At 67.5% G+C, this 229,504-nt stretch carries 215 protein-coding genes and 1 tRNA gene (2 of these 216 only partly in view); 121 read left to right on the top strand and 95 right to left on the bottom strand.

The annotated features are described in order from the left end of the window. The 13 genes from YM304_RS19395 to YM304_RS19330 form a co-directional block, all read left to right on the top strand. Positions 1-548: the 3' portion of a heme o synthase gene (locus YM304_RS19395; protein WP_083908616.1), read on the top strand. 406 nt of this gene lie to the left of the window's left edge; only the last 548 of its 954 coding nucleotides appear in the window; its start codon lies beyond the left edge, outside the window; the stop codon is at positions 546-548. Between the two features lie 387 nt (positions 549-935). Next, positions 936-2,609: a cbb3-type cytochrome c oxidase subunit I gene (locus tag YM304_RS19385; RefSeq protein WP_015443432.1), complete on the top strand. Its 1,674-nt coding sequence runs from the start codon at positions 936-938 to the stop codon at positions 2,607-2,609. Then, on the top strand, positions 2,609-3,187 hold the full coding sequence (locus tag YM304_RS19380; protein ID WP_015443431.1) for a cytochrome c oxidase subunit 3: 579 nt from the start codon (positions 2,609-2,611) through the stop codon (positions 3,185-3,187). Before YM304_RS19385 ends, YM304_RS19380 begins: the two co-directional genes overlap by 1 nt. A 13-nt stretch (positions 3,188-3,200) precedes the next feature. Beyond that, the gene (locus YM304_RS19375; RefSeq protein WP_015443430.1) at positions 3,201-4,427 is read left to right on the top strand and encodes a cytochrome c oxidase subunit 4; all 1,227 of its coding nucleotides are present in this window, start codon (positions 3,201-3,203) and stop codon (positions 4,425-4,427) included. A 74-nt stretch (positions 4,428-4,501) separates the two neighbouring features. Then, a complete protein-coding gene (coxB, locus tag YM304_RS19370; protein WP_162142120.1) occupies positions 4,502-5,707 on the top strand; it encodes a cytochrome c oxidase subunit II in 1,206 nt (401 codons plus the stop codon). 50 nt (positions 5,708-5,757) lie between these two features. After that, positions 5,758-7,755 (top strand): cytochrome c oxidase subunit I, encoded by a 1,998-nt coding sequence (gene ctaD / locus YM304_RS19365; protein WP_154723561.1) that lies wholly within the window; start codon positions 5,758-5,760, stop codon positions 7,753-7,755. Then, positions 7,748-8,443 carry a cytochrome c oxidase subunit 3 gene (locus tag YM304_RS19360; protein WP_154723560.1) on the top strand — a complete coding sequence of 232 codons (696 nt, stop codon included), beginning with the start codon at positions 7,748-7,750 and terminating at the stop codon, positions 8,441-8,443. The genes ctaD and YM304_RS19360 overlap by 8 nt, the downstream gene beginning before the upstream one ends. A gap of 17 nt (positions 8,444-8,460) precedes the next feature. After that, positions 8,461-8,790 (top strand): cytochrome C oxidase subunit IV family protein, encoded by a 330-nt coding sequence (locus tag YM304_RS23195; protein ID WP_015443426.1) that lies wholly within the window; start codon positions 8,461-8,463, stop codon positions 8,788-8,790. A 161-nt stretch (positions 8,791-8,951) separates the two neighbouring features. Then, entirely contained in the window at positions 8,952-9,887 is a 936-nt protein-coding gene (locus tag YM304_RS19350) for a cytochrome c oxidase assembly protein (protein WP_015443425.1), read from the top strand. Between the two features lie 56 nt (positions 9,888-9,943). Continuing rightward, entirely contained in the window at positions 9,944-11,245 is a 1,302-nt protein-coding gene (gene serS, locus YM304_RS19345) for a serine--tRNA ligase (protein ID WP_015443424.1), read from the top strand. A gap of 375 nt (positions 11,246-11,620) precedes the next feature. Continuing rightward, positions 11,621-12,262: a pyridoxamine 5'-phosphate oxidase gene (gene pdxH, locus YM304_RS19340; RefSeq protein ID WP_015443423.1), complete on the top strand. Its 642-nt coding sequence runs from the start codon at positions 11,621-11,623 to the stop codon at positions 12,260-12,262. A gap of 110 nt (positions 12,263-12,372) precedes the next feature. Next, a complete protein-coding gene (locus YM304_RS19335) occupies positions 12,373-13,062 on the top strand; it encodes a response regulator transcription factor (RefSeq protein ID WP_015443422.1) in 690 nt (229 codons plus the stop codon). Beyond that, a complete protein-coding gene (locus YM304_RS19330; protein WP_015443421.1) occupies positions 13,059-14,138 on the top strand; it encodes a HAMP domain-containing sensor histidine kinase in 1,080 nt (359 codons plus the stop codon). Before YM304_RS19335 ends, YM304_RS19330 begins: the two co-directional genes overlap by 4 nt. A 44-nt stretch (positions 14,139-14,182) precedes the next feature. Here the strand turns inward: YM304_RS19330 and YM304_RS19325 are convergent, their stop codons facing one another. Continuing rightward, entirely contained in the window at positions 14,183-14,785 is a 603-nt protein-coding gene (locus YM304_RS19325) for a poly-gamma-glutamate hydrolase family protein (protein WP_154723559.1), read from the bottom strand. Between the two features lie 82 nt (positions 14,786-14,867). On the opposite strand from YM304_RS19325, the gene orn reads away from it, so the two are divergent. The 3 genes from orn to YM304_RS19310 all read left to right on the top strand — a co-directional run bounded on the left by orn (position 14,868) and on the right by YM304_RS19310 (position 17,505). Continuing rightward, entirely contained in the window at positions 14,868-15,458 is a 591-nt protein-coding gene (gene orn / locus YM304_RS19320) for an oligoribonuclease (protein ID WP_015443419.1), read from the top strand. A gap of 16 nt (positions 15,459-15,474) precedes the next feature. Next, positions 15,475-16,386 (top strand): hypothetical protein, encoded by a 912-nt coding sequence (locus tag YM304_RS19315; protein ID WP_154723558.1) that lies wholly within the window; start codon positions 15,475-15,477, stop codon positions 16,384-16,386. Positions 16,387-16,527: 141 nt separating this feature from the next. Beyond that, positions 16,528-17,505: an NAD(P)H-quinone oxidoreductase gene (locus YM304_RS19310; RefSeq protein WP_015443417.1), complete on the top strand. Its 978-nt coding sequence runs from the start codon at positions 16,528-16,530 to the stop codon at positions 17,503-17,505. 74 nt (positions 17,506-17,579) lie between these two features. Here the strand turns inward: YM304_RS19310 and YM304_RS19305 are convergent, their stop codons facing one another. After that, positions 17,580-18,434 carry a copper resistance CopC family protein gene (locus YM304_RS19305; RefSeq protein ID WP_041298451.1) on the bottom strand — a complete coding sequence of 285 codons (855 nt, stop codon included), beginning with the start codon at positions 18,432-18,434 and terminating at the stop codon, positions 17,580-17,582. A gap of 66 nt (positions 18,435-18,500) precedes the next feature. Then, positions 18,501-19,610 (bottom strand): glycosyltransferase, encoded by a 1,110-nt coding sequence (locus YM304_RS19300; RefSeq protein ID WP_015443415.1) that lies wholly within the window; start codon positions 19,608-19,610, stop codon positions 18,501-18,503. A 123-nt stretch (positions 19,611-19,733) separates the two neighbouring features. On the opposite strand from YM304_RS19300, the gene YM304_RS19295 reads away from it, so the two are divergent. From YM304_RS19295 to YM304_RS19265, 7 genes are all read left to right on the top strand, one after another. Continuing rightward, positions 19,734-20,015 carry a hypothetical protein gene (locus tag YM304_RS19295; RefSeq protein ID WP_154723557.1) on the top strand — a complete coding sequence of 94 codons (282 nt, stop codon included), beginning with the start codon at positions 19,734-19,736 and terminating at the stop codon, positions 20,013-20,015. A gap of 71 nt (positions 20,016-20,086) precedes the next feature. Continuing rightward, entirely contained in the window at positions 20,087-20,500 is a 414-nt protein-coding gene (locus tag YM304_RS24920) for a WhiB family transcriptional regulator (RefSeq protein WP_015443413.1), read from the top strand. 154 nt (positions 20,501-20,654) lie between these two features. Then, positions 20,655-20,921: a hypothetical protein gene (locus YM304_RS19285; protein WP_041298450.1), complete on the top strand. Its 267-nt coding sequence runs from the start codon at positions 20,655-20,657 to the stop codon at positions 20,919-20,921. Between the two features lie 165 nt (positions 20,922-21,086). Next, complete coding sequence (locus tag YM304_RS24380; protein ID WP_015443411.1) at positions 21,087-21,614, top strand: WhiB family transcriptional regulator; 528 nt, start codon at positions 21,087-21,089, stop codon at positions 21,612-21,614. 423 nt (positions 21,615-22,037) lie between these two features. Continuing rightward, complete coding sequence (locus YM304_RS19275) at positions 22,038-22,631, top strand: TlpA family protein disulfide reductase (protein WP_015443410.1); 594 nt, start codon at positions 22,038-22,040, stop codon at positions 22,629-22,631. Beyond that, positions 22,628-23,668: a cytochrome c biogenesis CcdA family protein gene (locus YM304_RS19270; protein WP_015443409.1), complete on the top strand. Its 1,041-nt coding sequence runs from the start codon at positions 22,628-22,630 to the stop codon at positions 23,666-23,668. Before YM304_RS19275 ends, YM304_RS19270 begins: the two co-directional genes overlap by 4 nt. 70 nt (positions 23,669-23,738) lie before the next feature. Then, positions 23,739-24,584 carry an NUDIX hydrolase gene (locus YM304_RS19265; RefSeq protein ID WP_015443408.1) on the top strand — a complete coding sequence of 282 codons (846 nt, stop codon included), beginning with the start codon at positions 23,739-23,741 and terminating at the stop codon, positions 24,582-24,584. A 35-nt stretch (positions 24,585-24,619) separates the two neighbouring features. On the opposite strand, the gene YM304_RS19260 is transcribed toward YM304_RS19265, so the two are convergent. Then, positions 24,620-25,852: an Mrp/NBP35 family ATP-binding protein gene (locus tag YM304_RS19260; protein ID WP_015443407.1), complete on the bottom strand. Its 1,233-nt coding sequence runs from the start codon at positions 25,850-25,852 to the stop codon at positions 24,620-24,622. Between the two features lie 39 nt (positions 25,853-25,891). Between YM304_RS19260 and YM304_RS19255 the strand changes: the two genes are divergently transcribed. After that, entirely contained in the window at positions 25,892-26,596 is a 705-nt protein-coding gene (locus YM304_RS19255) for a helix-turn-helix transcriptional regulator (protein WP_015443406.1), read from the top strand. Between the two features lie 38 nt (positions 26,597-26,634). Beyond that, positions 26,635-26,979, top strand: coding sequence for an iron-sulfur cluster insertion protein ErpA (gene erpA, locus YM304_RS19250; RefSeq protein WP_041300826.1), 345 nt, complete (start codon positions 26,635-26,637; stop codon positions 26,977-26,979). 105 nt (positions 26,980-27,084) lie between these two features. Here the strand turns inward: erpA and YM304_RS19245 are convergent, their stop codons facing one another. Further along, positions 27,085-27,984: a twin-arginine translocation signal domain-containing protein gene (locus YM304_RS19245; protein ID WP_015443404.1), complete on the bottom strand. Its 900-nt coding sequence runs from the start codon at positions 27,982-27,984 to the stop codon at positions 27,085-27,087. A gap of 108 nt (positions 27,985-28,092) precedes the next feature. Between YM304_RS19245 and YM304_RS23190 the strand changes: the two genes are divergently transcribed. From YM304_RS23190 to YM304_RS19215, 7 genes are all read left to right on the top strand, one after another. Further along, positions 28,093-29,733: a fasciclin domain-containing protein gene (locus YM304_RS23190; RefSeq protein ID WP_015443403.1), complete on the top strand. Its 1,641-nt coding sequence runs from the start codon at positions 28,093-28,095 to the stop codon at positions 29,731-29,733. Between the two features lie 61 nt (positions 29,734-29,794). Further along, positions 29,795-30,736, top strand: coding sequence for a hypothetical protein (locus YM304_RS23185; RefSeq protein WP_015443402.1), 942 nt, complete (start codon positions 29,795-29,797; stop codon positions 30,734-30,736). A 103-nt stretch (positions 30,737-30,839) separates the two neighbouring features. Further along, a complete protein-coding gene (locus YM304_RS23180) occupies positions 30,840-32,399 on the top strand; it encodes a 2Fe-2S iron-sulfur cluster-binding protein (RefSeq protein ID WP_015443401.1) in 1,560 nt (519 codons plus the stop codon). Positions 32,400-32,403: 4 nt separating this feature from the next. Next, positions 32,404-32,757, top strand: a complete 354-nt coding sequence (locus YM304_RS19225) for a RidA family protein (protein ID WP_015443400.1) — start codon at positions 32,404-32,406, stop codon at positions 32,755-32,757. 9 nt (positions 32,758-32,766) lie between these two features. Then, on the top strand, positions 32,767-32,922 hold the full coding sequence (locus tag YM304_RS24915) for a hypothetical protein (protein WP_015443399.1): 156 nt from the start codon (positions 32,767-32,769) through the stop codon (positions 32,920-32,922). A gap of 8 nt (positions 32,923-32,930) precedes the next feature. Further along, a complete protein-coding gene (locus YM304_RS19220) occupies positions 32,931-34,313 on the top strand; it encodes an 8-oxoguanine deaminase (protein WP_015443398.1) in 1,383 nt (460 codons plus the stop codon). A 95-nt stretch (positions 34,314-34,408) separates the two neighbouring features. Continuing rightward, the gene (locus YM304_RS19215) at positions 34,409-35,140 is read left to right on the top strand and encodes a GDSL-type esterase/lipase family protein (protein WP_015443397.1); all 732 of its coding nucleotides are present in this window, start codon (positions 34,409-34,411) and stop codon (positions 35,138-35,140) included. Positions 35,141-35,149: 9 nt separating this feature from the next. Here YM304_RS19215 and YM304_RS25690 read toward each other — a convergent pair whose 3' ends face one another. The 3 genes from YM304_RS25690 to glnII all read right to left on the bottom strand — a co-directional run bounded on the left by YM304_RS25690 (position 35,150) and on the right by glnII (position 38,356). After that, complete coding sequence (locus YM304_RS25690) at positions 35,150-35,842, bottom strand: response regulator transcription factor (RefSeq protein WP_083908480.1); 693 nt, start codon at positions 35,840-35,842, stop codon at positions 35,150-35,152. Positions 35,843-35,855: 13 nt separating this feature from the next. Then, on the bottom strand, positions 35,856-37,193 hold the full coding sequence (locus YM304_RS19205) for a glutamine synthetase family protein (protein WP_231897611.1): 1,338 nt from the start codon (positions 37,191-37,193) through the stop codon (positions 35,856-35,858). 140 nt (positions 37,194-37,333) lie between these two features. Further along, entirely contained in the window at positions 37,334-38,356 is a 1,023-nt protein-coding gene (gene glnII / locus YM304_RS19200) for a glutamine synthetase GlnII (protein ID WP_015443394.1), read from the bottom strand. 175 nt (positions 38,357-38,531) lie between these two features. Here glnII and YM304_RS23170 point away from each other — a divergent pair, with 175 nt between their 5' ends. Next, positions 38,532-40,907, top strand: a complete 2,376-nt coding sequence (locus YM304_RS23170; RefSeq protein ID WP_015443393.1) for a PQQ-dependent sugar dehydrogenase — start codon at positions 38,532-38,534, stop codon at positions 40,905-40,907. 63 nt (positions 40,908-40,970) lie between these two features. On the opposite strand, the gene YM304_RS19190 is transcribed toward YM304_RS23170, so the two are convergent. Beyond that, positions 40,971-43,529 (bottom strand): penicillin acylase family protein, encoded by a 2,559-nt coding sequence (locus YM304_RS19190; RefSeq protein WP_051071514.1) that lies wholly within the window; start codon positions 43,527-43,529, stop codon positions 40,971-40,973. Between the two features lie 182 nt (positions 43,530-43,711). Between YM304_RS19190 and YM304_RS19185 the strand changes: the two genes are divergently transcribed. From YM304_RS19185 to YM304_RS19165, 5 genes are all read left to right on the top strand, one after another. Beyond that, a complete protein-coding gene (locus YM304_RS19185) occupies positions 43,712-44,857 on the top strand; it encodes an ABC transporter permease (RefSeq protein WP_015443391.1) in 1,146 nt (381 codons plus the stop codon). After that, positions 44,854-45,957 carry an ABC transporter permease gene (locus YM304_RS19180; protein WP_015443390.1) on the top strand — a complete coding sequence of 368 codons (1,104 nt, stop codon included), beginning with the start codon at positions 44,854-44,856 and terminating at the stop codon, positions 45,955-45,957. Before YM304_RS19185 ends, YM304_RS19180 begins: the two co-directional genes overlap by 4 nt. A 49-nt stretch (positions 45,958-46,006) precedes the next feature. Further along, on the top strand, positions 46,007-46,699 hold the full coding sequence (locus YM304_RS19175) for an ABC transporter ATP-binding protein (protein WP_015443389.1): 693 nt from the start codon (positions 46,007-46,009) through the stop codon (positions 46,697-46,699). A gap of 90 nt (positions 46,700-46,789) precedes the next feature. Then, positions 46,790-48,508 carry an NAD+ synthase gene (locus tag YM304_RS19170; RefSeq protein WP_015443388.1) on the top strand — a complete coding sequence of 573 codons (1,719 nt, stop codon included), beginning with the start codon at positions 46,790-46,792 and terminating at the stop codon, positions 48,506-48,508. Positions 48,509-48,556: 48 nt separating this feature from the next. Next, complete coding sequence (locus YM304_RS19165; protein ID WP_015443387.1) at positions 48,557-49,678, top strand: hypothetical protein; 1,122 nt, start codon at positions 48,557-48,559, stop codon at positions 49,676-49,678. On the opposite strand, the gene YM304_RS19160 is transcribed toward YM304_RS19165, so the two are convergent. Then, positions 49,679-50,173, bottom strand: coding sequence for a PaaI family thioesterase (locus YM304_RS19160; protein WP_015443386.1), 495 nt, complete (start codon positions 50,171-50,173; stop codon positions 49,679-49,681). 56 nt (positions 50,174-50,229) lie between these two features. Here YM304_RS19160 and YM304_RS19155 point away from each other — a divergent pair, with 56 nt between their 5' ends. Beyond that, positions 50,230-50,997 (top strand): NUDIX hydrolase, encoded by a 768-nt coding sequence (locus YM304_RS19155; protein WP_015443385.1) that lies wholly within the window; start codon positions 50,230-50,232, stop codon positions 50,995-50,997. Positions 50,998-51,280: 283 nt separating this feature from the next. On the opposite strand, the gene dut is transcribed toward YM304_RS19155, so the two are convergent. Next, a complete protein-coding gene (gene dut, locus YM304_RS19150; protein WP_015443384.1) occupies positions 51,281-51,718 on the bottom strand; it encodes a dUTP diphosphatase in 438 nt (145 codons plus the stop codon). Between the two features lie 43 nt (positions 51,719-51,761). Between dut and selA the strand changes: the two genes are divergently transcribed. Both selA and selB read left to right on the top strand, forming a co-directional pair. Continuing rightward, entirely contained in the window at positions 51,762-53,069 is a 1,308-nt protein-coding gene (selA, locus tag YM304_RS19145; protein WP_015443383.1) for an L-seryl-tRNA(Sec) selenium transferase, read from the top strand. Positions 53,070-53,079: 10 nt separating this feature from the next. Continuing rightward, positions 53,080-54,798, top strand: a complete 1,719-nt coding sequence (gene selB / locus YM304_RS23165; protein ID WP_015443382.1) for a selenocysteine-specific translation elongation factor — start codon at positions 53,080-53,082, stop codon at positions 54,796-54,798. A 21-nt stretch (positions 54,799-54,819) separates the two neighbouring features. On the opposite strand, the gene YM304_RS19135 is transcribed toward selB, so the two are convergent. Beyond that, a complete protein-coding gene (locus tag YM304_RS19135; protein ID WP_015443381.1) occupies positions 54,820-55,077 on the bottom strand; it encodes a WhiB family transcriptional regulator in 258 nt (85 codons plus the stop codon). Between the two features lie 82 nt (positions 55,078-55,159). Beyond that, positions 55,160-56,509, bottom strand: a complete 1,350-nt coding sequence (locus YM304_RS19130) for an NfeD family protein (RefSeq protein WP_154723556.1) — start codon at positions 56,507-56,509, stop codon at positions 55,160-55,162. Positions 56,510-56,587: 78 nt separating this feature from the next. On the opposite strand from YM304_RS19130, the gene YM304_RS23160 reads away from it, so the two are divergent. Next, complete coding sequence (locus YM304_RS23160; protein WP_162142119.1) at positions 56,588-57,418, top strand: ArsA family ATPase; 831 nt, start codon at positions 56,588-56,590, stop codon at positions 57,416-57,418. Next, positions 57,419-58,492, top strand: coding sequence for an ArsA family ATPase (locus tag YM304_RS19120; RefSeq protein ID WP_015443378.1), 1,074 nt, complete (start codon positions 57,419-57,421; stop codon positions 58,490-58,492). Here the strand turns inward: YM304_RS19120 and YM304_RS19115 are convergent. From YM304_RS19115 to YM304_RS19095, 5 genes are all read right to left on the bottom strand, one after another. Continuing rightward, positions 58,476-58,994, bottom strand: a complete 519-nt coding sequence (locus tag YM304_RS19115) for a DUF2017 family protein (protein ID WP_015443377.1) — start codon at positions 58,992-58,994, stop codon at positions 58,476-58,478. The genes YM304_RS19120 and YM304_RS19115 overlap by 17 nt on opposite strands. 13 nt (positions 58,995-59,007) lie before the next feature. Then, the gene (gene clpS, locus YM304_RS19110) at positions 59,008-59,304 is read right to left on the bottom strand and encodes an ATP-dependent Clp protease adapter ClpS (protein WP_015443376.1); all 297 of its coding nucleotides are present in this window, start codon (positions 59,302-59,304) and stop codon (positions 59,008-59,010) included. A 73-nt stretch (positions 59,305-59,377) separates the two neighbouring features. Then, complete coding sequence (locus YM304_RS19105) at positions 59,378-61,336, bottom strand: protein meaA (RefSeq protein ID WP_015443375.1); 1,959 nt, start codon at positions 61,334-61,336, stop codon at positions 59,378-59,380. A 293-nt stretch (positions 61,337-61,629) separates the two neighbouring features. Continuing rightward, the gene (gene aat, locus YM304_RS19100; protein WP_015443374.1) at positions 61,630-62,247 is read right to left on the bottom strand and encodes a leucyl/phenylalanyl-tRNA--protein transferase; all 618 of its coding nucleotides are present in this window, start codon (positions 62,245-62,247) and stop codon (positions 61,630-61,632) included. A 141-nt stretch (positions 62,248-62,388) separates the two neighbouring features. Next, entirely contained in the window at positions 62,389-63,264 is an 876-nt protein-coding gene (locus YM304_RS19095) for a 3-hydroxyacyl-CoA dehydrogenase family protein (protein WP_015443373.1), read from the bottom strand. Between the two features lie 136 nt (positions 63,265-63,400). On the opposite strand from YM304_RS19095, the gene mbhE (YM304_RS19090) reads away from it, so the two are divergent. The 7 genes from mbhE (YM304_RS19090) to mnhG are packed head-to-tail and all read left to right on the top strand — an operon-like array spanning position 63,401 to position 69,535. Further along, positions 63,401-65,788: a hydrogen gas-evolving membrane-bound hydrogenase subunit E gene (gene mbhE, locus YM304_RS19090; RefSeq protein ID WP_015443372.1), complete on the top strand. Its 2,388-nt coding sequence runs from the start codon at positions 63,401-63,403 to the stop codon at positions 65,786-65,788. Next, the gene (locus YM304_RS19085) at positions 65,785-66,387 is read left to right on the top strand and encodes an MnhB domain-containing protein (protein ID WP_015443371.1); all 603 of its coding nucleotides are present in this window, start codon (positions 65,785-65,787) and stop codon (positions 66,385-66,387) included. The genes mbhE (YM304_RS19090) and YM304_RS19085 overlap by 4 nt, the downstream gene beginning before the upstream one ends. Next, positions 66,384-66,824 (top strand): Na(+)/H(+) antiporter subunit C, encoded by a 441-nt coding sequence (locus YM304_RS19080; RefSeq protein ID WP_015443370.1) that lies wholly within the window; start codon positions 66,384-66,386, stop codon positions 66,822-66,824. The genes YM304_RS19085 and YM304_RS19080 overlap by 4 nt, the downstream gene beginning before the upstream one ends. Continuing rightward, the gene (locus YM304_RS19075) at positions 66,821-68,314 is read left to right on the top strand and encodes a Na+/H+ antiporter subunit D (protein WP_015443369.1); all 1,494 of its coding nucleotides are present in this window, start codon (positions 66,821-66,823) and stop codon (positions 68,312-68,314) included. Before YM304_RS19080 ends, YM304_RS19075 begins: the two co-directional genes overlap by 4 nt. Continuing rightward, positions 68,314-68,937, top strand: a complete 624-nt coding sequence (locus YM304_RS19070; protein WP_015443368.1) for a Na+/H+ antiporter subunit E — start codon at positions 68,314-68,316, stop codon at positions 68,935-68,937. The genes YM304_RS19075 and YM304_RS19070 overlap by 1 nt, the downstream gene beginning before the upstream one ends. Beyond that, positions 68,934-69,185 carry a monovalent cation/H+ antiporter complex subunit F gene (locus YM304_RS19065; protein WP_015443367.1) on the top strand — a complete coding sequence of 84 codons (252 nt, stop codon included), beginning with the start codon at positions 68,934-68,936 and terminating at the stop codon, positions 69,183-69,185. Before YM304_RS19070 ends, YM304_RS19065 begins: the two co-directional genes overlap by 4 nt. Continuing rightward, positions 69,185-69,535 (top strand): monovalent cation/H(+) antiporter subunit G, encoded by a 351-nt coding sequence (gene mnhG, locus YM304_RS19060; RefSeq protein WP_041298448.1) that lies wholly within the window; start codon positions 69,185-69,187, stop codon positions 69,533-69,535. The genes YM304_RS19065 and mnhG overlap by 1 nt, the downstream gene beginning before the upstream one ends. Here the strand turns inward: mnhG and YM304_RS19055 are convergent. Beyond that, on the bottom strand, positions 69,516-69,812 hold the full coding sequence (locus tag YM304_RS19055; RefSeq protein ID WP_015443365.1) for a helix-turn-helix transcriptional regulator: 297 nt from the start codon (positions 69,810-69,812) through the stop codon (positions 69,516-69,518). The genes mnhG and YM304_RS19055 overlap by 20 nt on opposite strands. Before the next feature lie 111 nt (positions 69,813-69,923). Here YM304_RS19055 and YM304_RS19050 point away from each other — a divergent pair, with 111 nt between their 5' ends. From YM304_RS19050 to YM304_RS19015, 9 genes are all read left to right on the top strand, one after another. Continuing rightward, positions 69,924-70,475, top strand: coding sequence for a beta-class carbonic anhydrase (locus YM304_RS19050; protein ID WP_015443364.1), 552 nt, complete (start codon positions 69,924-69,926; stop codon positions 70,473-70,475). Next, positions 70,472-72,724 (top strand): hydrogen gas-evolving membrane-bound hydrogenase subunit E, encoded by a 2,253-nt coding sequence (gene mbhE / locus YM304_RS19045; protein ID WP_015443363.1) that lies wholly within the window; start codon positions 70,472-70,474, stop codon positions 72,722-72,724. The genes YM304_RS19050 and mbhE (YM304_RS19045) overlap by 4 nt, the downstream gene beginning before the upstream one ends. Then, complete coding sequence (locus tag YM304_RS23155) at positions 72,721-73,167, top strand: MnhB domain-containing protein (protein WP_015443362.1); 447 nt, start codon at positions 72,721-72,723, stop codon at positions 73,165-73,167. Before mbhE (YM304_RS19045) ends, YM304_RS23155 begins: the two co-directional genes overlap by 4 nt. Next, a complete protein-coding gene (locus tag YM304_RS19040; RefSeq protein ID WP_015443361.1) occupies positions 73,164-73,523 on the top strand; it encodes an NADH-quinone oxidoreductase subunit K in 360 nt (119 codons plus the stop codon). The genes YM304_RS23155 and YM304_RS19040 overlap by 4 nt, the downstream gene beginning before the upstream one ends. After that, on the top strand, positions 73,520-75,037 hold the full coding sequence (locus YM304_RS19035; RefSeq protein ID WP_015443360.1) for a proton-conducting transporter transmembrane domain-containing protein: 1,518 nt from the start codon (positions 73,520-73,522) through the stop codon (positions 75,035-75,037). Before YM304_RS19040 ends, YM304_RS19035 begins: the two co-directional genes overlap by 4 nt. After that, positions 75,034-75,531, top strand: a complete 498-nt coding sequence (locus YM304_RS19030; RefSeq protein ID WP_015443359.1) for a Na+/H+ antiporter subunit E — start codon at positions 75,034-75,036, stop codon at positions 75,529-75,531. The genes YM304_RS19035 and YM304_RS19030 overlap by 4 nt, the downstream gene beginning before the upstream one ends. Then, positions 75,528-75,824 (top strand): monovalent cation/H+ antiporter complex subunit F, encoded by a 297-nt coding sequence (locus tag YM304_RS19025; protein WP_015443358.1) that lies wholly within the window; start codon positions 75,528-75,530, stop codon positions 75,822-75,824. Before YM304_RS19030 ends, YM304_RS19025 begins: the two co-directional genes overlap by 4 nt. After that, complete coding sequence (locus YM304_RS19020; RefSeq protein WP_015443357.1) at positions 75,821-76,135, top strand: cation:proton antiporter; 315 nt, start codon at positions 75,821-75,823, stop codon at positions 76,133-76,135. Before YM304_RS19025 ends, YM304_RS19020 begins: the two co-directional genes overlap by 4 nt. Before the next feature lie 87 nt (positions 76,136-76,222). After that, entirely contained in the window at positions 76,223-77,011 is a 789-nt protein-coding gene (locus YM304_RS19015) for a tyrosine-protein phosphatase (RefSeq protein ID WP_162142118.1), read from the top strand. Between the two features lie 26 nt (positions 77,012-77,037). Here the strand turns inward: YM304_RS19015 and YM304_RS19010 are convergent, their stop codons facing one another. Continuing rightward, entirely contained in the window at positions 77,038-77,439 is a 402-nt protein-coding gene (locus YM304_RS19010) for a hypothetical protein (RefSeq protein ID WP_015443355.1), read from the bottom strand. Between the two features lie 17 nt (positions 77,440-77,456). Beyond that, positions 77,457-78,359 carry a peptidylprolyl isomerase gene (locus tag YM304_RS25595; protein WP_015443354.1) on the bottom strand — a complete coding sequence of 301 codons (903 nt, stop codon included), beginning with the start codon at positions 78,357-78,359 and terminating at the stop codon, positions 77,457-77,459. Positions 78,360-78,457: 98 nt separating this feature from the next. Between YM304_RS25595 and YM304_RS24360 the strand changes: the two genes are divergently transcribed. The 11 genes from YM304_RS24360 (at position 78,458) to YM304_RS18955 (ending at position 90,012) form a co-directional block, all read left to right on the top strand. Next, on the top strand, positions 78,458-78,700 hold the full coding sequence (locus YM304_RS24360; protein ID WP_015443353.1) for a MoaD/ThiS family protein: 243 nt from the start codon (positions 78,458-78,460) through the stop codon (positions 78,698-78,700). Then, positions 78,697-79,206, top strand: a complete 510-nt coding sequence (locus tag YM304_RS19000) for an RsiG family protein (RefSeq protein WP_015443352.1) — start codon at positions 78,697-78,699, stop codon at positions 79,204-79,206. Before YM304_RS24360 ends, YM304_RS19000 begins: the two co-directional genes overlap by 4 nt. Positions 79,207-79,325: 119 nt before the next feature. After that, positions 79,326-80,564: a glycosyltransferase gene (locus YM304_RS18995; RefSeq protein ID WP_015443351.1), complete on the top strand. Its 1,239-nt coding sequence runs from the start codon at positions 79,326-79,328 to the stop codon at positions 80,562-80,564. Further along, complete coding sequence (locus tag YM304_RS18990; RefSeq protein WP_015443350.1) at positions 80,561-81,025, top strand: YbjN domain-containing protein; 465 nt, start codon at positions 80,561-80,563, stop codon at positions 81,023-81,025. The genes YM304_RS18995 and YM304_RS18990 overlap by 4 nt, the downstream gene beginning before the upstream one ends. A 146-nt stretch (positions 81,026-81,171) precedes the next feature. Further along, the gene (proC, locus tag YM304_RS18985; RefSeq protein WP_015443349.1) at positions 81,172-81,957 is read left to right on the top strand and encodes a pyrroline-5-carboxylate reductase; all 786 of its coding nucleotides are present in this window, start codon (positions 81,172-81,174) and stop codon (positions 81,955-81,957) included. A 242-nt stretch (positions 81,958-82,199) separates the two neighbouring features. Further along, positions 82,200-83,090: an SAM hydrolase/SAM-dependent halogenase family protein gene (locus YM304_RS18980; protein WP_015443348.1), complete on the top strand. Its 891-nt coding sequence runs from the start codon at positions 82,200-82,202 to the stop codon at positions 83,088-83,090. A gap of 707 nt (positions 83,091-83,797) precedes the next feature. Beyond that, complete coding sequence (locus YM304_RS18975) at positions 83,798-84,502, top strand: redox-sensing transcriptional repressor Rex (RefSeq protein ID WP_015443347.1); 705 nt, start codon at positions 83,798-83,800, stop codon at positions 84,500-84,502. Between the two features lie 12 nt (positions 84,503-84,514). After that, complete coding sequence (locus tag YM304_RS18970; RefSeq protein ID WP_015443346.1) at positions 84,515-85,774, top strand: glutamyl-tRNA reductase; 1,260 nt, start codon at positions 84,515-84,517, stop codon at positions 85,772-85,774. Continuing rightward, positions 85,771-86,721, top strand: a complete 951-nt coding sequence (gene hemC / locus YM304_RS18965; protein ID WP_083908477.1) for a hydroxymethylbilane synthase — start codon at positions 85,771-85,773, stop codon at positions 86,719-86,721. Before YM304_RS18970 ends, hemC begins: the two co-directional genes overlap by 4 nt. Next, a complete protein-coding gene (locus tag YM304_RS18960) occupies positions 86,711-87,466 on the top strand; it encodes a uroporphyrinogen-III synthase (protein ID WP_015443344.1) in 756 nt (251 codons plus the stop codon). The genes hemC and YM304_RS18960 overlap by 11 nt, the downstream gene beginning before the upstream one ends. 53 nt (positions 87,467-87,519) lie before the next feature. Beyond that, the gene (locus YM304_RS18955; RefSeq protein WP_015443343.1) at positions 87,520-90,012 is read left to right on the top strand and encodes a choice-of-anchor D domain-containing protein; all 2,493 of its coding nucleotides are present in this window, start codon (positions 87,520-87,522) and stop codon (positions 90,010-90,012) included. 303 nt (positions 90,013-90,315) lie between these two features. On the opposite strand, the gene YM304_RS18950 is transcribed toward YM304_RS18955, so the two are convergent. Next, entirely contained in the window at positions 90,316-91,548 is a 1,233-nt protein-coding gene (locus tag YM304_RS18950; protein ID WP_015443342.1) for a COG1470 family protein, read from the bottom strand. Positions 91,549-91,626: 78 nt separating this feature from the next. On the opposite strand from YM304_RS18950, the gene hemB reads away from it, so the two are divergent. The 3 genes from hemB (at position 91,627) to YM304_RS18935 (ending at position 94,777) form a co-directional block, all read left to right on the top strand. Continuing rightward, positions 91,627-92,634 (top strand): porphobilinogen synthase, encoded by a 1,008-nt coding sequence (hemB, locus tag YM304_RS18945; RefSeq protein ID WP_015443341.1) that lies wholly within the window; start codon positions 91,627-91,629, stop codon positions 92,632-92,634. A 12-nt stretch (positions 92,635-92,646) separates the two neighbouring features. Then, the gene (locus YM304_RS18940) at positions 92,647-93,987 is read left to right on the top strand and encodes a glutamate-1-semialdehyde 2,1-aminomutase (protein ID WP_015443340.1); all 1,341 of its coding nucleotides are present in this window, start codon (positions 92,647-92,649) and stop codon (positions 93,985-93,987) included. 118 nt (positions 93,988-94,105) lie between these two features. Then, complete coding sequence (locus YM304_RS18935) at positions 94,106-94,777, top strand: hypothetical protein (RefSeq protein WP_015443339.1); 672 nt, start codon at positions 94,106-94,108, stop codon at positions 94,775-94,777. A gap of 50 nt (positions 94,778-94,827) precedes the next feature. Here YM304_RS18935 and YM304_RS18930 read toward each other — a convergent pair whose 3' ends face one another. From YM304_RS18930 to YM304_RS18915, 4 genes are read right to left on the bottom strand one after another with little or no spacing between them, the layout of a single operon-like run. Then, positions 94,828-95,868 carry an NAD(P)/FAD-dependent oxidoreductase gene (locus YM304_RS18930; RefSeq protein WP_015443338.1) on the bottom strand — a complete coding sequence of 347 codons (1,041 nt, stop codon included), beginning with the start codon at positions 95,866-95,868 and terminating at the stop codon, positions 94,828-94,830. A 15-nt stretch (positions 95,869-95,883) separates the two neighbouring features. After that, positions 95,884-96,741, bottom strand: a complete 858-nt coding sequence (locus YM304_RS18925; RefSeq protein WP_015443337.1) for an alpha/beta fold hydrolase — start codon at positions 96,739-96,741, stop codon at positions 95,884-95,886. Next, complete coding sequence (locus YM304_RS18920; RefSeq protein ID WP_162142117.1) at positions 96,741-97,607, bottom strand: hypothetical protein; 867 nt, start codon at positions 97,605-97,607, stop codon at positions 96,741-96,743. Before YM304_RS18920 ends, YM304_RS18925 begins: the two co-directional genes overlap by 1 nt. After that, positions 97,604-98,560, bottom strand: coding sequence for an NAD-dependent epimerase/dehydratase family protein (locus YM304_RS18915; protein WP_015443335.1), 957 nt, complete (start codon positions 98,558-98,560; stop codon positions 97,604-97,606). Before YM304_RS18915 ends, YM304_RS18920 begins: the two co-directional genes overlap by 4 nt. Before the next feature lie 13 nt (positions 98,561-98,573). Between YM304_RS18915 and YM304_RS18910 the strand changes: the two genes are divergently transcribed. The 3 genes from YM304_RS18910 to YM304_RS23145 all read left to right on the top strand — a co-directional run bounded on the left by YM304_RS18910 (position 98,574) and on the right by YM304_RS23145 (position 100,924). After that, positions 98,574-99,263: a M23 family metallopeptidase gene (locus YM304_RS18910; protein WP_015443334.1), complete on the top strand. Its 690-nt coding sequence runs from the start codon at positions 98,574-98,576 to the stop codon at positions 99,261-99,263. Between the two features lie 225 nt (positions 99,264-99,488). After that, a complete protein-coding gene (locus tag YM304_RS18905) occupies positions 99,489-100,145 on the top strand; it encodes a M23 family metallopeptidase (RefSeq protein WP_162142116.1) in 657 nt (218 codons plus the stop codon). An 89-nt stretch (positions 100,146-100,234) separates the two neighbouring features. After that, positions 100,235-100,924, top strand: a complete 690-nt coding sequence (locus YM304_RS23145; RefSeq protein WP_015443332.1) for a M23 family metallopeptidase — start codon at positions 100,235-100,237, stop codon at positions 100,922-100,924. A 215-nt stretch (positions 100,925-101,139) separates the two neighbouring features. Here YM304_RS23145 and YM304_RS18895 read toward each other — a convergent pair whose 3' ends face one another. From YM304_RS18895 to YM304_RS23140, 7 genes are all read right to left on the bottom strand, one after another. Further along, positions 101,140-102,009: a phospholipid scramblase-related protein gene (locus YM304_RS18895; RefSeq protein WP_015443331.1), complete on the bottom strand. Its 870-nt coding sequence runs from the start codon at positions 102,007-102,009 to the stop codon at positions 101,140-101,142. A gap of 69 nt (positions 102,010-102,078) precedes the next feature. Beyond that, on the bottom strand, positions 102,079-102,582 hold the full coding sequence (locus tag YM304_RS18890; RefSeq protein WP_015443330.1) for a protein-tyrosine phosphatase family protein: 504 nt from the start codon (positions 102,580-102,582) through the stop codon (positions 102,079-102,081). 69 nt (positions 102,583-102,651) lie between these two features. Beyond that, a complete protein-coding gene (gene tilS, locus YM304_RS18885) occupies positions 102,652-103,533 on the bottom strand; it encodes a tRNA lysidine(34) synthetase TilS (protein WP_015443329.1) in 882 nt (293 codons plus the stop codon). A gap of 16 nt (positions 103,534-103,549) precedes the next feature. Next, positions 103,550-103,702: a hypothetical protein gene (locus tag YM304_RS24910; protein WP_015443328.1), complete on the bottom strand. Its 153-nt coding sequence runs from the start codon at positions 103,700-103,702 to the stop codon at positions 103,550-103,552. A gap of 49 nt (positions 103,703-103,751) precedes the next feature. Further along, complete coding sequence (gene rsrA / locus YM304_RS18880) at positions 103,752-104,018, bottom strand: mycothiol system anti-sigma-R factor (protein WP_015443327.1); 267 nt, start codon at positions 104,016-104,018, stop codon at positions 103,752-103,754. A 2-nt stretch (positions 104,019-104,020) separates the two neighbouring features. After that, the gene (locus tag YM304_RS18875; protein WP_015443326.1) at positions 104,021-104,653 is read right to left on the bottom strand and encodes a sigma-70 family RNA polymerase sigma factor; all 633 of its coding nucleotides are present in this window, start codon (positions 104,651-104,653) and stop codon (positions 104,021-104,023) included. A gap of 24 nt (positions 104,654-104,677) precedes the next feature. Further along, positions 104,678-105,199, bottom strand: coding sequence for a MarR family winged helix-turn-helix transcriptional regulator (locus YM304_RS23140; RefSeq protein ID WP_162142115.1), 522 nt, complete (start codon positions 105,197-105,199; stop codon positions 104,678-104,680). A gap of 147 nt (positions 105,200-105,346) precedes the next feature. Here YM304_RS23140 and YM304_RS18860 point away from each other — a divergent pair, with 147 nt between their 5' ends. After that, entirely contained in the window at positions 105,347-106,528 is a 1,182-nt protein-coding gene (locus YM304_RS18860) for a phospholipase D-like domain-containing protein (RefSeq protein ID WP_015443324.1), read from the top strand. A 29-nt stretch (positions 106,529-106,557) separates the two neighbouring features. On the opposite strand, the gene YM304_RS18855 is transcribed toward YM304_RS18860, so the two are convergent. Further along, a complete protein-coding gene (locus YM304_RS18855) occupies positions 106,558-107,892 on the bottom strand; it encodes a DUF2254 domain-containing protein (RefSeq protein WP_162142114.1) in 1,335 nt (444 codons plus the stop codon). A 220-nt stretch (positions 107,893-108,112) separates the two neighbouring features. Between YM304_RS18855 and YM304_RS18850 the strand changes: the two genes are divergently transcribed. From YM304_RS18850 to YM304_RS18830, 5 genes are all read left to right on the top strand, one after another. Continuing rightward, on the top strand, positions 108,113-108,496 hold the full coding sequence (locus YM304_RS18850) for an ATP-binding protein (protein ID WP_015443322.1): 384 nt from the start codon (positions 108,113-108,115) through the stop codon (positions 108,494-108,496). A 10-nt stretch (positions 108,497-108,506) separates the two neighbouring features. Next, entirely contained in the window at positions 108,507-109,259 is a 753-nt protein-coding gene (locus YM304_RS18845; RefSeq protein ID WP_015443321.1) for a SigB/SigF/SigG family RNA polymerase sigma factor, read from the top strand. Positions 109,260-109,381: 122 nt separating this feature from the next. Next, on the top strand, positions 109,382-109,702 hold the full coding sequence (locus tag YM304_RS18840) for an STAS domain-containing protein (protein ID WP_015443320.1): 321 nt from the start codon (positions 109,382-109,384) through the stop codon (positions 109,700-109,702). A gap of 53 nt (positions 109,703-109,755) precedes the next feature. Further along, positions 109,756-110,145 carry an ATP-binding protein gene (locus YM304_RS18835; protein WP_051071507.1) on the top strand — a complete coding sequence of 130 codons (390 nt, stop codon included), beginning with the start codon at positions 109,756-109,758 and terminating at the stop codon, positions 110,143-110,145. Between the two features lie 95 nt (positions 110,146-110,240). Beyond that, positions 110,241-110,612, top strand: a complete 372-nt coding sequence (locus YM304_RS18830) for a hypothetical protein (RefSeq protein ID WP_154723551.1) — start codon at positions 110,241-110,243, stop codon at positions 110,610-110,612. Positions 110,613-110,649: 37 nt separating this feature from the next. On the opposite strand, the gene YM304_RS18825 is transcribed toward YM304_RS18830, so the two are convergent. Beyond that, the gene (locus YM304_RS18825) at positions 110,650-111,528 is read right to left on the bottom strand and encodes a mechanosensitive ion channel family protein (RefSeq protein WP_015443317.1); all 879 of its coding nucleotides are present in this window, start codon (positions 111,526-111,528) and stop codon (positions 110,650-110,652) included. Between the two features lie 48 nt (positions 111,529-111,576). Next, entirely contained in the window at positions 111,577-113,838 is a 2,262-nt protein-coding gene (locus YM304_RS18820; protein WP_015443316.1) for an arylsulfatase, read from the bottom strand. A 45-nt stretch (positions 113,839-113,883) separates the two neighbouring features. Here YM304_RS18820 and YM304_RS18815 point away from each other — a divergent pair, with 45 nt between their 5' ends. Next, complete coding sequence (locus tag YM304_RS18815) at positions 113,884-114,537, top strand: nitroreductase family protein (protein ID WP_015443315.1); 654 nt, start codon at positions 113,884-113,886, stop codon at positions 114,535-114,537. 160 nt (positions 114,538-114,697) lie between these two features. Here the strand turns inward: YM304_RS18815 and YM304_RS18810 are convergent, their stop codons facing one another. Beyond that, a complete protein-coding gene (locus YM304_RS18810) occupies positions 114,698-116,602 on the bottom strand; it encodes a flavin-containing monooxygenase (RefSeq protein WP_015443314.1) in 1,905 nt (634 codons plus the stop codon). 157 nt (positions 116,603-116,759) lie between these two features. Here YM304_RS18810 and YM304_RS18805 point away from each other — a divergent pair, with 157 nt between their 5' ends. After that, the gene (locus YM304_RS18805) at positions 116,760-117,839 is read left to right on the top strand and encodes an ABC transporter substrate-binding protein (RefSeq protein ID WP_015443313.1); all 1,080 of its coding nucleotides are present in this window, start codon (positions 116,760-116,762) and stop codon (positions 117,837-117,839) included. 68 nt (positions 117,840-117,907) lie between these two features. On the opposite strand, the gene YM304_RS18800 is transcribed toward YM304_RS18805, so the two are convergent. The 4 genes from YM304_RS18800 to YM304_RS18785 all read right to left on the bottom strand — a co-directional run bounded on the left by YM304_RS18800 (position 117,908) and on the right by YM304_RS18785 (position 122,920). Next, complete coding sequence (locus tag YM304_RS18800) at positions 117,908-121,057, bottom strand: HYR domain-containing protein (RefSeq protein WP_162142113.1); 3,150 nt, start codon at positions 121,055-121,057, stop codon at positions 117,908-117,910. A gap of 122 nt (positions 121,058-121,179) precedes the next feature. Next, entirely contained in the window at positions 121,180-122,247 is a 1,068-nt protein-coding gene (locus YM304_RS18795; protein ID WP_015443311.1) for an isopenicillin N synthase family dioxygenase, read from the bottom strand. 234 nt (positions 122,248-122,481) lie between these two features. Continuing rightward, on the bottom strand, positions 122,482-122,691 hold the full coding sequence (locus YM304_RS18790) for a hypothetical protein (protein ID WP_015443310.1): 210 nt from the start codon (positions 122,689-122,691) through the stop codon (positions 122,482-122,484). Positions 122,692-122,847: 156 nt separating this feature from the next. After that, positions 122,848-122,920, bottom strand: a tRNA-Thr gene (locus YM304_RS18785). 217 nt (positions 122,921-123,137) lie between these two features. Here YM304_RS18785 and YM304_RS23135 point away from each other — a divergent pair. Then, positions 123,138-124,442, top strand: a complete 1,305-nt coding sequence (locus tag YM304_RS23135) for an HNH endonuclease signature motif containing protein (protein WP_162142112.1) — start codon at positions 123,138-123,140, stop codon at positions 124,440-124,442. Positions 124,443-124,478: 36 nt separating this feature from the next. Here YM304_RS23135 and YM304_RS18775 read toward each other — a convergent pair whose 3' ends face one another. After that, complete coding sequence (locus YM304_RS18775) at positions 124,479-125,120, bottom strand: hypothetical protein (protein WP_070105293.1); 642 nt, start codon at positions 125,118-125,120, stop codon at positions 124,479-124,481. Between the two features lie 63 nt (positions 125,121-125,183). Here YM304_RS18775 and YM304_RS18770 point away from each other — a divergent pair, with 63 nt between their 5' ends. After that, positions 125,184-125,798, top strand: a complete 615-nt coding sequence (locus YM304_RS18770) for a glycerol-3-phosphate acyltransferase (protein WP_041298442.1) — start codon at positions 125,184-125,186, stop codon at positions 125,796-125,798. Here YM304_RS18770 and YM304_RS18765 read toward each other — a convergent pair. The 15 genes from YM304_RS18765 to YM304_RS18695 form a co-directional block, all read right to left on the bottom strand. Beyond that, positions 125,772-126,884, bottom strand: coding sequence for a glycosyltransferase (locus YM304_RS18765; RefSeq protein WP_015443306.1), 1,113 nt, complete (start codon positions 126,882-126,884; stop codon positions 125,772-125,774). The two genes, YM304_RS18770 and YM304_RS18765, sit on opposite strands and share 27 nt — an antisense overlap. Next, entirely contained in the window at positions 126,881-128,332 is a 1,452-nt protein-coding gene (locus YM304_RS18760; RefSeq protein WP_015443305.1) for a phytoene desaturase family protein, read from the bottom strand. The genes YM304_RS18765 and YM304_RS18760 overlap by 4 nt, the downstream gene beginning before the upstream one ends. Beyond that, positions 128,329-129,162 carry a carotenoid biosynthesis protein gene (locus YM304_RS25320; RefSeq protein WP_015443304.1) on the bottom strand — a complete coding sequence of 278 codons (834 nt, stop codon included), beginning with the start codon at positions 129,160-129,162 and terminating at the stop codon, positions 128,329-128,331. The genes YM304_RS18760 and YM304_RS25320 overlap by 4 nt, the downstream gene beginning before the upstream one ends. Next, a complete protein-coding gene (locus tag YM304_RS18750; RefSeq protein WP_083908469.1) occupies positions 129,159-130,100 on the bottom strand; it encodes a phytoene/squalene synthase family protein in 942 nt (313 codons plus the stop codon). The genes YM304_RS25320 and YM304_RS18750 overlap by 4 nt, the downstream gene beginning before the upstream one ends. After that, positions 130,100-131,578, bottom strand: a complete 1,479-nt coding sequence (crtI, locus tag YM304_RS18745; protein WP_041298441.1) for a phytoene desaturase family protein — start codon at positions 131,576-131,578, stop codon at positions 130,100-130,102. Before crtI ends, YM304_RS18750 begins: the two co-directional genes overlap by 1 nt. Positions 131,579-131,687: 109 nt before the next feature. After that, positions 131,688-132,749, bottom strand: coding sequence for a polyprenyl synthetase family protein (locus YM304_RS18740; RefSeq protein WP_041300740.1), 1,062 nt, complete (start codon positions 132,747-132,749; stop codon positions 131,688-131,690). 122 nt (positions 132,750-132,871) lie between these two features. Next, on the bottom strand, positions 132,872-133,237 hold the full coding sequence (locus tag YM304_RS23130) for a helix-turn-helix domain-containing protein (protein WP_154723550.1): 366 nt from the start codon (positions 133,235-133,237) through the stop codon (positions 132,872-132,874). 140 nt (positions 133,238-133,377) lie between these two features. Beyond that, positions 133,378-133,599: an exodeoxyribonuclease VII small subunit gene (gene xseB, locus YM304_RS18730; protein ID WP_015443299.1), complete on the bottom strand. Its 222-nt coding sequence runs from the start codon at positions 133,597-133,599 to the stop codon at positions 133,378-133,380. After that, positions 133,592-135,001: an exodeoxyribonuclease VII large subunit gene (gene xseA / locus YM304_RS18725; RefSeq protein ID WP_015443298.1), complete on the bottom strand. Its 1,410-nt coding sequence runs from the start codon at positions 134,999-135,001 to the stop codon at positions 133,592-133,594. The genes xseB and xseA overlap by 8 nt, the downstream gene beginning before the upstream one ends. A 66-nt stretch (positions 135,002-135,067) precedes the next feature. Beyond that, positions 135,068-136,405, bottom strand: coding sequence for a DNA recombination protein RmuC (gene rmuC, locus YM304_RS18720; protein ID WP_162142111.1), 1,338 nt, complete (start codon positions 136,403-136,405; stop codon positions 135,068-135,070). A gap of 90 nt (positions 136,406-136,495) precedes the next feature. Continuing rightward, positions 136,496-137,083 (bottom strand): hypothetical protein, encoded by a 588-nt coding sequence (locus YM304_RS18715; protein ID WP_154723549.1) that lies wholly within the window; start codon positions 137,081-137,083, stop codon positions 136,496-136,498. Positions 137,084-137,154: 71 nt separating this feature from the next. Next, complete coding sequence (locus YM304_RS18710; RefSeq protein WP_015443295.1) at positions 137,155-138,237, bottom strand: sulfate/molybdate ABC transporter ATP-binding protein; 1,083 nt, start codon at positions 138,235-138,237, stop codon at positions 137,155-137,157. Beyond that, a complete protein-coding gene (locus YM304_RS18705; protein WP_015443294.1) occupies positions 138,234-139,031 on the bottom strand; it encodes an ABC transporter permease in 798 nt (265 codons plus the stop codon). The genes YM304_RS18710 and YM304_RS18705 overlap by 4 nt, the downstream gene beginning before the upstream one ends. After that, positions 139,028-139,807 (bottom strand): molybdate ABC transporter substrate-binding protein, encoded by a 780-nt coding sequence (modA, locus tag YM304_RS18700; protein WP_015443293.1) that lies wholly within the window; start codon positions 139,805-139,807, stop codon positions 139,028-139,030. Before modA ends, YM304_RS18705 begins: the two co-directional genes overlap by 4 nt. Before the next feature lie 91 nt (positions 139,808-139,898). Then, positions 139,899-140,411 carry a pyridoxamine 5'-phosphate oxidase family protein gene (locus tag YM304_RS18695; protein ID WP_015443292.1) on the bottom strand — a complete coding sequence of 171 codons (513 nt, stop codon included), beginning with the start codon at positions 140,409-140,411 and terminating at the stop codon, positions 139,899-139,901. Positions 140,412-140,520: 109 nt separating this feature from the next. Here YM304_RS18695 and YM304_RS18690 point away from each other — a divergent pair, with 109 nt between their 5' ends. From YM304_RS18690 to YM304_RS23125, 3 genes are all read left to right on the top strand, one after another. Continuing rightward, positions 140,521-141,138 carry a TetR/AcrR family transcriptional regulator gene (locus YM304_RS18690; RefSeq protein ID WP_015443291.1) on the top strand — a complete coding sequence of 206 codons (618 nt, stop codon included), beginning with the start codon at positions 140,521-140,523 and terminating at the stop codon, positions 141,136-141,138. Positions 141,139-141,297: 159 nt separating this feature from the next. Continuing rightward, positions 141,298-141,504, top strand: a complete 207-nt coding sequence (locus YM304_RS18685) for a hypothetical protein (protein WP_015443290.1) — start codon at positions 141,298-141,300, stop codon at positions 141,502-141,504. A gap of 1 nt (position 141,505) precedes the next feature. Further along, positions 141,506-142,990 (top strand): EamA family transporter, encoded by a 1,485-nt coding sequence (locus YM304_RS23125; RefSeq protein ID WP_015443289.1) that lies wholly within the window; start codon positions 141,506-141,508, stop codon positions 142,988-142,990. A 78-nt stretch (positions 142,991-143,068) separates the two neighbouring features. Here YM304_RS23125 and YM304_RS18670 read toward each other — a convergent pair whose 3' ends face one another. From YM304_RS18670 to YM304_RS18640, 8 genes are all read right to left on the bottom strand, one after another. Then, the gene (locus YM304_RS18670; RefSeq protein ID WP_015443288.1) at positions 143,069-143,632 is read right to left on the bottom strand and encodes a COG4315 family predicted lipoprotein; all 564 of its coding nucleotides are present in this window, start codon (positions 143,630-143,632) and stop codon (positions 143,069-143,071) included. Between the two features lie 103 nt (positions 143,633-143,735). Then, on the bottom strand, positions 143,736-144,206 hold the full coding sequence (locus YM304_RS24350; protein WP_015443287.1) for a cupredoxin domain-containing protein: 471 nt from the start codon (positions 144,204-144,206) through the stop codon (positions 143,736-143,738). Positions 144,207-144,319: 113 nt separating this feature from the next. Next, a complete protein-coding gene (locus YM304_RS18660; protein ID WP_015443286.1) occupies positions 144,320-144,943 on the bottom strand; it encodes a DUF6529 family protein in 624 nt (207 codons plus the stop codon). 95 nt (positions 144,944-145,038) lie between these two features. After that, positions 145,039-146,133 (bottom strand): metallophosphoesterase family protein, encoded by a 1,095-nt coding sequence (locus YM304_RS18655; protein ID WP_015443285.1) that lies wholly within the window; start codon positions 146,131-146,133, stop codon positions 145,039-145,041. Between the two features lie 10 nt (positions 146,134-146,143). Continuing rightward, positions 146,144-146,833, bottom strand: a complete 690-nt coding sequence (locus YM304_RS24345) for an RDD family protein (protein WP_231897659.1) — start codon at positions 146,831-146,833, stop codon at positions 146,144-146,146. Positions 146,834-146,924: 91 nt separating this feature from the next. Further along, entirely contained in the window at positions 146,925-147,143 is a 219-nt protein-coding gene (locus YM304_RS24905; RefSeq protein ID WP_154723548.1) for a hypothetical protein, read from the bottom strand. 9 nt (positions 147,144-147,152) lie between these two features. Beyond that, entirely contained in the window at positions 147,153-148,307 is a 1,155-nt protein-coding gene (locus tag YM304_RS18645; RefSeq protein ID WP_015443282.1) for an RDD family protein, read from the bottom strand. A 79-nt stretch (positions 148,308-148,386) separates the two neighbouring features. Further along, the gene (locus YM304_RS18640) at positions 148,387-149,928 is read right to left on the bottom strand and encodes an acyl-CoA carboxylase subunit beta (RefSeq protein ID WP_015443281.1); all 1,542 of its coding nucleotides are present in this window, start codon (positions 149,926-149,928) and stop codon (positions 148,387-148,389) included. A 173-nt stretch (positions 149,929-150,101) separates the two neighbouring features. Between YM304_RS18640 and YM304_RS18635 the strand changes: the two genes are divergently transcribed. Continuing rightward, positions 150,102-151,226 (top strand): ATP-dependent DNA ligase, encoded by a 1,125-nt coding sequence (locus YM304_RS18635; protein ID WP_015443280.1) that lies wholly within the window; start codon positions 150,102-150,104, stop codon positions 151,224-151,226. Positions 151,227-151,246: 20 nt separating this feature from the next. Here YM304_RS18635 and YM304_RS18630 read toward each other — a convergent pair whose 3' ends face one another. Together YM304_RS18630 and YM304_RS18625 are read right to left on the bottom strand one after the other, a co-directional pair. Further along, positions 151,247-153,160 carry a copper resistance CopC/CopD family protein gene (locus YM304_RS18630; protein ID WP_015443279.1) on the bottom strand — a complete coding sequence of 638 codons (1,914 nt, stop codon included), beginning with the start codon at positions 153,158-153,160 and terminating at the stop codon, positions 151,247-151,249. A 118-nt stretch (positions 153,161-153,278) separates the two neighbouring features. Then, on the bottom strand, positions 153,279-153,731 hold the full coding sequence (locus YM304_RS18625; RefSeq protein ID WP_154723547.1) for a hypothetical protein: 453 nt from the start codon (positions 153,729-153,731) through the stop codon (positions 153,279-153,281). Positions 153,732-154,069: 338 nt separating this feature from the next. Here YM304_RS18625 and dnaX point away from each other — a divergent pair, with 338 nt between their 5' ends. From dnaX to YM304_RS18610, 3 genes are all read left to right on the top strand, one after another. Further along, entirely contained in the window at positions 154,070-156,136 is a 2,067-nt protein-coding gene (gene dnaX / locus YM304_RS23115) for a DNA polymerase III subunit gamma/tau (protein WP_015443277.1), read from the top strand. Then, a complete protein-coding gene (gene recR, locus YM304_RS18615) occupies positions 156,136-156,747 on the top strand; it encodes a recombination mediator RecR (RefSeq protein WP_015443276.1) in 612 nt (203 codons plus the stop codon). Before dnaX ends, recR begins: the two co-directional genes overlap by 1 nt. A gap of 85 nt (positions 156,748-156,832) precedes the next feature. Continuing rightward, the gene (locus YM304_RS18610) at positions 156,833-157,918 is read left to right on the top strand and encodes a phosphotransferase (RefSeq protein ID WP_015443275.1); all 1,086 of its coding nucleotides are present in this window, start codon (positions 156,833-156,835) and stop codon (positions 157,916-157,918) included. A 374-nt stretch (positions 157,919-158,292) separates the two neighbouring features. Here the strand turns inward: YM304_RS18610 and YM304_RS18605 are convergent, their stop codons facing one another. After that, a complete protein-coding gene (locus tag YM304_RS18605; RefSeq protein ID WP_015443274.1) occupies positions 158,293-159,480 on the bottom strand; it encodes an acetyl-CoA C-acetyltransferase in 1,188 nt (395 codons plus the stop codon). A 177-nt stretch (positions 159,481-159,657) separates the two neighbouring features. Here YM304_RS18605 and ccrA point away from each other — a divergent pair, with 177 nt between their 5' ends. The 3 genes from ccrA to YM304_RS23110 all read left to right on the top strand — a co-directional run bounded on the left by ccrA (position 159,658) and on the right by YM304_RS23110 (position 162,727). Then, entirely contained in the window at positions 159,658-160,995 is a 1,338-nt protein-coding gene (gene ccrA / locus YM304_RS18600; protein WP_015443273.1) for a crotonyl-CoA carboxylase/reductase, read from the top strand. A gap of 61 nt (positions 160,996-161,056) precedes the next feature. Further along, on the top strand, positions 161,057-161,704 hold the full coding sequence (locus YM304_RS18595; protein WP_015443272.1) for an HAD family hydrolase: 648 nt from the start codon (positions 161,057-161,059) through the stop codon (positions 161,702-161,704). Between the two features lie 66 nt (positions 161,705-161,770). Then, complete coding sequence (locus YM304_RS23110; RefSeq protein ID WP_015443271.1) at positions 161,771-162,727, top strand: methanogen output domain 1-containing protein; 957 nt, start codon at positions 161,771-161,773, stop codon at positions 162,725-162,727. A 17-nt stretch (positions 162,728-162,744) separates the two neighbouring features. On the opposite strand, the gene YM304_RS18585 is transcribed toward YM304_RS23110, so the two are convergent. From YM304_RS18585 to YM304_RS18530, 12 genes are all read right to left on the bottom strand, one after another. After that, positions 162,745-163,800, bottom strand: a complete 1,056-nt coding sequence (locus YM304_RS18585; RefSeq protein WP_015443270.1) for an isopenicillin N synthase family dioxygenase — start codon at positions 163,798-163,800, stop codon at positions 162,745-162,747. Between the two features lie 7 nt (positions 163,801-163,807). After that, positions 163,808-164,851: a DNA integrity scanning diadenylate cyclase DisA gene (disA, locus tag YM304_RS18580; RefSeq protein WP_041300705.1), complete on the bottom strand. Its 1,044-nt coding sequence runs from the start codon at positions 164,849-164,851 to the stop codon at positions 163,808-163,810. A 112-nt stretch (positions 164,852-164,963) separates the two neighbouring features. After that, positions 164,964-166,370, bottom strand: a complete 1,407-nt coding sequence (gene radA, locus YM304_RS18575) for a DNA repair protein RadA (RefSeq protein ID WP_015443268.1) — start codon at positions 166,368-166,370, stop codon at positions 164,964-164,966. Between the two features lie 105 nt (positions 166,371-166,475). Further along, a complete protein-coding gene (locus YM304_RS18570; protein ID WP_015443267.1) occupies positions 166,476-167,444 on the bottom strand; it encodes an ATP-binding cassette domain-containing protein in 969 nt (322 codons plus the stop codon). Continuing rightward, on the bottom strand, positions 167,444-168,478 hold the full coding sequence (locus YM304_RS18565; protein ID WP_015443266.1) for an ABC transporter permease: 1,035 nt from the start codon (positions 168,476-168,478) through the stop codon (positions 167,444-167,446). The genes YM304_RS18570 and YM304_RS18565 overlap by 1 nt, the downstream gene beginning before the upstream one ends. Next, positions 168,475-170,757, bottom strand: a complete 2,283-nt coding sequence (locus YM304_RS18560) for a patatin-like phospholipase family protein (protein WP_041298436.1) — start codon at positions 170,755-170,757, stop codon at positions 168,475-168,477. The genes YM304_RS18565 and YM304_RS18560 overlap by 4 nt, the downstream gene beginning before the upstream one ends. 126 nt (positions 170,758-170,883) lie before the next feature. Beyond that, on the bottom strand, positions 170,884-171,708 hold the full coding sequence (locus YM304_RS18555; protein ID WP_015443264.1) for a hypothetical protein: 825 nt from the start codon (positions 171,706-171,708) through the stop codon (positions 170,884-170,886). Positions 171,709-171,827: 119 nt separating this feature from the next. Beyond that, the gene (locus tag YM304_RS18550) at positions 171,828-172,427 is read right to left on the bottom strand and encodes a copper chaperone PCu(A)C (RefSeq protein ID WP_015443263.1); all 600 of its coding nucleotides are present in this window, start codon (positions 172,425-172,427) and stop codon (positions 171,828-171,830) included. Between the two features lie 13 nt (positions 172,428-172,440). Continuing rightward, a complete protein-coding gene (locus YM304_RS25130) occupies positions 172,441-173,475 on the bottom strand; it encodes a hypothetical protein (RefSeq protein WP_015443262.1) in 1,035 nt (344 codons plus the stop codon). Then, complete coding sequence (locus tag YM304_RS18540; protein ID WP_154723546.1) at positions 173,472-173,915, bottom strand: cupredoxin domain-containing protein; 444 nt, start codon at positions 173,913-173,915, stop codon at positions 173,472-173,474. The genes YM304_RS25130 and YM304_RS18540 overlap by 4 nt, the downstream gene beginning before the upstream one ends. 14 nt (positions 173,916-173,929) lie before the next feature. Beyond that, positions 173,930-174,514: an SCO family protein gene (locus YM304_RS18535; RefSeq protein WP_051071501.1), complete on the bottom strand. Its 585-nt coding sequence runs from the start codon at positions 174,512-174,514 to the stop codon at positions 173,930-173,932. 157 nt (positions 174,515-174,671) lie between these two features. Beyond that, a complete protein-coding gene (locus YM304_RS18530) occupies positions 174,672-175,295 on the bottom strand; it encodes a sigma-70 family RNA polymerase sigma factor (RefSeq protein WP_015443259.1) in 624 nt (207 codons plus the stop codon). 47 nt (positions 175,296-175,342) lie between these two features. Here YM304_RS18530 and YM304_RS23105 point away from each other — a divergent pair, with 47 nt between their 5' ends. Then, positions 175,343-175,969 (top strand): zf-HC2 domain-containing protein, encoded by a 627-nt coding sequence (locus YM304_RS23105; protein WP_015443258.1) that lies wholly within the window; start codon positions 175,343-175,345, stop codon positions 175,967-175,969. 16 nt (positions 175,970-175,985) lie between these two features. On the opposite strand, the gene YM304_RS18520 is transcribed toward YM304_RS23105, so the two are convergent. The 4 genes from YM304_RS18520 to YM304_RS18505 form a co-directional block, all read right to left on the bottom strand. Beyond that, complete coding sequence (locus YM304_RS18520; RefSeq protein WP_015443257.1) at positions 175,986-176,510, bottom strand: TlpA family protein disulfide reductase; 525 nt, start codon at positions 176,508-176,510, stop codon at positions 175,986-175,988. An 88-nt stretch (positions 176,511-176,598) separates the two neighbouring features. Continuing rightward, positions 176,599-177,000, bottom strand: a complete 402-nt coding sequence (locus YM304_RS18515) for an HNH endonuclease (RefSeq protein ID WP_015443256.1) — start codon at positions 176,998-177,000, stop codon at positions 176,599-176,601. Positions 177,001-177,422: 422 nt separating this feature from the next. Further along, positions 177,423-180,041 carry an ATP-dependent Clp protease ATP-binding subunit gene (locus YM304_RS18510; RefSeq protein WP_015443255.1) on the bottom strand — a complete coding sequence of 873 codons (2,619 nt, stop codon included), beginning with the start codon at positions 180,039-180,041 and terminating at the stop codon, positions 177,423-177,425. Positions 180,042-180,263: 222 nt separating this feature from the next. Continuing rightward, positions 180,264-181,076, bottom strand: coding sequence for an enoyl-CoA hydratase/isomerase family protein (locus YM304_RS18505; protein WP_015443254.1), 813 nt, complete (start codon positions 181,074-181,076; stop codon positions 180,264-180,266). Positions 181,077-181,157: 81 nt separating this feature from the next. Between YM304_RS18505 and YM304_RS18500 the strand changes: the two genes are divergently transcribed. From YM304_RS18500 to YM304_RS18470, 7 genes are all read left to right on the top strand, one after another. Next, a complete protein-coding gene (locus tag YM304_RS18500) occupies positions 181,158-181,913 on the top strand; it encodes a DUF2520 domain-containing protein (protein ID WP_041298433.1) in 756 nt (251 codons plus the stop codon). 128 nt (positions 181,914-182,041) lie between these two features. Then, complete coding sequence (locus YM304_RS18495) at positions 182,042-182,887, top strand: enoyl-CoA hydratase (protein WP_051071610.1); 846 nt, start codon at positions 182,042-182,044, stop codon at positions 182,885-182,887. A gap of 247 nt (positions 182,888-183,134) precedes the next feature. After that, positions 183,135-184,046 carry a carbohydrate ABC transporter permease gene (locus tag YM304_RS18490; RefSeq protein ID WP_015443251.1) on the top strand — a complete coding sequence of 304 codons (912 nt, stop codon included), beginning with the start codon at positions 183,135-183,137 and terminating at the stop codon, positions 184,044-184,046. After that, entirely contained in the window at positions 184,036-184,947 is a 912-nt protein-coding gene (locus YM304_RS18485; RefSeq protein ID WP_051071500.1) for a carbohydrate ABC transporter permease, read from the top strand. The genes YM304_RS18490 and YM304_RS18485 overlap by 11 nt, the downstream gene beginning before the upstream one ends. A gap of 19 nt (positions 184,948-184,966) precedes the next feature. Then, entirely contained in the window at positions 184,967-186,574 is a 1,608-nt protein-coding gene (locus YM304_RS18480; RefSeq protein WP_154723544.1) for an ABC transporter substrate-binding protein, read from the top strand. Positions 186,575-186,789: 215 nt separating this feature from the next. Then, complete coding sequence (locus YM304_RS18475) at positions 186,790-188,340, top strand: hypothetical protein (RefSeq protein WP_015443248.1); 1,551 nt, start codon at positions 186,790-186,792, stop codon at positions 188,338-188,340. A 613-nt stretch (positions 188,341-188,953) separates the two neighbouring features. Beyond that, positions 188,954-189,514, top strand: a complete 561-nt coding sequence (locus tag YM304_RS18470) for a peptidylprolyl isomerase (RefSeq protein ID WP_154723543.1) — start codon at positions 188,954-188,956, stop codon at positions 189,512-189,514. Positions 189,515-189,578: 64 nt separating this feature from the next. Here YM304_RS18470 and YM304_RS18465 read toward each other — a convergent pair whose 3' ends face one another. Beyond that, positions 189,579-190,136 (bottom strand): hypothetical protein, encoded by a 558-nt coding sequence (locus tag YM304_RS18465; protein ID WP_015443246.1) that lies wholly within the window; start codon positions 190,134-190,136, stop codon positions 189,579-189,581. A gap of 117 nt (positions 190,137-190,253) precedes the next feature. Between YM304_RS18465 and YM304_RS18460 the strand changes: the two genes are divergently transcribed. Continuing rightward, a complete protein-coding gene (locus tag YM304_RS18460; protein ID WP_197536903.1) occupies positions 190,254-191,444 on the top strand; it encodes a winged helix-turn-helix domain-containing protein in 1,191 nt (396 codons plus the stop codon). A gap of 32 nt (positions 191,445-191,476) precedes the next feature. After that, entirely contained in the window at positions 191,477-191,962 is a 486-nt protein-coding gene (locus YM304_RS23100; protein WP_015443244.1) for a DUF1499 domain-containing protein, read from the top strand. Here the strand turns inward: YM304_RS23100 and YM304_RS18450 are convergent. Beyond that, positions 191,948-192,820, bottom strand: a complete 873-nt coding sequence (locus tag YM304_RS18450; RefSeq protein ID WP_015443243.1) for an oxygenase MpaB family protein — start codon at positions 192,818-192,820, stop codon at positions 191,948-191,950. The two genes, YM304_RS23100 and YM304_RS18450, sit on opposite strands and share 15 nt — an antisense overlap. 93 nt (positions 192,821-192,913) lie before the next feature. Here YM304_RS18450 and YM304_RS18445 point away from each other — a divergent pair, with 93 nt between their 5' ends. The 3 genes from YM304_RS18445 to YM304_RS18435 all read left to right on the top strand — a co-directional run bounded on the left by YM304_RS18445 (position 192,914) and on the right by YM304_RS18435 (position 196,237). After that, a complete protein-coding gene (locus YM304_RS18445) occupies positions 192,914-194,191 on the top strand; it encodes an AI-2E family transporter (RefSeq protein WP_162142109.1) in 1,278 nt (425 codons plus the stop codon). Then, positions 194,188-195,150, top strand: a complete 963-nt coding sequence (locus tag YM304_RS18440; protein WP_015443241.1) for an asparaginase — start codon at positions 194,188-194,190, stop codon at positions 195,148-195,150. The genes YM304_RS18445 and YM304_RS18440 overlap by 4 nt, the downstream gene beginning before the upstream one ends. A gap of 70 nt (positions 195,151-195,220) precedes the next feature. Further along, the gene (locus tag YM304_RS18435) at positions 195,221-196,237 is read left to right on the top strand and encodes an MBL fold metallo-hydrolase (RefSeq protein ID WP_015443240.1); all 1,017 of its coding nucleotides are present in this window, start codon (positions 195,221-195,223) and stop codon (positions 196,235-196,237) included. A gap of 90 nt (positions 196,238-196,327) precedes the next feature. Here the strand turns inward: YM304_RS18435 and thpR are convergent, their stop codons facing one another. Then, entirely contained in the window at positions 196,328-196,822 is a 495-nt protein-coding gene (gene thpR, locus YM304_RS18430; RefSeq protein WP_015443239.1) for an RNA 2',3'-cyclic phosphodiesterase, read from the bottom strand. A 128-nt stretch (positions 196,823-196,950) separates the two neighbouring features. On the opposite strand from thpR, the gene YM304_RS18425 reads away from it, so the two are divergent. The 3 genes from YM304_RS18425 to larC are packed head-to-tail and all read left to right on the top strand — an operon-like array spanning position 196,951 to position 199,663. Then, a complete protein-coding gene (locus YM304_RS18425) occupies positions 196,951-197,787 on the top strand; it encodes an ATP-dependent sacrificial sulfur transferase LarE (RefSeq protein WP_015443238.1) in 837 nt (278 codons plus the stop codon). Continuing rightward, complete coding sequence (gene larB, locus YM304_RS18420) at positions 197,787-198,452, top strand: nickel pincer cofactor biosynthesis protein LarB (protein ID WP_015443237.1); 666 nt, start codon at positions 197,787-197,789, stop codon at positions 198,450-198,452. The genes YM304_RS18425 and larB overlap by 1 nt, the downstream gene beginning before the upstream one ends. Continuing rightward, positions 198,449-199,663, top strand: coding sequence for a nickel pincer cofactor biosynthesis protein LarC (gene larC, locus YM304_RS18415; RefSeq protein ID WP_015443236.1), 1,215 nt, complete (start codon positions 198,449-198,451; stop codon positions 199,661-199,663). The genes larB and larC overlap by 4 nt, the downstream gene beginning before the upstream one ends. 54 nt (positions 199,664-199,717) lie before the next feature. On the opposite strand, the gene YM304_RS18410 is transcribed toward larC, so the two are convergent. After that, positions 199,718-200,653 (bottom strand): homocysteine S-methyltransferase family protein, encoded by a 936-nt coding sequence (locus YM304_RS18410; RefSeq protein ID WP_015443235.1) that lies wholly within the window; start codon positions 200,651-200,653, stop codon positions 199,718-199,720. Positions 200,654-200,802: 149 nt separating this feature from the next. Here YM304_RS18410 and YM304_RS24330 point away from each other — a divergent pair, with 149 nt between their 5' ends. From YM304_RS24330 to YM304_RS23090, 5 genes are all read left to right on the top strand, one after another. Further along, entirely contained in the window at positions 200,803-203,862 is a 3,060-nt protein-coding gene (locus YM304_RS24330) for a TIGR03032 family protein (protein ID WP_015443234.1), read from the top strand. A gap of 93 nt (positions 203,863-203,955) precedes the next feature. After that, on the top strand, positions 203,956-207,627 hold the full coding sequence (locus YM304_RS18400; RefSeq protein WP_015443233.1) for a right-handed parallel beta-helix repeat-containing protein: 3,672 nt from the start codon (positions 203,956-203,958) through the stop codon (positions 207,625-207,627). 155 nt (positions 207,628-207,782) lie between these two features. Then, positions 207,783-212,063, top strand: coding sequence for a M36 family metallopeptidase (locus YM304_RS23095; RefSeq protein ID WP_015443232.1), 4,281 nt, complete (start codon positions 207,783-207,785; stop codon positions 212,061-212,063). Positions 212,064-212,123: 60 nt separating this feature from the next. Beyond that, positions 212,124-213,062 (top strand): acyl-ACP desaturase, encoded by a 939-nt coding sequence (locus YM304_RS18390; RefSeq protein ID WP_015443231.1) that lies wholly within the window; start codon positions 212,124-212,126, stop codon positions 213,060-213,062. Between the two features lie 129 nt (positions 213,063-213,191). Next, the gene (locus YM304_RS23090; RefSeq protein ID WP_015443230.1) at positions 213,192-217,424 is read left to right on the top strand and encodes a M36 family metallopeptidase; all 4,233 of its coding nucleotides are present in this window, start codon (positions 213,192-213,194) and stop codon (positions 217,422-217,424) included. Positions 217,425-217,467: 43 nt separating this feature from the next. Here YM304_RS23090 and YM304_RS18380 read toward each other — a convergent pair whose 3' ends face one another. Continuing rightward, a complete protein-coding gene (locus tag YM304_RS18380) occupies positions 217,468-217,830 on the bottom strand; it encodes a helix-turn-helix domain-containing protein (protein ID WP_015443229.1) in 363 nt (120 codons plus the stop codon). A gap of 80 nt (positions 217,831-217,910) precedes the next feature. Beyond that, a complete protein-coding gene (locus YM304_RS18375) occupies positions 217,911-218,264 on the bottom strand; it encodes a hypothetical protein (protein WP_015443228.1) in 354 nt (117 codons plus the stop codon). Positions 218,265-218,413: 149 nt separating this feature from the next. On the opposite strand from YM304_RS18375, the gene YM304_RS18370 reads away from it, so the two are divergent. After that, entirely contained in the window at positions 218,414-218,791 is a 378-nt protein-coding gene (locus tag YM304_RS18370) for an RNA-binding S4 domain-containing protein (RefSeq protein ID WP_015443227.1), read from the top strand. A gap of 84 nt (positions 218,792-218,875) precedes the next feature. Here YM304_RS18370 and YM304_RS18365 read toward each other — a convergent pair whose 3' ends face one another. Next, the gene (locus tag YM304_RS18365; protein ID WP_015443226.1) at positions 218,876-220,345 is read right to left on the bottom strand and encodes a DUF1501 domain-containing protein; all 1,470 of its coding nucleotides are present in this window, start codon (positions 220,343-220,345) and stop codon (positions 218,876-218,878) included. A 1-nt stretch (position 220,346) separates the two neighbouring features. Next, positions 220,347-221,963, bottom strand: coding sequence for a DUF1800 domain-containing protein (locus tag YM304_RS18360; protein WP_015443225.1), 1,617 nt, complete (start codon positions 221,961-221,963; stop codon positions 220,347-220,349). Positions 221,964-222,203: 240 nt separating this feature from the next. Here YM304_RS18360 and YM304_RS18355 point away from each other — a divergent pair, with 240 nt between their 5' ends. Continuing rightward, the gene (locus YM304_RS18355) at positions 222,204-223,580 is read left to right on the top strand and encodes an MFS transporter (RefSeq protein ID WP_015443224.1); all 1,377 of its coding nucleotides are present in this window, start codon (positions 222,204-222,206) and stop codon (positions 223,578-223,580) included. A 90-nt stretch (positions 223,581-223,670) separates the two neighbouring features. On the opposite strand, the gene YM304_RS18350 is transcribed toward YM304_RS18355, so the two are convergent. Beyond that, positions 223,671-225,368 carry a formate--tetrahydrofolate ligase gene (locus YM304_RS18350; protein ID WP_015443223.1) on the bottom strand — a complete coding sequence of 566 codons (1,698 nt, stop codon included), beginning with the start codon at positions 225,366-225,368 and terminating at the stop codon, positions 223,671-223,673. Between the two features lie 215 nt (positions 225,369-225,583). Here YM304_RS18350 and egtB point away from each other — a divergent pair, with 215 nt between their 5' ends. Both egtB and egtD read left to right on the top strand, forming a co-directional pair. Then, positions 225,584-226,921 carry an ergothioneine biosynthesis protein EgtB gene (gene egtB / locus YM304_RS18345; RefSeq protein WP_015443222.1) on the top strand — a complete coding sequence of 446 codons (1,338 nt, stop codon included), beginning with the start codon at positions 225,584-225,586 and terminating at the stop codon, positions 226,919-226,921. 83 nt (positions 226,922-227,004) lie between these two features. After that, positions 227,005-227,952, top strand: coding sequence for an L-histidine N(alpha)-methyltransferase (gene egtD, locus YM304_RS18340; RefSeq protein WP_015443221.1), 948 nt, complete (start codon positions 227,005-227,007; stop codon positions 227,950-227,952). A gap of 906 nt (positions 227,953-228,858) precedes the next feature. On the opposite strand, the gene YM304_RS18335 is transcribed toward egtD, so the two are convergent. Together YM304_RS18335 and YM304_RS18330 are read right to left on the bottom strand one after the other, a co-directional pair. After that, on the bottom strand, positions 228,859-229,425 hold the full coding sequence (locus tag YM304_RS18335; RefSeq protein ID WP_015443219.1) for a hypothetical protein: 567 nt from the start codon (positions 229,423-229,425) through the stop codon (positions 228,859-228,861). Positions 229,426-229,441: 16 nt separating this feature from the next. Then, positions 229,442-229,504, bottom strand: partial view of a hypothetical protein gene (locus tag YM304_RS18330; protein ID WP_015443218.1) — the 3' portion only. Its footprint extends 303 nt past the window's final position; the window shows 63 of its 366 coding nt (coding positions 304-366); the start codon falls outside the window, past its right edge; it ends in the stop codon at positions 229,442-229,444.

The raw sequence follows: 229,504 nt of genomic DNA, 5'->3' as shown, positions 1-229,504 counted from the left end.
TCTCGGCAGTGCTGGCGTTCTCGGCCGCAGCCTTCTACGTCGGGATCTACACGCTCTGGCTCAAGCGCACCAGCAAGCAGAACATCGTCATCGGTGGCGCGGCCGGTGCCGTGCCGGTGCTGGTCGGATGGGCCGCCGTGCAGGATTCGCTCGGGTGGGAGCCCGTGGTGTTGTTCGTCGCCATGTTCCTCTGGACGCCGCCGCACTTCTGGGCGCTCGCCGTCAAGTACGCCGACGACTACAACGCCGCCGACGTGCCGATGTTGCCGGCCGTGGCGCCGATGGCCGACGTGGTGAAGCAGATGGTGGTGTACACGGTGCTGCTCGTCGTGAGCACGCTCGTGCTCTGGCCGGTCGCGAGCCTCGGGCTCATCTACGGGATCGCGGCGCTCGTGCTCGGCGCCGTGTTCATCTGGGGCTCCGTCGCGCTCGGCAAGAACCCGACGGCGGCAGCCAGCATGCGCCTGTTCGGGTACAGCATCACGTACGTGACCTTGCTGTTCGGTGCCATGACGATCGACGTCTTCGTCGAGCACGGCATCTCCTGACCCCGCATTCGCGTGGCGTCCGAAACCGGGTCGCCTTCGGCCTGACGCCTCGTTCGCGTCACGTCGGGAACCGAGTCGACGACTCGCCGCCGATCGATCTTCCGCGAGCGCCCGGACCGCTGGTTGCGGCACGCGCGGTGACGATGCGCCATGCACTGTCGTCGTGTCGCTGCCGGGGCGATGCGGTGTCGATGCCGAGACGGTCCCGTTCCCGAGACGATGGCTTGCGCGATAGTTCAGTGGCGCGTGGCACGAAATCCACGATCATTTCGGCTGAACCCTGGTTGTGCAAGTAGTCTCGGGCCGTTGCGCCGCGGCCCTGCCGTGAGCATTTTCAGACCAGCGTTATCCATTGCAATCACTCAGCCAAGTGAGTTCCAACGCCACATGACCACCATTGATTCCAGCCCCGACACCGCAGCGTCGTCGTCCACGATCGGGCGGCTCCTCGCTGCCGACGTCGATTGGTTGACCTCCACAGACCACAAGAAGATCGGTCGCTTGTTCATCGGCGGTGGCCTCTTGGGCCTGCTGGCGACGATCGCGGTCAACCTCCTCATCGCGATCGAGCGTGTCGACGGCGACAACGCGGCGCTCGACGTCGATGCCTGGTCGCAGCTGCTCAGCAGCCAACGCGTCGGCCTCGTCTTCGGTGCGGCCCTGCCGCTCGCCGCCGGTCTCGCCATCGCGGTCATGCCGCTGCAGCTCGGAGCGCGAGCCATCGCGTTCCCGCGGCTCGTCGCGTCCGGCTTCTACATGTGGTTCGGCGGCCTGGTGCTCTCGATCGTGGCGCTCGCCGGCAACGGCGGCTTCAGCGGCGGCGACGCCGACATGGTCGACCTGTTCCTCGCAGCACACGGCCTCATGGCGATCGGCTTCGCAGCCGTCGGTGGCTCGCTCGTCACCAGCGTCCTCACCACGCGTGCGCCGGGCATGACCATGCGTCGCGTCCCGTTCTTCTCGTGGTCGACGATGGTCTTCGGCCTCTCGCTCGTCCTCGTCATGCCGGTGCTGTTCGGCACCATCATCTACCTCTTCGTCGATCACCGCAGCGGTGCTCGTGAAGCCTTCGACGGCAACTTCGGCATCACCACCTGGGCCGGCTGGATGTTCACGCAGCCGACCACGTTCCTCGTCGCCATCCCGGCGCTCGGTGTGTTCGCCGAGCTGCTGCCCGCCACGTTCAAGAAGCGCACGCCGCTGCGTGGCATCGTGTTCGCCGGGCTCTCGCTCGTCGGTGTGTCGGCGCTCGCCGGTGTCACCCAGCAGCTCGCCTTCGACGTTCCGTGGCGCGGCTCGCAGCTGTACCTCGGCGGTCGCGAAGACGTCAAGGAGAAGCTGTACGACGTCCTTCCGTGGGCGATGTTCCACGGTCTGCCGATCCTCGGCGCCGGCATCCTCGTCCTCATGGCGCTGTTCCTCGCCAAGCCGTCGAAGGACGAGAACGGCGACACCATCCGCCCGAACATCGGCGCCGGCTTCGTCTTCGCCTTCTTCGGCTACGGGATGATCCTCGTCGGCATGCACGGCTCGGCGCTCGAGCCGCTCACCGACCTCGATCTGGCCGGCACGGTGTTCAACGAAGCGTCGCTCGTCTACGTCGTCTACGGCACCGCCCTCGGCGTCATGGGTGGCCTCGTCCACTGGGCACCGAAGCTCTGGGGCCGCACGCTCGACATGAAGCTGGTCGCCCCGCTCGCACTGCTCGGCGTCGCCGGCACGGTGCTCGCGAGCCTCCCGCACTACATCGCCGGTTTCCTCGACCAGCCGAGCGGCCTCGGCTACTCCGACAGCGATCTGCAGATCTGGAACATCCTCGTGCTCGTCGGCCACGCGCTCGTCGCTCTCTCGGTGTTGGCCTTCGCCGGCCTCCTCGCCAAGACGGTGCTCGGCGCTGACGACACCGACGAGGGTCCGGGCGACGATCCGTTCGACGGACACACGATCGAGTGGGCGACCACGTCGCCGGCCCCGACCAACAACTTCGCCGACGTTCCGATGATCACCTCGGCCGAGCCGCTGCTCGACAAGAAGCAGGCCAACGCAAAGGAGAGCGTGTGATGGAAGCGCTGACCGCCGGTCCCGCACCGGCCCCTCGCAATCAGATGATCGTCGGCGCCACGCTGGCGTCGATGGCGACCTTGATGCTCACCGGCGGCATGCTCGGCGTCTGGGCGCTCCAGCGTCGTCAGGCCATCGACACCGACGGTGCGTGGCTGCCCAGCAGCGTCACCATCCCCGAGGTGCCCGCCAACGTGATGCTCATCGCCTTCATCGCGGTGTGCAGCTTCGCCCAGTGGGCGGTGTGGGCAGCGAAGCGCAACGACCGGGCCAACACGGTGTTCGCTCTCGGCGCCACGGCGTTCGTCGCCGTGCTGATCGTCAACGCTCAGGCCTACATCTACAGCCAGATCGAACTCAGCGTCACCGACGGTGCCTACGGCTCGATGTTCTTCGCCGTCACCGGCACCTTCATGGCGATGATGATCGCCGGCATCGCCTTCTCCCTGGTCGCTGCATTCCGCCTCATCGGCGGTCGCATCGGCGACCGCGAAATCCTGACCGCCCACGCCATCTTCTGGTACGCCCTGGCCGCCGTGTTCTCGGCGATCTGGTTCGTCGTCTACGTCGTTAAGTGAGCTTGACCAACCAATGATCACCACCGGTTCAAAATTCCTCATCGGGTCCGCAGCGTTCGCGACCATCGCCGCCGTCGTGTACGGCGTGATGCAAGACGGTGTCATGGGCACCATCGGGCTCGTGTCGGCCGCGGTCGTCCTGATCGCCCTCGCCACGCTCAACGTGCTCGTCCGTGACTCCAACGTCTTCATCGACGACGAAGCACCGGCCGAGACCTCCGCCGCGGCGCAGGGCGCACCGAGTGCGAGCGCTTGGCCGCTCGGCTTCGCGTTCGCCGCCGTCGTGATCGTCGTCGGGCTCGTCAGCTACCAGTCGATCGTCGTCATCGGCCTCGCCCTGCTGCTCGTCATGGGCGCCGAATGGGCGATCCAAGCGTGGTCCGATCGGGCATCGTCCGACCCGGCGCACAACTCGGCGGTTCGCAGTCGCTTCTCGAACCCGCTCGAGTACCCCGTCGGCGGTGCGGTCGCCATCGGCGTCGTCGTCTACGCCTTCAGCCGCGTCATGCTCTGGCTGTCGAAGACCAACACGATCGTGGCGTTCGCCGTGCTCGCCGCCATCGTCCTCGCCGTCGGATGTGCGTTTGCCTTCCGTCCCACGATCAAGTCGGGTGCCATCGGCGGCACCATGGCGATCGGCGCGGTCGCTGTCGTCGTCGCCGGTTCGGCCGCCGGACTCGACGGCGAGCGTCAGATCCCCGAATTCGAGACCACCGCCATCTGGATGGAAGAGGCACTCGCTCACCCCGACGAGTACGCCCACGGCGCCGAAGAAGGCGAACACCCGGCCGAACTCATCTGCGAGAGCCCCGAGGAGTTCCCCGAAGCAGACGAAGACGCCAGCCAGACGGTGGCGTCGAAGTCGGGTGCCTACCAGGTCATCCTGCAGGCCGACGGCACGCTGGCATTCGACGTGCCCGGCCCGATCGAAGTCGGCGCGACCGGCATGGCGATCCCGCGGTCGAACCCGACCAACATCATCTTCCGCAACGAGAGCAGCGAGCACCGTCGCCTGTCGCTCGACCTCGGCACCGAGGAGAACGAAGACGGCGAACTGCAGCCGCACCTGATCTGCACCACGCTCATCGAAGAGGGCGCCGCACAGCTCATCACCGTCACGGTCGGCGCTCCGAGCATCTCGGCCACCGAGCCCAACGCGAACGGGCCTGCTGACGAAGACGGCTTCTGGTTCTTCGTGCCGGGCGTCGACACCGCCAAGCTCGAACTGATCGTGTCATGAGCTGTGACGACCGGCGGGAGAATCACTTGGGAACGAGAATGCGCGAAACGGAGACTGGAACTAGCGTGAACAACGTGGCTCAATCGACTCGTAGGTTCCGCTCGGCGCGGATCGGTGCGGTGGCAGCCCTCGGGCTCCTGGTCGCCGGTTGTGCGAAGAACGCACCGCAAGACACGTTCGCACCCGAAGGGCCCAACGCCCAGAAGATCGACGATCTCCAGCGTCCGGTGTTCTACATCGCCGGCATCGTCCTCGTCATCGTGCTGTCGGTCGTCGCGTTCGTCACCTGGCGCTTCCGCGATCGTGGTCAGCCGGTTCCCGAGCAGACGCACGGCAACCCGAAGCTCGAGATCGCGCTCACCATCCTCCCGGCGCTCATCCTCGCCGGCGTCGCCATCCCGTCGGTCGCGACGCTGATGGACCTCAACGAGACCGCCGACACCGAGTGCATCGTCAACGTCACCGGCCAGCAGTGGTGGTGGGAGATGGACTACCCGGTCCAAGACGGTTGCGGTGGCATCGAGTCGCCGATCATCACCTCCGGACAGATGGTCATCCCGACCGGCACGAAGGTGCTCATCCGTGGCACCAGCCGTGACGTCATCCACTCCTTCTGGATCCCGAAGCTCAACGGCAAGCGTGACATGGTCCCGGGCCGTGTGCACACGTTGCGCATGGAAGCCGACGAGCCCGGCATCTACGCCGGTCAGTGCGCCGAGTTCTGCGGTCTGTCGCACGCCAACATGCGGATGGAAGTCGTGGCGCTCGACGCCGACGACTTCGAAGCGTGGAAGGCCAACCAGCTCGAAGACTACGAGTCGCCCACCAGCGAGCAGGCGCTGGCAGGCGAGCAGGCGTTCATCACGAACTGCGCACGCTGCCACCAGATCGACGGCCTCACCGACTCCAACGGTGATCCGGTCATCGCCCGTCCCGACCTGCAGGTCTACTCGGGTGCGGCCCCGAACCTCACCAACCTCATGACCCGCAACACGTTCGCCGGCGCCACGTGGGACCTCCTCACGCCGAGCCAGCGTGAAGTGGTGTGGGAAGCAGATCCCGACGAGTTCGGCGATCTCTACCTCGCCGGCGTCACCGACGAGTTCTTCAACGAGGTCGACATGCGCGAGTGGTTGCGCAACGCCCCGGTGAAGAAGCCGATGTACACCGACGCCGAGTCGCTCGAAGAGACCGACGGTCTCGTCCGCGGCATGCCGTACCTCGCCCTCAGCGAGGATCAGATCGACGACCTGCTCGCCTACCTGCTCGAGCGGAAATGACGACAATGACTCACTCCTCGACCACGATGGTGAAAGGCAGCCGCTGAATCATGGCAATCATCGAACGACCCGTGGGCGACGCACTCGCCTTCCAAGACGCGCCGGTCACGGCGACGTCTTCCTACGGTTACTTCCGCCGCCCGGTCGAGACGACCGGTTGGCGCTCGTGGGCCTTCACGGTCGACCACAAGAAGATCGGCATCATGTACGGCGCGGTCGCCATGGTGTTCTTCATCGTGGGTGGCATCGAGGCGAGCCTGATCCGTCTGCAGTTGGCGCAGCCCGACGGCACGATCCTCTCGGCCGACAAGTACAACCAGATGTTCACGATGCACGCCACCACCATGGTGTTCTTGTTCGTGATGCCGATGGCGGCAGCGTTCGCCAACTACTTCATTCCGCTGCAGATCGGCGCCCGTGACGTCGCCTTCCCCCGTCTCAACGCACTCAGCCTCTGGCTGTTCGTCGCGGGTGGTCTGTTCCTGAACACCTCGTGGATCCTCGGCGGTGGCGCCGACGGTGGCTGGTTCATGTACGCCCCGAACTCCGACGTGCCGTTCTCGCCGAGCAACGGCGTCGACTTCTGGGCACTGGGTCTGCAGATCACGGGTATCGCCTCGCTCGTCGGTGCGATCAACCTGATCACGACGGTGCTCAACATGCGGGCCCCGGGCATGTCGCTCATGCGCATGCCGGTCTTCACCTGGATGGCGATGGTCACGCAGTTCCTCCTGCTCTTCGCCATGCCGGTCATCACCGTCGCACTGTTCCTGCTGATGTTCCAGCGCAGCTACGACGCCACGTTCTTCTCGGTCGCCGAAGGCGCCGACCCGCTCCTGTGGCAGCACCTCTTCTGGATCTTCGGACACCCCGAGGTGTACATCATCGTGCTCCCGGCCTTCGGCATCGTGTCGGAAGTGCTCCCCGTGTTCTCGAAGAAGCCGCTCTTCGGCTACCCGTTCGTCGTCTTCTCGGGTGCCGCCATCGGCTTCGTCGGCTGGGGCGTGTGGGCTCACCACATGTTCGCCTCCGGCCTCGGCCCCGTGTCGGTCGCCGTCTTCTCGGTGGCCACGATGGCCATCGCGGTGCCCACCGGCGTCAAGATCGTCAACTGGACGCTCACGATGTGGGGCGGCAAGCTCCGCTTCACCACGGCGATGCTCTTCGCCATGGGCCTCATCGTCGAGTTCACCATCGGCGGTCTCTCGGGCGTCACCCACGCCGTCGCACCGTCCGACACGCAGCAGACCGACACCTACTACATCGTTGCTCACTTCCACTACGTGATCTTCGGTGGCGGTGTGCTCGGCCTCTTCGCCGGCTTCTACTACTGGTGGCCGAAGATCTTCGGTCGTGCCCTCAACGAGAACTGGGGCAAGTGGAACTTCTGGATGATGATCGTCGGCATGAACCTGGCGTTCGGACCGATGCACATCATCGGCCTCCAGGGCCAGCCGCGTCGTATGTACGTCTGGACCGAGAACCGTGCCGGTGAAGGCTTCTTCAACCTGGGCTTCTGGAACCTGGTCTCCACGATCGGTACCTTCATCCTCGCCGTCGGCGTGCTGCTGTTCCTGATCAACGTCTGGGTGAGCCGCAAGAACCCGCCCGCTCCGCTCGACCCGTGGGATGCGCGCACGCTCGAATGGCTCACGGCCAGCCCGCCGAAGGATCACAACTTCGACCGCATCCCGACCGTGCACTCGATCGACGAGGTCTTCCACCGCAAGTACGAAGACGTCGGCGAGAACGGCGAACACGACTACGTCCAGCGGGCCACCCTCGAGGACCTCCTCGCCGAAGAAGAACGTCTCGGCGAGAAGCACATCCACCTGCCCGCTCCGTCGTACTGGCCGCTCGTGCTCGCGTTCGCGCTGCCGATCATGGCCTACGGCGTCATCTACACCACCTGGCTGATCCTTGCCGGCGCGGCCATCGCCGTCGCTGCGATGTTCGGTTGGGCGCTCGAGCCGGCCGACGCCGAGCCCAGCGACTTCGATCCGCCCGTCGACGGTGACGAAACGAGTAAGGAACTGGCCAATGTCTGATGTCGTGAAAGAGACCGTCAAAGACGCCATCGAGATCGTCAAGGATCACGACAAGGACGTCCACGAGCACGACGTGCATGCCGGCGACCACAACGGTGGCCACGACGGCGAGCACGGAGCGCATCACACGTCGATGGGCCTGTCCAACACCAAGTTGGCGATGTGGCTGTTCCTCGGCTCCGAGTGTCTCCTGTTCGGTGGCCTCATCTCGACGTACATGCTGTATCGCAACCGTCAGGGCACCGGCCCCGGCCCCGATCAGCTCTGGGACATCCCCTTCACGTCGGCCTCGTCGTTCGTGCTGCTCATGTCGTCGCTCACGATGGTGCTGGCCGTGTCGGCCGCCAACCGCAAAGACGACCGCAACACCAAGCTGTGGCTCACGGTCACCGCGACCCTCGGCGGGCTCTTCGTCGCCGGTCAGATCTACGAGTTCACCACGTTCTACCGAGAGGGTCTCGGCTACACCGAGAGCCTGTTCGGTTCGAGCTTCTACACGCTCACCGGCTTCCACGGCGTGCACGTGTCGATCGGCATCGTGATGCTGCTCGCCACGATGGGCATGCTGGCGACGGGCAAGATCTCGGGCGACAAGGCCGAGACCATCGAGATGGTCGGTCTGTATTGGCACTTCGTCGACGTCGTGTGGATCATCATCTTCACGCTCGTCTACCTGATCCCGGCTTGATCTGAGGAGCACGGCACATGACCACTGTTGAAGCAACCGACGACCACGTCGCCCACGACGACGAGCACGCGCACGATCATCCGACCGACGCGCGCTACGCCATCATCGCCCTCATTCTCGCTGCCATCACGGCGCTGGAAGTGGCCGCGAGCTACATCGACCTCGGGCCGATCTTCCTGCCGGCGCTGCTCGGCATGATGGCGGTCAAGTTCCTGATCGTCGTGCGGATGTTCATGCACCTGAAGTTCGACAACCGTGTCTTCAGCTGGATGTTCTACGCCGGCCTGTTGCTGGCGCTGTTCGTCTACCTGGCGGCGCTCATGACCTTCCGCTTCTTCGAGAGCTGAGCCCGAGGCGGCGCCGCCGCGATCCATCGATCTGACGCACGACCTGGTTGTTTCCATCCCGGATGGAAACAACCAGGTCGTGTCGTTTCTGGGCGCTGCGCCGGGCGGGTGTCACGCCGCCTCGGGGCGACACGAACGGTCCGCTCTCGTAAGCTGATCCCGTGCTCGCTCAAGAGATCGTGAACTCGGCCCCGTGGAGGTACCAGTTCCACCTCGAGGTCTGGGTGCTCGTGGCGTTTCTCACGGGCGCATACATCTACATGGTCAAGGTCATCGGCCCGAAGGCGGTCGCCGCCGGCCAGCCCGCCGTCACCAAGAAGAACAAGATGGCGTTCGGTGGCGCCATGTTCATGCTCTGGATCGCCTCCGACTGGCCGATGCACGACATCTCGGAGGAGTACCTCTACTCCGCCCACATGTTGCAGCACATGATCCTGAGCTACTTCATGCCGCCGCTCGTGCTGTTGGCCACACCCACGTGGCTGGCCCGCGTGCTCATCGGTGACGGCAGGCTCTACCGCGCCGTCCGATTCCTCGCGATGCCCGTCATCGCCGGTGTGCTGTTCAACCTGATCGTCATGGTCACGCACATCCCGGGCATGGTCACGGCCTCGGTCGAGTCGGGCCCGCTGCACTACTCGCTCCACTTCGCCGTCGTGATGCTGTCGCTGCTGATGTGGGCGCCGGTGTGCGGCCCGCTGCCCGAACTGCGCATCGGCCCACTCGGCAAGTGCATCTACCTCTTCCTCCAGTCGGTCGTGCCCACCGTGCCCGCAGCGTGGCTCACCTTCGCCGAAGGCGCCGTGTACAAGAGCTACGACATCCCGATCCGCGTGTTCGGCTGGAGCGTCGAGATCGACCAGCAACTCGCCGGCGCCATCATGAAGACCGCCGGTGGCGTGTTCCTCTGGACCATCGTCATCTACATCTTCTTCAAGCGGTTCGCCGCCGGATACGCCGGCGAGCACAACTACCGCCGCGGCACCGGCGCGATTCCCGACGACGAGATCGTCACGACCGGCATCGACGACGAGCCGCTCACCACGGCCGACGTCGAGCAGGCATTCGCCGGCAGTCGCCCGCCCGCCGAGCACTGACGTCGCATCGAAACGCGGCAGAACGGCTGCCCGCGTCGCAGATAGCGTGAGGCGCCGTGATCGATCAACGCCTGCTTCGAACCGACCTCGATGGAGTGCGCACCGCGCTCGCGCGTCGCTCGTCGCCCAAGTTGATCGACGACGTCGAGCACGCCGCTCGCCTCGACGAGCGCCTCCTCGACATCCAACGCGAGCGTGACGACATCCGAGCCCGTGTGAACGCCGTGTCGAAAGACGTCGGCATGCTCCGACGTGACGGCAAGATCGACGAGGCCGAAGCACTCCAAGCGCAGAGCCGCGAGCTCGGCGCCTCCGAGAAGACGCTCGCCTCCGAGCACGACGAGGTGTCGGCCGCGCTCGACGAACTGCTGCTCGGCATCCCCAACCTGCCCCACCCCGACGCACCCGACGGTGCGAGCGACGCCGACAACCCGGTAGTCATCGGTCCGATCAACCTCCGCGACGACTACCCGGCGCACCAGCGCGTGCCGCACTGGGAGACCGCCGACGCGCTCGGCATCCTCGACAACGAGCGGGCCACCAAGATCTCCGGCGCCATGTTCACGATGCAGCGCGGTGCCGGAGCGACCCTCGCTCGGGCGCTGTGCCAATACGGACTCGACCTCAACGCCGACGTCCACGAAGAGGTGCGGGCACCATCGTTGGTGAGCACCGCGACTCTCACCGCCACCGGCCAGCTCCCCAAATTCGCCGACGACGCCTACGCGATCGAGCGCGACGACCTGTGGGCGAGCCCCACCGCCGAAGCTCCGCTCACCTCGATCTACGCCCACGAGACGCTCGACGACACCGAGCTTCCCATTCGACTCATGGCGCACAGCGCGTCGTACCGTCGCGAGGCGGGTTCGGCCGGACGCGACACCCGCGGCATGCTCCGCAGCCACGAGTTCGACAAGGTCGAGATGATGGCGTACGCCACCGCCGACCAGGCCCCCGACCTGCTCGACGACATGGTCGCCCGCGCCGAACGCGCCATGGCCGAACTCGAACTGCCCTACCGGGTGATCGAGATCTGCACCGGCGACATGGGCCAGAGCCATCACCGCACCTACGACGTCGAGGTCTACGCGCCGGGCGCCGACGCCTGGCTCGAGGTGTCGTCGGTCAGCTGGCTCGGCGACTACCAGGCTCGCCGCGCCGGCATCCGCGTGAAGCGCCACGATGCCGACGGCAAGCCGATCAAGGGCACCGAGTACGCGCACACCCTCAACGGGTCGGCCCTCGCCGTGCCGCGCGTGTGGGCCGCGATCATCGAGAACTACCGGAACGACGACGGCAGCGTCACCGTGCCCGAGGTGTTGCACCCCTACATGCGCAACATCACCCTCATCAGCTGAGGCTTGCCAGATCTCCCGATCTCTGCGTCAGCCCTCAGCGCTCGTTGGCCGAAGCCAACTCGGCCTCATGCTTCCTTGACCTCGGAAGATCTTGCGGCGCCTCAGCGAGCTGAGAACGTCGCCGCCGGTTTCCTTGCGAGAAGGAAAACCGTGATCCCGGCTCAGCTTTGCTGGTTCGGATGATCTTGCGGCGCCTCAGCGAGCTGAGACTTTGCCGCCGGTTTCCTTGCGAGAAGAAACCGTGATCCCGGCGCAGCTTTGCTGGTTCGGAAGAACTTGCGGCGCCTCAGGGGGCTGCGGGCGGTTCGCGTCGCCGCCGGCTGCGTCGGTTGAACCGGGGTGACGGGAGACGGTCGACAGTGCCAGACTCGCCGTGTGAGTGACTCGATCCGCGACCGCAGAGTGCAGTACGAAGCCGAGGGGCTCGACGTCACCGACGTCGGCGGCGACCCGATGCAGCAGTGGATCCGTTGGCACGCCGAGGCGTTCGACGCCGGTGTGGCCGAACCCAACGCGATGACGCTCGGGACCCTCGGCCTCGACGGTGTTCCCGACGGCCGAATCGTCCTGGTTCGAGGTGCCGACGAGCGGGGCTTCGCGTTCTACACCAACTACGAGAGCGCCAAGAGCCGGCAACTCGACGCACACCCGTCGGCGTCAGCCGTGTTCGGCTGGCTCGATCTGCATCGTCAGGTACGGGTGCGCGGCACCGTCGAGCGAGTCGGCGAGCACGAGAGCGACGAGTACTTCGCGTCGAGGCCGAGAGGCAGCCAACTCGGCGCCTGGGCATCGCCTCAGAGCGAGGTCATCGCCAACCGTTCGGCACTCGAAGAACGGGTGATCGTCGCCGACGAACGGTGGGCCGACCTCGACGTCGAACGTCCGCCGTTCTGGGGAGGATGGCGACTCGTCCCGACGGAGTTCGAGTTCTGGCAAGGGCAACCCAGCCGACTCCACGACCGGATCCGGTACCGACGCCACGACGGCCACTGGACCATCGAACGACTCGCACCCTGACTGCGACGCAGTGAATCGCCGGCCGAGCATCGGGGGCGCGATCAAACCAATGTCGAAACAGGGTGACGGAATGGTTGAACGGCCACCCGCGACCCGCAAGGCTGTCTCACATGACGGGAACAAAGGTCTTGGTCGTTGACGACGAACCCACGGTGCGCGAGGTCGTCGTCGGGTACCTGCGCCGCGACGGGCACGACGTCGCCGAGGCCGCCGACGGCCACACCGCCCTCGAACTGCTCGAGGCAGAACCCCCCGACCTCGTGGTGCTCGACATGATGCTTCCCGGAGTCAACGGACTCGACATCCTCCGCCGCGTCCGATCGACGAGCGACATCCCCGTCATCATGCTCACCGCTCGCGCCGAGGAGTCCGATCGAGTCGCCGGACTCGAACTGGGTGCCGACGACTACGTCGTCAAACCGTTCTCACCACGCGAACTCGCTGCTCGGGTCAACGGCGTGCTGCGTCGCTCCTCGGCGCGCGACACCAACGCACCACAGTCGTTGGAGTTCGACGGGCTGTTCGTCGATCCGCTCAGCCGGGAGGTCAAACTCCACGGCGAGATCGTCGACATGACCCCCAAGGAGTTCGACGTCCTCGCGTTCCTCGCCAGCTCGCCGCGGCAGGTCTTCTCGCGCGCCCAACTGCTCGAGCAGGTCTGGCAGTCATCGCCCGAGTGGCAGGACCCCGCCACCGTCACCGTGCACGTCCGGCGCATCCGCAACAAGATCGAAGCCGACCCCGAGAAGCCACGCTGGATCACCACGGTGTGGGGAGTCGGCTACCGGTTCGAACCGTGACCGGCGTCGACGCACATCCCGTCGCGACGCCCACCCTCGACCTCTCCGACATCCGGCACAAAGCCCACGGCATGAACCGTCTCGGTCGCCGGTTCCTCGGTGCGACCCTGGCCGTGCTCGGGGTGGCGATCATGATGATCGCCATCGCCGCGCAGACGATGTTCATCAACAAGCACGACCTGCGGCTGTTGATGTGGGTACTGATTCCCGCCGTGATGGGCGCCGCGGTGGTGGCGATGCTCCTCGCCCGACCCGTCGCCCGTGACGCCAAACGGATCTGCGACGCCGCCATGCGCGTCGCCGACGGCGACCTGTCGGCTCGGACCGGCGTACAGCGAAACGACGAACTCGGTGAAGCCGCCGAGATGTTCGACGTCATGGTCGATCGACTCGACTCGATCGAGTACGAGCGGTCGCTGATGCTCTCGTCGATCTCGCACGACCTTCGCACGCCCCTCGCGGCGTTGCGAGCAGCGGTCGAAGCGATTCGTGACGGGGTCGCACCCGACCCCGACATGTACCTGTCGGGGATGGAGCGTCAGGTGCGCGCGCTCACGTCGTTGGTCGACGACCTGCAACTCCACAGCCGCCTCGTCAGCGGCACGCTGGATCTCGACACGACGCGGCTCGACTTGAACGAACTCGTCGACGAAGCGATGGAGACGTTGCGCCCGCTGGCGGTGCAACGAGGCGTGACCCTGCTCCTCGAAGCGGAGTCACGAGTGATGGCCGACGCCGACGGATCCCAGTTCGGCCGCGTCATCCGCAACCTGCTCGAAAACGCCATCCGCCACGCTCCCGACGAATCGACCGTGGTCGTCCAGGTCACCGAATCGGCCGGCCACGCGCTGATGCGGGTGATCGACGAGGGCAGCGGCTTCCCCGAAGCGTTCCGAGCCCACGCCTTCGAGCCGTTCGCACGAGCCGACGAAGCCCGCGACATCCGCACCGGAACCGCCGGCCTCGGCCTGTCGATCGCCAAGGGCATCGTCACGGCGCACCACGGCACGATCTCGCTCGGCGACGGACCCGGCGGCATCGTCGAGATCCGCATCCCGAGCCGTCGCACCAGCTGACTCGCCGACCTGGTTATCTCCATCCCGGATGGAAGTCACCAGGTTCAGGGGCGCCAGGTGGTCGCCGCCTCGGCGAGCGCGTTGATGAGCCACTCGGTGTGCGGTGTGAGATCGGGGCTCTCCCAGTCCCACCACATCGGGCTCGACCCACGCACGCGAGGCGGCAGCTCGATCTGCACACCCTGCTGCGTCGGCAGGTTGACAGGGTTGGCGTCGTGGAGCCCCCGCAGCTTCTTCGGGATCGAGTCGAGGTCGGTGCGAACGTCGTAACTCGGCAGGTGCGATCGAAGCCGATCACCGACGTGTTCGGCGAACGGGCGGTTCTGTCCGCCGAGCAGCAACGAGCTGAACAGGCCCCGCCGACCGAACCCGTGGATCGTGATGACGATGTCGACGTGGTCGAGAAACGTGGCGAGCGCGGGGGATTCGGCGGGACGAACTCGGGTGGAGGCGAGGTGCTGGCGCATCCCGTCCGGTTGCACGACGGCATACAACGACGCGTCGGAACGCTCGGCTGCTCGCTCGGCGATCACGTCGGTCAGCCACTCGAGGTTGCCCCCGTGGTACGCCATGAAGCCGATCGACCCGCGCAGCTCGCAGACCTCGCGCACCCCGGGGGCGGCGAGGATCTCGGCGAACTCCGACATCGGCACATCTTGCCGCGTCTCGACGCGAACCGAACAACGGTGCTGCCCGTCCGCGCAGAGACCGGCCTACGATGCACGGCGCATGCTCGTGTGGATGGACCTCGAAATGACCGGACTCGATCACACGTCGGATGTGATCGTCGAGATCGCCACGTTGATCACCGACGACGATCTCAACATCGTGGCCGAAGGGCCCGACCTGGTCGTGCAGGCTCCCGAAGCCGCGATGGCTGCGATGGACCCGTTCGTGGTCGACATGCACACCCGCTCCGGTCTGCTCACGCAGATCAAGGAGTCGGAGATCACGCTCGAAGAAGCGGGAGCGGCGACGCTCGCGTTCATCAAGGAGCACGTTCCCGAACCGCGCAGCGTGCCGCTGTGCGGCAACTCGATCGGAACCGACCGCCGGTTCCTCGCTGCGTATCTCCCCGAGATCGAGGAGTACCTGCACTACCGGTCGATCGACGTGTCGAGCGTGAAAGAACTCGTGAAGCGTTGGTACCCGACCGTCGCCGATTCGCGTCCGCACGGCCACGGTTCACATCGTGCGCTCGACGACATCCGCGAATCCGTGCGCGAGCTGGTCTACTACCGCGAGCACGTCTTCGTCCCCGCCGACGCCGATCAAGCCGCCTCGTCCGCCGAAACCGCATCGTCCGACGAACCTGCCTGACCGTGTGATGGCGAGCGTGTTGCAGCGACACTCGGTCGCCCGCAGAGCCGCTCGCTTCGCGCTCGCAATCGGCGCCACTGCAATCGCTGCGGGTTGCGGCGGGAGCGAGCAGCCGATCTTCGTCGACGATGTCGTCGAGCCGGCCACGACCACCACCACGATCCTCGTCGTCCCGGCCACCACCGCGGCGCCGCCGGTCGTCGAACCGGTCGAGATCGCCAGAGCGTGGAGCCCGGAGAACGCCACCGCCGAGATCATCGGCACCGGCGCCGCGTCGACCGACGCCGTCACCGTCGACGACGTCCTGGTGACGCCCGAATCGTTCACGGTCGACGCCGATGGCGTGTTCACGGTGCGCGTGACGATCGCCGACGAAGGAGCGCACACCGTGTGCGTACGAGACGTCTGCTCGCGGGTGTACACGCTCGCCCCCGACGCCGAGACGTCGGCCGAGGTCGAGGCCAAGATCGCCGAGGCTCGGCCGCTCGCCGCAGCGATCTTCGACGGCGAGGCGCTGTTTCCCGAGTGGTCGATCGAGGTCGCAGGCCCGTTCAGCGGCACCGGCGGCAGCACCGACGTCGACTCGAAGACCATCACCGTCTACGCCAACCGTGGCCGGACGGTCGACGAGTACGTCGTGACGATTCTCCACGAGTGGGGACACGTGGTCGACGCCGAGCGCATGACCGCCGACGAACGTGTCGCCTATCTCGAGGCTCGCGGCGTCGATCCCGCCACGCCGTGGCGTTCCCCCGGCACGCACCGCCTCGACACGTGGGGCGACCAGCCGAGCGAAGACTTCGCCGAAGTGCTCGTCGCCCTCTGGACCGCCGACACCGAGACGCCGCACATTCCGCGAACTCTGGTCGACGCCGGAGCCCCCGATCAGGCGCTGTTCGATCAGGTGACCGCGCTCGTCACCGACTGACGACACGGCTGCGCAGGTAATTCCCGGTTCGCGCCGACGCGCGATGGATACGTTGCGGGGTGTTGGGGTTCGGGTGCGTATGAGGTTCCGGACCCGAACCCCAGCGCCCACCACACGCCTTCGCCGCAGTAGGTTCGAGCCATGCGAGCTGTGGTACTGCACGAACACGGAGGACCCGAGGTCCTCACGATCGAGAACGTCGACGAACCGACTCCCGGTCCCGACCAGATCCTGGTCGACGTCGCCTACACGGCGCTGAACCGCGCCGACACGCTGCAGCGCATGGGCGGCTACGCCGATCCGCGCAACCCGGCGGTCGAGATCCCCGGACTCGAGTACGCGGGCACCGTCGCCGCGATCGGCGCCGACGTCACCGAGTGGAAGATCGGCGACCGGGTGATGGGCATCGAGTCCGGCGGCTGTTACGCCGAGAAGGTCGTGACGCACGCCCGTCAGGCATTGCCGATCCCGTCCAACATCGACACGGCCGATGCCGCGGCCATCCCGGAAGTGTTCCTCACCGCCTGGGACGCACTCGTCGTCCAGGGCGGACTCACGAGCGGTCGGTGGGCACTGGTCCACGCCGGTGCCTCGGGCGTCGGCACGGCGGGCATCCAGATCGCCAAGGCGATCGGCGCGCGGATCGCCGTCACCTGCTCGGCGGGCAAGGCCGACGCGTGTCGCGAACTCGGCGCCGACCTCGTCCTCGAACGCAGCCCGGCCGACTGGCTCGGCGCACTCAAGGCCGAGGTTCCGCAGGGGGTCGACGTGATCCTCGACGTGGTGGGTGGTGACGAAGCCGACCGCAACTTCCGCGCCGTGGCGATGGACGGCAGCATCATCCAGGTGGGGCTCATGGGCGGCGGCTCAGCGCCGGTCAACATGGGGTTGCTGCTGATGAAGCGCATCACCTGGACCGGAACCACCCTGCGCGCCCGGCCGCTCGAGCGCAAGCTGTCGCTGTGCCAGCGCTTCATCAGTGAGATCATCCCGCTCGTCGAATCCGGGGCGCTCGTTCCGGTGATCGACTCGCGCTACGCCCTCGACGACATCGCCGACGCGCATCGCCACATGGAGGCCAACCGCAACGTCGGCAAGATCCTGGTGAGCGTCGCCTGACCGTGGTCTGAGCGTCGGGCGGGTCGCTCGCTGCGCCGCGAGGAGCGTCGCCGGCGCTCCACCGAGACGTGGGGTCAGGCAGGGGTGAGTTCGTCGTCGTCGGCGTGCGTGTCGTCGTCGTCGATTTCGTCGTCGGCGGTGTTCGCACGGCGCAGTGAGAACCAGGCCCCGGCGCCCAGGATCAGCGCAGCGGCGAGGGCGAAGGGAAGCACCGGGAACCCCGAATCGCTCGACGACGGATCGCCGTAGGTGAACGACGTGGCGCCGCGCACTTCGCCACCGCTGGCCGTGGCCGTGCCGGTGTAGCGGATGAAGTACGTCCCCTCGTCTTCGAGCAGGTCGAAGTCGAGGCGTGCCCCGCTCGGCCCGGTCTTGGTGGTCGTGCCACCCAACTCGTCGAAGTTCTCGCCGTCACCGCGGTCGTACACCAGGTCGAGTTGGATGTCGTCGTCGATGTCGAAGTCGAACTCGAGTTCGGCGAACGTGATCGGCTCGTCGATGCGTTCACGAGAACGCGGCGACGAGAAGCGGACGTCGTCGTTGCCTTCGTCGATCGCCGTCGGGGCACCCCACGTGAACGAGATGGCACCGACCATCACGTGGCCGTCGGACGGCACGGGCGCGAGGTAACGGAGAAAATACGTGCCCTCGACGGTGAGTTCGGGGAAGTCGACTCGGGCGGTCGTGTCGCCCGTCTTGGTCGTTTCGCCGCCGACGTCGACCGTCGAACCGTCACCGGGGTCGTAGGTGAGGAACAGCTCGACGCTGTCGCCGATGACCTCACCGAAGTCGATCTCGGCGCTCGAGATCGGTGCGTCGATCACCGATCGGTCGGCCGGCACCGAGCTCGCGATGTCGTCGTGCGCGGCAGCGGGCGCAGCGAGCGCGAGCGACGACGCAGCGGCGGTGACGGCGGCGATCACGAGCATCCGCCATCGTCGAAACACCGTCGGGCGGTCGGTTCGCGCGGAGCGGGAGGCCATACCCCCATTCAATCAGTCGGTTCGTGCGCTGACCCGTCGACCCTTCCAGCCGACATCGCGACGAAACACGACCATCACGGCACTCCGTACGAAGATCGCCACGAACACCACCACGAGGAGCGGATAGAACAGCGCCGCGACCGGATGTGTGGTTCCGGCGCGACGTCCGAGCACCCAGACCTGGGCGGCGCTCAGCGGGTACACGAGCGGCGCGGCGATCCAGCCGCCGGCCAACGACCAGACCCAGGCGGCGGTTGCGAGGCCGATCCACCACGGTGTGAACCGCGCGCCCGTGGCGATGCTGCGGCTCCAGCCGCTGACGAGCTCGCGGAACCCGGCCGGATACATGCGAAACGTCGTGCCCTCCGGTCGGCCCACGAAGAGGCGTGAACGCCCGACCGCTCGTGCGAGCCCGATGTCTTCGGTGTGCATGGCGCGCACCGTCGGGTCGGCGTGTCCGCCGGCGGATTCGTACGCCGCTCTGCTCACGGCGATCACCGGCCCGAACGCCACGGTCGCCGCCGCTCGAGAACCCAACGGGGTGAACGCTCCGCTCCCCATCAATGCCGTGACGTTGCACAGCAGACTCGGCTGCTCGCCGACGGTGTGCATCCGATGCCACGGCTGCATCGACACGAGCGAGTCGGGCTCCTCGTCGACGGCGGCGGCGAGGTCGTCGAGCAACGTCGCGGACGGTTGTACGTCGGCGTCGAGGAACACGAGCGTGTCGGCCGTTGCGTGACGAGCCCCGGCCGAGCAGGCGTTCGGCTTGCCCAACCAGCCGTCGGGAAGCGGCGGAGCGCTGATCACGTCGACGTCGAACGCTCGGGCCACGCGGGCCGTCCCGTCGTCGGAGTCGTCGTCGACCACGATGATCTCGTCGCCCGCACGTCGCTGCGCGACCAACGGCCGGAGCAGGTGGGGGAGGGCGTGCGCTTCATTGCGGGCGGGGATGACGACCGCCACCGGGGTCCGGCTGGTGGTCGGCGGGCGGTGCGGCAGCGGACGAGCGTGCCAGAGCAGCAGCCAGCCGAGCGCCCACCCGATGGCGAAGATCACCAGCTCGGCCGGGTCGTGGCCGACCCCGGCGATGTCGAACCCGATCACCGCTCGAGTCGCCATGTCGCAGTCTGCATCATCTCACTCTGGTCGCCCGGGGAATTTTCTTCAAGAAAGTGCAAGACCCGACCTGGTGCCCGCTCTTGCACGGTGAGCGACAACGCGAACCACGACCAGGAGCATCCCATGCACACCGCACCACAGCCGATCATCCCGACGACCATTGCACCGGCGGACACCATCCGTCACGCCCCGCCGTCGACGACGGGTCTGCGACCCGTGCGGCTGTTCGCAGCACTCGGACTCCTCGCCGTTCCCGCGGCCGGCGTCGCCGCCACCACGGCGATCGACCCGATGGCGGCCGACACGCAACTGCTGCTCGCCGGAGGGTTCATCGCCTTCGGCTTCGGATCGATCGTGGCGCTGATGACCACGCACCGCCCGAGGGGACGCCTTCGCGCCCACTGAACGGCCGCCGCCGCATCGTCCGCCTGCCCCGCTCACCCGACCACCCGGAACCCACACAGAAAGACCAGACCATGGACCTCACCATCGCCCTCACCGACACCCGCATGACGACCAGTGCGACCGGCCGTTCCGCTGCCGTGCTCGACGCTCCCGACACGCTCGACGAGACACCGTTCGAGATGTCGGATCTCGACACGAGCTACCCCCGCTGCTCCGACGGCAATGGGACCCTGTCGCACCTCTTCTTCTCCGACGACGACTACGAACTCGCTCGCGCCAAGTCGATCTGCTCGGCGTGCGGGCTCAAGGACGACTGCTTGAACGACGCGATCGAACGCTCCGAGCCCTACGGCGTGTGGGGCGGCAAGCTCGTCCTCGACGGCGTGCCGGTGGAGTTCAAGCGCAAGCGCGGCCGCCCGCGCAAGAACCCGTTGCCCGTGCTGGTGGTCGACGAAGTCCCCGCACCGCCGCACCGAGTCGCGTGAACCATCCCCCCGGACATGCCCCGCATGCTGGGCCGATACAACTTTTTCGCCGAGAACGCGAAACTCTCTTGACCTGCGCGCACTGAACGTGTTTGCCTGGTCTCCGTGCGCCGACTGGCGCGCGACGAAGAACACGACGAGAAAGGACGAACCAATGGTCACGACGCTGATGCACACGCCGACCCGCAAACGGTTCGTCCCGCGCGCCCCGAAGATGTCGTTCTCGATGTCGTCGAAGCCGTCCGTCGTGTCGCCTGCCGCCTCGCACGTTGCGTTCCCCGCATCGGCCGCAGCCGCCTCGACCACCACCACTGCACCGACGAATCGTTGGCTTGGTGGCTTCGACGGTCTGGGTTGCGGAGACGCCCACGCGTATGGCACCAAGCGAATTCTTCCCGGCCGCCTCGGAGGCATGACGTAACACCAACGTCACGCAACCTCTTCGAGGCCGCCGGGTTCACATGAACCCGGCGGCCTTTTTGGTTTTCGATCTTCCATCCATCACATCCAGCCAGAACATCCAGAACATCCAGAACACCCAAGAACACCCGATCACCCATCACACCCAGAACAGAAAGCACCTCCAATGACCACTGCACTCCGCTCCAAGCCCACCGCTCGTGACTGGGCACCGAACGACTCATCCACCCATCTTCCGAACCCGAACTCCGACATCGAGGACACCGACATGACCATCACCTTCACCGTGCCGAGCGACAGGATCGACCCGTCGATCGACCCGCTCGCGCCCGACAGTCCCACCGAGGTCGCCGAACCGCCTGGTTTCGAACAGGACCTCGACGACTCGCTCGCCGCGCGCGCTCCGGTCGCTCGCTGTGCCGACGGCAACGGCACGATGGCCGGACTCTTCTTCTCCGACCACGTCGTCGACATCGCCCGCGCCAAGGCCATGTGCGCCCTGTGCCCACTCGCCATCGACTGCCTCAACGGGGCACTCGAGCGCGAGGAGCCGTGGGGCGTGTGGGGCGGAGAGCTCATCTCCGGTGGGCGCATCGTCGCCAACAAGCGCCCGTGCGGCCGCCCGCCGAAGACCCCTCGCCCCGAGGTGGTCTACGACGAGATGGGCCCGGTCGGCCTCGACCTCACCGCCTGACTCGACCCGGCCACCGGGTGAGAGGTGAGCGCTTCCCCCCCCCGGCGCTCACCTCTCACCCGCCGAGGCGATTCCCGGCCTGGCTGAAAATCGTCGCGTGAGGATGATTTCTGGCCTGGCTCAGAATCGTCGCGTGAGGGTGATTTTTGGCCTGGCTGGAAATCGTCGCGTGAGGATGATTTCTGGCCTGGCTCAGAATCGTCGCGTGAGGGTGATTTCTGGCCTGGCTCAGAATCGTCGCGTGAGGGTGATTTCTGGCCTGGCTGAAAATGGTCGCGTGGGGGTGAATTTTGGACTGGGCAGATGTCGTCGCGTGGGGGGGGGTGATTTCTGGACTGGGCAGAAATCGTCGTGGGTGGCGTTCCGTGAACGTTCACGGGGACTCGGGGCGCGTCTCGACCACGGCTGATTACCCTCGACAGGGTGAAGATCCGACCACGTCTCCTCGCGGCATCGCTGGCGATCGCCGTCGTGGTGAGCCTCGTCGGTGGGTACCTCGTGTCGAGGTCGAACGACACCGACGCCGGTACCGACGCCGTGCTCGACGAGCCCGGCGAAGTGCCCGAACCCGTGCCGTCACTCGCCACGATCCCCGACCTCTCCGGCGATCGCCTGCCGGTCGTCGACGTGTACGACGCCGACGGACAGGCCATCTCGACCGCCTCGCTGCTCGGACAGCCGATGGTCGTCAACTTCTGGTACAGCACCTGCGTGCCGTGTGCGAAAGAACTCGCCGACTTCGCCGACGTGCACGCCGAGGTCGGCGACGAGGTCCGATTCGTCGGCCTCAACCCATCCGATGCACCCCCGGTGATGGAGCGGTTCGCCGGTGAACGCGGCGTCGAGTACGAACTTCTCGGCACGTCGTTCGAAGACGTGCTGGCCGAGTTCGACATCGCCTTCTTCCCCTACACGCTGTTCGTCGCCGCCGACGGAACCATCGTGGAACAGACCGGCGTCCTCGACGCCGACGGCCTTCGCTCGAAGGTCGACGACCTCTTGGAGTACGACACATGAGTCTCTGGTTCGTCGCGGGCATGCTCGCGGCCGTCAACCCCTGCGGGTTCATCCTCCTGCCGACGTACCTGATGTACTTCCTCGGGCTGCAAGGCTCCGACGAGAAGCTCACGCAGCGCGAAACACTGCGTCGGGCGCTCAAGGTGTCGGGCGCGCTCAGCCTCGGTTTCATGGCGGTCTTCATCGTCGCCGCCGGCCTCGCCAACTACTTCACGAGCTGGCTCACCGAGAACGCCAAGTACGCCACCGGCTTCTTCGGCGTCGCGCTGCTGGTGCTCGGTGCCGCGATGCTCTTCGGCTACAAGCTCCCGTTCATGAACCCGCAGCGGCTGCAGGGTGAGAAGGACCAGACGGTCAAGTCGATGTTCATCTACGGCGTCGCCTACGCCGTGGCGTCGCTCGGTTGCACGATCGGATTCTTCATCTCGGCGGTCTTCGCCACCAGCCGTTCGGGTGGTGTGCTCACCGGCCTCCGAAACGGCGTCGCCTACGGCGTCGGCATGGCGGTGCTGGTCGGCGGTCTGACCGTGGCGCTGGCGTTCGCCAACACCGGCCTGGTGTCGTTCATCCGCAAGGGCCTGCAGTACATGGATCGCATCGCCGCAGCCTTCGTGCTGCTGTCGGGTGTGTACCTCCTCTGGTACTTCTACTGGGTCGACCTCAAAGAGGAAGGTGACGCCATCACCGACTGGGTCCAGTACCGCCAGAGCGACGTCAACACCTACCTCAGCGATCACAAGTGGGGCGTCACCGTCGTGCTGTTCGCGCTGCTCGGCGCCACGATCGCCTACGTCTACACGAAGAGCGCAACCGTGCTCGCGTCTGCGGTCGCCGTCGGGGTCGTGGCCGGCGGGCTGTTGTCGCACGACTGGGTGGCCACCGGCATCATCGGCCTCGCCGTCGCGGTCGCCGGTGCGCTCGGCTTGATGCAGGATCAGCGCGACGTCGGCGCCGAACCCGATGACATCGACCCACCGCCCGAGGCTCCACCCGAGGGATACGAGCACTTCACGCCCGACACCTCGAACGCGAACTGAGCGGCGGCACGTGCGGTGACCGCCCAGTCGGGCTGGGGCGGTCGGCGCCGGTTTCGGTACGGTCGGCGAGATGGCTGACGATTTCGACCCGCGCACCGTTCCCGTTCGACCAGCCGCAACGGTGATGATGGTTCGTGACCGCGATGGTCACGACGGCATCGAGGTGTTCATGCTGCGCCGCACCGGTCGGGCGACCTTCGGCGCAGGCATGTACGTGTTTCCCGGTGGGCGCGTCGATGACGTCGACGGCGCTGCCGCGATCGAACCGTTCTGCCGCGGCCTGGACGATGCCAACGCGTCGGCACAGATGCGACTCGAAGCGGGTGGCCTCGCCTACTGGGTCGCGTCGATCCGCGAGTGTTTCGAGGAAGCGGGCATCCTCCTCGCCACCAAGCGCGACGGTTCGGAACTCGTGCTGAACGCCGACGACCGCCACGCCGTGCACGACGGCACGCTCTCGATGGCCGAACTCTGCCGACGCGACGACCTGGTGCTCGAACTCTCGACCACGCAGTACGTCGACCACTGGATCACGCCGATGGGGGAGAACAGGCGGTTCGACACACGCTTCTTCGTGACCGAGGCACCGGCCGGCCAGGAGGGCGTACACGACGACAAGGAGACCGTCGACAGCCTGTGGGTCAGCCCCGCCGATGCGTTGTCGATGATGGAAGCCGGTGAGCTGCAGATGATGCCGCCGACCGTTGCCAACCTCACCTGGCTTGCTCAGCACGCGTCGGCCGCCGACGCCGTTGCCGCGGGTGAAGCGCTGACCGACATCTCGCCGGTGCTGCCGAAGTTGAAGCGCGACGAGAACGGCAAGTTCATCGGCATCTCCCGACCAGGCGACGACGACTACCTCACCCTCGACGTCGACGACCCCGAGTTGGCGAAGTACCCCGAACTCCAGGCCTGAACCGACTGACGGTCAGAACCGGACGCGGCGCCCGATCAGGCCTTCGCGTCGAGTTCGGCGAACGCCGCGTCGACCGTTTCGAACAGCCGCGCGGTGCACCCGGCCATGTCGACCTGATCGGGGTCGACGACCGGCGCGAGCTCGGTCGAGATGTGCTCGGCGATCGAGCGGAACACGTCGGCGGCCGGCCCGACTCCGGCGATCGACACCGGGTCGCCCGCGTCGCCACCCGCCGAGACCGATGGCTCGATCGGGATCTGGCCCAGCAATGGAGCGCCGATCGACGCGGCGAGCGCCTCGCCTCCACCGGATCCGAACAATGCGTGTTCGACTCCGGCGGAGTCGGTGAACGCGCTCATGTTCTCGATGACCCCGACGACCTTCAGGAAGCTGCGCTTGGCCATGTCGGCAGCGCGCTGGGCGACCTTCTGCGCGGCGAGGGCCGGCGTGGTGACGACCAGCAGGTCGGTCTTGGGCAACATGCGGGCGAGGCCCATCTGCACGTCGCCGGTTCCGGGCGGCATGTCGATGAGGAGGTAGTCGAGCTCGCCCCACTGCACGTCACGCAGGAACTGCTCGACCGCCTTGGTGAGCATGAGCCCGCGCCACATGAGCGCCGTGTCTTCGCCGACGAGGAATCCCGTCGACACGACCTTCAGCAGCCCGTCGCCGACGCGCCGTTCGTTCGGGATGATCAGCGGCTTGTCGTGGCCGTCGACGCGTTCGGCCTCCATGCGCTCGTCGATGCCGAGGAGCCGCGGGACCGAGAAACCCCAGATGTCGGCGTCGAGCACGCCGACCGTGTGGCCGAGACCGGCGAGTGCGGCGGCGAGGTTGACGGTGACCGAACTCTTGCCGACGCCGCCCTTGCCCGAAGCGATGGCGAGCACGTTGCAGGTGGACGGCACCATCGTGTCCGGAGCGTTCTCGCGGGCGTTCCAGCGGGCTTTGGTCATGACCTCGCTGCGCTCCTCGGCGTTCATCTCGCCCCAGGTGATCGCGACCTTGCTGACGCCGGGGTGCAACTCGACGCGATCTTTGACTTCCTTCTGGATGTCGGCGCGCATCGGGCAGCCGGAGATGGTGAGCTTGATCTCGACCGTGACGACGCCGTCGTCGGCGACCTCGACCGAGGGCACCATGCCGAGCGACACGATGTCGGCACCGAGTTCGGGGTCGATGACCGATTCGAGCACGCCGCGCACCTCCTCGGGCGTGGGCGGCGCTGGGCGCCTCGCCTGTCCGGTGGAGGTGGCGTCGCTGACCATGCGGTAATTTTACCGGCGAATGCCGTGTAATCTCGTCGTGTGGAAACGCTGGTGCCTCTCGACGTGCTCAAAGCACTCGGCGACAACACCCGCTACGCGATCTACCTCGAGCTCGCCCGTTCGAGTCGGCCACTCGCCACGAGCGACATCGCCGCCACCCTCGGCCTGCATGCCAACACGGTGCGCCCGCACCTCGAGCGCATGCGCGATGTGGGGTTGCTCGAGGTGCATGTCGGAGGGCGAGGTGATGTGGGTCGTCCGCAGCACCGTTACGCCATCGCCGAGTCGGCCCCGCTGCTCGGCCTCGAACCGCCGACCACGCCGGTCCTCGCCAAGATGGTGCTGTCGATGGCCAAGCGGCTCCAGGCCAGCAGCGACGACGCGGCAGCGGTCGGCGACGAGGAAGGCCGCCGTCGAGCGCGTCCGTACGCCGAGGCGCCGTCCACGCTCGAAGCACTCGTGTCCGATCTCGACAAGCTCGGCTTCGACCCGGTGGTCGCCGATGCGCACCCCGCCACACAGTCCGCCACACACGCAGATGGCCCCGACGACGACGGATCCGCGGTCATCGCGTTCGCGAACTGTCCGTTCGCGGAGCTGGCCCGGGAACATCCCGAGCTCGTCTGTGGTTTACACAGAGGGCTCATCGAAGGATTCGTCGACGAGATGGGCGACGCCACCACCCGTGACTTCGCCACCCTCACCAGCCGCACACCTTGCCGAGTGACCGTCTCGGCACGGTAAAATCTCACCCAATGGATTCCGGTACCCGGAATCGACCCATGGAGGTAACGAACATGATCACGCTCACCGATCCCGCAGCTGCCAAGGTCGGCGAACTTCTCGCCGCAGAAGGCGCTGAAGAACTCGCGCTCCGCGTCGCCGTTCGTCCCGGCGGCTGTTCTGGATTCTCCTACGAGATGTTCTTCGACGGCGACATCGCCGGTGACGACACCACGGCCGAATACGGCGACGACGGCAAGGTTCGCGTCGTGGTCGACCCGGCTTCGGCGCAGCTGCTCGAAGGCGCGACGCTCGACTACAAAGACGGCCTCGACCAGTCGGGCTTCGCCATCACGAACCCCAACGCCAGCCGCACGTGCGGCTGCGGCCAGTCGTTCTCCTGACCGGGAACGCTGTGATCGATCCGGTCGCAGCGAACTGACCGACGAACGAATCGAAGAGCGTCATTCGGTGTCTGACACCGAATGACGCTCTTTCGCGTTCTGGGGTCAGGCGTTGGCGAGGGCCAGGCGCTCGCGGAGTTCGTCGGCGCTCCAGATGGCGTCGAGTCGATCGACGATCTCGCCGGCCCGGTCCGTGATGAACAGCGCCGGTTCGAAGCTGAGCCCACTCGCCAGCACGGCCTCCGTGTAGTCCTGCGCGGTGAGGTCGGTGAACACCTCGGCGTGGACGAACACGAAGTCGTCGCCGAACTCCGGCTCGACCTCGATGAGCGCTTCGAGGGCCGGAGCGCAGGTGCCGGTCTGGCAGAACGCCGGCGTGCCGACGAGGTAGGCCACGGCGCGATCGACGTTGAGTGCCTCGGTCAGCGTGACGGAGTGGAACGGGCACATCGGATCACGAGTGCAGATCGGGTCGACGCCGGCGGGTTCGCCGACCGTAGGCGTGTCGAACCCTGCAAGCAGTTGGCCGGGGAGCGGCACGGCGACCTCGGAAGGGTCGAACACCTGGAAACTCGCCCCGGTGGCCGGGCCGCCGTCGACGACCAGCGAGTAGATGCCCGGCTCGTCGATCGTCGGACGCCAGACGTAGTACGACGACGGCGACACGTCGAAACGAGGCGCGACCATCCGGTCGCTGATCTGGTTGCCGTCGATGTCGGCGACGTACGCGCCGAGTTCGTCGGGTCCGTCGTTGACGAACGCCGCGTCGCGCGTGAGGCTGTGGGGGAGGCGGACCTCCCCGGGTACCAGCACCGTGTTCGGGAAGCGCTGCACGAGGATGAACGTGTCGGGAGCGAGCTCGCTGCCCGCTCCGTCGGCCGGGGACTCGGCGTCGTCGTCGCCCGAGCATGCGGCCAGCAGTCCGGCCGCGGCGGCACCCGTCAGGAAGGTTCGGCGGCCGATCCGCGTGCGGCCGTCGGACGGTGATTCGGGAGGTTGCTGCATCTGCGGACCTGTTACTCCTGCGTTTGAGTGTCTATTTCATGTCATTGGGCGGACGAATGCTCGGCGTCGTTGAATCGGCCACCCTCGACCTGCGATCGTGTTGAGGCCATGAGCGACTCGAACCCGAATTCTCAACGACGTTACCGCCGGAGAATCCTCGGCTGGGGTCTGTTCCTCCTCGTTCTCTGCTTTGTCATACCTGCGATCTTCGTCGTCAAGTGGGTGCACAGCGACCTCGAGAACCGGGTCGGCAACGAGTTGGCCGACAACGGTGTCGACGGAGTGACCGTCTCGTTCTCGGGCCAGGACGGCACGCTGCGCTGCGCGTCGGCGCTCGATGATCCCGACGCCGTGATCGACCTCGCGGTCGACGTGTACGGGGTCCACTCGATCGACCTCGATCCGAGCTGCCTCGGCGGGCGCACCCCGAGCACCGACGTCGATGTCGAGACGACCGAACCGAAGCAGCCGGCAACGACCGATCCGGAGCCGCCCGCGACCGAGCCGACCAACACGGCCGAAGCGACCACGACCACCCAGGTCGAGCCCGAGCTCGAATCGCTCGTCGACGTGACCCGAGCCGACCCGCAGTTCAGCCAACTCGCGAGCCTCATCGACACGGCCGATCTGGCCGACACGCTGGCCGAAGACGGCCCGTTCACCCTGCTCGCACCGACCGACGACGCCTTCGACGCGGCGTTCGACGCGCTCGGCGCCGATGCGTTCGAAGCGCTCACCTCCGACCAGGAGATGCTGCGCAGCGTGCTGCTCCACCACGTCGCCGAGGGGACGATTCGCTCGACCGACTTCGCTGCCGGCCCGCTCACGATGCTCGACGGCACCGATGTGGAGGTCGAACCCGGCGACGTCGGCGTCACGTTCACGAGCGGTGAGATCGTGACCCTCGCGTCCGATCCTGCACAGCTCGACATCGAAGCGGCCAACGGACTCGTCCACGCGGTCGACCAAGTGTTGCTGCCCGTCGAGCTCGACCTCGCTCCCGCGGTCGACATGGCCACGACCGTGGCGACCCTCGAGAACGGCCAGCTGACGCTCACCGGCACCGTGGCCTCCGAGGAACAGCGCGCTGCGCTCGTCGCTGCCGCGCAGGCGCAGGTGGCGTTCGGCAACGTGATCGATGAATTGGTGGTCGACCCCGATGCGGCCGTGGCCCGCGCCGACATCGACCGCCTCGCCATCGCGATCGGCACGATGCCACCCAACCTCGTGTCGGGTTCGGCGACGCTCGTCGGCGACGCACTCCGAATCGAAGGTGTGCACACCGGTGCCGACGCCAGCGCCGCGCTCGAAGCCGCCGCCGGCGAGCTCGGCGCCGAGCTGAGCATCGAGGAGCGTGCCGACGCCGACGACGCGTCGGCGCAACAACTCCAGGACGAACTCAACGAGTTCGTGCGCCTCAACCCGATTCTCTTCGAATCGAACTCTGCCGAGCTCACCGCCGAGGCCGACGCCGTCGTCGAACAGGTCGCGGCGAGAGCGCAACGGTTCGTCGGTGTCGACATCACGCTGATCGGACACACCGATTCCGATGGCGACCCGGCCCGCAACCTGACGCTGAGCGAAGAGCGGGCTGCCACGGTGCTCGCCGAACTGGTCGAGCTCGGGCTCGACCCGGCCACGCTCACCGCCGAAGGGCGAGGCATCACCGAACCGATCCTCGACGAGAACGGCGTCGAGGACAAGAATGCAAGCCGTCGCGTCGAGTTCCTCGTCAGAGCGCAAGCATGACGCCCATCCATCGCCGTGAGCGCACGCTCACATCCACCACCCCACGTCGTGAGGACATCTCGTGCCATACACCCTGTTGAAGTTCCTGCTCTGGTTCGGCCTCGCCGCACTGATCGGCGGCGTGATCGGTTGGTTGCTCCGCAGCCTCAAGTGCCGAGCAGAGATCGCCGACGCCCGGTCGGCCAACGTCGACGTCGACGACGTCGATCGCATGCGCCATCGTCTCGCCAACCTCGAACAGGTGGTGGCCGAGCGTGATCGTCTGCGTATGCAGGTCGCCGATCTGCGCGCCGCAGATTCGCCGGGCGTGGTCGGTGCACCGGTCGATGATGTGATCGAGCCGGAGGCCGACGAGCCCGCCGAAGCGCCAGCTGACACCGAGACGGCGGGGTCGGACTCGGGCGACGCCGACGAGCCTGCTGACACCGACGCCGATGCGACGAGCTCCGGGATCATGCCGGATCCGTCGGACGCCGACGGTGACGCCGCCGACGAAAACGAACGGCCCGCCACGGTGGCAGGTCTCGTCGCCGTGCCCGACCCGATCGATGCCGATGCCGACGACGCCAACGAGGCCGATGCCGACGACGCCAACGAGGCCGAGGCCACCGAGGACGGCATCACCGAGGACGGCGTCGAGGCCGACGCCACCGAGGCCGAAACCCCCGCTGCCGATGCCGATGCAGCGCGAGCGGCCGACGCCCCGGCGCTCGACCTCGCAGCAGCAGCCGCGGCGATCGGCAAGAAGATCGCGCTCGACGACCTGACCGTGGTCGAAGGCATCGGTCCGAAGATCTCGGAGCTGTGCCGTGGCATCGGCATCGACACCTGGCGCGGACTCGCCGACACCGACACCGCCGACCTGCGTTCCATGCTCGACGCAGCCGGCCCGCGCTATCAGATCCACAAGCCCGAATCGTGGCCACGTCAGGCCGAACTCCTCGCCACCGGACAGTGGGAGGCCTTCGTGGCGCTGACCGACGAACTCGACGGTGGCCGCTGACCGCTCGGCACCGGCCTCGACGCGGGCCGACCATGCCGGCAGGGCGTGCCAGTGAATGTGCCGCTGGGCGATGTCGTGAGCCGCGCATGATCCCCACGGCCACATGACCATCGACTTCGAGCTCGACGGTGACTCGGTCGTCGTGACCGACGACGCCGTGTCGTTGCTCGACGCGTTGCGCGACGAGCTCGGTGTGCGCTCGCCCAAAGACGGATGCAGTCCGCAAGGCCAATGTGGCTGCTGCACGGTCCTGGTCGACGGCAGACCGCGCGTGGCGTGCGTGACCCCGGTGAGTCGTGTCCGTGGGCGATCCGTCACGACGGTCGACGGGCTCGCCGACCGAGACGCGTGGGCCCGAGCGTTCTGCGATGCCGGCGCGAGCCAGTGCGGCTTCTGCACCCCCGGCATCATCGCCCGCTTGTCGGTGCTGACACCCGAGCAACTCGCCGATCGCGAGGCGGTCGACAAGGCGCTGCTCGCACACCTGTGCCGCTGTACCGGCTGGCAGACCGTGCGCGAGGCAGCGGTGCGCGTGGCTCGCGGTGACGCTCGCGAACCGCTCGACCGTGACCTCGCAGCAGCCGAGCGACGCGCGCTGATCGAAGGCGGCGCGGCGCAGACCGTCGGAGCGCAGGTGGCGCTCGGGTACGGCGGGTTCAGCGACGACGAGGCCCCTGACGACGCACTCGTCGCGCTGCTCGGCCAAGACGGCGAGTGGGTGGCCGCCGAGACGATCGGTGCAGCTCGTCGCCTCGCCGGCAAGGTGCAGGGTCGGCGCACGACCGCGGCGGCGCAGTGGCCGATCGAACTGCCGCCGGGGGAGTGGGCCCGATCGCTGCAGACCACGTGGGTCGAACCGGCCTACCTCGAACCCGACGCGGCATGGTGTTCGCCCGGCGGTCAGCCGAGTTCTCCGCTCGGCAACGGGGGAGCGTTCGGTGGCAAGTCCGACTCGAGCGTCGGCTCGGTCGCCCGTCGGCTCGCCGACCAGCACGGCCGCACCGTGCGCGTGCTGTTCGCTCGCGAAGACGTCGTCCGGCTCGGAGCCAAACGACCTCCGCTGGCGGTCGGTGTCGCCGCCGACGGCTCGGGCACGGCGCGAGTCGCCCGCCCGGCGAACGTCGCCGACGAGGAGACGATTCGCCACGCCCTCCGCTCGGTCGCCCCCGCCGTCGACGTCGAGTTCGTCGATCTCGCCGGACCGCCCGTGTCGGCAGCGCTGCGCGGTGCGGTGTGGGCGGAGGTCGCCGCCGTCGTCGCGTCGCTCGGCGAATCGCCCGACACGGTCACCTCGCCCGACGGGGCCACCGCCACCGCCGTGGTCGACGCCGATGGGCGACCGAACGTCACGGTCGACTGCGGCGACCCCCTCGACGACGTCGTCCTTCGCTCGTACTGCATCGGCGCGGTCCACATGGCGCTGGGGCTCGTCCTCGGCGAATCGATCGCGCTCGACGAAGACGGCGTGCCCCTCGACCTGACGATCCGATCGTTCGGCGTGCTGCGGGCCACCGACACACCCGAGATCGACATCGCGATCGCTCCGAGCAGCGCCGGTGACCCCGTCAACGCCAGCGATGCGGTGTTCGCCGCAGCCCTCGCAGCGGCCTGGCGACAGGTCGATCATCCTTTGCAGTTGCCGACCTCGGCGCGCCTAGCCTGATCACATGCCAAAGCCCCTGGGTCCCTACACACCGGTCGTTCGCGCTGGCGACTACGTCTTCGTCTCAGGCCAGGGCGGCCTGCTCGACGGTTCGGTCGTCGACGGCGGCGTCGTGCCCGAGACCGAGCAGACGATGAAGAACCTCCAGATGCAACTCGAATCGGTCGGCGCGTCGATGAGCGACGTCGTCAAGACCACGTGCTTCCTGACCGACATGGAGAACTACGCCGCGTTCAACGAGGTCTACTCGGCAGCGTTCGGCAATCACCGCCCGGCCCGATCGTGCGTGGCCGTCGCCTCGCTCCCGGCCAACTTCTTGGTCGAAGTCGAAGCCATCGCTCACTGCCCCGCCGGGTAACATCACGTCATGGCTGGAGCGATCGCCCTCATCGTCGTGATGATCCTGATTCCCGTCGGGCTGCTCATGAGCGGCGCGGCCGCGTCGGCGATCCTCGGCGAGTTCCTCCGTCGTGATGGCGTCGCTCGCCACCCCGGCAGCGAACTCCTCGAACTCGACGACTGACCGCCGACATGTCCGACATCACCGCGTCGGAGCAAGTCGCCGATCTCGTCATCGTCAACGCCCGATGCGTCGCGACGGTCGACGCACAGCGGCGTGAGATCGCCGGCGGCTGGGTCGCCATCACCGATGGTCTCGTCAGCGGCGTCGGGGACGGCCCCGCACCCGCGGGTCGACAGACGATCGACGCGTCCGACTGCCTGGTCACGCCGGGGCTCGTCAACACACATCACCACCTGTACCAGAACCTGACGCGGGCGTTCCCGCCGATGACCGACAAGCCGCTGTTCGGGTGGCTGCAGTCGCTGTACCCACTGTGGCGGGCGATCGACACCGAGTCGGTCCACGTGTCGGCGTGGGTCGGGTTGGCCGAGTTGGCGCTGTCGGGCTGCACCACGTCGTCCGACCACCTCTACCTGCACCCGCACGGCGCCGGTGACCTGCTCACGGCCGAGATCGACGCGGCGACCGACCTGGGCATCCGTTTCCACCCGACTCGCGGCTCGATGTCGCTGTCGGAGAAGGACGGCGGCCTCCCACCCGACGACGTGGTCGCCGACGACGACGAGATTCTCGCCGCGTGCGAAGCGGCCGTGAGCCGCCATCACGACCCGTCGCACGGAGCGATGACGCGCATCGCGCTGGCGCCGTGTTCGCCGTTCTCGGTCACCGAAGACCTGATGGTCCGCACGGCCGAACTCGCCGAACGGCTCGACGTGCGCCTCCACACGCACTTCGCCGAGAACGCCGAAGACGACGAGTTCAGCCTCGCCACGTTCGGTTGTCGGCCGATGGAGTACCTCGAGCGGACGGGCTGGTGCACCGATCGCACCTGGGTCGCGCACTGCGTCATGCCGAACCACGACGAGATCCAACGGCTCGGCGCAGCGGGCGTGGGCGCAGCGCACTGTCCGTCGAGCAACATGATCCTCGCCTCGGGGATCGCCCCGGTGGTCGATCTCCGCGCGGCCGGTGTCAAGGTCGGCCTCGGCGTCGACGGATCGTCATCTGCCGACGCCGCATCGCTGTGGCTCGAAGCACGCCAGGCCATGCTCCTCGCCAAACTGCGTGACGGCGCCGACGCCGGTACCGCGCGCATGGCGCTCGAAGTCGCCACCATCGGCGGTGCCGGGTGCCTCGGGCGCGAGGGCGAACTGGGCACCATCACGGTCGGTGCCGTCGGCGACATAGCGGTCTGGTCGCTCACCGGCCCGTCGTTCGCTGGTGCCATCGCCGACCCGATCGAAGCGTGGCTTCGTTGCGGGCCGACCGGAGCACGAGACACCGTGGTCGCCGGAACGCCCGTCGTGCGCAACGGCATGCTCGTGAGCGACCGTCTCGACGAGATGCTCACCGCTCACGCGTCGTTCGCCGCTCGGATTCAACAGCTCTGATCTCCACATCTGCCACCTGGCCGCTCGGGCGTGAGTGACAAGCGTGACGGCGAGGGTGACGCGGAGCGGCCCTCCCCGGTTGCCAGAATGTCGGAGTGACGTCCCCTCGTATCACCGGTCTCCTCCTCGTTGCCGCGCTCGGCCTGGCCGCGTGCGGCGGAAGCGACGCCGACACCACCTCCGGTGAGCCCTTCGAGGAGTCACCGCTGCCGACCATCGGACTCGGCTCCGACCTCGGCAGCATCTCGGGTAGCGCCGAGGTACGCGCCATCGACACCGGCAGCGTCGATTCGATCGTGATGATCGGCGACTCGATCACGGTCGGTGCCTCCCCCTATCTCGAAGAGCAGTTCGAGCAACTCGGCTTCGCCGACGTGTCGATCAACGCGCAGACCGGAAAGCGCATCGGCGTCACCTTCGGCGACAACGCGAGCGGAGCCGACATCGCCGAGTTCATCGCCGCCGGCCTCGAATCCGACCCCGAGGAGACGCTCTGGGTGGTGGCGCTCGGCACCAACGACATCGGCCAGTACAACGACACCGACGAGGTGGCCGCCGAGATCGACGAGATCCTCGACCCCATCCCCGACGGCGCACCGCTGATCTGGGTCAACACCTACTTCGGCGACCGGCCCGAAGCCACCGCCGAGGTCAACGAGGCGATCGAGTCCCGCCTCACCGCACGCGGCAACGCGACGATCGGGCGATGGAGCGAACTCGCCCCGACCGAGGGCGTGCTGCGCAGCGACGGCATCCACCCGGGCGACGAGGGCGCGAAGGTGTTCGCCAACCTCGTCACCACCACGGTGGCGAACTTCTTGCAGTGAACGGGGCGGTCAGCCGTCCCAGCGGGACTGACCGAAGCGATAGCCCACCGAACGCACCGTCTGGATCAGACCCGCGTGCTCCTCGCCGAGCTTGGCGCGGAGTCGACGGATGTGCACGTCGACCGTGCGAGCGCCGCCGTAGTACTCGTAGCCCCACACACGGCTGAGGAGGATCTCTCGGGTGAACACCTTGCCGGGGTTCTGCGTGAGGAACTTCAGCAGCTCGTACTCCATGTAGGTCATGTCGAGCGGACGACCGCCGATCGATGCCTGGTAGGTCTCGAGATTGAGCGTGAGATCGCCGTACTCGACGAGATCGGCCTGGACCACATCGGTCTCGGAGGTGAGGAGGTGGCGCAGGCGCGCTTCGAGCTCGGCCGGGTGGAACGGTGTCAGACAGAAGTCGTCGAACATGTCGTCACGATGCTCGAGCTCGTCGAGTTGCGTGCCCGCGACGAGGACGAGTGCCGGGATCGGGTCGGAGTGGTGCTTGCGGATCGTGCGGAGGAAGCTCCACGCGTTCTCGACGCTCTCGGTGGCGTCGATGACGACGCCGGCCCACCCGCCGTCGGGTTCGGCTTCGCCGGCTGCGCCGATCGAGCCGACGGCCTTCCACGAGTAGCCGGCGAGATCGAGCGTTCGCGCCAACTCGGGAGACGGTGGGTCTGGAACGACGGCGAGCATTCGAGTCGGATCAGCCATGGTTTCGGTCCGTTCAGAGCGCCTTGAGGTATCGGTCGGTCTCGAATGCGGTGACCTGGGTCTTGTAGGCCCGCCATTCGGAACGTTTGTTGCGGACGAACCACTCGAAGATGTGTTCGCCGAGCGCTTCACGCACGAGTTCGCTCTTCTCCATGACGACGAGTGCGTCGTTGAGCGACTGCGGAAGCTGCGTGATGCCGAGTTCGTCGAGCACGGCGTCGTCGGCTTCGAACAGGTTCGCGTCGGCCTCGTCGGGCAACTCGTACCCTTCCTCGACGCCCTTCATACCGGCGGCGAGCAACAGGCTGAACGCCAGGTAGGGGTTGCACGCCGGGTCGGGGGAGCGGTACTCGATGCGCGTGGCGTTGGGGTTGGAGTTCTTGGTGATCGGAACTCGGATGAGGCCACTGCGGTTGTTGCGAGCCCAGCTGACGTGCACCGGCGCTTCGAAGTTCGGCACGAGCCGCTTGTAGCTGTTGACCGTCTGGTTGGTGACGGCGGTGATCTCACCGGCGTGTCGCAGCAGACCGGCCATGAACGACTTCGCCGTGTCGGACAGGTCGTAGTCGTCGGACTCGCTGTAGAACGCGTTGTCGTCGCCGCGGAACAGCGACATGTGGAGGTGCATGCCCGAGCCCTGCAGGCCTTCGAGCGGCTTGGGCATGAACGTGGCGTGGACGCCGTTGCGGGCAGCGATCTCGCGCACCGCGAGGCGGAAGGTCATGACGCTGTCGGCCATGGTGAGCGCGTCGGTGTGGCGGAGGTCGATCTCCTGCTGACCGGGGGCGTCTTCGTGGAAGCTGTACTCGACCGGGATACCCAACGCTTCGAGCGTGCGGATGGTGCGCTTGCGCAGCTCGGAGGTGACCGCGCTGGTGCTGAGGTCGAAGAACCCGCCGTCGTCGATCGGCACGGGTGGCTTGCCGGGCTCGAGCTTCTCGAAGTAGAAGAACTCGACGTCGGGGGCCACGTAGAACGTGAGGCCGGCGTCGTGAGCGGCCTTGACGTGGCGTCGTAGCACCTGGCGAGGGTCGCCCTGGAACGGCGTGCCGTCGAGGTTGTGGATGTTGCAGAACACGCGAGCCTCGGGCGCCTGCGGGTCGCCCCACGGCAGCAGCTCGAACGTGTCGGGGTCGGGAATGGCCAGCACGTCGGCTTCCTGCACCCGGCTGAAACCGTCGATCGACGAGCCGTCGAAGGTCATGCCGTCGCTGAGTGCGTTGTCGAGCTCGGCCGGCGAGATGGCGAGGCTCTTGAGGTTGCCGAGCACGTCGGTGAACCAGAGTCGAATGAGTCGCACCCCCCGTTCCTCGACGGAACGAAGTACGTACTCCCGCTGTTGATCGATCATGTCCACACCCTCAGTCTCTCAGCTACTCGACGAAAAATCATGCTCCGGGTACTGCAACGGGGCGAAGCATGTGCCTCGCCCCGTCGCAGCAATCGGTCATCTCGGTGATCGGTCCGGATCGCGTGACCCGGACCGAGCCGTCACTTCATCGCGCTGCAGACCGTGTCGGTCATGAGGCGAGCGACCGTGTACGGGTCGATGTTGCCGTTGGGGCGACGGTCTTCGAGGTAGCCCTTGCCGTCGACCGAGCACTGCCACGGGATACGGATCGAGGCGCCGCGGTCGGACACGCCGTAGCTGAACTGGTCGTAGCGCTGCGTCTCGTGAGCGCCGGTGAGGCGGTCTTCGACACCTTCGCCGTAGTTGGCGATGTGGAGGGCGGCCTTCTCGCCGAGCGCCTTGCAGCCGGCTTCGATGTACTTCATGCCGCCGTCTTCGCGCATCTCCTTGGTGGAGAAGTTGGTGTGTGCGCCGGCACCGTTCCAGTCGCCCTTGACGGGCTTGGCGTCGATGCTGATGACGACACCGAAGTCTTCGGCGATGCGGTGGAGCAGCCAGCGGGCCACCCAGAGCTCGTCGGCGACTTCGAGGAGGCCGCGCGGGCCGACCTGGAACTCCCACTGGCCGGGCATGACTTCGGCGTTGATGCCGGAGAGGCCGATGCCGGCTTCGAGGCAGGCGTCCATGTGCTCTTCGGCGATCTGGCGGCCGGTGATGGCGTACTCGCCCACGCCGCAGTAGTACGGGCCCTGGGGTGCGGGGAAGCCGTCGTCGGGGAACCCGAGCGGGTTGCCGTTCGGCTTGAGCATGGTGTACTCCTGCTCGATACCGAACATCGGCTCGTGCTTCTTGTACTTCTTGGCGGTGCGGGCCGCAGCAGCGCGAGTGTTGGTGGGGTGAGCCTTGCCGCTGACGAGCATGACTTCACACATGACGAGGATGCTGTCGCCACCGCGGATCGGATCGGGGAAGACCCGTGCCGGCTTGAGCACGCAGTCGCTCTTGTCGCCGGTGGCCTGGTTGGTCGACGAACCGTCGAATCCCCACACGGGCATGTCGGCGAGCTCGGTGCCGTTGTCGTCGTCGAGAATCTTGGTCTTCGAGCGGAGCTGCGGTGTGGGCTCCGTTCCGTCGATCCAGATGTATTCGGCCTTGATTGCCACGATTGTCCTCAATCCTGTTTTTCTTGCTGGTGTTTCCAGGGCAGCACCGTATCGGCCACCTGATTGCAGCAGGGATCGTGTCAGCGGGCCGTTGCGTGGTCATTGCTCGATTGTGAACGCCGCGTGAACGCACGGCTGCGTCCGAGCGGCCCGGGAATCGCACTAGTTTCGGCTCATGCGCCGACTCTCGATCATGCTGTCCGTCGCACTGCTCGGGGCGACCGTGGCGCTCACCAACACGGCCGTTCCGACGGCAGCAGCACTCCCCAGCGGGTTCTCCGACGAGCTGGTCGCCGACGTGAATCGGCCGACCGCGGTCGAAGCGCTCCCCGACGGATCGGTCATCGTGCTCGAACAGGGCGGCACGATCCAACGGATCACGAGGGCGGCCGATGGCGAGGCGACGGTCACCTCGATGGGGTCGCTCACCGTGTGCAGCAACAGCGAACGCGGGCTGCTCGGATTCACCCCCGACCCCGACTTCTTTCTCAGCGGCTACGTGTACGTCTACTACACGATCCCGTCGACGCAGCCCGGCGGATGCCACAACCGGGTGAGCCGCTTCGTGATGACCGCGACGGGCCTCGACGTCGGTTCTGAGTTCGTGCTCGTCGACAACATCTCCTCGAACGCCGGCAACCACAACGGCGGCGACGTCGAGATCGGCAACGACGGTCACCTCTACATCGCAGTCGGCGACGCCGGCCGCGACCCGCGCAACGATTCGGGCAGCGCCGGGAACAACGATGCCGCACAGGACCTGTCGCTGCTCAACGGCAAGATCCTGCGCGTCGACCGTGCCACCGGTCGGGCGGTCGACGGCAATCCGTTCACCGCAACCGGCTCGGGCGGCGTCGAATGCCGGCTCCGAGGCAACGACACCACGACCCCGAACACGCCGTGCCAGGAGATCTTCGCGTCGGGGTTGCGCAATCCGTACCGGTTCGCCTTCGACCCGAACACGAGCGCCACCCGCTTCTTCATCAACGACGTCGGCCAGAGCACCCGCGAGGAGATCAACGAGGGCAAGCTCAACGCCAACTACGGGTGGCCCGAGCGTGAAGGCCAGTGTCCGCAGGGCGACAACCCGCCGTGCGACGAACCGCGCTTCGGGTTGACCGATCCCATCGAGGACTACGGCCGCGACCGCGGCCTCTACATCACGGCCGGGGCCTTCGTGCCCGACGGCGTGTGGCCCGCGGAGTTCGACGGCGGCTACCTCTTCGCCGACGGAGCGTTCGGCGACATCTGGCTGCGCGATGCCGATGGCGACGTCGACTACGACGATCCGGTCGTCGAGGCGATCCAGCCCACCGACATGACCTTCGTCCACGAGCCGACCGGCACGGCGCTGTGGTATGTGCAACAAGACGGCGAAGTGCATCGTGTGGCGGCGCCGTCTCCGGTCGCCGCGCCCGATTCCGGAGCGTTGCGGTACGAACCGCTCGACGCGATGGATCGACGATTCGACTCGCGCGAGCAGACGCCGGCTGCTCCGTTGCGCGCCGGGCAGACCCGCCTGATCGACGTCGACGCGCCGGCTGACGCGGTGGCGGCGATGGTCAACATCACGTTGGTCCGCCCTGCGGTGTCGGGCTCGTACGCGACGGCGTGGGAGCCGCGAACGTTCCGACCGACCACCTCCAACGTCAACGCGCCGGGAGGTTCCAACGTCGGCAACTCGTCGATCGTGCCGCTCGATGCCGACGGTCGACTCATGCTCTACACGTCGGTCACGACCGGCGTGGTCGTCGACGTCGCCGGGTTCTTCTTCGACGCACCCGACGCGCTCGCTGCGGGTCGCTTCGTCGCCCTGCCGCCCGCTCGTCTCGTCGACACGCGCGACCCGGTCTCCGACACCAACGAGTACGGCGGCATCGACGGATCCGACGACGTGCGCGTTCCGGTGGCCGGCAAGCTCGGCGTACCGAGCGATCTCGGTCAGATCAGCGCCGTGGCGGTCGTGATCGCCGGCATCAACAACGAAGGGTCGAGCGGCGGATTCGCCACGGCCTACCCGAGCGGTGGCGACGTGCCGCTGGCGTCGAGTGTGAACGTCAACGGTGACAACGACGTGCGAGCCAACCTCGCGATCCTGCCGGTCGGTGGTGCCGACGGGTCGATCGACGTGCTGATGCAGGGCGTCGACAACCTCACGGTCGACGTGGCGGGGTACTTCACCGGCGACGATTCGGAAGTCGACGGCGCCGGACGCTTCCACCTGTCGGCACCGACCCGGGAGTACGACTCGCGGACGGGGGAGGGGCCGGCCGGGCTCGGACTCTCCGGCACCGGAACGATCAATCCGACCGTGCCCGACGACGCATCGGCGATCGCGCAGAACCTCACGCTCGCCCCGTCGGGAGGCCGCGGGTTCGTCACGGCGTATCCGACCGATCCTCGGCCGACGGTGTCGAGCCTCAACGCCAGCGGGCCGGGGCAGATCCGTGGCGCGCTCGGCTTCGTCACGCTCGCCGACGACGGGAGCGAACGCATCTACGCCTCGGCCGACAACGCGTTGGTCATCGACCGCTTCGGCTGGTTCGAGTAGCCGACCTGGTTGTTTCCATCCGGGATGGAAATAACCAGGTTGCGTGAAGAAGGGGTTTGGCGGTCAGGGTTGGCGGACGACGAGTTCGGTGAGCTCTGGGTCGGCGGCGATCTCGTCGTCGGTGAGCAGCACCGGACGCCAGTTCTTCTCGCTGAAGCGAACCGTCTGGCTCTCGAACTCGGGTGCGTCGCGATTGCCCGTCTGGCCGTAGGTGAGCAGCGCCGAGGCTTGCGGCTCGCCCGACGAGAAGTCGACCACCATGACGAAGCTCGTACCGAAGTTGACCGGGTAGCCGTCGCCGCGCAGCGAACCGTCGGGGGCGACGCGGTCGCCACGCACCGGGCCGGGCTCGGTGGAGGAGTTGTTGGTCGACCACGTGACGATGTTGGTGGTGCCGTCGATGTCGGTGCCGCCGTGCAGCGGGATGCGATTGCCGGAGCGCTCGGTGAACTGTGCCGCGCCGAGCGTCGACTCGAGCCCGAAACCCGCCTTCGTCATGGTCTGTACCGCCCGAGCGAGTGCGGTGAGCACCGGCGTGATGTCGTCGGACAGCGATGCGGGCGTGGTGACCGGTGACTCGGGTACGAACTCGTCGCCGAACAACAGACCCGTGTCGGTGCGATCGGCACGCGAGAAACGGCTCAACGTCTCACGCCAGAGAACGGGGCCGGCGCTGTCGAGGTCGTAGCGCCCGTCCCACGCACCGAGCACCTCGCACGCGGCGGAGAGGTCGACGACCTCGGCCGGAAGTGCGACCGCGCCGTCTTGGTCGAGCACTTCATCGACCTCGACGAGCGGGTTCGCCTGGCACGCAGCGACGACCGGCTGACGAAGCAGCACGGCGCTCTGCGCCTTGTTGTCGAGCGTGGCGTCGCGCAGTTCGTCGGCTGACCAGAGCCCGTCGTCACCCGCGAGTCCGAGCGTGTTGGCAGCCGACAGGACGGCCGCGTTCTGCCGAGTGCGCAGCGACTGCGGGATGTTCTGCTCGCCGTGCAGGATCGAGAACGTGCCGTCGAGGGTGAACTCGGCCGATGGCACCCAGTAGCTGTCGTTCGCGTTGAACACGTAGTCGGTCCGCTCGACCATCGGCATCTCGCCGAACGGAACGAGGCCGGGGTCACGCGCTCCGTCGACGACCTCCCAGTCGAAGCGGCTGTCGGAGCCGTCGAGCAGCACGACGCCGTTGTCGCGGGCCACCGTGGTGAGCAGATCGCCTTCGAGCAGTTTCGACAGGTACACCAGCTCGGCTTCGGTCGACAGGTTCGGCGTGGCGGCCGTGTCGGCGTACCAGGCGCGTCCGTCGGCACCGGCGGCGACGGTGTTGAACAGCGGAACCGCCTGGTGGAGTTCGTGCGTGGCGATCAGGTCGTCGAGATCGGTGACGTCGACGAGGTCGCGGTAGAACTCGATGAACTCGTCGTTGTCGATGTTGGCGTCGCGATAGGTGAGCACCTGCGAGTCGTTCCAGCCGAGGCCGGGGAAGTCGAGGATCGGGCCATAGTGGCTCGAGTAGAGCGTGCGGGTCTCGGTGTCGATCGTGCCGTCGGCGCGCAGGATCTCGATGGTGTGGTCGGTGGCGACCATCTCACGCGGCTCGCCGTCGACGAGGTAGGTCGTGGGTGAATCGGGGCTCAACGTGAGGAGGTAGGCGGTGAAGCGGTTGCCGGCCGACACCGTGTGCGACCACGCGACCTCGTCGGTGAAACCGATGCCGATGCCGGGCAGGCCGCTGAGCTGCGCTCCGTAGATGTCGATCTCGCCGTCGACGGTGAGGTGCGCCTCGGCGAATCGGAGCTCGCCTTCCCACGGGAAGTGCGGGTTGGCGACGAGCATCGCGCCCGTGCCGCCTTCGACTCGATCGGCGCCGATCGCCCACGCGTTGCTGCCGAAGTCGACGGGGGCGATGCGAGAGAAGTCGGGAACGCGGGCTTCGGTCTCGCTCGGTGTTCCTTCGAGCGGCGCCTGCGAGGTCTCGGCGACCGCTGCGTCGACGACGGGAGGCTGCGCCGAGGCGATGAAGTCGGTGAGGTTGGCGCTGCTCGCCAGGAGGGCCACCGACCGTGCGTAGGCGTAGACCTCGACGGCTTCGATCGGTCGGACCCAGTCGGCGCCGGCACACCATCCGGTCAGGCCGTCGTCGCCGCGGTCGGCGAGATGCTGGTTCCATCCGCTGGCGAACGCGTCGAACTGGTCGACGACGCCGGGGGAGGCCGCTGCGAAGTCGCCGGCGGCGATCGATGCAATGCCGATCGCTCGCCACGCGAAGTCGCTCTCGACGTTCTCGCCGTTGGCGCCGGGGCCGAGGTTGGCCGACCGTTCGCCTTTGACCTTGAGGATCTGATCGACGAGCGTGCAGCCGTAGTCGCCGCCGCTGACGTATCCCTGACCGAACGAGACATCGGCGAGGTTGCGTCCGCTGATGTGCGGCACCCCGTCGGTCGTTCGCCGGATCGTCGCCTCGTAGGTGGCCGGTTCGAGCGTCGTGGTGGTCGTGCTCGTCGTGGTCGTCGTGGTGGTGGTCGTGGTGGTGGTCGTGGTGTCGGGCGAGGTCGGCAGCGGAATCGACTTCGGGCCTTCACTCGGGGTGCACGCCGCGACGAGCATCGCTCCGCCGAGCAACATCGCTCTCGAACGCCGTCTACCGAACACTTTGGTCAATAGTGCCAGATCGGACGCCGAATCCTTCACCGAAAAGGGGTTCGGACCAGATGTTTCTCGACGTGTGCTCGACCGGGCCCGCGACGTGCCGTCGATGTGTGAGCTGAGCGACGACGTCGACGGCACTCCCGCATAGCCTCACGAGCGTGTTCCTCGCGTTCAAGGAGATGGCCCGATCGAAGGTCCGGTTCCTCCTCCTGGTGGCGGCCATCGCCCTGCTGGTGTTCCTGATCCTGTTCCAGCAATCGCTGCAGAACGGGTTGATCAACGGGTTCATCGGAGCGATTCGCGAGCAGAACGCACCGGTGCTCGTCTACAGCGTCGACGGTCAGCGGGTGCTGCAGGGCAGTGTCATCACGCCCGATCTCGACGAACTGGTCCGCTCGGCCGATGGCGTCGGCGACGTCGGACGCATCGGGCAGGGCACCTTCACGGCGGTGCCGAGCGGCAACGCCGATGGCGAGGCGTTCGACACGACGATCATCGGTTACGAGCTCGGGCCCGACGGCGACGGGATCGGCGCGCCGAGCTCGGTGTCGGACGGCCGACTGCCGGCTGCCGACGGCGAGGCCGTGGTGAGCGATGCCGACGTGCAACTGGGCTACGGCGTCGGCGACATCGTCACGCTCCTGCCCGGCGAACAGCAGATCGAGATCGTCGGTGTGGCCGACAATGCGCAGCTGAACGTGTCGCCCACCCTGTTCGTGTCGTACGACACCTACGTCGAGTCGGTGCAGAGCGTCAATCCCGACGCAGGTACGCCGCTGCCCAACGTGCTCGGCGTGGTGCCCGCCGACGGTGTCACCGCCGCGGAGGTGGTGACGTCGATCAACGCGCAGTCGCTCGATCTCGACGCACTCACCCGCGACGACGCGGCCGCCGAGACGCCCGGTGTCTCACAGGTCCAGCAGTCGTTCAACATCATCTTCCTGCTGTACGGCATCGTCGTCCCCTGCGTCACCGGGTTGTTCTTCCTGATCGTCACGTTCCAGAAGGCGAACTCGCTGACGTTGCTGCGAGCCATCGGCGCGCCCGCCGGTCGCCTCGTCGCCGCGCTGTTGATCCAGGTGGTGGTGATCATCGGCGCGGGCCTCGTCGTCGGCACGCTGCTCTACTACCCGGTCTCGCAAGGCGATCTCGGCGGACTCGCACTCGACTTCGAGACGGGCGCCGTCGTGTTCTGGTCGGTGCTCCTGCTCGTGCTCGGGGTGGCGAGTTCGCTCATCGCCGCGAAGCGTGTGCTGGCGATCGATCCGATCGAGGCGACCACCGGGCAGGGGGTCGGCTCGTGAAACTCGCGCTTCTCGAACTCCGTCGCCAACCGGGTCGGTTCGCCGCGGCGACGCTGATCCTCACCCTGATCGCCATCCTGCTGATGTTCCTCGGCGGGCTGCTCGACGGGCTGATCGCCTCGTCGACGGGGGCCATCCGAGCGCAGGACGCCGACTCGATCGTGTACTCCGACACCGCCCAGGCCTCGTTCGTCCGGAGCCGTATCGACCCGGATGTACGCGCGCAGGTCGAAGCGGTCGAGGGGGTCACCGAGGTCGGCGGCATCGGCAACGTTCAGCTCGGGGCACGCGTTCCGGGCAAGGGGCCGCGCGATCTCGCCGGTGTCGCGTTGTTCGGCTACGAGCTCGCTCCCGACGGGGTTCCCGAGCCGCCGCCCGATGGGCAGGCGTGGGCCGACGACGTGCTCGAAGCCGACGGCGTCGAGGTCGGGATGATCATCGAACTCGGACCTGCACGGTCGAAGATCGAGATCGTCGGTTTCGTCAGCGACATCAGCTTCAACGGCCAGGGGAGCCTGTGGGCGTCGCCGACGACGTGGCGTGAGGTGTTGAGCGAGAACCGTCCCGACGCTCGTCTCGGCGACGACGTGTTCCAAGCGCTCGTGGTGCGCGGGTCGGGTTCCGATCTGCCGGCGGCGATCGACGCTGCGACCGACGGTGGCACCGAGTCGTTCACGGTGTCGGCGGCGATCGACGCGATCCCGGGCGTGTCGGAGCAGACCTCGACGTTCAACCAGATCATCGGCGTCACCGTGGCGATCGCGCTCGTCGTCATCGGGCTGTTCTTCGCGTTGCTCACCGTCGAGCGCACCAGCCTGTACGGCGTGCTCAAAGCGCTCGGGGCGAGGTCGTCGACGATCTTCGCGGGGCTCGTCGTGCAAGCGGTCGTGCTCACCGCGATCGCGGCATCGATCGCCGGCGCGCTCGTCATCGTGCTCGACCTACTGCTGCCGCCCGGGTCGATCCCGCTGCTCGTCACACCGACGCGCATCGTCACCAGCACCGTGCTGCTCGTGGTGGCGGCGATCCTCGGCTGTTCGTTCTCGCTCCGGCGAGTGCTTCGCATCGACCCCGCCTCGGCGATCGGCACCACGTCGTGACTCGATCGCCCTCTCTTCCCCGACTCTCCTGCCCGAACGGAGTACCTGCATGACGACCACGTCCGTCACCACCGCGCTCGAGATGACCGATGTCCGCAAGGTCTACAAGATGGGCGACGGCTCCGAGGTCGTCGCGCTCGACCACGCCAGCCTCACGCTCGGCAGCGACGAGATCGTGGCGCTCGTCGGCCCGTCGGGCTCGGGCAAGACCACGCTCTGCTCGATCGCCGGCGGCATCCTCTCGGCCACGTCGGGCACCATCGTCGTCGGCGGCGAGGACATCTCCGACCACAGCGCGAAGGAACTCACCGCGTTCCGACAAGACAAGGTCGGCTTCGTGTTCCAGTCGGTCAACCTGGTTCCGTTCCTCAACGCTCGTGAGAACCTGCTCGTCGTCGACGAGCTCGGCAAGCGCACCGGTGCGGCGGCCAAGGAGCGGGCCGATCAGTTGCTCGAAGAACTCGGCTTGGGTGATCGGGCCAAGAACCTGCCGTCGCAACTCTCCGGCGGTCAGCGTCAGCGCGTCGCGATCGGCCGCGCGCTCATGAACGATCCGTCGCTGGTGTTGTTCGACGAGCCGACCTCGGCGCTCGACACCAAGCTGGGCGAGCAGGTGATGGAACTCATCCGCAACGAGATGAAGTCGCGAGGCACCGCAGCCATCGTCGTGACGCACGACGAACGGATCACACACTTCTGCGATCGCAGCGTCTACATCACCGACGGCCGACTCGACGCCTGACACCCGGACGGTTTGTCTCAGAGACAAAGCGTCCGGTTCTGCGTCGGCGCACTCGTCGCCGGGACGGACGGGCCGACGTAACCTACTGGGGTGACCGTGTTGCGTATCGCCCTGGCCCAGCTGAACCCGACGGTGGGCGACCTCGACGGCAACCTCCGCAAGCTCAGCGACGCCTACGACGAAGCCGAAGCAGCGGGCTGCGACATCGTGGCGTTCCCCGAGCTGTCGACCACGGGCTACCCGCCCGAAGACCTCGTGCTCAAGCCGGGCTTCGTCGACGACAACCTCGAGATGCTCGGCAAGTTCGCCGCCCGCACCCGACGCTGTGCCGCGGTCATCGGGTTCGTCGACCAGGATCGCGACATCTACAACGCGGCAGCGGTCTGTGCCGGCGGCGAGGTGCTCGGCACCTATCGCAAACGCCTGCTTCCGAACAACACCGTGTTCGACGAGCAGCGCTACTTCACGCCCGGCGACGAGACCGACCCGCTCGAGCTGTACGTGATCGGTGGCGTCAAGGTCGGCATCTCGATCTGCGAAGACATCTGGAGCGCCTCCGGGCCGGTCGCCACGCAGGCCGCAGCGGGTGCCGAGGTCAACATCAACATCAACGGTTCTCCGTACTCGATCAACAAGGGTGAGCGACGCGAACGGATGCTCGCCACGCGCGCCGCCGACTCGCACTGCGCCGTCGTCTACGTCAACCAGGTCGGCGGTCAGGACGAACTCGTCTTCGACGGAGGATCGCTCGCGTTCGACCACGAGGGCACCCTGCTCGGGCGTGCGTGTCAGTTCGAGGAAGAACTGATGATCGTCGACGTGCCGGTGCCACCCGTCTACCGCAAGCGCCTGCTCGACCCGCGTGGTCGCGCCACCGGCGAAATGCTGCCGACCGTCGAGGTGTCGGCCGCACCGGTCACGAACGACTTTGCGCTCGCCTCGCCGGTCGCCGAACCGCTCGACGCCGACCGTGAGCTGTACGACGCGCTCGTGCTCGGCACCCGTGACTACTGCCGCAAGAACGGCTTCTCCGACGTGGTGATCGGCCTCTCGGGCGGCATCGACTCGTCGATCATCGCCGCCATCGCCGTCGACGCCCTCGGCGCCGAACACGTCCACGGTGTCTCGATGCCGTCGCGATACTCGTCCGATCACTCGAAGTCCGACGCACAGTTGCTCGCCGAAGCGCTCGACATCGACTTCCGCACCATCTCGATCGAACCGGCGTTCAGCGCCTACATCGACATGCTCGAACCGTCGTTCGAGGGCCGCGAGCCGGGCCTCACCTACGAGAACATCCAGTCGCGCTGCCGAGGCCAACTGCTGATGGCGCTGTCGAACGAGTTCGGCTGGATGGTGCTCACCACCGGCAACAAGAGCGAGGTCGCCGTCGGCTACTTCACCATTTACGGCGACTCGGTGGGGGGCTACGCCGCCATCAAAGACGTGCTCAAGACCCGCGTGTACGACCTGTGTCGCTACGTCAACCAGCGTGAAGGTCGCGAGATCATCCCCGAGAACGTCATCACCAAGCCACCGTCGGCCGAGCTCCGCCCAGACCAGCGCGACGACGACAGCCTCCCGCCCTACGAGGTGCTCGATCCGATCCTCGAGCTGTACGTCGAAGACGACCGCACGGCAGGCGAGATCATCGAACTCGGTCACGACGAGGCCATAGTGCGACGGGTCACGCGGCTCGTCGACGTCGCCGAATACAAGCGCCGTCAGTGTCCCCCTGGCGTACGCGTGAGTCGCAAGGCGTTCGGCAAAGACCGCCGCATGCCCATCACCAGCGGTTACCGAGGTTGACGAACGCTTGACAGCGTTCACCGGTCCGGGCCACGTAGCGTGGGTGGGATGAAGCGCGCGCTTGCTGTCATCGGTACCTCGGCCCTGCTCGTCTCGGCCTGCGGATCGGGATCCGACGACGCCGAGGGCGTCGACGTTCCCGAACCCGTCGTCGACGACACGCTGCTCGATGCCGACGAACTCACCGAGTCGGCCGAAGCGCTCGGCGTGTCGGCGCTGTCGCTCGCGTTCGAGCAGACGGCCGGAGCGAACGCGTACCGCGCCGAACTCGCCATGGGGATGACCATGGACATGGGTGCGCTCGGACAGACGATCAGCTTCCCGGCCGACCCGGCCAACGCGATGATCTTCATCGAGTCCGACGCCGAAGGACAGCAGCACACGCTCGTCGACATGGCGCCGATGATGAGTGCGATCCTCGAATCGTCGGGCGCCGGCGGAGGCGTCGACGCGACCACCCTGCTCGGCGGTGACCTGTCGATGGAGACATGGCTCGACGGCTCGATCATGACGATGGACATGGGCGGCTTCGGTGCGATCCTGGCTCAGACGCCCGGTGCAGCCGGCCTACCGGCCGACGTGTTCACCGTCGACGTGAGCCGGCTCGGTGATGGTCTCGGCGGCCCCGAGATCACTTCGACGCTGGCCGGGCAGGCGGCCCCCGACCCGGTCGAGATGGCTCAGGTCCTGAACGAGACGCTCGTCGCTTCGGGCGCGATCGAAGGCACCGACGACGCGTTCTCCGGCACGATCGGGTTCCTCGACTACTCGCGTGCGTTCGGGCAGGACCCGTCGGCGATGCTCGGCGGCATGGATGCCACGTTCGAGCAACTCGGCGGCACCGACGTGGCGCAAGCGATGCTCGACGTGTTCGAGTCGATGGACGTCGACGTGGCGATCACGCTCGCCGAGGGTGCCATCGACACCCTGCGGTTCGACATCGACATGTCGGTGCTGTTCGCCGAACTCCCTGCGATCCTCGCCGAATCGGGCATGTCCGACGCCGATCTCGCCGGTTCCGACATGCTCGCCGACTCGACCTTCGAGATGACGATGCTGATGGACTACGACCTCGATCCGAGCATCGACGTCGTCGTTCCGGCCGGCGACTTCCCCGACTTCACCGACGACTTCCTCACCATCTTCGACGACGCCGTCGCCGGCAACTGATCAGTCGAGACGCATCGACGAGTCGAGTTCGGCGTCGTCGGCGAGTCCCACGGCGCGCTTGATCTGCGCTTCACCGAGTGCGGTGTAGGTCGCTCGGGCCTCGGCACGGACGACACCTCGAACGTCGAGCACGCGCCCCACGGCGACGATCTCGCTGTCGGTCTGCTCGGCGACCTCGGCTTCGACGATGTGCGGTTTGTCGACGTGGACGGCGCGATGAAACCGAGTCGACGTCTCGGACGTGACCGCCCACTGTCGTGCGATCGCGATGCACGCCCAGGCCATCGCCTCGTCGAGCACAGCGAGGGTGACGCCGCCGTGCAGCATCGTCGGCGCTCCGGAGAACGCCGTGCCGAGGGTGAACTCGGCGGTCACGAGCGATGCCTCGGTGTCGTGGAAGAACGGGATGCGCAGGCCGGAATCGTTCGTGGGTTCGCACACGAAACAGTTCGTCTCGTACCCGAGGTCGTCGTTGTGCAGTCGTATTCGAGCCACGAAGCCGACGGTACAACGGTTCGCGTGGCCGGCGCCGCGGGGACGAGACTGTTCACATGTCGATCGATCCCGCTGCGCTCACTCCGATCGAACTGACCGACGGGCTGCGCACGTCGGTGGCCGATCGACTCTCGGCGCACGACCGCATCGAACTGCCGCTCGACGGGCGGCGTCACGCCGCGGTGGCGATCGTGGTGGTCGATTCCACGGCGGGCAGCGACCGCACCGATCCGCATCCGTTCGACGACGCCGACATGCGGGTGATCCCCGGCTACGAACCGGGCGTCGACGACTCGTTGCACGGACGCATGGTCGACGTGTCGGGCGGCGCATCGTTCGTGCTGTGCCGCCGAAGCTCCCGCCTGAACAAGCACGCGGGTCAGTGGGCGTTGCCCGGCGGTCGCCTCGATGCGGGCGAGTCTCCGGTCGGTGCTGCGCTCCGCGAGACACACGAGGAGGTCGGCGTGTTGTTCGACGAGTCGCACGTGCTCGGTCTGCTCGACGACTATGCGACCCGGTCGGGTTACGTCATGACGCCGGTCGTGGTGTGGGGCGGCGCCGACGTGACGTTGGCTCCGAGCCCTGACGAGGTGCTCGCCGCGTACCGCGTCGGTCTCCATCAGCTCGCCCGGCCCGACTCGCCTCGCTTCGTCGACATCCCGGAGAGCGATCGGCCGGTCGTCCAGGTCCCGCTCGGCGGTGATCTGATCCACGCGCCGACCGGGGCAGTGCTGGTGCAGTTCCGCTGGCTCTGCATCGACGGCCGCCCGAGCATCGACAGCCGAGTCGCCGACTTCGAGCAACCCGTCTTCGCCTGGGGTTGAGAGCGCCGACGACGCCGTCCGCCGCTCAGGGTGATTTCTGCCCAGGCTCGATGTGGTCGCGTGGGGGTGATTTTTGCCCAGGCCAAATGTGGTCGCGTGGGGGTGATTGTTGGCCAGGCTCGATGTGGTCGCGTGGGGGTGATTGTTGGCCAGGCTCGATGTGGTCGCGTGGGGGTGATTTTTGCCCAGGCTCGATGTGGTCGCGTGGGGGTGATTTCTGCCCAGGCTCGATGTGGTCGTGTGGGGGTGATTTTTGGCCAGGCTCGATGTGGTCGCGTGGGGGTCAGCGGCCGGAGTGGCCGAAGCCGCCGCCGCGGTCTGCTCCGTCGAGATCGTCGGTCACCTGCCACTCGACCTGGGCCACCTGTTGGATCACGAGCTGCGCGATGCGGTCGCCGCGGCTGACCTGGTAGTCGCTGGTCGGGTCGGTGTTGAGGAGGATCACCTTGATCTCACCGCGGTAGGCCGCATCGATCAGACCCGGCGCGTTGACCACACTGATGCCGCGCTTCAGCGCCATGCCGCTCCGAGGGAGCACGAAGCCGCCGTAGCCGACCGGGATCGCGATCGAGATGCCCGTCGCCACCAGACCGCGACCTCCGCCTGCAGCCAGCAGCATGTCGTCGCGTGCGTACAGGTCGAGCCCGGCATCACCCTCGTGGGCGTACGCGGGCAGCGGCAGATCGGCATCGAGTCGGACAATGGGAATCGGCAAGCTCACGCCGGCGATCGTAGGCTGACGTGATGACGAAGCGGGAACAGCCATGACCGCCCCGCAACGTCCACCGTCGGTGGACACGCTCGCTCGGTCGTTGAAGACGACGGGGCTGCCCCACCCGATCCTGGTCGAGATCGCCCGAGCCGCCATCGATGCCGGCGACGTCGACAGCGCTCCGGCGAGAGCCGACGCATTCAGCCGTTCGCTGCTCACCGACGTGGTCAACGCCACCGGCGTGCTGCTGCACACCAACCTCGGCAGGGCGCCGCTCGCTCACCGGCAGTCGGCGCACGCGCAAACGGTCGAGTTCGACCTGTCGACCGGCGAGCGAGGTTCGCGCCAGACCGCCGTCGGACAGCTCTTCGCCAAGCTCTGTGGTGCGGAAGATGCGATGGTGGTCAACAACAACGCCGCCGCCGTACTCCTCGTGCTCGCGGCGCTCGCGGCCGGCCGCGACGTGCCGGTGAGTCGGGGCGAGAGCGTCGAGATCGGCGGATCGTTCCGCGTGCCCGAGGTGATGGCTCAGTCGGGCTGCCGGCTCGTCGACGTCGGCACCACCAACCGCACGCGGCGCTCCGACTACGAGCAGGCGATCGCCCGGGCCGACACCGACGTGGCCATGGTGATGAAGGTCCATCCGAGCAACTACCGCGTCGACGGCTTCGTCGAGGAGACCACGATCGCCGAGCTGGCGACGCTCGACGTTCCGGTCATGGCCGACATCGGCAGTGGGTTGCTCGATGCGAACGTTCCCTGGCTCAACGGTGCGCCGCCGGCATGGCTCGCCGGGGAACCCGCAGCGGTGCAGGCGATCGCCGACGGCGCCGACATCATCACGTTCTCGGGCGACAAACTCCTCGGCGGCCCACAGGCCGGGATCATCGCCGGATCAGCCGAACTGGTCGGACGGTGCAAACGCCATCCGCTGGCCCGAGCGCTCCGCCCTGGCGGTCTCGTGCTGCGTGCGCTGCAAGACACCGCGCTGACCTATCTCGACAAGCGGGCCGCGACCGACATCGCGTTCTGGCGCATGGTCGACCGGTCGCCCGCGTCGCTGCAAGCCGACGCCGAATCGATCGTCGCGATGCTGGCCGAGCGAGGCATCGACGTGTCGAACGTTCGCATCGAGCCGATGGCGGCACTGCCCGGAGCCGGCTCGGCGCCCGGCGTCACGATGCCGTCGGTCGGGCTCGTCGTCGACGGCGACCATCTGCGCTCGCTGCGCCGGTACAGCACGCCCGTCATCGCCCGCTCCCGCGACCAACAGACCTTCCTCGACCTCCGTGCTGTCGAGCCGGGCGACCACGGCATCGTCGTCGCTGCGCTCGCCGAGGCGTTGGCCGCCGCATCGTGAGCGGGCCGACATGACGGTCATCGCCACCGCCGGTCACGTCGACCACGGCAAGTCGTCGTTGGTGCTCGCCCTCACCGGCACCGACCCCGACCGTTTCGACGAGGAGAAGCGGCGCGGCCTCACGATCGACCTGGGCTTCGCGCACACGACGCTGCCGTCGGGAACCGAACTCAGTTTCATCGACGTGCCCGGACACGTGAAGTTCTTGCGCAACATGCTCGCCGGGGTCGGCGGGGTGCACGCGTGCGTCTTCGTCGTCGCCGCCACCGAGGGCTGGAAGCCGCAGTCGGAGGAACACCTCCGCATCCTCGAGTTGCTCGGCATCCGCCACGGCATCATCGCGTTGACCAAGACCGACCTCGTCGACGACGACATCCTGGAGATCGCCCAGATGGACGTCTCCGACCGTGTCGACGGCACGTTCCTCGACGGTGCGCCGGTGATCCCGGTCGCGGCCACGGCCGGTGTCGGGCTCGACGAGATGCGCGCCGCGATCGACGACCTGGTCGAACGGAGTGGGGGAGCGCTCGACCGCGGTCGTCCGCGACTCTGGATCGACCGCGTGTTCGCGGCGAAGGGATCGGGAACCGTGGCGACCGGCACGCTGGTGGGTGGCGCGCTGCACGCCGACGAGAACGTCCGGATCGAGCCGGGTCAGCGCACGGCGAGAATCCGCAGCATCCAGACCGCCGGCCGCACCGTCGACCAGATCGGACCGGGCAATCGCGTCGCGGTCAACCTCAGCGGTGTCGATCACGCCGAACTGGCGCGGGGCCACGCCGTGGTCGAACCCGATCGTTGGCATCTCACCGACCGTTTCGACGCGTCGCTCGACGTGCTCGCGTCGCTCGACCACGAGGTGTCTCGCCGTGGCGCGTACGTGGCGTATCTCGGTGCGGGCGAGCACGCGGTGAAGATGCGCGTGCTCGGATCCGAAGCGCTCCTGCCCGGCACCTCCGGTGCGATTCGCCTCTTCCTGCCCGAGGCGCTGCCGCTGCTTCCCGGCGACCGCTTCATCCTGCGCGAGTCGGGACGCGACGAAACGGTCGGCGGTGGCGAGATCCTCGACGTCGACCCCGTCCTGCGCGCGTCACGAGCCGCTCCCGATCGCACGATCGAGCGAGTGGTCAGAGAGCGCGAGTGGGTCACGGTCGATCAACTCGAACTGCTCACGGGAGAGCGTGTCGAACCGACGCTCGGCGACTGGGTCACCACTCCCGAGGCGCTCGCCGCCACCGTCGAGTCGGTGATGGCACGCGTCGCCGACGCGGGGCCGGCCGGCATCGACATCGCTGCGTTCGACGAGCGTGAACGCGCGGCGATCGACACGGTCGACGACATCGTGGTCGACGCCGGCCTGGTGCTGCCCGCCGATGCGGTCGACCCGTACGAGGATCACCCGTTCCTGGCCGAGTTGCGTGCCGGTCGCTTCGCTCCGCCGTCGGCGGCCGACATCGACCGCAACGACCTCCGCGAGATGACTCGCCGAGGGCACGTGGTGCAGAACGACGGCATCGTGTTCCACGCGGCGACGATCGACGAGGCGGCCGAGGTGGCTGCCGACCTGCTCGCCGAGCACGCCGACGGATTCACCGTGGCACAGTTCCGCGACGCCACGGGAGCGAGTCGAAAATTCGCGCTGCCGCTCGTGGCGGAGCTCGACAAGCGCGGCGTGACCCGGCGGCGTGACGACGTCAGGATCGCCGGACCCCGACTCCCGAGCCGCTGACGCCCGCAGGGGGCCGCCGACTCAGTTGTGCAGGTGCTTGCGTTCGGCGGAGGTGAGGCCGCCCCAGATGCCGTACCGCTCGCCGACAGCGATCGCATGGTCGAGGCAGTCGGAGCTGACGGGGCAGCTGGCACAAACGCGCTTGGCCTGGGCTTCTCGTGACGAGCGGCTCTTGCGGCGCTCGGAGCTCACGGGTGGGTAGAAGGCAACGCCCATCTGACCTTGGCAGGCAGCACTCGACTGCCATCCGCTTCGATCAGGTCTCGCCAAACTGGTCATGTCGGTTCCTCCGCCTGTCGGTGAGACCGTCACGCTAGGTGGCGCGATCCTCACCCGTCAAGAGGAAATGGCTGAGGCGTTGTCAGGACTCGGCGGGCGCCGATTCGGCGTCGTCCTTCTTGCGCATTTCGCGGTAGTCCTTGGCGGCGCCTTCGAGTGGCTCGACTTCGAGGGTGACGCCGTCGATCGCCGCGACGCGCACGACGTCTCCGGCGACGACCGGCGTGGCACGGTTGGTGCGCGCACGCCAGCGCCCCTCGCCGACCTCGACGACACCGTCGGGATCGACGTCGGTGATGACCTTGCCCTCTTCACCGATCATCCATTCACGACCGATCGTGGGAGTGGCGAAGCGCGTGCGAACCATGTTGGGCATGCCGACGATGAACGTCAGCGTGATGCCGCCGATGCCCGTGAGGAGCGCGATCCACGATGGGCGTAGCGAGTTGCCGGGCAGACTCTCGAACAGGAACAGGCTCGAGATGATGGTGCCGACGATGCCGACACCGGTCCAGAACCTCGGTATGCCCACCTGGACGTCGATCGCGAACGCGACCATGGCGCCGATGAGCACGACCAGTGCCCACGTGCGCGTGGGGAGCACGGCGAGCCCGGTGCAGGCCAGCACCACGCACACCGCACCGATCACGCCGGCCAGGCCGACGCCGGCGGTGTAGAACTCGAAGATCAACAACGCGAGACCGGTGAGCAGGAACAGGTACGCAACCGGCGGGCTGGCCACGGTGTGGAACAGCTGCTGCACCAGGTCGAGCTTGGCGAAGCGCACGGTGGCGGTGGTGTCGTTGCGGCCTTGACCGTTCTCGAGCACGACGAACTCGGTCGTCTCGACCACGTTGCCGTCGAGCTCACGGCCGTCGAGCACCTGGACCATGCTGGTGATGGTCGGGACGCCTTCGTCGTTGATCTCGGTGAAGATGTCGAGCGCGCGAGCTTCCGACAGTCCGAGCGACCCGTTGCGCAGTGCGTCTTGCGCCGCGCCGTCGAATCCGGCGTCGATCGGGCCGGATGCGCCGGTCGGGGTGAGCGGCACCCCGGCGTAGCCGACGCGAGCGCCCGGTGCCATGCCGCTGGCGTCGACCACGGTGAGCAGTTGCGCGGCGGTGCCGTACAGGCGAGCGCCGTTCGGGCCGACCCAGATGGCGACCGGGACCGGAGCCTCGGCGACGTCGACGAGCAACTGTTCGATCACGTCGTCGCTCACCACGGTGCCGCGCGAGTTGATCTGGAGGATGAGCGCCTGCGCGCCGTCGTCGTCGGCCCGCTCGATCGCGTCGTTGACCGAGTCGACGAGGATGTCGTCGAACAGACCACTCACCTGCAACACGTCGACCGACAGATCGGGTTCGGTGTCGTCGGACTGAGCACCCGCAGGCGAGCCGAACAATGACAGGGCGGCCAAGGATGCGAGCACGGTGATCGCTAGTCTGCGCATAAGGTGCCTCCTGGAAGCGAAAGTCCGCTGCAGTCGTTGACCGCTACCAACGTGGTCGTGGTCGCGGGGAAGGGCGGAGTTGGAAAGACCACGGTAACGGCCGTTCTCGCCCGTGCGACAGCCATGTCGGGGGCTCGCGTGCTCGTCGTCGAACTCGATGGCAAACCCACGCTCGACGAGTTGCTTCCGAGCCGTCCCGACCAGCAGATCGAGATCGTGCATCTCTCGGCCCCCGAGGCGCTCGAGGAGTATCTGTACGACCACGGCTTCAAGCGGATCGCGAAACGCCTGAACAAGACGGGTGTGATCGACATGGTCGGCACCGCTGCTCCCGGCATCGACGACATCGTGGTGCTCGGCAAGATCAAGCAGTTCGAACGATCGGGTGAGTACGACCTGATCGTGGTCGACGGACCCGCCGCCGGGCACGCGGTGACGTTTCTCACATCGGCCTCGGCACTCTCCGACGCCGCCCGCGGCGGCCCGGTCAAGAGCCAGGCCGACGACGTGCTCGAACTGCTCGGCGACCCCGACCGTTGCGGGGCCGTGTTGGTGACGCTGCCCGAGACGACGCCGGTCAACGAAACGGTCGAAACGGCGTTCTCGCTGGAAGAGGTGGTGGGCATCGGGATCGCCCCGGTCGTGGTCAATTCGGTCGATGCGGGTACGCCGCTTCCCGACGAGATCCCTGCCGATGTCGACGACGCGCTGCGCGCCGCTGCTGAGTTCCGCAGGTCCCGCCGCGAGATGGAAGCCGAGGCGCTCGCCGACCTCGCGGAGCGGCTCCCGCTCGGCCAGATCCACATCGCCGCAGTCCCGGTCGCCGGCCTGACCGCCGACCACATCGATGCGCTCGCCACGGCGCTGCACGACGGCGAGGTGATCTGAATGGCGAGCATCACCGACGTCATCGCAGGGTCCGACGTCGTGGTCTGCTGTGGCTCGGGCGGCGTCGGCAAGACGACGACGGCTGCGGTGCTCGGCCTGGAAGCTGCCCGCGAGGGACGGCGGGTCGTGGTCGTCACGATCGATCCGGCTCGGCGGCTCGCCGACGCCCTGGGCCTCGAATCGGGCCTCTCGTCCGAACCCCAGCGGGTCGAGGCCGCCACGGGCGAGCTGTGGGCGATGATGCTCGACACGGCAGCGACGTTCGACGGACTGGTGCGCACGCATGCCGACGACGCCGAGCAGGTCGAGCGCATCCTCGCCAATCCGTTCTACCGCAACATGGCGGGCGCGATGAGCGGTACGCAGGAGTACATGGCCGCCGAGACGCTGCACGCGTTGCACAACGACGAGCGCTTCGATCTGGTCATCGTCGACACGCCTCCGAGTCGCAACGCGCTCGATTTCCTCGACGCTCCCGGGGTGTTGTCACGGTTCCTCGATCATCGGGTGTTCAAGCTGGCGATGCTCCCGACGCGTGGTGGACTCAAGTTCCTCGGCGTCGCCGCCCAACCGATCTTCAAGGCGATCGGCAAGGTCGTCGGTTCCGACGTGCTCACCGATGCGCTCGCGTTCTTCCAGGCGTTCGCCGGCATGGAGTCGGGCTTCCGCGAGCGGGCCGACGAGGTGATCGAACTGCTGCGCGCCGAGCGCACGTCGTTCGTCGTGGTGGCATCACCGCGGCACGACACGATCGCCGAGGCGACGTGGTTCGCCGATCAGCTGCGCCGTCAGGAGGTCGGCGTCGCCGCCGTGATCGTCAACCGCGTCCACCCCGACTTCGCCGGCGACGTCGACATCGACGCGCTGTCGACCGACGATCCGGTCACCACTGCACTCGTCGCCAACCTGCGCGAACTCGACGCCATCCGCGAGGCCGAACTCGCCGCGCTGGCGCCGCTCGTCGAAGCGACCGAACCGTCACCCGTGGCGCTGCTTCCGTTGCTGCAACGCGACATCCACGACATCGCCGCGCTCGACGACATCGCCACGCACCTGTTCAACCGAGCGACTTGACCGTCCAGTCGAGGAGCCACGACAGGAATCCGTAGAGCTGGTGCTCGGGCGTGGCTTCGTCGCCGGGGTCGATCTCGTCGTCTTCGCCGATGTCGAGCAGCGTGCCGAGGACGACGCGCACCGCGTTGATCGACTGCATCAGCGCGATGACGTTTCCTTCGTCGAGGTGCTTCGGCGCATCGGGGCCGAGCATCTCGGTGACCGCATCGATCTGGACGACGCGGCTCGTCACGAGCTCCTCGCGCATCAGTCGCTGATACTCGGCTTCCTTCTCCTCGTCGTCGAGAAAGGCGGGCGGGAACAGGCGCTGCAGCATCGGTGCGACCGGAGCGTCGGGGTCGTCGTCGGCAGAGGTGAGCAACGCCCGGAGCTCGGAGAGCATGCGCGCGATGAGTGCCTGCTCCTCGTCGCCGAGGTTGAGGCACCAGCGACGATCGCCGTGTTTGGTCTCGGCGTAGATCGGCGGCTTGAAGCGGCGGACCATGTCAGCCTCGTCGCTCATGCATCGAGGGCCGTCACTGGTCGTGTTCCATCGTGGCCCACAGGCTGTGTTCGTGCAGGCGGAACACGTGCATCTCGCACTCCTCGCGGTTGCCGGACGCGACGACGGCGCGACCCTTGTGGTGCACGTCGAGCATCAGCTCGGTGGCTTTCTCGAGCGAATGACCGAAGAGCTTCTGGAACACGTAGGTGACGTAGCTCATCAGGTTGATCGGGTCGTTCCAGACGAGCACGATCCACGGTCGGTCGGTCGCCACCTCGTCGTCGAGGTCAGGTTCTTGGACCTGGACGGGTTCGACGGTGGTGGGCACGCCCAACAGTCTGCCGTGTTCGCCCCGGCCAGCCCACGCCCCGGACGGTTTGTCTCTGAGACAAAGCGGGCGGTCAGGGGCGGGTGCGGTGTTCGACGGCGAGCTCGGCGATGTCGCGCATGATCTTGGCGATCTCGAAGTCTTTCGGCGTGTACACCCGGGCGATGCCGATGTCGGCGAGGCGCGGTCGGTCGTCTTCGGGGATGATGCCGCCGACGACGACCGGCGTGTCGACGCCCATCTCCTCCAGATGACGGAGCACGTCGGGAACCAACTGCAGGTGTGACCCGGACAGGATCGACAGACCGATCACATCGGGATCCTCGTCTCGTGCCGACGCGGCGATCTGCTCGGGGGAGAGGCGGATACCGGAGTACACGACCTCCATGCCGGAGTCACGAGCGGCGACCGCGATCTGCTCAGCGCCCGACGAGTGGCCGTCGAGGCCGGGCTTGGCGACCAGGAACTTGGGCGGCCCACCGGCGATCGACTTGACGAAGTCGGCGACGTCGCCGAGCCCGGCCGCGCTGCCCGGGGCACCGCCGACGCCGGTCGGCCCGCGGTACTCGCCGAGCACCTCGCGCATGACGGTGCCCCACTCGCCGGTGGTGCCGCCGGCTTTGGCGAGCGCGATCGAGGCGGGCATGACGTTGTCGCCCTCAGCGGTGGCGCGACGCAGTTCGGCGAGCGCGTCGTCGACCGCCTGCTGGTCTCGTTGGGAGCGCCACGCCGCGAGCTGGTCGATCGCCTGTTGTTCGACGCCGTGATCGACCTTGAGGATGTTGTTCTCGCCGCCGAGCGGTGACTCGGCGGTCTCGATGAAGTCGTTGACGCCGACCACGGTCTGCTCGCCGCCCTCGATCCGGCGGGCACGCGCCGCCATCGACGACACGAGACGCGACTTGAGCACCTCGACGGCGTCGAACGCGCCGCCCTGGGCGAGCACGTCGTCGAGTTCGGCCTGTGCTTCGGCGGCGAGTTCGGCGGTGCGGGCTTCGACGACGTGCGAGCCGTCGAACAGGTCGCCGTACTCGAGGAGGTCGGTCTCGAACGCGAGCACCTGCTGCATGCGCAGCGACCACTGCTGATCCCAGGGACGGGGCAAGCCGAGCGCTTCGTTCCACGCGGGCAGCTGGACCGATCGAGCACGGGCCTTCTTCGAGAGCGTGACGGCGAGCATCTCGAGCACGATGCGCTGCACGTTGTTCTCGGGCTGTGCTTCGGTGAGGCCCAACGAGTTGACCTGCACGCCGTAGCGGAAACGCAGCGCCTTCTCGTCGGTCACGCCGTAGCGCTCGCGTCCGATCTGCTCCCACATCTCGGTCATCGCCCGGAGCTTGCAGATCTCTTCGACGAACCGGATCCCGGCGTTGACGAAGAACGAGATCGAGCCGAACACCTGCGAGAACTTCTCGTCGGACACCTGACCGGAGTCACGCACGGCGTCGAGCACGCCGATCGCCGTGGCGAACGAGTAGGCGATCTCCTGAACCGGCGTCGCACCGACCTCCTGGAGGTGGTACGAGCAGACGTTCATCGGGTTCCACTTGGGCGCGTTGTCGGCGCACCAGGCCACCATGTCGACGATCAACCGTCGCGACTCGGCCGGCGGGAAGATGTAGGTACCGCGCGACAGGTACTCCTTGACGATGTCGTTCTGTGTCGTCCCGCGGAGTTCGCCCGGCTCGACGCCCTGCTCCTCGGCGTTGGCCACGTAGAGGGCGAGCAACCACGCGGCCGTCGCGTTGATCGTCATCGACGTGTTCATCTTCCCGGGGGGAATCTGGTCGAGCAGCGTCCGCATGTCGCCGATGTGCGCGACGGGCACACCGACCTTGCCGACCTCGCCGCGCGACATCGGGTCGTCGGCGTCGTAGCCCGTCTGCGTCGGCAGGTCGAAGGCGATCGACAGGCCGGTCTGGCCCTTCGACAGGTTCGTTCGATACAGCTCGTTCGATGCCGCGGCGGTGGAGTGACCGGAGTAGGTCCGCATCATCCAGGGGCGGTCACGCGGGCGATCGGGGCTCGTCATGTAGTGAGTCTCGCAAGCCGGGAAACAAATCCTCAAGTTCGTGACGCATGCGCCGAATCACTAAGTGTCCCGCACGACGGGGCGGGACAACGAAAAAGTCTCCCGAAGCGCCCGGATACTCCCCCTCTCCGGTCGCTCTCGGGGCAAGGTTTCCCTTTGGCGGGAACCACGCCGGTCGGATGGCGGATCCGACCGGCGACGGACTGCGAAGAGCGGTGGGCATCAGCCCGCCGCTCTTCGTGCTTTTCGACGCCGGCGGGTGGCGCCCGAACGTTGCGAACCGGCCGGTTCGCTCAGATGGCGTCGTCGAGCAAGCGGAGGTACTCGCTGCGCGGCACGGCGATCGCACCGAGCGATTCGAGATGCGGCGTGAGCCACTGGACGTCGAGCAACGTGCCGTCGGTGGAGCGCATCCAGTCGACGAGCCAGACGAGCGCGACCTTCGACGCATCGGTCGCCTGGTGGAACATCGATTCGCCGGCGAAGAGCCCGTTGTAGCGCACGCCGTAGAGCCCGCCGACGAGTTGCTCGTCGTCGTACACCTCGACCGAGTGTGCCCAGCCGAGCTCGTGCAGCCGGCAGTAGGCGGCTTCGATCTCGTGGGTGATCCAGCGGCCGTCACGCGTCGGATCGGCGCATGCGGCGACGACCTCGGCGAACGCGGTGTCGAGGCGTACCTCGTAGCGCCGCATGCTGCGTCGCAGCGACTTGCTCACGCGGAGTTGGTCGAGTGGGATGATGCCGCGCGGGTCGGGTGAGTACCAGGCGATCTTGCTCCGACGTTTGCCCGGGTCGATCGGCATGGGGAACAGGCCGGTGGCGTACGCGCGCAAGAGCGTGCCGGGTTCGAGGTCGGCGCCGATGGCGACCAGGTCGTTACCCGGTTCGGCCTCGGCGGGGCTCGGCATCATGTAACGCGACCAGGGTGGCTGGGTCGTGGCCGAAGCGTGGTGCACGCTCCCAGCACATCAGCGAAAAGCGAGAGATGTCAACTTGCGGGACACATATGAACAGAAATCTGAGGATTTTCCACCCAGAGTGACGACGCAACCTCAGTATGTGCGGAAACCGCGCCCCGTCTTGCGGCCTAGGTGCCCAGCCACCACCATGCGCTTCATCGTGGTGGCGGGAGCGAAGTTGGGGTCGCGGAACTCGTCGTACAGCGCTTCGAGGATCGACACCGAGGTGTCGAGGCCGACGAGGTCGAGCAGCGCGAACGGGCCCATCGGGAAGTTGCAGCCGCCCTGCATCGCCAGATCGATCGCTTCGATGGAGGCCGTGCCCTGCTCCCACATCTTCACCGCGTTGTTGAGATAGGGGAAGAGGAGGGCGTTGACGATGAAGCCGGCGCGATCGACGACCTCGACGGCGTCCTTGCCGCACGACTCGGCGAAGACGAGCGCTGCCTTCACCGTGTCGTCGGCAGCGGTGATCGGACGGATCACCTCGACCAGCTTCATCATCGGGGCCGGGTTGAAGAAGTGGATGCCACACACGGCCTCCGGCCGGTCGGTCACCATCGCCAGTTCGACGATCGGCAGCGTCGACGTGTTGGTGGCCAACAGCGCGCCCGGCTTGGCGATCTGATCGAGGGAGCGGAACAGGTCCTTCTTGATGTCGAGGTCTTCGACCACCGACTCGAGGATGAGGTCACAGTCGGCGAGGTCGTTCATGTCGTCGGTCGCCGTGATCCGGCCGAGGATGGCGTCGCGTTCGTCCGCCTCGAGACGTCCTTTCTCGACCTGCCGCTCGAGGCCCTTGGTGAGCTTGGCGATCGCTGCATCGGCGCCTTCCTGCGTGCGCGATCGCAGTGTGACCGTTCGTCCGGAGCGGGCTGCGACCTCGACGAGGCCGGCGCCCATGATGCCGGAGCCGAGGATGCCGACCGAGTTGATCGTGCCAGACGGGATGTTCACTGTCGCGCTCATGGACAGATGTTACCTACCGGTAGGTAACTTGTGAAAAACGGGGACCGCTCCCGACGTCGAGCAGTCGGACGGTCGGGGGATCGCGCTCGGCACCTCGTTCCACGAGCCCGCGCCGTATCCTGGCTGCTTCGCCGTCATGTTCGTGCTGCTCCTCTTCCACCTGCTGATCGGCGTGTCGATCCTCGTCTCGGGCGACAGGTTCGGCCGTCGCGCGTTCGCTGTCGCCGCGCTCGCTCCTGCGGTCACGGTGGTCTGGGCGGCAACGCAGTGGAGCGACGTGGTCGGCAACGGCGCAGCGGGCGACGTGGCCGGGTCGGGCGTCCCCGTCACCCAGTCGGTCGGCTGGATCAGCCAGCTCGGGCTGAACCTCGACCTCCGCTTCGACGCGTTCGCGCTCGTCATGACGCTGCTCGTGTCGGGCATCGGCCTGCTCGTCTGCGTCTACGCCTACGGCTACTTCTCGCACATCGCGCCCGGCCAGGCTCGCCTCGCCGGGCTGATGACGATCTTCGCCGCGTCGATGCTCGGCGTGGTCTGGGCCGATCACCTGATCGCGTTGTTCATCGCCTGGGAACTCACGTCGATCACCAGCTACCTGCTGATCGGCAACGACGACACCAACCCACGGGCGCGTGCCGCCGCGCTCCAAGCCATCTTCATCACCGGCGCCGGCGGGCTCGCGCTGCTGGCCGGGCTGATCATCCTCGGGCAGAGCGCCGGGACCTACCGCATCTCCGAGATGCTCGAATCGCCGCCGTCGGGCGGTGCCGTGTCGGCCGGTCTGATCCTCGTGCTGCTCGGCGCGTTCACCAAGTCGGCACAGGCTCCGTTCGGCAGTTGGTTGCCGGGCGCGATGGTGGCGCCCACGCCGGTCAGCGCCTACCTGCACTCGGCCACCATGGTCAAGGCCGGTGTGTACCTCGTCGCACGTCTGTCGCCGATCCTCGCCGGGCTCGGCCAGTGGCGAGTGCTGGTGCTCGTCGTCGGCAGCGTCACGATGATCGTCGGCGGGCTGCGAGCGCTCCGCCAACACGACCTCAAGCTGTTGCTCGCCTACGGCACGGTGAGCCAGCTCGGCTTCATGATGCTGCTGCTCGGCACGGGCGAGTACAAGATCGCGCAAGCCGGTGTGGTGCTGCTGCTCGCACACGGGGCCTTCAAGGCGACGCTGTTCATGCTCGTCGGCATCATCGACCACGAGGCCGGCACGCGCGACATCCGCGAGCTGCACGGCTTCGGTGCCGGCTGGATGCCGGTCAAGGTGATGGCCGTGATCGGCGCGGCCTCGATGGCTGGTCTGCCACCGCTCCTGGGCTTCGTCGCCAAGGAGAAGGGCATCGACACCTACCTCGAGTACGGCGAGTTCACGGGAGCGACGGCGGTGCTCGTGGTGATCGTCGTCGGCTCGATCCTCACGTTCGCCTACTCGGCTCGCTACGTGCTCGGTGTGTTCGGGTACTTCGGCAGCGCCGACGAGCCGGTCACGAGCCGCACCGTCCACGCGCCGCCGCTCGTGTTCTCGGGTCCGGCGATGGTGCTCACCGCCGCCACGGTCGTGCTCGGACTGTTGCCGATGCTCATCAGCGACCTCACCAAGACCGCCACACTCGCGCTCGATCCGCACGCCTCGCCGTCGACCGTGAAGCTGTGGGCCGGGTTCAACACCGCCTTCGTGTTGTCACTCGTCATCATCGCCACCGGTGCGGCGCTCACCGCACTGCGCGGCCCGGTCGCGAACGTGCAGGCCAAGCTCGCCGCACCGCTCCGCAAGATGCCGTCGACCGACGACGGATTCGAGGCCACGGTGCGTTCGATCGACACCGTCGCCAACCGTGTCACCCGCTACATCCAGTCGGGTTCGTTGCCGGTGTACCTCCTCGTCATCCTGGCGACGGTCGTCACCGTGCCGGTCATCCCGATGCTCGGCGAACTCGACTCGTTGCCGGAGTTCGTCGAGCGTCCGATCCACGTGCCGCTCGTGGCGGTCATCCTCGGTGCCGCGATCGGTGCCACGCTCATCCGTCGTCGGATGGCCGCGGTCGTGATGCTGAGCGCCGTCGGGTTCGCCATGGCCGGTCTGTACGAGGCGCAGGGGGCGCCCGACCTCGCGCTCACGCAGTTCGCGATCGAGACGCTCGGCACCGTGCTGTTCGTGCTCGTGCTGCGGTTCCTGCCGAGTCGGTTCGTCGACCTCGCTCCGGCGGTCGTCCGCCCGGTGCGTCTGGCGGTGTCGGTGCTCGTCGCATGTGCGATCTTCGTGTTCGCGATCGTGTCGACGCAGGCCCGGTCCGATGTGCCGCAGGAGTCGGTGTCGGTCGAGATGATCGAACGCTCGAAGCCCGACGGCGAAGGCAAGAACGTTGTCAACGTCATCCTGGTCGACTTCCGCGGCGTCGACACGATGGGTGAGATCACGGTGTTGCTCGTCGCCGCTGTCGGTGCGTTCGCGCTCGCTCGCTCGGGTCGCGGTCGTGACGACGACGAGTCGGTTGTTGCGCCCGCGGAAGAGGCGGTGTCGTCGTGAGGCGCCTCCTCGTGCTCGACGTGTCGGTGCGGTTGCTCTATCCGTCGATCATCGTGCTGTCGCTGTACTTCCTGTTCTCCGGTCACAACCAGCCCGGTGGTGGGTTCGTCGGCGGTCTCACCGCGGCGGCGGCGATCTCGCTGCGCTACGTGTCGGGCGGGGTCACCGCCGTGCGGCGCTCGTTCCGGCTCGAGCCGTGGACCGTGCTCGGTGGCGGCCTGGCGATGTCGGTCGGCACCGCCATCTTCCCGATGCTGCTCGGCGGGTCGATCCTCGAACACGGCACCTTCAAAGCGCATCCGCCGCTGCTCGGTGAGGTCAAGGCCACCTCGGCGCTTCCGTTCGACGTCGGTGTGTACTTCATCGTGATCGGGCTCGTGCTGATGATCTTCGAAGCGTTCGGCGACGACCTCGACGACGAACTCGAGATGATCGAACCGCTGCGGCCTCCAGCCACGACGGTCCGCGAGGAGTACCGGCCACTGTCGCAGCATGCTCCGGCGAGCATGTGGCTCGACGACGACGACGGCGACGGCGACGCCGAGGCAGCGGCCGATGGGGCCGGCGGGGCTACCGATGATGGGGGGATGCCGTCATGACCATCCTCCTCGCGTTCACGTCGGCGGCACTGTTCGGTCTCGGCACCTGGCTGCTGTTGCAGCGTCGCCTCACCCGCATCGTGATCGGTCTCGGCCTCATCGGCCACGGCACCAACATCCTGCTCCTCACGTCGGGCGGCGGCGCCGGACTGCCGCCACTCATCGGCAAGGGCGACAAGAAGGAGTTCGCCGACCCGCTGCCGCAGGCGCTCGCGCTGACCGCCATCGTCATCACGTTCGGTGTCACCGCGTTCCTCCTCGCCATGGCGTACCGCAGTTGGCAGCTCACCAACGACGACGTCGTGGCCGACGACCTCGAAGACCGTCTGATCGCTGCGGCACGTCGCGTCGACAGCGACGTGGTCGACCTCGAGACCGCCCAGCTCGAACGAGAGTCCGACTCGGCCGGCGACCTGGACGAGGGGAGTGAGTCGTGAGCGACGTGCTCGTCCCGCTGCCGATCGTGATCCCGCTGTTCGCGGCGGCCCTGACCGTGATGTTCGCTCGCTTCCGCGTGGTGCAGCGCGCCATCGCGCTCCTCTCGCTCACCTCCGTGGTCGGCGTGGCCGTCGCCCTGTTGATCCACGTCGACGACGAGTCGGTCGTGACGATGGACGCCGGTGCGTGGCCGGCGCCGCTCGGCATCACGTTCGTCGTCGACCGACTCTCGGCGATCATGGTGCTCACGTCGTCGGTGATGCTGCTCGTCGTGTTGCTGTACGCCGTCGGTCAGCGAGGCGTCGAGCGCGACCATCCCGCGTTCCATCCGATCTACCTGGTCTTGGCGGCCGGTGTGTCGGCCAGCTTCATCACCGGCGACATGTTCAACCTGTTCGTCGCGTTCGAGATGATGCTCGCCGCGAGCTACGTGCTGCTCACGCTCGGCGGGCGCCCCGACCAGGTGCGCGCGGGCATGACCTACGTGGTCATCAGCCTCGTCGCGTCGTCGATGTTCATCGCGGCGCTGGCGCTGCTCTACGCCGCAACCGGCACGGTCAACATGGCCGACCTCGCGCTGCGCATCCCCGAACTCTCCAGTGGCGTGCGGGCCGGATTCTCGCTCCTGCTCATCTTCGTGTTCGGCATCAAGGCCGGACTCTTCCCGCTGTTCTTCTGGCTGCCCGACAGCTACCCGACCGCACCGGGTCCGGTCACCGCGATCTTCGCCGGGCTGCTCACCAAGGTCGGCGTGTACGCCATCATCCGTACACAGACGCTGCTGTTCCCCATCGACAGTCAGCAGGGCACGATGCTGCTGATCATCGCCGGGCTCACCATGTTGATCGGCGTGCTCGGTGCCCTCGCGCAAGACGACCTCAAGCGTGCGCTCACCTTCCACATCATCAGCCAGATCGGCTACATGATCTTCGGTCTCGGGCTGTTCACGATCGCCGGCATCACGGCCGTGGTGTTCTACATCGTCCAGACGATCCTCGTGAAGACCAACCTCTTCCTGGTCGCCGGACTGATCGACCGTCACGCCGGGCAGAGCCGCATCTCGAAGGCCGGTGGCATCGCGCGCAGCGCGCCGATCATCGCCGTGTTCTTCGCCGTGCCGGCGCTGTCGTTGGCGGGGCTCCCGCCGTCGTCCGGTTTCGCCGGCAAGTTCGCGCTCGTCGACGCCGGCGTCGGGTCGCAGCAGTGGTGGATCGTCACCGTGGCGCTCGTGGTCAGCCTGCTGACCCTGTTCTCGATGACCAAGATCTGGGCGGGCATGTTCTGGGGCGAGCCCGAGGCCGCTCCGGTCGCGCCCGATCCGCATGCCGGGGGTCCGGGCGTGATGGTGTTCGCAACGGGCATCACCGTCGCGCTGTCGGTCGCGTTCGTCGTGTTCGCCGGGCCGATGTACGAGTTGGCCGAGCGCGCCGGCTCCGATCTGATGAACCCCTCGGTCTACATCGACGCCGTGTTGGGAGTTGATCGCTGATGCAATCGGCACTTCGCATCCCGGCGATGATGCTGTGGCTCACGGTGTTGTGGATCGCGCTCTGGGGGTCGATCACCTGGGCCAACGTGGCCGGAGGTCTCGCCGTCGCCGTCGCCGTCGTGTTGTTCGCTCGTCTCGATGCCGCCTCGCTCAAGACCACCTACTTCCGTCCGCAGTGGGCGGCGTGGTACGTGCTCGTGCTGGCCTGGAAGCTCATCGACTCCAACGTGCGACTCGCCTACGAGATCCTCACGCCGGGCATCTCCACACACACCGGCATCATCGCGGTGCCGATGCGTGGCGGTTCCGAGGCGGTCATCAACCTGGTGGCCAACTCCATCACCCTCACGCCGGGCACGATGACCATCGACATCAAACGGTGGGACGTCGACGGCGACGGCATCGACGACGGTGAAGAAGACAGCGTCGTGCTCTACATCCACGGCATGTACACGCGTGACATCGAAGCGGTTCGCCACGACGTGTTGCGCCTCGAAGCACTCGCGCTACGCGCCTTCGGCAACCCCAGCGACTACGCACTCGCCGCGAAGCAGGTCGACGACCACGAGGCACTGCTCGACTCGGCGAGGGCCGCGCGACGTCAGAACGGAGAACGATCATGAACACCGCTGCGCTGGTCATCACCTCGCTCGCCGGTCTGCTGTTCATCGCCCGCCTGCTGCGCGGTCCGGCGTTGCCCGACCGCGTCATCTCGGTCGACGGCTTCGTGTCGACGATCGTGATCGGGGTGACGGTGGCCTCGGCTCGGCCGGGCACCGGCGTGATCGAGAGCACGGTGCTGGTCGTGGCGCTCGGCGGATTCGTCGGCACCGCGGTGCTCGCCCGCTTCATCGAACGGCGAGGTGGGTGATGGAGGCGCTCGACACCATCGGCGACCTCCTGATGATCCTCGGCTCGCTGTTCGCGCTGCTCGCCGGGATCGGCATCCACCGTTTCCCCGACGCCTACTCACGCATGCATGCCGCAGCGAAGAGCCCGACGCTGGGGCTGGTGCTGGTGGCGGTCGGTGCCGCGCTGCGGATCCGCACCGGCACGGCCGTCGGCACGCTCGCGCTGGTGGCGATCTTGCAGCTGCTCACCTCACCGGTCGCCACGCACGTCGCTGCTCGCGCGGTTCACCTCCGGATGAACGTGCCGCAGGACGGCATCGACGAACTCGATCGCGACGAACGCGACGCCCTCAATCGACCAACGTCGTGATGAGGTCGCCGATCACGTGCTCGGACTCGAGCGGGTGTCGGAGCTTGACGTCACGGTTGATCTGATAGCGATTCCGTCGCCCGACGCGTTCGGCGGTGACGTATCCGTGCTCCTCGAGATCGTGGAGGATCCGGACGACCGCGCCAGGTGTGATGCCGACGACGTGCGCGATGTCGCGCTGACGTAGCTCGGGATCGCGGCTGATCGCGAGCAGGACGTGAGCGTGGTTGGTGAGAAACGTCCACGCCGGCTTCTCGAGTTGCGGGTCGGTCAACATCGCCTGCAGATCGTAGTCATTCGAATGTGTTCGTTTCGAGCTCGACATCGTGATCCCTGCCACACAACATATTCGTTGCAAAGTATCTATTGGAACTTGCATACTCAGCCCATGACGACTGATGACGCCACGTTCGTTCCCTCCGTCGACGATGTGATGCAGGCCAACGCCGAGTACGCGAGCGACTTCTCGGGTGCCGGGATCCCGGTCCGACCCGGCCGCAAGCTGGCGATCGTCACGTGCATGGACGCACGAATCGATGCGTTCGCCGTCATGGGTCTGCAGAACGGCGAATCGCACATCATCCGCAACGCCGGTGGTGTGATCACCGACGACGTCATCCGCTCGCTCTGCCTCTCGCAGCGTTTCCTCGGCACCCGCGAGATCATCCTCGTGCACCACACCGACTGCGGTCTGCAGATGGTCGACGAGGCCGACTTCCGTGACGAGCTCGAGATCGAGCTCGGTGTGAAGCCGTGGTGGTCGCTTGAGAGCTTCAGCGACCCGTACCAAGACGTCCGACAATCGATGCAACGTGTCCGCATGACGCCGTTCATCCAGTACAAAGATCACGTGAGTGGATTCGTGTACGACGTGACCGATGGTCTGTTGCACCCGGTGGATCCCGGGGCGGCCACGGTGCCCGCCCGCGGAGCGACGTGATCCCTGGCGTTCTCGCACTTCATCTCGTTGCCACACTCGTCCTGATCGGCACTCGCGACCGCTTCGGTCGAGGTGTCTTCGCCGTCGCCGCCGCTGCGCCGCTGGTCGCCGCGGTCTGGTCGCTCAGCCTCCTCACACGCGGGGTCACGTCGACCACGTCGTTCACGTGGGTCGAAGGGCTCGACCTCGACCTGGCGTTCCGCGTCGACGCGCTGTCGGCGCTGTTGTCGTTCATCGTGTCGGGCATCGGCGTGTTGGTCTTCGTCTACGCCGCCGGCTACTTCTCGTCGACCACCCGCGAGATCGGCCGCTTCGCAGCGACGCTGCTCGCGTTCTCGACCGCGATGCTCGGACTGGTCTGGGCCGACTCGGTCTGGACCCTCTTCGTGTTCTGGGAACTCACCTCGATCACGTCGTTCCTGCTCGTCGGCCACAAGCACGCCGACCCCGCCGCTCGGGTCGCCGCGCGGCGTGCCCTCCTCATCACCGCGTCGGGCGGGCTCGCGCTGCTCGCCGGTCTGCTCGTGTACGCCGACGGCGCGTCGACCCGTCTGCGCGACCTCGAGGTGTCGACCGGAACCGGAGCGACCGTCGCCGCCGTGCTCGTGCTCGTCGCAGCTGCGACCAAGTCGGCGCAGACCCCGTTCCACGTGTGGTTGCCGGGGGCGATGTCGGCACCCACGCCGGTGAGCGCCTACCTCCACTCCGCCACGATGGTCAAGGCGGGCATCATCGTGCTCGCGCTGCTGCAACCCGCGCTCGCCGACACCGGGCCGTGGACGCCGCTCGGGCTCGCGTTCGGTTTCTCGTCGATGCTCTGGGGAGCGATCGGCGCGCTGCGCCACGTCGACGCCAAGCTCATCTTGGCGTGGGGCACGGTGTCGCAGCTGGGCCTGATGTTCGCGCTGCTCTCGATCGGATCCGCGAAGGCGACCTTCGCCGCGTTGTCGATCCTCGTCGCGCACGCCGTGTTCAAAGCGGCGTTGTTCATGGTCGTGGGTGAGATCGACGTCCGGACGGGCACGCGTGATGTTCGCGAACTGTCGGGACTCTGGCGGTCGATGCCCCTCGCCTTCGGCGTCGCGCTCGTCTCGGCGCTGTCGATGGCCGGCGTGCCGCCGCTGCTCGGCTTCCCGGCCAAGGAGGCGGCGGTCGAAGCCGGCCTCGGGTTGAGCGGAGGTGAACGGGTCGTGGTACTCGTCGGCGTGGTGGGTGGCTCGATCCTGACCGTCGCGTACACGGCGCGTTTCCTCCTCGCCACGTTCGGTTCGACGAGGCTTCCGGCCACGCCGGTCGCCGATCGACGGACTCCGATGGCGGTCACCTCCGCCGTGCTCGGCGTGGCCAGCGTCGTGGGCTTCGTGTTCCTCGGCGACGTCGGCGACATCGTTCGCGACGCCGCGGTGCTCATCGACCCGAAGGCCGAGGTCTACTCCCTGATCCGGTGGCCCGGGTTGACCACGGCGTTCGTGTTGTCGATCGTGATCGTCGTTGTCGGGACTTTGGTCGGGCTGCCGCTCGCGCGGGTGGTCGATCGCGTGCCGCGGCCGTTTGGCGCCGACACCGTCGACGCAACGATTCACGGAGTTCTGCGTCTCGCCCGTTCGGTCACGGGGCGTATCCAGCACGGCTCGCTGCCGGTCTACATGGTGACCGGGGTGTTCGTCGCGGGGCTGGCGGCCCTGCCGTTCGCCGGCGAGATCGATCCGAAGGTGCTCGTCGTGTGGGACCACCCGATGCAGGGCGTGCTCGGCCTGCTGGTGGTGGTCGGCGCGTTCGGCACCGTGATGGTGCGTGGCCGACTCGCCGCTGCCTTCGGGCTCGGTGCCATCGGTTTCGGCGTGGCCGGACTCTTCGTGGTCGAAGGGGCGCCCGACCTGGCGCTCACGCAGTTGCTCGTCGAGACGGTGGTCGTCGTCGGGTTCGTCGTCGGACTCGGCCGACTCCGTACCGAGTTCCCGGCGGTGAGCGGCCCGTGGCGGTCGACCCGGATCGCGGTCTCGGTGCTGATCGGCGCGGCGGTGAGCGTCGGGCTCGCCGCGAGTGCGTCGCGCCCGTCGGGTGAGCCGCCGCTCGCCGAACTGTCCGACGAGGCGGTCTCGACCGGCAAGGGCAACAACGTCGTCAACGTGATCCTCACCGACATGCGCGCGCTCGACACGCTCGGCGAGATCGTCGTGCTCGTCGCGGTCGCGGTCGGCATGGTGTCGTTGGCACGGAGCGCTTCGAACGATCGGGAGGCCGCATGATCGCCGATCGATCGCTCATCGCCCGCAGTGGCGTGAAGATGGCGAGCCCCTTCGCCGTGGTCGTGACGATCATGCTGTTCTTCGCCGGCCACAACCAGCCCGGAGGTGGCTTCGCCGCCGGCCTGATGCTCGGAGCCGTCATTGCGTTGCGCGCGGTGGTGGGGCTGCCGATTCCGCAGCGTTCCTCGCCGTTCCTGGCCGCTGGCGGTGTCGTCGGTGTGTCGGTCGCGATCGCTCCGATGCTGTTCGGTGATGCGCTGCTCGACCAGGCCACGTTCGAGACGACGCTGGCGCTGCTCGGCAAGATCAAGGTGGGTTCGGCGCTGGTGTTCGACATCGGCGTGGTGCTGGTGGTGATCGGCCTCGTCGTCGCGCTGCTCGATGCATTCGACGCCGACGAGCTCGCCGAGTCGGGCCGCGACGAACGCGAGGTGGCCTCGTGAGCCTCACGATGGTCCTCGTCGTCGGCGTGCTCACCGGCGTCGGCACGTACCTGGTGACCTCGCGGGTGCTGAGCCGGATCGTGCTCGGTTTCGCGTTGCTCGGACACGCCGCCGTGCTCGCGCTCACCACCGCGGCCGGCCCGGCGGGCGATCCGCCGCTCGCCGATCGTTCGTCGCCGTCCGACACGTCCAACCCGCTGCCGCAGGCGCTGTCGCTCACCGCCATCGTCATCTCGTTCGGTCTGACGTTGTTCCTGCTGGCGCTCGCTCGCCGCCAGCATCAGCTCAGCGGCGACGACCTGGTCGAAGACGATCTCGAAGACCGCCGCATCGCGCAGGACGAGCACGACCGATGAGTGCACTGGTGTCGCTCTGTGTCGTGGTGCCCTTGCTCGGCGCCATGATCACCCTCGGTCTGCGGACCGTCGGACGGCTGCGTGACGTCATCACGCTCGGCAGCCTCGCCGCCACGTCGGTCATGGCGATCGTGCTGCTGGTGCACGTCGAGGCCAACGACACGGTCGTGGTGCGCGTGGGGGAGTGGGCGCCTCAGCTCGGCATCGTGCTGGTGGCCGACATGTTCGCGGTGTTGGTGCTCGGCGTTGCCGTGCTGACGATCACGATCGTCGAACTGTTCGCGATGGGGCAACGACGGAGCGCGTCGGGTGCCGACCCGACGATCGTCGGCCCGATGCTGCTCGTGCTCACCGCCGGGGTGACGCTGTCGATCCTGACCGGTGACCTGTTCACGTTGTTCGTCGCGTTCGAGCTGATGCTCGTGGCCAGCTACGTGCTGCTCACGCATCAGGGTCGGGCGGGCCAGGTGCGATCGGGCATGACGTACGTCGTCATCAACCTCTTCGCGTCGACGCTGTTCCTCTTCGGGGTCGCCTTCGTCTACGCCGCGACCGGCACGGTCAACATGGCCGAACTCGCCGAGCGGATCCCCGAACTCTCGAACGGTGTGCGCTGGGGGATCGGGCTGTGGTTCCTGGTGGTGTTCGGGACGAAGGCGGCCATGTTCCCGCTCTTCTCCTGGCTGCCCGACAGCTACCCGACCGCGCCGACAACGATCACCGCGGTGTTCGCCGGGCTGCTGACCAAGGTCGGCGTGTACGTGATGATTCGCTTCCACGTGCTCACCGAGATGGATCAACTCGGTCCGGTCATCCTCGTGATCGCCGGCTTCACGATGCTCGTCGGCGTCGCCGGTGCGCTCGCGCAAGACGACATGAAGCGCATCCTGTCGTTCCACATCGTCAGCCAGATCGGCTACATGCTCATGGGACTCGGGCTCTTCTCCGTGGCGGGTGTCGCCGGTGCGATCATCTTCATCGTCCACCAGATCCCGGTGAAGACCGTGCTGTTCCTCGTCGGCGGGCTCGTCGAGACCGAGCGTGGCACCTCGTCGCTCGAGCGCGCCGGTGGCCTGATCGCCAAGCGCCCGTGGATCGCAGCGCTCTTCGCGCTGCCGGCGCTGAGTCTGGCCGGGTTGCCACCGTTCTCCGGATTCGTCGCCAAGCTGGCTCTGCTCGATGCGGGCGTCGCCGACGGGTCGACGATCATCGTCGTGGCCGCGCTCGTGGCGAGTGCGCTGACGTCGTTGTCGATGGTCAAGATCTGGTTGGGCGTGTTCTGGGGCTCGGGTGACGACCATCCCGAGGTCGCGTTGCCGGAGCGCGTCGGGTCGGGGCCCGGTCGGCTGATGTTCGCAGCCACCGGCGCGGCGCTGGCGCTCACGCTCACGATCGCCGTGGTCGCCGGACCGTTGTGGTCGATGAGCGAACGCGCTGCGACCGAGTTGCTCGACGGCGACGTGTACGTCGACACCGTTCTGGGAGACACGGTTCTGGAAGCGGGTGACTCGTGAGGTCGGTCTTCACGATCCGTCGGGCCGTCACGATGGTCGCGTTGGTGGCGACGTGGTGTGCGCTGTGGGGGTCGGCGAGCGCGGCCAACGTGCTGTCGGGCATCGCCGTGGCCGCGGTGGCGCTGTTGTTCGGTTCGAGCTCGGCTGTCGGCCGGGGCATCCGTATCATCCCGATGCTGCATCTGATCTGGCTCGTGTTCGTCGACATGGTCGGCTCGACGGTCACCGTGGTCCGCGAGGTGTTGACCCCGACCGACTACACCAACGAGGCGATCATCGCCATCGATCTCCCGCCGGGCGGTGAACATCACCTGCTGTTGCTGTTCGTCGTCATCACGGTCACTCCCGGCACGGCCGTGGTGGCTGCGGAGTCGAACGCGAGCAAGCTCTATCTCCACGTGCTCCACGCCGACCGTCGTGACGCGGTCGAAGCACACGTCCGCCAGCTCGCCGACGTGGCCAGCCGAGCGCTCCCGCAGGGGGACGCATCGTGATCGGTCTCGCCGAACCCGTCCTGATCGTCTCGATGATCGGGTTGGCCTTCGCCGGCGGGGCGGCCGTCTGGCGCGTCCTGACCGGCCCGAGCCTCGCCGATCGGATCCTCGGTCTCGATCTCGCGTTGATCGCGCTGATGGCGGGCATCGCGATCGACGGCGCTCATCGCGGCGACACCACCTGGCTCAACCTGCTGGTCGTGATCGCGGTGATCGGCTTCACCGCCACGGTCGCCTCGACACGGTTCATGGAGACCACCCGCGACGGCGACGACGATCGGGAGGCGACGTGAGCATCGTGTCGTCGGCATTCATCCTGCTCGGTGTGGCCGTGATCGTCTTCGCGGGGATCGGGCTCCTCAAGTTCTCGACGCCTTACGCCCGCCTGCACGCCGCGGGTAAGGCGAGCCCGGTGGCGTTCATCGTCGTCACCATCGGGGCGTCGATCGAACTCGGCTGGTCGGGGGCCGCTCGCCTGGTGCTGGCGTCGTGCGCGCTGGTGCTCACCTTGCCGATCGCCGTGCATCTGTTGTTCCGTGCAGTGCATCGCACCGACCCGGCGTCGGATCCGCCGATCGACGAACTCCGCAACCCCGACAGCTGATCGGTGTGACAGATCTCCGGACCGGCTTCACCGCCCGTTCACCTGCAGGAGACACCTCGTTCGTTACCGTTCGATGACATGTCATCCGTGACCGCTCTGTCCCTCTCCGAGATCGTCGACGACTCGCGCCGACTCGTGTCGTTCGAATCGGTGCACAACTTCCGTGACCTCGGTGGCTACGAGCTCGGCGACGGTCGCACCATCGGATGGGGTCGGCTGTTCCGCGCCGACGGGCTGTACCGCCTCACCGACGACGACCTCGACATCATGGACGCCCTCGGCATTCGCACGGTCATCGACCTCCGCTCGTCGGGCGAGGTCGACTCGCACGGTCGGTACCCGGTCGAGAAGCACCCGGTGGCGTTCCACCACCTGCCGATCATCGACGCCACGTGGATGCAGGACGAAGTGCCCGAGTTCACCGACGACGAGCAGGGCGGTATCGACTTCCTCGTCTGGGCGTACCGCGACATGCTCGCCAAGGGCGCCGATCGGTTCGCCCACGCCATCCGCCTGCTCGCGATCCCGCAGGCTGCGCCTGCCGTGTTCCACTGCGCCGCCGGCAAGGACCGCACCGGCATCATGGCCGCGCTCATCCTCGCCGGCCTCGGCGTCGACGAGGAGATCGTCGCGGCCGACTACGGCCTCACCGCGGCAGCGATGGACCGGATGCGGGCCTGGGTGCTGGCGAACCATCCGGAGATGGCAGACCAGATGGGCGAGACGCCGTCGTTCATGCTGGCCGCTCGGCCCGAGGCGATCCGTCAGATCATGCTCGATCTCCGGACCGAGCACGGTTCGGTGCGTGACTTCCTGAGTGCGATCGGCGTGGGTACCGCGCAACTCGACGCGCTCGCCGACGCCCTCACCCTCTGACCGTCACGCCATCGCGGTTCCGCGTCTCAGACGTCGAACGGAGTCGGCGCCAGGTCGGGTGCAACCCAGCGGGTGCGCGCATCGGAGCCGAACAGGCACTCGCGTGACCAGTGGGCGAGCGGCGCGCTCGTCTGACAACGCGGCGCGTCGAGCACCGCCGAGATCTCATCGGCGCGGAGGCTGGCGACCGCTCCGACGAAGTAGCGAGTGAGTGTTTCGTGATAGCCCGACGTGGTCGTGTTCTCGACGCCGGTCGACTCGTTGTACGACCGGATCGCGCCGCGGAGGAACTCGACGGTCTCGCTGGTGGTTCTCGTCGCGAGCGCAGCCCAGCACACGCGAAGGTGCGCCTCGTGTGTCCACTCCGACTTCGGGAGCGAGCGATCGCAGAACGCGTCGATGACCCGCTGGGTGACCGCGTCGAGCATCGCGTGAGCGCCCGGGGTCAGGCGGCGGCGGTGTCGATGTGGACGTCGATCAGATCGACCGGCGCGGTCGGTGTACCGCTTCCGTCGGCCGAACCGCGAGCGTTCATCTGCGCAACGATGTCGAGACCTTCGTCGGAGATCTGCCCGAAGAGGCTGTACGCCGGGGGCAGTGCCACGCCGTTGTCGCCGGTGATGATGAAGAACTGGCTGCCCTGGGTGTCGGGGCCGCTGTTCGCCATGGCGAGCGATCCGATCTGGTACTCGCCGGCTTCGGGCAGTTCGTCGTTGGTCGTGTAGCCGGGGCCGCCCGTACCGGTCGCCGTCGGGTCGCCGCACTGCACGACGAACTCCTGGATGATGCGGTGACACGTGGTGTCGTTGAAGTAGTTGTTGCGAGCCAGGAACACGAAGCTGTTGACCGTGTTGGGGGCCTTCACCTGGTCGAGGGCGATCTCGACGACGCCGACGTTCGTCGTGACGACGGCCGTGTAGGCGATGTCGGGGTCGAGGCACATCGGCGGCGCCTCGTCGAACGTCTGGGTCTGCTCGTCGGTGCCTTCGGCGGCGGGGCAGCCTTCGGGGATGACCTCGGTGTCGACGATCGACTGCGCGGGGACCTCGACCGGCTGGGCCGGCTCGGTGACCGGTGCGGCGGTCTCGGGCGGAGTGGTCGGCTCGGGTGCGACGCTGTCGTCGGTCGCTGCGGCGTCGTCGAGCACCTCGGTGGTGTCGTCGTTGCCGTTGTCGTCGTCGTCGCCGAGGAACTGCCCGGCCAGGAACACGAGGCCGAACACGGCGATGATGGCGCCGCCGACGATCACCGCGATGCGGGTCGTGCGGGCGCGCTTGGCCTGCTGCAACAGCTCTTGCTCGCGCTGAGCCTTGTTTGCCTTCTGACGTTCTCGTTTAGCGGTTCCCACAGTGCGCTGAGGATATCGGTGCGCGAGGGCTGCGACGGGGCACCTCGCCAACCCGACTCGTTGCCCAGCCGGAGACCTCGTGCTTGTAGATTGAGCGTGTGGCCAGAGTTCGTCTGTTTGCGTCGGCCCGCGAAGCGGCCGGAACCGGAACCGACGTCATCGACGGTGCCACGGTGCATGACGTCCTGCGTTCGGCGGAGGAACGCTACGGTGAGCACTTCACAGCGGTGCTTTCTACCTGTCGTATCTGGGTGAACGGCGACGATGTAACACCTGAGACCGAGATCGGACCGAACGACGAACTGGCGGTGCTCCCGCCCGTTTCCGGAGGAGCAACATGAGCGACGACAACACCAACACCACCGAATCAGGTGCTCCCGATCCCAAGGCGCTGTCGCTCGACGAGCTGCGCGCGCTGCGGACCGAACTCCAGCAGCAGGACGACGTCGTGTCGTACGCTCGCCGTGTCGCGCAGGCGCGCGTCGACCTGGTCAAGTCAGAGATGGCTCGCCGAGACGACACCGGCACCGTGAGCGACGAGGTCACCGAAGTCCTGTCGCAGCATCTCACCGGCGGCCCGGGCCGCCCGCCGCGCCCCGCCGAAGACCTCAGCGACAACACGCTCTCGGCCGAGCTCGACTCGATCTGTTCGAAGCTCGGTTTCGGCCGGATCGAAGACCTCACCGAAGACGAACTCGCCACACTGGCCGAGGGCATCGAGGAATTCGAACGCCGGGTGTCGCAGGACCGTCGTCAGCGTTTCGACCTGCTCGATGCACTGTCGGCCGAACTCGTTCGCCGCTACCGCGACGGCGAGGCCGACGTCGACTCGCTGCTCAACAACTGAGCAGACCGAGCCGACGGGTCGCCACAACGCACCGTTCGTGACCCCCGTGTCGTTCGAGACGTCGGCAAGCGATGGTTCCCGACGAGACGTGAGCACCGAGATGATGAGAGCATCGAAGCATGACGGCTGAACCGATTCGTCGCGTCGCGGTCATCTCGCTGCACACGTCGCCACTGCTGCAACCCGGCTCGGGCGACAGCGGCGGGATGAACGTCTACGTGCGCGAACTGATGTCGTCGCTGTCGCAGACCGGTGTCGAGTGCGTCACGTTCACGCGCGCCGATCGTGAAGACCTGCCCGCCGAGGTGTTCGTCGAGCCCAACCATCGGGTCGTCCACATCGAAGCCGGCCCGCACCACCTGCCGAAGGAAGCGCTGCCCGAGATCTCCGACCAGTTCTGTCACGGCGTGATGGAGTGGTTCCGCGCCAACGGGGCACCCGACGTGATCCACGGCAACTACTGGCTGAGCGGCGTCGTCGGCCACCACCTCAAGCACGAGCTCGGGGTGCCGTTCGTGTCGACTTTCCACACGCTCGCTCGTGTCAAGGCCGAAGGCGGTGACCCCGAACCGGTGTGGAGGGATCGAGCCGAGGCGGAGATCATCAAGTGCTCCGACGCCATCTGCGTCAGTTGCGTCGAAGAGGAAGAGCAGTTCCGCCGTCTGTACGGCGACCCGAACGGGCACATCGAGATCATCGCGCCAGGCGTCGAACAGGCGCTGTTCGCTCCCGGTGCTCAGGCCGGGGCTCGCCACGCGCTCGGCGAGGACCCGGACGTGCCGGTGCTGCTGTTCGTCGGTCGCATCCAGCCGCTCAAGGGGCCCGATGTCGCGATCCGAGCGCTGTGGCGACTGCACCAGGCCGGTCGCAGCACCGCCCGTCTGTTGATCGTCGGTGGCGCGAGCGGCCACGAAGGCGATCTCGAGACCGAACGCGCGCACTCGCTCGTCGACGAACTCGGCTTGCACGAGCACGTCGAGTTCATCTCGCCGCAACCGCATCACATCCTGTCGACCTACTACCGGGCCGCTGATGTGGTCATCGTCCCCAGCCGTAGCGAGAGCTTCGGGCTCGTCGCGCTCGAAGCGATGGCGTGTGGCATTCCGGTCGTCGCGAGCGCGGTCGGCGGACTGCAGAGCCTGGTCGACGACGGTGTCACCGGTCGTCTCATCGACGGCCGCAACCCGCTCGACTTCGCGGCGGCGATCGGCGAGATCCTCAACGACGACGAAGTCCGCATCTCGATGGGCAAGGCCGCCGTCGAGAAGGCCAGCACCTACACGTGGGCGGCAGCGGCGGCCCGACTGGCGGCGCTCTACGACGACATCGCGTCGCGGCCGATGGTGCAGTGCCGATGAGCGACGCCCTCGACCCCGCGCAGCTCGCCGAGCTCGAACGATCGATCGACGGGTGGCTCGCCGAGTTGCTGAACGAGTACGACCACATCGCGGCGGTCGACCGCGACGAGGGCGATGTGATCCGCTGGTACGTGCGCATGATCGGCGAGGAGAAGGACTTCACCACGGTGTGGATGACGTTGGGGCAGCGAACGCTCCGCTACGAGACCTACGTCATGCCTGCGCCGGAAGAGAACGAGCGGGCGTTGTACGAGAACCTGCTGCGTCGCAACGAGAAGCTCACCGGCGTGCACTTCTCGATCGGTGGTGAGGACGCCGTGTTCCTGCGCGGCGAGATGGCGACCCACCTGGTCGACAAAGACGACATCGACCGCATCCTCGGAACGGTCTACGCGACCGTCGAGCAGTGTTTCCGGTCGCTGTTGGCGATCGGGTTCGCGTCGAAGTTCTCCGGCAACTGATTTCCCTTTCGCGTTCTTGGTCACCCACTGGACGACTGCCCGGGTGGGCGCGTTCGGGGGAGTCGGTTCCTCAGCGCCCACCCGGTCACCCACGCCGGCTCGGTCTGCTCATCGCGGTCGGCGAGGACGGGGAGTAGTTTCGACTCGTGGAACATGACGTGGTGATGGTCGGCGGCGGCAACATGGGAGCCGCGTTGCTCGGGGGGATGATCGAGTCGGGTCGCTTCGATCCGGAGCGGCTCGCGGTGGTCGAGCTCCTCGAGGCGAGACGCGCCCAGCTGCCCGGCATCGTTCCCGGCGTGGCGGTCGTCGACACGATGCCCTCGTGCTCCGCCGCGGTGATCGCCGTGAAGCCGGCCGACGTCCCGGCCGCCGTTGCCGCCGCGGTCGCGCAGGGAGCGGCGCGGATCCTGTCGATCGCGGCCGGGGTCACGCTCGCCACGCTCGAAGCGGCTGCCGGCTCCGGCGTCGCAGTCATCCGAGCGATGCCGAACACGCCGGCACTGGTCGGACGAGGCGCCGCGGCGATCGCTGGTGGTGCCACGGCCGGTGACGCCGACCTGGAGTGGGCCGAACAGATCCTGGGATCGGTCGGCATCGTCGAGCGACTCGACGAGCCGCTCCTCGACGCGTTCACGGGCGTCGCCGGTTCGGGCCCGGCGTACGTCTTCTTGGTGGCCGAAGCGCTGACCGCCGCCGCCGAGGCGGAGGGCATCCCGCACGAGATGGCGGTGCGCGTCGTCAACCAGTTGCTCCTCGGTTCGTCGACGCTGCTGGCTCGTGACGGCGACGCCGAGCAACTGCGGATCAACGTGACGTCACCGAACGGGACGACGGCGGCCGGGTTGGCCCGCCTCGATGCTCGTGACGTGCGCGGCGCGTTCGCCGATGCGGTGCGCGCGGCGACCGAACGCAGCCGCGAACTCGGCTGAATTTTCCGACCACTCACCGCGCGATGTCCCAGGTGACAGCGTCGATCGGACGGTCAGCGCCGCAAATTTTGCACGTGCCCCTTTTCACATGTCGGTTTTGCCCGTAGATTGCTGTGCGTGGAGACGCGTTCGCCGGAGACGGTGATCAGCGCCGACCAAGGGCTGGTGCCATCGGGGGGTTGGCACCGGCCCTTGTCGCGTCCGGGGGTCGAGTGATCTGATCCGAGTAGCGTCGGGGACGCATGGCGCGCCGTTACGACACCATCTCGTTCCTGTCCGACTACGGAACCGACGACGAGTTCGTCGGGGTGGTCAAGTCGGTGATCCGCGATCTCGCTCCGCACGCGACCGTGATCGATCTCACGCACGGCGTTGCGCCGTTCGATGTGCGCGCCGGGTCGCTCGCGCTCGCGCGTTGCATCAGTTACGTCGCGTCGGGTGTGGTGGTGGCGGCGGTCGATCCGGGTGTCGGCACGGAGCGTCGCGGTGTGGCGATCGAGGTGGCCGGTGGCGAAGGGGTGCTGGTGGGGCCTGACAACGGCGTGCTGGCGCCGGCGGTCGCGATGGCCGGCGGCGCGGGGCGGGCGATCTCGTTGACGAACGAGGAGTATCAACTCGTCGCTCCGGGTGCGACGTTCGACGGCCGTGACGTCTTTGCTCCGGCTGCTGCTCATCTCTGCAACGGTGTCGATCTCGCCGAACTCGGTGATCCGGTCGACGCCGATCTGCTGATGCCGGGCGTGGTGCCGCTGCCGCAGGCCGACGACGAGAAGGTGATCGCGCAGGTGTTGTGGGTCGATCGTTTCGGCAACGCTCAACTCAATGTCGGGGTCGACGATCTGGCGGCGACGTTCGGTGATCGGGTCTCGGTGCGGTTCAGTGCTCCGACCGATCCGTCTGGTGGCACGACGCGCAGCGCGCAGCGGGTGTCGTCGTTCGCGGCGGTGTCGACGGGTGCGGTCGGTCTCGTGGTCGATGCGAACGGGATGTTGTCGGTGGTGATGAATCAGCGCTCGGCGGCTGCGGATCTCGGCGTCGATGTGGGGGATCAGGTGACGCTCACGCCGGCGTCCGACGAGGACGAGGCTCCGGCGGCGCAAGCCGTGACGATCGGGCCGACACCGAGCCGATAGCGTCGCGTCCGATGCGCCCCGCAACCACCCTCACGCTCGGCCTGCTGCTCGCAGCGATCCTGATCGCCGGCATCCTCTCCCTCCTCCGCCTCTAGAACGCCCAGCCCCGACAAGTAACTCGGCGTCGGTGACGATGAGGGTTTGCGGGCAGTGAGTGTGCGGTGAGCCATCGACAAGGCGTATCGGTGAGCCACCGACAGGGCGAAGGGTGATCGACCAACTAGTTGTGGTTGTGGCCGGCGCCGTGAGCGCCAGCGAGCAAGCCTGGCGTCGGTGGCGATGAGAGTTTGCGGGCAGTGAGTGTGCGGTGAGCCACCGACAAGGAGTCGCGGCCGGCGCCGTGAGCGCCAGCGAGCAAGCCTGGTGTCGGTGGCGATGAGAGTTTGCGGGCAGTGAGTGTGCGGTGAGCCACCGACAAGGAGTCGCGGCCGGCGCCGTGAGCGCCAGCGAGCAAGCCTGGTGTCGGTGGCGATGAGAGTGGGCGGGCAGTGAGTGTGCGGTGAGCCACCGACAAGACGTAACGGTGAGCCATCGACAAGGAGTCGCGGCCGGCGCCGTGAGCGCCAGCGAGCAAGCCTTGGCGTCGGTGGCGATGAGGGTGGGCGGGCAGTGAGTGTGCGGTGAGCCACCGACAAGGCATTACGGTGCCGAAAAGCACACCGCTCAGCTTGTGAAAGCGTGCACATGCGTCGTAGCGTGGCCATCTCATGGCTGGTCAGCGTTCACGTCGTCGGATTCCCGAAGCGACCGTGGCGCGTCTGCCCGTGTATCTCCAGCTCCTGACCGATCAGTTCGAGCTCGAGGTGTCGAACATCTCGTCCGAGGAGTTGGCGGAACTGGCGGGGGTCAATGCGGCCAAGGTTCGCAAGGATCTGTCGTATCTGGGCTCGTACGGCACGCGTGGTGTCGGGTACGAGGTGGAGTTCTTGATCTACCAGATCAAGCGTGAACTGGGTTTGACGCACGACTGGCTGGTCGTCATCGTCGGTGCCGGCAACCTGGGTCAGGCGCTTGCCGGTCACGGCGGGTTCACCGAGCGTGGATTCCCGGTGGGCGGCATCGTCGACATCGACGACGCGAAGGTCGGTTCGTTGATCGGCGGTGTGCGTGTGCGCCATGTGAAGGATCTCAACCAGGTGGTGCAGGCGCGCAACATCTCGATCGGTGTGATCGCCACTCCTGGTCCGGCTGCGCAGGATGCTGCTGATGCGCTCGTCGCTGCTGGTGTGACCAGCATCTTGAACTTCGCTCCGAACCTGATCACGGCGCCGCACGGGGTGAGTGTTCGCAAGGTCGATCTCGCCGTCGAGTTGCAGATCTTGAGCTACCACGAGCAGCGCCGGGCCAACGCTCGTGCTGCCACGACCCTGCAGTCGGTGCCCGGCAATGGTCGCCGGGGAGCGTCGGCGTAGGCTGGTCGGGCAATGTCCATTCTCGTCGTCGGTGTCAACCATCGCAGCGGTCCGCTGCCGTTGCTCGAACGACTGACGATCGCGCCCGACGATCTGGGCAAAGCCGTCGCCGGGCTCGCGATGCGCGACAGCATCCGTGAAGCGGTGGTGTTGTCGACGTGCAATCGCACCGAGATCTATGTCGTCGCCGAACTCTTCCACGGTGCGTACGCCGATGTGCGTGACTTCCTGTGCGAGTTGGGTGACATCGATCGTGACGAGCTGACGAAGCATCTGTTCAGCGAGCACGATGCTGCGGCGGTCACGCACTTGTTCGAAGTTGCTGCGGGTCTCGATTCGGCGGTGCTCGGCGAGTCGGAGATCCTCGGTCAGGTGCGCACGGCTTGGGAGGTCGCGCAGGCCGAGTCGGCTGCCCGCACCACGCTCAACCTTCTGTTCCGTTCGGCGATCGAGACGGGCAAGCGTGCCCGCAACGAAACGGCGATCGGTCGGGGCACGGCATCGGTCAGCCATGCGGCTGTCGAGATGTTGCACGACGTCGTGGGCGACATCGCCGACAAGCGTGTCGTCGTGGTCGGTGCCGGTTCGATGGGCGAAGGCGTGGCCATCGCGCTGCGCAAGGCCGGTGGCGCTCAGATCACGGTGGTCAACCGTTCGCCCGAACGCGGTGCCGCACTGGCCGAGCGGGTCGAGGGCACCGCCGTCGGGTTCGACGCGTTGCCGTCGTCGCTCGCCGAAGCCGATGTCGTCATCGCCGGTACGGGTTCTGGTGAGCCGCTCATCACCGAGCCGCTCGTCACCGCTGCTCGGGCGGGGTCGACGTCGGAGTTGCACGTGTTCGACATCGGTCTGCCGCGTGACGTCGAAGCGTCGGTTGCCGATCTCGGTGGCGTCACTGCGTTCGATCTCGACGACCTGCGTGACTGGGCCGATCGTGGCCGTTCGAATCGTGAGCTCGAAGCCGAGAACGTTCGGGCGATCGTGCGCGAGGAGGTCGAGAACTTCGGTGTGGAGTCGACCGCTCGCCAGGCCGCACCGCTGGTCGCGTCGATGCACGTCGCTGCCGAAGCGGTTCGTGTGAGCGAGCTCGAACGGTATGCGTTGCGTCTCGCCGGTCTCGACGACAGCGAACGCAAGGCGGTCGAGGCGTTGACCAAGGCCATCATCAACAAGATGCTCCACGAGCCGTCGGTCAGGCTCAAGTCGCAGGCGGGTACGCCCCAGGGCGACCGCAACGCGGCCGCGATCCGCGATCTCTTCGACCTCGGTTGAGCGAGACGGACGGCAACGTGCCCGACACGGCTCCTCTTCGCATCGCCACCCGAAGCTCGCAGCAGGCCTCGACGCAGGCGGGTGCGGTCGCCTCGGCGCTGACGGCAGCGACCGGTCGCCCGGTCGAGCTCGTCTTCGTCGACACGGTCGGTGATCGGACGCAGGCCGACAACGTGCCGCTGCACTCGATCGGTGGGCAGGGTGTGTTCGTCAAGGAAGTGCAGAACGCCGTGCTCGACGGGCGTGCCGATCTGGCGGTGCACTCCGCGAAGGACCTCACGTCCGACACCACGCCCGGTCTGCGTCTGGCGGCGTTCACCGAACGGCGGGACGCTCACGACGTGTTGGTCGGCGCAACGCTCGACGAACTTCCGCTCGGAGCCTTGGTCGCGACCGGTTCGGTGCGTCGCAGGGCGCAGTTGGCGGCGGTGCGACCCGACCTCGAGTTCGCCGAGTTGCGCGGCAACATCGGTACCCGCCTGTCGAAGGTGCCCGATGGCGGTGCGATCGTCATGGCCAAGGCGGCGCTGCTCATCCTCGAGCTGACCGAGCACATCGCCGAGGAGCTCTCGTTGTCGGAGTTCGTCCCGGCCGTGGGCCAGGGCTGTGTGGCGATCGAGTGTCGCGTCGACGACGACGACACCCGGCGAGCGCTGGCGACGATCGATCACGCGCCGACGCGGCGTGCCGTCGAGATCGAGCGCGCGTTCCTGTCCGAGCTCGGTTCGGGCTGTTCGCTCCCGGTGGCCGGTCACGTCCGCGGGTCGGGGCTCGACATCTTCGTCGCCGATCCCGAACGTTCGACGTCGGTCCGTCATCGGGTCGAGTTGCGTTCGCACCCCGACGGACACGAGTCGGTCGATGCCGACCTCGCCGCCGCTCGTCAGGGCGCGCGAGATGCGATGGCATCGCTGGCCGGGCAGGTTGCTTCGGGCGATGGAGCCTGATCGTCCGCTTCTCGGTTGTCGTGTCGTGGTCACCCGCGACGAACCCGGAGAACTCGGTCGCCTCCTGCTCGCGGCCGGCGCCGAGATCGTGCACGTTCCGCTCATCGAGATCGTCGAACCCGTCGACGGTGGGGCCGAACTACGTGCCACGCTCGACGACCTCGCGCGTTTCGACTGGCTGATCGTCACGTCGCCTGCGGGTGCGCTGCGGGTCGGCGAGGCCGCGGCCGATCACCCGCATCTGCGTCTGGCCTCGGTCGGCACCGCCACCGCGTCGCGGCTCGCTGAGCTCGCCGGGCGGCCGGTCGAACTCGTCCCGAAGCGACAGTTGGCCGAGTCGCTCGCCGCCGCGTTCGTCGAGTCGCAGCGCAACACGTCGCAACGGGTGCTGCTCGCGCTCGCCGACCGAGCGGGCACCGACCTCGCGCGGACCCTGCGCGATGCCGGGCACGACGTGACGAGCGTGGTCGCCTACCGGACCTTGCTCAGAGCGCCGTCGGCCGACGATCTGCAGCGAGTCGCCGACGCCGACGCGGTGGCGTTCGCGAGCGGTTCGGCCGCCGAGAGTTGGGCGACGTCGATGTCGGCCGACGCGCTGCCCGAACTGGTGGTGGCGATCGGTCCGACGACTGCGGCAACAGCTCGTCAGTTCGGCCTCAAGATCTCGTCTGTTGCTGCCGATCACTCTCTCGAAGGATTGGTGCGCGAACTCGCGGTGCGCTGGCGTCAGGCCAGGTCATCGTGATGGACGGCACCGATATCTGGCAGACTTTCCGCCGAACGACGAAAGGGTGAGACGTGAGTAGACGTGGCAGCAGCAAGCACATGCTCGCCGCTTCCTCTGCCGTGCTCGCAGCAGCGATGCTGCTCGGCGCGGGCGCTGGCGGTGTCGGCGCGCGTCCCACCATCCAACTGCTGCAGGCCGACGAGGCCGACGTCGTCGACACCACGGGTGTCACGATCGCCTCCGACTCCTTCGGGGTCGGCGACATCGCCGGTGCACATCCGACCGTGTCGGGCGACGGCCGCTACGTCGTGTTCCAGGGCTCCCCGCGGGCCGAAGTCGACGAGGCGGGTGAGGTGGTCGGTGAGGCCGACGGCCGTCTCTCCACCGTGTATCTCACCGATCGCGAGACGGGCGAGACCACCGAGATCAGTCCTGTTCCCGAGGGCCTGCGCCCCGGCAACTCGGTCTTCCCCGTCATCTCCGGTGACGGTTGCGTCGCGGTGATCGTGACCGAGATCCAACTCGACGTGTTCCGCGACGACGACACCGGCTCACGCTGGGACGTGTACCGCTCGGCGCTCCCGCACTGCGGCGGCTCGATCGGCGACTGGGAACTCATCTCCACCCGTGACGACAGCGGTGGCCTGGCTCGCGACGACGTCGTGGTGGCGCCGGCAGCGGTCAACCGCTCGGCGACGCTCATCGCGTACACGCACCCAGCCGACCATCTCTACGAGGCCGGCGGCGTCAACACGGTGTCGCTGGTCGATCTCGCGGTGTCGGTCACCGACCCCGATCGCTCTCGCGTCGTGGCCGGCATGCCCGCCGACACGCCGAACACCGTCTTCACCCACCAGGGCATCGACCAGCCGGTCATCTCCGACGACGGTACGCATCTGGCCTACCGGTCCGACGCGACGTCATCCGATGCGGTGCCGGGCTGGGGTACCGGTCTCGTCGACGGCGGGCCGGCCACCACGCAGGTCTTCCTGTGGAACCTCCTCGAGCCCGACCCGTTCCTGGCGGTGCAACTCGTGTCGGCCGTGCCCGACGGATCGCCTGCAGTGGGCGGAGCCGCAAGCCCCGACATCTCGCGTGACGGCACGATGGTGACCTTCACGTCGTCCGACACCACCCTCGTGCCAGCGCAGTACCCGACGTGTACCGAGGCGTGCCCGACACAGGTCTTCCTCCTCGACCGCGACAGCAACGACGACGGCGTCGTCGATGCCGACGACGTCGGTGAGCTCAGCCTGATCAGTTCGATCGCCGGCAGTGACCCGCTCGTGGCCGGCACCGCGCCGTCGTCGCAGCCGTCGATCTCGGCCGACGGTCAGCTCGTCGCCTTCGTGTCGAAGGCGACGAACCTGCAACTCATCCAGTCACCGGGCATCGGTGGTGGCGACGACGGTGAGATCCTCGTCGCCGAACTCGACCGAGGCGCACTCACGCGCATCACGACCGGCGTCGATGGCGTCGTGCCCACGCCGGGTGTCCACGCTCACCCCGACCTCAGCGACACCGGACGCACCACGGTCTACGACAGTTCGGCAGCGACCGATCTGCTCGGCGATGCCGCCCTCGGTGGTCGACAGATCATCGCGAAGTCGTCGCCGCCCTCCCTCTCGCTCGCCGACGCGAACCTCGGCACCACGATCGTCGGCTTGAAGAGCGACGAGTGGTACGTGGCGGTCCTCAACGACGGCCCCGCCACCTTCCAGCCCGCCGAAGTGTCGATCGACAACGCCCAGTTCGAGCTCATTCCCGACAAGAGCACGTGCACGCTCGGGGCGTCGGTTCCGGCCGGGGGAAGCTGCACTGTGGCGCTCGCGTACACCCCGTCGCGAACCGGTTCGACCAGCGGTGTGCTCACCGTGTCGGAGGTCGGCTTCGACGCCGTCGAGACCTCGGCGGTCATCTCCGGATCGGGTGGCGAGCCGGCGTTGCGCATCGAGCCGGGTGGCATCGACTTCCCGCCGGTCACCGTCGGCGAAGCCGGTATCGAGCTGCAGGTCGACGTGTCGAACATCTCGATCATTCCGACCGAGGTCGTCTCGTTCGACATCTCGGGCGAGCACGCCAGCGACTTCGTCGTCTACAGCAACAACTGCATCGATCGTCCGCTCAACCCTCGGGCCTACTGCAGCGTCGGCGTGGTCTTCATTCCGACCGACGCCGGCCGCCGCACCGCCCTCCTCGAGCTCACCACCACGTCCGGTCAGGTGACCACGGCGATCATCGCCGGTGACGGTGAGTTTGCTCCCGTCGTCGAACTCGACGTGACCGAGATCGAAGCGGGCCGGGAGTTCATGGCGAGCGGGTCGCAGTACCCGGCCAACACCGAAGTCACCGTGGTGTTCGGCGACGGTCCGAGTTCCGCGATCACCACCGTGACCGACGAGACCGGTCACTTCTCGGTCCCCGTCCCGGTCGCCACGACCGAGCGTGGAGGCTCTCGCACCATCGTGGTGCAGACCACGTCGGGCGCTGCAGCGAGCGCTCCGGTCGAAGTGATCGAAGCCGACCAGCAGTGGGTCGGCATGCCAGGCTTCGGCCTCGGCTGACCCCGCACCACCCGCCCAGGGCTCCTTCTGCCCAGGCTCGATGTGGTCGCGTGGGGGTGATTTTTGCCCAGGCTCGATGTGTTCGCGTGGGGGTGATTTTTGCCCAGGCTCGATGTGTTCGCGTGGGGGTGATTTCTGCCCAGGCTCGTTGTGTTCGCGGGAGGGTGATTTTTGCCCAGGCTCGATGTGGTCGCGTGGGGGTGATTTTTGCCCAGGCTCGTTGTGTTCGCGTGGGGGTGTTTTTTGCCCAGGCTCGATGTGTGCGCGGGTGACTCTGGCCCGGGCGTCGTCAGCCGGAGGGGGTCAGACTTCGTCGATCTCGATCAGACGGCCGCCGAGGTTGACCGCGTTGGCACAGCTGCCGACGGCCGGATCGCCGATGGTTCCGCAGCGCACGCTGAACGTGACGTTGTCACCCGGCTCGAGACGCTTCGGTGTGATCGTCGGCTCGAAGAACGACCCACGGATGTTGCCGAGGTTCCACACGAAGAGTTCTTCACCGTTGACCGACAGCGTGGCGCTGCCCCCGTCGTTGTTCGCGTTCTCGATGCGAATGTCGGTGATGTCGAAGAGCTGACCGTCGGGCACGGTGAACGAATCGTCGGCCGTCACGTCTTGCCCCGGCTCGACCGTGAGTCGGAAGAGGTCGGGCTCGCCCTCGTCGGTGTCGAACGGGTTCTGGGTCGGCACCGTCGACGGGACGACCACCGCAGTGCTGCCCGCATCCTGTGCCTCTTCGACCAGCCCCTCGAAGCGAGCGAGCTGTTCGTCGACGCGCTGATCGGCGGCGTCGCGGATCTCGGGGCGAACGACGCCGAACCATGCGAGGGCTGCGGCACCCACGAGCAGCGCCACCGCGGCGACTCGGCCGAGCAACGCGCCGGGAATCGTCGGCGGCTGCACCAGCGACAGGGCGGTGGAAGCGGGCGTGTGGCCCGGCTGCTCGGCTTCGACCTCGAAATCGAGCGTGCGCGTCGAGCGCCGGAACACGCCACGCTTGGCCTTCGACTTGAGCCGCACGAGGCTGGCGCCACCCGGAGCGACGCCGACCGCCGGCGGATCGAACGTGCCGTCGACACGATCGGTCGCGTCGATCAGTCGCAGACGGCAGCTCGCCAGTCCGTTGCCGTGGTTCTCGACCATGAACTCGTAGTTGGCTCGATGCCGCGCCCGGAGCACCGGTTGGAGCGCGACGATGCGTCGATCGTCGAACGGCTGCACGTCGAGCGTGGTCTCGGCGACGACGGTGTCGTCGGGTTCGTTGGTCGGGATGACGCGGACGCCGACGACGGTGGGCCCCGCCGTGGTCGACGGGAGCATCGGCGGGCCGATCTCGATGTCGATGACGTCTTGCGAACCGGCGAACAGCGTGAGGTTGCCGCGCTCGACGGTGACCCAGTTGGCGGTGAGGCCGCTCGGGACGATCGTGTAGCTCTCGGTCGACTCGCCGAGGTTGTGCACCGACAGTTTGAGCACGATCGACGAACCGGGTTCGATCGCTACCTCATCATTGGAAAACCACGCCTGCAACGCCACGGATGCGACGTTAACCCCGGAAGTGCCGATGGTCTGGGCAATCGGTCACACCATCTGCCGCCCAATAGGCTGGATCGAGTGACGGGACCAGAGATCGGACGCATCGACACTCCAACGGCTCGGCCCCGCCGTCTGCGGCGCTCCGCTGCCATGCGTGATCTGGTGTCGGAGGTGCACGTCCGCGTCGACGACCTCATCGCGCCGCTCTTCGTGCGCGAGGGCATCGACGAACCCGTACCGATCGAGTCGCTGCCCGGCGTCGTGCAGCACACGCTCGAGTCGCTGCGCTCCGAGGTGTCGGAGCTCGTCGACCTCGGCGTCAAGTCGGTCATCCTCTTCGGCATACCTGCCGAGAAGGACGAGGTCGGCAGCCAGGCGTACCACCCCGACGGCATCGTCCAGCAGGCGCTCGCGGCGCTGCTCGCCGACCACGGCGACCGGTTGGTGCTCATGGCCGACCTGTGCGTCGACGAGTACACGAGTCACGGCCATTGCGGCATCGTCGACGCACGTGGCGACGTCGACAACGACGCGACGCTCGAGCTCTACGCGAAGGCGGCGGTCGCGCAGGCCACCGCCGGCGCCCATGTCGTCGCACCGAGCGGGATGATGGACGGGCAGGTCGCCGTGATCCGGGCGGCCCTCGACGATGCCGGTTTCCCCGATGTGGCGATCCTCGCCTACTCGGCCAAGTACGCGAGCGCCCTCTACGGACCCTTCCGCGACGCTGTCGACGTGTCGATCGCCGACGGCGGTGACCGCAAGGGCTACCAGCAAGACCACCGCAACGTGCGCGAAGCGATCCGAGAGATCGACCTCGACGTCGCCGAAGGTGCCGACATGGTGATGGTCAAGCCGGCGCTCGCGTACCTCGACGTCATTCGTGACGTCGCCCAACACGTCGATGTTCCGGTCGCGGCGTACCACGTGAGCGGTGAGTACGCCATGATCCACGCGGCGGGCGAACGTGGCTGGATCGACGCCGACGCCGTCGCCTTCGAACACCTCACGTCGATCAAGCGTGCCGGTGCCAACATCATCCTCACGTACTTCACCCGCTGGTTCGCCGAGCAGGCACAGCGCTAGACCGGAGCCCTCATGATCCCCTTCTGCGATCCCACCACCTGTCCCGACGCGGGCTGCAACCCCGTCACCTGCGTCGGCGCCGGCGTCCCGTCGAACACGACGCTCTTCGACCGGTCGAAGGAAGCGATCCCCGGTGGCGTCAACTCCTCGATCCGCGCGTTCAAGGCCGTCGGTGGTGAGCCGTACGTCGTCGCTCGGGCGTCGGGCGCCACGATCACCGATGTCGAAGGAACCACCTACCTCGATCTCGTGCAGAGCTACGGCGCCGTCATCCTCGGACACGCGCATCCGGCCGTCACCGCCGCCATCACCGACGCCGTAGGCGCCGGCACCTCGTACGGCGCGCCGACGCCGCGCGAGATGAAGCTGGCGGAGGAGATCTCGTCGCGCATGCCGAGCTGCGAGCGGGTCCGACTGATGAACTCGGGCACCGAGGCGACGAGCACCGCGATTCGTCTGGCGCGAGGCGTCACCGGACGAGACCGGATCGTCACGTTCGCCGGCAACTTCCACGGTGCCACCGACGCGTTGCTCGTCGCCGGTGGCAGCGGGGTGGCCACGCTCGGTCTGCCCGGCACCGCGGGTGTCCCCAACGCCTCGGTCGCCGAGACGATGGTCGTGCCGTACAACGTCGTGCCGCAACTCGACGACAAGGTCGCCGCGGTGATCGTCGAACCGGTCGCCGCGAACATGGGCGTCGTCGCTCCCGTCGCGGGGTTCCTCGAAGGGCTGCGCGCCGAATGCGATCGAGTCGGGGCGCTCCTGATCTTCGACGAGGTCATCACCGGTTTCCGGCTCGCTCCGGGTGGTGCCCAGGCGAAGTACGACATCCGCGCCGACATCACCTGCTTCGGCAAGGTGATCGGTGGCGGTCTCCCCATCGGCGCGGTCGGCGGACGCCGAGACATCATGGAGCATCTGTCGCCCCTCGGCCCGGTGTTCCACGCGGGCACGCTGTCGGGCAACCCGCTGGCCACCGCAGCCGGCCTGGCCGCGCTCGACACGCTCACCCCCGACGTCTACATCGAGCTGCTGGCGCGTGTTCGACACCTGTCGTCGAAGATGCGCGACGCCTGCGCCTCGGCGGGGTTCGAGGCGAGCTTCCCGGTCGTCGGCACGCTGTTCGGCATCGTCTGCGGCGATGCTGCCTCCGACGCGGTCACGAACTTCGACGAGGCCAAACGCACCGACGAGGCGGCGTACAGCCGGTTCTTCCAGGCGATGCTGGCCGAAGGCGTCGCGTTGGCACCGGGCGCGTACGAGGCGATGTTCGTCGGCCTCGGCCACACCGACGAGGTGATCGATCGCATCGCGGAGGCGACCTTCCGCGCCGCCACGACCGCCGCCGCCTGATCGTCATCTGCCGCCACCTGCTGCCCGTCTCATCGGCGGGTCGGTCGCGCCCTCACCCGGGTGGCCGACCCCATTCGATGACGCGTCGACGGCACCCCGGCTCGTTAGCGTGTGGCACGTGCGACCACTGCTGAGCATCCGCTTCGTCGCCGCCGTGGCAGCGCTGGCTCTGTTGGCGCTCGCGGTCAACTCCGTGTTCTCCGACGACGACGAGCTGATCGAAGCGGTCGTCGACGTCACCACGCCACCCGAACGTCGCATCGACCTGATCGAGCTCGTCGAGTCGTTCGAGCGCTCGCCCGACTTCGAGATCGGTGCCAACGGCCAGACGATCGGCTTCCTCGACATGGTGATCGACGAGCAACGAGCGTTGCGAGTCGTTCCGGGAACGCCCGGCGTCATCGAGTGCGCCAACCTCAGAAACACTCGTCGGTGTGTCGTGCTCGCCGACATGCTCGGCGACGCCGTCGTGTGGTTCGCCGTGCTCCCGCGCGGTCCGCGTGACACCGTGATCCTTCCGCCGATCATCGATCTCAACGACGGCTACGCCGTGTTCGAGAACGGCTGGGAGATTCCGTACCCACCGGTGATCGAACGCAACTGCGACGAGTCGCTCGACATCCGTAACTTCAGTGACTTCCTGCGGCGGTTCGGTCCGAACAGCACGTCGACGGTCGATCTCGACACCCGACAGGTCACCGAGGTCACGTGTGGCGAAGAAGTCGTGGCCACGACGACGACAGCGCCCGCCGACGACGCGACGAGCCAATCGGTGTCAGACACCGAATGACGCATCGAGTCGCGAGTCATCCGGTGTCTGACACCGGATGATGCGACGGGTCAGGCGAGGAGGGAGTGGGCGGCGGCGAGCCCGCTGTTGTGCGCGCCTTCGACCCGCGGTCCGGCGAACGCGTCACCGGCCACCACCACGGTGCCGTCGGCGGTCGTCCAACACGGGTCGGGCCACACGGTGCGAGGCGTCGCGAAGCGCCAGGTCTTGAGCTGTCGCTCGATGATCTGAGCGTCGCCGAGCCACGGCCGGGCGGCTGCTTCGAGCGCCGCGAGTGTGGTGTCGGCGTCGTCGTCCCAGTGCGCCTCGCTCCACTCGGCGTTGGCGTGGAACGTGACCGCGGGCGAGGAGCTGATTCCCTTGGCCTGGTTGTCGCCGATGAAGCTGAACACGTCGTCGCCGTCCTGGACGCCACCCGGCTCGGGGATCGCGGTCGGCCCGTCGACCGTTGCCAGCAGCGCGATCGTTCGGTCGTACTGGGTTCGAAACAGCGTCTGGTCGAGGTCGATGCCGAGCCGGGCGACGATGGCGTCGTGCGCGGCGTCGGTCGCCTCATCGCCGCTCTTCCACACCCCGACGTCGGCGAGCAGCGCGAAGGTCTGCGCCAGCGGACAGGTGAAGATCACGGCGTCGGTGGGCAGGGTCGACCCGTCGTCGATCACCACCTCCCAACGATGCTGCGGGGAGTCGCCCGGCGACGGTCGGAGTCCGAACGCGAGTGTCGAGGTCATGATCGTGGCTCCCGCGCGTTCGGCCGAAGCGGCCAGATCCTTCGCCAGCGAGTTCATGCCGGCGGTGCCGACGTAGCGCGGGTGCCCGTCGTCGGCATCGAATCCGTGGTTCCAGACGGCGACGAGCCCACGGTCGACCCAGTCGTCGACGCGTCGCCGGAACGCCGGGCTGCGCACGGTGAAGAACTGGGCGCCGTGGTCGAGGCGAGCATCGGCGAGACGACGTGTGGCGAGGCGCCCGCCGACCGATCGGCCCTTGTCGAGGACGGTGACGTCGACGCCGGCATCGGCAAGTTCGGTCGCCGCGACAAGACCCGAGAGCCCGGCACCGACGACCACCACCTTCAGTTGCGCGCCCATGGCGTGCAGTTTCGCTCAGCCTGCGTCGGCGAGTGAACACGTGCCGGCGATTTGCCGCTTGGTCCAGGCTCGCTCGGCACGACCGAGGAACTCGAGCAACACGCGGTTGAACGTGGTGGCGTGCTCGAACATGAAACCGTGCGCCGCGCCGCTGATGACGACGAGCTCGGCGGTCGGAATGCGTTCGGCCAACTCCTCGCTGTCGCCACGCGGGGTCAAGATGTCTTGGTTGCCGGCGAGCACCATCACGGGCACGTCGATGTTCTCGATCTCGTCGGCCATCGACTGGTCGACGTTGAGGATCGCGTCGACCTGCCCGGCGAAGGCGTGCGCCGGACGCCCGAGCGACAGCGGACCGAGCCAGCCGATCGCCGGAAGCAGCCGTCGGAACGACCGCGGACCGATCACGAACCGTGCGGCCTCGCGGCTCATGGTGCCCATGCCATGAGCGAGTGCGTTGTCACGCCACTCGGTGAGCATCTCTTCGCGCCACGGATGATTGGCCCCGGCGGTGCAGGCGAGCGTGAGCGATCGCGTCCGCTCGGGGTACTTCACGCCGATGATCTGCGTGATCGCTCCGCCCATCGACGCGCCCACCACGTGTGCCGACTCGATGCCGGCATGGTCGAGGACGGCGATCGCGTCGTCGGCCATCTGTTCGAGCGAGTACGCACCGTGCGGTTTGTCGCTTCGGCCGGCTCCCCGGTTGTCGAGCGCGATCGCGTTGTACCACGGAGCGGTGGCGAGACGTTGCAGGATCCACCCGGACTTGCCGGCGCCGAGGCCTTGGATGAACAGCACCGGCGGAGCGCCGGGTCGGCCCGTGACCTGATAGTGGATTCGTGTGCCGTCGCTGCTGCGAACGTAGGTCATCAGTGTGCGCCGATTCCGCTGCCGGGCAGCCAGTCGAGGGGAGTGCCGGTGTTGATGTCGCCCATCTCGAGGAGCAATCCGGCGATGTCGTGTCGGAGGCGATCGGCGAGTTCGAGTTCGGCGAGCGGACCGCGGCGACCCTTCGGCGAGCGGGTCGGCGTGCCGATCTCGACTCGTGCGTGGCGTCCGAACGGGTTGGAGGACGTGGCGGTCGGGAACACCCGCGTGCCGGTGGCGAGCGCGGCACCGACGATGGTGTGGTCGATGGCCCCGACGCGTCGGCTTCCCGACGAATGGTCGGCGCCGAGCACGACGAGTTCGTCGGCGCGGAGCGCGCCGGCCACCTCGTCGGGATGATCGAGCAGGCCGCCGAGTCGACGGCCGAGCGCTCCGAGGAGGTCGTCGTCGGGTCGGCCGACGTAGCGGACTGGGCGGTCGAGTGCTTCGCTGATCGCGAACGCCGTGAAGATCGGAGTGAGGGTGAAGCGCGGAGCGTTGACCACGATCAGCGCACCCTTGCGTTTGGGGAGTCGCTGGTCGCCACCGGTCGAGACGTCCCACCGGAGTTGCGCGAGCAGCATGATGCGGCGGACGAGGGCGGGGTCGCGACCCCAGTCGTCGGTCAGGTCGGTGCCCTCTTCGGTGAGTCGGCGTGTGGCGGCGCGCACACCAGCGGTCGCAGCATCGGTGATCGACCCGACGGCCGCCCCGATCTGCTCGGTCAGGAGGCCTCCGGTACGGGTGACCGTGCGGCCGAGTGTGCGTCCGGCGGTGTTGCGAACCGAGTCGCTGACGCTGCGCAACGAGCGGTCGACCCCGCCGGGCACACCGAGCGGGATGACGTTGGCCAGGCTGTCGTTCATCATGCGATCTGCCTTCTCGCCGGCGTGCGGACGATGCTCGGCCATCGGTAGAGATCGTCGATGACCTCGGGTGTGGTCTGCTGCGGCGTGAAGCCGAGCAGTTCGTGCATCCGGCCGTTGTCGGCCAGGCGACCGCGTGTGAGTGTTTCGGCGACGTGGTCGGGAATCGGAGCGCCCGACAGGTGACTCACCCGCTGGGCGATGCCCCACTGGCCGGGGAGGAGCGGCAGCGGGATCCGCCGACTGCGACGCGCGGCCTGGACTGCGGTGATCGCTCCGTTCGCCACGACGTTGACGGGCTCGCTCAGTTGCTCGCGAGCAGCGGCGACGATGGCTCGAGCCGCGTCGGTCTGGCGGACCACGGCGAACGCGGGGTCGGCCGGGAACGCGAACGGCACGGTCGGCAGGCGCAGCACTCGGCCCAGTGGCGACGGAACGTGCGGACCGATGACCGACGCGAGCCGAACGGCACCGACCGAGACGCCGACACGCGTGCCGACGCTCGCCGCCGTGCGCTCGATGTCGGCCACCGTGTGTCCCCATTCGGACGTCGGGTTGATCGGGGTGAACTCGTCGGGCCGGGTGAGCGAGTTGCGGGCTCGGCCGTAGATCTCGATGCCGCTCCGGATGACGATGCTCTCGAGCGACGGGCACTCGGCTGCGGCACCCAGGATCGACGTGGCCGCCCGGTCGGTGAGGTCGGCCGCCGACTGCGGGTTGGCCCGGGCGTCGGGCTCCCACACGCCCACGTGGACGAGCACGTGCGGGTCGAAATCGAGGACCGTGCTGACGATGCGGTCGTGCTCGTCGGGGTGAATACGGTGATATGCCGTACGCTTCAGACGTCGCCTCGGCGGGTCGGCGTCGATACCGGCGAGCGCACCCACCCACGGTTCGTCTTCGAGCATGCCGGCGACCTGGATACCGAGTTCGCCACCGACCCCGCTGACAAACACCCTTCGACCCGCCATGAACGCCAACGATACTCCCAGCCGTCGTCAATTTCTGAGAGGCCTCGCCGGAGCGACCGGGCTCGTCGGTGCCGCCGGTGCGGCGTCACTGCTCGGCAATCGCCGTCTCGTGGCCGCCGATCCGCTCTCGTTCGTCGGCGACGCGGCCGGTGCGACCCAGCCGGCGGTGCGACTCGATCTGGTCCCGCCGTCGACCGTGCCGATCGGGTTGGGTGAGCTCACCATGCCGGCCGCGAACCTCGACGGCGGTCTGATCTGCCTCAACAACTTCAACGGACGCAGCACCGCCAACGGAGCCTGCAATCACCGTGGCGTCGACATCGGCGAGAACGGGCCGTTCACCGTCGACCGTCCACTCGTCGCCTGTACCGACGGCGTGATCGAGCGTGACGAGGTGTACGTCTCGTCGGGCGGCAACATGCGCATTCTGTACGGCGACGACGGGCGCTGGTACCGCTATCACCACCTGTCGTCGTACGAGGAGGGTGTGGAGCCGGGCGACCGGGTCGTGCGCGGCCAGACCATCGGCTACATGGGCAAGACGGGCAACACACAGTGGACGCACCTGCACTTCGAAGTGTGGGCCGTGAGCCCGATCCCGCGTGACGGAACGGCGCTCGATCCGGTGCCGCTGATCGAGTTCCCACCCGACGTCGTCATGAAGGAACCGACCGCCTGCGAGCTCTGACGAGCGCAATGGTCGGTCGTCGCCGGTGCGACAAGATCCGGTAAATGTTACGAACTGATGACGAAACGGGTCATCAATCGTTCTAGGGTTCATCAAGTCGTCGGCAGATCGTGCCGATGACCACTTCGTGCCTCCGTCGGAGGAGGCGTCACGAGCACCATGATGAACGAACCGGCACCCGACTTCACCCCTCGAACGGCACCCGTGGATCAACGGGAGACGCAGATGTCGCGCCGCAGACTCCTCGGCGGCGCCGGCACAGCGCTCGGTGTGGGAGCCTTCGCGCTCCTCCTCGATTCGGCTCGCGCTCAGCCCCGCATGGCGGAGTTCGACATCGCCGGCGAGGCGCTCGAACCAGCCGTCCGGATCCCTCCGCCCACCACGACCACGACGACCACGACGCTGCCGCCGACGCCGAGCGGCCAGATCATGTTTCCCATCGTCGTCGGCCCCGACGACTTCTGTTGGGTATCCGACAGCTTCGGTGACTGTCGAGGCGTCGCCTGCAGTCGACTGCACGAGGGTGTCGACATCATGGCCGACCTCGGCCTTCCCATCCGGGCTCCGGTCTCGGGTCGCCTCACCAAGCGCTACGTCGACTACGGCGCATCGTCGGGCGCCGGCAACGGTTGGACCCTCGTGAACGACGACGGGTCGATCACCTACAAGTTCTTCCACATGGACCGCCACGAAGAGGGCCTCGAGGTCGACGACGAGGTCGAGGCCGGGCAGATCATCGGCTACGTCGGCAACACCGGCACGTCGGGTGTGTCGAGCGGGACCAATCACCACCTGCACTTCGAGTATCGGCCCGACAACGACGCGACCGACTCGTTCGATTACCTGGAGCGTGACCCCAACGTCTCCTTCGAAGGCGAATGACAACGGTGGTGTTACGGTTCCGTGACGAAACTCCGCCGTTCGCGTCATAGAATCCCTCGAGAGCCTCGCTCGACGACGCGAACCGAACCATGAGTCACCAGATCCACGACCCGAACTGCGCCTGCATGGCGGCCGACGACGAGCCGGCGCGCCCCGCCGGGCGCCTGTCGCGCCGGTCGCTGTTTTCCGCCGCAGCCGTCGGTGCCGGAGCGTTGGCGCTGTCTCGTCTCGGTTCCGTCTCGGCGCTCGGGCCGGCTGGACTCGACGAGCCCGGCGCAGCGCTGCTTCCAGCCCAGCGACTCACGCCGCCCACCACGCTCCCGAACACGTACCCGTTCGAACCGCCGGCGGTCGACGAGATCCTGTTCCCGATCGTTGTCGGTGAAGGCGACACGTGCGGTGTGCTGAACAACTTCGGTGACACGCGTGGGCGCCCCTACCCGTACTACCACCAGGCGTGCGACATCATGGCCGACGAGGGGCTCCCGCTCCGGGCGGTCGTCGATGGCGAGTTGACCAAGCGGTACGAGGGCGGCTTCTACGGCTGGACGCTGTACGACGAGGTCACCGACATCGTCTACAAGTACTTCCACAACACGCCCGACGCCAACGGCTTCGTGGTCGGCGATCGCGTCAAGCAGGGCGACATCATCGGCTTCGTCGGCGACACGGGGACGTCACCCGGCAACTTCCACCTGCACTTCGAGTACCGGCCCGGCAACATCCCTGCCGATCCGTACGACCTGTTCCAGCGCGCCGAACACGTCCAGTTCTGGTGACCCCCACCCGCTGACGCCCATCACCGGGCCACCAGAGGGTGATTTCTGCCCAGGCAAATTGTCGTCGCGTGAGGGTGATTTCTGCCCAGGCCAAATGTGGTCGCGTGAGGGTGATTTCTGCCCAGGCCAAATGTGGTCGCGTGAGGGTGATTTCTGCCCAGGCCAAATGTGGTCGCGTGGGGGTGATTTCTGCCCAGGCCAGAAATGGTCGCGGGTCAGCCGAGGCCGCGGCTGTCTTGTTTGAGGGCGGTGTCGACGCTGAGGGCCGACGCGACGATCAAGGAGTTGAGCGGCTCGGGCATGCGCTGAGCGATCTGCACGACGTAGTTGTCGGCCGTGGTGAACATCGTCTTGGCGAGGCCCTCCCAGGTCTTGGTGATCCGGGCGATCTCGTTGCCGGCAGCGTCCTCGATGCGGAAGTTCCACGCTCGCCAGTTCTCGCCCTTGATGGCTCCCAGCGTCTGACCGTTCGCCTCGAGGCTGAAGTTGATCTTGCCGATCATGTTCTGCTGGACGATGCGTCCGAGTTCGTTGCCCGCACCGTCGGCCACCACCACGGTCGACTTGATGACCTTGCGGGGGCGGGTGATGTTGAGCAGCACCTGTCCGCTCGCGTCGGTCACCTGGAGTTGATGCGTCATGAACTGGTCGAAGCTCGACACCAGGCGAGCGACCTTCTTCACCTTCGACTGACCCACCTGATTGACCTGCGCGATCTGGCGACCGTCTTGATCGAAGACGCTGTACTGGTTGTTCAGCTCGATGATCTTGGCCTTCTGGTTGACCACCAGGATCGGCTCGGTGAAGATCGTGCCCCCGCCACCTTCGGCGCGACCGGTCATGCCCACACCCTTGCGGCCCGTGCCGTGCAGTTGCTGCTGGATGGTCTCGGTCTTGCCTTCGTTGCCGACGGTGAGCGCACCGTCGACTCGATCGAGACCGTCGGCGGGTGCGGGCGCGGCCATCACCGGGTCGGTGCCGGTCACACCGTTGTCGGACACGTGGTCGGTCCAGGCGTTGCCGTCCCAGTAGCGCAACTCGTGGCGCTTGTTCGGATCGGGGTACCAGTTCGCAGGATGAGCCATGCGCGCACGTTAGTGGCGCGCTGCTCACGCGATCGAGAACTGTTCAGCCGTCGAACGGCGTGACGCGGATCAGATCTCTTTGGCGCGCATGATGATCTCACGCGCGAACGGGTCGAGCTGTCGGCCTGCGATCCGCTCGGTCACCTGGATCGCCTGCGTCGGGTCGTCGACCAGGCCGGCCCACCGGATGTAACCGCCCATCACGCCGATGATGCGATCGCCGAGCTCTTCGGAGTGGACCAGCAGCTTGGTGCCGTGGTTGAGCAGTTCGCGAATCTCGGTGTACAGCGCCTTGAGATACGGATCGGGATGCTCGGTGTTGAACGGGCGATGGCGGTACGGCAGCTGCAGTTCGTCGTAGTTGTGCAGGTTGTGCGGTGCCGCGATGATCGAGATGACGCAGCCGAATCCGTTCTCGCGGAGCCAGATGATCTCTTCCTGGCGCCGCACTCGCCGGTGACTGTCGCCGACACCGCCAGGCCGTTCACAGATCGCCAGCTTGTCTTTGAGAATCCACGTGAAGTTGCGTGGGGTGATGCCGAGCGCCCACTTGCCGCGAAGACGTGGTGCCATCAGCGGGCTCCGATTCTGGATGTGAGGGCGATCGAGGGCGATTCCATGACGGGTTGCAAGAGTAGTGCCTCAAACGGGATTCTGAAAAAGCGACAGGCGTTGTCCGGAACGGCTGATCCGGCGACGGCCGCTGATCTCGCAGGCTTCGGCATCACCGCGGGCGACGTCGAGCACTCGATCGATCTCGGCGACGGTGGGCGGGTACCCGTCGAGGCTCAGCCAGGCACGCAACGAGCGGCGGGCGAGGGGCAGCGGCGCCGCCGCCAACGCCCGGGCGTCGGCCGGATCGAGCGCCGCCGCCAGCTCGTCGAGCAGATCGTCGTCGTCACGCAGCAGCGACGCCGTACGGCTCAGGATCGGGGCCAGGTCGCGTTCGGCGAGTCGGTCGAGCAGCGGCAGCACGTCGTGACGCACGCGGTTGCGTCGGAAACGCGGATCGCTGTTGGTGGGGTCGATCGCCGGTTCGAGTGCGAGCGCGTCGCACACGGCAACGGTGTCGGCGCGACGCAAGGCGAGCAGCGGATGCGTGGGGCCCGGTCGCATCGCCGCGAGTCCGCGTGCCCCGCTCCCACGGATCAGTGCGAGCAACAGCGTCTCGGCTTGGTCGTCGGCGGTGTGGCCGGTGAGGGCATCGGGGCCGAGCACCCGCTGTCGTGCTCGGCGGGCTCGATCCTCGAGGTTCGAGCCGTCGTCGAGGTCGACGTGTTCGGAGCGGAACTCGACGTCGAGCGCACCGGCGATGCGGCGGGCGGTGGCGGCGTCGGCGTCGGCCGAGTCGCGGAGCCCGTGATGGACGTGGACCGCGGTGACGTCGAGGCCGACGTGAGCGGCGAGCGCGACGAGGGCGGAGGAGTCAGGCCCGCCTGACAGCGCGCAGACGACGGGCGTGCCCGGATCGGGAAAGGTGCACCTCTCGACGAGGCGGTCGAGCAGCACGCGGGCGCTGCTCATCGATCGACTCGACGGGTCAGAGATCGTTCTGGCGACGACGCTTGCCACCCGGGTGGCGCTGCGACGTGACCATCTTCATGTAGCCGGCGATCAGGCTCAACGAAGCGAGCACGGCCACGCCTGTGAGGGCGACGCCAATCCACCAGTGCCAGATCTCCGCTGCAAGCATGATCGAGAGGTTACTGGCCCGAACGCCCGGCTCCCATTCCGAACTTCGGTCAGCCGATCTTGCCGTCGCCGTCGAAATCGGTGTTGAAACACTTCTCGATGCGTGACAACAGGTCGGCAGGCATCTCGTCGTTGAGGCACTTCTGGTGGATCACCTGTTTGAGTTCGGCGTGGAAGTCGAACGCACTCAAGCAGTCGGGACACGCATCGAGATGATGACTGATCGTCGTGCGGGCTTCGGGCGACAGTTCGTCGTCCAAGAACACGTCGAGTTCTTTCAGCGTCGCCGAGCAGTCGGGCTCGTCACATGCATCCATGGTCATTTCTCCGTCGCCGCCACCGCGGCGTTGCTGTCGGTCGTGTCGTTTCCTTCCGCCGAGGCGGCGATCGCCGAGCGGGCGATCCCGTTCTCGACGGCATAGTCGTACAACGCCTTCTGCATGGCTTTTCTTCCCCGGTGGAGCCGCGACATGACCGTTCCGATCGGGATGTCGAGCATCTCGGCGATCTCCTTGTACGCAAAACCTTCGACGTCGGCGAGGATCACCGGCATGCGGAAGTTCTCGGGCAGGTCTTCGAGCGCTCGCTTGACCTCGTCGTCGGGCAGCATCTCCATCAGGGATTCTTCGGCCGAGCGCCCGATCGTCGGGTCTTCGAACGTGCCCATCCGCTTGTACAGGTAGAGGTCTTCGACGTCGCCGAGATCGGTCTCGTCGAACCGACGCTGCTTGGCCCGGTACTTGTTGATGTAGGTGTTGGTGAGGATGCGGAACAGCCACGCTCGGAGGTTGGTGCCCTCCTGGAACGTGTGGAAACTGCGGAATCCCTTGAGGTACGCCTCTTGTACGAGGTCTTCGGCGTCGGCCTTGTTCCGGGTCATGCGCATCGCCGCCGAGAAGAGCTGCGGTGCGTACTGCATGGCCTGGTCGGCGAAGTCGGCTTGATCTGCCATCGGTGCGGAACCTATCGCGGTCGTTCAGTCGGTGTTCGACGAGGCGCGGTCGAGTCGTTCGCACACGCTGTCGAGGGCGGTGACGAAGCGTTCGAGCAGCCCGGCCAGGTCGGCGCGCTCCTCGGGATCGAACTCGTCGAGGATGAGGCTCATCGCGTACGTGCGGCGCGACGCCACGTCGGCGTGGCGAGCGCGGCCGTCACGGGTGATGCGCACCATGACGATGCGCCCGTCTTCGGGGGACGTGAACCGCTCGGCCAGCCCGTCGGACACGAGGCGTTGCACCGCTCGAGTGGCCGACGACGGGTCGATACGGAGTCGGTCGGCGAGTCCGCGCATGGTGCGTTCGCGGCGAGCGAGCAGATCGAGTGCATCCATCTGGCCTTGCTCGAGCGGGTCGTGATCGCCGTACACGTACTCGCGGAGGCTCGAGGTCCAGGCGCCGCGACGGAGTTCGGTCCAGGCGCGTCCGATGCGTACGCCGTTGCCGGCGTCGATGGGATCGGTCACGTCGACCGGCGCGCTGTGAGTGGTCTCCTCGGTCATCATGAACTCGTTTGCAGACTCAACGTTATCGCTCGGTGGCGGAGGCCCGCGCCGCCGCCCTCCACGGGCACCGGACCAAGGCGACGGATCTGCGACCGTGCGGAGCACGTCGGTGCATTGACGGCGAAACGCGGAGAGACTGGCACGATGAACACTCCCGACGACGCGGTCACGTCGCGTTGGACCGATCGCCTCCATGGATTGATCGGCACTCCGCCCACCACCGGCAACCGCGTCACGGTGCTCAAGAACGGCGACGAGATCTTCCCGGCGATGCTCGACGCGATCCGCTCGGCGGAGCACACCGTCGACTTCGTCACCTTCGTGTACTGGCAGGGTGAGATCGCCGTCGAGTTCGCCGATGCGCTGTCGGAGGCGGCCGAGCGCGGTTGCAAGGTACGCGTGCTCCTCGACGCGCTCGGCGCCCGGAAGATCTCCGATGGCATCGTCGACGAGATGCGCGAGGCCGGCTGCGACGTCCGCTGGTTCCGCCCCCTGTTCGACGGCGCGGTTCCCAAACTGTCGGAAGCGAACCGGCGAACCCATCGCAAGATCCTCGTGTGTGACGGCGCGGTCGGCTTCTGCGGTGGCGTGGGAATCGCCGAGGAGTGGACGGGTGACGCCCGCAACGAGCACGAGTGGCGCGACACCCACCTCGAGGTCCGGGGTCCCGCAGTGGCCGGACTCCTCACGGCGTTTCTCGACAACTGGGCCGACCAGTACGACGACGGTTTCGACCCGCGCAACGAGATCGAGATCGACTTCAGCGAAGCGGGCGAGACGACCTGTTTCGTCGTGCGCGGATCGGCCGAGACCGGCGCGAGCGATGTGTGGCGGCTGCTGATGACGCTCGTGTCGCTCGCCGAGAAGGATCTCCGCATCGCCACGGCGTACTTCAACCCCGACGAGCACATGATGCGCGAGCTCGAGGCAGCGGTCGGGCGTGGCGTCGTCGTGACCCTGCTCGTGCCGGGCGATCACGCCGACAAGCGCTTCATCCAGATCGCCGGTGAGCAGTCGTACCAACGGCTGCTCGATGCGGGCATCGACATTCGTGCCTACGAGGTCTCGATGATGCACGCGAAGGTCATCACGGTCGACGGCATCGTCGCCACGGTCGGCTCGACCAACTTCAACCAGCGTTCGATGCAGCACGACGAGGAAGCCAACGTGGTCATCGTCGACCCCGAGGTCGTGTCGATCCTGAACGAACACCTCGACGAAGACATCGAGAACTCGACCGAGCTCGACCCCTCACGCTGGGCCGATCGGAGCATCCCCCAGAAGGTGGCCGAGAAGGTGTCGACGGTCGTCGAACGCTGGCTCTGAACACATGTTGGCCCCTGGCCTGCGATACGTCAGCCGAGTGCGATGAGCCCGTCGAACTCGTCGTGTTCGGCCTGGCTCCAGAGGCTTCGGTCGGCGGTGTCGTCGACGGCGCGGATCATCTGATCGATCGGATCGGTCGGGCCGGGAAGCGCTCGGCGCTCCGACTCGGAACGGAGCATGCGGAGCTCTCGAACGAGGCTGGTCATCACGTGCGGGTCGGCGGCGCCGTATCGCCGGATGGGGTCGAACGCACGGCGCAGGTGCTCGGCATGGGCGACGCGGTGGCGGATGAGCGTGCGATCGCGATCGACGCGTTCGGACGGAGCTTCGTCCTGCGACCAGATCGACAGCATGACGTTGCCGATCTGCACGATGATGTCGGACGCGGTGCTCGGATCGTTGACGCCGGGCGACAGCGCCCGAACCGCGATGTCGGTGAGCTGCACGAGTCCGAACGAGATGTCTTGCTGCATCGTGCGCGAGTCACCCGTGGCGAACGCCTCGAGCAATTGGGCGCACAGCTCGTCGTCGGGTGGCGGGTCGACCCAGATCAGCGGCGCCGACTTGGGCACGAACGCGCCGAGCGGGGCGTGGACGTAGCCGGTGCTCCCTGCGGGTAGCGCGTCGAGGATCGCGTCTTCGTCGATCTGTTGGATCCATCCGGCATGGGACGCCTCGACGGCGCCGGCCGTGTCGGGGATGTCGCCGATCGCGTCGGACTCCACGCCGAGCGCCGGTGTCGACCCGGGACGTTGGCCGGCGTCGAGTTCGTCACGAGCCTCGACCACCGCGATGGTCTCGTTGGCGATGCGGCGTGACACCGAGCCGATGCGCACGCTGTGCGTGACGTGATCGACGGAACGGACCACGCCGAACAGCGCCACCACGCCGAGCGCGAGCGCCACGAGCACCGAGATGTGCGGAGTGATGTCGGTCGAATCGGTTCCTTCACCGAAGGTTCGGGCAGCGCGCAGGGCGAGGAGGCTGAAGACGGTGGTGCCCAACGCGAGCCCGACGGTGTGCTGCATGAGCCGGTTGCCGAGCCAGTCGCGCAGGGTGCGGGGCGAGAACTGGGCGCTCGCGAGCTGGATCGTGATGAGCATCATCGACAGCAGCAACGTGATCGACGTGATGAGCCCGCCGGCGAGTGCGCCGAGGACCGCTCGTGAGCTGTCGACCGTCGTGGTGAGGATGACCGGGAGGGTGTCGTCGCCGATCTGACGGTCGATGAAGAGCGTGCTCTGCACGACGACGATCGATCCGATCACGTAGAGGCCCGGAACGAACGACAGGCTGTGGCGGAGTCCGTCGAGGAACTGGCGAGCTCGAACGAGCCCCACCCGATCGGTGAGCCAGTTCTTCAACGATGTGGATGATGACGACACTCGACGATGCCCTTCTCGGACCGGGTTCGACCGGATTGCGGTGCACCGTACTCGCGGGTCGCGCAGCGCTGGGATGCATCGTGCCAGCGTTCGGGCGACTCCGCCACTCGTGCGCGCGGTCGGGCGTACGGAGCGTGAACGGGTCGGCTGTCGCGGGATTGGTCAGCATCGGACAGTCGAGATCAGTACGGTGAGGGCCATGAGTGAGTCAACTTCTGCCGACGAGGCCATCGATCTCGTCGTGCCGCTCAGCGCGGCGTATGCCTCGACGGTGCGCCTCGTGGTCGCAGCCGTCGGTGCCGATCTCGAGTTCTCGGTCGACGAGCTCGACGATCTTCGCCTCGGGGTGAGTGAAGTCTTCAACCTCTTGGGCGACGGAGTCGCCGACGGCACGCGTTGCTCGACGCGTTTCGTCGTGCGCGACGGTGGCGTCGAGATCTCGATGTCGCGAGACGTGGGAGCCGAGTCGATCGAGCTCGACGGGCTCGCCTCGACGATCCTCGGATCGGTCGTCGACGAATTCATGGTGTCGGACGGGAGTGTCATCTTGCGGAAGCGGGCACTCGAGGCTCAGCGTTCGTAGCACTCCTCCCATGTCCGAAGATCTCGAAGACCTCGGGCTGTTTCGTGAGTACGCGGCCACGCGGTCTCGCTCGACTCGCAACGAGTTGGTTCAGCGACACATGGGTCTCGCCACCCACGTCGCGGCACGGTATGCACGAACAGCGCGCCATGACGAAGACCTGCGTCAGGTGGCGATGGTCGGTCTCATCAAAGCGGTCGACCGGTTCGACCCCGAGTACGGAGCGGCGTTCTCGCTGTACGCCGGCCGAACCATCGAAGGCGAGTTGAAGCGCCACTTCCGCGACAAGACGTGGACGGTCAAGGTGCCGCGGAGTGCCAAGGAACTGCACCTCCTGGTGCGCAACGCGACGACCGAACTCGAACAGCGTGACGGTCGATCGCCCAGCGTCGGCCGACTCGCCGAGTACCTCGAGATCGATCGCGACGACGTCGTGCGCGGGCTCGAAGCCACGGCCGCAGCCCGTGTCGACACGATCGACGTCGTCGGCACCGGCGGTGACGACGCGCCGGCAACCGATCGGCAGATGGCGCTCGCCACCGACGATCGCTCGTTCGCCGACCGCGAGAACGACATGGTGGTCGCTGAACTGCTCGAGCGACTGCCCGAACGCGAGCAGGAGATCGTTCGTTTGCGTTTCTACGAGAACATGTCGCAGACCGAGATCGCCGATCGAGTGGGTGTGTCGCAGATGCAGGTCAGCCGGCTGCTCCGTCAATCGTTCGAGCGGATGCGCTCGTGGATGACCGAGCGGTCCGCATAGCCGTATCGGGTGATGAACGACGTGGGTTTCCCGCACCTGGCCCCGACGACGTCGATGCCTGATTTGCGGTGCTCGCTGCCCATCCGAGCATGGTGGCGTCTCGGAGAGATAGTCTCGACGCCATGAGTGATCCTCAAACTCGGCTCGATGTCGTCGACGATGCCAACGGTGGTGTCACGGTGACCGGCGACATCGACGCGCACAGCGCTCCGAGCCTCGCTGAGCGGCTCGACCAGTTCGAGGGAGACGGCGATCGCCGGGTCAACCTGGCGAACGTCGAGTTCATGGATTCGTCTGGTCTGCGGGTACTGATCGACTCGCACCAGAAGGCCACCGAGGCGGGGTCACGTCTGGTGCTGGTCAATCCTGGCAAGGCGGTGGCTCGCATCATCGAGGTCAGCGGTCTGTCCGATCATCTCAACGTCGAGCACGACGACGCGTAGCGAGACCGACGTCGAGGAGCTGAACGGTGCGCAACAGATCACAGGTCGGTCACGTGGACAACGCTGGTTTCGTCGTTCGCGTGCCGACGCAAGAATCGGAGTTGCGCTCGATCCGAGCACAGGTGCGCGCCTTCGTCAGCACGCACGACGGAAGTGACGACGTCGCCGACGACATCGAACTCGCGGTGAGCGAGTTGGCGACCAACGTCATGCAGCACTCGGCGGCCGACGCCGTCACCGTTGCGATGGAGCGCCTCGACGGCCGCTGGCTCGTCGACGTGTACGACGCCGACGAGATCCCGCCGCTCGACGAGGTCTCGGCTCCGCCCACCGACTCGATCACGGGTCGCGGTCTCTTCATCGTGCAAGCGGTGATGGACGACGTGTCGATTCTGCACGTCGACGAACGCACGATCATCCGCTGCATCAAACACGACGCTTGACGCTTCCGCGTCGCACCGACGGCCGTGCGCCGACGGCGAAGTCATCGAGCCGCGTTGACGTCGTGTTCCCGCTGCTCCATGATGGTCGTCTGATCATGACGAACCTCCCGAGCGCCTCCTCCCTGACCGATGCCGTCCTCCCTGGCGACCTGTCTGCTTCCGATGCCGCGTCAGCGGTGACCGACGTGGCCGTCGAGGCCAAGCGGCGAGGAGCGGGCCTGGCCCGCCGCACACTGAAGCTCGGCACACGTGGTGGCTCGATCGGAGCGCGCGCCACCTACGTCGGTGCGCTAGCCACGGCCCGAGGCATCGGCCGCGGCACGGCAGGCACCGTCAGGGTGGCTCGGCGGCATCCGAAGCTGAGCGCCGGTCTCGTTGCGGCGATCCTCGCGCTGATCGCGGCGTACGCGGTGTCTCGCCGCTCGGCCGCCTCGACCGCGGACGAGCATCTCTCGACGGTCGGCTGACCGCTCGACGCCGTGAGCCGACTGGCTCCCGCGTCGATCAGTCGTCGGATTCGCCGGCGTACCAGACGGTGCGCTGCGGGAACGGAATCGTGATGTCGGCCTCGGCGAGTGCCTTCTCGACTCGAAGGGCGACCGCATGGCGCGTCGCCCAGAACGAGGCGATCGACGGTTCGTGCCAGAACCGCACGTCGAAGTCGATGCTCGAGTCGCCGAACCCGGTGAAGTAGACCTCCGGAGCGGGTGAGTCGAGCACCCCGTCGGCGCCCGCGACCGCTGACTCGAGCACACGCTGTACTTCGTCGAGGTCGGCACCGTACGCCACGCCGACGGGCAGCGACGTGCGTCGGCGGCCTTCCTGCGTGTAGTTGTTGATGTCGGACTTGATGACGGTGGCCGCCGGGATCTTGATCGTTTCACCCGCCGGCGTGATGATCGTGACGAGCCGCGAGTCGATCGAGTGCACCGTGCCCTCGTGGTCGTTGATCTTGACCTGGTCGCCGTACGTGAACGGCCGCTGCAGTTGCAGGATCACGCCGGCGACGAAGTTCTCGAGGATGTCTTGGAAGGCGAACGCGAGCGCGATGCCGGCGATGCCGAGGGCACCGAGGATCGGCACGATCGCCACCCCGAGCGCGTCGAGGCCGTACACCACGCCGACGATGATGACGAGATAACCGACCAGCCGGGCGATCAGCGTTGCGAGGGCCGGGTCGATGCGGCGCCGCAGTGCTCGTTCGATCGCCATCTTGGCGAAACGCGAGAGGATGATCGCGCTCGCGAAGATGATCAGGGCGGTGCCGACCGTCCACCAGTCGTAGTCGGTGTCGTCGATGTTGTCGGTCAACGCATCGAGGGCGTCGTCACCCGACCCGGCATCGGTTCCGGAGACGAGCAGGGATGCGATCGACGTGAGCATTCGAGACCATCATGGCCGATGGCGTCGGTGATGTCGCACCGAGCGGCGCTACTCGCGAGCGAGTTCGGTGGCGCCCGCGGCGTCGTGATCGAGTTCTTGATCGTCGCTGAGGTCGACTCGGACTCGATGCAGCGTTCCGGTGAACTCGAACGGGCCGATGTGGCGTCCGCTGCCGTCGTAGTCGGCGACCGTGGTGCCGCGGTCGAGGCCGATGTCGAGGCCCGACCACGAGATCATCAGCCAGAAGATCTGATCGGTCTCCATGCTGCCGACCGGTTCGCCGTCGACCAGCAAGGTGCCGACGCCGTGCGGGAACGGCCCGGTGCCGGGGGAGCGCGTCATCGAGAACGCGAGTGACGTGGCACCCGTCGGCAACGGTGTCGCGGAACGGACGAGTTGGTGGGTTCCGCCGATGTTGAGGTCGTGGACGAGGTGACCGTCCTGGACGAACAGCGAGTAGCCACAGGTCGCGTCGCCGTGAGCGATCAGTACGCCCTGCTCCCCGCCGGCGAGCGGGTCGACCTCGGCGGTGATCGTGTAGCTGCGGCTGCGCAGGTCGGGTGCCACGTCCGACGGGAGATGCCCCATACCGGCTTCGAACACGTAGGCCCGCCGGGACCCGTGCCAGCGTTCGGCGTTCTCGGCGAATCGTTCGCCGAAGCGGTCGTCGAGCGGCAGCACCTGGTTGGCTTCGGCCTCGGCCCACCACATCTCGATCATCTCGGCGAGACGGTCGGGGTGTTCGTCGGCGAGGTCGTTGGTCTCGTTGAAGTCCGTGGTCAGGTCGAAGAGCTCCCAGCGGTCGTCGTCGAACGGCGTGCCCGGGGCGTGATAGGCAACTGCCTTCCACCCGTCGTGCCACAGACCGCGGTGCCCGAACATCTCGAAGTACTGGATGTCTTTCCCGGTCTCGGCTTCCGGGTCGGCGATGGTCGCCGCGAAGCTCGTCCCCTCCATCGTGGCGCCGGGCGGATCGAGCTCGAGCAGGTCGAACAGGGTGGGCGCGAGGTCGGACACGTGGCAGAACTGGTGGCGCGTCGAGCCGGCGATCCCGGACTCGGCTGCGTTGGGCGTGCGGATCACGAGGGGGTCTCGGACGCCGCCGCCGTGGGTGTTCTGCTTGTAGCGACGCAGCGGCGTGTTGGAGGTCATCGCCCATCCGTGCGGGAAGTTGGAGTGCGTGTCGGGTCCGCCGATGTCGTCGAGGCGGGCGAGCTTCTGGTCGAGCGGCTCCTGCACCATGTTGAACGGGGCCATCGCGTTGACGAAGCCGAGCGGCCCGCCCTCCTGGCTCGCGCCGTTGTCGGAGAGCACCATCACGATGGTGTCGTCGAGTTGCCCGGTCGTCTCGAGAAAGTCGATCACGCGTGCGAGGTGTTGGTCGAAGTGATCGAGCATTGCCGCGTAGGCGCCGGCGAGTCGGCTGAAGAGTCGATGCTCGTCGGCCGAGTGCTCGTCCCAGGCGCGGACACCGTCGTTGCGATCGCAGAGTTCGGTTCCGGCCGGGACGATGCCGAGTTCGATCTGGCGGGCGAGTCGACGCTCGCGCTCGATGTCCCAGCCGTGGGTGAAGGTCTCGGTGTACTCGTCGATGAGCGCTCGCGGCGCCTGGTGCGGGGCGTGGCACGCGCCGGGGGAGAACATGAGCATCCACGGGTGCTGCGGCGCGGCGGCGCGGTGATCGGCGAGATACCTGATCGCTTCGGTCGCAAGGTCGGCGGTGAGGTGGTAGCCGGATTCGTACGTGCCGGGGGCGGTGATGTGGCTGTTGTCGCGCACGAGTTCGGGGGAGTACTGATCGGTCTCGGCGTCGAGAAATCCGTAGAAGCGGTCGAAGCCGCGGCCGAGCGGCCATCCGTCGAACGGGCCGGTCGGACCGGTCTCGGCGACGCTCGTCGCGTGCCACTTGCCGACCATGTAGTTGCGGTAGCCGTGTGGCCGGAGGAGTTCGGCGATCGTGGGTGCGTCGGCGCTGATCTTGCCGCGGTAGCCGGGGAAGCCGCTGTCGAAGTTCGCGAGACATCCCATGCCGACCGAGTGATGGTTGGCTCCGGTGAGCAACGAGGCCCGGGTGGTGGAGCACATGGCCGTCGTGTGAAACCCGGTGTAGCGGACTCCTTCGTCGGCGAGGCGATCGATCGTGGGCGTGCGGATTCCTGACCCGTAGCAACCGAAGTCGGCGAAGCCCACGTCGTCGAGGAGCACGATCATCACGTTGTGAGGCTTGTCGGCGGCGTCTGGCTGCTCGGGCCACCACGGCGTGGAGTCAGCCAGCGTCAGCCCGATGTTGCCTCGGAATCGGTTCGGCATGTGACGACGGTAACCCGCGGCGCGCCGGTCCGCGAGACTGACGTCATGGCTGAGCTGTACGAGACGATGGGCACGCTGCGAGCAGTTCGCAAGTTGCGACCCGATCCGATTCCCGACGACGTGATGGAGCGGGTGCTGCAAGCGGCGTGCTGGGCGCCGACGGGCGGCAACGCGCAGCCGTGGCGCGTCCTGGTGGTCACGTCTCCGGCCCTCAAGCAGGCGCTGCACGACATCTACGAGCCCGAGTGGGAGAAGTACGCCGAAGGATTTCTCGATCGATTCGTCGGGCTGCCGCCCGACGAGTTCGCCAAGTGGGAGCGCATCGCCGCCGCTGGCGATCACCTCGCGAAGCACCTGTCGGAAGCGCCCGCGATCCTCGTGTTCTGTGCCAACCCTGCGCGGATGGCGATCACCGACGCGTCGCTCGATCGGATCAGCATGGTCGGCGGTGGTTCGGTCTACCCGGCGGTGCAGAACGCGATGCTCGCGTGCGTCGAGGAAGGGCTCGGTTGCACGCTCACCACGCTGCACTGCCTCCGCGAACCCGAGGTGAAGGCGGCGCTCGACATCCCCGACGGCTGGGCCACGGTGGCGATGATCCCGATCGGCTATCCAGTCGGCAAGGGGCACGGTCCGATCACGCGTCAACCGCCGTCGAAGCTCGCCTACGCCAACACCTTCGGCACCCCCTGGCCCTGACCCGCGCGACCACCAACCAACCCAACCGGGTTTTACCCCTCGGATCCGTCACGGGTGACGGTTTGCCGGGGCAAAACCAACCCGACCGGGGTTTGCCCCTCGGATCCGTCACGGATGACGGTTTGCCGGGGCAAAACCCTGGGAGGTTTCGCGCGTGGAGTCAGGTGCGGGTGAGGTCGAACTCGGCGAGGTCGGGGTCGTGGGTCATGGCCCAGTAGTCGACGAGGCGCCACGGCGACAGTGCGGTGATGCGGCCGTGCTGGTTGCGATACCAGTTCGTCATGCCCGGATGAGTCCAGATCAGTTCGGCGTGTTCGGCGTCGACGCGTGCGTTGTAGGCGTCGTGCACCTCGCGGCGCACCTCGATCGCGTCGATGCCGTCATCGAGCATCTGGGCCACGCAGGCCGAGATGTAGCGGGCCTGGCACTCCGACATGAACACCGTCGAGCCACCGTGGCCGAGCCCGGTGTTGGGTCCGAGCATGACGAACATGTTCGGGAAGCCCGGCACCGTGATGCCGATGTGCGCTCGGGGATCCTGGTCGGCCCAGACGTCGGCGAGATCGACACCATCGACGCCTCTGACGCCGAGCCGGGCGGTGAGCTGTGTGGTCTCGAATCCCGTCGCCGTGATGATGACGTCGTGTCGGCGGTGCTGGCCGTCACGCGTCTCGATCGCGTCGGCGGTGATGTGGCTGATCGGATCGGTGACGAGCTCGACGTCGTCACGGCACACGGTGCGGAACCATCCGTTGTCGAGCAGGATTCGCTTGCCGAACGGCGGGTAGTCGGGGAGGCACTTCTCGACGAGGTCAGGACGGCCGTCGAGTTCGGCGAGCAGATGGTCGGTCATCTGCTGGCGATGCCGGTCGTTGCTGCGGTTGACCGATCGGTCGGGGTGCTCCCAGTCGGGGTCGCGTCGAAGGAGGGGGAGGAGGCCGTCGCCGTATCGCCACGACATGACGAAGCGGAACCACTCGGCGTAGAACGGGATGCTCTTGAGCAGCCAGCGGCCGGGCTCGGGGATCTCGCTGCCGTAGCCGTCGACCGGGCGGGCCCACTGCGGGCTGCGCTGGTAGACGGTGAGCCGGCCGACCTGCTCGGCGATGCTCGGCACCAACTGCATGGCCGACGCACCCGTGCCGACCACCGCGACGTCCTTGCCGGTGAGGTCGATGTCGTCGGGCCAGCGAGCCGTGTGGAAGAGCGGGCCTTCGAAGTCGTCGAGGCCGTCGATCGCCGGCGGCTTCGGGACGTTGAGCACGCCGATCGCGCTCACGAAGACGCGTACGGTCAGCGTGTCGCCGTCGCTGGTCGCAACGTGCCACCGTTTGGCATCGTCGTCCCACGTGGCGCCGACCACGCTCGTGCCGAAGCGGATGTTGGGTCGCACGGCGAAGTCGTCGGCGCAGCGTTGTAGGTAGTCGGCGATCTCGTCGCGTGGCGAGAAGTAGCGCGACCAGTCGTAGCGGTCGCCGTGCGAGAAGGAGTAGGCGTGGTTGGGGGTGTCGACGCCGCAGCCGGGGTAGCGGTTGTCCCACCAGGTGCCGCCCACGTCGGTGCTCTTCTCGATGATCACGTACGGCACGCCGAGTCGGGTGAGTACGGCGCCGAGCGCGAGGCCGGAGACGCCGGCGCCGACGATCGCCACGATCGGGTCGCCGGAGTCGTCGGGGAGCGTCGGTGGTTCGACGTCGCGGCCCGTGAAGCCGAGGTCTTCGCGCATCATCAGCGCGTATTCCTCGGCCACCTGCTCGCCGAGGCAGACGCGCATCATCCGCAGCATCAGTTCGTCGCCGGGGTCGATGATCGCCGGTTCGGTGGGCCCGTCGGTGACGAGCCCGATGATCGCTTCGCGGATTCGAGCGCGAGCGTCGTCGTCGAGGCCCGCGTGTGGATCGGCGATCAGGTTGACGTCACGAGCAGGGGTGAACGGTGGCTCGAGCCAGGTCGTGTCGCCGGTGAGATGGACGAGTGACATGAGCAGGACGCGGTAGTCGCCCGCCGCCTCGATCGCTGTCGCCAGTTGGTCGGCACGGCTCGCCGCGTTCGATTCGATCCCCATCGACCCACGGTAGGCCCGGAGTCGGCTGCCCGAGAATTCGAGGCGTCGTCGTGCGCCGTCTCGAGAGAGCGGCCTTCGGCGAGAGGTGACCATGCGGCAGCAGTTGTCGAAGTGCTCGAAGTTAGGCATCCCTAACGACCATTGGTAACGTCGTCGCATGTTCTCTCGTCGAGTCGCTGTTTCCATCGTCGCCGCTTCCGTGCTGGCCGCATGCGGGGGGTCGGAGGATTCGACCGACCCTGCCGAGGTGGTCACGACCGGCGCTCCGGTGGTGACCGAAGCTCCCGCTGCAACCCCCGCGCCTGTGGCGACCGACGCGCCGACCGTGACCGAGGCGCCCTCCGTGACCGAGGCGCCCTCCGTGACCGAGGCGCCGGCTGCGACCGAGGTGCCGGCGTCGACCGATGCGCCGGTCGACACGTCCGCGCCCGCAGAGGCCGTTGCCGACGTCGGGAGAGTGGTCGTGCTGGCTGAAGAGGGAGTCCTCGCGGATGTGCTCGATCTCGGCATCCCGGTGGTGGCATCGAGCGCAACGGTGCCCGACGCCGGTTTCCAGGGCATGGGAGACCTCGACGCCAGCGGTATCGAGATCTTCGACTACCTCTCGATCGGGCTCGAGGAGCTCGCCACGATGGAAGCAGATCACGTCATCGTCTGGGAGTTCCTGGTCGACGAGGTCGGCGCCGAACAACTCGCCGGCGTCGGGTCGGAGCTGCACGTCATCCCGAGCGGATCATCGGGGCGTGAACAACTCGAACTGCTCGGCGAGTGGTTCGATCGCACCGATCGTGCGTCCGAGATGATCGCCGAACTCGATGCTGCGTACGACGATGCTCGTTCGCGGGTCGCCGACGACTGTGCCGCCAGCGTCGTGGCGATCTATGCAGGCCCGAACGTGGCGGCGTTCGCCGGCCCGGTCTGGGACGTGCCGCGAGCGATCGACGAACTCGGCTGTGAACTCGTGCCCTCGGCCGACGGTCTGTCGCCCGACGGAAACGGTCGGGTCTGGCTGTCGCTCGAGCAGCTCGGATTGCTCGACGGCCCCGAGCTGATCATGCTGCAGACGGACACCGTCGAAGGTGAACAGGCGGCGATCGACGACGTGACCGGAAGCCCGCTCTGGAGCCAACTTCCCGCCGTGCAGTCGGGTGACGTGACCACGCTCGACCGGCTCGGCTACGCCGGCATCGACGGCGAGATCCGACTGCTCGACGACATCGTCGCCATCCTCGCCTGACCACCAACCTGGTTACATCGCTCCGGGAGCGATGTAACCAGGTTTGAGAGCGACGGTGAGCGGGAGAGTCAGCCGGCGATGGTCTGGTAGCCGACGGCGTCGATGGTGATGTGGGTGGTGGCGCTGGCGTACACGCAGAACTCGCCATCGTCGAGGTCGATGATCAAGTCGTTGCCCACGATGTCGCCCGTACCGAAGTTGAGCGACGACGCGAGCGGCGGATCACCGACACAGTTCCACACCGTGAGGAAGCCGACGGCGAGCGGTCGGATCGCCGTGACGTTGGCGACGAGTCCATCCGGAGCTTCCGGAGCACCGAAGAACCGGGCCTCGACCCGGAGCGTCTGTCCGGCTCGGATGGCGCCGGTTGCCTGCTGGTGGCCGTCGACCGTTGTCCCGTCGGGTCGCGAATCGAGCAGGCGGGCGGGGCTGACCGCCTGGAAGTCACTGACTCCAGCGAACTCGCCGACGACGTCGACCGTGATGTGCGTGGCTCCCTTCGTGAAGACGCACAAGCGGCCCTCGTCGTCGAGTTCGGCGATGATCTCGTTGCCGCGTGTCGTGCCGGCCTCGAAGTTGAGCGATGCCGACAGCGGAGTGTCGTCGAGGCATGGATGGACGGTTGCGTAGCCGCTCGTGTCGGGGCGAACCGCCGTCACATTGATTACGACGGCGCGAGCATCGGTCGACACGCCGGCTCGTTCGACGACCGGCACCACGATCGTGTCGCCGCTCGGGTTGGGTCCGCCGCCGACATCGATGTCGTCGACGGTGGAGCCCGTCGACCGGGTGTCGGTCAAGCGAGCAGGTCCGATCGGAAGGTAGTTCGACGTCTGCGGCACCTGGCCGACGACGTCGATCGCGAGGTGCGTCTCGGCGGAGTTGAACACGCAGATCGCCCCGGTGTCGTCGAGTTCAGCGATGATCTCGTTGCCGGCCGTTCGTCCGGCGCTGAAGTTCAACGACGACGCCGTCGGAGCGGTGTCGAGGCACGGATGCACCGTGATGTAACCGACGCTCGACGGGCCGATGGCGGTCACGTTGACGATCGCTGCCCGGGCATCGGGGTCCACACCAGCCCGGCCGGCGACTTGCAGGCGAAGCTGGTTGCCGGGCGGCAGGCGATCGAGGCCTTGTGCCTCTCCGTCGACGGTCGGTGACGACGAGCGGGTTTCGAGCAGGCGTGCGGGCGCAACGCCGGTGGCGAAGCGCGGCACCAGTTCGACGGTGATCGTGAACGAGGCGAACGACGTGGTGGAGGAGAGATCGGTGGCTTGGCAGCTCACGACGGTGTCGCCGATCGGGAAGCGATCGCCACTCTGCGCCGAACAGTCGACCACCGCTCCGTCGACGTCGTCGGTGACCGACACGGCGAACTCGACGACGCGGCCCTCTGAGTCGTCGGTGCGGACTATGAGATCGTCGGGAACCGTGATCGTCGGACCGACGATGGCGACGCATGCGGTCGCGCCGGTCGTTCCGTTGGTCGTGAATCCAGCGTCACAGGCGGTCTGTTCGGTGGCGCCAGGGCCCGCGGAATAGAAGTCGATGGCGACGACCCGGCACGTCATCGCCCCCGGGTCTGGCTGGTACGTGCCGCCGATGCACGGCCTCGCTTCGGACGCGCCGGGAAGGGCGACGAAGTGTCCCGGCGGCGAGAGCAGGCAGGAGCTCTGCGCGAGCGCCGGCTGGTAGCGGCCGACCGGGCAAGGAGTGAAGTCGGGTGCGCCTTCGACGTCGACGAATCCACCTGCTGGGGCTGGGATGCATCCGCTCTGGCCCTGGGTGGGTTGGTGGTAGCCGACCGGGCAGGGAGTGAAGTCGCGTGAACCTTCGACGTCGACGAAGCCCCCGGCCGGCGCCGGTTTGCAGGCGGCCTGACCGGCGAGGTCTTGGTACTCGCCGACGGGGCAGACCGTGCCGGGAACAGCTGATCCCGTTCCCGCTACGAAGGTGCCTGGGTCGGCATCGACACATGACGTGGATTCTGTGGAGGTCTGGTAGGAGCCCACGGCACACGGAGTCGGCTCGGTCGCGGCGGGGGTGGCGACGAAGCTCCCGGCAGGGGCGACCTTGCACGATGTTTGTCCGGTTTCGTCCTGGTACCGGCCGGCAGGGCAGTCGGTTCCGGGAACCGCTGACCCCTCGCCCGATACGAACGTGCCGGCGTCGGCATCCACACACTCGGTGGACTCGGCGAGTTCTTGATAGCGGCCGGCAGCGCATGGCGTCGGCTCGTCGGCGCCCGGGGTGTCGACGAACGTGCCTGCAGGTGCGAGCTCGCACGATGATTGCCCGGTCTGATCCTGGTATCGGCCGACCGGGCAGTCGGTTCCGGGGACGGCTGAACCCGCGTCCGGCACGTAGGTGCCGGCCTCGGCATCGATGCACGAGGTCGACCCGGTGGCGGTCTGGTAAGTGCCGGCTGGGCAGGGCGTCGGGTCCTCGGCGCCCAAGCTGTCGACGAAGGTGCCCGCTGGAGCGAGTTTGCAGGAGGTCTGACCGGCTTCGTCCTGGTGCGTGCCGACGTCGCACTGCAGCTGTTCGTCGGCGCCCGAGTCGGGCACGTAGTGGCCGGCTGCCGCGGGGTCGCACGCGCTCTCGCCGGTTGCGGCCTGCCAGGTGCCTGCGGCACACGGCGTCGACTCGGTCGCTTCGACGTCGGGAACGAAGTGGCCTGCGGGGGCGGCGATGCAGAGCGTCTGGCCGGGTTGGTCCTGGAAGTAGCCAACCGGGCACGGCGACTGTGTCGAGGCGCCGGAGATCGACGTGAAGAACCCAGGTTCGACGTCGTCACACGACACCTGTCCCGTGTCGGCCTGCCAGGTGCCGGGGGAGCACGGCGTGGGTTCGGTGGCTTCGTCGTCGACGACGTAGCTGCCTGCCGGGGCATCCTTGCACGACGAGGAACCGACGAGGTCTTGGTAGGTCGGAGCCAGACACGGCAGTTCTTCGGTTGCTCCGGGCGCGGGCACATGGAACCCTTGCGACGCGTCGATGCACGACGTCTGGCCGGGGAGGTCCTGATACCTGCCAGCGTCGCACTCGATCTGTTCATCTGCCCCGGCGTCAGGTACGAAGTGGCCGGGTGACGCAGGAGTGCACGGATCCATGCCGCTTGGTCCGTAGGTGCCGGCTGCACACGGGGCTGCCGCCACGACCGGTGTCGCTTCGCTGACCAGGCCGAGGCCAGCCACCGCGAACGCTGCCGCGATCATCCACCTGAATTTCATCTGGGTTCCTCCCGCGATCCGGCAGAGCAGATCGATGTGTACGGCATCGTAGAACAGGCCGGTCGCACGCCGTTGTCTGCTCGGTGCGGCGACGGTGAGGGTGCGAGTCAGCCGGCGGCGAAGTTGGCGGCGATGCGTTGCTGGAGGTAGTCGCTCGCGGTGATCGGTGCGTGGCGGCCGGAGGGTGGTTCGATCACGGCGTCACGGTCGGCTTGGGCGAAGTAGGCGATGGAGTAGCGAGGGCCGAGGTGCTCGTCGGGTCGCGGCATGCGCACGCGGTGCAGGGTCGACGGAAGCTTGTCGTCGCTCCAGCGCATGAGCATGTCGCCGATGTTGCAGGTGATGGTGCCCGGCGTCGGTTCGATGCTCGTCCACCCCAACTCGCCATCGCCTGCTCGGGCGGCGGCGTCGGCGCCCGGGCAGACCTGGAGTCCGCGCTGGCCGGGCCGCTGATGGAGGAGGGTGAGGCAGTCGAAATCGGTGTGAGCCCCGGCTCGCCACTCGTCGCGGCGCAGGTCGTCGACCTCGACGGGGAGGTAGTGCAGCAGACGCAGGGTCGACTGGTACTCGGGCGACGTGGGATCGTGGCGCTCGGTGAAGAACTCGTCGTCGAACCCGAGTTTGCGTGCGAACGACGAGAGGACGCGCATCGCGAGCGCATGGTTGGTCGATTCGAACGATCGCATCGTGCGCTCGAAGTCGGCGAGTTCGTCGCCGGTCGGCCAGAGATCGAGCAGGTCCATGCGCGACACCGTGACCTGGTACGACTCCTTCTGATCGAGGGTGCCGGTCGACGGGCGACGCTGCGAGCGGAATTCCCAGCCGCTGTTCGTTCCGGGCGCCATGCGCCGCTTGGCCTTCACACCGTCGGGGAGGGCGAAGAACCGTTCGGCCATGTCGAACGCAGCGTCGATGGCACGTTCGTCGATGCCGTGGCCGGTGATCTGGAAGAAGCCGATGTCGGCCGCAGCGTTCCAGATCTCGTCGTCGAGTTCGCTCTGGGTGCGCGAGGTGTCGGCGAGGTCGATCACTCGGATCTCACGGTCGACGTCGATGCCGGCTCCGCCGAACGTGCGCTCCTTGGCGAGTTCGGTTTCGACCGATCCCGACCGTGGTCGATCGGCGGTCGTGTCGTCGGGGGAATCGGGCGTTGGCGAATCGGGGGCAGCGGTCATGATCGTCTCCTCGTTGGCGCGAGGGGCAATGACCTGCGCCGCCGTGGCCGACGCTGACTGCTTCTACCCGTTTCGCCCGATGGTAGCGGTGCCGCCGGCGGCGAGCCAGTGCTCTTGCCGATGCCCGCGAAACGTGGGCGCAGACGCGATCGAGGGCGACCACGTCGTTGTGGTCGCCCTCGGTCTGGGGGTTCTGGTTCTGGGTGTCGTGATTCTGGCAGGACGGCCTGGGGGTCAGCCGTCTTCGCCGTCGGTCTCCGACTCGATGTCTTCCTCGAGATCCTCGAGGCCGTCGTCGACCTGGTCGTCGACGCCGTCGACGGGGTTGTCGATGTCGTCATCGTCTCCGTCGTCGTCGCTGCACGCTGCGGCGGTGAACGACAGCGACAGGGCGGCGAGGCCCGTCACGATGGCGGTTCTGGTGCGCTTGTTACGTGTGGTCATGGGGAGAGTTGTTCCCAGCTCGACTCGGAATGAAACACAATCGTAATGAAATCGAGTCGTCAACTTTCGACGCTCGCAGGTGCATTCGGTGGTCTTCGCCGAGTGTCGGCAGCCGAAAAACGACGAAACCCCTGCCGGAGCAGGGGTTTCGCGGTGAGCCCAAACCGAGAGTCGAACTCGGGACCTACGCATTACGAGTGCGTTGCTCTACCAACTGAGCTATCTGGGCATCCGCCGAGCCGCATTGCTGCGATCCAGCACCGAGATGTTATCGGCAGGGCACCGGAGTCAGACCGCAGACGCGATCATGTTCTGGGTCGGACCCCAGGAGTGACGCTGGTGGCGATGCCTGCGTCGCCAACGCCTCGACGCTCGACCTGGCGTGCGCTCCGACTTCTTCGCCCGATGGGTTGCCGATCGAACACATGTTCGATACCATGTGGCACATGAAGCTGACGGATGCAGTCAACGCCACGTCGGTGGCCGTCGACGCCGTCGCTCGTGTGAGCGTCGAACAGTGCGACGCATCCGTGCTCCGTCACGAACTTCGCCGCATCAAGCTCGTGCAGTCGAGGCTCGATGCACAACTCGCTCGGCTCACCCACGCTGCCGATCGAGCGGGTGCGTTCATCGGCACCGGCGCCAGAGACACCGCCGAATGGTTGGGCAGAGAGACCGGCACGTCGACCCGCAAGAACCGTGGCGCTGCCGAGCTCGGCCATGCCATGTCGAACTCCGACGACTTGGCCGATGCGGTCACCACCGGAAAGATCTCGACCGAGCAGGCGGCCACGGCAGTCGGTGCCGCCGACGGAGAAACGCTCGATGCCGAGATCATCTCAGCGATCGAAGACCTGCCGCTGCCTGCGGTCAAGCCCGCCGTCGAGAACTGGCGGGCCCGCAACCACCCCGAGCACGACGCCGACATCGCCGAAGCGCAGCGCGCTCGCCGCTACATCCGGGTCACCGATCAGCCCGATGGGATGACACGCATCGACGGGTTGCTCGATCCAGAGTCCGGGGCGATCGTCCGCACCGCACTCGACGAGATCATGAACCAGTCGGCGTTCGACAACACCAAGCGCACTCGACCGCAGCGATGCGCCGATGCACTCACCCAGCTCGCTGCGGCAGCGTCGAAGGGCAAGCTCGTCGGCGGCCGGTCCAACACCAAGATCATCGCCACGGTCCCCTTCGAAACGATCACCGAGCGCGGCACCGCACGAGGCGTCACGCACGTCGGCGCAACGCTCGACCCGGCCACCGTCCGCAAGATGGCGTGCGATGCCGGCATCCACCGCCTCATCACGGGCCCCGGCTCGTCGATCCTCGACTTCGGTCACGAGAACCGCCTCGTGACCGACAACCTCTTCCTCGCACTGGTGGCTCGCGATCAGCACTGCCGCTGGCCCGGCTGCAACATTCGAGCCACCTGGTGCGATGCGCACCACATCGTCCACCGGGCCCAGCACGGGGCCACCAACGACGAGAACCTCGTCTTGCTCTGCCATCGACATCATCAGCTCAGTCATGGGTCCGGGTGGAACATCTCGGGCACGGGGCGTGAGCTCAGCGTTCACGCTCCCGATGGGTCGATGCAGGTCAGTCGGCCACCCGGTCCACCGCCCCCGGTCACCACCGCACCGACCGACTCGATCGGCCAGGAGCCTCCGAGCGATCACGCCCGCCAGCAGGTCGACGCCGACGATTCAGCTTGGCTCCAACTCACCGAGCAGCTCACGCTGGCCTGAACCATGCGTGTGCTCGAGCCGCCGAACGTTTCAGCGTCAGCGCTTCTCGAGCGGGTCTCGGCCGTTCCAGGTGCCCGTCGAGCCGTACGGTTCGAAACGGGCGAACAGCTCTTCGGAATACCAGTCGCCGTCCCGTGTCTCGTCGATCACCTGGCGGTGGCGAGGCATCGAGTAGGCGAAGGCGCGGGCGGCGTCGAGCGATTCCCAGAGGCTGAACGTCGCCAACCGGCCCACCGGTGCTTCGCCGATGCCGACCACATCGATCAGCCCAGCCGCGGTGTGCAACTCGGTGTCGACTTCCTTCGCTGCTCGCGCGAACCGACGACCTGCCGAGCGGCGGACGTCGGCGCGCGTCACGATCGCGATCGGTCCGCTGCGGGCGCCCTGCGTCATGTGGTCGAGTGGGTCGATGCCCCGCCAGCGGCCGTGGCCGCCGAGGGCTCGCAGGCGAACGTTCCAGGATTCGCTGGCGTTCGACCATCGTCGGGCGATGCGGTGCTGGTCGAGGAATCGATCGAGGTCGGCTTCGTCGTCCCACACGGCGAACACTGCGGTGCGTCGGAGATCGGCTCCGGGACCCGTGTCGTTCCCGCGGCCGGTTCCGAGCAGTCGCCAGAAGTGCAGGCCATCCACTCGATCGAGTGCCGGGCGATCGAGTCCGAGGCGCGCCATGGCCATCGGGATTTTCCAAGCTGGCTCGGAGATCAGATGAAAGGACGCGATGCGGGCCATGCACCCGCCATGCTTGCAGCTGTGGGAACGACCGGTGATGTCTTGGTGGTGATCGTCGCCGGATATCTGATCGGTTCGATCCCGCTCGCCAACCTGGTGGCGGGCCGGCACTCGGCCGTCGATCTCCGCACGGTCGGCGATCGGAACCCGGGATTCTGGAACGCTCGCGAGACGATGGGCCGGATGGCCGCGGTGCCCGTCTTCGTCGGCGATGTCGCCAAGGGCTTGCTCGCCGCCGGCGTGGGTCTGGCCCTCGCCGATGAGGGGGTGTGGGGCCTGCCGTACATCGCCGGCGGCGCCGCGATGGTCGGGCACGCCTTCCCGCTGTTCGCCCGGTTCGTCGGTGGGCGGAGCATCCTCACGTTCGTCGGCACCGTGCTGGTCGCTGCACCGGTCGCGACGCTCATCTCGATCGGGTTGCTGCTGGTCGTGTTCGGAGCGACTCGTTCGTTCGCGTGGGGAGCGAGGGCAGGGATGCTCGTGTTGCCGTTCGTGCAACTCGCAGTCGACGGACCGTTTCGCACTGCTGCCACCGGCGCGCTCATGACCTTCATCGGTCTGCGGTTCGCCATGGCGGCGATGGCCGATCGCAAACGATCAGGAGTAACTGCGGCCGCGCCATGACTGGCGCCCGCGTCGTGCGATGCCGCGGGCGATCGCAACCGACGACGGCAGATCGGTCAGCGGGCTGAGCCAGTACGCGGCGTCGGCTCGGTCATAGGCGGTGCGCGTTCCGGCCAACGTGCCGAGCCGCGTCGCCGCCAGCACGATGTCGATCAGGTCGCCGCGACGAAGGAGGAGCCGAGGGAGCGGCAGCGCCTGAGCGAGCAGCACGACGGCGAGATCGGCGATCTGACGCGATCGCGGTTCGACACCAGGAAGCGCGAGCGAACGCCCCCACCCGGCCCACGTGTCGCCCAACGACTCGAACATCCGCACCGTGAGGAGGTCGGCAGCATCGAGGAAGCCGACCGACCACCCGCTCGCAACGAGCGAGCGCGCGAGCGCGATGTCTTCGACGACGTGCCCGCTCACGGTGCCCATGCCACCGATGTCGAGGAACCGGCCGCGCCGCATGGCCATGCACTGGCCGTTCGCCATCGCCCGATCCGGACGGCTGGGCACCCCGGGCGGGCCGAAGCGGTAGACGAGGGTGGTGAGCATGGAGGCGTGCAGCCACCGGGTGCCAGGTGTCGGGCATTCGAATCTGCCGCCGACCGTGAGGAAGTCGAAGCCGTCGGCGATGGCCCGGTCGACCAGGGCCGGCACGAGGCCGGGCTGCGGTCGGGTGTCGGCGTCGAGGGTCACGATCCACTCGCCGGTCGCGGCCTCGATGCCCTGCTGCAGCGCCCACGCCTTCCCGGCCCAACCGGCAGGCAGCTCGGTGCCGGCGATGACGACCGCCCCGGCACCTCGAGCGATGGAGGCCGTGGCATCGGACGACTGGTCGTCGACGACGATCACCTCGCCCACGCCATCAGACCCGACGATCGCATCGAGCAGCGGGCCGATTCGATCGGCTTCGTCGCGAGCCGGGACGACGACGCTGATCGAGGCGGGCTGCCGATCGCGATCCGACGCAACCGAGACTGGGTCAGCGACACGAGCAGCCTTCGCGAGCCGGGTGATCGCCACCGCACCGGCAGCACCGCGGGCGGCGATGGAAGCGACCCGAACGGTCCGCCGCAGCCGCATCGAGCGACTGCTCACGCGAGATCGGACTGGATCATGTCGGCCACGATCCGAGCACTCGTCGCAACGAGCGGCAGGCCACCGCCGGGATGGCTCGATCCGCCGACGAGGTAGAGCCCAGGCTTCGCTCCACGGTTCGACGGGCGAGCGAATGCGGCCCGCATCCCGTTCGACGACGACCCGTAGATCGCCCCGCCCGGTGAGCGATACATCCGCTCGATGTCGGCGGGGGCGATCCGCGCGCAGAACCGCATCCGACGCCTCAGGTCGACACCGTGCGACGCCAGCCGATCGAGCACGAGGTTGCGATACGCCTCGGTGTCGACGTCGATGCCCGGGGGAGTGTTGACGAGGAGAAACCAGTTCTCGTCGCCGTCGGGCGCCTGGCTCGGGTCGGTGACCGACGAGACACAGCCGTAGATCGTCGGATCGGACGGCAGTTGGCGCGCTTCGATCTCACGGAACTCGTGCATCGCGTCGTCGGCGAACCACACGTTGTGATGGCCGATGCCCTCGGTGCGGCCGCGGGCGCCGATGCACATGGCGAAGCCGCTCGTGGAACGCTGCGCCTTGCTCACCTGCTTCAAGGCCGCGTCGTCCGGGAGCAGGTCGGCGTACAGATGGCGCGCATCGGCGTTGGCCACCACGATCGACGCATCGATGATCGTGCCATCGCTCACCGCCACACCCGTGACCCGGTTGGGCGCACTGGTCACGCCGACGACGTCGACGCCGGTTCGGATCGTGACGCCGACGCGTTCGGCACAGCGCTCGAGCGCGTCGCGAAGCGTGCCGAGACCGCCCATCGGATACCAGGCCCCGTAGCGCGCCTCGATGTGCGGAATGCACGCCAACGTCGCCGGTGCCCGATGCGGCAGTGAACCCGAGTAGGTGGCGTACCGGCCCACCCACTGACGGAGGTGTGGTTCGTCGAACGCATCCCGAGCGGCGGTCTGCATCGTGCGCAGCGGATCGATCGCGAGCAGATCGGACGGCGACTCCATGCGCTTGGCCAACTCGATGGGGTTCTCCATCGGCCCGGCGAAGAACGTTCGCTCCGCCGTGTCCCAGATCGTCCGACCGTGCTCGTCGAACTCGCGCCACTTCGCGCCCGCTCCTGGTGAGAACGCGTCGAACTCGGCGGCGGTCGCGTCGTGGTCGTCGCGGACGTACAGACGCGAGCCGTCGCGCCACGAGTAGTTGAACTGCGGGTCGAGGCGCACGAGATCGAGTTCGTCGTCGATCGAACTGCCCGCCAGCCGGAACAACTCGTCGAACAGGTGCGGCATCGTCAGCAGCGACGGACCGATGTCGAACGTGAAGCCGTCGCGCTCGTACGTCGACAGCTTTCCGCCGACCCGCTCGTTCTTCTCGACGATCGTGACGTGGTGACCGGCGACGGCGAGACGGATCGCGGTCGCCAGACCGCCGACGCCGCCACCGATGATCGCAACTCGGCGGCTCACGCTCGGCCTCGCAGCAGGTTGCGCGCGGCAGCGGCCGAGATCGGAAGCATGGCGGCACCTCCGACGGCGGCGACCAGTGGGTCGCGGAAGAACCGTGCGAAGCCGAGGGTCTGCATCACCGACATGTACCCATATTCGCTCACGAGGCGTCGGTCGGCCCGATCTGTCGATTCGAGGCCTGCGACGCCGCTCGCAACCTCGTGCTCGCCAGGTGGCAGCAGTGCTTCGAGCATCGCCATGATGCCGAGCCCGGTGATGAACCATCCGACGAAGTTGCTCAGCGGGATCCCTCGGTAGGCCCCGCGTCGAGCCCAGGCCCAGAAGCCCTCGCCGACCATCTGCGGGTCGAGGAAGAGATCCCAGGCGGTCATGGCCGCGGAGCCGAGGGCGATGCGCGCGGCCGGAGTGCTGGCATCTCCGAGCGCGGCGTGAGCGGCCTCCCGAGACGGCAGCCCCATGCCGAACCAGGCGAGCGGCACGATCACGGGGACGTGCGCGATCTGTGGTTGCAACGCCGAGGTGTAGGCGTACCGGCCGAACGGCAACCCGGTGCGGGTGCCGATTCGCTCGACCACGCCGGTGGCCAGCGCGGTCGCCGTGGCCGCCGCGGCGGCACGGCCGATGCCCCACCGCTTGGTGGCGTTCGCTGCCGTCGTGGCGAACATGCCGGTGACGACCACCGACGAGAGGACCCGTCGACCGATGCCGCGCTGCGGCAGCAACGGCGTGGCGATCATCCCCGCGATCGTGACCACCGACGACACCGCTGCCACCCGGTCGGCCAGGTCGCCACGTGGGGAGCGTCGAGGTGCGTCGAGTGTCCGCTTCATCGGAGGAGGCTGGCGACGAGGCGGGCCTTCTCGGCGGTCGACACCGATGCACGCGACGTGAACACGTCGTACTGCTGCTCCTCGATCTTGTCGAGGATCCGCGAGTACAGGGTGTGAGCGGCGCGCACGCACTTCGCCGAACGCGGTGGCAGCATCGCGAACCCGGCCTCGGCCGACCGGTACAGCTCACGGCAGCGCTCGATCTCGAACTGCATGAGGCTGACGAACTCGGGGGTCACGCGACGGTCGGTGAGGTCGACGCCGAACCGGCGGCTGTCTTCGAGCGGGACGTACTGGCGACCGCGGTCGAGGTCTTCGTCGATGTCGCGCAGGAAGTTCGTCAACTGGAACGCGTTGCCGAGATCGCGGGCGGACGGCAGCGACTGTTCGTGGTCGGTGGGTTCGAGGATCGGCAGCATCATCTCGCCGATCACCGCAGCGGAGCCATCCATGTAGTCGAGCAGGTCGTCCCACGTCTCGTACGACTCGACCGTGAGGTCCATCTCCATCGACCGGAGGAAGCGGCGGAACGTGTCGGTGTCGATGTCGAACGCGCGCACGGTGTGCACCACGGCCTTGAGCACCGGGTCGTCGGAGCGACCCGCGTCGAGGTCGGCGAAGAATCGGTCGCCGAAGTCGTGCAGCGCCGCCGCTCGCTCCTCGACCGGCACGTCACGGCCACCCTGCGAGGGGATTTCGTCGACGATGTCGTCGGCGTATCGTGCGAACGCGTACAGCGCATGCACGTGGTGCTGCTTGATGCGCGGGAGCACCTTGGTCGACCAGTAGTAGGTGGTGCCGTGCCGCTTGTTGAACTCTCGGCACAGGTCGTAGCTCTCGTCGAGCGTGACCGGACCCTCGGGGAGCAGGTGCGTCGTGGGCGTCGGCGGGCGACGCGCGAACGGGTTGCGGAGCAGACCGGAGAGCACGCCGGGCATCAGCGGTTTCCGTACTCGTCGACTCGTTGGGCGGCGAGCTTGCCTGACACCAGCACCATCGGAACTCCGACTCCCGGCAAGGTGGACGAGCCGGTGAACACCAGACCGGGGACCTTGCGGTTGACGTTGTTCGGGCGGAACGGGCCGGTCTGGAAGAACGTGTGCGCCAGTGCGAACGGCGTCCCCTGTTCCATGCCCATCGCTTCCCAGTCTTGCGGGTCGTACACCTGCTCGACGACGACGTCGGTCGGGTAGCCGAGCGACGCGACCTTCGCCTTGAGGCTGTCGGTGATCTGCTCGCGTTCTCGCGACCAGTCGATCGTGCCCGACAGGTTCGGCGTGGGTTCGAGCACGTAGAGGCTGGTGCATCCGTCGGGTGCGAGCGATCGGTCGTCGAGGCTGTGCAGCGTGACGAGGATCGACGGGTCGGGCATCCGCACGCCGTCCTCGATCAGCGCCTTGAACGAGCCGTCCCAGTCCTCTCCGAAGTGGATGTTGTGATGTGCGGCATCGGCAGGCGGCAGCCCCTTCACCCCGGCGACCCACAGCAGACACGACGGCGAGTACTTGCCGTTGCGGGCGACGCGCGGGATCTTCACGTCGTCGAGCAGTTCGCGATAGGCGACCGGCAGATCGGGATTGCAGACCACGGCCTCGGCGTCGAGCAACTCGGCATCGGTGCCGTCACCGATGTACACGCCGCGCACCGAACCGTTGGCGAAACGGGCGATCTTCGTCACCGGCGTCGAATAGCGGATGTCGACACCCGCCTGCTCGACCGCAGCAGCCAACCCGGCAGCCATCTGGTGCATCCCGCCCTTGGGGACGAACACACCTTGGATCGAGTCCATGTAGGTGATGACGGCGTACAGCGCGAGCGCTTCGTATGGCGCGAGGCCGGCGTACATCGACTGGAAGCTGAAGATGCGTTGCAGGCGCTCGTCGTCGAAGAACGAGGCCACCTTCTTGCCGAGCTTGCCGAACCCTCCGAGCTTGAGCAGCGACACGCCGTCTCGCCAGGGCTTGGCGAGATCGAGCGGCGAGTCGAAGTTGGCGTCGATGAACGACCGCATCTCGGCGGTGTAGAGCTCTTCGAGCCAGTCGGAGAAGCGGCCGAACGCTTCGGCTTCCTTCGCGTTGGCGAACTGGCGGATCTCCTCGGTCATGGCGTCGCGACCGTGTCGGACGAAGAGCGTCGAGCCGTCGGCGTAGCAGGCCCGATACATCGGGTCGACCGGTTCGAGCGTGATGTGGTCGGCCATGTTCGCGCCCGCGGCGACGAACGCTTCTTCGAGCAGATCGGGCATCGTGAGCACGGTCGGGCCGTTGTCGAGGCTGAACCCGTGCGACCGGATCATCCCGGCGCGACCGCCAGGGATGGCTTCACGCTCGACGATGGTGACCTCGTGGCCACCCTTGCTCAGATGTGCCGCGGCAGAGAGCCCGCCGAGCCCGGCACCGATGACGACGACCTTCATCGCGCCACCGCGCAAACGGGAGTGAGGCACGTCGGCGCACACACGCAGTGCGGAGCGTGAGGGTGCGTGAGCCCTCGGGACGAACGCGCATGGTGGAGTGCGTGCATGATCAGACGGTGCGCTGACTGACGAACTCGGCCAGCAGCGTGAGCTCGGCCTTGGCGGCGTCGGTGATCGGTGCCTGGTCGAGCGAGGCGACCGCCGACTCGGTCAACTCGGAGATGTGCGCTTCGAGTTCGGCGAGCCCTCCGGTGTCGACGATCACCTGCTGCACTCGAGCCACCGTCTCGGGCGACATGTCGGGGTCGCCGACCAGTTCGAGCACGTCGCGTTGCGCGTCGGTCGCCAGGCGGGTCGCCCGAGCGAGCAACGGCGTGGGCTTGCCTTCGATGAGGTCGCCGCCGACGGGTTTGCCGGTGACGGCCTCGTCGCCGAACGCACCCATCACGTCGTCGCGCATCTGGAATGCGTCGCCGAGCGGGAGGCCGTAGTTGCTGAGGTGTGGCAGCAACTCGTCGGCGCGGTCGGGAGCGGCGAGTACGGCGCCGAGGTGCAGCGGCCGTTCGATCGTGTACTTGCCCGACTTGTAGCGGCAGATGCGCTCGGACGCGGCGATGTCGCGCGTGCGGCTCACCCCGCCGAGGATGTCGAGGTACTGCCCGATGTTGAGCTCGATGCGGAGCTCGTTCCAGATCCGGGCCGCGGCCGGGGAGGCTTCTTCGAGCAGTTGATCGGCGTAGACGAACGCGAGGTCGCCGACGAGGATCGCAACACCTTCACCGAATCGGCGCGACTCTCCGTCCCATCCGTTGCGGGCGTGCTCTTGGGCGCTCAGCGTGTGCGTGGTGGGCTGGCCGCGGCGGGAGTCGGCATCGTCCATCACGTCGTCGTGGAACAACGCGAACGCGTGCATGAGTTCGAACGCCGCGCCGGCGTCGATGTCGATCTGGTCGCTGTCGCCGCCGCCTGCTCCGACATATCCCCAGTGGCAGAACGCCGGGCGCAGACGCTTGCCACCCGACAGCACGAGTCGACGGATCTCGTCGATCGGATGCCCGAGCGAGTCGTCGAAACCTGCCCAGCGATCGCGTTCGGCCGCCAGGAATTCGTCGAGGCGGGCATCGACGCGTTGCGCGAGCCGAAGCAGGGAAGGAGGGGCGCTCGCAGGCATGATGCCGAGGTTACTGCCGCCCTCGGAGGGCGTCGTCTCGTGCTCGGAGTCTTCCGTCGCCACCCGTCGATCGTGTCGTGACGGGGCCGTCGGCGGCCTCGGTCGACAGGTGTCGGACGCGGTCAGGCGTCGGTGGCGGATTTCTGCTTCAGCAGTGCCGACACGCGTTGGCGGGTCACGCCGAACAGATCCGCGATGTCGGTGATCGTGAACCCCTCGTCACGGAGGGCCAACGCCTGGGTCGCTCGGAGCCGGCTGCCGACACCATGCAGGTTCTCGATGTTCTCGCTCAGCATCTCGACGGTGCGCGGCTGCGTCTCCGCTTCGACCAGCGGCCAGAGGTCGGAACCCGCCTGCAGTTTGCGCTGCTGGTTACGGATGCGCTTCTGCATCTCGCGGCTCCGCTCGATGTTCTCGGTCAGTGCCACATCGAGTTCGTTGAGGACCGCGATCAGCCGGGCATCCGGCGTGCGAGGTGAGTCGACCATGTGGACATCGTCGCAGGTGAACGGGAGAATTCCGCGCTTCGATGCGGCTGGTCGGGCGACGAACCGCTGTGACATCGGACGGCGACACCACGTGCCCAGCCGTTCACCCAGCGTGGCGCCGGTCGACACGCGGACGCTGATCAGGGCGTGTCGGCGGCGCTGAGTTGCGTCGTGACCTGCTCGACCTTGACCTGGGCGGTCGAGATCTTCTCGCGGCACATCGTGATGAGCTCGGACGCGCGGGTGACGCGGTCGGCGAGTCGGTCGACGTCGACATCGGAACCTTCGAGTTCGCGGAGGATCGCGTCGAGTTCGCGCAGGGCGTCGGCGTAACCGGGTTGATCGGACGAGGAGTCAGTCATCTGCGGAGTCACTTTCCGATTGGGGTTCGGATTGGGGGTCTGGGTTGACGGCCTCGACCACGCTGGTGATCTCGCCGTCGAGGAGTGCCGTCGTGAGCGTGTCGCCCGTGGCGACGTCGTCGGCCGAACGCACGATCTGGCCCGAGGCGGTGCGGGTGATGCTCCAGCCGCGAGCCAACTGCACCGCAGGGTCGACCGCGGCGACGCGGGCCGCGAGGAGATCGAGGCGGCCGGTCTCGCGCTCCACGCGAAGCGACGAGCGTTCGATCAGGCGCTCGGCAGCGGTGTCGAGTCGGTCGTGTGCCCGTTCGAGCACGGCCGGCGCAACGGTGCCGAGCACGTCGAGACGCATGTCGAGGCGCTCGTTCGATCGGTCGATTGCCGACTGGGTGCGGGCCGCGATGCGGTGGCCGACGTCGCCGAGGCGGCGCTCGGCGGCGTCGAGCGTGGCGGTGGCCCGTCGCTCGATCGCCTGCCATGCCATCTCGGTGTTGGCGACGAAGTTCGACACCCGGTCGATGAGCGCCCCCGCACACGCCGTCGGTGTCTTCAACGCGGTGTGCGCTGCTTCGTCGGCGATGCTGCGGTCGATCTCGTGCCCGATGCCGGTGAACACGGGCACCGGGACGGCCGCGATCGTGCGCGCGATGATCTCGGTGTCGAACACGGCGAGTTCGTTACGAGCGCCACCACCACGAATCACGACGATCGCGTCGAGCACACCCTTGCGAGCGCCGCGAGCGAGTGTGCCGATCGCACCGGCGACCATGCGCTCGGCGCCGTCGCCTTGCACCCGGGTGTCGGCCACGGTGAGGTGGAAACCGAACCCGCTCTTCTCGATCTCGTGGTGGAAGTCGGCCCACGCAGCGGAGTCGAGGCTGGTCGCCACGCCGATGCGCAACGGGATCGGCGAGAGCGGCCACTGCTTGTTGAGGTCGATGAGGCCGCCGGCCACGAGTCGCCGCATCACCTCGTCACGCGACTGGGCGATGTCGCCGAGCGTGAACTTCGGGTCGATGCCGTCCATCTTCAGGCCGACACTGCCGCCCTGCGCCCAGAAGTCGAGGAAGCCGTGGATGCGGACCTTCATCCCGTCGCGCAGATCGAGTCGGTTCTGCTTCAGCAGCGGCGTGAGGCGCTTGATCGCCGGAGCGAACAGCTTGATGTCGATCTTGGCCTTGCCGCTGTCGCCGTGTTCGATCAGCGAGAAGTAGACGTGCGGGCCTCGCCGCGTGAGCCCGTTGATCTCGCCCCGCACCCAGAGCCCGTCGCCGAAGCTGCGCCGGAACTGCTGGTTGATCGCGTCGGCCAGTTCGGTGACCGAGAACGTCGGGTCGATCGGCTCGTCGATCTGAACGCCGTCGTCGAACTCGTCGTGGAAGTCGAAGGCTGACTGGGACATGACGAGACCGAGACTACGAGAGGCCGAGCGAAACCCGGTACCCCGCGCGACGTGGCGTGGCCGACGTCAGGCGCCGAGGTGGCGGACTTCGCCACCGGGAGGCGTCTCGTCGGCGTCGTCGCCGGTGAGTGCGAACAGTTCGCCGTCGACCGGAAGCCCACGCTCTTGGCGGATCGCATCGAGATCACGCAACGGCCGCTCGAGCGCGCGTCGCCGGGTGCCGGTGAGCGCTTCGAAGTCCTTCTCGACGCCTTCGAAGCGACGCTTGATCTTCTCCATCTGGTCGGCGTACTTGGTCCACTGCGTACCGAACTTGCCGATGAGAGAAAGGATCTCGTCACTCGTGCGCTCGATGGTGAAGTTGTCGTGCGCCTGGCGGATCACGCCGAGGAAGGCGAAGAGCGTCATGGGTGAACACATGACGATCTGCTGACCCATGGCATCTTCGATGAGCGACGGGTCGTGCTCGTGGATGAACCCGGTGAGCTGCTCGTTGGGGATGAAGAGCAGCACGTTGTCGAGCGCCGACCCGCCACCTTCGATCGCGTACTCGCGCTTGGCGAGCTCTTTGACCCGTGCGCGCACGTCGAGCAGGAACCGCTTGAGATGCGTCTCGCGCTCGGCGTCGGTGCCGGCCTCGAGGTACCGCAGGTACGCCGCCATCGGGAACTTGACGTCCATGAACAGCGTCTGGCCCTTGGGCATGTGGAACGTGTAGTCGGGGCGGCCGGTGCCCCCGTCGATCTGTGCCTGCTTGCTGTAGTTGATGTGTTCGACGAAGCCACACATCCGCAGCACGTCTTCGGCCATGCGCTCGCCCCACTGGCCGCGAGCTTGCGGATTGGCGAGCGCGGAACGAAGTGCCTGAGTGGATTCGGACAGCGAGTTGGCGACCTGCATGTGCGCCTGGATCGACGACTCGACCTGCCCGAACTTCTCGGCGCTGGCCTCGCCGAGCGCAGACAGCATCGTGGCCACCTTGGCGAGTTCGGCGCGCATCTCTCCGTGCACCTGTTCGAGCCGAGCGTCGATGACGTCTTTCTTCGAGCCGAGTTCGGCCGTGGTCTGCTCTTTGACCTGCGAGGCCGTTGCCTGCAGCGACTCGTTGTGCTGCCTGACCGTGGCGTCGAGGTGCTGTGTCTGGAAGATCGCCGACTGTTCGAGGGCGGCCTTGACCGCAGCGTCGCGCTCTTCGGTGGCGCGGCGCTGTGCATCGGCCACCGCCGAGGTGACGGCAGCGGCGATCGCCTGCTGCACCGATTCGCTGTTCGCCGCGAGTTCGGCTTCACGCTCGGCCGTGCGGGCGGCGACGTTGGCCTCGGCCTGTCGCGTGGCGAACACGTACGCGCCGGCGGCTGCCGCCAGAGCGAGTGCCACGGCGAAGATCATGACGAGAATCAACATGCTTCCCATCATGACGTGAGGGTGTCACAGAGTTCGCGGATGGCGTCGAAGAAGCCCGTCATCCCGGTCGGGCGACCGCCGAGAACCCGGTCAGGCGGCGTCGTAGCTGCGGCAGATGTCGAGCGCCTGCGCTGCGACGGTGGCGACGTCGTCGTCACTCCACTCGTCGTCGATGCCGGTCGACCAGGTGGCGGTGCAGATCAGCACCGAACCGGGAGCGAGCGTGCGGCTGGTCTGTGCGCTCGCGGAGAAGATCGCGTCCGACGACGTCGACGGTGTGGCGTAGGTGACGTACGAGAACTCGGCCTCGGTGCCGCTGTCGAGGAGTTGGCGGTCGTCGTTGATCACCGAGATGTCGTCGACCAGCGTGTCGGCGTCGTACTCGACCGTCGTCCATGCCAGTCGGGCGGAGATCTCCTGCACGCCGAACTCGACGTCGGGGTCCTCCCACACCTGCTGGCTCTCGCTCGCGAACTCGCCGATCTCGAAGCCGGCGGGGAGGTCGACGGTGTAGTCGAGTGTGAGGTCGTCGCTCAGGATCTGCTGCACGGTGCCGTTGTACGTCTGCAACTCGACCGGTTCGATCGGGCCACCACCGTCGTCACCACCGCCACAGGCGCCGAGCGCGATGGCGCCGAGTCCGAGCAGCATGGTGGAACGAAGCAGGCGAGAGATCATCCCGGCAGTGTTGTCGGTCGGCCGATCTCGGTGCTGCGATGTGCCGCACGGCACAAGCGGTTCGGTCGGAGTCAGACCGGGCGCACGTGGATCTCGGTCGCCTTGATCGCCGCCCACACCGTGCTGCCGGCGGCCAGGCCGAGCGAGCTGACCGCTCCGGGGGTGACGTCGATCGACACCGGAAGCGGCGCGCCGAGCGTGACCCTGACCGTGTCGCCGAGCGGCTCGATGAGGTCGATCGTCGACTGCCACACGTTGCGCTGGCTGCCCTCGGGTCGTTCGGCGTGCAACGAGATGGCCGTCGGACTCACGGTCGTGAGCACCGGCCCGACCACCGTGGTGACGGCCACGGTGAGCGTCGCATCGTGGTCGTCGAGGCGGACGGTGCCGCCGTCGGCTTCGCCGGTGAACAGGTTGGTTCCCGCGAGCGCGGCGACGTAGGCGGTCCGGGGATGGCGACGGATCTCGTCGGGTGTCCCGACCTGGATGACCCGACCGGCTTCGAGCACGACGACACGGTCGGCCAAGACGAAGGCATCGGTCGGGTCGTGAGTGATCAGCAGCCGAGGGCCGGCGAACGCGTCGAGATGCTGGCGCAGTACCCGACGCAGCTCGACGCGCGACGCCACGTCGAGCGCGGCGAGTGGCTCGTCGAACAGGAGGATCTCGGGTTCGGCGGCGAGCGTGCGAGCGATCGCCACTCGCTGCGCTTGACCACCCGAGAGCTCCGACGGACGTCGACCCGCGAGCTCGGAGATCCCGAGCGCTGCGAGCCATCCATCGGCGACCGCTCGAGCGCGTCGGCGTGACAGCCCACGGTTGGCGGGGCCGAACGCGACGTTGTCGACCACATCGAGGTGTTCGAAGAGCAGGTGATCCTGGAACACGACCCCGACGCGTCGTGACTCGGCCGCCGTGTGCACACCCGTCGACGCGTCGTCGAGCACGCGATCGTTCAGTCGCACCGTCGAGCGGTTCACCGCGCCGTCGGCGAGTCCGGCGATCACGTCGACGATCGTCGACTTGCCCGCCCCGTTCGGACCGAGCAGGGCCAACGTCTCGCCGGCCGCCACCTCGAGGTCGACGTCGAGGTCGAACTCGTCGCGGCGCACGACGACGTGCGCGCGGAGGCCCGGTCGGGTGGCGCCGCTCATGTCGACCTGCCACTCCACCAGCGCCCGCGCAGTACGACGAGCACCACCACCGACACGGTCACCATCAGCAAGCTCATCGCGATCGCCGCGTCACGGTTGGCGTCGAGCGACACGAAGACGGCGAGCGGCAACGTCTGCGTGCGGCCCTGCAGGTTTCCGGCGAACGTGACCGTGGCCCCGAACTCACCGAACGCCCGCGCCCACGCGAGCACCATGCCGGCCCGCAGCGACGGGGCGATCATCGGCAACGTGACGCGCCGGAAGACGGTGAGTCGCGACGCTCCCAGCCCGGCGGCGACACCTTCGTATCGCTGGTCGATGTTGCTCAGTGCACCCTCGACGGTGATGACCAGGAACGGCATCGCGACGAAGGTGTTGGCCAGGATCACGCCCCAGATCGAGAACGGCAGGACGAAGCCGGTCGTGTCGTCGAGTGCCTCACCGACGAGTCCGCGACGTCCGAGCGCGAACAGGAGCGCGGCACCCCCGACCACCGGTGGCAACACCATCGGAAGGGTGACGATCGCCTGCAGCATCGACCGCCCGCGGAACCGGGTGCGACTCAGTAGCCATGCCAGGGGAACGCCGAAGAGTGTGGCGAGCGCGGTGGCGGCGACCGAGGTGATGAGCGACAACCGGAGCGCGTCGATCACGACGTCGTCGCTGAGCAGATCGGCGAGCTTCGACCACGGGGTCGCTTCGAGGAGCCCGACGAGTGGCAGGACGAAGAGCAGCGCGCCGACGGCGCCGAGCACGGCGAGCAGCGCCGGGGGTCTGGTCGAGGATCGCGTCACGGTGCGCCGAATCCTGCCTCGTCGAGGATCGCTCGGGCCTCGTCGCCGAGGACGAAGTCGACGAACCGGTCGGCCGCCGACGGGTTGGGCGACTCGGCGAGCACGGCGATGGGGTACGACGCCGCAACGGTCTCGACATCGAGCGGTACGGCGCGCAGTCGATCGGCGTTGGCGGCCACGTCGGTGGTGTAGACGATGCCGGCGTCGAGTTCGCCGGCCAGCAGGAGGGTGACCACGGCGCGGACGTCGGGAGCCCGCGTGTCGAGCTGCGCGTCGACGTCGGCATCCGCGAACAGTTCGTCGGCGTACTGCCCGCAGGGGACCTGCGCCGCACACGCTCCGAGAAAGAGGTCGCCGCGCTCGAAGTCGCGCAGCGAGGTGACCTCGTCGACGTCGATCGGGACGGCCAACGCCATTGCGTTGGTGGCGAACGGGCGGGCGCCGCCGGCGAGGAGATCGGCGTCGGCGAGACGTTGCATCAGCTCGTTGTTCGCCGATGCGAGCACGTCGGCCGGTGCGCCTTCCTCGACCGACACGGCGAGCGACGAACTCCCGCCGAAGCTCAACGACACGTCGACACCGGGCTCGGCTCGCTCGAACGCGGTGGCGATGTCGGTGAACACGTCGGTGAGCGATGCGGCGGCGAACACGACGACCTCGCCCGACACGCGAGCGTCGCTGGAACCTTCGGTGGCCGGGGTGCTGGAGTCATCGCTCGAGCAGCCGAACGAGAGCACGCAGGCGGCGGCGGTGAGAACGATCGCCGAGTGGCCCATGGTGCAGATCGAAGCTATCCGATCGCTTCGGCGAGGCCTGACGTGGGTTCGCGATCATCGGCGGCGACGCCGGGGACGCGGTGCCGATCGGTCAGCCGAGGTCGGTCATCGCGAACGTGAACATCTTCCGGGGGTTGATCCGGGCGTACCAGACGCCCGTGTCGAGCATCTCGGCCCACTGTTCGCCGTAGAGCGGCAGGTAGATGCCGAGCAGGGTCTGCCTGAACTCGGCGTGCTCGTCGGCGTCGATGTCGATGAACTCGGCGTCGCCGTGCACGGTGACGGCGAACGATTCGTCGGGAAGATGGGTGGCGCTGACCGCCGGCCGTTCGGTGAGATGCCGGTAGCGCAGTGAGTCCGCGGATGACCCGAAGTGGAATCGCCCTCGGTAGAAGATGCCGTCGACCGGTCCGTTGATCGGACGGCCATCGCGGGTCGAGGTCGCGAGGACGAGCAGGCGCATGCCGGTGAGTCGCTCGGCGACCTCCGCAGCGTCGGGCCGCCGGTCGGGCGTGGCGATCTCCTGCAGATGTGAGCCAGCGGTCCGGAAGCTCTCGTCGATCGTCTGTTGCAGTGCGGCCAGGTCGTCGGGTCGTTCGTGCATGTTCGCTCCTTCTTGCTGAGTGTGGAGATGTGGCGGTCGCGGTCGTGGTGTTCTGACGCCGTCTCCCGTGCAGCTCTACGCTGTAGAGCCGGATACTCTACAGCGTAGAATGTCGCCCGCACCGCCATCAACATCAACATCGCCATCAACATCTCGGTCGCAGCCGCTCACCGTCGAACGCATCGTCGACGCGGCGTATCGGATCGTGCAGCGTGACGGACTCGGCGCCCTGTCGATGCGCAAGCTCGGGGCTGCCCTCGACGTCGATGCGATGGCCGTGTACCACCACGTCGCCAACAAACAGGCGCTGCTCGCGCTCGTGACCGCACGAGCGATGTCGGAGGCGACGCCGCCGCCCGAACCGTCGACGCCGTGGCGCGCACGGATCGAGCAGTGGGCGCTCGGCTATTGGGACGTGGTCGTCAGCCACCGAGACCTGACGCTCGCGGGCCTGGCCGATCAGACGATCGCCGCCGGGGGGATGGCATCGACCGAGACGCTGTCCGCCGCGGTCTCCGACAGCGGCCTCCCCGCCGACCTGGTCGAGCCGACGACCTACCTCATCGTCGACGCCGTGCACGGCTCGGCCCTCGGCGCTGCCGCCGCTGACCGCGAGCACGCTGATCGGGAATCGTTGCGCGCCGCATTCGCCGACGGGCTCGGCGTGCTCCTCGATGGGATCGCGTCCCGAACGCCGCAGGGGACCAGCGACACCACTGGCGGGTGACGCAGATCGGCGGGTTGCCGAGCAGCGAACGCCGTCAGCCAGCGTGACGAGGTATGCGATGCGCCCTCGATGGCCTCGACTCGATCGTCACGGCAATGTCGAGACACGACCGCGCAGCGAGACGCTCGATGATCAGCGAGCTCGGAATGATCACGTTGCGTGAGCGAACTCGTCGAATTGCCGCTCGATCTGCAAATACCCCTCAAGCGACCCCGCCGAACCTCCGACAACGAGAGCATGGAAGCCAACTCGCGCACGTGCCGGCGGTCGACCCGCCAGCAGTCGATGTGCGACATGGGCGCGCCGCGACCGGCCGCGAACGTTTCCCGTGGGTTGCGCTCGACCGTCGGAGTGGGCGAGGCCTGACATGGCGGTCCTCCTCGCGCTCGGAGCAGCCATCGGCTGGGGGTCGTCCGACTACGCGGCCGGACAGGCGAGCCGCAAGTCGTCGGCGATCTCCGTCGTCATCATGGTGCAACTCGTCTCGCTGATCGCGCTCGTGGTGTTCGCCACGATGCCCGGCCAGACCGGTTCGCCCGATGTCGCCGATCTGCTCTGGGGCCTCGCTGCCGGACTCGGCGGAGGCGCCGGAGCGATGCTGCTGTTCAGCGGCCTGGCCAAGGGTGCGATGTCGGTCGTCGCGCCGATCACCGCACTCGGCGCGGCGACGATCCCCGTGGTCGTCGGCGTGGCACAGGGCGAATCGCTCGGCCTGCTCGGCGGTCTCGGCATCGCCTTCGCGCTGAGCGCGATGGTGCTCGTGACGCTCGGTGCCACTCCCGAACTCGCGCGAGCATCCCGAGCGAGCGATCCCTCCGAGACATCGGACGAGACCGTCGCCGAGCTCGACCCCGAGACCCCCGACGCCGCTGACCCGTCCGATCCCGCTCGTGGCGGTGACACCGACCGACCGGCGTCGGTCGACGTCGCGACCGTGTCCGACGCCGCGCCGCCCGAGCCCGCGGTCGTGGGCCGATCGAAGGCCGCCGACGATGCGTTGATCGAGGCCTACGAGCGGGAGTTCGTGATGTCGACCTCCGACGATCACTCGGCGCTGAACGACGTCGACACGGAACGTGTCGAGGTGCCCGAGCCGCCGGCCGACCCGATCGAGGTGGCGCGTTCGTTCAACGAACTCGCGGCGGCGGTTCACAGCCGTCGTGACGCGTTCGAGGTCACCCGGTTGAATCAGGTGCGCCCAGCCGTCGACCGACCGATCCCCGACGACTTCTTCGGCAAGTCCGACGCTCGTCGCCGTCGCGCCAAGGACCGACGAGCGCTGCATCGCCGCTCGACGGATCGGCGCTCGGCCTCATCGCCCGCCGCGGCCAAGCCCGTGGCCGCCGCGAAGCCGGTGACAAAGACGAAGACGGCAGCCGGGACGACGACGGCCGCCGTGACGAAGCCCAGGGCGGCCTCGCGACCGTCGATCGGTCCCGTGCTCCGACAGCCCGGTGTGATGGAGGCGCTCCTCGCCGGTGTCGGTTTCGGCATGTTCTTCGTCTTGATCGCTCGAGCGGCCGACACCTCCGGACACTGGCCCCTCGTGAGCGCCCGATTCGTCGCCGTCGTCCTGTTCGCTGCCGGGGCGATCATCGCCTCCCGTTCGGTTCTGCCCGACCGTGCCTCGCGTCCTGCGGTGGCGTTGGCCGGGTTGCTCGATGCCGCCGCCGCAGTGTGCTTCGTGGTGGCGACACGCGACGGTCTGCTGTCGGTCGGTGCCGTGCTGGCGTCGCTGTACCCCGTGGTCACCGTGCTGCTCGCGAGGTTCGTCGGGCGCGAGCGCATCTCTCGCCGACAGGGTGGTGGCCTCGTGCTCGCTGCTGTCGCCGTCGCCTTGCTGGCGGTCTGACGCGCCGACGCACGCCGAACGGTGCCAGGCACCGTCCGACGCGCGTCGCCGTCGCTCGGGTCGCTCGGGTCGCTCGGGTCAGCGGATCAGGCTGCCGTCGGCGGCAGCGACGAACCAGACGTCGCCCGAGCCCTGGCCGTTGGTGTCGCCCGGGGCGATGTCGCCGGAGAAGTAGTACAGCGGCCACTTGCCGGCCTTGAGCTGGTTGACACCGCTCGGGTGGGCGACGACCGAGAAGATCGACTCGTCGAGACCGGCAGGCACCGAGTCGCCGTCGACGGCGTAGGGCGGCCACGCATCGGCGCAACCGTCGACGCAGGTCGGCTCACCGGCGTCGTCGGGGGTGAAGCCGTAGAGGGTCATGCCGACCTCGTCGACGATGATCGAGCCGAGTTCGTTGTCGGCCACGCCAACGGTCGCCGCGGCCGGCTCTGCGGCGGGTTCTTCCGCTGAGGCCTCGGCGGGAGCGTCCGTTTCGACGGGCGCTGGTTCCGGTGCCGGTTCGGCGCCGTCGGAGCCTCCGCACGCCGAGGCGACGAGCGCGATGCCGGCGAGTGCACCGACGAGGCGGCGGCGCCTGGAGTGCGGGGTGGACGGCGTCGCGGAGAGCGTCGTGGTGATGGAGTCGATGGGAGTGTTCATGGTGTTCCTTTCGCGACGTTCGTCGCTGGTTGTGATTGCTGGTTGGGTAGGTGGTGGGTGGTGGGTGGTCGATGGACGGTCGATGGCTGACCGTTGAGGCCGGTCACTCGACGGTGATCGAGCCGGTCATCGAGGGATGAATGGCGCAGACGAACGAGTACGTGCCGGGAGTTGCAGGGGCGGCGATCACGCCGACGTCGTTCTGAGCGAGATCGCCGGTGTCGAACGATCCGTCGTCGGCGGTGAGCGTGTGGGGTGCCCCGTCGAGGTTGGTCACCTCGATCGTGGAGCCGGCGGCGACCACTGGGGGTCCGCTGAACGCGAAACCCTCGATGGTGATCGACGCCGCTGGGCCGGACGCCGGTGGTGCGCCGGCGCCGGTGCCGTCGACCGCATCGGCGAGGCCGCCGTACGGGTCGGTCACCGTGTCGGCCGATGCATCCGCATTCAGCGATGTGGTTGCGGGTGCCGCGGCCTGCGGTTCGTCGCCGTCGGCGGGCCGAGCGAGTGCGATGCCGGCGGCGAGCCCGGCTGCGAGGCAGACGGCGATGGTCGGAGTGGTGCGAAGTGCCATGGAGAAGTCCTGTGATCGGGTTGGTGAGTGTCGTGAGAGCGGGAATGGTCGGGCGTCGGGGCGACCTGAAGCAGAGGTGGCCGAATGGAGCAGGGTCCGGCGGCGGGCCGGGGTCAGATGCCGGGGAAGCCGATGGTCGTGAAGAACCAGAACGAGCTGGTCCACCAGATCGCCACGAGCACCGTGGCGAGCAGACCGCCGGCGAGCGGAAGACTGCGAGCGGGAACTCGATCCGATCGCAGCAGCAGCATCTTCGTGGTGAAGGCGCCGTAGAAGGCGCAGCCGAGCAGCGAGTGGAGGAGCACCCGGGTCGTCCGGTCTTGGAAACCGAGCGACCAGAGGCAGTGGTAGGCGACCGGCAGGGTGAGCAGGAAGGCTGCGGTGCCGAACCAGCGGTGCCCGTGGACCGCCCATGCCGGAGCGGGGCGTGACACGCCGGGAAGGCGTCCCCACATCCACATCGCCGAGGCGACCTGGGCGACCACCAGCGCCATCGCGCCGGTCGTGAGCCAGGCCTTCATCGGCAGCACGGCGGGAAATCCGAACGACACGATCCGATCACCGGTGGGAGCGTGCGTGTTGCCGTACACCCCGAGCGAGATCGAGACCGCGGCGCCGATCGCGGTGGCGACGAGCAGGAACTGCACGCCGGTGATGCCGGTGGTTGCAGCAGGGTGTGCGGCCGGAGCGTCGGTGGCGGCTGCCGTCTGCTCGTCGTTGCTCGTCGTGTTGGTCATGTCGATCCTTCCGAAGCGTCGATCGCTTCTGTTGGATCAGTACGCCGACCGGTTCGGAACGGTTCGCGAAACCTCGAGATTTTTTCGGCGACGCCTCAGCGGTGGTCGATGACGAAGCAGCGATCGTGCAGCGCACCCATCGCGTACTGCTCGTAGTCGATGCCGAAATCGGCGTAGAGACCGCGACACGACTCGCTCCAGCGCAGGGCCTCGTCGCCCGAGATGCGGTGCACGACCTGCATCACACCGCCTTCGAACACGCGGTACTCGGCCCACGTGCCGGGGAAGTCCTTGGTGCAGCCGACTTCGATGCTGGGGACCCGCGAGGCGCACATGCGCCGGACGCGATGGCGATGGGTGTGTCCGGCGGAGTACGCGATGAGGTTCGCTCGCCGCGCACACACGTTGTCGAGCAGGTCGCTCGCATCGGGATGCAATCCGAAGTACTCGGGGTTGCGACGCGTGCCCGACTCCGGGTCGTCAGGGTCGGGGATCCACTGCTGATGATGCCCCATGGCGATGACCGGTCGATCGGCGTCGTGCGCCACGGCGTCGAGCCAGTCGCCCTGGTCGGGGCTGATGGCTCCGGTGGTGGCCAGTGGGATCGTGGTGTCGAGGAGCGCCACCGTGATGCCCGGCAGGTCGATGCGTTGATCTCCGGCGTACTCGTTCTGGCCGCGGTACGCGTCGTGGTTGCCGCGCACCACGTGCAGGCGATCGCCGATCGGGTCCCGGTAGCACCGCTCGAACGCCTCCCATTCCTCCGGGGCACCGTCGAGCGAGAGGTCACCCTTGACGATCACAGCCGCCGGGTCGACGGCGAGCATCTCGGTGACCGCGCATCGGTTCATCACCTCCGGGTAGGGCTCGGCACCGGGCTCCGGGCGCCGGACCGGCCCGTCGGGGAGGTCGTCGATCTGACCGGCGGCGAGTTCGCCGAAGTGCACGTCGTTGACGGTCGCGAAGCGGCACAGCAGTTCACCGGGAGGGCGTTGGAGGGTCGTGACATCGACGGATCTCGGGCCGTCGGCGGTGTCGATCGTGAGCGCGGTGGTCGCTGCCGGTTCGAGATCGTCGAAGCGGTGGACCTCGACCGTTCCGTCGGGACGGGTGGCGTGGACGACCGCTTCGGTGTCGGTGACGGTGGTGACGTCGATCGGCCTGCTCGGGGAGGGTGATTCGCTGGTCATGGCGGTGAACTCAGACCTGCACGACGTGCGTGCCCGACACCTTGTCGTGCAGCGTCTGCTTGCGGTCGTCCCAGAGCATCCAGAGGTAGCCGATGTAGAGGATCTGTCCGGAGATGAACCATGCGAAGGCGGACCGGCCGATCGCCTTGCCCCAGCCGGGCGCACCGCCGGTTCGCTCGTCGATGACCTTCACCCCGATCAGTTTGCGTCCCCAGGTCTGCCCGGTGGTCGCCAGCGCGCGGAGGTAGAGCGTTGCGACGAGCAGGAGGCCGACCACGAGCAGGCCGAGCCCGATGAGGAAGGTCCCCACCTTGAACTCGCCGGCGAGACACATGATCTCGTCGTTGGACAGGCTCCGCGAGCAGTCGCTGAAGGCGTCGATCATGAAGTAGATGCCCGGAATCGCGACGAGCACCATCACGAGGCCGTACAGGATGCCGTCGACGATCCAGGCCCCGAGGCGAGTACCGAAGCCGGCGAGTTGGTCGTGGAGGGTGCCAGGGTTGTGCGGCGTGAACGGCGCGTAGCCGGGTGGCGGCTGCCGACCGGGAGGTGGTGGCGCGTAGCCGGGTGGAACTTGCTGACCGGGAGGTGGTGGGGGAGCGTGCGGCGGGGGAATCTGCGGTGTGGCTCCGTCTCGCGGCCCGAACGGACCGTGGCCGGATGGCTGGTTCGGTGGCGGAGATCCGGGTGGGGGCATGCTCACGACGTGAGTCTGCCAGACGCTGCCGCGACCGTGTCGGAATCTTCCGGCGGAGGAACGCCTCGCGTGCTCGATGCCGGCGGGAGGGTCAGGGACGCTCGCGTCGCGCCGCGATGGGCTTGTTCCACCAACGTCCCGAGAAGCGCCACGAGGTGTTGCGGCGTGTCGGCGTGGTGGCGGCCAGGATCACCGGGCGGGGCCACAGCGCTTCGGTCGCGGCCATGATCGCGGCCGCTTCTTCGTCGGTGGGGGTCGGCGACATCGCGACCCCGGTCGGCGGGGCGAAATCGTTGAGCGACGTAGACACGCTCACAGATTAGGCGTCGTCGTCGTCTGCCGACCAAGTCGCGCGAGGTCGCCCGACGACGATCGAACCGGCGAGTCGGTCGTGGAACGTGCGCCGCTGACTGTCGGCGAGGCCGGCGATGAAGCCGAACAGGAAGATCACCGACACGAGATGGCGGGCGGCGAACCTGGCTCCGGCGTAGCCGGCGTCGAGGTGGTCGCCGTTGGTGGCACTGACGACCTTGGTGTTGGCGAACCGGTTGCCGAACCACTGACCCGTTCGTGACACCGAGCGGGCGTACGACACGGTGGCGACGATGAACCCGAGGACGAGCAGGATCATGCCGATCAGGGTGTTCATGCCGCCCGACGTCTGGAGGATGACGAGGGCTCCCGGCACCATTGCGAGACTCAGGACGACGCCGTCGATGAGCGCGCCCTTGAGTCGGCTGGAGAACGACGCGAACACCGGCCGGTAGGCGAGTCCGCCGGTCGATTCGATCACGATGGTTTCGGTGACGGGTCGTTCGAGGTCGCGCGGGTCGGTGAGCGGGGCGTCGGTCGGCACGGGTGCGGGGTCGGCGTCGAGCTCGTAGTCGTCGTGGATCTGCTCGAGCAGGTCGCTCAGGTCGTGCCGGTCGGCGACGTGATCGGGCTGGCGGGTCTGCTCGGGCTGAACGGTCTGCTCGGGCTGAACGGTCTGCTCGGGCTGAACGGTCTGCTCGGGCTCGACGGTCTGCTCGGGCTGACCGGTGCGCTCGGGCGCCGCGGCCGGAGGGGCAGGTGATGCTGCGGTCGGCTCGAGGTACGACGGGCTGACGGTCGGGGGCGGTGCCGGTTGTGGCGCCGGGCGCGTCGGTGCCGGGGCCGGATCGGGTGGAACCGGCGTGGGTGTCGGCTGCGGTGCCGGGCGCGTCGGTGTGGGAGCCGGTGGCGTCGGAGCCGGTGGTGTCGGGACCGGGGGCGCGGGAGCGGGCGATGGATTCGGCGGCGCCGGCGACGGCGCGGGTGTCGGCGCAGGCGTCGGCGGCGCGGGAACCGGCGGCACGGGTGCCGCAGCGGGTGGCGGCGGAGGCGGCGTCTCGGGTGTCGGGCGCGGCGCAGGTGGGACCGTGCCAGGTGGTGGCGGCGGTGGAGGTGGTACCGACGCGGCCGGTCCGTTGGGAGCCTCGAAACCCGACGTCATGTCGCCATCATCGCATGTCGATCTGCGCCCGACAGCGCAATCGCCGGGCTTCGTGTCGAAACAAACGTCGGTCGACGACTCAGAGCGGAACGTTGCCGTGCTTGCGCCGCGGCAGTTCTTCACGCTTGGTGCTGAGCATCCGCAACCCGGCGACGAGCTTCTTGCGGGTGTCGGCCGGATCGATCACGTCGTCGATGTAGCCGCGTTCGGCAGCGGCGTACGGGTTGGCGTACTTCTCGGTGTACTCCTCGACGAGTTCGGCGCGGCGTGCGGCCGGGTCGGCGGCCTGCTGCAGTTCGCGGCGGTAGACGATCTCGACGGCGCCCTGGGGGCCCATCACGGCGAGTTCGGCCGAGGGCCAGGCGAACGCGAGGTCGGAACCGATCGACTTGGAGTCCATGACGACGTACGCCCCGCCGTACGCCTTGCGGGTGATGACCGAGATGCGCGGCACCGTGGCCTCGCAGTAGGCGTAGAGCAGCTTGGCGCCGTGGCGGATGATGCCGCCGTACTCCTGGTCGACGCCCGGCAGGAAGCCCGGCACGTCGACGAACGTGATCAGCGGAATGTTGAACGAGTCGCACGTGCGCACGAAGCGGGCGGCCTTCTCGGCCGACTCGATGTCGAGCACGCCGGCGAGGACCTTCGGCTGGTTGCCGACGACGCCGACGGCCTTGCCGTCGATGCGGGCGAAGCCACACACGATCGACTTGGCCCAGTGCGGGAAGTACTCGAAGAACTCGCCGTTGTCGACGCAGTGCGAGATGACCTCGACCATGTCGTACGGCAGGTTCGGCGAATCGGGGAGGATGGTGTCGAGCTCGGGGCACGAGCGGTCGGGGTCGTCGCCGAGGTCTTCGAGCGGCGCTTCCTCCAGGTTGTTCGACGGGAGGAACCCGAGCAGGAAACGCACGTCGTCGAGGCACGCCTTCTCGTCGTCGGACACGAAGGTGGCCACACCCGACTTCGAGGCGTGGCTCATGGCGCCGCCGAGTTCTTCGAGCGTGACGTCTTCACCGGTCACGGTCTTCACGACGTCGGGGCCGGTGATGAACATGTGGCTGGTTTCGCGCACCATGAAGATGAAGTCGGTCATGGCGGGGGAGTACACGGCACCACCGGCGCAGGGGCCGAGGATGACCGAGATCTGTGGGACGACGCCGGAGGCCTGCACGTTGCGGCGGAAGATGCCGCCGTACGAGGCGAGGCTCACGACGCCTTCCTGGATGCGAGCGCCGGCACCGTCGTTGAGTCCGATGACCGGGGCACCGACCTTGGCGGCGAGGTCCATCAGCTTGTGGATCTTCTCGGCGAAGACCTCGCCGAGCGCGCCGCCGAACACGGTGAAGTCCTGGGAGAACACGAAGACCTTGCGGCCGTCGACGAGACCCCACCCGGTGATGACGCCGTCGGTGTACGGACGGTCTTCGAGACCGGCTGCGTGCGCACGGTGGCGGGCGAGCAGATCGAGTTCGTGGAACGAGCCGTCGTCGAGGAAGTAGTCGAGGCGCTCGCGGGCGAGCATCTTGCCCTTCTCGTGTTGACGATCGACCGAGCGCTGCGAGCCTGCGTGCAGCGCTTGCTCCCGCCGTTCGGCGAGGTCGGCGATCTTCTCGTTCATCGTTCCAGTCACGTCCGAGAGAGTACCGGAGGGAGCCACCGCCCTCCGATTCCCGAGCGCGATTCTGTTCGGCGAGCGGCCGATCCGCTCTCCGACCTGGCGGGACACCGTGCCGCCGGCTCCGATCGCCCCGACGCGCGTCGCCCCGGCGTGATGTTTGACAGACTGCACGCGTGACCGATCGCCCGTGGAATCTGCCGATCCAGCCGCCCATCGACCCGATGCTGGCGAAGCTGGCGCGCAAGATTCCCACCGCGTCCGACGGTGACGCGGGCTGGCTGTTCGAGCCGAAGTGGGACGGGTTCCGATGCATCGTGTTTCGCGACGGCGACCGCATCGAGTTGTTCTCGCGCAACAAGCGGCCGCTCGCTCGATACTTCCCCGAACTCATCGGCCCGCTGCTCGCTGCGACGCCGGAGCGATGCATCGTCGACGGCGAGATCGTCGTGCCCGATGCTGGCGATCACGGACTCGATTTCGACGCGTTGCTGCAGCGGATCCATCCGGCCGAATCCCGCATAAACCGACTGGCCGCCGAAACGCCGGCTGAGTTCGTGGCGTTCGACGTGCTGGCGGTCGGCGACGAGACACTCGTCGACCACACGATGACCGAACGTCGATCGAGGTTGACCGACCTGCTGGCCGTGAACGACATCGTGCGCCTCACCCCGGCATCCACCGATCGGGCGATGGCCGAAGACTGGTTCGGGCGTTTCGAAGGGGCCGGGCTCGACGGGGTGATCGCCAAGCCGGTCGACGGCACCTACGAGATGGGGAAGCGGTCGCTGGTCAAGGTCAAACACCAGCGCACCGCCGACTGCGCCGTGCCCGGCTACCGCGTTCACAAAGACGGCAATGGCGTCGGTTCGCTGCTGCTCGGCCTCTATGCCGACGACGGTTCACTGCGTTCGGTCGGCGTGGCCGCAGCGTTCACCGCGAAGCGGCGAACCGAACTCCTCGACGAACTCGCGCCGCGCCTCGACGGAGCGCTCGACGACCATCCGTGGGTCGACTGGGCCGAATGGCAGGAAGCGAAGCGGGTGGCCGATGCCGAACGCGAAGCCGTCGGCAAGCCGGCCACGCCGTCGGCAGGCAGCCGCTGGAACGCCGGCAAAGACCTCTCGTTCGTGCCGATCCGGATGGGGCTCGTCGCCGAGGTGGCGTTCGGTCAGCTCGAAGGCGGGCGTTTCCGCCACGGCGTCAAGTTCCTGCGTTGGCGGCCCGACCGCCTGCCCGAATCGTGCACGTACGACCAACTCGACGTCGCCGATCCGGTCAAATTCGACGACCTGTTCTGAGGCGGCGGTCTGTCGAGACGTCAGCCGTCGGCGGGAGCGACGGTGCTCTCGGGAACCGTGACGATGTTCGCCTCGGGGAACGTCACCACCGTGGTCACCTGCGTGCCGTCGGCATTGTTGATGTTCAACGTCTGCGGGATGCTGCTCACCTGAGCGCCACCGACGATGGCGTCGACGCGCACCTCCCACGCACCCGGGATGTCGAGCGGGAGACCCTGCGCCTCGAGGCGGACGGCGCGTCCGGTGCCGGTGAGTGGGATCGCCTGGGTGATGGTGCCGATGTTCCGATCGTTCGGCGGCGCCGTGAGCACGAGGCTGAGGTTCGAGATGCCCTCGGCCGGACCGCGGACGTCGACTTCGATGCCGACGAGACCGGCGACGTCGTCGGTGAAACTCAACCGCACGTCGAGGTCGGAACCCTCGAACGTCGGCGACGTCGTGACCTTGTACGGGATGCGCGGCGTGGTGTCGATGTTCGGCGGTGACAGCGCGAGCATCCACGAGCTCAGCGCCAGGATGACGACACCGATGCCGGCTTCTGCGCCGAACGCACGACGCAGCCGGTCGGCGAGCGGCACGCTCATCTCGTGAGCGCGCGCGAGGCGCTGCGCCACGAACTGGCGAGCGGTGATCGCGAGGAAGATCATGACCGCCACCACGATCGACTTGAGGAGGAGCACCCGCCCGTGGCCGCTGTCGAACAACGCGCCGCCGTCGAGGCGGATGAGTTGGATCACGCCGCTGACGACCGTGACGATGATGGCCACGATCGAGACTCGGCCGAATCCACGGACCGCGTGGACGAGGTCTTCTTCGCCGGGGCCCGACAGCACGACGCGGGCCAGCAGGATCACGCCGCCGAGCCAGACCGCCATGGCGAGCGCATGGACGATGCCGACGAGGACGCCGATCGCGGCGAGGTCGCCGAGCGTGCGGGTCACGCCGGTCATCGCCACGGCGAGCGCCGGGATGCCGAGACCGGCGATCTGTGTGGTCGGGTCGATCGCCCGATCGGGGCGGAACGCGACCCACGCCGAACCGATCACGAACACGAGTCGGAGGATGACCGCGCGTCCGGCCCAGCCCGCGTCGAGCAGGTCGATCCATGCGGTCGGGCTGAAGCCGCTGCCGAGGCCGCGACCCGTGGAGGCCGCGGTGGCCGCGGCCGTGAAGAGCAGCGTCGAGATGAGGGCCACGACCCAGACGCCGCGCAGGAACTTCACCGTGACCAGGTACTCGACACCTTCCGGCCAGGCGGTGGTGATCAGGACGAGGCCGCCGAACAGCGCGGCGATCGACAGCGTCGACAGGAGGCGTCCGAGCCACACCGGGCCCTGTCCGCCGCCCGACGTGGAGAAGTCGGTGACGACGATCTCGTCGTCACCGTCGGTGTCGGTGGCGGGGGTCGCGATCGGCGCGACGGTCGTGTCGGGGGTGTCGGTCTCGGTGCCGTCGTCGGACTCGTCGACGATCTCGGCGACGGGGTCGTTGGTGACGCTGAAGGTGATGGTGCCTTCGCCGTTCGCTTCGCCGTCGGTGTTGGTGACCTGCCAGCGGATGGCGCACGTGCCGCGCCCTACCGGTTCGAGGATCTGTGCCGTGAGGAGCAGTCCGTCGTCGCCGACCTCGGGTTCCGACAGCGGGATCTGCTCGGCTTCGCACGACAGATCGATCGTGTTCACGTCACCGAGTTCTTCGGTGAAGGTGATGACGACCTCTTCGGGAGCGACGTCGCGGCTGGCGCCGGTCGCCGGCGACGAGTTGACGACGGAGTTCTCGGCGTGGGCGATGCCCGGAGCGACGGCCGAGAGGCCGAGCGCCGTCAGCAGGCCGATCACCAGACCGAGCAGCGCTCGCCGAGGCGCGCGCTGACGGCAGCGTTCCGCGGTGCCGTCGGGGCGGCCCGTCCGTTGCTCGACGAAGGGGGAATTCACGATGCGCCGAGGCTAGTGCCTGGACCCCTGACGTGTGCATGCTCTCGCTCCGCTCCGGCGCCGAAGCCCCAGCGCAGCGGCCCGGCGCGACCGGGCGGCGCGGAGCCGTGGTGGCCGCTCACGACCCGTCCCGAACACAGCCGTTCACCCCGAGCTCGGAGGCGAGGTCGTTGCGGCCGAGGGTGAGTTCGGTGATCTCGGTGCTGATCGCTCCGATGCCGTCCGGGTCGTCGACGATCGTGGTGCTGAGCGCTCGGTATCGCCCGGCGAGCTCGGACGTGGTGGTGGCGAAATCGAGATGCGTGCTGCGCAGCGAACCGTCGACGAGGAGATCGCGAGTTCGTTCCGACTCGGCACCGAAGGCGAGCGCGACTTCGTCGGCCCAGTCGGTGGCGCTGATGCCGTCGGGAGGTGAGGGGAGCGCGTCGAGTCGAGCGTTGGTGTCGGCGCAGATCGTCTCGATGGCTTCGACGTACCCGTCGCCGACCAGCGCAGCGGTGTCGGACCCGCTCGACTGGCACGCACCGGTTCCGACCGCGGCGACGACCGTCAGCAACCAGGTGATTCGCATGCCCGAACTGTAGAACGGCCGCCCGCCCCCGCCCCGCCACACGACCATTTCTGCCCAGGCCAAATGTTGTCGCGTGAGGGTGATTTTTGCCCAGGCCAATTGTCGTCGCGTGGGGATGATTTCTGCCCAGGCCAAATGTGGTCGCGTGAGGGTGATTTTTGCCCAGGCTCGATGTGGTCGCGTGGGGGTGATTTTTGCCCAGGCTCGATGTGGTCGCGTGGGGGTGATTTTTGCCCAGGCTCGATGTGGTCGCGTGGGGGTGATTTTTGCCCAGGCCAAATGTGGTCGCGTGGGGTGGCGTCTTGGGGTGTGACATGGCATCGGTAGGGTGAACGGCGATGGCCACCCAGTCGCTGTATCGCCGGTATCGGCCTCGTCGCTTTGCCGAGTTGAAGGGTCAAGACCACGTCGTACGCGCGTTGCGTACGTCGGTCGCCGAAGGCCGTGAAGGCCAGGCATACCTGTTCTCCGGACCGCGAGGAACCGGCAAGACCACCTCCGCGCGCATTCTCGCCAAGGTCCTCAACTGTGAGAACCCGCAAGACGGCGAGCCGTGCTGCGAATGCGAATCGTGTATGTCGGTGGAACGGGGCACCAGCTACGACGTCCACGAACTCGACGCCGCCAGCAACAACGGCGTCGAAGCGATGCGCGATCTCATCGAGAAGGCCTCGCTCGGCACGCCCGGTCGGCACAAGGTGTACATCCTCGACGAGGTGCACATGCTCACCAAGGGCGCCGAAGCAGCACTGCTCAAGACGCTCGAAGAACCCCCGGCGCACGTCGTGTTCGTCCTCGCGACGACCGACCCGCAGAAGATGTCCGACACCATCCGGAGCCGCACGCAGCACCTGCAGTTCCACCTCCTGCCCGCCGACACGCTCAACGAGCACGTCAAGTGGGTGGCGAGCGATGCCGGTCTCGAGGTCACCGACGAAGCGATCGAGCAGGTGCTCGCTCAAGGTGGCGGGTCGGCGCGCGACACGCTGTCGGCGCTCGAACTCGTGGCCAACGCCGGCGGCGGAGCGTCCGAAGTCATCTCGCTCGACGAGTTCGCCGAGGCGATGATCGAGCACGAGCCGGGCCGAGCGCTCACCATGGCGGCTCACGCGATCAGTCGTGGCCGCGACCCGCGCACGCTCACCGAAGAGCTCATCGGCTTCCTGCGCAACGGCTTCCTCTCGTTGATGGCCCCCGAGTTGGTGCAGCTCCCGTCGCAACGCCTCGAGGCGCTCACCGAACTGGCGCGTCGCGTCGGCCCGGCCGGACTCGTCCGCGGGATCGAACAACTCGGTACCGCACTCACCGACATGCGCCATGCGCCCGACCCGCGAGTGCTTCTCGATGTGGCCATCGTGCAGCTCACGTCGGAGGCGGCGTCGTCCGACCTGTCGGGGATCGTCGCCCGGCTCGCCAAGCTCGAGCGGCAGATCGCCGACGGCGTGCCCGCGGGCGGCGGTGCCGCTGCACGTCCGTCAGCCCCGGTGTCGGCGGCGGCACAGGCGGAGGCGACCAAGCCGCCCGCTGATCCCGCCACCGGCCGAGCGCCGCTGGGCGGACGGGCCAAGCGAGCCGCGGCGACCGCCCCCGAGCCATCTCCTGCTCCCGACGCAACGCCCGCCGCCGGCGCCGCGGCTCCGGCCGCCGCCGAGTCCGCACCCGCCGCGGAGGCACCCGCGGCCGAGGCCGCGTCGGCACCGCCTGCCGACGACGTCACGGCGCCCATTCCCGTGGTCGACGCCGCCTCGGAGGCTCCGCCGGCTGCCTCTGCCGAACCCGACGCGGCAGCGCCCGTCGTGTCGAACGGCGAGGTGAAGGAGAGCGACTGGGACCAGATCAAGGGCGGGCTTCGCGGCATCACCCGCGCACTGTTCGCTCCGTCGGTGTTCGTGTCGGCCGGACTCAACACGCTCACGATCGGGCTGCCCAACGACTCGCACCGCGCCAAGTGCGAGCAGCATCGTGACGCGATCGAAACAGCGCTGTCGCAGCACATGCGCAGCAAGGTCACCCTCACCCTCGTCGACAACAGCGGTGGTGGTGGCCCCGGTGGCGACGGCGGTGGGAGCGACTCGCCGCCGCCCGATCCGGCTGGGGCAGGCCCAGCCGAACGGGCTCCCGAGCGTGCTGCTCCAGCCGGCGCAGCCGAGTCGGGTGCGGCCGGTGCGAATCTGCGTGCCGTTCCCGATGCAGCGTCGGGCCGAGCGATCGCCGAGCAGGCTCGACAGAGCGGTCCCGAACCCGACCCCGACGAAGCACTCGTTCCGACGCTCGCCGCGTTGCCCGACGACGACGAGATCGACCTCGACGACCTCGTCGACGCTCCGCCCGAAACGGTGAAGACCCCGATCGACCGCCTGGCCGACGCATTTCCCGGGTCTGAACTCGTCGACGACATCTACTGATGGCCTCCACCTACACCCAGCCGGTTCAGGTGCTCATCGACGAGCTCGGACGCCTGCCGGGCGTCGGACCGAAGTCGGCGCAGCGGATCGCGTTCCACCTGCTGAAGATCCCGGCCGACGACGTGGCACGCCTCGCCGAGGCGATCACCGTCGCCAAGGCCAAGGTCCGATTCTGCGAGCGGTGCTTCAACGTGGCCGAAGACACCTACTGCCCGATCTGTAAGGACGAGTCGCGTGACAACAGCATCGTGTGCGTGGTCGAGGAGTCACGGGACATCGTCGCCATCGAGAAGACCGGCGAGTTCCGGGGCAGGTATCACGTGTTGCTCGGTGCGATGAGCCCACTCGAGGGCATCGGACCTGAACAGCTCAAGATCCGCGAACTGGTGTCACGCATAGGGCCCGAAGGGATCGACGAAGTCATCCTGTGCACCAACCCGAACACCGAGGGCGAGGTCACGGCGATGTACCTGGCTCGGCTGCTCAAGCCGATCGGACTCGCGGTCACGCGCATCGCGAGCGGCCTTCCGGTCGGTGGCGACCTCGAGTACGCCGACGAACTGACGTTGGGTCGTGCCCTCGAAGGCCGACGCAGCGCGCTCGACGACTGACGACGCGAACCCGCTCGCACCGTCTCGCTCCGTCACGTGTGACGTCTGGCTCGTCATCGTCGCCGCGTGCTCGCGACGATGGGGCATGACCATCGATGTGCCGGCCGACCCGTTCTCGATCACCGCCGAATGGCTGACCGCGGTGTTGCCCGACGATGTGCTGGGTGGAGCGACGGTCGACGAGGTCCGTGCGTCGGACATCGGCGAGGGAACGGGCATCTTGGGGGCGATCGCGCGCCTGCACCTGACGACGTCGGGCGGCGACGGCTCGGCGCCTGCGTCGCTCGTCGCGAAGATGCCGTGCTCGGAGCCCGCCAATCTCGAAGTCGCGATCGTGCTGGGCATCTACGAACGCGAGCTCAACTTCTTCGAGACGATGGCTCCGACGACCTCGTTGCGCGTGCCCACGCCGCACGTGTCGATCCGGGGTGACGACGGTCGGTTCGTGCTGCTGATGGAGGACCTGTCGGGCGACTACGACGTCGGCGATCAGGTGGTCGGGGCCACGATCGCAGAAGCGGAGTCGGTGATCGACGAACTCGCCGGGTTCCATGCGCACTGGTGGGAGCACGACGACCTGGCGTCGATGGACTGGGTGCCGTATCCGAATGCGCCGGCGTACGCCGCTGCGGTCCCCGGCATCTACCGCGCTGGTCTGCCGGTGCTGCAGGACGCCTGGAGTGATCGCGTGTCGCCGGAGGCGATCGCGCTCGCCCTCGACATCGACCCGGTGTTCGAAGAACTCCTGGAGCGCACGGCGGGCGGGCCCGCGACCGTTGCTCACGGCGACACCCGGCTCGACAACATCCTGTTCGCCAAGGACGACCCGTCGCGGATCGCAGTGATCGACTTCCAGTTGATGCTGCGCGGTCGGGGCGTGGCCGACATCGCCTACTTCATCGGAACGAGCATCGATCGCGACGTCGCGGCGGCGAACTGGGAGTCGCTGCTCGGTCGCTGGCATGCGGCGGTCACCGCAGCGGGCGTCGACTACTCGTGGGACGACTGCCTGCTCCACTATCGGGAGGCGGCGATGTACTACCTGTCGGGTGCGATGTCGCTCCTCGGGAGCTTCGACACGGGCAACGACCGCGGTGCTGAGCTGGCCGCCGCCTACAGCACTCGGATCCTGGAGCACTGCGTCGACATCGACGCTCGCTCGGTGCTCTGAGCCGACCGCACCCGAAAATGAACTGAGGCACCATCTCCACGAACCGGTAGCGGGCGGACGGGCCGGTTCATTTCGATGATGCCTCAGAGGCTGTCGATCACCTCCGTGTGTCACGGTGGCGGTCGAGCGATCAAGTTGTTGCGATTACATTACGAAAATTCTGAGCTCTTGTCAAGAACTTGGGACAAAAGACAGGTCGATCGTCAGAATCTCATCAGAATCAGCGGAAAAACTGACGTTGAGCGAACTTTCGAACACGGAGAGAGCTTACTCACTCAACGTGGAATCAACGCCACGGAACGAAAGATTCTCGCGTTTGCCCTGCTCTCGGGTCGTCAGACCGTCGTGTCAGACCGTCGTGTCGGACCGTCGTGTCAGACCGTCTTGAGGATGATCGCGTCACCCTGGCCGCCACCGCCACACAGGCCGGCAGCGCCGACACCACCGCCGCGACGCTTGAGTTCGTGCAGCAGGGTGAGCGCGAGTCGGTTGCCGCTCATGCCGATCGGGTGACCGAGTGCGATGGCGCCGCCGTTGACGTTGACGATCTCGTCGGAGATGCCGAGTTCGCCGATCGAGGCGATCCCGACGGCAGCGAACGCCTCGTTGATCTCGAAGAGGTCGAGGTCGGCGATGGCGATGCCGGCCTTCTCGGCGGCGTTCATGATGGCTCGACTCGGCTGCGACAGCAGCGACGCGTTGTCGGGGCCGGCGACCATGCCGTACGACACGAACTCGCCGAGCGGTTCGACGCCGCGTCGCTCGGCCTCGGCCTTCGACATGACGATCACGGCCGATCCGCCGTCGGACAGTTGCGACGCGTTGGCTGCGGTGATGGTGCCGTCGGGGTCGAAGGCGGGACGCATCTTGGCCAGCGTGTCGACCGTGGTTCCCGGACGCACGCCTTCGTCGTGCTCGACGAGGATCGGGTCGCCCTTGCGCTGCGGCACCTCGACGCTCACGATCTCATCGGACAGGCGTCCTTCCTTGATGGCGTTCGCCGCTCGCTCGTTGGAGGCCGCGGCCATCTCGTCCTGCTGCTGCCGCGAGATGCTGTCGCCGGTGTAGCGCTCGGTGCCGAGGCCCATGAGGCATTGATCGAACGAGCACCAGAGGCCGTCGGCGATGATCGCGTCGCGGAGTTCGGTGTTGCCGTAGCGGAACCCGCCGCGAGCACCGTCGGCGAGGTACGGAGCATTGGTCATCGACTCCATGCCACCGGCCACCACGATGTCGGCGTCGCCCATCGCCACCATCTGGTGGGCGAGGTAGATCGAGTTGAGGCCGGAGAGGCAGACCTTGTTGACGTTGACGGCGGGGACCGACATCGGGATGCCGGCCTTGCTGGCGGCCTGACGGCTCGGCACCTGCCCCTGGCCCGCCATGAGCACCTGGCCCATGATGACGTGGTCGACCTCGTCGGGGGCGACGCCCGCACGCTCGAGTGCTGCGGCGATGGCGAAGCCACCGAGGTCGGCGGCCGAGAACGACGCGAGCGCGCCGCTCATCTTCCCGATCGGGGTGCGAGCGCCGGCAATGATGTACGAACCGTTGGTAGCCATTTCCCGAAACTAGTCCAGCGACTCTTCGCCGCGGCAAGACGACTCGCAGTCGGCGAACGGCGTACGACACCGACGCTCTGCGCGTCGGCGTGGTGACGCAGACCGTTGACGGGTCGGGGCGACGTCGATGGGCTACTCGCTTTGGTCCGGCCTGTTACCCATCGGTAACCTCCCGCCATGGACAAGATTCTCGAAGCGATCCAAGCCGGTGCGAGCGGCGAGGAGATCGCCAGTCTCCCCATTCCCGAGAGCTACCGCGCGGCGTACGTCAAGCGCGACGAGGCCGACATGTTCGAAGGTGTCGACTCGTGGGACAAGGATCCGCGCAAGAGCCTGCACGTCGACGAGGTGCGTACTCCCGAGCTGGCTCCCGACGAGGTGTACCTCGCCGTCATGGCGTCGAGCATCAACTTCAACACGGTGTGGACCTCGATCTTCGAGCCGCTCCCGACGTTCGGTTTCCTCGATCGCCTCGCTCGCGAGAGCGAGTTCGCAGCACGTCACCAGCGTGACGAGCACATCGTCGGTTCCGACGCCTCGGGCGTCGTGTTGCGCGTCGGTTCGGCCGTGCGCAACTGGAAGCCCGGCGATCGTGTCACGGTGCACTGCAACCACGTCGACGACCAGGACCCGTCGGCGCACGACGACTCCATGCTCGCCGCCAACCAGCGGATCTGGGGTTTCGAGACGAACTTCGGCGGCCTCGCCGACCTGTCGATCGTCAAGGCGAACCAGCTCATGCCCAAGCCGACGCACCTCACGTGGGAGGAGGCGGCGGTCAACGCGCTGTGCAACTCCACCTCCTACCGCATGCTCGTCAGCGACAACGGGGCCCGCATGAAGCAGGGCGACAGCGTGCTGATCTGGGGTGCCACGGGCGGCATCGGCGGCTACGCCACGCAGTACGTCCTCAACGGCGGTGGAACCCCGATCGGCGTCGTGTCGTCGCCCGAACGCGCCGAGATCCTCAATCGCATGGGCTGTGAGGCCGTCATCGACCGCAAGGCCGCCGGCTACCAGTTCTGGTCCGACGAGCACACGCAGGACGAGTCCGAGTGGCGGCGCTTCGGCAAAGACATCCGGGCCGTCAACGGTGGCGAAGACGTCGACATCGTGTTCGAGCACCCCGGCCGATCCACGATGGGCGCGTCGATCTTCGCTGCCAAGCGCGGCGGCACCGTGGTCACCTGCGCGGCGACCTCCGGCTACATGGTCGAGTTCGACAACCGACACTTCTGGATGAAGCTCAAGAAGCTCCTGTCGTCGCACTTCGCGAACTACGCCGAGTCGTACGCCGCCAACCGCCTCATCGACCAGGGTCGCATCCAGCCGTTGCTCACCGACGTCTTCTCGCTCGATCAGGTCGGCGAAGCGGCGCTCCAGGTGCACCACAACAAGGCCGAGGGCAAGCTCGGCGTCCTGTGCCTCTCGCCCGAAGAAGGGCTGGGCATCGACGACCCGGAGAAGCGCGACCGCATCGGCGAAGACAAGATCACCGTCTTCCGCAACAGCTGAATTCCGCGGCGTCGACGTCATCGTCGGCACGAAACCAGCAGGTCACTGGCACACTGCTGCGGTGACTGCACCACAGGCCCTGCTGGTCGACATGGACGGAACGATCGTCGATTCCGAGCCCTACTGGATCGAGACGGAAGGCGAACTCGTGGCCGAGTTCGGCGGAACGTGGACCGCCGACGACGCTCACTCGGTCGTCGGATTCGCACTGATCGACGCGGCCGTGGAGTTGCGCGATCGCGGTGGCGTCGACCTCGAACCGGAAGCGATCGTCGCTCGGCTGCTCGACCGCGTGATCGAGCGGTGCGGCGAGCACCTGCCGTGGCGCCCAGGCGCTCGCGATCTGTTGATCGAGGCCCGCGACGCCGGAGTGCCGTGTGTGCTCGTGACCATGTCGTGGCGCCGTTTCGCCGATGCCGTCATCGATGCCGCGCCCGACGGGGTCTTCGTCGGCTCGGTCACCGGTGACGAGGTCGTCAACGGCAAGCCGGCTCCCGATCCGTACCTCGCTGGCGCAGCCCTGCTGGGCCTCGACCCATCCGAGTGCGTGGCGATCGAGGATTCACCCACCGGCGTCGCGTCGGCACTCGCCGCGGGCTGTCGCACGCTGGCAGTGCCGCATGTGGTCGACGTGGAGCCTCAGGCCGGTGTCACCATCTGGCCCGACGGCTTGGTGGGTCGCACGCTCGCAGATCTCGCAACGGTCTGACAGGAGTTTTCAAGCTACTGTCGAGAAACATTCAAGGTCGTTGACGAAAGGACCGATGACGAGCACATGGAGTGGTGCCTGCCCCCGACCCACGAGTCAGCAGCCGTGCTCCGACGCGAGCTGACGAACTACCTCGAACGGCACGCGGTTCCGGGTGCCGACATCGGCGGCGCCCAGATCGTGATCTCGGAGCTGCTGACCAACGCGGTCGAATATGCGGGCACGATGATCTGGGTCGGTATCGACTGGCGCTCCACACACCCGGTCCTGTCGGTCCACGACCTCGGCCCCGACTTCGTGGTGCCGACCGGTGCGGTGGCGGCCGACGTTCCGAACGGCCGTGGGTTGAAGATGGTCGACGCGTTGTCGATCGACTTCACCTCGGTGAGCAAGACGGCTGGCGGCAAAGTGCTCCGCGCCGTCCTCGACGTCGAACGAGCATCGTCGCCTGCCACAGCTCAGCGGATTGATCCGACCGTGGGCCGGCTCCCTCACCTCGACGAAGCCGACGACGACGGGTACTTCGGTCGAGAGTCGTTCCTGCGCGCGCTCGTCGTCGACCTCGCGAACCACATCGAACTCGAGTACGGGCCGGCCGCCGCCGAGGACGCGGTGTCGCGCATCGGTGCCTCGATCGGTCGCCAGATGGAAGCTGCGTACCGCGACCGTCGCGGCATCACCGGCCCGCTCACCACCGAGCAACTCGTCGAGTTGTCGCTCGGTCTGAAGGAGGCGTTGTCGGGAGACTTCTTCGTCGTCAGTTCCGACGACGACAAGATCGTGTTCGGCAATCGGGCGTGTCCGTTCGGTGACTCGGTGCAGAAGGCTCCGAGCCTGTGTCGAATGACGAGCAGCGTGTTCGGTGGCATCGCCGCGCGCAACACCGGCCACGACGCGTCGATCCAGCTCGAGGAACGGATCGCCGTCGGCGACGCTGAGTGCCGCGCCGTGATGTGGCGTGACGCTCCTCCGGTCGACGTCGGTGTCACCGTGCACCGCGGCGACACCGGCTCCCCGGCGTAGAGGCTGTCGAATCGCTGCTAGTCGGGATAGTGAGCGGCGACGTTCGCCGGATAGCTCCGGCAGAAGTAGTTCCACAGCTGTTCGCCGTAGGTGCTCGCGCTGAGCTCGCTCGCCATGTCGCCGACGCCGGCATCGGTCTGCTCGGAGCTCGCCATGAATCCGGCGCGTCGATGCCGCTCGCTCGCGGCCACGGCATCGGTGAACCGGCCGGGGAGCTCGATCGGTGTCAGCTCGGTGTCGAGCGAGGGGCCGTGAAAGTACGCGGCCGACAGTCGCTCGGTGGTGGTGATGACCCGATGTGCGGTGGCCACGAAGTAGTTGCCCGTCATCGCCTGCAGCATTTCGCCGAGGTTGACGACGAAGGCGCCGGGCACGGTCGGCACGTCGATCCACTCGTCGCGCGGGTTGAGGACCTGGAGGCCGGCCGTGGGGCCCGGTTGCAACAGCGTGAGGAACCCGGTGTCGTGGTGTGCGTTGACCCCGGCTCCGCCCGCCGGCGTGGGCGGGTAGTGGATCATCTTGGTGAGCGACATCGGCTGCTCGCCGAACAGGTCGGCGAAGTGGTTCGGCTCGAGGCCCAGGCCGATGGCCAGCAACTCGAGGATCCGGTCGGCGAGGTCGCCGAGGTCGCGCATCCACCGGAGCGTGAGGTCGCGTTGCCCCGGGAGCACGTCGTCGGGCATCCATTGGTTGGGGCCGAGCAGACGCAGATGGGTGGGGCCGTCGGTCGCGTCGTCGACCGCCGGCCACTCGGTCCAGAGGTCGATCTGCTCGCGTACGTCGACCCGGTTGTTGGTGAACTCGGAGCCGACGGCTTCCCATCCACGGAAGTGGGGTGATGCGAGCTTGTCGATGAGCCGTTTGTGGTCGTCGTCGAGCGCGAAGAACCGTTGCATGAGTTCGAAGACGTCGTCGATGAGCGACGCGTCGATGCCGTGGTCGGTGACGACGACGAAGCCGATCTCGTGGCAGATCGTGCACAGCCGTTCGGCGAGCGCACCACGTTGTCGGTCGTCTCCGGCGAGGTCGGACAGACTGACGATCGGAATCGACTCGAAGCTGGTCGGAGTCATCGCCTCGTCAGTTGTACTGGTCGAGGATCGCCGACTCGGTGACCCGTGCAATCGTCTCGCGGACGTCGGCAGCGGTGGCGGCGTCGACGCCGTTGACGGCGGTGAGGTCGTCGACGGTCGCCCGCTGGAGCTTGGAGAGCCCGTCGAAGTGATCGGCGATCGCGTTGGCGGAATCTCCCGAGAGGCGGTTGGTGCGGTGCAGCAACCGCAATCCCTTGGGGGAGACCTCCTGGCCCAGATCGTCGGGGTCGCCGATGCGATGGAGGGCGCGAGCGGCGAGCCGTAGGTCGTGGACTTCGTCGTCGGTGAGACGCGACATCTCGGCGAGGGTGTCTTGGACGGACTGGCCGTCGGGGACGTAGTCGGCGACGACGTGTTCGAGTTCGTTGTCGATCTCGCCGTACAACTCGTCGAGCTGGAGGCGCAGCAACCGTGCATCGACACCGAGCTCGACGATCATGGTCTCGATCTCGTCGGCGATGCGGTGGACCAGTTCGCCGCGTTGGACGACGGCGGCGACGTCGCGCAGCGTGGCGACGTCTTCGACCTCGACCGCGGTGAGTTTGGCGATGGAATCGTCGAGGCGGGTCTTGTACCGCTCGAGGGTCTGCAGCGCCTGGTTGGCGCGTTCGAGCAGACGACCGATCTCTTGCAGCTGGCGTTTGCCGCCTCGGGCGTAGACGTTGATGACGCCCATCTCTTCGCTCGCCGACACCACGGGCACGTCGAGTGAGCGCGCGACGCGCTCGGCCGTGCGGTGACGGGTGCCGGTCTCGCTCGTGGGCACCGTGGGGTCGGGAACGAGGTGGACGTTGGCGCGGGCGATGCGACCGCCGTCGCCGGAGATGATGATCGCGCCGTCCATCTTCGCGAGCTCGGAGAGCCGCTGCGGGCTGTACGGCGCGTCGACCAGGAATCCACCGGAGCAGATCGACAAGACGTCGGGACCGTCGTCGAGGACGAGGAGTGCGCCGGCCTTCGACCGCACGACGCGCTCGATGCCGTCTCGTAGCGGAGTGCCGGGAGCGACGCGGGCGAGGGCCCGGCGCATCTCCTCGTTGGCACTCCCGAAACGCGTCTCCATGGCCCCAGTGTAGAGGGCGGCGCGAAATCGGTCGTCGGGAGAACTGCAAACGCTCGATGAACTCACGTCGACCTGCTGCTCAGACGGCGCGCAACCCCGAGTCGGCGCTGCCGTCGAGCCCGGCGGCGCGCAGCGCTTCGATCACGGTCTGGACGCGGATGAGTCGCACCTGGGCCCCGAGTTCGTCGTCGGGCTCGGGTGACTTCGCCGGCACGATGACTCGCTTGAATCCGAGGCGCGCCGCTTCGGTGACGCGGCGCTGCGCGTGGCTCACCTGCCGGACTTCACCGCCGAGGCCGACTTCGCCGAACACGGCGAGATCAGCGGGCAGCGGCGTGTCTCGCATGGCGCTTGCCACCGCCAGGCACAGACCGAGGTCGAGGCCGGGTTCGGTGACCTTGGCCCCACCGACGGCAGACGCGTAGATGTCTTGCTCGCCGACCTTGAGGCGTCCGCGTCGCCCGAGGACCGCCATGAGCATCGACATGCGGCCGCTGTCGAGACCTTGGGCGCTGCGACGCGCCGGAACGTTGGGCATGGCTTCGTTGGTGAGCGCTTGCAGTTCGAGCACGATCGGCCGGCGTCCTTCCATGGTGGGGACCACGGCGGACCCGGGGACGCCGGTCCGGCGATCGGCGAGGAACAGCGTCGACGGGTCGGGGACGGCGACGAGGCCGGCGCCGACCATCTCGAAGAGCCCGAGTTCGTTGGTGGGTCCGAAACGGTGCTTGACGGCGCGGAGCAGGCGCAGCGCATGGTGGCGGTCGCCTTCGAACTGGAGCACGGTGTCGACGACGTGCTCGAGCACTCGCGGGCCGGCCAGGTTGCCGTCTTTGGTGACGTGGCCGACGAGCACGATGGCGATGTTGCGGTCTTTGGCTTCGGTCACCAGGCGGTGCGCGCAGCCGCGAACCTGGCCGACGCTGCCGGGCGGCGACGACAGGGCGGGGTCGGCGACGGTCTGGATCGAGTCGATGACGACCAGTTCGGGCTGCGTGTCGTCGATCGCCTGGATGATGTGGGGGAGTGCCGTTTCGGCGTGCAGCCACAGGTCGGGCCGGATGGCGTCGAGGCGCTCGGCGCGGAGTCGGACCTGTTGGCCACTCTCTTCGGCGCTGACGTAGAGCGTGGTGCCCGACCGGGCGGCGAGGAGTTGGAGCAGCAGCGTGCTCTTGCCGATGCCGGGCTCGCCGCCGAGGAGGGTGACCGAGCCTGCGACGAGGCCACCGCCGAGCACGGTGTCGAGTTCGTCGATCCCGGTGGAGATGGGGCGGGCGAGATCGGTGGGCACGTCGCCGATGCGCATCGGGCCCGACCGTTTGGTCGACGGCAGCGGCAGGTCGGCCGGGTCGTCACCGCCGGTGATCTCTTCGACGAGGGTGTTCCAGTCACCGCATTCGGTGCAGCGCCCGGCCCATTTGGGGCTCTGGGCGCCGCACTCGGTGCAGGCGAACGTGGTCTTGATCTTGGAGCTCTTCCCGGCCATGGGCAACATCATGGCACCGGGGTACCTCAGAGTCGAACACCCGTTCGAACAACCTGGTTATGTCCATCCCGGATGGACATAACCAGGTCGGCGACGGTCGACGTTTCAGCCTTCGACTTGTTGGCGGAACTCGTGGGGTGGCATGGCGGTGAGGACGACGTCGGTGGCGGCGATGGCGGTGGCGGAACGGGGGAAGCCGAGCATGGCGCCGAGTTCGCCGAAGTACTGGCCGGGGCCGAGCGATGCGAGCGGTTCGCGGTTGCCGTCGGCCAGTTCGCGGACGATGTCGATCTGTCCGGAGGTGATCGTGTACACGTACTCGGGTGGGTCTTCCTGGCGGAAGATCTCGGTGCCGGCGGTGAAGGTGACCTCGTGGGCGCCTCGGTCGGGTTCGATGCCTTCGGGTGTCATCCGAACGACTCGGTCGGCGACGGGGATGAGGCGTGCGTCGTGGGTCGACACGACGATGACCCGACCGGCCGAGCGGAGTTCGCGTAAGAGTCCGATGACGGCTTCGGCTTGGATGTGGTCGAGGTTGGCGGTGGGTTCGTCGGCGATGAGGAGGTCGGGGTCGGTGACGAGGCCGCGGGCGACGGCGACGCGTTGCTGTTGTCCGCCGGAGAGTTGCGAGGGCTTGTGCTTGGTGCGGTCGCCGAGCCCGACGCGCTCCAACAGTTCGTCGGCGCGGCGGAGTGCGTCGGCTCGGGAGCACGCCTTCGACACGATGAGTGGGACGGCGACGTTCTCGCGAGCGTTGAGCGACGGGATGAGGTTGAAGCCTTGGAACACGAAGCCGACGTGCTTCTTGCGGTAGGTGTCGAGGTGCTTCTTGTACGACCCGGTCACGTCGATCTCGTTGAGCTTGATCGAACCGGAGGTGGGGGAGAGCATGCCGCCGAGGCATGACAGCAGCGTCGACTTGCCGGATCCCGATGGCCCGAGCAGCACGACGAGTTCGCCTGGCGCGGCGGTGAAACTGAGGTGGTCGAGCGGTCGGACGACGTAGCCGTCGCCTTCGTACTCCTTGACGAGGTCGGTGACGACGAGGCCGATGTCGGAGCGATTGTCGGTCATCAGCTGAATGCCTCCGCCGGGTCGGTGCGGTTGACTTTGCGGACGCCGAGCATCGCCGAGACGAGGCCGACGCAGACGGCGACGAGCGGCACGGTGAAGAGTGCCGAGGTCGGGATCGTGACCGGAAGGGGGAAGACGGGTTCGATCAGCTTCGCCGCGATGGCGCCGATGAGCGAGGCCAGCAGTGCGACGATCACGGCTTGTAGTGCGAGCCCGGCGCCGAGCGATCGGCCGCTGGCGCCGACGGCCTTGAGGACGGCGAAGTCGCGTTCGCGTTCGAGGGCGGTGAGGTAGATGACGGCGCCCATCACGATCGCGGCGACGAACCACAGCAGGATGCGGATGAGGTCGATCGACGCGACGGCTGACTCGATCGGCCCGAGTGTCTCGTCGGCGACGGCGTCGGCGGAGCTGAACGAATAGCCGGCGACGAACGATGCCGGGCGGTCGGTGAGGAATCCGGTGACGACCTGGTCGCTCTGGAACGCGATGCGCTGCGCGTCGGTGAGGTCGATGAATCCGAACGCCTGTCCGGCGAGCACGGTGCTGTCGGAGGTGAGCCCGACCACGGTGAAGCGTTCGACGCCGATCTCGACCTCGGTGCCGATCGAGACGTCGAGCGAGGAGTCGAGCACGATCTCGCCCGGCCCGCTGACGGCGACCCCGTCGGTGAGCTGTGGCTGACCGAGCTTGCCGATGCCGTGGCCGACCAGCTGCACCTCGACCTTCTCGGCGTCGGGGCTGGGGAGCAGTGCGCCTCGCGACACGACGAACGGCTCGACGACACCGTCGAACGTCGCGGAGAGTTCGTCTCGTGCGCTGATCGGCAGCACCGACGCAGCGGTGAAGGGGCCGTCGACGCCGTCGGCGAGGATCCAGGTGGATGCGCCGATGCGGTCGACGGCGCGCCCCGGTTCGGTCTTGAGATGGTGGGCGAGGCCGGTCATCAGGTAGAGCAGGGTGAGGACGAGCGCGACGAGCACCGTGACGAGCCCGACTCGGCGTGCCCGGTAGCGCAGGTCGCTCAGCGTCATCCGAAACACGGTGCACCTCCTCGCTGGTCGACCCAGTCGGCGATGCGGTCGATCGATGTGGTGTAGCCGCGCTCGGCGGCCTCGTCGACGGCATCGAAGTCGAGGATGTTGAGGTCGGTGAGATCGAGATCGAGGTACAGGTCGATCACGCCAGAGGCGAGGTGCGCGTCGCGGCTTCGCGACGAGCCGATCAGCATCGATCGGAGGAGCGTGCCGGTGACGCCGGGATACGCCGGCTGGGGCTCGACACCGTGCCCGCCGAGCCAGGTGGGCACCCACGTGGGCAGGAATCTGCTCTTGGCAACCGACCACCCGGACACGTGGAAACCGTAGTCGTCGGGCGCACTCGGCCCGAGCGTCGGGGCCACGTCGCTCGCGATGACGGTGCCGACCGACGGATCGTCGCCGAGCAACGCGACCGGTAGGTTCTCCAGGACGCCGCCGTCGGCGAGGAGTTGACCGTCGTAGACGACGGGCGGGAGCACGCCGGGAATCGCAACCGAGGCGCGGATCGCTGCGGTGACCGGGCCGGTCGTGTGGACCATGACCTCGGCGGTGGTCAGGTTGGTGCTCGGGCACGCGAACGGGATCCACAGGTCGGCGATGTCCCATCCGTCGAACTGCCTTTCGAGCACGTCGACGATGCGCTCGCCCTTGATCAGCGACACGAGCGGGAGCGTGTAGTCGAGGAGGTCGCTGGCGCCTTCACGCATGTCGGTGAGTACCTGGTCGGGGCCGTGACCCTGGGCGATGGCAGCCGCGACGATCGATCCCATCGAGGCGCCGACGACGCGGTCGACGGGGATCCCCTGCTCGGTGAGTGCCCGGTACACGCCGATGTGCGCGTGGCCGCGAGCACCGCCGCCGCTCAGGACGAGGCCGACACCTCGACCGGCACTGAGCCGCGCAAGGCGAGCGAGGTGCTGCGGTTCGGTACCGCGCAGATGATGGACCTCGTCGGCGCGGAACCGCTCGCGAAGGAGCGTCGCCCCCTCCGGGCGGGTCGTGGAGGCGTCGTGGAGGACGGCGAGCCAGACGGGAATGCGCGTCGGGGTGTCGTCGATCAACGCGGTGATCCGACGGGACTCGTCGTCGTCGGGATCGGGGCTGACGATGATCACCAGTTGGTCGGCGTGGTGCAGGGTGCGAGCCGTCCAGTGGTCGTAGCGGGCGCCGTCTCGCTGAGGTCCGGCGTCGAACATCACGTGGTCGACCCCGGTCTCGGTCTGGTGGATCAGTTCGGCGAGGCGGATCTCGCCGAACGAATTGGGCGCGGTGTCGGCGATGCCCCGCTGGCCGAGCTGTTCGTCGATGATCGACGGTGAGAGCACCGTGCTCGGCCCGCACTGCACCAGCGTGGTCGCCATCGTGTCGACGATGGTGTCGTGCGTGGTGTCGTCGACGTCGGCAGTGATGGCGAGGGCGAAGGTGCGCGCGGTGGTCGACTCGCTGTTCTCGTCACCGGCTCGGTCGAGGATGCGCCGGATCAGTCCCATGGCCAGCGAGGTGTGGCTGATGGTGAGGGCGCGGAAGTCGTCGGCGCTGAGTCTGGCGAGCGACGTGTCGCGCAGGGCGATGACGGTGGCGGATCGTTCGCGCGCCTCGAGCAGACCGAACTCGCCGACGATGCCGCCGCGCCCGACCTCGATGTGGTCGGCGTGCCCGCCGATGGTGCGTCGGTCGGACCCGGCCTGACGGGTCGGTGGATGAGTCGCCTGATGCTGTTCGGTCGAGCTGACCCGTTCGGTGATGGCGAGCCGGCCGCTCACCACCAGGTAGGCGGCGTCGGCGACGTCGCCGCGACGGAAGAGCGTCTCGCCGGCGTCGATCGAGGCCCAGGTGACCCGGTTGGCGATCGCCGCGATGGCGGCGCTGTCGGGGGCGCGGAGCTCGTCGGAGAGGAGCGCGGCGACGCGCGAGCGGTCGGTGCGTTCGCGAGCTGCCGTGAGGGCGGCCGCCGCTTCGTCATGGTGCGCGTCGAACGCGGCGCGCAGATCGTCGGCGGTCACCACGATCACCTCGGTCGCGCCGTTGGCCCGGAGCGTCGCCGTGCGTCGCCCGCCGATCATGGTGGTGATCTCGCCGACGATCGACCCTGCTCGGTGAGTGGCCACGCAGATCGACCCGCCGTGACCGCCGACCTCGGCGTCGAGCGCACCCGCCACCACGACGAAGGCGTCGGTGCTGATCTCACCTTCGGAGCAGAGGGTGTCGCCGTCGGAGACCGTACGTCGCTCTCCACGGGCGACGAGATCGTCGAGCAGCGTCGGCGCGGTCAACCGCGGTGTCCGATCCGGGGGCCCGTCATGGCGACCACCATGCCACAACCCGCAGGTCGCGGGCGGTGACTTGCAGCCGTGACGCGCCTCGTGTGCGATGCGGCGGCGTGCTGCCGTCGGAGCGGATCAGAGTGGGCGGCGTCGGTACCCGCGCGAGCGGCGCCACCTGGCGAACGTCACGAAGCCGATGAAGGCCACCATGAACACGACCCAGGCGATGAGTGCGATGAGCGCGACGATCGAGAGCGGACGAGCCCAGGAGCCGCCTGCCGACGGTGCCTGCTCGGTGCGTCCACGGACTTCGGTGATCGCGCCGTCGCCGAGCGGGATCGTCCATTCGAGTCGCCCGTCGTCGAGTTCGACCGCGTTGGTCTCGTCGTCGACGATCTCACCGGGAAGTGTGGCGCGGATGACCGCGGTCATCGAGTTCTCCGGGGTGGCTCCCGATGCGGTGAACTCGGCTGCGAACGGTACGTCGCCGACGGCGCTGATCAGGTCGCTGTCGGCGAACGTGGCGAAGCCGTCGGGCAGGCCGAAGTTGCCGGTGAGCGTGTTGGTCGTGACGTCGCCGGCGCTGCCGCGTCCGAGCCGCGGGTCGTTGAACGGCGGTCCGAGACTCCTGAGGAGATTGGTCGCCTCGTCGGCGCCAGAGAACGGATGGGTGAAGGTGAGCACGAGGCCACCGTCGGGAGTGTCGGTCGGGCCGTCGATGACCCAGCCCGCCTCGGCGATGTCGTCGAGCACGAGATCGTCGGCGATCGTCGGGACCCGCTCGACGAGTTCGGCGTCGGCGGTGACCGTGACGGTCATCGAGCCGGTTCCGTCGGGCTCGACCGTGACGTCGACGACCACGTCGACCTGGCAGGCCGTGAGCAGGAGCATGCCGACGACGGCAGTCAGTATCCGCCGGAGCGCAGACGTGTTGATCGCTCCCGCCGTCGTCGATGCCACACGCCAAGTATGACGGCCGAGACGCCCCGACCGTTGGAGCCCGGCGAAAAAGTGTGGGAGAGCGACCGCCGGGGAGGACGCGCCGGGTGCGGCGCGTCCTCCGTCACGGCCGAGAAGGCTCAGCTGTCGCTGTCCATCTCCATCTCGCTGTCCATCTCCATCTCGCCGTCCATGTCCATCTCGCCGTCCATGTCGTGATCCATGTCCATGTCGCCGTCCATGTCGAGCGAGCGGACCTCGGCGGTGAAGGCCAACTTCTCACCGTTGTCGAACTCGAGCTCGACGTCGACGGTGTCGGGGTACTCGGCCGGATCGATGTCGAGCACCATGATGTGAGCGCCACCCGGCTCGAACGTGAGGGACTCCCCGGCAGCGATCTCGTAGCCGCCTTCCTTCTCCTGCATCGTCATCGTGTCGTCGTCGTTCATGATCACTTCGTGCAGTTCGACCGAGTCGCTCACATTGGTCGTGGCCGCGACCGCCGTGATCGTCTCGCCGGTGCCGTTGGTGACGACGCCGTACACCGCCGACGCGCTCTGGCCGTCGGCGGGCTGGCGCGACCAGGCGTCGGCGATCGTGACCTCGCCGACTTCGGCGGGAGCATCGGCGATGGAGTCGTCGGAGCTCGCGTCGTCGGAGCCACAGGCGGAGAGACCGAGGCCCACTGCGATCAGCAGCGCGGCGGAGCGTCGGAATCGGGGAGTCGTTGTCGTGTTCACGCCGTGCAGGTCGTCAGCCGGACGCAGGAAGTTCCCGAGATCCTGCAAAAAGCTCCCAGAGTGCGATGGCGGCCACGGCGGCGCCACCGACCAGGCCGGCGACGGTCGTTGCTCGATCGAGCCAGCCGGGGGCATCGGTCGGGACGATCGCTGCGGTGAGACCGTCGCGTTTGATCCATCCCCAGATCGCGAGCTGACTGCCGGCGATCAGGGTCGCCGCCGAGGCGACGAATCGATCACGGCGTGTGAACCAGACGGCGACCGACGCCGCCGCTGTGGCGAGGGCCGGAAGCGCCCACCACACGAGTCGCGGCCCGGTCTCGGAGGGAAGCGAACGGAACTGCAACCAGCCGACGACCAGCGTCAGCACGGCCAACGGAACGACGGCGAACCGCCACCCCGCTCGACGACCGACGACACCGACGCCGATCCCGATGGCGGCAATGGTCAGCCCGGCGAGTACGCCGAGGCCCAGCGGCACCGGCGACGGCTCGGCGAGCCAGGTGCTCGACACCGTCACCAACACGTCGCCGCCGTCGACCACCATGGGGATCACGGCCTCGACGATCTGATCCCCAGGGCTCTTGCCGGCGGGGCGGATCGGCTGCATCCAGTGAGCTCGATGGTCGTGCCAGGCGTATCGGCCGGCGTCGCCCACTTCGACCCAGTCGGGTTCGGCGTCGGCCGACACGTCGGGCGGCACGTCGCTGCCGTAGCGCGACTCGTTGAGGTAGGCAGTTCGAGAGGCTCGGTTCTCGAGCACGGTCCCGTCGGTCTGGAACCAGAGGTACGGCTCGGCGTCGTAGCCGTCGAGCACGACCTCGGTGCCGGGCGCGGCCGTGAGTTCGACGAACGAATCACCGCCGAGTATCTCGACCGCGATCGACGGCGTGGGGGGCTCGATCGACACGATCTCCGACCGATAGTCGGTGGGTCCTGCCGGGTCGGCGAAGACCGTGTCGCCGATCCCCAACACCACGATCAGTGCGGCGAACACGGCAGCGAGTCGCTGGCGCGTCGCGGGCGGGCGACCGATCACGAGGGTCATGCTTCGACGTGGAGCACGAAGGTGCCCGACGGATGCACCGTGCAGCTCCCCTCGAACTCGCCTTCCGACGTGAACGCCTGACGCAGCGTCTCGCCGGCGCCGACGAACCAGGGGCCGACGTTGTGGCCGCGGTCGTCCTCGTTGACGATCTTGATCGTCTCGCCGACCGTCACCTCGAGCTCGGCGGGCAGGATCGAGAGCGGTGTTCCCTCGTCGAGTGCGACGCCGGCGCCGACCGGGATCGTGTACTCGTACGTCGCCGATTCCGCCGTGTCGGTCGCGGAGAAGCCGGGACCCGCGTCGTCGGCGTTCGAGCCGCAACCCGAAACGAGCAGCCCGACGACGATCGCTCCCGATGCGAGCCAGCGCGACGACCGCGACCCCGTGCGGGACTGCGTGCGTGTCAGCGAGCGTGTCGTGGTTCGTGGGAGCGCGGGCATCGGCATCGTGTCGGTCAGGCGTCGTAGCGATCGAGGAGGGTCAGCATGTCGTTGCTCATGTCGTCGGACGACGCTCCGAACTGCCAGCTGAGGACGAGCTCGCCGGCGTCGTTCACCAGGTAGAGGAAGGGGGAGTGGTCGACCTCGATCGTGCCGTCGTCGAGTGTGCGCACCTCCCAGTTCGCGCCGAACGGTTCGGCCGACGCCCGCAGCAACTCCAGGTCGGTCGTGCCTGCGGCCACCGCGTCGTCGACGAAGCTGGTCACGTAGGCGTCGAGCACGTCGAGGTCGCGGTCGGGATCGACCGTCACCATCACGACGTCGACCTTGTCGGCCTCGTCGCCCATCTTGCGCAGCGCCACGGTCAGGTCGGCCATCGTCGTCGGGCACACGTCCGGGCAGTTGGTGAACCCGTAGTAGACCGCCTTGAGCTCGCCTGGGTCGGCTTCGAAGTTGACCTCGTCGCCCGGTTCGCTGATCGACGGCAACGTGACGGCGTTGACGAGCGGGGCGGGGCTGCGGGTGATGCCGGAGAGTTCGTCGGCGCCGTCGTCACCACCGCACGCCGTCGCAACGAGCGCGACGGCGAGGGCGGTCACACCGAGCCGACGTCGGGATCGGCGGGACGGACGCGAAGAAGACAGGCGCATGCTCACGTGGGTCAGGTCGCTTCTCGGGCGGAGTCGGTTCCCGTCGATCCCGAAGAATTCGGTCCGTCGCGTACGTCGTGTTCGTCGTGCTCCGGGTGGGGCGCGGTCAGGTCGCTTCTCGGGCGGAGTCGGTTCCCGTCGATCCCGAAGAATTCGGTCCGTCGCGTACGTCGTGTTCGTCGTGCTCCGGGTGGGGCGCGGTCATGTCGATCAGGTCGAGGCGTGCCCGCGCGACGCGCGACCGGATGGTGCCGATCGGGCAGCCCAACGATTCGGCGGCGTCTTCGTACGACATGCCGAGCACCTGGGTGAGTACGAACGCTTCACGTCGGTCGCTGCTCAACCCGTCGAGCAGCAGGTCGAGGTCGACGCGAGCGGTGTCGTCGGCATCGACCACCGAACCGACCCCGCCGCCCGCTGTGGCCGTGGCGGTGTAGCGGCCATCTCGCGCTCGACGACGCTGAGCCCGACGGACGTGATCGGCGCAGACGTGACGAGCGATCGACAGGATCCACGATCGGGCCGACCCGTCGGCGCGGAACCGGTGGATCGACGAGATCGCGCGCTCGTAGGTCTCCTGCGCGAGGTCGTCGGCGTCGCGGGCATCGCCGAGGTAGCGGCACAGGTTCCACACCTCCACCTGCGTGGCGGCGATGAAGCGGGCGAGCGCGTCGTGATCGCCGGCCTGCGCCTCGAGGAGGAGTCGGGTCGTGCGCTGCATCGCGCTCATGATCGAACTCCGGGAACCAGACGGGAACGACAGGCGACCAGTCCGGTATGCGACACGCGCTCTCCTGTGACGATGCTCTCGAACTGATCTCCGCAGCGACCGACGGTGAGACGACCGACATCGAACAGCAGCGACTCGACGCGCACCTCGACGGATGCGCCGACTGCGTGATGTTGGAGCGCCGGATGCGTCGTCTGCATCGACAGGTGCGTCTGCGACCGGCCGAACCCGTACCGAACCTCGTGGCGCTCGTGACCGATCGCGTGCGCCCGGCAACGCTGGGTCGAGGTGGCTGGCTGCGCCCCGCGCTCGCCTGGCTCGCAGCGGTGACCGTGATCCAGAACGTGGCGGCGCTCGTGCTCGGTCGTGTCGACGGCGCCGACGAACACCTCGCCCGTCACCTCGGCGCGTTCGGCGTCGCCCTGGGCGTCGGTTTCGCGTTCGTGGCGTGGAAGCCGACCCGGGCCATCGGGATGCTGCCGTTCGCCGGCGCCCTCATCGCCACCATGCTCGTCAGCGCCGTGCTCGATGTGGCCGCCGGAGGCCGGAGCGCGCTCGCCGAGTCGGTGCACCTGACCGAGGTGGTCGGCCTCGTCCTGCTGTGGTTGATCGCCGGCTCGCCGGGATGGCACGGTTGGCATCGCCTGCCGGGCCGCTCGGTGCATCGGGTCTGACCGCTCGATCATCGGTTCACGCGCTCGCATCGCCGTCGGCGTCGAGGAGTTCGTCGATACGCGACTCGAGGCCTGCCTCGTCGATCACCCCGGTCTGTTCGAGGATCGTGCCGTCGGACGTGACGAACAGCGTCACCGGAAACGACGTGATCTCCAGCTCGGTCTGCATCTCGGCCAACTCGTCACGGAGCAGTTCGTAGGTGACGCCCCGTTCCGCAGCGAACTCGACCATGCTCGGACCGTCGTCGAGCGGGTTGATCCCGATGAAGCGAACGTCGTCGCCGCGTTCGGCGTGAACGGCGGCGAACTCGCGCATCTCCTTCGTGCACGGCGGACACGTGCTGTACCAGAAGTTGACGACGAGTGGCTCTCCGACGAGCGACGCCGATGGCACGACGTTGCCGTCGGCATCGGTGAGGTCGACTTCGGGCAGTCGAGCTCCGTCGGCACCCGAGTCGCCGCCGCACGACGACACGGCGAGGAGCGCTGCGGCACACAGTGCTGCCCATGGGCGTCGACGGGCCGAGAAGATCGATGTCACGCTCCCAGTCTGCTGCCGTTCGAACGTGGCGACCACCGACCAAAGGCCCTAACCGACCGACGTCACGTGGGTCGACGCGACCTCGGCGTCAGATGATCGTCTCGACCGTCGAGTCGCTCGCATCGTCGGCCGGTGCTGCGGCGGCGAAGTGCTCGGCCGCGGCGACGGAGATGTCTCGATGCCGCAGCAGGAACGCCCGCTCGTCGAGCTTCTTTCGGCGCATCCAGCCGGTCACCTCGTCGTTGCACTTGCTGGCGTTGCACGAACGGCAGGCCGGGACGACGTTGGTGATCGTGTAGCGGCCACCCCGCGACAACGGGAGCACACAGTCCTTCTGGAGCGCAGGACCCACCGCACCGCAGTACGCACACCCGCGCCAAGCCTCTTGCAACACGATCCACTGCTCGTCGGTCAGATCGTTGTCGGCGGCATCCATCCGTCGCTTGCGCTTGCGCGACGCCCTCGCCCGCCGGCTTCTGCTCGGTGCCATCCCCGCAGCGTAGATGCCGACATGTCAGCGGTTGGTAGATGCCGCACCGTCGACATGAAAGGTCTCCACCAGTTCTGGCCAGATCCGGCGGAAGACCTCACCGTTCTCCTGCAGAGTTGATTACGGCGCTCCGGGAGCGACGTAACCATCTTTGTCGGCGAGTTGGTGACGCGGCTCCGGGAGCGACGTAACCAACTTTCGCGCCGTGAGTGGTCGTTGGACGCCGTGCTCTCAGCGGAGGGTGGACCTCGAGTCGTTGATGTGCAAGGACGTCAGCCGAGAGTTGATTACGGCGCTCCGGGAGCGATGTAACCAACTTGCGTGGAAGCGGGCGAAAACCAGAACACTCCGGGGTTCGCTCGGAAGCGAACACCCGGAGTGTTTTTGATCTCGATCTCGGTGTCGGCGTGGCGCCGACCCGGTCACTCGGACTCGGGAGGAGGCGGCGGGAGTTCGCCACCCTCGACCGGCGGGGCCGGCTTCTCCGTCGCCGTCAGTTCGAGTTCGACCGAGGCCGGCGGCACGAAGCCCTCGACCGCCTCGAACGTGAAGCGCTTCTCGCCCTCGCGTTCGGGATCGTCCTCGACGTCGACCACGATGATCTCACCGGCCGAGAAGTCCTTGTACAGGATCTTCTCCGACAGCGCATCTTCGATGTGACGCTGGATCGCACGGCGCAGCGGACGTCCGCCGAGCGTCGGGTCGTACCCGCGATCGGCGAGCAGTTCCTTGGCTTCCTGCTTCAGTTCGATACCGAGGCCCTGGCCTTCGAGCTGCTTGACCAGACGCTCCATCTGCATGTCGACCATCTGCAACACCTCGTGGTGAGCGAGCTCGTGGAACACGATGGTCTCGTCGATGCGGTTGAGGAACTCCGGACGGAAGTGCGACTTCAGCGACTCGTTGACCTTCTCCTTCATGCGCTCGTAGCTCATGGCGGTGTCGCCGGTGTTGAAGCCGACGTTGGCCTTGCGCAGATCCTGCGTACCCAGGTTCGAGGTCATGATCAGCACCGTGTTGCGGAAGTCGACCGAACGACCCTGCGAGTCGGTCAGGCGACCCTCTTCCAGAATCTGGAGGAGCGTGTTGAACACGTCGGGGTGCGCCTTCTCGATCTCGTCGAAGAGCACGACGGAGAACGGCTTGCGTCGCACGGCCTCGGTGAGCTGGCCACCGTCTTCGTAGCCGACGTAGCCGGGAGGCGAACCGACGAGGCGACTCACCGCGTGCGGTTCCATGTACTCCGACATGTCGAGCGTGATCATCGACTGGTCGTCACCGAACAAGAACTCGGTGAGCGTCTTGGCCAGCTCGGTCTTGCCGACGCCGGTCGGGCCGAGGAAGATGAACGAACCCGACGGACGCTTCGGGTCCTTGAGGCCCGCACGAGTACGACGGATCGACTGGCTGACCGCCTTGATGGCGTTCTCCTGGCCGATGATCCGCTTGTGCAGCTCGTCTTCCATGTGGAGGAGACGCTCGGTCTCTTCTTCGGTGAGCTTGTAGACCGGAATGCCGGTCCAGAGCGACAGCACCTCGGCCACGGCCTCTTCGTCGACCTCGTCGAACAGGTCGACGCCGTCGGCCTTGACTTCGGCTTCCTTCTCGGCCTTCTCCTCGAGGAGCTTCTTCTCCTCGTCACGGAGGCGGCCGGCCTCTTCGAACTGCTGATCTTCGACGGCGGTCTTCTTGGCCTCTTGGACCTCGAGGAGCTTGGTCTCGATCTCGCGCAGGTCGGGCGGCGTGGCCATGCGCTTGATGCGCAGACGTGAGCCAGCTTCGTCGATCAGATCGATCGCCTTGTCGGGAAGGTGACGATCGGAGATGTACCGATCGGCGAGGTTCGCCGCGGCGACGAGCGCCTGGTCGGTGATGGTGACCCGGTGGTGGCTCTCGTACTGATCGCGGATGCCCTTGAGGATCTCGATCGTGTGGGCCAGCGTGGGCTCGTCGACCTTGACCGGCTGGAAACGACGCTCGAGTGCGGCGTCCTTCTCGACGTGCTTGCGGTACTCCTCGGTGGTGGTCGCACCGATCGTCTGGAGCTCACCGCGGGCGAGCATCGGCTTCAGGATCGACGCGGCGTCGATCGCGCCTTCGGCGGCACCGGCACCCACGAGGGTGTGGATCTCGTCGATGAACAGGAGGATGTCGCCGCGCGACTTGATCTCTTTGAGGACCTTCTTCAGTCGCTCTTCGAAGTCACCGCGGTAACGCGAGCCGGCGACGAGTGCGCCGAGGTCGAGCGTGTACAGCTGCTTGCCGGTGAGCGTGTCGGGAACGTCGTTGTTGACGATCTTCTGGGCGAGGCCTTCGACGATGGCGGTCTTGCCGACGCCGGGCTCACCGATGAGCACCGGGTTGTTCTTGGTGCGACGCGAGAGGATCTGCATGACCCGCTCGAGTTCTTTGCTGCGGCCGATGACCGGATCGAGCTGACCTTCGCGAGCGGCTTCGGTGAGGTTGCGGCCGAACTGGTCGAGGATCTGGGAGTTGCCACCCTTCTCGTCGCCTTCCTTCGAACCGGGGCCCACCCCGGCAGCGGCGCCCTCGCGGCTGCCCGACCCGGAACTCGAACCCGAACCGGAGCTTCCGGCTGGTCCCTGGTAGCCCGAGAGCAACTGGATGACCTGCTGGCGCACTCGCGACAGGTCGGCGCCGAGCTTGACGAGGACCTGTGCGGCGACGCCTTCACCCTCACGGATGAGGCCGAGGAGGATGTGCTCGGTGCCGATGTAGTTGTGGCCGAGCTGCAGTGCTTCACGCAGCGACAACTCGAGGACCTTCTTGGCACGCGGCGTGAAGGGAATGTGGCCCGACGGCGACGAGCCGCCCTGACCGATGATCTCCTCGACCTGGCTGCGCACGGCTTCGAGTGAGATGCCGAGCGACTCGAGCGCCTTCGCTGCGACACCTTCACCTTCGTGGATCAACCCGAGGAGGATGTGCTCGGTCCCGATGTAGCTGTGGTTCAGCAGGCGCGCTTCCTCCTGCGCGAGCACCACGACCCTGCGGGCCCTGTCGGTAAAGCGTTCGAACATTGGCTGCCCTTTCCCCGGATTCTCCGACGCTGGTGCCGAAAAATGGTGATGGAAGAAACTGTGGATTCACCCTATCGGCGGGCCCCGTGTTCAACGGGTCGGGCCGCGTGACAGCTTTTGTGCCCTCGACGGGAATACGCGGCGATCGGCATGCTCACCGTCGGGTCGCTCGGATCGCTCGGGTCGTCGACCTGACCGCTCGGCGCAGCGAAACCGAGCGCGTCAGCGGAACTTCGGTGCGCGTCGTTCCATGAAGGCGGCGACGGCTTCGTGGTGCTCGGGGGTCTGGTACGCCTGGTCGAGCGCGGTGAGTTCGCGGCGTTGAACGAGCGCGAGATCGGGTTCGGTGCCGTTCTCGGTGAGCAACTGCTTGGCGAACTGCACGGAGGCCGGAGCGTTTTCGGCGTAGCTCTTCGCTCGGCGGATCGCCCCCTCGACGACGTCGTCGGCCACCTCGTCGACCAGGCCGAGCGCGAGTGCTTCGTCGCCGAGGACGGTGCGGCCCGACAGCGCGAGATCGGAGGCGTTGCCCCAACCACAGCGCTGGACCAGGAAGTGCGACGACGCCAGTTCCGGCACGACGCCCATCTTCACGAAGCGAGCCGAGAGCTTCGCTGCAGGGTGAGCGACGAGGAAGTCCATCGACAACACGAGGGTGAGACCGACGCCGATCGACGCGCCGTTGATCGCCGCGACGACCGGTTTGGACGACCGCATCAACGACACCCAGTCGACCCGTCGCCGAGGCGTGTCGTCCGTCGTCGAATCGCTCCCGGACGCGGTGTCGTCGGCAGCGTCGTCGCCTTCGATCTGGGCCTTGAAGACCTCGCTCACGTCGGCCCCGGCGCAGAAGCCTCGACCGGCGCCGGTCACGACGAACGCACCGATCGCCGGATCGGCGTTGCCGTCTTGGAACGCGTCGATGAGTTCGGCGTTCATCGTCGGCGTCCAGGCGTTCAACTTGTCGGGACGGTTCAGCGTGATGACCCGGATCTCATCCCGGTCGTCGACGGTGATCTGCGTGTACTCGCTCATCTCGCGATGCTGCCGGAACAGCGGAGTCCGGGACGAAGCGGCCGTCGGTCGAGTCGTGGTCGTGCACGCCAGACTGGCGTGATGACAGATCGAGGCGTGGCCGACGAATCGGCGTTGCAGGTGCGCATCCTCGGCGCTGGCCGCGCCGGCGGATCGTTCGCCACCGCACTCGGTCGATCGGGAGCGAGCGTCGAGGTGCTGGCTCGCGAGGCCGACATCGCCGACGCAGCGGCCGACGTCGACCTCGTGCTGCTGTGCACTCCCGACGACCAGATCGCTCCCGTCGCCGCGGCAATCCGGCCCGGCGACGCCGTGATCGCTCACTGTTCTGGTTCGCGCACGCTCGATGTGCTCGCACCGCACTCGCGTCGCGGCTCCATCCATCCGCTCATGTCGTTGCCCGATGCCGTGACCGGGTCACGGCGTCTGCTCGATCGCTGCCGCTTCGCCATCGCCGGTGACCCCATCGTCGAGCGAGTCGTCGACGTCCTCGGCGGCGTCGGGTTCTCGGTCGTCGATGCCGACCGGGTCCGCTATCACGCCACGGCCTCGATCGCGTCGAATCACCTCGTGGCGCTGTGCTCCGAGGTCGAGCAGCTCGCCGACGGTCTCGGTATCGACCCGGAGGCGTTCTGGCGGCTGATGCGCACCACGCTCGACAACGTGGCCGAACACGGTGCTCGCTCTCAGCTGACCGGCCCCGTGGCTCGCGGCGACTGGGCCACGGTCGAGGGGCACCTGGCCGAACTCGAGGTCGAGCATCGCGCTCCGTACCTCGCGATGGCGGCGGTCGCTGCCCGTCTGGCCGGTCGCGAGTTACCACCCCACCTGACCTGATCGCTCATTCCCGCGGTGAGCGTCATGTCACACCGTGGCGAGCCTCGTCGGCTTCGCTCCGGTCTGCGCCGTACTGCGAGAGTGCGAGGGTGAGCAACGACAAGACCGAGAACGACGCCGCCAAGCCGATGGTGACCTACGAAGAGGTCGATGACGGAGCCATCGCGGTCATCACCCTCGATCGCCCCGAGGCGCGCAACGCACAGAACAAACAGATGACGTATCAGCTCAACGATGCGTTCACGCGGGCGGCGCGAACCGACTCGGTGAAGTGCATCGTGCTCGCCGCGAACGGGCCGCACTTCTCGGCCGGGCACGACCTCAAGGGTCCCGGTCAGTACGACGCCGAGCCGATCTGGGTCGGTGGGTCCGACACGCGAGGCGGCGCCGAGGGGCTGATGGCCTACGAGGAGGAGAGCTACCTCCACATGTGTCGGCGCTGGCACGACATCCCGAAGCCGACGATCGCCGTCGTGCAGGGCAACGTGATCGCCGGCGGACTCATGCTGATGTGGGTGTGCGACATCATCATCGCGTCCGACGACGCCAGCTTCCGCGACATGACGGTCGAGTTCGGGGTGAACGGCGTCGAGTGGTTCAACCACCCGTGGGAGTTCGGGATCCGCAAGGCCAAGGAGCTGCTCTTCACCGGCGACGTGATCGATGCTGCCGAGGCGCACCGCCTCGGCATGGTCAACCACGTGGTGCCGCGTGACGAGTTGAACGACTTCGCGCTCGCGATGGCCGGGCGAATCGCGGCGAAGCCGTCGTTCTCGCTGAAGCTCGCCAAGCTCGCCGTCAATCAGACGCTCGACGCGCAGGGTTTCCAGATCAGTCAGCAGCAGGCGTTCGGTCTGCAGCACGTGGGCCACGCGCACACTCGTGCCGAACATCTCCGAGAGACCGGCATCGACATGTTCCCCGGCGCCGACCGCCCCCGCCGAGCCTTCGAGCCCCCGGCCCCCGACGCCTGACTCCCGCGACGACATCGAGCCTGGGCAGAAATCACCCTCCCGCGACGATGTTGAGCCTGGGCAGAAATCACCCTGTGGCGACGATTTTGAGCCTGGGCAGAAATCATCCTGTCGCGGCGACATCGAGCCTGGGCAGAAATCATCCTGACGCGACGATTTCGAGCCTGGGCAGAAATCATCCTGACGTGCGGGATTCGTGTGGTGTTCACGCTGCGTTTGCCTCGGCGGACCTACAGTCGCGCAGGTGATGGAGCGGAAGCGGTCGTGGACGTGGCGGGATCTCGCCATTGCGATCCCGATGCTGCTCCCGTCGGCGCTCATCCTCGGCACGTTCATCCTCTACCCGCTCGGCCGTGCCGTGTGGCTCGGGCAGCAGCGCTGCAACACACGCGGCGACGTCTGCCGGTCGAACGGGTTCGACCAATACCTCGACCTGTTCCGATCGACGGAGTTTCAGAACGCGTTGGTCGTCACCGCCAAGTTCGCGCTGATCTCGGTGCCCCTCGGATTGGTGCTCGGCGTCGGCCTCGCGGTGCTGGCCGACAAGATGCTGCGCGGCATCTCGTTCTTCCGGACCGTGTTCTCCTCGACGATCGCCACGTCGGTCGCCGTCGCCAGCCTCATGTGGCTGTTCCTCCTCCAACCATCGGTCGGCTCGTTGGCCAACATTTCGTGGTTCCAGAATCTGTTCCCGTCGGTCAAGAACCCCGGCTGGCTCGAGGACTCGGGCACCGCGCTGTTCGCTGTGGCGTTGTCGAGCGTGTGGGCCGGGCTCGGGTTCACGTTCATCCTGGTCACGGCGTCGTTGCAGTCGATCCCGCGTGAACTCCACGAAGCCGCCGCGGTCGACGGTGCGTCGGGCACGTTGCGCTTCTGGAAGATCACCGTGCCGCTGCTCGGTCCGACGCTGCTGTTCATCGTGATCGTGCTGCTCACCCGAGCGTTCCAGACCTACGGCGAGGTCGACCTGCTCACCAACGGCGGACCGAGCCCGCAGGAGGCGACGACCACGCTGGCCTACCTCATCTACGGCGACACACCGATCGAGGCCGACGCCGGACTGCAGGCCGGCAGCGCGGTGCTGCTGTTCGTGGTGTTGCTCGCCCTGTCGGCGCTGCAGGTGCGCGGCATCGGACGAAGGATGTCGGATGTCGGTTGAGTCGATGGTGCAGAACGCCGACCCGACGGCACCGCCGACCGGAACGTCGGCGATCCTCGCGGCGGGCCGGGCGCGGGCGTGGGACGAACCCCGGGGCATCCGACGGGTGTTGCGCTACGCGCTGCTCGTCGTCATCGCGGCCGCCGTGCTGTTCCCGGTGTACACGACGGTGCTCGCCGCGTTCTCGCCGAGTGACCGAGTGCTCGACCGCCGTCTCATCCCCGGCGAGCCGACGTTCGGCGTGATCGCCAAGGCGTGGACGGAGGGGCGCCTGGGCCGCTACCTCTGGAACTCGTTCCTCGTTGCGATGCTCGTCACGATCGCCCAGGTGGTCACGTCGATGCTGTCGGGCTATGCGTTCGCACACCTGAGGTTCCCCGGTCGTCGAGTCGGGTTCGCACTGTTCCTGTCGACGCTGCTCGTGCCGTTCGAAGCGACCGTGGTGGTCAACCTCGACACCATCGAATGGCTCGGCGGCATCAACACGATCCGCGGGCTGGCGCTGCCGTTCATGGCGAGCGCGGTCGGCACGTTCCTCATCCGCCAGGCCTTGCTCACCCTCCCGAGCGAGTTGCGTGACGCTGCCCGCGTCGACGGCCTCGGCCACATCGGCTATCTCCGCCACGTCGCGATCCCGCTCGTGCGCCCGACGCTCGGCGCGCTGGCACTGTTCAGTTTCCTCGCGTCGTGGAACCAGTACCTGTGGCCGAGCCAGGTCGTCACTCGCGACGACCAGCACACCGTGCAGAGCGGCCTGCGACTGCTCGGCAAGTCGGGACTCAACGAACCCAACCTCGTCATGGCCGGCACCGTGATCGCCGCCGTACCGATCGTGATCGCGCTGGTGCTGTTCCAACGACAACTCGTCCGCGGGCTGACCGCCGGTGCGGTGAAAGGATGACCCTGCGACAATGCAACGCATGAATCGAACGTTCTCGCTGAGAGTTGCTGCGTTCCTGACCGTCGGTGCGCTCGTCGCCACGGCGTGCAGCGACGGCAACTCCGCCATCGACGCCGGACGCGACGACGCGCCCGCCGCCGAGCCGGCACCCGCTGCCTCCGACCCGGCCGACGACGCGCCCGCCGCCGACGACACGCCGCCGGCCACCGACGGCGCCGGCGAGCCCGACTCCGACGAGCCCGAGTCCGGCGACCCCGCAACCAGCGACCCTGCCGAGACCGTGACCGAGACGACGGTGTCGCCGCTCGCCGAGTACCCGGCGTGTACCCCCACGGCGCTCGACGGTGTCGACGAGACGGTCGACGTCACGCTCTGGATCGGCCTCGCCGCGCCGCTCGAGGAAGCGCTCGACTCGCTCGCCGACGAGTTCAACGCCAGCCAAGACCAGGTGCGCGTGTCGATCGAGAACCAGACCGACTACGAGAACACGATCGACAACTACTTCAACCTCGGCGTCGGCGAGCGGCCCGAACTGCTGCTCGCCCCCGAGTTCGTCGTGCAGGCGTTCGCCGAGTCCGACACGTTCGTGCCGGTGCAGGCGTGCATGGAGGCGACCGATTTCGCCACCGACGAGTTCCTCCCGCGGGCGATCGAGGCCTACAGCTACGACGGCATCCAGTGGGGTGTTCCGTTCAACGTGTCGTCGCCGGTGCTCTTCTACAACAAGCTGGCGTTCGAAGCGGCCGGCCTCGACCCCGACTCGCCGCCGCTGACGTTCGACGAGTTGGAGGCGACGTCGCGGCAGATCGTCGACTCGGGTGCGGCGACGTACGGCATCGTGGTCGACGTCGGTCGTGACTCGGCGGCCGGACGGTTCGAGCAGTGGTTCGGTCGTTCGTCGGTGCCGTTCGTCGACCAGGGCAACGGACGCGATGGGCGCGCCACCGAAGCGTTGTTCGCCAACGAGACCGGTCTGGCGATCCTCACCCATCTCCGCGACATGAACGTCGAGGGGCTGTCGTTCAACGTCGGCGAGAACGCCGGCGGCGTGCCCGCCTTCTTGAAGATCGCCGATCCGCAGGAAGCCGGTGCGATGACGGTGTCGACCTCGGCGGCGATCTCACAGGTGCTCGACGCGCTCGACGACGGACTCGGCAACGGCCTCACCGGTGACGACATCGGTGTCGGGTTCCTGCCGGGCCCGAGCGATCAACCGGCGGCGCAGGTCGGTGGAGCGGCGCTCTGGATCCCCGCCGACAAGGGCGACGTGGCGTCGGCCGCGGCGTGGAAGTTCGTCGAGTTCCTGTCGCTCGCGCAGTCGCAGTCGACGTGGGCTGCCGAAACGGGCTACGTGCCGATCCGTACCGACGCGCTCGACCTCGACCCGATCAAGTCGTTGTACGAGGACGACCCGCGTTTCCGGGTGTCGTTCGATCAGCTCGTCGCCCCGGTGACCGACCCGTCGCAGACGCGACCCGCGCTCGGACCGCAGCGTGAGGTACGCCAGGTGATCGCCGACATGATCGCCGCCGTGTACGACGACCCGTCGGCCGATCTCCAGCAGCTGCTCGACGATGCGGAGAGCACCTCCAACTCGCTCATCCGCAACTACAACGAACTCAACTGACCGCGCGCCTCGCAGCGTGGTATTTGTGGTCGGGTGACCGCGAGACGTCACCGCATGCTGCGGCGCGGCGACGGCGTTGGCCGGGAAACCCAATGAACACGGGGGTGAGGCGGCAAATCGTCTGGTCAAGTTTGCTTCCGCTCGACGTCAAGGTTTGGTCAGGATCGTCGATTCGCTCTGGCGGGTGACACGCCGGTCGGGACATCATCGGCGACATGTCGACGACGTACCCGAAGCCCTCGCTGCCGCCGCCGCTCCAACGGTCGCTGGTCGGTCTGCGCGACGAGTGGCCGATCGAGGGTGCGATGCCGTTCGAACGGTTCGTGACCCCGACCGAGCCGGAGGAGCTTCCTCCGTGTGACCGCCCGCGACGTGTCGTCGCCTACCGCGCCGTCGTCGCCGGCCTCGCGATGGTCGCCGTCATCTTGTCGGTCCAGATCTCCGACGGTGCCAGCGGCAGCGTCCAGGGCACCAACGAGTCGCTTCGGCTCGCCGCGTTCATCATCGGGGTGTCGTACGTGCTGCTCCACGTCACGTTCGCGCTGTGGACAAGCCGTCATCGTCGGATCATCGACGACTTCAAGTGGCGGTCGTTCCGCCGCGACACCTGGAACGGGTGGTGGGCGACCGGATGGGTCGTCGCGCCGGTTGCCGCTGGTGCGCTGTTCGCGGTGATGACGGTCGTCGACACCGACGCTGCGGGAGCGGTTGCCGCGGGCATCGTGCTCCTCGTCGTGCGAGCGATGATGGTCCAGTCGCACGGCACCAACATGGGACGTGTGGTCTTCCGGGCCCGTCACTGGCTGATGACCTGGGGTGTGTCGCTGACCGTCGCCGACCTGTTCGTGTTCGGCATCGTCGTCAACGCATTCCAGGAATCGGAGCCTCGTCGTGAGTCGCTGGCACTCATCGCCGGATGGGCCCCGGTTGCGCTCGTGATCGCCGGGCTGCTCCAACTCGTCCACATGAAGCGGGTCGAGCGCTGGGTGATGGAGTGGTGGGACCATCGCTTCGGGATGACCGAGCAAGACGTGTTGAACGTGCTCAGTGTCGTCCGTCCGCTGGGCGGCATGGCCGACGACTTCTCGGGTCGGCGCCTGGCGCCGACCTACCTGCTGCGCTTCGTGCTCATGGCCAGCTACGCCGCGCTGGCGCTCGCCGCGTTGTGGTCGGCCGGAACGATCTGGGCGGTTCGCGACGAACTGTCGGCGGCGGTCGACGCAGATGCGACGTTCGACAAGATCGCCGAGGCGGCCACCGCATTCCTGTTCGCCCTGCTGATCATGCAGATCGTGCAGGGCCTGTGGTGCGTGGCGCAGGCGTGGAACGCGCAGCGTTGCACCCTCGATGCTCCGAACCCGCTGGGCATGGCGACGCTCTTCCTGCTGGGGCCGGCCGTGCTGGTGTTCGGTATCGCGCTGTTCCCCGATGCAGCTCTGGCGATCACGTCGTTCGCGCTGCTCGTCAACCTCGGCTGTTGGGCGTTCTCGTTCGGGGCGCTGGGCCAGACCGCACAGATCCTCGGCCGTTCGGCGCAGCCGATCATGACGTGGTCGGCGGTCGTCGCCTTCCACTGGGTTCTCGGCTTCGTGACCCGTCCGCTCGTGCTGATCGGCGACGACACCGTGTTCGCCGGGTTCGTGGCGCTCACGTTGATCGTCGACGCCGCCATCTGGGTCGTCGCGAGCGTCTACGCCTGGCACGCCATGCGCGGCCTCGAGCTCGCCGCCCGCGACTACGAACAGATCCGCCGAGTCAGGGTCTGAAAAGACTGTTCGCCCCCGCTGAGACGTGCGTTTGTCCGATCTCGGGTGCGAGGACGAACGCCAAGACTTGGTCGCTGGCGCTCCCGGCGTCGGCCGTGCCGATGATCGGTGCTGGGCTCCCGCTGCTTCGCTCCTGAACCGCTGCTCGGGCCGGGGGCGGAAGGTACTGCATTCCGTCAACCACGGTGGTCGTCGGCCGGTGCAGTGAGCGCCAGCGAGCAAGACTGGCGTCGGTCCTCGCATCTGAGAGGTGCGGTCGCACGTCCCGGCGGGGACCGACAATCATGGCGGCCGGTGCAGTGAGCGCCAGCGAGCAAGACTGGCGTCGGTCCTCGCATCTGAGAGGTGCGGTCGCACGTCCCGGCGGGGACCGACAATCATGGCGGCCGGTGTAGTGAGCGCCAGCGAGCAAGACTGGCGTCGGTCCTCGCATCTGAGAGGTGCGGTCGCACGTCCTGGCGGGGGCAGACAATCATTGTGATCGCCACCGATGGTGGTGCCGGCCGGCGCCGGGAGCGCCAGCGAGCAAGCCTGGCGTCGGTCCTCGCAGCAGTGATCGGTCAAACGCACGTCCCGGCGGGGACCGACAGTCCTCGCGTTAGCCTGCGTCGCCATGGCAACAGCATTTCCGCCCTTTGACGGCTCCGCATCCAAGACTCAGGAGTTCTCGGCGCCGCCGGAGATGGGCATCGACCCGTCGAAGCGGTACACCGCGACGATGAGCACTTCGCTCGGTGAGATCGTGATCGCGCTCGACGCGGTCAACGCTCCGAAGACGGTCAACAACTTCGTGTTCCTGGCGCTCAACCACTACTACGACGGCGTCATCTTCCACCGCATCATCAACGGCTTCATGTGCCAGGGCGGCGACCCGACCGGCACCGGTCGTGGTGGCCCGGGCTACCGGTTCGACGACGAGCTGCCCAAGCCGGGTCAGTACCAGATCGGTTCGGTCGCGATGGCCAATGCCGGTCCGAACACCAACGGCAGCCAGTTCTTCATCGTGTCGGGCCCGTCGGGTGTCGGCCTGCCGCCGGCCTACAGCCTGTTCGGTCAGGTCGTGAAGGGTCTCGACATCGTCGACTCGATGCAGAACGTGGCCACGGGTGGCGGCGACAAGCCGAAGACCGACGTGGTCATCGACAGCGTCGCGATCACCGTCGCCGACGACTGATCGGTTCGTTCGCGTGAAGCGACGCCTCGCCTTCGGGTGAGGCGTCGCTTCTTAGCGTTCGGGGTCAGTTGACCGGCAGGAGGTAACCGGTCACTTCGAAGGTGAAGTGGGTTTCGACGCCGGGTGCGCCGCCGACGATGACTTCGACCGCGTCGGCGCCTCCGTCGGTGTCGGGGCCGTAGAGCACGAAGCCGCCGGCGCTCTCACGTTGGTTGTCCCCGACCCAGGCCAGCACGGTGGTGGCGGTGCCGATGTTGGCTTGGCGGACTTGGAGGAATCCGCTCTCGACGGTCGAGGTGACCGACACGTTGTACGACACGCCGATCGCTTCTTCCGGAACGATCCGGTTGGAGTCGGCGTCGAATCCGATGGGGGAGAACCGGGTCGAGTTCGACTCGACGCAGCAGCCCTCGTTGTCGCCGATGAGTTTGCCGGACGACTCACGACTGTCGAAGGCGCGGAACGTCTCCTCGAGTGGCACGTAGTAGGTGGCGACCGAGCTGCCGGTGACCGATGCCGGTGGGCTGGCGGGGGTGTCGCCGTTGGCGAGCACCGGTCCGGCGACGACGCCGGTGAGCATGAGGCCGGCACCGAGCAGTGCGCTGCGGAATGAGAATTGCATGATGGTTTCCCTCTCGTCATCGGGCGACGGTTGTGTCGCCCGATCTGAACGTAGGTTGTCAAAGGTCGAGCGTGCGACAGCCATCGGGGGTGGGCGGGCGCGTTTACAGTGGCCGGCGTGACGATCCGGACCGATTCGCTTTCGCGCTCTCAGGTCCGACGGGTCGCCTTGTACGCGCAGGGGTTCGGCAACAAGCGGCCGACGGGGCGGGTCGATCGGCGGCATCTGCGCAAGGTGCTCGACCACATCGGATTGATCCAGATCGACTCGGTCAACGTGTTGGTCCGCAGCCAGGAACTGCCGCTGTTCGCGCGACTCGGGCCGCACCCGCGGTCGTTGATCCCCGACGCGACAGCAGCCGGCGAACTGTTCGAGTACTGGGTGCACGAAGCGTGTCACGTGCCGGTCGAGCAGCGTCCGTTGTACGGGTGGATGATGACGAGCCATCCGCGGTGGAAGTCGATGCGCGAGTTCGCCGCGGAGCGCGGTGACTTGATCGGATCGGTGCTCGATCGTCTGCGCGTCGACGGCCCGCTGGTGGCAAGCGACTTGGAGATGCGCGACCGACCGAAGGGTCAGTGGTGGGACTGGGACGACGGCAAGTACGCGTTGGAGCATCTGTTCCGAACCGGTGAGGTGTCGGCGTATCGGCGACCGAACGACTTCGCCCGGATGTACGACCTCAGCGAGCGGGTGATCCCGGCCGACGTGCTCGACCAACCGATGCTCGACGAGCGCGACGCGAAGAAGGAGTTGCTGGTGCTCGCGGCGAAGTATCACGGTGTGGGCACCGCCGCCGATCTCGCCGACTATCACCGGCTCGTGCACACGCGGCCGTTGTTCGCCGAACTCGTCGAGGAGGGCCGCCTGCTGAGCGTGGAGGTGGAGGGGTGGAAGCAGCAGGCGTATCTGCATCCCGACGCTCATCTCCCGCGGTGGGTGCGCGCTCGAGCGTTGCTCAGCCCGTTCGATCCGGTGGTGTGGTTTCGCGATCGCGCCGAACGGATCTTCGACTTCCACTATCGAATCGAGATCTACGTGCCCAAGCCGAAACGTCGCCACGGCTACTACGTGTTGCCGTTCCTGCTCGGCGACGAGTTGGTCGCCCGCGTCGACCTCAAGGCCGACCGGCCGGCCGGGCGACTGCTCGTCCAAGGCGTGTTCGGCGAGCCTGGTATCGACGAGGAGGAGGTCGCCCGTGAACTCCGCGACGAGCTCGATCAGATGGCGGCGTGGTTGGGGCTCGAAGACGGTGTCGCGGTGATGAGGAACGGCGATCTCGCACCGGCGCTCGCGGCGACCTGCTGACTCGGGGTCGCGATCGCACCTACAGTGAACGCATGTTGCTCGTCGTCGCCATCGTCCTTGCGGTCATCGTGGTGGTGATCGTCGGTGCGATGATCGGTGTCCGTCGTGCCGACGACGTCGTCGCCGAGTGGCATGCCGATCCGCTCACCGCAGCCAAGCCGAGCACGCCGAACTCGTATCGAGTCGCTCCGCTCAGCGCTCCGGCGGGGGCCGACGTCGAGGCACCGGTGTTCTCCGTGCCGGTGGGTGACCTCGCGGCCGCCTTCGATGCGGTGGCGCTCGGTGATGGTCGGGTCGAGGTGTTGGCGGGTTCGGCGGCCGACGGGCACGTCACGTACGTGCAGCGCAGCGCGCTGTTCGCGTTCCCCGATTACGTGTCGGTCCGCTTCCTCGACGCCGAGCACGGTGGCTCGACGCTGGCGGTGTTCTCGCGCTCGCGCTTCGGTCAGAGCGACCTGGGCGTCAACAAGAAGCGGGTGCTTCGTTGGCTCGAGGGCGTGAGTTCACGCGTCGGCTGACACCGCCCATCGAAGCGTTCGCGTCACGGTGTCACCGAGGAGTCGCCCGACGGTGGCGTCGCTCACGGGCATCCACGGGAGACGCAGTGGCCATCGCGTCCACGCTGGCATGAGTGACACGGCGGCGCCGGCGATGAGTCCGTAGACGGCTCGTCCGGCGAGCGGGAGCGGCGGGTTGATCAGGAGATAGCGGGCCGCCTCGCGAGCGTCGCGTGTGCCTTCGAGTTCGCCGCGGAACAGGTGCAGGTGCTCGCGGAGTTGCTGCTCGGTCTCGGGTGGAGCGTCGACGCCGAGGGCGCGAGCGATCACGCCGGCCTCGGCGACGTAGCGGTCGCGGTCGGCGCCGACGAGGCGTTGCTCCCCGAACCGGTCGTGTGCGGCGAGGAAGCTGTCGACTTCGGCGACGTGGACCCAGCGGAGGAGGTGCGGATCGTTCGCGGCATAGGGGAGTCCGTCGGCGGTCATGCCGACGACGTGTTCGTGGACGCGGCGGACGGTGTCGACGGCGGCTTGCGCCTGCGACGCCGGACCGAACGTGGTCGCCGCGAGGAAGTCGGCCGTGCGCTGCAACCGTCCCCACGGGTCCCGTCGATAGTCGGAGTGCTGTGCCACGCCGGCCATCGCTCGCGGGTGCAACGACTGGAGGAGGATCGCCCGGAGGCCGCCGACGAACATCGAGGCGTCACCGTGGACTCGCCGGATCGGCGCATCGTCGTCGAACCATCCGGGCTCGTCGGCGGCGAAGAGTTCGAAGCGGCGTCGGTCGGCGTCGGGGCCGATCACGCGGCTCCGGATCTGCTCACCCAGCCAGGTCCGGATGTCGGCCTGCCGTTCGTCGGCCCGATCGTTCGACGACATGTCGCCATGCTCCCATGGCGCACCCACTACCGTCGCCTCCTGTGACTGCTTCTTGCGAGATGTCGGCCGAACATGGGCGCTGACGACCACGGGGTGAACGAGCGACGAGCGCCTGACGACCGCCGCAGCGGCGGGGCGAAGGATCCCGTGACCGGGCAGCGGTTCGACCGTCGCGCCACCGACCGAACGTTGCCGCGCTGGGCGGTGCCGGCGATTCTGATCTTCTGGTTCGGGTTCTTGATGACCTTCATCGCCCGGCACGTCTTCCATCGGCTGTCGGGACTGCTCGTCCTGCTGCTGGTGTCGGTGTTCGTCGCCCTCGCGATCGAGCCGGGGGTCAACAAGCTCGCGGCTCGAGGCTGGCGTCGGGGGACGGCGACGTCGGCGATCCTGTTCGGCGTCCTCGGTGTGTTCATGCTGTTCGTGGTCGCGATCGGCACCCTCGTCGGTACTCAGATCGCCGATCTGTTGTCGCAGTCCGACGTGTACATCACCGACACGGTCGACTGGCTCAACTCCACGTTCGGCACGACGATCGACCCGCAGGACGTGATCGACGAGTTCAACGATCCCGATGGTCGAGTGCAGCAGTTCATCCAGTCGCAAGGTGACGAAGCGGTGCGGCTCTCGCTCACCGCCGTGACCGTGATCTTCCAGGGGCTGTCGGTGCTGCTGTTCACCTACTACCTCGTTGCCGATGGCCCGCGGTTGCGTCGGGCGATCTGCTCGCGGTTGCGCCCGAGCCGGCAGGAACAGGTCCTGCAGGCGTGGGACCTCGCGATCAACAAGACGGGCGGCTACCTGTACTCACGAGCGCTGCTGGCGCTTCTGTCGGCGCTGTCGCACTGGGTCGTGTTCCAGGCGCTCGGTACGCAGGCGCCGATCGCCCTCGCGTTGTGGGTGGGCCTGGTCAGCCAGTTCCTTCCCGTCGTCGGCACCTATCTCGCCGGCATCCTGCCGTTGCTCATCACCCTGCTCGACTCGCCGGTCAACGCGGCGATCGTGTTGACGTTCATCATCGTGTATCAGCAGATCGAGAACTACGTCTTCGCGCCGCGCATCACGGCGCGCACGATGGAACTCCACCCGGCGGTGGCGTTCGGTGCCGCGCTCGGCGGCGCCGCCCTGCTCGGCGCGGTCGGCGCGATCCTGGCGTTGCCCGGTGCGGCGATGGCGCAGGCGCTCGCGAGCAACTGGGGTCGCCGATACGACATCGTCGACAACCACCTCACCACGCTGACCAAGTCCGGCAAACGGCGACTGGAGCGCCAGACCGCTGCCGGTGAGGTCGCCGATGACGGCGACACGAACGCCGACGCGGACGGCGATACGGACTCCGGTGGCGAGATCGAGTCGGAGGGCGCTCGGTGACGATCGGTCTCGCTTCCGACAGCGTCGAGGTGATCGCCACGGTGACGCGCAACGACGTCGACGAGTCGTTGCACCACGGGCTCGGCGTGGTGCTCGGTGCCGATGGTTCGGTGGTCGCGTCGATCGGCGACATCGACGCGCCGATCTACCCGCGCTCGTCGCTCAAGCCGTTCCAGGCGGCGGCGATGGTCGACGCCGGTCTCGACCTGCCGGGGCATCTGTTGGCGTTGGCGGCGTCGAGCCATTCGGGTGAAGCTCGTCATCTCGACGGCACGGTCGAGATCCTCCAACGGCACGGTCTGGGGGTCGAGGCGCTCCGCAACACGCCGGCGCGCCCGTACGGCGCCGAAGCGCGCGCAGCGGCTCGCGCGGCCGGCATCGCCCCGTCGTCGTTGCAGCAGAACTGCTCGGGCAAGCACGCGGCGATGCTCGCGACGTGCGTGGTCAACGGGTGGTCGATCGACGACTATCTCGCGCTCGACCATCCGCTGCAGGTGGCGATCTCGTCGACGATCGAAGCGCTCGGTGCAACGGTCGAGCACGTCGGCATCGACGGCTGTGGAGCGCCGACGCACGTGCTCAGCCTGATCGGCACGGCCCGCGCGATTCGCGAGATCGCCGTGTCGGGCTCGCCGGTCGGCGTGGCGATGAACGAACACCCGTTGATGGTGGGCGGGACCGGCCGAGACGTGAGCGAGTGGATCGCCGCGGTGCCGGGGCTCGTGGCCAAGGACGGTGCCCAAGGTGTGATGGTGCTCGCGCTTCCCGACGGCCGCGCCGCGGCGCTCAAGATCGCCGACGGATCCGACGAGGTCCGCCGAGCCGTGACGGTCCAAGCGCTCCGGCACCTCGGGGTCGACGTCGACGGCGAGCACGCCGCGGTGCGCGATCGCGTCGCGGTTCGGGTGCTCGGTCATGGCGAGCCCGTGGGCAGCGTCGTACCGCGCTCCTGGTCCTGACGCCACGCCGAGCGTCGCGACCCGGGTCGCCCGTTTCTCGCAGCGGTCGCGAAAGGTGGTCAAATCAGGCATGGACTTCGTGACGCTCGAGGAAGACGACTTCACCTACGGGGGCGTGGCCGAGGTCGTTCCGCACGTGCGGCGAGTCGTTGCGAAGAACCCGTCGAAGTTCACGTATCGCGGTACGGGTACCTACATCGTGGGGCGCGGCGACGTGGCCGTGATCGATCCGGGCCCGCGGCTCGACTCGCACCGCGACGCGCTTCGGGCTGCGCTCGACGGTGAGACCGTGCGGGCCATTCTCGTCACGCACTGTCACGCCGACCACTCACCCCTCGCCGAGTGGTTGAAGGCCGAGACGGGAGCGCCGACGATCGCGTTCGGGCCGCACGGTGCGGCGATCGACGAGTGGGATGTCGGTGCGCTGCCCGACGACTTCGGCCGCGCCCCCGAGCCCGATCCGACCGACGCCGACGACGACGACGACGATGCCGAGCCGAAGATGGAGGAGAGCACCGACACCGACTTCGTGCCCGATCGGGCCGTGTCGAGCGGCGAGACGGTGTTCGAGTCGGGAGGTCTCCGGATGACGGGGATCCACACGCCGGGCCACACGTCGAACCACATGTGTTTCACCCTCGACGACGGGTCGCAGCGCACGCTGTTCTCGGGCGATCACGTGATGGGATGGAGCACGACCGTCGTGTCACCCCCCGACGGCGACATGAGCGCCTACATCGAATCGTTGCGCATGGTGGCGGGTCTCGACATCAGCACGGCGATCCCCACGCACGGCTCGCCGATCACCAACCCACGCGAGTTCATCGGCGGGCTGGTCGACCATCGGCTCGAACGGGAGCGTCAGGTGCTCGACGCGATCCGCCGCGGGCTGGCCACGATCCCGGAGATGGTGACCGAGCTGTACGCAGCCGTCCGGGTCGAACTGCACCGGCCGGCGGGATACAGCGTCCTCGGCCACATCGTGAAGCTGGTCGACGACGGACTCGTCGCCGTCGCGAGTCCTGGTTCCGGTGATGTCGACGGCACCGGTCGGCCCCGACTCGACAGCGTCTACGCGGCGGTGTGACCCCTCCCACCCATTCGGGTGTTTCCGTCGCCCGGGTGTTTCGAGACCCCCTGTGGCCAGCGAAACACCCGAGTGGCGGAAACACCCGGATCAGATCGGCCAGGTCTGGAGCGTGTCGTAGCGAGCGCCGTCGGGATGCAACCGGCTCTCGACGAGGGCGACCTCGGCCGGCGCCCACTGCGCGTCGATCAGCTCGCCGAGCACGCGCGGCATGTTGGCCCCCTTCTTCAACCGGGCGATGGTGACGTGTCCGAGGTGACGCTCGCGGATCTTCTCGTCGCCGAGATGCCGGGTGACGTCGACGACCTCTGCCGCGAGCGCGTCGGTGCCGGTTGCCGGAACGAAGAGGGTGCGTTGGTTGCCGACATCGACCGCCGGACCGAGCGTCACGGTCGTCGGGGCGAACTGCGCACGGTCGAGCGCGTCGGCGACCTCGTTCGGGTCGGCATTGCCGAGGAACCGAAGGGTGACGTGCCAGTTCTCGGGCACCACGAAACGAGCGCCGACCTGGTCTTTGCGGTGGAGTTCTTCGAGGCGCGCGACGACGTGGTCGGGCGGCCACAGCGCAACGAACAGACGACTCACCTCGACATTCTGGCGGCGTCGGGCGTGATGCCCGCCGATCGTTTCGCAGCGCGCTCACGTCGCAGTCGGCGTCCGGGCAGGCTGACGGTGTGTGGAACGGGGCGCCGACGCGGCAACACTGGGGCACGATGAGTCTGACGATCGGGTCGCGTCCCGACCCCGCTGCCGCACTCGCACGGCTCCACGCCGTGCTGTCGACGATCCCGTCGCGCGTCGTCGCCTGCAGTGGCGGTATCGACTCGCTGCTGCTCGCCACGGTGGCGCACCGCGCTGCTCCGACTGCGACGCTCGTGGCGCACACGGTCACGCCCGCGGTGCCCGACGACGGCACCACCCGGGTCGTTGACTACGCCGAGCGTGAAGGCTGGCAGCTCGAGGTGGTGCGGTCGCGAGAGTTCGACGACGAGCGCTACCTCTCCAACCCGACCGACCGCTGCTACTTCTGCAAGAGCAATCTGTACGACGCGATCGCCGAGTTGAGCGATGGCGGTGGTGTGATGTTGAGCGGTGCCAACGTCGACGATCTCGGCGAGTACCGCCCGGGGCTCACGGCGGCTGCCGAGCGCGACGTGCGCCACCCGTACATCGAGGCCGAGGTGACCAAAGCCGACATCCGAGCGATGGCTCGCCATCTCGATCTCGACGCCGCCGAGCTTCCCGCATCGCCGTGCCTTGCGAGCCGTCTCTACACCGGCACTCGTGTGACCGCCCCGCGTCTGCGAGCGATCGAGGCGGGCGAACAGCTCATCCGCTCGACGACGGGGATCACCGTCGTGCGTTGCCGCCTTCGTGCCGATGCGGTCCTCGTCGAAGTCGGCGACGACGATCGCGAGGTGATCGACGCCGACCTGCTGACCTCGGTCAGAAGCGAGATGGCGGCGATCGAGCCGACCATCGTGTCGATCGAACTCGACGGCCGGGCCTACGAGCCAGGCCGGGCCTTCGTCGGAGCGCCGGCGGTCTGATGCACCAGCACGACCATCAACGTCAGGCCCGCGTCGGTATGCCCGAGGCGGTGCTGTGCGGGACGAAGTCGACCGAGCAGGTCGTCTCGATCGTCGCCGACCTCATCGCCGAGACGAGCGAGCCTCGGCTGCTCACGCGCCTGACCGACGAGCAAGCTCGCGAGCTCGTGGTTCGTCACGCCGACTCGATCGACATCGACACGCTGTCGCGCACCGCGTTCCTGCGCGGGACGCTGCCGCGGCGGTCTGGTCGTGTCACGGTCGTCGCTGCGGGCACCTCCGATGCGTCGGTCGCCGCCGAAGCAGCGCGAACGCTCGAGTTCAGCGGCATCGACGCCGAGCTGATCGTCGACGTCGGCGTGGCGGGATTGTGGCGACTCGAAGCGCGGCTCGACGACATCCGCTCGGCCGACATCGTCATCGCCGTGGCCGGCATGGACGCGGCGCTCGTCTCGGTGCTCGGTGGCATGATCGGCGCCCCGATCATCGCCGCTCCGACGTCGGTCGGATACGGCGTGGCAACCGGCGGTTCGACGGCGCTCAACAGTTCGCTCGCGAGCTGCGCCCAGGGTGTGAGCGTGGTCAACATCGACAACGGCTTCGGCGCCGCGTGCGCAGCGATCCGCATCCTCAACCTCGTCGCGCAGCAGCAGGCGCAGCAGTGATCGTCTGGATCGACGCGACCGCCGGCGTGAGCGGCGACATGTTCCTCGGTGCGCTCGCCGACATCGGCGTGCCGATCGAGGTGTTGCAGGCGCCGCTCGATCGACTCGACCTCGGCATCACGTTGCGGACCGAGCCGGTCACCCGGGCCAGCCTCGGCGCGGTCAAGATGCACGTCGACGTGCCCGAGACTCGCACGCTTCGGCACCTGCCCGACATCGTCGAACTGCTGCAGGTGATCGACGAACCGGTGCGGGGGAGTGCGATCGGCGTGTTCGAACGGCTCGCGGCGGCCGAAGCCGCGGCGCATCGCTCGGAGATCGACGACGTCCACTTCCACGAGGTCGGAGCGCTCGACTCGATCGCCGACATCGTCGGCGTCTGCGCCGGACTCCACCACCTGGCCGACGAGCTCGGCATGACCGCGCTGCACTGCTCGACCGTGAGCCTCGGCAGCGGTCAGACGCGGGGAGCGCACGGACCGATCCCGGTGCCGGTGCCCGCGGTCGTCGCGTTGCTGAGCGGGCGCTGCCCGGTGCAGGCCGGCCCGGCGCCGTTCGAGTCGACCACGCCGACCGGTGCCGCACTGCTCGACCAGTTCGTCGTGGAGTGGGGGCCGATGCCCGCCATGACGATCGAACAGGTCGGGATCGGTGCTGGATCGAAAGATCCCGACGAGGTGGTCAACGCGATGCGCCTCGTCAGCGGGACGCTCGCAGCCCCGACGTCATCATCGTCACGGCCTGCGAGTGCTGAGCAGGCGAGCTCGGACGACGGGCCCGACACGGGTGACCTGATCCAGATCGACGCCAACATCGACGACATGGACACCCGCCTGTTCCCGGCTGCGATCGACGCGGTACTCGCGGTTGGTGCGGTCGACGCGTGGGTCACGCCGATCGTGATGAAAAAGGGTCGCCCGGCGCACACCTTCTCGGCGCTCACCGACGAGCAGCACGCCGCAGCGGTGCGCGACACGATCTTCCGGTCGACGACCACGATCGGTCTGCGCGAGCACGTGGTGCATCGCCACACGCTGCCCCGCACGTTCAGCACGGTCGACGTCGACGGTCACCAGATCCGGGTGAAGTCGGCGACGCTGCACGGTGAGGTGGTCAACACCAGCGTCGAGTGGGACGACGTCGTCGCAGCGGCCGAGGCCCTCGACCGCCCCGCCGCCGACATCCTCACCCAAGCCACCCGCCGCACCTGACCCATCATCCGGTGTCAGACACCCGATGACGCAGGGGAGCACGATTGGAGTGCGTCAGGCTTGGTCGAGCGCGGCGCTGATCCGACTCAGGTGATCGAGATCGGTACCGCAGCAACCTCCGACGATCGACAATTGCGGAAGTCGCTCGGCGAGTTCGACATACCGCTCCGCGAGATCGGCTGCGTCGCCTCGATCGAGGTCGGGGGCGTTGTCGAGTTCCGCGTGGCTCATTCGCGACGCGTTGGCGCGAATCCCGCGCACGCGGTCCCATGGCCCTGGTGAATCGAAGACATCCGCGAAGTGCGACGGGTGCGCACAGTTGACCATGAAGTAGGCGGCTGCGCTGTCGGTCGCAGCGTCGACCTCGTCGATTGCCGCAGCGAGCGCTTGCCCGGATGGCAGACGCCCGTCGGTTTCGACCGTGAACGAGATGACGACAGGGATTCCGACGTGTTGGGCGGCGTCGACGATGCCTGTTGCTTCGTCGACATGGTTCATCGTGAATGCTGAAACGAGATCCGCTCCGGCTGCATGGAGCGAGGCGATCTGCGGGCGGTGATAGGCGGCTGCGGTGTGCCTCGACATCGCGTTGGTGATGGCGTAGCCGTCTCCGCGCGGACCGACCGTGCCACTGACAACGACGTCGACGTCGGGATTGGCCGCGCGTCGCTCGAGAAGCAATGTGACAGCACGGCGGTTTGCCGTGTCGAGTTGCTCGGGTGAGTAACCGAGGCGCATTCCCCAGTCGGGGTTTGCTCGCCAGGTGGCTGTTTCCAAGACAACGCCGGTGCGATTGCGACGCGCCAGATCGATGAGCGACTGGCAGTAGGCCGAGAGCGTGGTGCGTCCGGATTCGGTCGCGAGGAGCGGGAAGGCTGCGAAGTCGGGCAGATCGATGCCGCGGTTGAAGAGCAGGTCAGTCTCCAGGCCAGCTTCGCCGAGGAAGACCCTCCCAGCGAACTGGGGAACTCTGCGCGCTCGGCCGGTCACTGCGCAGGACACTAGATGGTTGCCGCGACCCCGGCCTCCACATCGTCGATCGGCCCGTGCCCATCATCCGGTGTCAGACACCGGATGACGGGTTCCTGTTCGTGGGGCATGTGAGGCGACAGAGGCTCGACGGCTAGCGTCGGTCGGCGATGCAACTCACCGAACCGTTCATCAGACTGCCGTTCGCGTTTGACGTCGAGAAGCTCCGGGAGGAAGTCGAGGCGCTCCCCGAGGACGCGTGGCGCCGGCACCCCACCGGCCACAAGGGCAACACGGCGGTCAGCCTGGTGTCGGTCGGCGGCGACCACACCGACGATTCGATCGGCGGACAGCAGGCCACCACCGGATGGCTGCAGCCCGACTCGTACCTCGCGCAGACCATCGCATCGTTCGGCGTGCCGGTCGGCCGTACCCGTCTCATGCGCATCGACCCGGGCGGCGAAGCGACACCGCACTTCGACGTGCACCTCTACTGGTTCGACCGGGTGCGCATCCACGTGCCGATCATCACCACCCCCGACGTCGAGTTCCAGTGCGGCGATGCGTCGGTGCACATGGCGGCTGGCGAGAGTTGGGTCTTCGACACGTTCCGTCGTCACAACGTCTTGAACCCAGGCGGCTCGCACCGGGTGCACCTCGTCATCGACACCGTCGGCACACCGGCGCTGTGGGAGATGATCCGCAACGGTGCTGGAGCGACGAACGTCGACGCGAAGACGCTGCCGTACGAGGAAGGCCGCACGCCGCTCATCCTCCCCGAGAGCTTCAACATCGCCCCCGTCATGCCGCCGGCGCAGATGCAGGCGATCTGGGCACGGCTGAGCGAACACGTGCCGACCGACGGCGCCGGTGTGGCCATCCGCGCCGAGGTCGACCAGTTCATCGAGACGTGGCAGACGCTGTGGGCGTTGCACGGATCCACCCCGAGCGCGGCCGGCTACCGGGCGGAGGTCGATCGATTCGTCGCCGCACTCCGTGCCCTGCCCGACGCCGTGATCGAGTACAACCACTCGTCGGCTGCGACGACGATCGGCACGCTGCTCGCCGCGAGTGCGCTCGCGGCCGGGCCCGACAAGGAAACTGCGGCGAGCCCGCCCGTCGTGAAGGTGCACGAGACCCCGGTGCCCGATGCGAGCAACGACGAGAAGGGCGACCCTCGATTCGATCGCCCGGTCATCATCGTGTCGCCGCCGCGCGCCGGCAGCACGTTGCTGTTCGAGACGCTCGCCAAGGCGCCGAACCTGTTCACCATCGGCCGCGAGAGCCACATGCTCATCGAGTCGATTCCGGGTCTGCGACCCAGCGACAACGACTGGCACTCGAACGAACTCACCGCCGAGCACGCCACACCGCCGGTCGTCGAGGCGCTCCGAGACGCATTCTGGAACGACCTTCGCGACCGCAACGAACAGCCGCCGCCCATGGAAGGCACCGGACTCCGCTTCCTGGAAAAGACCCCGAAGAACGCGCTGCGCATCGAGTTCCTCGACCGCGTCTTCCCCGACGCTCGCTACATCTACCTGTCACGCCCGCCGCGCGCCGAGATCTCGTCGATGATCGACGCCTGGCGCTCGGGCGGATTCGCCACCTATCCCGACCTGCCGAACTGGGAGGGCATCCCCTGGTCGCTGCTGCTCATCCCGGGCTGGCAGGACCTCATCGGCAAGTCGGTGCAGGAGATCTGCGCGAAGCAGTGGGAGTACACCACCAACAAGATCCTCGACGACCTCGACCGTGTCGCCCCGGGCCGCTGGACCGTGGCCAACTACCACCGACTCACGGGCGACCCCAACGCCGAGATCGCCCGCCTCTGCCGCTTCGCCGAACTGCCGTGGGACGATCCGCTCGACGGACCGCTGCCGCTGTCGCGTCACACGCTCACGCCGCCGGCACCCGACAAGTGGCGCCGCAACACCACCGAACTGCACGAGGTGCTCGGCACGGTCAAGGAGACCGCCGACCGCGCGAACGCGGTGTCGGGCGGACCCGGTCCGGGTGCCACGGCGGCGCCGAGAACCGCCGCACCCAAGCGCGCCGCAGCAGCCGCGCCGAAGGCGCCTGCCGGTGACGAGGTCGAGACGAACGCGGCGATCGATGCCGGCCAGCATCCGATGGGATCGGTGCACACGTCGAGCGTGCCCGAACTGCTCGGCAAGACCGGACTCAGCCTGCTGATGTCGACGTATCAGAGCGGCAAGATGGTGACGCTTCGCGAGATGGACGGTGTGCTCAACACGCACTTCACGCCGTTCCCGCGTCCGATGGGCATCGCCTGGCGACCGGGCGGCGGAGCGAACCGAGGCACCGGCGCACTGGCGATCGGTACCCGCGACGAGATCTGGACCTATCGCGATCAGCCGGCCGTTGCGCAGAAGATCGAGCCGAAGGGCACCTACGGCTCGTGCTACGTGATGCGCAACCGTCACGTCACCGGCGACATCGCGATCCACGAGCAGGCGTACGACCGTGAGGGCGAACTCTGGGTGGTGAACACTCGCTTCTCGTGCCTCAGCACCATCGATGCCGAGCACAGCTTCGTCCCGCGCTGGACGCCGCCGTGGATCTCGGGCCTCGGCCCCGAAGATCGCTGCCACCTCAACGGGATGGCGATGCGTGACGGCAAGCCCAAGTACGTGTCGATGTTCAGCGAGTCCGATCAACCGCAGGGTTGGCGAGACACCAAGGCCTTCGGTGGCCTCGTCATGGACATCGAGTCGAACGAGATCCTCACGTCGGGTCTCTGCATGCCTCACTCGCCGCGCTGGTATCGAGACCAACTGTTCATCCTCGAATCGGGCAAGGGAACGCTCAGCCGCGTCGACCTCGACTCCGGTGAGACCGAGACGATCACCAAGCTCCCCGGTTTCACGCGCGGTCTCGCATTCATCGGTCGCTACGCGATCGTCGGACTCTCGCAGGTCCGCGAATCGGTGTTCGCGGGCATCCCGCTCACCCAGACCAACGAGCCGCGTCACAGCGGTGTGTGGATCGTCGATCTCGACACCGCGAAGATCGTCGGGTTCGTGCGATTCGACGGTCTGGTGCAGGAGGTGTTCGACCTTCAGGTGATCGTCGGTGCCGGCGGAGCGGTCGACGAATCGGGCAAGCCGAGTGGCCGCCACGTGCATCTCATGGAGCTCGAGAACGAGCTGCACAACAAGTCGTTCGTGGTGCCGACCGAGGCGCTCGCAACCGCATCGAGCGACTGAAAAGGCTCGCATCGAACGTCGAAAGAAATCGAACGACGTGCACCGCAATCGGGTCTAACGTCTGACAGAGTTTCATCTTTCTCTGGAGGACTGATGGCCACTCAGCAACGTTCACACAAGCTTCCGAGGATCGGCGCCGCAACAGCGATCACCGTCGCCGGCGGCACCGTGATGATCGGCGGTCAACCCGTCGTCGCCGCGGATCTCGTCGTCACGACGGACAGCGGCGTCTTCGACGGCACGGGCGGTGACCCCGACGGTGCCGACGACGAACTCTCGCTCGCCGACGCGGTCTACGCGGCCAACCAGACCCCCGACCTCGACACGATCACGTTCGCGATACCGGGGCCCGGTCCGCACGTCATCGACGTGGCGGGTGCACTTCCCTGGATCATGGAAGATCTGGTGATCACCGGCCCTGGCGCCGACCAGTTGACGCTCACCAACTCCAACGGTTCGGCGATCTACGTCTACAACGAGGCCGACGTCACCCTGTCAGGCTTCACGATCTCGGCGCCGGCCCTGGGTGGTGTTCCCGCGATGGGCATCGATGTGGTCGAGGGAGGAATCACCACGATCCGCGATGTCGACATCGACCAGGTGGACCGTGGCGTGTGGGTCGAGAACAGCGGTGCGGCGGTCTTCGAAGTGATCATCGAGAACGTCACGGTCGATGACGCTTCGACGTTCGCTGTCGACATCGGAGATGCACAGATGCTCTCGGTCGACGGACTCACCATCACGAACAGCACCGCGGGCGTGTTCCTGCTGGCGACCGCCACCGCGTCGATCACCGGACTCGACGTGACGGGAGGCCTGTCCGGCCTGTACGCGTCGCACGTCGACGACCTGGACCTGGACGGCGCGACCATCGATGGTGCGACCACGTCAGCGGTGTTCGCGCTCGACACCGCCGACACGGCGATCAGCGGGGTGACGATCACGGGTGGCAACAACGGCGTCGTCGTCGACTCCACCGCTCCCGGCGTCGGGGTGGTTGCGGTCAGCGACTCCGTCTTCAGCGGTCAGGCGGGCACGTCGATCGACGTGAATCAGATCGCCGAACTCGACGTCGACACCACCACGATCGACACGCCCGGCGCCGTGGGCGTCGACGCCTCGACGGTGACGACGCTCACGATCACCGAGTCCGACGTCACCGAGAGTCACGAGGCTGCCGTACGTCTCGTCAACGTCGACAGCGCCGACCTCGCCGACGTCACCGCCGTGCGCACGCTCGGTGGACTCGCGGCGAACGCCGGAGCCGTCTTCGGCAATGGCGTCGCCAGCTTCGATCTCGCCGACGTCACCGTCAGCGGTGCAACCGGTGGGGCCGTCGTCGTCGCTGGGAGCGGCACGGTCACCGCAACGGGTCTCGAACTGACCGGCAACGACAACGGCGTCCGCCTCAAGGGTCCGGGCGGGTCGGTGACCGACAGCGTCATCAGTGGCAACACGTTCGCCGGCATGACGACGTCCACCGGTACCGAGACACTGTCGATCACGAACACCGAGATCAGCGACAACGGCACCGTCGGGGTGTACCTCGCCGACACCGGCCCCATGGAGGCCGACGGCGTCACGATCGAACGAAACGGTCTCGTCGACGCAAGCCCGCTCGGAGGGGTTCACTTCGCAGGCGATGCGACGCCCGACGTCTCGAGGATCGTGAACTCCACGATCAGCGGCAACGAAGGAGGTCTCGGCGGCGGAGTCTCCGTCGACGATTCCGACTCGATCGTCCTGCTGCACACCGTGACGCTCGAGGGCAACTCCGCCCCGTTCGGCGACGCGCTCGCGATCCGTGGTGATGTCGACGGTGGCGGCGAGATCAACGTCGGCAACAGTTCGATCACCGGGCACACGGGCGTCGCGTCCGAACTGTTCGCATCGCAGAACGGCCTGATTCAGATGTACGGATCAACGATCGATGCCAACGCAGGATCGTCGGTCGTTGAGTCGGTCGGCGACGGCGACGTGGCCGTGCAACTCTCGGAGATCACCTCCAATGACGCTTCGGCGTCGCTGATCCGTGCGAGCGGCGGCGCGGTCGACATCGACACGTCGACGGTCACCGACAACACGGCCCGGACACTCGTCGAAGCCGAAGGATCCGGTGCGGTGAACGTGACGCAGTCGACCCTGACGCAGAACACGGCCGTCGACGCGCTGGTCGCGGCCGACACCTCAGGCGCTGTCGAACTGGCTTTCGCGACCGTGACCGACAACTCGCTCACCGATGCGGCAAGCACGGTCTTCGAGCACGACGGGTCCGGTGTCTTCCAGGTCGACAGCAGCATTCTCGCTGGTAACACGGTTTTGGGGTGGGTCGATGCTCCGCTCGCTGCGCCGGACCCGGAGGTCGACTACTCGCTGATTCCGGTCGTGTCCGGCAGCGACGTCGACGGCGCGAACAACATCGTCACCGACGACCCCGAACTCGGCCCGTTGCAGAACAACGACGGACCCACGCCCACCATGCTCCCCGACAAGGGGTCGCCCGCCATCGACGCGGCCAACCCGACCCCTCCCGACCCGCCGTCGTCGGATCAGCGCGGTCTGGAGCGAGAGGTCAACGGTCGATCCGACATCGGCTCGGTCGAGCGGCAACTCTCGCCGTTCGTGATCGGTCTGCCACCGGCCCGCGTCCTCGAGACACGAACCGGCCCGACCTACAAGACGATCGATGGCGAGGACGAAGGGATCGGTCGCCGCACCAACGGGCAGGAGACGATGTTGCAGATCGCCGGCCGTGCCGGTGTTCCCGCCGACGCGGAAGCGGTCGTGATCAACGTGACCGGCGTCGACCCCGACGGAGTGGGTTTCGTCACCGTGCATCCGTGCCTGGTCAACCCACCGCTCGCCTCGTCGCTCAACTTCCGCGGTGACGTCGACAGCGGCAACGAGATCGTCGCCGAGCTCACCGCCGACGGCAAGCTCTGCCTGTTCAACCGCGGCGTGACCGACCTGGTCGTCGACGTCGTGGGCTACGTGCCGAACGACTCGCGCTACTCGCCGGTCGGCCCTGCCCGACTGCTCGACACCCGCGACACCGGTGCCACGATCGACGGCCTGTTCGAGAAGGGTGGCACCCGGCTCTCCGACACCGAACTCGAACTCGACGTCGCCGGGCGTGGTGGGGTGTCGTCCGACGCCACCGCCGTGGTGATCAACGTGACCGCGGTGAAGCCCACCGGCATAGGCTACGTCACGGTCCACCCGTGCCTGCCGACCGAACCCAACGCGGCGTCGCTCAACTTCGAAGCGGGGGTCAACCGCGGCAACGAGATCGTCGCCGAACTCGACGACGACGGGAAGCTCTGCCTGTACACGTGGGGATCGGCCGAACTGATCGTCGACGTGGTCGGCCAACTCACCGACGAGAACACCTACGACACCGTCCCGCCGGCTCGCCTCTACGAGACCCGATCCGCACCGAACGGCACCATCGACGACCGCCAGGAAGACCAGGGTCGTCTCGACGCCCGTGAGGTCGTGACGGTCGAAGCGGCCGGTCGCGCCGGAGTGCCTGCCGACGCAAAGGGAGTGGTCGTCAACACCACGGCGATCCGCACGGCCAACCGCGGCTTCCTGACGGTGTGGGACTGCACCGGCACCATGCCGCTCGCCGCATCGCTCAACTACACCACCGGCGAGATCGTCGGCAACGAGTTGGTCGTCGAGCTCAACGCCGACGGCGAGTTCTGTGTGTTCTCCAACCGGGCCACCGACCTCACCGTCGACGTCGTCGGCTATCTGAGCTGAACCGGCACGTCACCCGCGACCCGTGTCTCCCCCGGACCTGGACCGAGGGAAACACGGGTCGAGCGACATGATCGGCTGGGAGTCGGCTCGCTAGGGTCTGCGTCGAGCGGTGGGCTGAGCGGTCGCCGAGACACGATCGAACGCCGGGAGGGCACATGAACACGTCGAGACATCGGCGCGACGCCACGTGGCTGCGGCCGATGGCGGCGTGCGCACTGGTGACAGCGTCGTTCCTCACGAGCACGGTGGATGCGAGCCCGGTCGTGTCGCCATCGCCGGGCGCGACAGCGATCCCGGTCGACGAATCGATCGCCGTCGAGCGAGCGCTCGACTTCCTGGCCGATGGCGAACAACTCGCCGATGCGAGCGCGCGCACCGACGCGCTGTCGGACACGTCGCCCGCCACGAGCGACGCCGACTACGCCGTGTCGTCGGTGGTGCCGAACGACGGCAACGGCCTGACCCACGTGTACCTCCAGCAACAGATCGACGGCATCGACGTCAACGGTGCGATCGCGAACGTGGCGGTCGGATCCGACGGCGAGGTGGTCACGGCGGCCGTCCGGACCGCCGACGGCGCGCAGCTCGCCGACGCGCCGCGAGATGCGGCGCTCGCTCCGACCCGCATCTCGTCGAGCGAGGCCGCGCGTTCGGCCGCCCAAGCGATCGGGGTCACGCCGACCGCTCCCTTCGTCGAGCTCACCGACCGGATCGGCCCGGAGTTGCGCCACGAGCTCAGTGACGGGGGCGTGTCGCGCACCCCGATTCCGGCTCGTCTGGTCTACGAACCCGCCGACGACGACCTGCTCGACGATCTGCACGGCGGCGCTCGCGGTGAACTCCGTCTGGCCTGGGAACTGACGATCGACAGCGTCGACAGCGACCACTGGTGGGTCGTGAGCATCGACGCACAGACGGGAGTCGAACTCGACCGCTACGACCTCGTCGTCCACGAACACCTGGATCATGACGATCACGACGCTCACGACGAGGGCAACCCGCAGCAGGACGCGCGTGCGGGTCTCGCTCCGGCCTGGTTCGTTCACGACCGTTTCGGAGCGTCGTCGGGGAAGGACGCCGATCACCACGCTGGGGCACTGGTGCGCGCCGACGGCCCGACGCCTGGCACCCCCGGTCTTCACGGTGGCGGGCTCGACGGCCTCGTCGACGACGGCTCGTCGTATCGCGTGTTCGCCCCGCCAGCAGAGTCGCCGAGCCACAGCGCGCCCGTCGACACCACCTCGGTCGTCGTCGAACCCGCCGACGACGTCGCGTCCCCGTTCGGCTGGCACGACACCGACGGCGTCGACGGTCCGGAGTCGACGCTGACCGTGGGCAACAACGTCACGGCCGGACTCGACCTGTTGAACGACGACGTGATCGACGCGGGAAGCAGCCCCGACGGCGGAGCCGGACTGGCGTTCGACTTCCCTGTCGACCTCGGTGCCGAACCATCGACCTATCGAGACTTCTCCGTCACGAGCCTGTTCTTCTGGAACAACTACGCCCACGACGCGCTCTACCGATACGGCTTCGACGAGACGTCGGGCAACTTCCAGGTCGACAACCACGGCCGGGGCGGCGAGGGCGGCGATCCGGTGATCGCCGAGTCGCAGGACAGCGCCGGCAAACCCGCCACCACGACCACCCGGAACAACGCAAACTTCGCCACGCCGCCCGATGGCATGTCGCCGCGCATGCAGATGTATCTCTTCACGTCGACCGTCCCGAGCCGCGACAGCAGCCTCGACGGTGGCGTGGTCGTGCACGAGTACGCCCACGGCCTCTCCAACCGCCTCACCGGCGGGCCCGCCGCAGCCAACTGCCTCCACAACGACGAGCAGATGGGCGAAGGCTGGAGTGACATCGTGGCACTGCTGCTCACCATGCAGGGTGACGGGGCCGCCGACCGACAGCGCGGGATCGGCACCTACGCGAGCGGTCAACCGATCGACGGGCCGGGTATCCGCGGCATCGCCTACGCCACCGGCGGGCCGGCCGGTCACAATCCGTGGACCTTCGACACCGTGGCCGGCACCGGCAGTTCGGCGCATCGGCTCGGGGCGGTGTGGGCGCAGATGTTGTGGGAGATGACGTGGGCGCTCGTCGACGAGCACGGCTTCGACAATGACCTCGTGCACGGTTCGGGCGGCAACAACCTGGCGATGCAACTCATCGTCGACGGCCTCAAACTGCAGCCGTGCTCACCCGGCTTCGTCGACGGTCGTGACGCGATCCTGCAAGCCGACGCGATCAACAACGGTGGCGCCAACACTTGCCTGATCTGGGAGGCGTTCGCGTCGCGCGGCCTCGGCCACGGTGCCGACCAGGGCAGCTCGGGCGACCGTCGCGACGGCATCAGCGACTTCACCGTCCCACCGGCGTGCCAGACGCTGAGCCTCGACGCGCCCGGTGATGCATCCCCGGGCGACGTCGTCACCTACACGCTCACGGCACACAACGAGGCGCTCACGCCCGCCACCGGCGTGGTCGTCAGCACCCCGGTGCCGGTCGGCGCTACCTACGTGCCCGGCAGCGCGACCTGTGGGGGAGCGCTGTCGGGAGGATCGGTCGAGATGATGATCGCGGTGATCGCACCCGCGTCGAGTGTCGCGTGCGGGTTCGACGTTCGGATCGACGACGCTGCCGGGTCGGCGTACGTCGTCGACGACCTCACCTCGATCGACGGCTGGGAGCGGCCGGAGGTACTTGGTACGAACACGTGGGCGCCGATCGCGGTCCCGATCTTCGACGAGCCGGGTGAGTTCGGCGTGCGGTCGCCGAGTTCGCCGTCCGACCAGATCATTGCGCTGTCGTCGCCGGTTCCGGTCGAGACGGCGACCGAACTGCGCTTCAGCCACGCGTTCTCGATCGAGACGGCATACGACGGCGGCGTCGTCGAAGTGTCGATCGACGGCGGTGCGAGCTGGACTGATCTCGGCCCCCACTTCGTCAACGGCGGATACACCGAGACCATCGACCTCGACGAAGGAAACCCGCTCGCCGGTCGCGACGCGTTCTCCGGCGGCTTCTACTTCATGTCGTCGACGGTCGATCTCGGTGCCTTCGCCGGTCACGACGCACTCGTGCGCTTCCGGCTCGGCACCGACAACGGCAGCGGTTCGAGCGGCGGTGTCTCCTGGGCGCTCCTCGACGTCGAGATCGGGATGCCGGACGCCGTCGCGGCGGTGTCGACCATGTCGTCCGACACGGGCCCGACGGTGCAGGCGACTGCGCGAACCGAGATCACCGGCGCGCCGTTCCTGGTCGACCGCCCAGACCCCGATCCCGATCCCGACCCCGATCCGGACCCGGACCCGGACGCCGACCCGGATGTGTTCACGTCGATCCAGCCGGCACGACTTCTCGACACACGGGCGACGGGTGCGACGACCGACGGGATCGCCCAGGGTCGCGGTCGAGTCACGGCCGCCACCGAGATCACGGTTCCGATCGCCGGTCGCGCCGGCGTGCCGCCCGACGCACAGAGCGTGATCGTCAACGTGACCGCGATCCGACCGGAACGAGTCGGCTTCCTCACCGCGTACCCGTGCCTCGACCGGCGGCCGCTGGCGTCGAGCCTGAACTACAGCTCCGGAGTCAACCTGGGCAACGAGATCGTCGCCGAACTCGACGCGAGCGGCGACGTGTGCATCTTCACGAGCGCCGCCGTCGACCTCACGGTCGACGCGGTCGGCTTCGCTCCGGTCGGATCGTCATACGTGCCGGTCGAGCCGTCCCGTGTGCTCGACACCCGTGACGCCGAGGCGACGGGCGCCGGCGAACAGATCGAGGTGCAGGTCACCGGCCGAGCCCGCGTGCCCGACGGTGCGGCGAGCGTCGTCGTCGAGGTGACCGCGATCAACCCATCGGCCACCGGCTTCGTCAGCGTGCACCCGTGCCTCGGACAGCGACCGCTGACCTCGAGTCTCAACGTGACCGCCGGCATCACGCGGGGCAACCAGATCGTCGCTCAGCTCGACGACGACGGGAAGGTCTGCCTCTTCACGTCGACCACGACCGACCTGACACTCGACGTCACCGGGCACCTGCCGGCGGACGCGGGCCTCACCGCCGTCGCGCCCGCACGGCTGTTCGACACTCGAACGAACGGTGAGACGATCGACGGTGTCGGAGCCGGGGGAGGAGCCCTGCGACGCGACGAGATTCGCACGATCGCCATCGCCGGCCGAGGTGGCGTTCCGGCCGACGCGACGGCGGTGTCGATCAACGTCACCGCCGTCAGGCCGTCGAGCGCCGGCTTTTCGACGGTGTTTCCCTGTGGCGAGCCGCCGCTGGCCTCGAGCCTCAACTTCACAGCGGCCACCACCGGCGGAAACGACCTGTTTGCAGGGCTTTCGCCTGATGGAGAGCTCTGCGTGTTCGCTAGCGCCGACACCGATCTGACCGTTGATGTGACCGGTTACACGACCTGATCTCACCGTTTGTGGCCGCGCGACTTTACGGCCTACCTACTTGTCGGTAGGCTGCGTTTCGTGAACGATTCAGAGATCATCTTCGAGCTCACGCCCGTGATCGAAAAGCTGCTCGAACGTCACCTCGCGACCACCAAGGAGTGGTTTCCGCACGAGCACGTGCCGCACAGCCGCGGCCGTGATTTCGAGCCGGGACACGTGTGGTCGGAAGCCGACGTCGACCTCGACGGGCACGCCCTCACCCCCGAGGTCCGCTCAGCGCTCTACGTCAACCTGCTGACCGAAGACAACCTTCCGTACTACTTCCGCACCGTCGAGTCGATGTTCGGCCGCGAAGGCGCCTGGGGCGAGTGGGTTCGCCGCTGGACCGCCGAAGAGGGCCGCCACTCGATGGTGATCTACGGCTACCTCGCGGCCACGCGAGCGATCGACCTGGTCGAACTCGAACGCGGCCGGATGGCGCAGGTGTCGCGCGGCGAAACCCCCAATCCGGCTTCGCTGCACGAAGGCTTCGTCTACCTCGCCCTGCAAGAACTCGCCACCCGCATCTCGCACCGCAACACCGGCCTGCAAATGGGCGACCCCGTCGGCTACGAAGTGATGAAGCGCGTGTGCGGCGACGAGAACCTGCACCAACTCTTCTACCGAGACCTCGCCGCAGCGGCGGTCGAAGCCGACCCCAACACGATGATGATCGCGATGGAGAAGCAGGTCCGCTCGTTCGCCATGCCCGGCACCGGCATCCCCGACTTCGACCGGCACGCCGCACTCATCGCACAGGCCGGCATCTACGACCTGCAGATCCACCACGAGCAGATCCTGGCGCCGGTCGTTCTCCGACAGTGGGACGCGGCCAACATCAGCGGTCTCTCGGGCGACGGCGCCGAAGCGCAGGAGAAGCTCATGAAGCGCATGGCGCAGAGCGAACGCGTCGCCAAGCGCTACGGCGAGAAGCGCGAGCGCGCCAAGGCCGCCGCCGAACAGATGCAGCCCGCCTGAGCGCTGATCGAGTCCGAGCGGGGAGTGGTCCCCGGGTGAATTCGGCAGCGGGTTCCGACCACATCTGTCAGACTGCGGCTTGATCCGGAGGCAGGCGGACGGTCTGCTGGGCGACTCGAAGGACATCACATGCGCAAACTGCCGACTGCTCGACGCCATCGACTCGGGGTGGTGCTCGCAGTGTCGCTCGCCATCTCGTCGAGTGTCGTTTCCGCGCAGGAGACGAGCGACGACGCACCACCGTCGACGCCGGTACCGGACGACGCCGTGCCGATCGACGACGAGGCGGCGATCGCCGTTGCCCGAGCTTTCGTGGCGAGCGGGTCGGATCTCGACTCGATCACGCACCGAGTAGACGGTTCTGCCGACATGCCGGCGACACCGCTGGCAGCCGAATCGCTCGACGACGTGGTGTCACGATCGGAGTTCGCCGACCAGGTCGACGACAGCCTGGAGGCCCCGGAGGTCTCGGTGAGCGCGGTCGTCCCCGCCGAACACAACGCCACGTCGAGCGTGTACCTCCAGCAGACCGTCGACGGCATCGACGTGCGCGGCGCGGTCTCGGTGGTCACCGTCGGCTCGCGGGGCGACGTGCTCGCTGCCAACGATTCGTTCCGCTCGACCGCCGACGACGCCGACGCTCCCTCGCCCACGCCGTCGTTGAGCGTCCTCGACGCTGCCGCGGCGGCCGTCGCGGCGCTCGACATCGAACCGACCGCCGACTTCGAAATCCTCCAGTCGGCCGGCGATGCCGAACAAAACCACGAACTCACCGCCTCGGGTGTGTCGCGCTCCACCATTCCGGCCCGCCTGGTCTACGAACCGGTCGACGACAAGACCACCCGTCTTGCGTGGGAGTTCCTCATCGACAGCACGGCATCGAACGACTGGTGGCGCATCCGCATCGACGCCGAGACCGGTGTCGAGTTGAGCCGCTTCAACCTCGTCGTCCACGAGTCCGATCCGTCGGGCCACGACGGCCACGATCACGGCGTCGCTCACATCGACGAGCTCGTGAGCGCCGGGGCCGGCGAGATCGATGCTCGCGATGCGTTCAGCGGTTCGGCCGCGCCGTCGTTCACCGCAGGCGGTTCGAGCAACCCGGTCGCCGACGGCTCGAGCTACCGCGTCTTCGCTGCTCCCGCCGAGTCGCCGCACCACACCTCGCCGGTCGACACCCGGACGCTGGTGACCGAGCCAGCCGACGCGGTGGCATCGCCGTACGGGTGGCACGACACCAACGGCGTCGCCGGCGCGGAAACCACCAACACGTCCGGCAACAACGTCGACGCCGGCACCGACCGCAACGGCGACAACGTCATCGACTCCAACAGTCAGCCGAGCAATGCCGGCCTCGACTTCGACTACCCGTTCGAAGACGTCGTCGTCGGCCCGCAGGGCTACATCCCCGCAGTGGTCACCAACCTCTTCTACTGGAGCAACCTCACCCACGACTTCCTGTACGCCTACGGGTTCGATGAAGCAGCGGGCAACTTCCAGCGCAACAACTACGGCCGTGGCGGACTCGGCGGCGACGCCGTCATCGCAGAAGCCTTGGACGAGTTCACCGACGAGGTGTCGCTCAACAACGCGAACTTCGCGACACCGCCCGACGGTCATGCGCCGCGGATGCAGATGTATGCGTTCTGCACCACGCTGGGCAACAGTTGTATCGACGAGGAGCGCCGGTCGAGCAGCATGGATGCGGGGGTGATCACGCACGAGTACGCGCACGGCCTGTCGACGCGCCTCACAGGTGGCCCCGCCTACGACGAATGTCTCGACAACGCCGAACAGCAGGGCGAAGGGTGGAGCGACATCATCGCGCTGCTGATGACGATGCAGGGCGACACGGCCGCCGACCGCAAACGCGGCATCGGTACGTACGTGACCGGAGAACCGACCACCGGGCTCGGCATTCGCGGGTATCGCTACGCCACCGGCGGGCCGGGTGGCGACAACCCCTGGACCTACGACTCGATCAAGTCGGGCACGTTCTCGGTGCACCGCATCGGGTCGATCTGGGCCGAGTTCCTGTGGGAGATGATCTGGGCGCTCGTCGACGAGCACGGGTTCGATCCCGACCTGATGCACGGCACCGGCGGCAACAACATCGCCACGCAACTCATCATCGACGGCCTCAAGTTGCAGCCGTGCTCGCCTGGCTTCGTCGACAGCCGGGACGCCATCTTGCAGGCCGACGCGATCAACAACGGCGGGGAGAACACCTGCCTCATCTGGGACGTCTTCGCCGAGCGTGGTCTCGGCGTCGGCGCGAGCCAGGGATCGTCCGACGATCGGATGGACGGCGTCGAAGACTTCACCGTGCCGTCGTCGTGCGAGCTCTCGTTCGGCGTCGCCGCACCCGCCGAGGTCGGCCCGGGCGACACGATCACCTACACGCTCACCGCCAACAACGAGACCGGTGGCATGGTGAGCGGAGCGACCATCGCGGCACCTGTTCCGAGTGGCGCCAGCTACGTCGGCGGTTCGGCAACGTGTGGGGGATCGCTCGCCGGTGGCATCGTCACGATGCCCGTCGGGTCGCTCGCCGACGGTGCGTCGGCGACGTGTACGTTCGACGTGACCGCAGCGTCGGGTCAGTACGGCTCCGTCGACCTCGACGAACGATTCGAGAGCGGCCTGAGCAACTGGCGGACGCGCCGGGGGCCGTCGGCGTACACCAACAACTGGGAGCTCTTCACGTTCAGCAGCGGCCGTCGCTCGGCGACTGCCGACGCCACCGACGGCACGAGCGACCAGTACCTCGAACTCGCACAGCCCGTCGCCGCGCAGGCGAACCTCTCGATGTACATCGAGCACGGCTTCTCGCTGGAAGCGGGACTCGGTTCGACGGGCTACGACGGAGCGGTGATCGAAGCGTCGACGAACGGGGGATCGACCTGGGTCGATCTCGGGCCGTACATGACCCAGAACGGGTACAACCGCACCATCGCCTCTGGCTTCGGCAGCCCGATCGCCGGTCGCAGTGCGTTCAGTGGTGAGACTTCATCCCTCGTCGCCACGAGAATCGATCTGTCTGCGTTCGCCGGCGACGACGTGCGGGTCCGATTCCGGCTGGCCAGCGACGAGAGCGAAGACGACTTCGGCTTCTGGGTCGTGCCGACCGTCCGCCTGGTCAACAGCGAAGTTCGCGTCGAGACCTCGCCGACGCTCACGTCGTCGGCGGGCACCGTGACGCAGCGGGCCTCGACTCGCGTGTCCGACGAGCCGGCGCCGCCGAACCTCGGCGATGTCGTCACGCCGGTCACGCCGGTCCGCCTGCTCGACACGCGTCCGAACGGCGAGACCATCGACGGCACGCAGGAGCAGATCGGCAAACGCTCGGCCGGGTCGTCGCTGAAGATCCCGGTCGCCGACCGTTCGACCGTGCCCGCCTCCGCAGGCGGCGTCGTGGTCAACGTCACCGCCATCGGCCCCGAGGGGACCGGCTACTTCACGGTGCATCCGTGCCTGTCGCCGGTGCCGGTCGCCTCGAGCCTCAACTACACGGCGGGGGTCAACCTCGGCAACGAGATCGTCGCCGAACTCGACTCGTCGGGCGACCTCTGCATCTTCACGAGCGCAAGGACGCACATCACCGCCGACGTCGTCGGCTATCTGCCCGCGTCGTCGGCGTACGGCGCGGTCACGCCTGATCGCCTCCTCGACACTCGCAGCTCCGGTGGGCTCGATGCCGGTGAGCAGGTCTCGCTGCAGGTCGGCGGTCGTTCGGGCGTGCCGAGTAATGCCGGTTCGGTGATCGTCAACGTCACGGCGATCCGTCCGGCAACCAATGGCTTCGTCACGTCGCACGCCTGTCTGTCGCCGCGGCCGCTCTCGTCGAGCCTCAACTACACGGCGGGCTACACGCGGGGCAACGAGATCGTCGCCGAACTCGACTCGTCGGGCAAGATGTGCCTGTTCACGTCGTCGAAGACCAACCTGTCGGTCGACATCGTCGGCTACCTGCCGACGGGCACCACCGTCAACGCTGTCACCCCGAGTCGTCTGCTCGACAGCCGTTCGAACGGCGGCGCGACCATCGACGGGGAATCGGCGGGCATCGGCGTGCGACCTGCCGGGGCCACGACGGCCGTGGTCATCGGCGGACGCGGTGGGGTGCCCGAGAACGCATCGTCGGTGTTGATGAACATCACGGCGATCCGGCCAGCCGGCAACGGGTACGTCACGGTCGCCCCGTGCGGGGTGCCACGCCCCAACGCCTCGAGCCTGAACTTCGTCGGGGGCGTCAACGGCGGCAACGACATCATCATCGGGCTGGGTGACGACGCGTCGATCTGCATCTTCAACAGCACCGCCACCGATCTCAGCGTCGACGTCACCGGCTACGCGCTCTGACGGGCGCCGCGCCCATGCCGCGAGGGCGTGTCGATCGATCAGCTCAGAGCTGATTGGCGGCGATGAAACTGCGGTAGACGTCGAGCAGCGACTGCTTCTGGACGTCGGAGAGGGCGTCGTCGAGCATGATCGCGGACTCGGTGGTGACGGTGTCGGTGGTCTCGTCGTCGTCGGTGTTGCGGCCGAGGAAGCGCATCAGGCGATCGGCGGGGACGTTGAGTGCCCCCGACAATCCGTGCAGCACTCGCACCGATGGTTCGTGGAGGCCGCGTTCGAGTTGGCTCAGGTAGGCGTCGCTGAGGTCGGCCAGTTTCGCGAGTTCTCGTTGGCTCAGCTCGGCGAGCTTGCGTTGGCTGCGAATGAAGTCGCCGAGTGCGCCACTGCCGGCAGATTCTGAGTCGCTCATGATGGCTCCGATCGTACGGGAAAACGACCACGAGCCCGCCAGCGCCGGGGGAGGCGATGGCGGGCTCGTCGGTCAGGGGGTCACTTCTTCGCGCTGGCCTTCTTGGCCGACTTGCGGGCCGAGGTCGTGGTGGCCTTCGGAGCGATGTCGGCGGGGAGCATGTCGATCACCCGGGCGTTGAGGTCGCGGTTCATGTCGGCGGCGCGCTCGACGAAGTCGATGTAGCGCTTGCCGGCTTCGGCGGGCGTCGGCACCGGAACGGGGAGCTCGACGCTGGGGAGGCGGTCGGCCGACTTGACGGCGAAGTCGATCGCGGTGCGGTTGGCGTCGACGACCGAGTCGATCATGCGAGCGTTGGCGTCGTTGACGGTGCTGACCATCTGCGTGGTTGCGGACTGGATCTGGCTGGCGAGGGTGTCGGTGAACTTCATCATGATGCGTAGTTTACTACGCATGTCGAAGAATGCAACCAACCTGCGTGAAATAGTACGCAACCGACGAGACGGGGTGAGGCGGGTCGAGACGAGATCCGGCCGAGGGACGACGCATCCTGGAACGTGGGTGCGGCGGTCGACCTGGCAAGATGGTCGGCATCGACACGGCACGAATCGATCAATGGTTGTGGTCTGTGAGGCTGACCAAGACGCGCGCCGATGCAGCGGCTGCGTGCCGGGCCGGCCACGTGAAGGTCAACGGCAAGTCGGCCAAGCCCGCCACCCCCGTCAAGGTGGGCGACCGCGTGGAAGCCCGCCTCGGCCAGCGCGAGCGCGTCGCCGAGGTCACCGCGGTCATCGCCAAGCGTGTCGGCGCGGCCATCGCTGCCGACTGCTTCGTCGATCACTCGCCGCCGCCGCCCGATCGGGTGAGTGATGCGGTGCTGTTCGGCGTGCGCGACCGAGGCGCGGGGCGACCGACCAAGCGCGATCGCCGTCAGACCGACAAGCTCCGCGGTCGCGGCTGACACTCACGTCGGCGGTGTCGCACGACGACACGTCGGGTGCGTCCCATTCGTCCGGCTGAGCCGGTGAACGGCTACGTCACAGGCTCAGGTGGTGCCGAGGCGTGTCGCTCGGCGCAGGCCACGGTCGACGAGACCGTCGATGCCATCGTCGAGGCGTGCTCCCGGCGTGCGGAGGAATCCGAGATCGGCCACGTCGTAGTTGCCGAGGTTGGGGACGATCGCCTCGAGTTCGCTGCTTCCGGCGCCCATCCACGACGCGAAGGTCGCGGCGTACTGGTCGACCGACGTGGATGGCAGCAGGCGTCCTCGGCCGACGTCGTCGGGTCCGTCGTCGGCGATGACCGGGACTTCGCCGAACACGCGCTTGCCGCGGACCGACCCGCCCATGACGAGGTGGTGGCCACCCCATCCGTGGTCGCTGCCGTCGCCGTTGCTGGTGAGCGTTCGCCCGAAGTCGGAGGCGGTGAACGACGTGACGTTCTCGGCGGCGCCCATGTCCTGCGTCATCCGGTAGAACTCCGAGAGCGACCCGTTGAGGCCGGCGAGCAACGACGGATGCCGGGCGGCGAGACCGCTGTGGTTGTCGAAGCCACCCATCGCCACGAAGAACACCTGCCGCTTCAGACCCAGCGTGTCTCGGCCTGCGGCGATGAGCTTGGCGACCATCTTGAGTTGGCTCGACGCACGGACGAGATCGTTGTTGTCGGATTCGAGATCGAATCGAGCGTCGAAGTCGTAGCGGGCTTCGGCGGTGGCGACCGCCGCGGCGAGCTCGTCTGCGGCGTCGAGTGCCCGCTTCGAGATCGTCGAGTACGACGACGGGAACATGCCGGGCTGTTGGAGTTCCATGATCTCGCGAATGCCGGCGTCGGCGGGGTCGTATCGGAACGTGTCGGTGCGGAGTTGGGTGACACCGCGGCTCGACACCTGATACTGCAGCGCCTCGCGCCCGGTCATCATCACCGCGTTGCCGGCGACCGACACGCAGGTGAACGTGGACGATGAGGCGTTGCCGTCGAGGACGAGGTCGGCGATGCGGCCACCCCACCCGGTGGTGGCTCCCTCGGGTGACGACGACTGCCAGTACGACTGCTGGTCGTTGTGGGAGAACAGCTGCGGCGGACGGTTCGAGTGAATCTGGTAGCCCGCTTTGTCGAGCGGTCGCACGAGCGTGCCGATGTTGGGCAGCACGGCCAACGCACCGTCGTTGAAGATGTCGTGGAGGTCGGCGAGTTCGGACGCGAACCCGAAGGTGCCGGCGCCGTCGAACCCTCCGGCGGGGCTGATCGGGAGGATGTCGGACTGTGGTCGCGCGATGCCGGATCGAGCGGCGGTGTAGGCCGCATGGCTCGTCGGGTCGTTGGGGACGAACGTGTCGTAGTGGTCGTTGCCCCCGTACATGAACAGGCAGACGAGTGCTCGATAGTCGTCGGTCGCACCGGGCGCAGCCGACGCGAGACCGGCGAGATCGAGCGCCCAGGGAGCGGCGAAACCGGCGCCGGCGACAGCGGCGCCGCGTCGCAGGAACTCTCGGCGAGTGTGCGATCCGTTCATCTCAGCGCTCCCACAGGAAGTCGGTGGAGGCGGCGATCATCATGGCGGCGCCCATCACGCGGTCGAGGTGGACGTCGGAGCGACGGCGGACGTGGTAGTCCTCCGTGCGGTCGGCGTCGTAGTTCTCGTCGTAGATCTCGATCACTCGGCGGACCACGATGTCGCGCACGGCTGTCGACAGGCCGGCGGGGCACAGCCGGGCCGCGAGCTCGTCGACCAACTCGCCCGCCTCACTCTGGGTCACCGACTTGGAGTCGACCATGGCGAGCAGGTCGTCGACGTCGAAGAAGATCTGGACTCGGTATTCCTCGGGGCTGTCTCGGTTGTAGGTGCGTCCGGGCGGGCGGCGCAGGAAGCGAGCGAGGAAGTTGACCCAGCCGATGGCGGTCGTCTCGTTCGCCAACTGCATCTCGGGTGACGCGAGTCCGGCGTCGCCGATCGCCGACTGCGGCGGCACGTAGCCGGGTCGGTAGAAGTTGAACACCGACGGTGCGTCGAACGGCTGCTGCGAGAGTTCGGTCGACTGGTCGCCGAGGTTGTCGAGGATCCACGGAAGATGTGTCGACTCGACACCGAGCGCTCGGGCGAGCACGGTGAAGCGCAGCGTGGGTTCGCGGAGCTTGCCGAACGACGGGTCAGGGGTGGCCGGCCAGGCGTCGTCGTCGGTCAGGATCGCGCGCACGACGGCGGCGAGATCACCGCGTTGGCCCGATCCGTTGTCGGCGAACACCGCGGCGCACCGGCCGATGTAGGCGGGCGAAGGGTTCGACGTGACGAGACGCTGGATCAGTTGGTGGCAGATGAACGGCCCGACGTTGGGGTGGTCGGCGAGCGTGTCGAGCGCGATCGCAAGGCTCTCGTCGAGGGTTCGCGTCTCGCTGGCCGGAATGGTCGTACCGAGAAACCGCTTGGCACCGGTCTCGTGATAGCGCTCGGCGTACTCGCCGGTCGACAGCATCGGCAGTGCGAATCGATTCATGTCGTCGTCGATCTGCACGGCGACGAAGCCGGTGAAGACGCGAGCAAGTCCGAGGATGTCGTCGGTGTCGTAGGTCGGGATCGGCTGGCCGGCCCCGTCGGTCTTGCGCGTGCCGTCTTGGTGCAGTTCCCACAGACCGATCGAGAACAACTGCATCACTTCGCGGGCGTAGTTCTCGTCGGGCACCGTCCCGCGTCGCTCGTCGGCGCGGCGATTGCGGTTGTAGGTGAGGTAGTTGCCCATCGCCGACGATCGGGTCACCGCCTCGAGAAGCTCCCGATACGTGCCGAAGCAGTGCTGTTCGAGGATGTCGGCGTAGACAGCGACCTCGCGGTCGTTGAGTTCGGCGTCGGAGGCCACGAGGATCTGCGAGAGGGCGTAGGCGACCCGCTTGCGGAGTTGATCCGCATCCGAGAGGTAGCTCTGCCAGATCGACGAGTGGAACCGCACGCCGGCGACGCGTCGAGCGTGGTGTGTCTGGGCGGGGGTGCGCGAGAACTGGTCGTCGAGCCACGCATCGATCCCGACCGACAGGAGGTGATCGACCTCGGCGGGCGTGCCACCGAACGTGGCGCGCTGCAGGAACCGCACGGCGTCGGGCCGGGTCAACACGGCCGGAGCAGCTTCGACAAGGGTCACCCTCGCGTATCGGCGAGACAGGTCCGGACGCGGAGTCAAGAACTCGTCAAGATCTCACGAAATCATCAAGGACGCGAAGCTGCCGTTTCCGACGTCCTGGCACCGTCACCACCTCCACCGCGCCGCAGCGCAGAGATAGTATTTCGCCTTCTGCCTGCCTCAGACGTCCACCGAACTGCACACACCGCGGCGACCGCGAGCGATTTCGCCACCGCACCGCCGCGCCCGTCGTTCGGCGGGATGTGGGCGCTCTTCGCCGGTCTCGGCTTGATGATGGTCGGCAACGGTCTCAACGGTGCGGTCATCGGCATCAGGTCGGGAACCGAAGGCTTCAGCGTGGTCGTGACGGGTGTGGTCATGGCGGCCTACTTCGCCGGGTTCCTGCTGGCGCCGAGCATCGTCGTCAAACTCATCCCGTCGGTCGGGCACATCAGAGTTTTCGCCGGGCTCGCGTCGACGGCGTCGAGCGCCGTGCTCATGCACGCCGTGTCGGTGTTGCCCCTCAGTTGGGCGATCATGCGCTTCATCTTCGGCTTCTGCATGGCCGGCCTGTACATCGTGATCGAGTCGTGGCTCGGTGCGATGTCCGACGCGTCGAACCGGGGACGCACGCTCGCCATCTACATGATCGTGTCGATGGGCGGCCTCGGCGCCGGCCAGTACCTCGTGGCGCTCGCCGACCCGAGCGGGTTCCGGCTCTTCGTGGTCGCGTCGGTGCTGGTCTCGATGTCGCTCGTTCCGATCACCCTCGCCGCCACCACACGAGCTCCGCAGGTGTTGCTGCCCGAAGGGGTGTCGGTACGCGAACTGATCCGCACCGTGCCCACCGGCGTGCTCGGGTCACTGATGTCGGGAGCCGCTGCGGGCATGGTGTTCGGACTCGGAGCCGTGTACGCGACGGCGATCGGCTTGAGCCTCGAACGCACCGGCTTCTTCCTCGTCGCGCCCACGATCGGTGCGATCATCTTTCAGTGGCCGATCGGACGCCTGTCCGACCTCGTGTCGCGTCGCTCGGTCATCTTCGGCGTGGCGCTCGTGGCCTCGGGCGTGTGCGGAGCGCTGCTCGTCGTGGCCGAGCAGAGCATCTTGGTGCCGATGTTGATGATCGCGCTCGGCGGCACGATGTTTCCGCTCTACTCGCTGGTCATCTCGTACACCCTCGACTGGACACCCGAGGCGAAGACCATGGGGGCGTCGGCGACGCTCGTACGCATCAACGGCACCGGAGCGCTGATCGGCCCGCTGGTCGGCGCGTCGCTCATGTCGGCGTTCGGGCCGCAGTGGTTCTTCTGGTCGCTGGGATCGGTGTTCATGGTGCTGGTCGTGTACCTGGCCTGGCGCCTCCTCGCAAAGTCGGCGTTGCCGATGGAACGACAGGGAGCGTTCGTGCCGTTCCCGTCACGCGCGGGTGCGTTGGCGTTCGGCCTGATCACGGCACCGATGCGACAGGTGACCAAGCTCGCTGCGGGCCGTCACGTCACGTCGCGTCGCCACCCACACCTCGACGGCGTCGACCACGAGCGGCACCCGACGGCGTTCACCCGAGCGGTCATCGACTCGGCGAACGACGCCGACCCGCACGACATGCCGCCCGAGTCGCCGATCACGGGTCCGTGATGGTCGCCGTGGCGGGGGAGGCCACGCCGACCGCCGAGGAGTCGCGACTGCAATCCAGACGTGCGGTCGGGAAGCCGACGCGGTCGACGGTCAGCTGAGGCCGACGATCTCGCCGTCGGCATCGATGTCGATGTGTTGGAGTGCCGGTGACTTGCCGAGGCCGGGCATCGTGCGCATGTCGCCACAGATCGGGTAGACGAACCCGGCGCCGACCGATGCTCGAACTTCTCGGACCGGGAGCGTCCACCCGGTCGGTGCTCCCTTGAGCGACGCGTCGTGGCTGAGCGACAGGTGTGTCTTGGCGATGCACACCGGCAGGTTGCCGAAGCCGTTCGCCTCGTAGCTGTCGAGTTGCTTCGCGGCGGCCGGGGAGAACTCGGCACCGTCGGCGCCGTACACCTTCTGCGCGACGGTCGTGATCTTGTCGCGCAAGCTCATGTCGTCGGGGTAGAGCACCTCGAACCGGCTCTCCTCTTCGCTGGCTTCGGCAACGGCATGCGCCAACTCGGTGGCACCGGCGCCGCCGTCGGTGAAGTGGGTCGACACGGCTGATCGAGCGTCGTACTCCTCGGCGATCTCTCTGATGGCGGCGATGTCGCGGTCGTGGTCGCCGGGGAACGCGTTGATCGCCACGACCGGCGTGCACCCGTGGATGCGCATGTTCTCCAGCTGCTTGCGGAGGTTGTCGCCGCCCTGGTGGACCTCGTCGGGGTTCTCGTCCAAGATCGCGTCGGGGAGCGGACGGCCGGCGATGATCCGGTGGTTGCCGGAGTGTGCCTTGAGGCCGCGAACGGTCGCCACCAGCACCGCGGCATCGGGGGCGAGTCCGGAGGCCCGACACTTGATGTTGAAGAACCGTTCGGCTCCCATGTCGGCACCGAAACCGGCTTCGGTGATGAGGTAGTCGCCCATGCGGATGCCCAGACGGTCGGCGACGATCGAGCTGTTGCCGGTGGCGATGTTGCCGAACGGGCCGGTGTGGACGAGCGCCGGTGTGTTCTCGAGGGTCTGCATGAGGTTGGGTTTGATGGCCTCGCGCAGGATGACCGCCATCGCGCCCGCGACCTTCAACTCTTCGGCGGTGACCGGCGTGCCGGCCGTGGTGTAGCCGACGACGATGCGGCCGAGCCGTTCACGCAGATCCTGGAGCGAGGTGCAGAGCGCGAGGGTCGCCATGACTTCGGATGCGGCGGTGATGTCGAAACCGCTTTCGCGGGGCACGCCGTCGAGCCGGCCGCCGAGGCCGATCACGGCGTTGCGCAGCGAGCGATCGTTGACGTCGAGGACCCGCCGCCACGTGATGCGGTGGAGGTCGAGGCCCGACTCGTTGCCGTGATACAGATGCGCGTCGAGTGCGGCCGAGCACATGTTGTGTGCGGCGGTCACGGCGTGCATGTCGCCCGTGAGGTGCAGGTTGAGGAGTTCCATGGGCACGACCTGGCTGTAGCCGCCGCCGGCAGCGCCGCCCTTGATGCCGAACGTCGGGCCCATCGACGGTTGGCGGATGGCGATGACGCCGCGCTTGCCGATGTGGCTGAAGCCCATCCCGAGTCCGACGGCTGTCGTGGTCTTGCCCTCCCCGAGCGGTGTCGGCGTGATCGCCGACACCACCACGTACTTCGCCGGTGGGCGGTCACCCATCTCGTCGATGGCCTCGAGTCGGACCTTGGCGGCACCCGAGCCGTACGGCTCCAGATGTTGCAAGGGGATTCCGGCACCTTCCGCGATCTCGGTGAGCGGTTGCAGCATCGCTCGACCGGCGATGTCGAGATCGGACGGAAAGCTCATGGTGCTCCTTTGCGCGCCGGCGTCGACGAGAGCGGCACGGTCGATGGGGGGAGGTCCACGTGGTGGATCTCGTTTGAGAGTACAGAACGACGCCGGGGCGGGCGGGCGACGCTGCGGTGTGTTGGACGGGCGGCGCAACAGATGGTCTGCTCGTGTTCACCGACAGTTGGCCGGATCGCGGAACATCGACGACAGTTCTGGTGTTGGATATCCACATGGAACGCTCCAGTTCTGACCCCGACGCCGACCTCGCGGCCTTCGCGCAGCGCTATGCGACCGTGCGCGAACGCACCGAGCGCCTGGCTGCGCCGCTGTCGGCCGAGGACCAGATGGTGCAGTCGATGCCCGACGTGAGCCCGACCAAGTGGCACCGGGCGCACACCACCTGGTTCTTCGCCGAGTTCGTGCTGGGGGCCGACGGCACCTCGGGACGCCACTGGGATCTCCCCGAGTACCGATTTCTGTACAACAGCTACTACGAAGCGGTCGGTGCGCGGCATCCGCGTCCGAACCGCGGGCTCGTCACGCGGCCGTCGTCGGCTGCGGTCGCCGAGTACCGCGCCAGCGTCGACAAGGAGATGGCCGAGCTGTTGAGCACGGGCGACGTCTCGCCGCAACTGCTCGACACGATGGTGCTCGGCACGCACCACGAAGAACAGCACCAGGAGCTCCTCCTCGTCGACATCAAGCACGTCCTCTCGATGAACCCGGCGGTCGGCCCCGCCTACTCCGACGTGGTCGTCCCGCCCGCCGACGATCCGGGCGCTGCCGACTTCGTCGAGTTCTCGGGTGGCATCGCCGAAGTCGGCCGCTCGTTCGGTGATGTCGGCCGCCTCGCCGACGGCTTCATGTTCGACAGCGAAGGCCCACGTCATGAAGTGCGCGTCTACGACTTCCGACTGGCCGACCGGCTGGTCACGGCGGGGGAGTGGCTCGAGTTCATCGCCGACGGTGGCTACGAACGCCCCGAGTTCTGGAAGTCCGACGGGTGGGCCCGAGCGCAGAGCGACGGGTGGAACGCACCGCTCTACTGGCGACCCGACCCCGACGATCCTGATGCCTGGTGGATCCACACGCTCACCGGTCTGCGCGACGTCGACCCGCACGAACCCGTCTGTCACGTGTCGCACTACGAGGCCGACGCGTTCGCCTCATGGGCGGGTGCCCGCCTGCCGACCGAGTTCGAGTGGGAGGTCGCCGCCGCCCGACAACTCGAACTCGACCCGTCGGCCGTCGAACGCGGTTGCCTCGACACGAGCGCCGACTCGACGTTCCACCCCCGTGCCGCTGGGCCACGCAACGGCCGGCTGCGTCAGCTGTTCGGTGACTGCTGGGAATGGACGTCGTCGGCCTACGAGCCGTACCCGGGGTTCGCTCCGGCGGTCGGCGCGATCGGTGAATACAACGGCAAGTTCATGTCGGGCCAACAGGTGCTGCGCGGCGGGGGAGCGCTCACTCCGCCCGGCCACACCCGGGTGACCTACCGCAACTTCTTCCATCCGCACACCCGCTGGCATCTCGGCGGGCTCCGACTCGCAAAGGACGCATCATGACCTCTGACTTCTCATCCACGTCCCCCACTTCATCCGCCACGTCGACGACCGCGTCGGCGACGACATCGACGGGCTCGCCGAACGTGAACGACCTCGACCCCATCGCTCTCGAACTCCGTCAGGCGCTGACGCGGCTCCCGCGGACCATTCCACCGCGCTGGCTCTACGACGATCGCGGCAGCGAGTTGTTCTCCGAGATCACGCGGCTGCCCGAGTACTACCAGACCGAAGCCGAGCGGTCGATCCTCGAGGCCAACTCCACGGCGATCGCCGAGATCACCGAGGCGACGACCGTCGTCGAGCTCGGATCGGGGACGAGCGACAAGACGCGCAACATGCTCGACGCGTTCGCCGCACACGGCCTGATCGAGCGGTTCGTGCCGCTCGACGTGAGCGAACAGACGCTGCTCGACGCGGCCGACATGCTCGCCGAGCGGCACCCCGAGATCGAGGTCGAGCCGGTGGTCGGCGACTTCACCAGGCACCTGAGCCGCCTCGGCCAGGTCGGCGCCGACGGACCGCGGCTGGTCGCCTTCCTCGGTGGCACGATCGGCAACTTCTACGTCGAAGAACGGCGCGCCTTCCTCGGAGCATTGTCCGACGTGTTGCAACCCGGCGACTGGGTGCTGCTCGGCATCGATCAGGTCAAGCCGATCGATCGGCTGATCGACGCCTACGACGATTCACAGGGCGTCACCGAAGCGTTCATCCGCAACGCGCTCACCAACATCAACGCCACCTACGACGGCAACCTGGACGTCGGCAACTTCGGCTACGTCCCCTTCTGGGACGGCCGCCAGCGACGTATCGACATGCGGTTGCGAGCCGACGAGCCGATGAGCGCTCGCATCGATGGTCTCGACCTCGACCTCGAACTCGCTCCGGGCGAGGAGATCCGCGTCGAGATCTCGTCGAAGTTCCGGCCCGCCGACCTGGTAGTCGAGTTGGCTCAGGCCGGCTTCGGAGCCGAGTCGCACGTGTTCAGCGACGACAACGACGACTTCGCGCTGGTGCTCGCCCGCCGCGGCTGAGCCCTGCCGTGTCAGGCCAGGTTCGCGGTGTCCCTGATCGGCACTTCGGGACGCACCAGGCCATGGTCCGACGGCCCAGAGTCGAGGGCCAGGTTGTCCTGGCAGGCCTAAGCCGAACGGTCGCTCCGAAACCCGCGAGCGCTCGCAGGTTCAGGAGCCAGACTCGAGGGGTTCCGGAACTTCACCGTGCCCCAGGCACGTCATGCACCCTCCGGTTGGCCCTGGCGTCCGAGCACCTGTTCCCTTGCATTCCGGGCAGGGCATCATCGCGCGTTCTTCAGTCGGAAAAACGCTGCCTTGGGTCCACCAGGGTTCGACTTGTGGCCACTGGTCGACGGGCACGGAGAAAGTAAAAAATTGCTCCGTTGGCGAAGTGCCAACCGACACGACCACCTCGTGATCGTCGCGTTTGAACCCGATTGCCGACCAATCATCGTTCACGCCCTTGTCGCGAAGTATGCGAGTGATGACCTCTTGGGCTCCGGCGGGGAGCGTTCGCATCAACTCACTTCGCAGCATGATGACAATTGTAGTGCGTACCAGGACGGCGAGGATGTCCTGCTGGTTTGGAAGCCCGCATTGTCATGACCTTGAACCCCCAGTTCGGACACGGGCTTCGTCAGCCTCGCGCGGCACCAAAGAGCCCGGTGTCCCAGAACGCCTGGACGTTGAAGCGAGACTGTGTCGATGCGATGGTTCGATCGAGCGGATGAGGGAATCTGCGTCGGGCCAACGCTGCATTGATCCCAACCGCTCAGAGCAGGTCGACGAATTCGATGCCAGCGCCACCGAGGCAGTTGGTGCCTACGGCTCGCTTCTGCCGGGCTAGGGAAGAGATCGGTCGACCGCTCGTCTCTTGGGCAGAGCCCGGAGTTGACCTTCCAGCGTCGGGTCCGGGCTTCCGCCTCAGGTTGGCAGGAGACCCTGGCGGCGGCCTTCGACGATGGTGTGGCGTAGGGCGCGGGCGTAGTTGACCAGCGCGACTACATAGAAGTTGACCTGTTGCCGGATAAGTTGCGCACCGTGGGGTCCGAGGCTCTCGAGTTTGCGTCTCTTTTCCGGATCGTGGTGGAAGGGCCCGCTGTAGATCAACAAATCGAAGGCATCGCTCGGCTTGTACTCGGTGCCGTCGATGATCAGTTTCATGGGTCCCGATCCTTCGGCAAGATCTCGCCAGATTCTCCGCTCGGTGTTCAAGAATTCGTACAACTCCCCGGGGCCCAGTCTTTTCCGCACGACGTTGGCAGCCCGGTCGATGTTTGTTAGGTCACCCTGGAGAAGGAGTTTGCGGAGAGCCAGTAAGAACGAGCGGAAATCGTCGTCGTCCGGAACGGAAACCGAGAAGATTCCATGCATGCCGGTCGTTGCTGCGGCGTAGAACGCATCGCTGAGAGCACCACTCTTCACGAGACGCGTGCCCTCTATTTCGCGGAGCACCTCCAGGAACAGGTCGATCTCAGCTGAATCTGTCACGGTGCAATTGAAGCGATCAGGCCGAATCAGACGGCCACGAGACGTCACCGATGAAGTCACCGACAACTCGTTGCTCTTC

The organism is Ilumatobacter coccineus YM16-304, from assembly GCF_000348785.1.
GTDB classification, from domain to species: Bacteria; Actinomycetota; Acidimicrobiia; order Acidimicrobiales; family Ilumatobacteraceae; genus Ilumatobacter_A; species Ilumatobacter_A coccineus.
Note: the sequence above shows the minus strand (reverse complement) of the source record. Positions and strands in the feature narration are given on the sequence as shown.

What these genes read in the sequence shown, in the direction of transcription:
- YM304_RS18655 (WP_015443285.1), bottom strand. Translation starts at nt 146,133, where the DNA reads ATGACCAGCGAATCACCCTCCCCGAGCAGGCCGATCGACGTCACCACC.
- YM304_RS18925 (WP_015443337.1), bottom strand. Translation starts at nt 96,741, where the DNA reads ATGACCTACGTTCGCAGCAGCGACGGCACACGAATCCACTATCAGGTC.
- YM304_RS19065 (WP_015443367.1), top strand. Translation starts at nt 68,934, where the DNA reads ATGAACACCGCTGCGCTGGTCATCACCTCGCTCGCCGGTCTGCTGTTC.
- YM304_RS18505 (WP_015443254.1), bottom strand. Translation starts at nt 181,076, where the DNA reads ATGAGCGAGTACACGCAGATCACCGTCGACGACCGGGATGAGATCCGG.
- YM304_RS19305 (WP_041298451.1), bottom strand. Translation starts at nt 18,434, where the DNA reads ATGCTCGTGATCGCCGCCGTCACCGCCGCTGCGTCGTCGCTCGCGCTC.
- YM304_RS19190 (WP_051071514.1), bottom strand. Translation starts at nt 43,529, where the DNA reads ATGTTGCTCGGCGGAGCGATGCTCGTCGCGGCGTGCACCCCGAGTGAA.
- YM304_RS18800 (WP_162142113.1), bottom strand. Translation starts at nt 121,057, where the DNA reads ATGATCGCGGCAGCGTTCGCGGTGGCTGGCCTCGGCCTGGTCAGCGAA.
- YM304_RS18365 (WP_015443226.1), bottom strand. Translation starts at nt 220,345, where the DNA reads ATGAACGGATCGCACACTCGCCGAGAGTTCCTGCGACGCGGCGCCGCT.
- YM304_RS18795 (WP_015443311.1), bottom strand. Translation starts at nt 122,247, where the DNA reads ATGACCGCTGCCCCCGATTCGCCAACGCCCGATTCCCCCGACGACACG.
- YM304_RS18830 (WP_154723551.1), top strand. Translation starts at nt 110,241, where the DNA reads ATGACGAACCTCCCGAGCGCCTCCTCCCTGACCGATGCCGTCCTCCCT.
- YM304_RS18845 (WP_015443321.1), top strand. Translation starts at nt 108,507, where the DNA reads ATGTCCGAAGATCTCGAAGACCTCGGGCTGTTTCGTGAGTACGCGGCC.
- YM304_RS18875 (WP_015443326.1), bottom strand. Translation starts at nt 104,653, where the DNA reads ATGGCAGATCAAGCCGACTTCGCCGACCAGGCCATGCAGTACGCACCG.
- YM304_RS24345 (WP_231897659.1), bottom strand. Translation starts at nt 146,833, where the DNA reads ATGCCCCCACCCGGATCTCCGCCACCGAACCAGCCATCCGGCCACGGT.
- YM304_RS18790 (WP_015443310.1), bottom strand. Translation starts at nt 122,691, where the DNA reads ATGACCACACGTAACAAGCGCACCAGAACCGCCATCGTGACGGGCCTC.
- YM304_RS23095 (WP_015443232.1), top strand. Translation starts at nt 207,783, where the DNA reads ATGAACACGTCGAGACATCGGCGCGACGCCACGTGGCTGCGGCCGATG.
- ctaD (WP_154723561.1), top strand. Translation starts at nt 5,758, where the DNA reads ATGGCAATCATCGAACGACCCGTGGGCGACGCACTCGCCTTCCAAGAC.
- aat (WP_015443374.1), bottom strand. Translation starts at nt 62,247, where the DNA reads ATGATGCCGAGCCCCGCCGAGGCCGAACCGGGTAACGACCTGGTCGCC.
- YM304_RS18490 (WP_015443251.1), top strand. Translation starts at nt 183,135, where the DNA reads ATGGAGCGGAAGCGGTCGTGGACGTGGCGGGATCTCGCCATTGCGATC.
- YM304_RS19220 (WP_015443398.1), top strand. Translation starts at nt 32,931, where the DNA reads ATGTCCGACATCACCGCGTCGGAGCAAGTCGCCGATCTCGTCATCGTC.
- YM304_RS18715 (WP_154723549.1), bottom strand. Translation starts at nt 137,083, where the DNA reads ATGATCTCTCGCCTGCTTCGTTCCACCATGCTGCTCGGACTCGGCGCC.
- YM304_RS23180 (WP_015443401.1), top strand. Translation starts at nt 30,840, where the DNA reads ATGACCATCGACTTCGAGCTCGACGGTGACTCGGTCGTCGTGACCGAC.
- YM304_RS19325 (WP_154723559.1), bottom strand. Translation starts at nt 14,785, where the DNA reads ATGTCGGAGTTCGCCGAGATCCTCGCCGCCCCCGGGGTGCGCGAGGTC.
- YM304_RS25130 (WP_015443262.1), bottom strand. Translation starts at nt 173,475, where the DNA reads ATGACCCTCGTGATCGGTCGCCCGCCCGCGACGCGCCAGCGACTCGCT.
- xseA (WP_015443298.1), bottom strand. Translation starts at nt 135,001, where the DNA reads ATGTCCCAGTCAGCCTTCGACTTCCACGACGAGTTCGACGACGGCGTT.
- YM304_RS19115 (WP_015443377.1), bottom strand. Translation starts at nt 58,994, where the DNA reads ATGAGCGACGAGGCTGACATGGTCCGCCGCTTCAAGCCGCCGATCTAC.
- YM304_RS18825 (WP_015443317.1), bottom strand. Translation starts at nt 111,528, where the DNA reads ATGCTCACGTCGATCGCATCCCTGCTCGTCTCCGGAACCGATGCCGGG.
- YM304_RS23190 (WP_015443403.1), top strand. Translation starts at nt 28,093, where the DNA reads ATGAGCGACTCGAACCCGAATTCTCAACGACGTTACCGCCGGAGAATC.
- YM304_RS23105 (WP_015443258.1), top strand. Translation starts at nt 175,343, where the DNA reads ATGCGACACGCGCTCTCCTGTGACGATGCTCTCGAACTGATCTCCGCA.
- YM304_RS18975 (WP_015443347.1), top strand. Translation starts at nt 83,798, where the DNA reads ATGGCTGGTCAGCGTTCACGTCGTCGGATTCCCGAAGCGACCGTGGCG.
- YM304_RS18840 (WP_015443320.1), top strand. Translation starts at nt 109,382, where the DNA reads ATGAGTGATCCTCAAACTCGGCTCGATGTCGTCGACGATGCCAACGGT.
- YM304_RS23135 (WP_162142112.1), top strand. Translation starts at nt 123,138, where the DNA reads ATGAAGCTGACGGATGCAGTCAACGCCACGTCGGTGGCCGTCGACGCC.
- YM304_RS18370 (WP_015443227.1), top strand. Translation starts at nt 218,414, where the DNA reads ATGGTCGGCATCGACACGGCACGAATCGATCAATGGTTGTGGTCTGTG.
- YM304_RS18605 (WP_015443274.1), bottom strand. Translation starts at nt 159,480, where the DNA reads ATGGCTACCAACGGTTCGTACATCATTGCCGGCGCTCGCACCCCGATC.
- YM304_RS18690 (WP_015443291.1), top strand. Translation starts at nt 140,521, where the DNA reads ATGTCGCCCGCACCGCCATCAACATCAACATCGCCATCAACATCTCGG.
- YM304_RS19260 (WP_015443407.1), bottom strand. Translation starts at nt 25,852, where the DNA reads ATGGTCAGCGACGCCACCTCCACCGGACAGGCGAGGCGCCCAGCGCCG.
- YM304_RS18375 (WP_015443228.1), bottom strand. Translation starts at nt 218,264, where the DNA reads ATGATGAAGTTCACCGACACCCTCGCCAGCCAGATCCAGTCCGCAACC.
- YM304_RS18485 (WP_051071500.1), top strand. Translation starts at nt 184,036, where the DNA reads ATGTCGGTTGAGTCGATGGTGCAGAACGCCGACCCGACGGCACCGCCG.
- YM304_RS19165 (WP_015443387.1), top strand. Translation starts at nt 48,557, where the DNA reads ATGAAGCGCGCGCTTGCTGTCATCGGTACCTCGGCCCTGCTCGTCTCG.
- YM304_RS23090 (WP_015443230.1), top strand. Translation starts at nt 213,192, where the DNA reads ATGCGCAAACTGCCGACTGCTCGACGCCATCGACTCGGGGTGGTGCTC.
- YM304_RS24910 (WP_015443328.1), bottom strand. Translation starts at nt 103,702, where the DNA reads ATGCTTGCAGCGGAGATCTGGCACTGGTGGATTGGCGTCGCCCTCACA.
- YM304_RS19265 (WP_015443408.1), top strand. Translation starts at nt 23,739, where the DNA reads ATGGCTGACGATTTCGACCCGCGCACCGTTCCCGTTCGACCAGCCGCA.
- YM304_RS18990 (WP_015443350.1), top strand. Translation starts at nt 80,561, where the DNA reads ATGAGCGACGCCCTCGACCCCGCGCAGCTCGCCGAGCTCGAACGATCG.
- YM304_RS19080 (WP_015443370.1), top strand. Translation starts at nt 66,384, where the DNA reads ATGACCATCCTCCTCGCGTTCACGTCGGCGGCACTGTTCGGTCTCGGC.
- YM304_RS18775 (WP_070105293.1), bottom strand. Translation starts at nt 125,120, where the DNA reads ATGGCCATGGCGCGCCTCGGACTCGATCGCCCGGCACTCGATCGAGTG.
- YM304_RS18710 (WP_015443295.1), bottom strand. Translation starts at nt 138,237, where the DNA reads ATGAGCGGCGCCACCCGACCGGGCCTCCGCGCGCACGTCGTCGTGCGC.
- YM304_RS25690 (WP_083908480.1), bottom strand. Translation starts at nt 35,842, where the DNA reads ATGGCTGATCCGACTCGAATGCTCGCCGTCGTTCCAGACCCACCGTCT.
- YM304_RS19385 (WP_015443432.1), top strand. Translation starts at nt 936, where the DNA reads ATGACCACCATTGATTCCAGCCCCGACACCGCAGCGTCGTCGTCCACG.
- YM304_RS18470 (WP_154723543.1), top strand. Translation starts at nt 188,954, where the DNA reads ATGGCAACAGCATTTCCGCCCTTTGACGGCTCCGCATCCAAGACTCAG.
- YM304_RS19270 (WP_015443409.1), top strand. Translation starts at nt 22,628, where the DNA reads ATGAGTCTCTGGTTCGTCGCGGGCATGCTCGCGGCCGTCAACCCCTGC.
- YM304_RS24915 (WP_015443399.1), top strand. Translation starts at nt 32,767, where the DNA reads ATGGCTGGAGCGATCGCCCTCATCGTCGTGATGATCCTGATTCCCGTC.
- YM304_RS18465 (WP_015443246.1), bottom strand. Translation starts at nt 190,136, where the DNA reads ATGCAATTCTCATTCCGCAGCGCACTGCTCGGTGCCGGCCTCATGCTC.
- orn (WP_015443419.1), top strand. Translation starts at nt 14,868, where the DNA reads ATGCTCGTGTGGATGGACCTCGAAATGACCGGACTCGATCACACGTCG.
- tilS (WP_015443329.1), bottom strand. Translation starts at nt 103,533, where the DNA reads ATGAGCAGCGCCCGCGTGCTGCTCGACCGCCTCGTCGAGAGGTGCACC.
- YM304_RS23140 (WP_162142115.1), bottom strand. Translation starts at nt 105,199, where the DNA reads ATGACCGAGGAGACCACTCACAGCGCGCCGGTCGACGTGACCGATCCC.
- YM304_RS24350 (WP_015443287.1), bottom strand. Translation starts at nt 144,206, where the DNA reads ATGGCACTTCGCACCACTCCGACCATCGCCGTCTGCCTCGCAGCCGGG.
- YM304_RS18645 (WP_015443282.1), bottom strand. Translation starts at nt 148,307, where the DNA reads ATGACGTCGGGTTTCGAGGCTCCCAACGGACCGGCCGCGTCGGTACCA.
- YM304_RS18820 (WP_015443316.1), bottom strand. Translation starts at nt 113,838, where the DNA reads ATGCCGAACCGATTCCGAGGCAACATCGGGCTGACGCTGGCTGACTCC.
- YM304_RS18530 (WP_015443259.1), bottom strand. Translation starts at nt 175,295, where the DNA reads ATGAGCGCGATGCAGCGCACGACCCGACTCCTCCTCGAGGCGCAGGCC.
- YM304_RS18510 (WP_015443255.1), bottom strand. Translation starts at nt 180,041, where the DNA reads ATGTTCGAACGCTTTACCGACAGGGCCCGCAGGGTCGTGGTGCTCGCG.
- YM304_RS19380 (WP_015443431.1), top strand. Translation starts at nt 2,609, where the DNA reads ATGGAAGCGCTGACCGCCGGTCCCGCACCGGCCCCTCGCAATCAGATG.
- YM304_RS19055 (WP_015443365.1), bottom strand. Translation starts at nt 69,812, where the DNA reads ATGTTGACCGACCCGCAACTCGAGAAGCCGGCGTGGACGTTTCTCACC.
- YM304_RS18640 (WP_015443281.1), bottom strand. Translation starts at nt 149,928, where the DNA reads ATGAACGAGAAGATCGCCGACCTCGCCGAACGGCGGGAGCAAGCGCTG.
- YM304_RS18540 (WP_154723546.1), bottom strand. Translation starts at nt 173,915, where the DNA reads ATGCCCGCGCTCCCACGAACCACGACACGCTCGCTGACACGCACGCAG.
- YM304_RS18960 (WP_015443344.1), top strand. Translation starts at nt 86,711, where the DNA reads ATGGAGCCTGATCGTCCGCTTCTCGGTTGTCGTGTCGTGGTCACCCGC.
- YM304_RS18905 (WP_162142116.1), top strand. Translation starts at nt 99,489, where the DNA reads ATGTCGCGCCGCAGACTCCTCGGCGGCGCCGGCACAGCGCTCGGTGTG.
- modA (WP_015443293.1), bottom strand. Translation starts at nt 139,807, where the DNA reads ATGGGCCACTCGGCGATCGTTCTCACCGCCGCCGCCTGCGTGCTCTCG.
- YM304_RS19120 (WP_015443378.1), top strand. Translation starts at nt 57,419, where the DNA reads ATGGCGAGCATCACCGACGTCATCGCAGGGTCCGACGTCGTGGTCTGC.
- YM304_RS18995 (WP_015443351.1), top strand. Translation starts at nt 79,326, where the DNA reads ATGACGGCTGAACCGATTCGTCGCGTCGCGGTCATCTCGCTGCACACG.
- radA (WP_015443268.1), bottom strand. Translation starts at nt 166,370, where the DNA reads ATGGCCGGGAAGAGCTCCAAGATCAAGACCACGTTCGCCTGCACCGAG.
- YM304_RS19010 (WP_015443355.1), bottom strand. Translation starts at nt 77,439, where the DNA reads ATGCTCGACGCGGTCACCCAGCGGGTCATCGACGCGTTCTGCGATCGC.
- YM304_RS23100 (WP_015443244.1), top strand. Translation starts at nt 191,477, where the DNA reads ATGTTGCTCGTCGTCGCCATCGTCCTTGCGGTCATCGTGGTGGTGATC.
- YM304_RS18890 (WP_015443330.1), bottom strand. Translation starts at nt 102,582, where the DNA reads ATGGCACCACGTCTTCGCGGCAAGTGGGCGCTCGGCATCACCCCACGC.
- erpA (WP_041300826.1), top strand. Translation starts at nt 26,635, where the DNA reads ATGGAGGTAACGAACATGATCACGCTCACCGATCCCGCAGCTGCCAAG.
- recR (WP_015443276.1), top strand. Translation starts at nt 156,136, where the DNA reads ATGGCCTCCACCTACACCCAGCCGGTTCAGGTGCTCATCGACGAGCTC.
- crtI (WP_041298441.1), bottom strand. Translation starts at nt 131,578, where the DNA reads ATGAAGGTCGTCGTCATCGGTGCCGGGCTCGGCGGGCTCTCTGCCGCG.
- YM304_RS18565 (WP_015443266.1), bottom strand. Translation starts at nt 168,478, where the DNA reads ATGACGCTGAGCGACCTGCGCTACCGGGCACGCCGAGTCGGGCTCGTC.
- YM304_RS18860 (WP_015443324.1), top strand. Translation starts at nt 105,347, where the DNA reads ATGAACACTCCCGACGACGCGGTCACGTCGCGTTGGACCGATCGCCTC.
- selA (WP_015443383.1), top strand. Translation starts at nt 51,762, where the DNA reads ATGACCGCCCCGCAACGTCCACCGTCGGTGGACACGCTCGCTCGGTCG.
- YM304_RS18815 (WP_015443315.1), top strand. Translation starts at nt 113,884, where the DNA reads ATGGCTGAGCTGTACGAGACGATGGGCACGCTGCGAGCAGTTCGCAAG.
- YM304_RS18570 (WP_015443267.1), bottom strand. Translation starts at nt 167,444, where the DNA reads ATGACCGACAATCGCTCCGACATCGGCCTCGTCGTCACCGACCTCGTC.
- xseB (WP_015443299.1), bottom strand. Translation starts at nt 133,599, where the DNA reads ATGACTGACTCCTCGTCCGATCAACCCGGTTACGCCGACGCCCTGCGC.
- YM304_RS19175 (WP_015443389.1), top strand. Translation starts at nt 46,007, where the DNA reads ATGACGACCACGTCCGTCACCACCGCGCTCGAGATGACCGATGTCCGC.
- rsrA (WP_015443327.1), bottom strand. Translation starts at nt 104,018, where the DNA reads ATGGATGCATGTGACGAGCCCGACTGCTCGGCGACGCTGAAAGAACTC.
- YM304_RS18695 (WP_015443292.1), bottom strand. Translation starts at nt 140,411, where the DNA reads ATGCACGAACGACCCGACGACCTGGCCGCACTGCAACAGACGATCGAC.
- YM304_RS23110 (WP_015443271.1), top strand. Translation starts at nt 161,771, where the DNA reads ATGGAGTGGTGCCTGCCCCCGACCCACGAGTCAGCAGCCGTGCTCCGA.
- YM304_RS19000 (WP_015443352.1), top strand. Translation starts at nt 78,697, where the DNA reads ATGAGCGACGACAACACCAACACCACCGAATCAGGTGCTCCCGATCCC.
- YM304_RS18515 (WP_015443256.1), bottom strand. Translation starts at nt 177,000, where the DNA reads ATGGCACCGAGCAGAAGCCGGCGGGCGAGGGCGTCGCGCAAGCGCAAG.
- YM304_RS18850 (WP_015443322.1), top strand. Translation starts at nt 108,113, where the DNA reads ATGAGTGAGTCAACTTCTGCCGACGAGGCCATCGATCTCGTCGTGCCG.
- ccrA (WP_015443273.1), top strand. Translation starts at nt 159,658, where the DNA reads ATGGACAAGATTCTCGAAGCGATCCAAGCCGGTGCGAGCGGCGAGGAG.
- YM304_RS18980 (WP_015443348.1), top strand. Translation starts at nt 82,200, where the DNA reads ATGGCGCGCCGTTACGACACCATCTCGTTCCTGTCCGACTACGGAACC.
- YM304_RS19035 (WP_015443360.1), top strand. Translation starts at nt 73,520, where the DNA reads ATGAGTGCACTGGTGTCGCTCTGTGTCGTGGTGCCCTTGCTCGGCGCC.
- YM304_RS18970 (WP_015443346.1), top strand. Translation starts at nt 84,515, where the DNA reads ATGTCCATTCTCGTCGTCGGTGTCAACCATCGCAGCGGTCCGCTGCCG.
- YM304_RS18930 (WP_015443338.1), bottom strand. Translation starts at nt 95,868, where the DNA reads ATGGGCGCGCAACTGAAGGTGGTGGTCGTCGGTGCCGGGCTCTCGGGT.
- YM304_RS18500 (WP_041298433.1), top strand. Translation starts at nt 181,158, where the DNA reads ATGACAGATCGAGGCGTGGCCGACGAATCGGCGTTGCAGGTGCGCATC.
- YM304_RS23130 (WP_154723550.1), bottom strand. Translation starts at nt 133,237, where the DNA reads ATGGTCGACTCACCTCGCACGCCGGATGCCCGGCTGATCGCGGTCCTC.
- YM304_RS18610 (WP_015443275.1), top strand. Translation starts at nt 156,833, where the DNA reads ATGACCATCGATGTGCCGGCCGACCCGTTCTCGATCACCGCCGAATGG.
- YM304_RS18450 (WP_015443243.1), bottom strand. Translation starts at nt 192,820, where the DNA reads ATGTCGTCGAACGATCGGGCCGACGAACGGCAGGCCGACATCCGGACC.
- YM304_RS18910 (WP_015443334.1), top strand. Translation starts at nt 98,574, where the DNA reads ATGAACGCCAACGATACTCCCAGCCGTCGTCAATTTCTGAGAGGCCTC.
- YM304_RS18920 (WP_162142117.1), bottom strand. Translation starts at nt 97,607, where the DNA reads ATGATGAACGACAGCCTGGCCAACGTCATCCCGCTCGGTGTGCCCGGC.
- YM304_RS19105 (WP_015443375.1), bottom strand. Translation starts at nt 61,336, where the DNA reads ATGACGAGCCCCGATCGCCCGCGTGACCGCCCCTGGATGATGCGGACC.
- YM304_RS19135 (WP_015443381.1), bottom strand. Translation starts at nt 55,077, where the DNA reads ATGACCAGTTTGGCGAGACCTGATCGAAGCGGATGGCAGTCGAGTGCT.
- YM304_RS18435 (WP_015443240.1), top strand. Translation starts at nt 195,221, where the DNA reads ATGGACTTCGTGACGCTCGAGGAAGACGACTTCACCTACGGGGGCGTG.
- YM304_RS18425 (WP_015443238.1), top strand. Translation starts at nt 196,951, where the DNA reads ATGAGTCTGACGATCGGGTCGCGTCCCGACCCCGCTGCCGCACTCGCA.
- YM304_RS19095 (WP_015443373.1), bottom strand. Translation starts at nt 63,264, where the DNA reads ATGAGCGCGACAGTGAACATCCCGTCTGGCACGATCAACTCGGTCGGC.
- YM304_RS23125 (WP_015443289.1), top strand. Translation starts at nt 141,506, where the DNA reads ATGGCGGTCCTCCTCGCGCTCGGAGCAGCCATCGGCTGGGGGTCGTCC.
- YM304_RS19300 (WP_015443415.1), bottom strand. Translation starts at nt 19,610, where the DNA reads ATGGCGACTCGAGCGGTGATCGGGTTCGACATCGCCGGGGTCGGCCAC.
- YM304_RS18895 (WP_015443331.1), bottom strand. Translation starts at nt 102,009, where the DNA reads ATGGCTCATCCTGCGAACTGGTACCCCGATCCGAACAAGCGCCACGAG.
- YM304_RS18810 (WP_015443314.1), bottom strand. Translation starts at nt 116,602, where the DNA reads ATGGGGATCGAATCGAACGCGGCGAGCCGTGCCGACCAACTGGCGACA.
- YM304_RS18495 (WP_051071610.1), top strand. Translation starts at nt 182,042, where the DNA reads ATGGTGACCTACGAAGAGGTCGATGACGGAGCCATCGCGGTCATCACC.
- YM304_RS18625 (WP_154723547.1), bottom strand. Translation starts at nt 153,731, where the DNA reads ATGCGAATCACCTGGTTGCTGACGGTCGTCGCCGCGGTCGGAACCGGT.
- YM304_RS18350 (WP_015443223.1), bottom strand. Translation starts at nt 225,368, where the DNA reads ATGAGCTTTCCGTCCGATCTCGACATCGCCGGTCGAGCGATGCTGCAA.
- YM304_RS18380 (WP_015443229.1), bottom strand. Translation starts at nt 217,830, where the DNA reads ATGAGCGACTCAGAATCTGCCGGCAGTGGCGCACTCGGCGACTTCATT.
- YM304_RS19050 (WP_015443364.1), top strand. Translation starts at nt 69,924, where the DNA reads ATGACGACTGATGACGCCACGTTCGTTCCCTCCGTCGACGATGTGATG.
- YM304_RS23195 (WP_015443426.1), top strand. Translation starts at nt 8,461, where the DNA reads ATGACCACTGTTGAAGCAACCGACGACCACGTCGCCCACGACGACGAG.
- YM304_RS25320 (WP_015443304.1), bottom strand. Translation starts at nt 129,162, where the DNA reads ATGAAGCGGACACTCGACGCACCTCGACGCTCCCCACGTGGCGACCTG.
- YM304_RS18770 (WP_041298442.1), top strand. Translation starts at nt 125,184, where the DNA reads ATGCTTGCAGCTGTGGGAACGACCGGTGATGTCTTGGTGGTGATCGTC.
- YM304_RS19245 (WP_015443404.1), bottom strand. Translation starts at nt 27,984, where the DNA reads ATGCAGCAACCTCCCGAATCACCGTCCGACGGCCGCACGCGGATCGGC.
- YM304_RS18660 (WP_015443286.1), bottom strand. Translation starts at nt 144,943, where the DNA reads ATGACCAACACGACGAGCAACGACGAGCAGACGGCAGCCGCCACCGAC.
- rmuC (WP_162142111.1), bottom strand. Translation starts at nt 136,405, where the DNA reads ATGTTGATTCTCGTCATGATCTTCGCCGTGGCACTCGCTCTGGCGGCA.
- YM304_RS23145 (WP_015443332.1), top strand. Translation starts at nt 100,235, where the DNA reads ATGAGTCACCAGATCCACGACCCGAACTGCGCCTGCATGGCGGCCGAC.
- YM304_RS19070 (WP_015443368.1), top strand. Translation starts at nt 68,314, where the DNA reads ATGCAATCGGCACTTCGCATCCCGGCGATGATGCTGTGGCTCACGGTG.
- YM304_RS19360 (WP_154723560.1), top strand. Translation starts at nt 7,748, where the DNA reads ATGTCTGATGTCGTGAAAGAGACCGTCAAAGACGCCATCGAGATCGTC.
- YM304_RS18475 (WP_015443248.1), top strand. Translation starts at nt 186,790, where the DNA reads ATGTCGACGACGTACCCGAAGCCCTCGCTGCCGCCGCCGCTCCAACGG.
- YM304_RS18940 (WP_015443340.1), top strand. Translation starts at nt 92,647, where the DNA reads ATGATCCCCTTCTGCGATCCCACCACCTGTCCCGACGCGGGCTGCAAC.
- larB (WP_015443237.1), top strand. Translation starts at nt 197,787, where the DNA reads ATGCACCAGCACGACCATCAACGTCAGGCCCGCGTCGGTATGCCCGAG.
- YM304_RS24380 (WP_015443411.1), top strand. Translation starts at nt 21,087, where the DNA reads ATGACCACTGCACTCCGCTCCAAGCCCACCGCTCGTGACTGGGCACCG.
- dnaX (WP_015443277.1), top strand. Translation starts at nt 154,070, where the DNA reads ATGGCCACCCAGTCGCTGTATCGCCGGTATCGGCCTCGTCGCTTTGCC.
- YM304_RS19205 (WP_231897611.1), bottom strand. Translation starts at nt 37,193, where the DNA reads ATGATCGATCAACAGCGGGAGTACGTACTTCGTTCCGTCGAGGAACGG.
- YM304_RS24330 (WP_015443234.1), top strand. Translation starts at nt 200,803, where the DNA reads ATGCAACTCACCGAACCGTTCATCAGACTGCCGTTCGCGTTTGACGTC.
- YM304_RS19155 (WP_015443385.1), top strand. Translation starts at nt 50,230, where the DNA reads ATGTCGATCGATCCCGCTGCGCTCACTCCGATCGAACTGACCGACGGG.
- mbhE (WP_015443372.1), top strand. Translation starts at nt 63,401, where the DNA reads ATGTTCGTGCTGCTCCTCTTCCACCTGCTGATCGGCGTGTCGATCCTC.
- YM304_RS19335 (WP_015443422.1), top strand. Translation starts at nt 12,373, where the DNA reads ATGACGGGAACAAAGGTCTTGGTCGTTGACGACGAACCCACGGTGCGC.
- YM304_RS18400 (WP_015443233.1), top strand. Translation starts at nt 203,956, where the DNA reads ATGGCCACTCAGCAACGTTCACACAAGCTTCCGAGGATCGGCGCCGCA.
- YM304_RS18740 (WP_041300740.1), bottom strand. Translation starts at nt 132,749, where the DNA reads ATGCCTGCGAGCGCCCCTCCTTCCCTGCTTCGGCTCGCGCAACGCGTC.
- YM304_RS19310 (WP_015443417.1), top strand. Translation starts at nt 16,528, where the DNA reads ATGCGAGCTGTGGTACTGCACGAACACGGAGGACCCGAGGTCCTCACG.
- YM304_RS18480 (WP_154723544.1), top strand. Translation starts at nt 184,967, where the DNA reads ATGAATCGAACGTTCTCGCTGAGAGTTGCTGCGTTCCTGACCGTCGGT.
- YM304_RS23170 (WP_015443393.1), top strand. Translation starts at nt 38,532, where the DNA reads ATGCGCCGACTCTCGATCATGCTGTCCGTCGCACTGCTCGGGGCGACC.
- YM304_RS19375 (WP_015443430.1), top strand. Translation starts at nt 3,201, where the DNA reads ATGATCACCACCGGTTCAAAATTCCTCATCGGGTCCGCAGCGTTCGCG.
- YM304_RS23155 (WP_015443362.1), top strand. Translation starts at nt 72,721, where the DNA reads ATGATCGCCGATCGATCGCTCATCGCCCGCAGTGGCGTGAAGATGGCG.
- selB (WP_015443382.1), top strand. Translation starts at nt 53,080, where the DNA reads ATGACGGTCATCGCCACCGCCGGTCACGTCGACCACGGCAAGTCGTCG.
- YM304_RS24920 (WP_015443413.1), top strand. Translation starts at nt 20,087, where the DNA reads ATGGACCTCACCATCGCCCTCACCGACACCCGCATGACGACCAGTGCG.
- YM304_RS18670 (WP_015443288.1), bottom strand. Translation starts at nt 143,632, where the DNA reads ATGAACACTCCCATCGACTCCATCACCACGACGCTCTCCGCGACGCCG.
- YM304_RS18355 (WP_015443224.1), top strand. Translation starts at nt 222,204, where the DNA reads ATGTGGGCGCTCTTCGCCGGTCTCGGCTTGATGATGGTCGGCAACGGT.
- YM304_RS18585 (WP_015443270.1), bottom strand. Translation starts at nt 163,800, where the DNA reads ATGACTCCGACCAGCTTCGAGTCGATTCCGATCGTCAGTCTGTCCGAC.
- mnhG (WP_041298448.1), top strand. Translation starts at nt 69,185, where the DNA reads ATGGAGGCGCTCGACACCATCGGCGACCTCCTGATGATCCTCGGCTCG.
- disA (WP_041300705.1), bottom strand. Translation starts at nt 164,851, where the DNA reads ATGCGCCGGGCCCTCGCCCGCGTCGCTCCCGGCACTCCGCTACGAGAC.
- egtB (WP_015443222.1), top strand. Translation starts at nt 225,584, where the DNA reads ATGGAACGCTCCAGTTCTGACCCCGACGCCGACCTCGCGGCCTTCGCG.
- YM304_RS18750 (WP_083908469.1), bottom strand. Translation starts at nt 130,100, where the DNA reads ATGCCCGGCGTGCTCTCCGGTCTGCTCCGCAACCCGTTCGCGCGTCGC.
- YM304_RS19295 (WP_154723557.1), top strand. Translation starts at nt 19,734, where the DNA reads ATGCACACCGCACCACAGCCGATCATCCCGACGACCATTGCACCGGCG.
- YM304_RS19285 (WP_041298450.1), top strand. Translation starts at nt 20,655, where the DNA reads ATGGTCACGACGCTGATGCACACGCCGACCCGCAAACGGTTCGTCCCG.
- YM304_RS19225 (WP_015443400.1), top strand. Translation starts at nt 32,404, where the DNA reads ATGCCAAAGCCCCTGGGTCCCTACACACCGGTCGTTCGCGCTGGCGAC.
- YM304_RS18805 (WP_015443313.1), top strand. Translation starts at nt 116,760, where the DNA reads ATGTTCTCTCGTCGAGTCGCTGTTTCCATCGTCGCCGCTTCCGTGCTG.